Origin of the sequence: Qipengyuania aestuarii (assembly GCF_019711535.1) — a bacterium.
In the GTDB taxonomy this organism is placed as follows: Bacteria; Pseudomonadota; Alphaproteobacteria; order Sphingomonadales; family Sphingomonadaceae; genus Qipengyuania; species Qipengyuania aestuarii.
On sequence record NZ_JAIGNP010000002.1, the window covers coordinates 633819 to 857770 of the forward strand.

General features: G+C 62.4%; 224 protein-coding genes, 1 tRNA gene and 1 other RNA gene (2 of these 226 cut by a window edge). 115 read left to right on the forward strand and 111 right to left on the reverse strand.

Features of this window, described 5'->3' with window-relative positions; all coding sequences use genetic code 11:
* The 3 genes from K3175_RS08190 to K3175_RS08200 all read left to right on the forward strand — a co-directional run.
* Positions 1-592: the end of an SPOR domain-containing protein gene (locus K3175_RS08190; protein ID WP_221542865.1), read on the forward strand. 1154 nt of this gene lie to the left of the window's left edge; 592 of the gene's 1746 nt are visible here — the last part of the coding sequence; the start codon falls outside the window, past its left edge; the stop codon is at positions 590-592.
* Between the two features lie 159 nt (positions 593-751).
* Positions 752-1255, forward strand: a complete 504-nt coding sequence (locus K3175_RS08195) for a type III secretion system chaperone family protein (RefSeq protein WP_221542866.1) — start codon at positions 752-754, stop codon at positions 1253-1255.
* A gap of 122 nt (positions 1256-1377) precedes the next feature.
* Complete coding sequence (locus K3175_RS08200) at positions 1378-2160, forward strand: Bax inhibitor-1/YccA family protein (RefSeq protein ID WP_221543184.1); 783 nt, start codon at positions 1378-1380, stop codon at positions 2158-2160.
* 117 nt (positions 2161-2277) lie between these two features.
* Here K3175_RS08200 and K3175_RS08205 read toward each other — a convergent pair whose 3' ends face one another.
* Positions 2278-2508, reverse strand: a complete 231-nt coding sequence (locus K3175_RS08205; RefSeq protein WP_221542867.1) for a hypothetical protein — start codon at positions 2506-2508, stop codon at positions 2278-2280.
* Between K3175_RS08205 and K3175_RS08210 the strand changes: the two genes are divergently transcribed.
* The 3 genes from K3175_RS08210 (at position 2501) to cysN (ending at position 6368) form a co-directional block, all read left to right on the forward strand.
* Positions 2501-3286 carry a hypothetical protein gene (locus K3175_RS08210; RefSeq protein WP_221542868.1) on the forward strand — a complete coding sequence of 262 codons (786 nt, stop codon included), beginning with the start codon at positions 2501-2503 and terminating at the stop codon, positions 3284-3286. The two genes, K3175_RS08205 and K3175_RS08210, sit on opposite strands and share 8 nt — an antisense overlap.
* Before the next feature lie 110 nt (positions 3287-3396).
* Positions 3397-4461, forward strand: coding sequence for a sulfate adenylyltransferase subunit CysD (gene cysD / locus K3175_RS08215; RefSeq protein WP_282098256.1), 1065 nt, complete (start codon positions 3397-3399; stop codon positions 4459-4461).
* Complete coding sequence (gene cysN / locus K3175_RS08220; protein WP_221542870.1) at positions 4461-6368, forward strand: sulfate adenylyltransferase subunit CysN; 1908 nt, start codon at positions 4461-4463, stop codon at positions 6366-6368. Before cysD ends, cysN begins: the two co-directional genes overlap by 1 nt.
* A gap of 21 nt (positions 6369-6389) precedes the next feature.
* Here the strand turns inward: cysN and K3175_RS08225 are convergent, their stop codons facing one another.
* Positions 6390-7658, reverse strand: coding sequence for an acetyl-CoA C-acetyltransferase (locus tag K3175_RS08225; protein WP_221542871.1), 1269 nt, complete (start codon positions 7656-7658; stop codon positions 6390-6392).
* Positions 7659-7768: 110 nt separating this feature from the next.
* Here K3175_RS08225 and K3175_RS08230 point away from each other — a divergent pair, with 110 nt between their 5' ends.
* Together K3175_RS08230 and K3175_RS08235 are read left to right on the forward strand one after the other, a co-directional pair.
* Entirely contained in the window at positions 7769-8530 is a 762-nt protein-coding gene (locus K3175_RS08230) for a crotonase/enoyl-CoA hydratase family protein (RefSeq protein ID WP_221542872.1), read from the forward strand.
* Position 8531: 1 nt separating this feature from the next.
* The gene (locus K3175_RS08235) at positions 8532-9695 is read left to right on the forward strand and encodes an acyl-CoA dehydrogenase family protein (RefSeq protein ID WP_221542873.1); all 1164 of its coding nucleotides are present in this window, start codon (positions 8532-8534) and stop codon (positions 9693-9695) included.
* A 20-nt stretch (positions 9696-9715) separates the two neighbouring features.
* On the opposite strand, the gene K3175_RS08240 is transcribed toward K3175_RS08235, so the two are convergent.
* The 14 genes from K3175_RS08240 to tsaD form a co-directional block, all read right to left on the reverse strand.
* Positions 9716-10981 (reverse strand): hypothetical protein, encoded by a 1266-nt coding sequence (locus tag K3175_RS08240; protein ID WP_221542874.1) that lies wholly within the window; start codon positions 10979-10981, stop codon positions 9716-9718.
* Positions 10978-12219: a potassium/proton antiporter gene (locus K3175_RS08245; protein ID WP_221542875.1), complete on the reverse strand. Its 1242-nt coding sequence runs from the start codon at positions 12217-12219 to the stop codon at positions 10978-10980. Before K3175_RS08245 ends, K3175_RS08240 begins: the two co-directional genes overlap by 4 nt.
* 76 nt (positions 12220-12295) lie before the next feature.
* Complete coding sequence (locus K3175_RS08250; protein ID WP_221542876.1) at positions 12296-13306, reverse strand: fumarylacetoacetate hydrolase family protein; 1011 nt, start codon at positions 13304-13306, stop codon at positions 12296-12298.
* 14 nt (positions 13307-13320) lie between these two features.
* Positions 13321-13962: a maleylacetoacetate isomerase gene (maiA, locus tag K3175_RS08255; RefSeq protein ID WP_221543185.1), complete on the reverse strand. Its 642-nt coding sequence runs from the start codon at positions 13960-13962 to the stop codon at positions 13321-13323.
* 271 nt (positions 13963-14233) lie between these two features.
* Complete coding sequence (locus K3175_RS08260; RefSeq protein ID WP_221542877.1) at positions 14234-15418, reverse strand: acyl-CoA dehydrogenase; 1185 nt, start codon at positions 15416-15418, stop codon at positions 14234-14236.
* Between the two features lie 213 nt (positions 15419-15631).
* Positions 15632-16018: a four-helix bundle copper-binding protein gene (locus tag K3175_RS08265; RefSeq protein WP_221542878.1), complete on the reverse strand. Its 387-nt coding sequence runs from the start codon at positions 16016-16018 to the stop codon at positions 15632-15634.
* Positions 16019-16109: 91 nt separating this feature from the next.
* Positions 16110-16478, reverse strand: a complete 369-nt coding sequence (locus K3175_RS08270) for a response regulator (protein ID WP_247710787.1) — start codon at positions 16476-16478, stop codon at positions 16110-16112.
* Between the two features lie 77 nt (positions 16479-16555).
* Positions 16556-17113 (reverse strand): helix-hairpin-helix domain-containing protein, encoded by a 558-nt coding sequence (locus K3175_RS08275; protein ID WP_221542879.1) that lies wholly within the window; start codon positions 17111-17113, stop codon positions 16556-16558.
* Complete coding sequence (locus K3175_RS08280) at positions 17110-17235, reverse strand: DNA-directed RNA polymerase subunit beta (protein ID WP_221542880.1); 126 nt, start codon at positions 17233-17235, stop codon at positions 17110-17112. Before K3175_RS08280 ends, K3175_RS08275 begins: the two co-directional genes overlap by 4 nt.
* A gap of 12 nt (positions 17236-17247) precedes the next feature.
* A complete protein-coding gene (locus K3175_RS08285; RefSeq protein ID WP_221542881.1) occupies positions 17248-17985 on the reverse strand; it encodes an OmpA family protein in 738 nt (245 codons plus the stop codon).
* 64 nt (positions 17986-18049) lie between these two features.
* On the reverse strand, positions 18050-19633 hold the full coding sequence (locus K3175_RS08290) for a vWA domain-containing protein (protein ID WP_247710788.1): 1584 nt from the start codon (positions 19631-19633) through the stop codon (positions 18050-18052).
* 236 nt (positions 19634-19869) lie between these two features.
* Complete coding sequence (locus tag K3175_RS08295) at positions 19870-21387, reverse strand: lipopolysaccharide biosynthesis protein (protein ID WP_221542883.1); 1518 nt, start codon at positions 21385-21387, stop codon at positions 19870-19872.
* Entirely contained in the window at positions 21384-22373 is a 990-nt protein-coding gene (locus tag K3175_RS08300) for an NAD(P)H-dependent glycerol-3-phosphate dehydrogenase (protein WP_221542884.1), read from the reverse strand. The genes K3175_RS08295 and K3175_RS08300 overlap by 4 nt, the downstream gene beginning before the upstream one ends.
* The gene (gene tsaD, locus K3175_RS08305) at positions 22370-23410 is read right to left on the reverse strand and encodes a tRNA (adenosine(37)-N6)-threonylcarbamoyltransferase complex transferase subunit TsaD (protein ID WP_221542885.1); all 1041 of its coding nucleotides are present in this window, start codon (positions 23408-23410) and stop codon (positions 22370-22372) included. Before tsaD ends, K3175_RS08300 begins: the two co-directional genes overlap by 4 nt.
* 45 nt (positions 23411-23455) lie before the next feature.
* On the opposite strand from tsaD, the gene hemC reads away from it, so the two are divergent.
* The 3 genes from hemC to K3175_RS08320 are packed head-to-tail and all read left to right on the forward strand — an operon-like array spanning position 23456 to position 25998.
* On the forward strand, positions 23456-24397 hold the full coding sequence (gene hemC / locus K3175_RS08310; protein WP_221542886.1) for a hydroxymethylbilane synthase: 942 nt from the start codon (positions 23456-23458) through the stop codon (positions 24395-24397).
* Entirely contained in the window at positions 24394-25080 is a 687-nt protein-coding gene (locus K3175_RS08315; protein ID WP_221542887.1) for a uroporphyrinogen-III synthase, read from the forward strand. The genes hemC and K3175_RS08315 overlap by 4 nt, the downstream gene beginning before the upstream one ends.
* 24 nt (positions 25081-25104) lie before the next feature.
* Entirely contained in the window at positions 25105-25998 is an 894-nt protein-coding gene (locus tag K3175_RS08320; protein ID WP_221542888.1) for an MICOS complex subunit MIC60, read from the forward strand.
* A gap of 3 nt (positions 25999-26001) precedes the next feature.
* On the opposite strand, the gene K3175_RS08325 is transcribed toward K3175_RS08320, so the two are convergent.
* A complete protein-coding gene (locus K3175_RS08325) occupies positions 26002-27216 on the reverse strand; it encodes an FAD-dependent monooxygenase (RefSeq protein WP_221542889.1) in 1215 nt (404 codons plus the stop codon).
* Positions 27217-27268: 52 nt separating this feature from the next.
* Here K3175_RS08325 and K3175_RS08330 point away from each other — a divergent pair, with 52 nt between their 5' ends.
* Entirely contained in the window at positions 27269-29338 is a 2070-nt protein-coding gene (locus K3175_RS08330) for a protein-disulfide reductase DsbD family protein (RefSeq protein WP_247710830.1), read from the forward strand.
* Here the strand turns inward: K3175_RS08330 and K3175_RS08335 are convergent.
* The 3 genes from K3175_RS08335 to uvrB form a co-directional block, all read right to left on the reverse strand.
* Positions 29274-29897, reverse strand: a complete 624-nt coding sequence (locus tag K3175_RS08335) for a hypothetical protein (RefSeq protein WP_221542890.1) — start codon at positions 29895-29897, stop codon at positions 29274-29276. The genes K3175_RS08330 and K3175_RS08335 overlap by 65 nt on opposite strands.
* Positions 29898-29928: 31 nt before the next feature.
* A complete protein-coding gene (locus tag K3175_RS08340) occupies positions 29929-31443 on the reverse strand; it encodes a S10 family peptidase (protein ID WP_221543188.1) in 1515 nt (504 codons plus the stop codon).
* A 70-nt stretch (positions 31444-31513) separates the two neighbouring features.
* Complete coding sequence (gene uvrB, locus K3175_RS08345) at positions 31514-33721, reverse strand: excinuclease ABC subunit UvrB (RefSeq protein WP_221542891.1); 2208 nt, start codon at positions 33719-33721, stop codon at positions 31514-31516.
* A gap of 100 nt (positions 33722-33821) precedes the next feature.
* On the opposite strand from uvrB, the gene K3175_RS08350 reads away from it, so the two are divergent.
* From K3175_RS08350 to K3175_RS08380, 7 genes are all read left to right on the forward strand, one after another.
* Positions 33822-34373: a DUF3617 domain-containing protein gene (locus K3175_RS08350; RefSeq protein ID WP_221542892.1), complete on the forward strand. Its 552-nt coding sequence runs from the start codon at positions 33822-33824 to the stop codon at positions 34371-34373.
* 21 nt (positions 34374-34394) lie between these two features.
* Entirely contained in the window at positions 34395-35174 is a 780-nt protein-coding gene (locus K3175_RS08355; protein ID WP_345719341.1) for an esterase/lipase family protein, read from the forward strand.
* A 64-nt stretch (positions 35175-35238) separates the two neighbouring features.
* Positions 35239-36666, forward strand: a complete 1428-nt coding sequence (locus K3175_RS08360) for a circularly permuted type 2 ATP-grasp protein (protein ID WP_221542893.1) — start codon at positions 35239-35241, stop codon at positions 36664-36666.
* Positions 36667-36684: 18 nt separating this feature from the next.
* Positions 36685-37629, forward strand: a complete 945-nt coding sequence (locus tag K3175_RS08365) for an alpha-E domain-containing protein (protein WP_221542894.1) — start codon at positions 36685-36687, stop codon at positions 37627-37629.
* Positions 37629-38444, forward strand: coding sequence for a transglutaminase family protein (locus K3175_RS08370; RefSeq protein WP_221542895.1), 816 nt, complete (start codon positions 37629-37631; stop codon positions 38442-38444). The genes K3175_RS08365 and K3175_RS08370 overlap by 1 nt, the downstream gene beginning before the upstream one ends.
* 12 nt (positions 38445-38456) lie before the next feature.
* On the forward strand, positions 38457-39206 hold the full coding sequence (locus tag K3175_RS08375; RefSeq protein WP_221542896.1) for a proteasome-type protease: 750 nt from the start codon (positions 38457-38459) through the stop codon (positions 39204-39206).
* Positions 39207-39370: 164 nt separating this feature from the next.
* A complete protein-coding gene (locus tag K3175_RS08380; protein ID WP_221542897.1) occupies positions 39371-40003 on the forward strand; it encodes a response regulator transcription factor in 633 nt (210 codons plus the stop codon).
* 6 nt (positions 40004-40009) lie between these two features.
* Here K3175_RS08380 and K3175_RS08385 read toward each other — a convergent pair whose 3' ends face one another.
* Positions 40010-40678, reverse strand: a complete 669-nt coding sequence (locus K3175_RS08385; protein WP_221542898.1) for an extensin-like domain-containing protein — start codon at positions 40676-40678, stop codon at positions 40010-40012.
* A 54-nt stretch (positions 40679-40732) separates the two neighbouring features.
* Positions 40733-42214, reverse strand: coding sequence for a sodium/proline symporter PutP (gene putP / locus K3175_RS08390; RefSeq protein WP_221542899.1), 1482 nt, complete (start codon positions 42212-42214; stop codon positions 40733-40735).
* Between the two features lie 99 nt (positions 42215-42313).
* On the opposite strand from putP, the gene K3175_RS08395 reads away from it, so the two are divergent.
* Complete coding sequence (locus K3175_RS08395; RefSeq protein ID WP_221542900.1) at positions 42314-43069, forward strand: hypothetical protein; 756 nt, start codon at positions 42314-42316, stop codon at positions 43067-43069.
* Between the two features lie 156 nt (positions 43070-43225).
* On the forward strand, positions 43226-44077 hold the full coding sequence (locus K3175_RS08400; RefSeq protein WP_221542901.1) for an outer membrane protein: 852 nt from the start codon (positions 43226-43228) through the stop codon (positions 44075-44077).
* Positions 44078-44149: 72 nt separating this feature from the next.
* Here K3175_RS08400 and typA read toward each other — a convergent pair whose 3' ends face one another.
* Complete coding sequence (gene typA, locus K3175_RS08405) at positions 44150-45970, reverse strand: translational GTPase TypA (RefSeq protein WP_221542902.1); 1821 nt, start codon at positions 45968-45970, stop codon at positions 44150-44152.
* Positions 45971-46238: 268 nt separating this feature from the next.
* On the opposite strand from typA, the gene K3175_RS08410 reads away from it, so the two are divergent.
* Complete coding sequence (locus K3175_RS08410) at positions 46239-48947, forward strand: TonB-dependent receptor (RefSeq protein WP_221542903.1); 2709 nt, start codon at positions 46239-46241, stop codon at positions 48945-48947.
* A 95-nt stretch (positions 48948-49042) separates the two neighbouring features.
* Here the strand turns inward: K3175_RS08410 and K3175_RS08415 are convergent, their stop codons facing one another.
* On the reverse strand, positions 49043-51550 hold the full coding sequence (locus tag K3175_RS08415) for an ABC transporter permease (protein WP_221542904.1): 2508 nt from the start codon (positions 51548-51550) through the stop codon (positions 49043-49045).
* Entirely contained in the window at positions 51547-52236 is a 690-nt protein-coding gene (locus K3175_RS08420; RefSeq protein WP_221542905.1) for an ABC transporter ATP-binding protein, read from the reverse strand. The genes K3175_RS08415 and K3175_RS08420 overlap by 4 nt, the downstream gene beginning before the upstream one ends.
* Before the next feature lie 47 nt (positions 52237-52283).
* Here K3175_RS08420 and K3175_RS08425 point away from each other — a divergent pair, with 47 nt between their 5' ends.
* Positions 52284-52982: an arylesterase gene (locus K3175_RS08425; RefSeq protein WP_221542906.1), complete on the forward strand. Its 699-nt coding sequence runs from the start codon at positions 52284-52286 to the stop codon at positions 52980-52982.
* Here the strand turns inward: K3175_RS08425 and recF are convergent.
* Positions 52979-54061 carry a DNA replication/repair protein RecF gene (gene recF / locus K3175_RS08430; protein ID WP_221543190.1) on the reverse strand — a complete coding sequence of 361 codons (1083 nt, stop codon included), beginning with the start codon at positions 54059-54061 and terminating at the stop codon, positions 52979-52981. The two genes, K3175_RS08425 and recF, sit on opposite strands and share 4 nt — an antisense overlap.
* 227 nt (positions 54062-54288) lie before the next feature.
* On the opposite strand from recF, the gene K3175_RS08435 reads away from it, so the two are divergent.
* From K3175_RS08435 to K3175_RS08445, 3 genes are read left to right on the forward strand one after another with little or no spacing between them, the layout of a single operon-like run.
* Positions 54289-54408 carry a recombination protein F gene (locus tag K3175_RS08435; RefSeq protein WP_221542907.1) on the forward strand — a complete coding sequence of 40 codons (120 nt, stop codon included), beginning with the start codon at positions 54289-54291 and terminating at the stop codon, positions 54406-54408.
* A 30-nt stretch (positions 54409-54438) separates the two neighbouring features.
* Positions 54439-54564 carry a recombination protein F gene (locus K3175_RS08440; protein WP_221542908.1) on the forward strand — a complete coding sequence of 42 codons (126 nt, stop codon included), beginning with the start codon at positions 54439-54441 and terminating at the stop codon, positions 54562-54564.
* On the forward strand, positions 54561-54782 hold the full coding sequence (locus K3175_RS08445) for a PspC domain-containing protein (RefSeq protein WP_221542909.1): 222 nt from the start codon (positions 54561-54563) through the stop codon (positions 54780-54782). The genes K3175_RS08440 and K3175_RS08445 overlap by 4 nt, the downstream gene beginning before the upstream one ends.
* A 35-nt stretch (positions 54783-54817) precedes the next feature.
* On the opposite strand, the gene K3175_RS08450 is transcribed toward K3175_RS08445, so the two are convergent.
* The 5 genes from K3175_RS08450 to K3175_RS08470 are packed head-to-tail and all read right to left on the reverse strand — an operon-like array spanning position 54818 to position 58299.
* Positions 54818-55600: an SDR family oxidoreductase gene (locus K3175_RS08450; protein ID WP_221542910.1), complete on the reverse strand. Its 783-nt coding sequence runs from the start codon at positions 55598-55600 to the stop codon at positions 54818-54820.
* A 2-nt stretch (positions 55601-55602) separates the two neighbouring features.
* Entirely contained in the window at positions 55603-56127 is a 525-nt protein-coding gene (locus tag K3175_RS08455; RefSeq protein WP_221543191.1) for an NUDIX hydrolase, read from the reverse strand.
* Positions 56128-56150: 23 nt separating this feature from the next.
* On the reverse strand, positions 56151-56825 hold the full coding sequence (locus K3175_RS08460; RefSeq protein ID WP_221542911.1) for a TPM domain-containing protein: 675 nt from the start codon (positions 56823-56825) through the stop codon (positions 56151-56153).
* A complete protein-coding gene (locus tag K3175_RS08465) occupies positions 56825-57658 on the reverse strand; it encodes a TPM domain-containing protein (RefSeq protein WP_221542912.1) in 834 nt (277 codons plus the stop codon). The genes K3175_RS08460 and K3175_RS08465 overlap by 1 nt, the downstream gene beginning before the upstream one ends.
* A 26-nt stretch (positions 57659-57684) precedes the next feature.
* Positions 57685-58299 (reverse strand): LemA family protein, encoded by a 615-nt coding sequence (locus K3175_RS08470; RefSeq protein ID WP_221542913.1) that lies wholly within the window; start codon positions 58297-58299, stop codon positions 57685-57687.
* A gap of 157 nt (positions 58300-58456) precedes the next feature.
* Here K3175_RS08470 and mscL point away from each other — a divergent pair, with 157 nt between their 5' ends.
* Both mscL and ssrA read left to right on the forward strand, forming a co-directional pair.
* The gene (mscL, locus tag K3175_RS08475) at positions 58457-58942 is read left to right on the forward strand and encodes a large conductance mechanosensitive channel protein MscL (protein WP_221542914.1); all 486 of its coding nucleotides are present in this window, start codon (positions 58457-58459) and stop codon (positions 58940-58942) included.
* 22 nt (positions 58943-58964) lie between these two features.
* Positions 58965-59308: a transfer-messenger RNA gene (gene ssrA, locus K3175_RS08480) on the forward strand.
* Between the two features lie 150 nt (positions 59309-59458).
* On the opposite strand, the gene K3175_RS14350 is transcribed toward ssrA, so the two are convergent.
* From K3175_RS14350 to K3175_RS08500, 4 genes are all read right to left on the reverse strand, one after another.
* Positions 59459-59824 (reverse strand): hypothetical protein, encoded by a 366-nt coding sequence (locus K3175_RS14350; protein WP_345719342.1) that lies wholly within the window; start codon positions 59822-59824, stop codon positions 59459-59461.
* Between the two features lie 174 nt (positions 59825-59998).
* Complete coding sequence (locus K3175_RS08490; RefSeq protein ID WP_221542915.1) at positions 59999-61249, reverse strand: N-succinylarginine dihydrolase; 1251 nt, start codon at positions 61247-61249, stop codon at positions 59999-60001.
* A 275-nt stretch (positions 61250-61524) separates the two neighbouring features.
* A complete protein-coding gene (locus K3175_RS08495; RefSeq protein ID WP_221542916.1) occupies positions 61525-62541 on the reverse strand; it encodes an arginine N-succinyltransferase in 1017 nt (338 codons plus the stop codon).
* Positions 62538-63746 carry a hydrolase gene (locus K3175_RS08500; RefSeq protein ID WP_221542917.1) on the reverse strand — a complete coding sequence of 403 codons (1209 nt, stop codon included), beginning with the start codon at positions 63744-63746 and terminating at the stop codon, positions 62538-62540. The genes K3175_RS08495 and K3175_RS08500 overlap by 4 nt, the downstream gene beginning before the upstream one ends.
* Positions 63747-63901: 155 nt before the next feature.
* Between K3175_RS08500 and K3175_RS08505 the strand changes: the two genes are divergently transcribed.
* Positions 63902-66001, forward strand: a complete 2100-nt coding sequence (locus K3175_RS08505) for a malate synthase G (RefSeq protein WP_221542918.1) — start codon at positions 63902-63904, stop codon at positions 65999-66001.
* A gap of 68 nt (positions 66002-66069) precedes the next feature.
* Entirely contained in the window at positions 66070-66615 is a 546-nt protein-coding gene (locus K3175_RS08510; protein WP_221542919.1) for a PilZ domain-containing protein, read from the forward strand.
* Positions 66616-66624: 9 nt separating this feature from the next.
* Here K3175_RS08510 and rsmA read toward each other — a convergent pair whose 3' ends face one another.
* The 4 genes from rsmA to K3175_RS08530 all read right to left on the reverse strand — a co-directional run bounded on the left by rsmA (position 66625) and on the right by K3175_RS08530 (position 72297).
* Positions 66625-67458, reverse strand: a complete 834-nt coding sequence (gene rsmA / locus K3175_RS08515; RefSeq protein ID WP_221542920.1) for a 16S rRNA (adenine(1518)-N(6)/adenine(1519)-N(6))-dimethyltransferase RsmA — start codon at positions 67456-67458, stop codon at positions 66625-66627.
* Complete coding sequence (gene pdxA / locus K3175_RS08520; protein WP_221542921.1) at positions 67451-68458, reverse strand: 4-hydroxythreonine-4-phosphate dehydrogenase PdxA; 1008 nt, start codon at positions 68456-68458, stop codon at positions 67451-67453. The genes rsmA and pdxA overlap by 8 nt, the downstream gene beginning before the upstream one ends.
* A 2-nt stretch (positions 68459-68460) precedes the next feature.
* On the reverse strand, positions 68461-69810 hold the full coding sequence (locus K3175_RS08525; RefSeq protein ID WP_224811981.1) for a peptidylprolyl isomerase: 1350 nt from the start codon (positions 69808-69810) through the stop codon (positions 68461-68463).
* A 126-nt stretch (positions 69811-69936) separates the two neighbouring features.
* Entirely contained in the window at positions 69937-72297 is a 2361-nt protein-coding gene (locus tag K3175_RS08530) for an LPS-assembly protein LptD (RefSeq protein WP_221542922.1), read from the reverse strand.
* Between the two features lie 100 nt (positions 72298-72397).
* On the opposite strand from K3175_RS08530, the gene K3175_RS08535 reads away from it, so the two are divergent.
* The 6 genes from K3175_RS08535 (at position 72398) to K3175_RS08560 (ending at position 76083) form a co-directional block, all read left to right on the forward strand.
* The gene (locus K3175_RS08535) at positions 72398-73855 is read left to right on the forward strand and encodes a leucyl aminopeptidase (RefSeq protein WP_221542923.1); all 1458 of its coding nucleotides are present in this window, start codon (positions 72398-72400) and stop codon (positions 73853-73855) included.
* Between the two features lie 15 nt (positions 73856-73870).
* A complete protein-coding gene (locus tag K3175_RS08540) occupies positions 73871-74023 on the forward strand; it encodes a DUF2256 domain-containing protein (protein WP_221542924.1) in 153 nt (50 codons plus the stop codon).
* A 34-nt stretch (positions 74024-74057) separates the two neighbouring features.
* Positions 74058-74498, forward strand: coding sequence for a DNA polymerase III subunit chi (locus K3175_RS08545; protein WP_221542925.1), 441 nt, complete (start codon positions 74058-74060; stop codon positions 74496-74498).
* Positions 74499-74538: 40 nt separating this feature from the next.
* Positions 74539-75057 (forward strand): hypothetical protein, encoded by a 519-nt coding sequence (locus K3175_RS08550; RefSeq protein ID WP_221542926.1) that lies wholly within the window; start codon positions 74539-74541, stop codon positions 75055-75057.
* 87 nt (positions 75058-75144) lie between these two features.
* Entirely contained in the window at positions 75145-75567 is a 423-nt protein-coding gene (gene ndk, locus K3175_RS08555; protein WP_221542927.1) for a nucleoside-diphosphate kinase, read from the forward strand.
* Between the two features lie 93 nt (positions 75568-75660).
* Positions 75661-76083, forward strand: a complete 423-nt coding sequence (locus tag K3175_RS08560) for a nuclear transport factor 2 family protein (RefSeq protein WP_221542928.1) — start codon at positions 75661-75663, stop codon at positions 76081-76083.
* On the opposite strand, the gene K3175_RS08565 is transcribed toward K3175_RS08560, so the two are convergent.
* Genes K3175_RS08565 through purM form a run of 4 tightly spaced genes read right to left on the reverse strand, consistent with a single transcriptional unit; the run spans position 76075 to position 79172 of the window.
* A complete protein-coding gene (locus tag K3175_RS08565; RefSeq protein ID WP_221542929.1) occupies positions 76075-77286 on the reverse strand; it encodes a sulfotransferase in 1212 nt (403 codons plus the stop codon). The two genes, K3175_RS08560 and K3175_RS08565, sit on opposite strands and share 9 nt — an antisense overlap.
* Positions 77283-77489 carry a hypothetical protein gene (locus K3175_RS08570; protein WP_221542930.1) on the reverse strand — a complete coding sequence of 69 codons (207 nt, stop codon included), beginning with the start codon at positions 77487-77489 and terminating at the stop codon, positions 77283-77285. The genes K3175_RS08565 and K3175_RS08570 overlap by 4 nt, the downstream gene beginning before the upstream one ends.
* On the reverse strand, positions 77489-78082 hold the full coding sequence (gene purN, locus K3175_RS08575; protein ID WP_282098252.1) for a phosphoribosylglycinamide formyltransferase: 594 nt from the start codon (positions 78080-78082) through the stop codon (positions 77489-77491). Before purN ends, K3175_RS08570 begins: the two co-directional genes overlap by 1 nt.
* Positions 78075-79172, reverse strand: coding sequence for a phosphoribosylformylglycinamidine cyclo-ligase (gene purM, locus K3175_RS08580; RefSeq protein WP_221542932.1), 1098 nt, complete (start codon positions 79170-79172; stop codon positions 78075-78077). Before purM ends, purN begins: the two co-directional genes overlap by 8 nt.
* Before the next feature lie 91 nt (positions 79173-79263).
* Here purM and K3175_RS08585 point away from each other — a divergent pair, with 91 nt between their 5' ends.
* From K3175_RS08585 to K3175_RS08600, 4 genes are read left to right on the forward strand one after another with little or no spacing between them, the layout of a single operon-like run.
* The gene (locus tag K3175_RS08585; protein ID WP_221542933.1) at positions 79264-80538 is read left to right on the forward strand and encodes a heavy-metal-associated domain-containing protein; all 1275 of its coding nucleotides are present in this window, start codon (positions 79264-79266) and stop codon (positions 80536-80538) included.
* A gap of 22 nt (positions 80539-80560) precedes the next feature.
* A complete protein-coding gene (locus K3175_RS08590) occupies positions 80561-81172 on the forward strand; it encodes an HdaA/DnaA family protein (RefSeq protein WP_221542934.1) in 612 nt (203 codons plus the stop codon).
* Positions 81173-81200: 28 nt separating this feature from the next.
* Positions 81201-81908 carry a serine O-acetyltransferase EpsC gene (epsC, locus tag K3175_RS08595; protein WP_221543193.1) on the forward strand — a complete coding sequence of 236 codons (708 nt, stop codon included), beginning with the start codon at positions 81201-81203 and terminating at the stop codon, positions 81906-81908.
* Complete coding sequence (locus K3175_RS08600) at positions 81908-82261, forward strand: DUF2794 domain-containing protein (RefSeq protein ID WP_221542935.1); 354 nt, start codon at positions 81908-81910, stop codon at positions 82259-82261. The genes epsC and K3175_RS08600 overlap by 1 nt, the downstream gene beginning before the upstream one ends.
* 86 nt (positions 82262-82347) lie before the next feature.
* Here K3175_RS08600 and K3175_RS08605 read toward each other — a convergent pair whose 3' ends face one another.
* The 4 genes from K3175_RS08605 to K3175_RS08620 form a co-directional block, all read right to left on the reverse strand.
* Positions 82348-83472 (reverse strand): hypothetical protein, encoded by a 1125-nt coding sequence (locus K3175_RS08605; protein ID WP_221542936.1) that lies wholly within the window; start codon positions 83470-83472, stop codon positions 82348-82350.
* Positions 83473-83528: 56 nt separating this feature from the next.
* Positions 83529-84377: a DUF4328 domain-containing protein gene (locus K3175_RS08610; RefSeq protein WP_221542937.1), complete on the reverse strand. Its 849-nt coding sequence runs from the start codon at positions 84375-84377 to the stop codon at positions 83529-83531.
* 73 nt (positions 84378-84450) lie between these two features.
* Entirely contained in the window at positions 84451-85380 is a 930-nt protein-coding gene (locus tag K3175_RS08615) for an SDR family NAD(P)-dependent oxidoreductase (RefSeq protein WP_221542938.1), read from the reverse strand.
* 126 nt (positions 85381-85506) lie between these two features.
* Positions 85507-86190, reverse strand: coding sequence for an HAD-IA family hydrolase (locus tag K3175_RS08620; RefSeq protein WP_221542939.1), 684 nt, complete (start codon positions 86188-86190; stop codon positions 85507-85509).
* Positions 86191-86230: 40 nt separating this feature from the next.
* On the opposite strand from K3175_RS08620, the gene glmU reads away from it, so the two are divergent.
* Positions 86231-87634: a bifunctional UDP-N-acetylglucosamine diphosphorylase/glucosamine-1-phosphate N-acetyltransferase GlmU gene (gene glmU, locus K3175_RS08625; protein WP_247710789.1), complete on the forward strand. Its 1404-nt coding sequence runs from the start codon at positions 86231-86233 to the stop codon at positions 87632-87634.
* The gene (locus tag K3175_RS08630; protein ID WP_221543195.1) at positions 87631-87909 is read left to right on the forward strand and encodes an HNH endonuclease; all 279 of its coding nucleotides are present in this window, start codon (positions 87631-87633) and stop codon (positions 87907-87909) included. Before glmU ends, K3175_RS08630 begins: the two co-directional genes overlap by 4 nt.
* 59 nt (positions 87910-87968) lie before the next feature.
* Here the strand turns inward: K3175_RS08630 and K3175_RS08635 are convergent, their stop codons facing one another.
* The 10 genes from K3175_RS08635 to K3175_RS08680 form a co-directional block, all read right to left on the reverse strand.
* Positions 87969-90101, reverse strand: coding sequence for a prolyl oligopeptidase family serine peptidase (locus K3175_RS08635; RefSeq protein ID WP_221542940.1), 2133 nt, complete (start codon positions 90099-90101; stop codon positions 87969-87971).
* A 94-nt stretch (positions 90102-90195) separates the two neighbouring features.
* On the reverse strand, positions 90196-91197 hold the full coding sequence (locus K3175_RS08640; protein WP_221542941.1) for a phosphatase PAP2 family protein: 1002 nt from the start codon (positions 91195-91197) through the stop codon (positions 90196-90198).
* Between the two features lie 180 nt (positions 91198-91377).
* The gene (locus K3175_RS08645) at positions 91378-91635 is read right to left on the reverse strand and encodes an ATP synthase F1 subunit epsilon (RefSeq protein WP_221542942.1); all 258 of its coding nucleotides are present in this window, start codon (positions 91633-91635) and stop codon (positions 91378-91380) included.
* A 2-nt stretch (positions 91636-91637) separates the two neighbouring features.
* A complete protein-coding gene (gene atpD / locus K3175_RS08650) occupies positions 91638-93095 on the reverse strand; it encodes a F0F1 ATP synthase subunit beta (RefSeq protein WP_221542943.1) in 1458 nt (485 codons plus the stop codon).
* Between the two features lie 31 nt (positions 93096-93126).
* Complete coding sequence (locus tag K3175_RS08655; RefSeq protein WP_224811962.1) at positions 93127-93462, reverse strand: hypothetical protein; 336 nt, start codon at positions 93460-93462, stop codon at positions 93127-93129.
* A gap of 13 nt (positions 93463-93475) precedes the next feature.
* On the reverse strand, positions 93476-94360 hold the full coding sequence (locus K3175_RS08660; RefSeq protein WP_221542945.1) for a F0F1 ATP synthase subunit gamma: 885 nt from the start codon (positions 94358-94360) through the stop codon (positions 93476-93478).
* On the reverse strand, positions 94361-94540 hold the full coding sequence (locus K3175_RS08665; protein WP_221542946.1) for a hypothetical protein: 180 nt from the start codon (positions 94538-94540) through the stop codon (positions 94361-94363).
* 32 nt (positions 94541-94572) lie between these two features.
* The gene (atpA, locus tag K3175_RS08670; protein ID WP_221542947.1) at positions 94573-96102 is read right to left on the reverse strand and encodes a F0F1 ATP synthase subunit alpha; all 1530 of its coding nucleotides are present in this window, start codon (positions 96100-96102) and stop codon (positions 94573-94575) included.
* Between the two features lie 12 nt (positions 96103-96114).
* Positions 96115-96669 (reverse strand): F0F1 ATP synthase subunit delta, encoded by a 555-nt coding sequence (locus K3175_RS08675; protein WP_221542948.1) that lies wholly within the window; start codon positions 96667-96669, stop codon positions 96115-96117.
* Between the two features lie 263 nt (positions 96670-96932).
* Positions 96933-98513 (reverse strand): S1 family peptidase, encoded by a 1581-nt coding sequence (locus K3175_RS08680; RefSeq protein WP_221542949.1) that lies wholly within the window; start codon positions 98511-98513, stop codon positions 96933-96935.
* A 105-nt stretch (positions 98514-98618) separates the two neighbouring features.
* Between K3175_RS08680 and ada the strand changes: the two genes are divergently transcribed.
* The gene (gene ada / locus K3175_RS08685; RefSeq protein WP_282098253.1) at positions 98619-99698 is read left to right on the forward strand and encodes a bifunctional DNA-binding transcriptional regulator/O6-methylguanine-DNA methyltransferase Ada; all 1080 of its coding nucleotides are present in this window, start codon (positions 98619-98621) and stop codon (positions 99696-99698) included.
* A 98-nt stretch (positions 99699-99796) separates the two neighbouring features.
* A complete protein-coding gene (locus tag K3175_RS08690) occupies positions 99797-100213 on the forward strand; it encodes a hypothetical protein (RefSeq protein WP_221542950.1) in 417 nt (138 codons plus the stop codon).
* A gap of 72 nt (positions 100214-100285) precedes the next feature.
* Here the strand turns inward: K3175_RS08690 and K3175_RS08695 are convergent, their stop codons facing one another.
* From K3175_RS08695 to K3175_RS08705, 3 genes are all read right to left on the reverse strand, one after another.
* A complete protein-coding gene (locus tag K3175_RS08695; protein ID WP_221542951.1) occupies positions 100286-100948 on the reverse strand; it encodes a hypothetical protein in 663 nt (220 codons plus the stop codon).
* 305 nt (positions 100949-101253) lie between these two features.
* Complete coding sequence (locus tag K3175_RS08700; protein ID WP_345719344.1) at positions 101254-102297, reverse strand: serine hydrolase domain-containing protein; 1044 nt, start codon at positions 102295-102297, stop codon at positions 101254-101256.
* Between the two features lie 94 nt (positions 102298-102391).
* A complete protein-coding gene (locus K3175_RS08705) occupies positions 102392-103186 on the reverse strand; it encodes a helix-turn-helix domain-containing protein (RefSeq protein ID WP_221542953.1) in 795 nt (264 codons plus the stop codon).
* Positions 103187-103600: 414 nt separating this feature from the next.
* Between K3175_RS08705 and K3175_RS08710 the strand changes: the two genes are divergently transcribed.
* Positions 103601-104611: a CPBP family intramembrane glutamic endopeptidase gene (locus tag K3175_RS08710; protein WP_221542954.1), complete on the forward strand. Its 1011-nt coding sequence runs from the start codon at positions 103601-103603 to the stop codon at positions 104609-104611.
* Positions 104612-104670: 59 nt separating this feature from the next.
* Positions 104671-105423, forward strand: coding sequence for a siderophore-interacting protein (locus tag K3175_RS08715; protein ID WP_221542955.1), 753 nt, complete (start codon positions 104671-104673; stop codon positions 105421-105423).
* 9 nt (positions 105424-105432) lie between these two features.
* Here the strand turns inward: K3175_RS08715 and K3175_RS08720 are convergent, their stop codons facing one another.
* Both K3175_RS08720 and K3175_RS08725 read right to left on the reverse strand, forming a co-directional pair.
* Positions 105433-106989 carry a cryptochrome/photolyase family protein gene (locus K3175_RS08720; protein ID WP_221542956.1) on the reverse strand — a complete coding sequence of 519 codons (1557 nt, stop codon included), beginning with the start codon at positions 106987-106989 and terminating at the stop codon, positions 105433-105435.
* A gap of 33 nt (positions 106990-107022) precedes the next feature.
* A complete protein-coding gene (locus tag K3175_RS08725) occupies positions 107023-109188 on the reverse strand; it encodes a primosomal protein N' (RefSeq protein WP_221542957.1) in 2166 nt (721 codons plus the stop codon).
* Positions 109189-109253: 65 nt separating this feature from the next.
* Here K3175_RS08725 and K3175_RS08730 point away from each other — a divergent pair, with 65 nt between their 5' ends.
* The 4 genes from K3175_RS08730 (at position 109254) to K3175_RS08745 (ending at position 112979) form a co-directional block, all read left to right on the forward strand.
* Positions 109254-109979, forward strand: a complete 726-nt coding sequence (locus tag K3175_RS08730; protein WP_221542958.1) for a DUF4197 domain-containing protein — start codon at positions 109254-109256, stop codon at positions 109977-109979.
* Between the two features lie 66 nt (positions 109980-110045).
* Complete coding sequence (gene fsa / locus K3175_RS08735; RefSeq protein ID WP_221542959.1) at positions 110046-110705, forward strand: fructose-6-phosphate aldolase; 660 nt, start codon at positions 110046-110048, stop codon at positions 110703-110705.
* A 10-nt stretch (positions 110706-110715) separates the two neighbouring features.
* Positions 110716-112542: a cobaltochelatase subunit CobT gene (gene cobT / locus K3175_RS08740; protein ID WP_221542960.1), complete on the forward strand. Its 1827-nt coding sequence runs from the start codon at positions 110716-110718 to the stop codon at positions 112540-112542.
* Positions 112542-112979 carry a DUF7684 family protein gene (locus K3175_RS08745; RefSeq protein WP_221542961.1) on the forward strand — a complete coding sequence of 146 codons (438 nt, stop codon included), beginning with the start codon at positions 112542-112544 and terminating at the stop codon, positions 112977-112979. The genes cobT and K3175_RS08745 overlap by 1 nt, the downstream gene beginning before the upstream one ends.
* A 64-nt stretch (positions 112980-113043) precedes the next feature.
* Here K3175_RS08745 and K3175_RS08750 read toward each other — a convergent pair whose 3' ends face one another.
* Positions 113044-113505, reverse strand: coding sequence for a hypothetical protein (locus K3175_RS08750; protein ID WP_221542962.1), 462 nt, complete (start codon positions 113503-113505; stop codon positions 113044-113046).
* Between the two features lie 40 nt (positions 113506-113545).
* On the opposite strand from K3175_RS08750, the gene K3175_RS08755 reads away from it, so the two are divergent.
* A complete protein-coding gene (locus tag K3175_RS08755) occupies positions 113546-114220 on the forward strand; it encodes a nitroreductase (RefSeq protein WP_221542963.1) in 675 nt (224 codons plus the stop codon).
* A 184-nt stretch (positions 114221-114404) separates the two neighbouring features.
* Here the strand turns inward: K3175_RS08755 and K3175_RS08760 are convergent, their stop codons facing one another.
* Positions 114405-114926, reverse strand: a complete 522-nt coding sequence (locus K3175_RS08760) for a hypothetical protein (protein ID WP_221542964.1) — start codon at positions 114924-114926, stop codon at positions 114405-114407.
* Positions 114927-115155: 229 nt separating this feature from the next.
* Here K3175_RS08760 and cysS point away from each other — a divergent pair, with 229 nt between their 5' ends.
* A complete protein-coding gene (gene cysS / locus K3175_RS08765) occupies positions 115156-116604 on the forward strand; it encodes a cysteine--tRNA ligase (RefSeq protein WP_221542965.1) in 1449 nt (482 codons plus the stop codon).
* Positions 116605-117280: 676 nt separating this feature from the next.
* Here cysS and K3175_RS08770 read toward each other — a convergent pair.
* A complete protein-coding gene (locus tag K3175_RS08770; protein ID WP_221542966.1) occupies positions 117281-119185 on the reverse strand; it encodes a hypothetical protein in 1905 nt (634 codons plus the stop codon).
* 245 nt (positions 119186-119430) lie between these two features.
* Here K3175_RS08770 and K3175_RS08775 point away from each other — a divergent pair, with 245 nt between their 5' ends.
* On the forward strand, positions 119431-120369 hold the full coding sequence (locus K3175_RS08775) for a D-2-hydroxyacid dehydrogenase (protein ID WP_221542967.1): 939 nt from the start codon (positions 119431-119433) through the stop codon (positions 120367-120369).
* A 39-nt stretch (positions 120370-120408) separates the two neighbouring features.
* On the opposite strand, the gene K3175_RS08780 is transcribed toward K3175_RS08775, so the two are convergent.
* Positions 120409-120774 (reverse strand): hypothetical protein, encoded by a 366-nt coding sequence (locus tag K3175_RS08780; RefSeq protein ID WP_247710790.1) that lies wholly within the window; start codon positions 120772-120774, stop codon positions 120409-120411.
* On the reverse strand, positions 120764-121048 hold the full coding sequence (locus tag K3175_RS08785) for a hypothetical protein (RefSeq protein WP_221543214.1): 285 nt from the start codon (positions 121046-121048) through the stop codon (positions 120764-120766). The genes K3175_RS08780 and K3175_RS08785 overlap by 11 nt, the downstream gene beginning before the upstream one ends.
* 202 nt (positions 121049-121250) lie before the next feature.
* Between K3175_RS08785 and K3175_RS08790 the strand changes: the two genes are divergently transcribed.
* The 3 genes from K3175_RS08790 (at position 121251) to K3175_RS08800 (ending at position 123292) form a co-directional block, all read left to right on the forward strand.
* Positions 121251-121904, forward strand: a complete 654-nt coding sequence (locus K3175_RS08790; RefSeq protein ID WP_221542968.1) for a S24 family peptidase — start codon at positions 121251-121253, stop codon at positions 121902-121904.
* Between the two features lie 99 nt (positions 121905-122003).
* Positions 122004-122366 carry a hypothetical protein gene (locus tag K3175_RS08795; protein ID WP_224811935.1) on the forward strand — a complete coding sequence of 121 codons (363 nt, stop codon included), beginning with the start codon at positions 122004-122006 and terminating at the stop codon, positions 122364-122366.
* Positions 122367-122623: 257 nt separating this feature from the next.
* Positions 122624-123292: an MBL fold metallo-hydrolase gene (locus K3175_RS08800; RefSeq protein ID WP_425594830.1), complete on the forward strand. Its 669-nt coding sequence runs from the start codon at positions 122624-122626 to the stop codon at positions 123290-123292.
* Here K3175_RS08800 and K3175_RS08805 read toward each other — a convergent pair.
* Positions 123289-123687, reverse strand: coding sequence for an MAPEG family protein (locus tag K3175_RS08805; RefSeq protein ID WP_221542969.1), 399 nt, complete (start codon positions 123685-123687; stop codon positions 123289-123291). The two genes, K3175_RS08800 and K3175_RS08805, sit on opposite strands and share 4 nt — an antisense overlap.
* A 249-nt stretch (positions 123688-123936) precedes the next feature.
* On the opposite strand from K3175_RS08805, the gene rpmF reads away from it, so the two are divergent.
* From rpmF to K3175_RS08835, 6 genes are all read left to right on the forward strand, one after another.
* On the forward strand, positions 123937-124119 hold the full coding sequence (rpmF, locus tag K3175_RS08810) for a 50S ribosomal protein L32 (protein WP_221542970.1): 183 nt from the start codon (positions 123937-123939) through the stop codon (positions 124117-124119).
* A gap of 26 nt (positions 124120-124145) precedes the next feature.
* A complete protein-coding gene (plsX, locus tag K3175_RS08815) occupies positions 124146-125183 on the forward strand; it encodes a phosphate acyltransferase PlsX (RefSeq protein ID WP_221542971.1) in 1038 nt (345 codons plus the stop codon).
* Positions 125180-126145, forward strand: a complete 966-nt coding sequence (locus K3175_RS08820; protein WP_221542972.1) for a beta-ketoacyl-ACP synthase III — start codon at positions 125180-125182, stop codon at positions 126143-126145. The genes plsX and K3175_RS08820 overlap by 4 nt, the downstream gene beginning before the upstream one ends.
* A gap of 109 nt (positions 126146-126254) precedes the next feature.
* The gene (locus tag K3175_RS08825) at positions 126255-126554 is read left to right on the forward strand and encodes an integration host factor subunit alpha (protein WP_221542973.1); all 300 of its coding nucleotides are present in this window, start codon (positions 126255-126257) and stop codon (positions 126552-126554) included.
* Between the two features lie 22 nt (positions 126555-126576).
* Positions 126577-126945: a MerR family transcriptional regulator gene (locus K3175_RS08830; RefSeq protein ID WP_221542974.1), complete on the forward strand. Its 369-nt coding sequence runs from the start codon at positions 126577-126579 to the stop codon at positions 126943-126945.
* A 79-nt stretch (positions 126946-127024) separates the two neighbouring features.
* Positions 127025-127759, forward strand: coding sequence for a metallophosphoesterase family protein (locus K3175_RS08835; protein WP_221542975.1), 735 nt, complete (start codon positions 127025-127027; stop codon positions 127757-127759).
* 103 nt (positions 127760-127862) lie between these two features.
* Here the strand turns inward: K3175_RS08835 and K3175_RS08840 are convergent, their stop codons facing one another.
* From K3175_RS08840 to K3175_RS08875, 8 genes are all read right to left on the reverse strand, one after another.
* Positions 127863-128999, reverse strand: a complete 1137-nt coding sequence (locus K3175_RS08840; RefSeq protein WP_221542976.1) for an alpha/beta hydrolase — start codon at positions 128997-128999, stop codon at positions 127863-127865.
* A 163-nt stretch (positions 129000-129162) separates the two neighbouring features.
* Positions 129163-130524, reverse strand: a complete 1362-nt coding sequence (locus K3175_RS08845; RefSeq protein ID WP_221542977.1) for a hypothetical protein — start codon at positions 130522-130524, stop codon at positions 129163-129165.
* Positions 130525-130623: 99 nt separating this feature from the next.
* A complete protein-coding gene (locus tag K3175_RS08850) occupies positions 130624-130782 on the reverse strand; it encodes a hypothetical protein (RefSeq protein WP_221542978.1) in 159 nt (52 codons plus the stop codon).
* 10 nt (positions 130783-130792) lie between these two features.
* A complete protein-coding gene (locus tag K3175_RS08855) occupies positions 130793-131428 on the reverse strand; it encodes a hypothetical protein (RefSeq protein WP_221542979.1) in 636 nt (211 codons plus the stop codon).
* A 173-nt stretch (positions 131429-131601) separates the two neighbouring features.
* Positions 131602-135024, reverse strand: a complete 3423-nt coding sequence (locus K3175_RS08860; RefSeq protein ID WP_221542980.1) for a chromosome segregation SMC family protein — start codon at positions 135022-135024, stop codon at positions 131602-131604.
* Between the two features lie 23 nt (positions 135025-135047).
* Positions 135048-135791 (reverse strand): thioredoxin domain-containing protein, encoded by a 744-nt coding sequence (locus tag K3175_RS08865; protein ID WP_221542981.1) that lies wholly within the window; start codon positions 135789-135791, stop codon positions 135048-135050.
* 105 nt (positions 135792-135896) lie between these two features.
* The gene (locus K3175_RS08870) at positions 135897-136619 is read right to left on the reverse strand and encodes a thioredoxin domain-containing protein (RefSeq protein ID WP_247710837.1); all 723 of its coding nucleotides are present in this window, start codon (positions 136617-136619) and stop codon (positions 135897-135899) included.
* A 7-nt stretch (positions 136620-136626) separates the two neighbouring features.
* A complete protein-coding gene (locus K3175_RS08875) occupies positions 136627-137190 on the reverse strand; it encodes a DUF721 domain-containing protein (protein ID WP_221542983.1) in 564 nt (187 codons plus the stop codon).
* Between the two features lie 14 nt (positions 137191-137204).
* Between K3175_RS08875 and mutY the strand changes: the two genes are divergently transcribed.
* Positions 137205-138224 carry an A/G-specific adenine glycosylase gene (gene mutY, locus K3175_RS08880; RefSeq protein ID WP_221542984.1) on the forward strand — a complete coding sequence of 340 codons (1020 nt, stop codon included), beginning with the start codon at positions 137205-137207 and terminating at the stop codon, positions 138222-138224.
* On the opposite strand, the gene K3175_RS08885 is transcribed toward mutY, so the two are convergent.
* The gene (locus K3175_RS08885) at positions 138221-138442 is read right to left on the reverse strand and encodes a hypothetical protein (RefSeq protein ID WP_221542985.1); all 222 of its coding nucleotides are present in this window, start codon (positions 138440-138442) and stop codon (positions 138221-138223) included. The two genes, mutY and K3175_RS08885, sit on opposite strands and share 4 nt — an antisense overlap.
* A 116-nt stretch (positions 138443-138558) precedes the next feature.
* On the opposite strand from K3175_RS08885, the gene K3175_RS08890 reads away from it, so the two are divergent.
* From K3175_RS08890 to K3175_RS08900, 3 genes are all read left to right on the forward strand, one after another.
* A complete protein-coding gene (locus K3175_RS08890) occupies positions 138559-139872 on the forward strand; it encodes a serine hydrolase domain-containing protein (RefSeq protein ID WP_221542986.1) in 1314 nt (437 codons plus the stop codon).
* 81 nt (positions 139873-139953) lie between these two features.
* Positions 139954-140736, forward strand: a complete 783-nt coding sequence (gene nudC, locus K3175_RS08895) for an NAD(+) diphosphatase (RefSeq protein ID WP_247710791.1) — start codon at positions 139954-139956, stop codon at positions 140734-140736.
* Positions 140733-141422 (forward strand): DsbA family oxidoreductase, encoded by a 690-nt coding sequence (locus K3175_RS08900; RefSeq protein WP_221542987.1) that lies wholly within the window; start codon positions 140733-140735, stop codon positions 141420-141422. Before nudC ends, K3175_RS08900 begins: the two co-directional genes overlap by 4 nt.
* A gap of 42 nt (positions 141423-141464) precedes the next feature.
* Here the strand turns inward: K3175_RS08900 and K3175_RS08905 are convergent, their stop codons facing one another.
* The 5 genes from K3175_RS08905 to mgtE all read right to left on the reverse strand — a co-directional run bounded on the left by K3175_RS08905 (position 141465) and on the right by mgtE (position 146389).
* Positions 141465-141830: a hypothetical protein gene (locus tag K3175_RS08905; RefSeq protein ID WP_221542988.1), complete on the reverse strand. Its 366-nt coding sequence runs from the start codon at positions 141828-141830 to the stop codon at positions 141465-141467.
* A 216-nt stretch (positions 141831-142046) separates the two neighbouring features.
* Entirely contained in the window at positions 142047-142292 is a 246-nt protein-coding gene (locus K3175_RS08910) for a hypothetical protein (RefSeq protein WP_221542989.1), read from the reverse strand.
* 66 nt (positions 142293-142358) lie between these two features.
* A complete protein-coding gene (locus K3175_RS08915) occupies positions 142359-144122 on the reverse strand; it encodes a methyl-accepting chemotaxis protein (RefSeq protein WP_221542990.1) in 1764 nt (587 codons plus the stop codon).
* 180 nt (positions 144123-144302) lie between these two features.
* Positions 144303-144692, reverse strand: coding sequence for a DUF1489 family protein (locus K3175_RS08920; RefSeq protein WP_221542991.1), 390 nt, complete (start codon positions 144690-144692; stop codon positions 144303-144305).
* 236 nt (positions 144693-144928) lie between these two features.
* Entirely contained in the window at positions 144929-146389 is a 1461-nt protein-coding gene (gene mgtE / locus K3175_RS08925) for a magnesium transporter (protein WP_221542992.1), read from the reverse strand.
* A gap of 95 nt (positions 146390-146484) precedes the next feature.
* On the opposite strand from mgtE, the gene K3175_RS08930 reads away from it, so the two are divergent.
* The 6 genes from K3175_RS08930 to K3175_RS08955 all read left to right on the forward strand — a co-directional run bounded on the left by K3175_RS08930 (position 146485) and on the right by K3175_RS08955 (position 151962).
* Positions 146485-146946: a peptidylprolyl isomerase gene (locus K3175_RS08930; RefSeq protein ID WP_221542993.1), complete on the forward strand. Its 462-nt coding sequence runs from the start codon at positions 146485-146487 to the stop codon at positions 146944-146946.
* 91 nt (positions 146947-147037) lie between these two features.
* Positions 147038-148381 carry a tRNA (N6-isopentenyl adenosine(37)-C2)-methylthiotransferase MiaB gene (gene miaB / locus K3175_RS08935; protein WP_221542994.1) on the forward strand — a complete coding sequence of 448 codons (1344 nt, stop codon included), beginning with the start codon at positions 147038-147040 and terminating at the stop codon, positions 148379-148381.
* 99 nt (positions 148382-148480) lie between these two features.
* The gene (locus tag K3175_RS08940; RefSeq protein ID WP_224811916.1) at positions 148481-149536 is read left to right on the forward strand and encodes a PhoH family protein; all 1056 of its coding nucleotides are present in this window, start codon (positions 148481-148483) and stop codon (positions 149534-149536) included.
* Positions 149537-149579: 43 nt separating this feature from the next.
* Positions 149580-150065 (forward strand): rRNA maturation RNase YbeY, encoded by a 486-nt coding sequence (ybeY, locus tag K3175_RS08945; RefSeq protein ID WP_221542995.1) that lies wholly within the window; start codon positions 149580-149582, stop codon positions 150063-150065.
* A gap of 24 nt (positions 150066-150089) precedes the next feature.
* Entirely contained in the window at positions 150090-151007 is a 918-nt protein-coding gene (locus K3175_RS08950) for a hemolysin family protein (protein ID WP_221542996.1), read from the forward strand.
* Positions 151008-151077: 70 nt separating this feature from the next.
* Positions 151078-151962, forward strand: coding sequence for a LysR substrate-binding domain-containing protein (locus K3175_RS08955; protein WP_221542997.1), 885 nt, complete (start codon positions 151078-151080; stop codon positions 151960-151962).
* On the opposite strand, the gene K3175_RS08960 is transcribed toward K3175_RS08955, so the two are convergent.
* The 7 genes from K3175_RS08960 to K3175_RS08990 form a co-directional block, all read right to left on the reverse strand.
* Positions 151959-152855, reverse strand: a complete 897-nt coding sequence (locus K3175_RS08960; protein WP_221542998.1) for a lysophospholipid acyltransferase family protein — start codon at positions 152853-152855, stop codon at positions 151959-151961. The two genes, K3175_RS08955 and K3175_RS08960, sit on opposite strands and share 4 nt — an antisense overlap.
* Positions 152827-153249 carry a Fur family transcriptional regulator gene (locus K3175_RS08965; protein ID WP_221542999.1) on the reverse strand — a complete coding sequence of 141 codons (423 nt, stop codon included), beginning with the start codon at positions 153247-153249 and terminating at the stop codon, positions 152827-152829. The genes K3175_RS08960 and K3175_RS08965 overlap by 29 nt, the downstream gene beginning before the upstream one ends.
* An 83-nt stretch (positions 153250-153332) precedes the next feature.
* The gene (locus K3175_RS08970) at positions 153333-153764 is read right to left on the reverse strand and encodes a Ros/MucR family transcriptional regulator (RefSeq protein WP_221543000.1); all 432 of its coding nucleotides are present in this window, start codon (positions 153762-153764) and stop codon (positions 153333-153335) included.
* Positions 153765-153880: 116 nt separating this feature from the next.
* On the reverse strand, positions 153881-154333 hold the full coding sequence (locus tag K3175_RS08975; protein ID WP_247710792.1) for a GNAT family N-acetyltransferase: 453 nt from the start codon (positions 154331-154333) through the stop codon (positions 153881-153883).
* On the reverse strand, positions 154330-154944 hold the full coding sequence (tsaB, locus tag K3175_RS08980) for a tRNA (adenosine(37)-N6)-threonylcarbamoyltransferase complex dimerization subunit type 1 TsaB (protein WP_221543001.1): 615 nt from the start codon (positions 154942-154944) through the stop codon (positions 154330-154332). Before tsaB ends, K3175_RS08975 begins: the two co-directional genes overlap by 4 nt.
* 37 nt (positions 154945-154981) lie before the next feature.
* Entirely contained in the window at positions 154982-155590 is a 609-nt protein-coding gene (locus K3175_RS08985; RefSeq protein WP_221543002.1) for a malonic semialdehyde reductase, read from the reverse strand.
* Between the two features lie 27 nt (positions 155591-155617).
* Complete coding sequence (locus K3175_RS08990) at positions 155618-156196, reverse strand: NifU family protein (protein ID WP_221543003.1); 579 nt, start codon at positions 156194-156196, stop codon at positions 155618-155620.
* A gap of 112 nt (positions 156197-156308) precedes the next feature.
* On the opposite strand from K3175_RS08990, the gene K3175_RS08995 reads away from it, so the two are divergent.
* The 10 genes from K3175_RS08995 to trxB all read left to right on the forward strand — a co-directional run bounded on the left by K3175_RS08995 (position 156309) and on the right by trxB (position 169780).
* Positions 156309-159377, forward strand: a complete 3069-nt coding sequence (locus K3175_RS08995; RefSeq protein ID WP_221543004.1) for a M16 family metallopeptidase — start codon at positions 156309-156311, stop codon at positions 159375-159377.
* Complete coding sequence (locus K3175_RS09000) at positions 159352-160725, forward strand: class II 3-deoxy-7-phosphoheptulonate synthase (RefSeq protein WP_221543005.1); 1374 nt, start codon at positions 159352-159354, stop codon at positions 160723-160725. The genes K3175_RS08995 and K3175_RS09000 overlap by 26 nt, the downstream gene beginning before the upstream one ends.
* A gap of 231 nt (positions 160726-160956) precedes the next feature.
* Positions 160957-162210 (forward strand): ergothioneine biosynthesis protein EgtB, encoded by a 1254-nt coding sequence (egtB, locus tag K3175_RS09005; RefSeq protein WP_221543006.1) that lies wholly within the window; start codon positions 160957-160959, stop codon positions 162208-162210.
* Positions 162207-163205, forward strand: a complete 999-nt coding sequence (gene egtD / locus K3175_RS09010; protein ID WP_221543007.1) for an L-histidine N(alpha)-methyltransferase — start codon at positions 162207-162209, stop codon at positions 163203-163205. The genes egtB and egtD overlap by 4 nt, the downstream gene beginning before the upstream one ends.
* A 55-nt stretch (positions 163206-163260) precedes the next feature.
* Positions 163261-163917 carry a retropepsin-like aspartic protease family protein gene (locus K3175_RS09015; protein WP_221543008.1) on the forward strand — a complete coding sequence of 219 codons (657 nt, stop codon included), beginning with the start codon at positions 163261-163263 and terminating at the stop codon, positions 163915-163917.
* A 39-nt stretch (positions 163918-163956) separates the two neighbouring features.
* Entirely contained in the window at positions 163957-164700 is a 744-nt protein-coding gene (gene otsB, locus K3175_RS09020) for a trehalose-phosphatase (RefSeq protein WP_221543009.1), read from the forward strand.
* The gene (locus K3175_RS09025) at positions 164697-166484 is read left to right on the forward strand and encodes a glycoside hydrolase family 15 protein (RefSeq protein ID WP_221543010.1); all 1788 of its coding nucleotides are present in this window, start codon (positions 164697-164699) and stop codon (positions 166482-166484) included. The genes otsB and K3175_RS09025 overlap by 4 nt, the downstream gene beginning before the upstream one ends.
* The gene (gene otsA, locus K3175_RS09030) at positions 166481-167884 is read left to right on the forward strand and encodes an alpha,alpha-trehalose-phosphate synthase (UDP-forming) (protein WP_221543011.1); all 1404 of its coding nucleotides are present in this window, start codon (positions 166481-166483) and stop codon (positions 167882-167884) included. The genes K3175_RS09025 and otsA overlap by 4 nt, the downstream gene beginning before the upstream one ends.
* A 63-nt stretch (positions 167885-167947) precedes the next feature.
* On the forward strand, positions 167948-168727 hold the full coding sequence (locus K3175_RS09035) for a tyrosine-protein phosphatase (RefSeq protein WP_221543012.1): 780 nt from the start codon (positions 167948-167950) through the stop codon (positions 168725-168727).
* A 69-nt stretch (positions 168728-168796) separates the two neighbouring features.
* Positions 168797-169780 (forward strand): thioredoxin-disulfide reductase, encoded by a 984-nt coding sequence (gene trxB / locus K3175_RS09040; protein WP_221543013.1) that lies wholly within the window; start codon positions 168797-168799, stop codon positions 169778-169780.
* A gap of 231 nt (positions 169781-170011) precedes the next feature.
* Here the strand turns inward: trxB and K3175_RS09045 are convergent, their stop codons facing one another.
* The 3 genes from K3175_RS09045 to K3175_RS09055 form a co-directional block, all read right to left on the reverse strand.
* Entirely contained in the window at positions 170012-170443 is a 432-nt protein-coding gene (locus K3175_RS09045) for an MAPEG family protein (RefSeq protein WP_221543014.1), read from the reverse strand.
* Positions 170444-170453: 10 nt separating this feature from the next.
* The gene (locus K3175_RS09050) at positions 170454-170906 is read right to left on the reverse strand and encodes an MAPEG family protein (protein WP_221543015.1); all 453 of its coding nucleotides are present in this window, start codon (positions 170904-170906) and stop codon (positions 170454-170456) included.
* Between the two features lie 100 nt (positions 170907-171006).
* Complete coding sequence (locus K3175_RS09055) at positions 171007-171960, reverse strand: threonine ammonia-lyase (RefSeq protein WP_221543016.1); 954 nt, start codon at positions 171958-171960, stop codon at positions 171007-171009.
* Positions 171961-172198: 238 nt separating this feature from the next.
* On the opposite strand from K3175_RS09055, the gene K3175_RS09060 reads away from it, so the two are divergent.
* The 5 genes from K3175_RS09060 to K3175_RS09080 all read left to right on the forward strand — a co-directional run bounded on the left by K3175_RS09060 (position 172199) and on the right by K3175_RS09080 (position 177379).
* A complete protein-coding gene (locus tag K3175_RS09060; RefSeq protein ID WP_221543017.1) occupies positions 172199-173410 on the forward strand; it encodes a saccharopine dehydrogenase family protein in 1212 nt (403 codons plus the stop codon).
* Entirely contained in the window at positions 173410-173811 is a 402-nt protein-coding gene (locus K3175_RS09065; protein WP_221543018.1) for a hypothetical protein, read from the forward strand. The genes K3175_RS09060 and K3175_RS09065 overlap by 1 nt, the downstream gene beginning before the upstream one ends.
* The gene (locus K3175_RS09070; RefSeq protein ID WP_221543019.1) at positions 173799-174764 is read left to right on the forward strand and encodes an NHL repeat-containing protein; all 966 of its coding nucleotides are present in this window, start codon (positions 173799-173801) and stop codon (positions 174762-174764) included. The genes K3175_RS09065 and K3175_RS09070 overlap by 13 nt, the downstream gene beginning before the upstream one ends.
* A 45-nt stretch (positions 174765-174809) precedes the next feature.
* On the forward strand, positions 174810-175988 hold the full coding sequence (locus K3175_RS09075; RefSeq protein ID WP_221543020.1) for a carboxynorspermidine decarboxylase: 1179 nt from the start codon (positions 174810-174812) through the stop codon (positions 175986-175988).
* A 188-nt stretch (positions 175989-176176) separates the two neighbouring features.
* Positions 176177-177379: a type III PLP-dependent enzyme gene (locus K3175_RS09080; RefSeq protein ID WP_221543021.1), complete on the forward strand. Its 1203-nt coding sequence runs from the start codon at positions 176177-176179 to the stop codon at positions 177377-177379.
* A gap of 143 nt (positions 177380-177522) precedes the next feature.
* Here the strand turns inward: K3175_RS09080 and K3175_RS09085 are convergent, their stop codons facing one another.
* Entirely contained in the window at positions 177523-177843 is a 321-nt protein-coding gene (locus K3175_RS09085) for a hypothetical protein (protein WP_221543022.1), read from the reverse strand.
* A gap of 220 nt (positions 177844-178063) precedes the next feature.
* Positions 178064-178825, reverse strand: coding sequence for a hypothetical protein (locus K3175_RS09090; protein WP_221543023.1), 762 nt, complete (start codon positions 178823-178825; stop codon positions 178064-178066).
* 301 nt (positions 178826-179126) lie between these two features.
* Here K3175_RS09090 and K3175_RS14185 point away from each other — a divergent pair, with 301 nt between their 5' ends.
* On the forward strand, positions 179127-180053 hold the full coding sequence (locus tag K3175_RS14185; protein ID WP_247710793.1) for a PAS domain-containing protein: 927 nt from the start codon (positions 179127-179129) through the stop codon (positions 180051-180053).
* Positions 180054-180104: 51 nt separating this feature from the next.
* On the opposite strand, the gene K3175_RS09100 is transcribed toward K3175_RS14185, so the two are convergent.
* The 3 genes from K3175_RS09100 to murI all read right to left on the reverse strand — a co-directional run bounded on the left by K3175_RS09100 (position 180105) and on the right by murI (position 182986).
* Positions 180105-180797 (reverse strand): nitroreductase, encoded by a 693-nt coding sequence (locus K3175_RS09100; RefSeq protein ID WP_221543024.1) that lies wholly within the window; start codon positions 180795-180797, stop codon positions 180105-180107.
* 62 nt (positions 180798-180859) lie between these two features.
* Complete coding sequence (gene hemA / locus K3175_RS09105) at positions 180860-182080, reverse strand: 5-aminolevulinate synthase (RefSeq protein ID WP_221543025.1); 1221 nt, start codon at positions 182078-182080, stop codon at positions 180860-180862.
* A gap of 111 nt (positions 182081-182191) precedes the next feature.
* Entirely contained in the window at positions 182192-182986 is a 795-nt protein-coding gene (gene murI / locus K3175_RS09110) for a glutamate racemase (protein ID WP_221543026.1), read from the reverse strand.
* A 129-nt stretch (positions 182987-183115) separates the two neighbouring features.
* Here murI and plsY point away from each other — a divergent pair, with 129 nt between their 5' ends.
* The 6 genes from plsY to K3175_RS09140 all read left to right on the forward strand — a co-directional run bounded on the left by plsY (position 183116) and on the right by K3175_RS09140 (position 189820).
* Positions 183116-183721: a glycerol-3-phosphate 1-O-acyltransferase PlsY gene (plsY, locus tag K3175_RS09115; protein WP_221543027.1), complete on the forward strand. Its 606-nt coding sequence runs from the start codon at positions 183116-183118 to the stop codon at positions 183719-183721.
* The gene (gene dprA / locus K3175_RS09120; RefSeq protein ID WP_221543028.1) at positions 183718-184833 is read left to right on the forward strand and encodes a DNA-processing protein DprA; all 1116 of its coding nucleotides are present in this window, start codon (positions 183718-183720) and stop codon (positions 184831-184833) included. Before plsY ends, dprA begins: the two co-directional genes overlap by 4 nt.
* A gap of 11 nt (positions 184834-184844) precedes the next feature.
* Positions 184845-185285: a GFA family protein gene (locus tag K3175_RS09125; protein WP_282098259.1), complete on the forward strand. Its 441-nt coding sequence runs from the start codon at positions 184845-184847 to the stop codon at positions 185283-185285.
* 106 nt (positions 185286-185391) lie between these two features.
* Positions 185392-186969: a vWA domain-containing protein gene (locus K3175_RS09130; protein WP_221543030.1), complete on the forward strand. Its 1578-nt coding sequence runs from the start codon at positions 185392-185394 to the stop codon at positions 186967-186969.
* Positions 186970-187040: 71 nt separating this feature from the next.
* Positions 187041-189638 (forward strand): type I DNA topoisomerase, encoded by a 2598-nt coding sequence (gene topA, locus K3175_RS09135; protein ID WP_221543031.1) that lies wholly within the window; start codon positions 187041-187043, stop codon positions 189636-189638.
* Positions 189638-189820, forward strand: coding sequence for a hypothetical protein (locus K3175_RS09140; RefSeq protein ID WP_221543032.1), 183 nt, complete (start codon positions 189638-189640; stop codon positions 189818-189820). The genes topA and K3175_RS09140 overlap by 1 nt, the downstream gene beginning before the upstream one ends.
* On the opposite strand, the gene era is transcribed toward K3175_RS09140, so the two are convergent.
* From era to lepB, 3 genes are read right to left on the reverse strand one after another with little or no spacing between them, the layout of a single operon-like run.
* Entirely contained in the window at positions 189821-190723 is a 903-nt protein-coding gene (gene era, locus K3175_RS09145; protein ID WP_221543033.1) for a GTPase Era, read from the reverse strand.
* Positions 190720-191391, reverse strand: a complete 672-nt coding sequence (rnc, locus tag K3175_RS09150) for a ribonuclease III (RefSeq protein ID WP_345719345.1) — start codon at positions 191389-191391, stop codon at positions 190720-190722. Before rnc ends, era begins: the two co-directional genes overlap by 4 nt.
* Positions 191388-192239, reverse strand: coding sequence for a signal peptidase I (lepB, locus tag K3175_RS09155; protein WP_221543034.1), 852 nt, complete (start codon positions 192237-192239; stop codon positions 191388-191390). The genes rnc and lepB overlap by 4 nt, the downstream gene beginning before the upstream one ends.
* Positions 192240-192291: 52 nt before the next feature.
* Between lepB and pgi the strand changes: the two genes are divergently transcribed.
* From pgi to K3175_RS09180, 5 genes are all read left to right on the forward strand, one after another.
* On the forward strand, positions 192292-193872 hold the full coding sequence (gene pgi, locus K3175_RS09160; protein ID WP_221543035.1) for a glucose-6-phosphate isomerase: 1581 nt from the start codon (positions 192292-192294) through the stop codon (positions 193870-193872).
* Positions 193873-194138: 266 nt separating this feature from the next.
* A complete protein-coding gene (locus K3175_RS09165; protein WP_221543036.1) occupies positions 194139-194822 on the forward strand; it encodes a ferritin-like domain-containing protein in 684 nt (227 codons plus the stop codon).
* A gap of 10 nt (positions 194823-194832) precedes the next feature.
* Complete coding sequence (locus K3175_RS09170) at positions 194833-195237, forward strand: GtrA family protein (RefSeq protein WP_221543037.1); 405 nt, start codon at positions 194833-194835, stop codon at positions 195235-195237.
* Positions 195238-195303: 66 nt separating this feature from the next.
* The gene (locus K3175_RS09175) at positions 195304-195843 is read left to right on the forward strand and encodes a hypothetical protein (RefSeq protein WP_221543038.1); all 540 of its coding nucleotides are present in this window, start codon (positions 195304-195306) and stop codon (positions 195841-195843) included.
* A 127-nt stretch (positions 195844-195970) separates the two neighbouring features.
* Positions 195971-196198 (forward strand): hypothetical protein, encoded by a 228-nt coding sequence (locus K3175_RS09180; protein WP_221543039.1) that lies wholly within the window; start codon positions 195971-195973, stop codon positions 196196-196198.
* On the opposite strand, the gene K3175_RS09185 is transcribed toward K3175_RS09180, so the two are convergent.
* On the reverse strand, positions 196195-196434 hold the full coding sequence (locus K3175_RS09185; protein WP_221543040.1) for a DUF6894 family protein: 240 nt from the start codon (positions 196432-196434) through the stop codon (positions 196195-196197). The two genes, K3175_RS09180 and K3175_RS09185, sit on opposite strands and share 4 nt — an antisense overlap.
* 72 nt (positions 196435-196506) lie before the next feature.
* A complete protein-coding gene (locus K3175_RS09190; protein ID WP_221543041.1) occupies positions 196507-197220 on the reverse strand; it encodes a Crp/Fnr family transcriptional regulator in 714 nt (237 codons plus the stop codon).
* 275 nt (positions 197221-197495) lie between these two features.
* Between K3175_RS09190 and K3175_RS09195 the strand changes: the two genes are divergently transcribed.
* The 10 genes from K3175_RS09195 to K3175_RS09240 all read left to right on the forward strand — a co-directional run bounded on the left by K3175_RS09195 (position 197496) and on the right by K3175_RS09240 (position 207031).
* On the forward strand, positions 197496-198272 hold the full coding sequence (locus tag K3175_RS09195) for a Crp/Fnr family transcriptional regulator (protein ID WP_221543042.1): 777 nt from the start codon (positions 197496-197498) through the stop codon (positions 198270-198272).
* 301 nt (positions 198273-198573) lie between these two features.
* A complete protein-coding gene (locus tag K3175_RS09200; protein WP_221543043.1) occupies positions 198574-199947 on the forward strand; it encodes a DEAD/DEAH box helicase in 1374 nt (457 codons plus the stop codon).
* A gap of 67 nt (positions 199948-200014) precedes the next feature.
* Complete coding sequence (gorA, locus tag K3175_RS09205) at positions 200015-201382, forward strand: glutathione-disulfide reductase (protein ID WP_221543044.1); 1368 nt, start codon at positions 200015-200017, stop codon at positions 201380-201382.
* Positions 201379-202221: a hypothetical protein gene (locus tag K3175_RS09210; RefSeq protein ID WP_221543045.1), complete on the forward strand. Its 843-nt coding sequence runs from the start codon at positions 201379-201381 to the stop codon at positions 202219-202221. The genes gorA and K3175_RS09210 overlap by 4 nt, the downstream gene beginning before the upstream one ends.
* Positions 202222-202269: 48 nt before the next feature.
* Entirely contained in the window at positions 202270-203289 is a 1020-nt protein-coding gene (locus K3175_RS09215; RefSeq protein WP_221543046.1) for an NAD-dependent epimerase/dehydratase family protein, read from the forward strand.
* A gap of 69 nt (positions 203290-203358) precedes the next feature.
* On the forward strand, positions 203359-203916 hold the full coding sequence (locus K3175_RS09220) for a TspO/MBR family protein (RefSeq protein ID WP_221543047.1): 558 nt from the start codon (positions 203359-203361) through the stop codon (positions 203914-203916).
* 31 nt (positions 203917-203947) lie between these two features.
* Positions 203948-204193 carry an accessory factor UbiK family protein gene (locus K3175_RS09225; protein ID WP_221543048.1) on the forward strand — a complete coding sequence of 82 codons (246 nt, stop codon included), beginning with the start codon at positions 203948-203950 and terminating at the stop codon, positions 204191-204193.
* A 46-nt stretch (positions 204194-204239) separates the two neighbouring features.
* Positions 204240-204836 carry a DNA repair protein RecO gene (gene recO / locus K3175_RS09230; RefSeq protein WP_221543049.1) on the forward strand — a complete coding sequence of 199 codons (597 nt, stop codon included), beginning with the start codon at positions 204240-204242 and terminating at the stop codon, positions 204834-204836.
* Position 204837: 1 nt separating this feature from the next.
* Entirely contained in the window at positions 204838-205905 is a 1068-nt protein-coding gene (leuB, locus tag K3175_RS09235) for a 3-isopropylmalate dehydrogenase (RefSeq protein WP_221543050.1), read from the forward strand.
* A 34-nt stretch (positions 205906-205939) separates the two neighbouring features.
* The gene (locus tag K3175_RS09240) at positions 205940-207031 is read left to right on the forward strand and encodes a glycosyltransferase (protein WP_221543051.1); all 1092 of its coding nucleotides are present in this window, start codon (positions 205940-205942) and stop codon (positions 207029-207031) included.
* Positions 207032-207035: 4 nt separating this feature from the next.
* Here K3175_RS09240 and K3175_RS09245 read toward each other — a convergent pair whose 3' ends face one another.
* Entirely contained in the window at positions 207036-208307 is a 1272-nt protein-coding gene (locus tag K3175_RS09245) for a phospholipid carrier-dependent glycosyltransferase (protein WP_221543052.1), read from the reverse strand.
* A gap of 83 nt (positions 208308-208390) precedes the next feature.
* On the opposite strand from K3175_RS09245, the gene K3175_RS09250 reads away from it, so the two are divergent.
* Positions 208391-209596 (forward strand): trans-sulfuration enzyme family protein, encoded by a 1206-nt coding sequence (locus K3175_RS09250; protein WP_221543053.1) that lies wholly within the window; start codon positions 208391-208393, stop codon positions 209594-209596.
* On the opposite strand, the gene K3175_RS09255 is transcribed toward K3175_RS09250, so the two are convergent.
* Positions 209593-210006, reverse strand: a complete 414-nt coding sequence (locus K3175_RS09255) for a DUF6628 family protein (RefSeq protein ID WP_221543054.1) — start codon at positions 210004-210006, stop codon at positions 209593-209595. The two genes, K3175_RS09250 and K3175_RS09255, sit on opposite strands and share 4 nt — an antisense overlap.
* A gap of 585 nt (positions 210007-210591) precedes the next feature.
* On the opposite strand from K3175_RS09255, the gene apaG reads away from it, so the two are divergent.
* Positions 210592-210990, forward strand: coding sequence for a Co2+/Mg2+ efflux protein ApaG (apaG, locus tag K3175_RS09260; RefSeq protein ID WP_221543205.1), 399 nt, complete (start codon positions 210592-210594; stop codon positions 210988-210990).
* Between the two features lie 3 nt (positions 210991-210993).
* On the opposite strand, the gene K3175_RS09265 is transcribed toward apaG, so the two are convergent.
* The 4 genes from K3175_RS09265 to argJ all read right to left on the reverse strand — a co-directional run bounded on the left by K3175_RS09265 (position 210994) and on the right by argJ (position 216837).
* A complete protein-coding gene (locus K3175_RS09265; protein ID WP_221543055.1) occupies positions 210994-212529 on the reverse strand; it encodes a Ppx/GppA phosphatase family protein in 1536 nt (511 codons plus the stop codon).
* A complete protein-coding gene (locus K3175_RS09270) occupies positions 212526-214667 on the reverse strand; it encodes an RNA degradosome polyphosphate kinase (RefSeq protein WP_221543056.1) in 2142 nt (713 codons plus the stop codon). Before K3175_RS09270 ends, K3175_RS09265 begins: the two co-directional genes overlap by 4 nt.
* 149 nt (positions 214668-214816) lie before the next feature.
* Positions 214817-215581 (reverse strand): inositol monophosphatase family protein, encoded by a 765-nt coding sequence (locus tag K3175_RS09275; RefSeq protein ID WP_221543057.1) that lies wholly within the window; start codon positions 215579-215581, stop codon positions 214817-214819.
* A 29-nt stretch (positions 215582-215610) separates the two neighbouring features.
* Positions 215611-216837 (reverse strand): bifunctional glutamate N-acetyltransferase/amino-acid acetyltransferase ArgJ, encoded by a 1227-nt coding sequence (gene argJ / locus K3175_RS09280; RefSeq protein ID WP_221543058.1) that lies wholly within the window; start codon positions 216835-216837, stop codon positions 215611-215613.
* 112 nt (positions 216838-216949) lie between these two features.
* Between argJ and K3175_RS09285 the strand changes: the two genes are divergently transcribed.
* From K3175_RS09285 to K3175_RS09295, 3 genes are all read left to right on the forward strand, one after another.
* Positions 216950-217222, forward strand: a complete 273-nt coding sequence (locus tag K3175_RS09285) for a hypothetical protein (protein WP_221543059.1) — start codon at positions 216950-216952, stop codon at positions 217220-217222.
* Between the two features lie 97 nt (positions 217223-217319).
* A complete protein-coding gene (secA, locus tag K3175_RS09290) occupies positions 217320-220118 on the forward strand; it encodes a preprotein translocase subunit SecA (RefSeq protein WP_221543060.1) in 2799 nt (932 codons plus the stop codon).
* 47 nt (positions 220119-220165) lie between these two features.
* A complete protein-coding gene (locus K3175_RS09295) occupies positions 220166-220903 on the forward strand; it encodes a sulfite exporter TauE/SafE family protein (protein ID WP_221543061.1) in 738 nt (245 codons plus the stop codon).
* 5 nt (positions 220904-220908) lie between these two features.
* Here K3175_RS09295 and K3175_RS09300 read toward each other — a convergent pair.
* Positions 220909-220983, reverse strand: a tRNA-Asn gene (locus tag K3175_RS09300).
* Positions 220984-221081: 98 nt separating this feature from the next.
* Positions 221082-221864, reverse strand: a complete 783-nt coding sequence (locus tag K3175_RS09305; RefSeq protein WP_221543062.1) for an NAD kinase — start codon at positions 221862-221864, stop codon at positions 221082-221084.
* Between the two features lie 128 nt (positions 221865-221992).
* Between K3175_RS09305 and K3175_RS09310 the strand changes: the two genes are divergently transcribed.
* A complete protein-coding gene (locus K3175_RS09310) occupies positions 221993-223315 on the forward strand; it encodes a GGDEF domain-containing phosphodiesterase (protein ID WP_221543063.1) in 1323 nt (440 codons plus the stop codon).
* A gap of 1 nt (position 223316) precedes the next feature.
* Here K3175_RS09310 and mfd read toward each other — a convergent pair whose 3' ends face one another.
* On the reverse strand, positions 223317-223952 hold the final stretch of the coding sequence (mfd, locus tag K3175_RS09315) for a transcription-repair coupling factor (protein ID WP_221543064.1). It continues 2856 nt past the right edge of the window; only the last 636 of its 3492 coding nucleotides appear in the window; its start codon lies off the right edge, out of view — the gene reads right to left on this strand; the stop codon is at positions 223317-223319.

The window sequence follows — 223952 nt, forward strand, 5'->3', positions numbered from 1 at the left end:
GCCTAAGCCTGCTATTCCATCCCGCAACTGGGTCCAGATAGCGACGGGCCGCGATATTGCCGCACTGTCCTTCGACTGGCGGCGCATTACCCGAAGCGCCGGTGGAGAACTGGCGGGTAAGAAAGCGTTCACTGCCCCTTGGGGTGAAGCGAACCGTCTCCTGGCGGGCCCTTACGAAAGCGCCAGGGAAGCACGGGCGGTTGTCGCCAAGCTCACGGCAATGGGCGTCGACAGTTTTGCCTTCACCAGTGCGCGAGGAGAAGAGGTGACTGCACTGGCGGGAACAGACGCCGCGCCCAACGGGCCTCCGCCTGCACCAGCCAATCCTGCAAGGAATTGGGTTCAGGTCGCAACCGGCCGGGATCGTGACGCGCTGGGCTTCGACTGGCGACGCATATCGAGAAAGGCGGACGGAGCCCTGAAAGGCAAAGGGCCTTTTGTCGCAAGCTGGGGAGCGGCCACTCGCCTGCTTTCCGGGCCTTACGATTCGGAGGCGGCTGCGCAGGACGTCGTCACCCAGTTGAAAAAGCTCGGCATCGACAGCTTTACCTTCTCCAGTAAGGATGGCGAGCCGGTCGAGAAGCTCGACTGAACCGACAGCTGGAATTCCAAACTAATCCGTATCCGGCATCTTGTTCACAACCTTTGCACAAGCTGGTGTCGTTCTCCCCAGCGCCGAAGCCGGTCGTGATTGCCAAGTTCCTTAACCAATCGGCACAAGCGAGTGCATGAGATGGACGGGAACTCGCTAATGCACTCCGTAGAACGCCGATACGAGGTTGAGGACGATGCGGCTCCGCTCGAAATGCTTGTCGCTCTGTTCGGTGCGCGGGGGTGGCCGTTCGATGTATCGGCGGATGAAATCTGCGGCGAGATCCAGGGTAGCTGGGCCAAATACCAGTTGCGGGGCATCTGGCGCTCGGACGACCGTGTTCTCCAGATACTCTGTCTGCCGGATATCCGCATCGCGGCGGAGAAACTGGGCGCGGCGCATGAACTGGTTGCCTTGGCAAACGAGCAGATGTGGCTCGGTCATTTCGACATTTGGTCGAACGGAAGTGTTCTCCTCTACCGCAATGGTACATTGCTCGGGGACGAGGGCCTGCTGAGCCTGGATCAGGCGCAGGCTCTGGTGGAGATCGCAGTGGAGGAATGCGATCGCTTCTACCCGGCGTTCCAGTTCGTCCTGTGGGGTGACAAGGAGCCGCGCGCCGCGCTCAAGGCGGCGATGGTGGAAGCGGCTGGCGAAGCCTGATTTACTTACCCATATATTAGCCATCTGTGTTTCGGTTTTCCTTGAAATAGGCGCGTAAAAAACCGATATTGTCATCAGAAGCGGGGGCGGGTTCGTTTCCGCGCATGGGAGTTTTTGAAAAAATGGCCAACTGGAACGAAACAGATCGCAGGCCGGACATGACGTCCGTTCCGCGCGCTGGCGATCCGGCAGCCCGCGGCGTTACGTTCGACGCAGGGCTGCGCAAGCATATGCTGTCGATCTACAACATGATGGCTTCGGGCGTCTTGCTGACCGGCATCGTCGCCATGCTGTTCGTCAATTCGCCTTTGTTCGACGTCGCGTTTAACGTGGTTCAGACCCCCTATGGCCGCGCCACGCAGCCAACCGGCCTGGGCTGGATCATCTCGCTAGCCCCGCTGGCCTTCATCCTGGTCCTGAGCTTTGGCGGCGTGCAGCGCTTCTCGAAGACCGCACTTCAGGCGATGTTCTGGTCGTTCGCGGTGTTGTTCGGCATGTCGATGTCGACCATCTTCATGACCTATACCGGTGAATCGATCGCGTCGGCGTTCTTCGCTGCGGCAGCTGCTTTCGCCGGACTGAGCCTGTTCGGATATACGACCAAGAAGAACCTTTCGGGCTGGGGCAGCTTCCTCGTGATGGGCCTCGTCGGCATCATCGTCGCCATGCTGCTCAACGCCTTCTTCTTCCAGTCGGGCGCGATGGGTCTCGTGATCAACATCCTCGGCGTGCTGATCTTCGCGGGCTTCACGGCCTATGATACGCAGCGCCTGAAGACCGAATATTCCTACGTTCGCGGAACGGAATATGCAGGCAAGGCGGTCGTCATGGGCGCGTTCAGCCTCTACCTCGACTTCATCAACCTGTTCATGTTCCTGCTGCAGTTCCTTGGTAATCGCGAATAAGCGATCGTCTGACGAACGCGGTCTTCGGACTGAAATCGATGCCCGGGGCGAAACTCTCGCTCCTGGCATTTTCTTTGCGTCCTCAACACGCTAAGAGGTTCTCTGCTTCATCCCCCATCAATCATAGTCGGGCGATGGTGTTACATAGTCTTTGAGGAGGGTCGGCGTCGCCGTGAGCCGCATTTCAACACAATCCATCCGTATCGCAGCATTGGCCGCAGCTCTGGGCGCCATTGCCGCCTGTACCACGCCGCCGCCTCCGCCGCCTCCACCGCCGCCGCCTCCGCCGCCCGTTGTCATCCCACCGCGCCCCACGCCACCGATGGGGGCGACGACCAGCATGCCCATTCCGATGGTCGCGGCCAGCGGCGTGCGCCAGACGGTCAATGCCGGGCTTACTCCCGCCCAGACTACGTGGAATCTGCGTTCGGCCCTCAATGTGGCCGCCCTCAACTGCCAGGATCTCAAATACACGGGGCTGGTCGACAATTACGGCGCCTTCCTCAAACGCAACGCGAAAGAGCTCTCCGCCACCAACCGCGCGTTGCAGAGCGAATTTCGCCAGCGCTACGGTTCGACCTACCGGGACGTGCAGGATTCCTACATGACCCAGGTCTACAATTATTTTGCGCTTCCCCCGGCGCAGGACGCGTTCTGCGATGTCGCGTTCGCGATCAGCAACGAGGCGCTTACGGTCGAGCCAAGTCAGCTCGACCTTTTCGCCTCGACAGCACTGCCGCGGATCGAGAATGCGTTCGAGGATTTCTTCCGGGCTTACGAGCAGTACCGCGTTAATCTGGCCGCCTGGGATTCGGAATATGGCCCGCCCGCTGCGGTAACAACCACGGTGCAGGGGTACACCAATCCTCTGGATCCCACTGCAACGGTACAACCGGGCCAGACTGTCGTGGGCTCCATGCCGGCGACCGATCCAGCGGCGGCAGACACCGCCTCACAGGCACCTATAATTATTGCCACCGATCAGCTCGGCGTTGGTAATCAGCCTGCGGCAACCGCCCCGTTGCCAAGCGAGGGGCCGATCTTCCAGTCCGGCGAAGTTGTGCAGGGTGAAGCGACATCCGCGCCGACGACTTCAGAAGATGCCGGTCAGGATACGCCCGACTAATACGATCGGCTGAGTGACGTTTTCTTTGGGCGGCTGGAGCGATCCGGTCGCCCATTTTCATGTCTGCTCAAGTACGGTCGACTGCGCTCGTCCCAACTCTGGCTGGCGACATGCCTGCAAACACCGTACTCCGGCCCCTCTCTGAACCATCCTGGGACATTGAAAACTTTCCTTTTCGGTGGGTGAGTGTTCGCCGCTTGCGTGCAATCATCCCGGCTGCAATCTCTCGATGGTCCCGAGAAAGTTCAGCCGGAAACCGCGATTTCATGACCCTTACCCATCTGCAGAGGCTCGAAGCCGAGAGCATCCACATCATGCGCGAAGTGGTGTCGGAAGCGGAAAAGCCCGTGATGCTCTATTCGATCGGCAAGGATAGCGCCGTGATGCTGCATCTTGCCAAGAAGGCCTTCTATCCTTCGCCCCCGCCATTCCCGCTGCTTCACGTCGACACGACCTGGAAGTTTCAGGAAATGTACGCGCTGCGTGAACGAAGCGCTGAGGAGGCGGGCATGGAACTGCTCGTCCACCAGAACCCCGAAGCACAGGAACTGGGCATCAACCCCTTCGACCACGGGCCGCTCCATACCGATATGTGGAAGACGCAGGGGCTGAAGCAGGCGCTCGACAAATACGGCTTCGATGCCGCTTTCGGCGGCGCGCGCCGGGACGAGGAAAAGAGCCGCGCGAAGGAACGGATATTCTCCTTCCGTACGTCCACCCACGGATGGGATCCCAAGGCGCAGCGTCCGGAGTTGTGGAACCTCTACAACGCCAAGAAGAAGAAGGGGGAAAGCATCCGCGTCTTCCCGCTGTCCAACTGGACCGAGCTCGACATCTGGCAATACATCCATCTCGAAAATATCGAGATCGTGCCGCTGTACTTCTCCGCCGTGCGGCCGACCTTCGAATATGAAGGCGGCCTTTTCATGGCAGACGATATCGACCGGCTCGAAAAGGTCATGGGCAGGCGTCCGGAAATCACCGAGCGCTCGATCCGCTTCCGCACGCTGGGCTGCTTCCCGCTGACCGGCGCAGTCGAAAGCGAGGCGGCGACGCTGCCCGAGATCATTCAGGAAATGTTGCTCACCACCACTTCGGAAAGACAGGGCCGCGTGATCGACAAGGACGGCGGCGATGCCTCGATGGAGAAGAAGAAGCAGGAGGGCTACTTCTGATGACCGATCCCATTTATCAGACCGACGCCCTCATCACCGAGGACATCGACGCCTATCTCGAGAAGCACCAGCACAAGACGATGCTGCGTTTCATCACCTGTGGCAGCGTGGACGATGGCAAGTCGACGTTGATCGGGCGCCTTCTCTACGACAGCAAGATGATCTTCGAAGACCAGCTGGCCGCGCTGGAAAACGACAGCAAGCGGGTCGGCACACAGGGGCAGGACATTGATTTCGCGCTTCTGGTCGACGGCCTCGCCGCCGAGCGCGAACAGGGCATCACCATCGATGTAGCCTATCGCTTCTTCTCGACCGAGAGCCGCAAATTCATCGTCGCCGATTGCCCGGGGCATGAACAATATACCCGCAATATGGTCACGGGCGCGTCCACGGCCGATCTCGCCTGCATTCTGATCGATGCGCGCAAGGGTGTGCTGGTCCAGACCAAGCGCCACAGTTTCCTGTGCCACCAGCTGGGCATCAAGAATCTGGTGCTGGCGGTGAATAAGATGGATCTGATCGATTACGATCAGGCGAAATATGACGCGATCATCGCCGATTATCGCGCTTTTGCGGAAAGCATCGGCATCGAAGGCTTTACCGCCATCCCGATCTCCGGGCTCGCAGGCGACAATATAACCAGCAAATCGGACAACACCGCCTGGTACGATGGGCCGACGCTGATGGACCATCTCGAAAGCGTCGAGGTCCGTCTTGATGAAAACATGGCCAGGCCGTTTCGCATGCCCGTCCAGTGGGTAAATCGGCCAAATCTCGACTTCCGCGGTTTCTCCGGCCTGATCGCCAGCGGTCGGGTGAAGCCGGGGGACACGGTTCGCTCGCTCCCATCGGGCAAGACGAGCACGGTCAAATCCGTGGTGACGATGGCGGGCGATCTGGACGAGGCGGTGGCCGGTCAGTCCGTCACCATCACGCTCGATGATGAAATCGATTGCTCGCGGGGGGATGTGCTGGCCGCTGCGGACAGTCCTCCGGAAGTAGCCGACCAGTTCGAATCCACGCTGGTCTGGATGGACGAGGCTCCGCTGGTGGTAGGTCGTGCCTACTGGATGAAGCTGGGTACGCAGATGGTCAGCGTGACGGTTTCCGAGCCGAAGTACGAGATCAACGTCAACACGATGCAGCATCTTGCGGCAAAGACGCTCAACCTGAATTCCATCGGCGTCAGCGAGATCACCACCGATCGCCAGATCGTGTTCGAACCCTATACCGAAAACCGGGCGCTTGGCGGGTTTATCCTGATCGACAAGATTTCCAACCGGACGGTCGGTGCGGGGATGCTGCATTTCAGCCTTCGGCGCGCCCAGAATGTCCACTGGCAGGCGGTCGATATCACGCGGGACGATCACGCCGCGATGAAAAATCAGAAGCCGCGCGTGCTATGGTTCACTGGGCTGTCCGGATCGGGCAAATCGACGATTGCGAACGAGGTTGAGAAGAAGCTGGCGATCATGAACCGGCACACCTTCCTGCTCGATGGCGACAATGTGCGGCACGGTCTCAACAAGGACCTCGGCTTTACGGAAAGCGACCGGATCGAGAATATCCGGCGGATCGGCGAAGTCGCCAAGCTGATGACCGATGCAGGGCTGATCGTGCTGACTGCTTTCATCAGCCCGTTCCGCGCGGACCGTCAGCTCGTGCGCGACATGATGGGCGAGGGCGAATTCATCGAGATCCATGTGGACACCCCTCTCGATGTCGCCGAGGCACGCGATGTGAAGGGGCTGTATCGCAAGGCGCGCGAAGGCAAGCTCAAGAACTTCACTGGCATCGATAGCCCCTATGAGGAACCGGAAGACCCGGAAATCCGGGTCAACACAGTGTCGATGAGCCCCGAAGAAGCGGCCGATCACATTATCAGCCAGATCCTGCCGCTGAAATAGGCGGCAGGAGCCTGGACAGGATCAGTCGACGAAGTCCTCGACCCGTTCGATGATGATGGCGGGGGCCATGCCGCCGGCGGCACACATGGTGACGAGGCCAAACCGCTTCTGCTGGCGCTCCAGTTCGTCCACCATCGTGCCGATCAGGATGGATCCGGTGGCGCCAATGGGGTGCCCCAATGCGATCGAGCCGCCGTTCACATTCACCTTGTCCCAATCCAGGGACAGGTCGCGAACGAATTTGGCCGCCACCACTGCAAAGGCTTCGTTGATTTCGTAAAGGTCGATGTCATCGGTGGTCAGGCCGGCCTTCTCGAGCACCTTTTTCGCCGCGGGAACGGGCGCGTTGAGCATCAGGGTAGGGTCATCGCCCATATTGGCGGTGGCCACGATGCGGGCGCGCGGTTTGAGCCCGTGCGCCTGGGCATAGTCCTTGGACGTCACCAGGACCGCTGCCGCCCCGTCGACAACCCCCGAACTGTTGCCCGCATGGTGGAAATGTTCGATTTTCAGATCGGGGTATTTCGCATTCACCAGCCCGGCGAAGGTGGTGCCTTTCTTGTCGAGCGGGATGTGGGCGATCTTGGCGAATGCTGGCTCCAGCTCGGCCAGCCCTTCCATCGTGGTCTGCGGGCGGGGGAATTCCTCCTTGTCGAGCAGCACATTGCCATCGTCATCGGTGACCGGGACCAGCGATTTGTCGAACCGTCCTTCTGCGATGGCGGCCGCGGCGCGCTGCTGGCTGCGGTAACCGACTTCGTCCAGTTCCTCGCGGGTAAATCCTTCCATGCTGGCGATGGCGTCTCCGCATACGCCCTGATGGCTCTGCGGATGGATGGCCTGCAGGCGCGCATTGTAGCTGCCCATCATCGGCGGTTTCAGCCCGGCGGCCATCTTCTCCTTGGCGAGCTCTGCGGTCAGGCTCATCATCTCGGTTCCGCCTGCGACCACGCAATCTTCCATGCCGCTCATCACCTGCGCGGCGGCCAGCGCCACCGAGGTAATTCCGCCGCCGCAGAACCGGTCGAGAGTCGTCCCTGACGACGTGATGTCATACCCCGCATCGAGCGCGGCCATCCGGCCAAGGTCGCCGGCCTGCATTCCGTCCTGCGTACTGACGGACCAGATCACGTCGTCGACTGTCGCCGTATCGAGCCCATTGCGGTCCCTGATCGCCTTCAGCACCGTGGCGGCAAGATGCTGCGGATGCATCGCGGCAAGCGCGCCTTTGCCCTTTTTTCCGATCCCGCGCGGCGTCCGGACGACGTCGATAATGTAAGCTTCGCCCATGGCATGATCCTCTCGTTAATCGATTATTGCGGCAAATGCCGGTTGACGTTTGCGTAAGCGTCCCGCAGCTAGGGAGCAAGAACAGTTTCAAAACGCAATGGAGAGAGCGAATGTCCGATGAGGTCCTGACCGAGGTCGATGACGGCGTCCTGATCGTCACCATCAACCGCCCCGACGCCAAGAACGCGATGAGCAAAGCCGCCGCCGAGGGCATCGCCGCCGCCATGGACCGTTTGGATGAAGATGATGGGCTTCGGGTCGGCATCCTTACTGGTGCCGGGGGCACCTTCTGCTCCGGAATGGATCTCAAGGGCTTCCTGCGCGGAGAGTCGCCCAGCATCGAAGGTCGCGGATTCGGCGGCGTCGTTCAGGCTCCGCCGAAGAAACCCCTGATCGCGGCGGTCGAAGGCTATGCGCTGGCCGGCGGTCTCGAACTGATGATCGCCTGCGATCTCGTTGTGGCGCATCGGGACGCCAAATTCGGTATTCCCGAGGTCAAGCGAGGCCTCGTCGCGGCGGCGGGCGGGGTGCTGATGCTACCCGACCAGATCCCCGAACGGATCGCCATGGAGCTGGCGCTGACCGGCGAATTTATCGGCGCCGATCGCGCCTACGAGCTCGGGCTTATCAATCGCGTTACCGAGGGTTCGGCACTGGACGAGGCAAAAGAGCTGGCCAGGCGCATCGCCGCCAATGGCCCGCTGGCCGTGCGCGTGTCCAAGCAGATCGTGAAGGATTCGCGCGGCTGGGCGATGGATGAGCGTTACGACAAGCAGGCCCAGCTCATCGGGCCGGTCTTCATGTCGGAAGATGCCCGCGAAGGCGCCGCCGCCTTCGCGGAAAAGCGAACCCCGAACTGGAAAGGCAAGTAACATGGGCGTGATCGACGTACCGCAACCCGCCTTTATGGAGGACGAGGAAATCTCGATCTTCGCCGACGCAGTGGGCAAGTTCTACGAGAAGCACGCCCCGGAAAAGCGCGTGCTGAAATGGCGAGAGGATGGCCAGGTCGAACGCGAATTCTGGCGCGAGGCTGGCGAAGCCGGTTTGCTCGGCTCATCCGTGCCAGAGGAATACGGCGGCCATGGCGGTGACTTCCGACACGAGATGGTCGTGATCGATCAGCAGGGCAAGCACGGCGTGGAGGGTTTTTCGGCGAGTCTGCATAACACCGTCATCCTGCCATATCTGGTCCGTCACGGAACGGAGCAGCAGAAGAAGAAGTACCTGCCCAAGCTCGTAACCGGTGAACTCGTCAGTGCCATCGCCATGACAGAACCGGGAGTGGGCTCCGATCTCCAGTCGATCACCACGACTGCGCTCAAAGACGGTAATGGCTATCGCATCAATGGGGCCAAGACATACATCTCGAACGGCCAGACTGCGGATTTCATCATCGTCGTCGCCAAGACCGATCCGAAGGAACGCGCCAAGGGCATTTCCCTGATGCTTTTGGAAACGGAAGAGGCAGAAGGTTTCCAGCGCGGCAAGAAACTCGACAAGGTGGGGCTGGATGCACAGGACACGTCGGAGCTGTTCTTCGATGACGTATTCGTGCCGTCCGACGCGGTGCTGGGCGGCGTGGAAGGGCAGGGCTTCTACCAGTTGATGGGCGAATTGCCCCAAGAACGCCTGATCATTGCCATGGGCGCCATGACCACGATAGAACGCGCGCTCGAAGAAACGGTGGCTTACGTCAAGGACCGCAAGGCTTTCGGCAAGACGATCTGGGATTTCCAGAACACGCAGTTCACCCTGGCGGATCTCAAGGCTCGGGGCACAGCCGCGCGGATTTTCGTGAACGATTGCATCGCCAAGCATCTGGACGGCAAGCTCGACGTGCCCACTGCATGTATGGCCAAATACTGGGTCACGGAATTGCAGGGAGAGGTGGTCGACAAATGCCTGCAACTTCACGGCGGGGCCGGTTACATTAACGACTATCCCATCGCCCGCATGTTCCGCGACAGCCGCATCACACGGATTTTCGGCGGTTCAAACGAGATCATGAAGATGGTGATCGCCCGCTCTATCTGAGCTAGCGCCGTGGGAGAGGATTACTCGATCCCTCCCCGGCGCAACATTGCATCGATTTCCTTCACCTTGGCGGCATAGCGCGGATCGTCGAGCGCACCGTAGCGGGCAGCGAATTCGGCATCGGTGAGGCCGTCGCTCAGTTTCAGGGCCTCGGCGGGAAGCAGAGTATTTTCGTCACCTCGCATCAGCTTTGCGCGCGCCTTGTCGAGGGTCTGCGGATCAGTCAGGCGCCGCGCAGTGAGCAGGCCGGCGCGGTCGCTGGCAAGGTCGACGAAGGAAAAGCCGCTCGGATCTTCAGGCGCCAGCATAGCGACACCGGCCTTGGTGTCTGCCAGCTCCTTCCATTCGCCGATCAGCGTGCCCAACCGGTTGCCGGTTGTCGTCTCGAGCGCCGCCGACAGGGTCCAGTGCATAGCCCAGTCGGCTCTCCCGTGAAGCAGGATGGGAGCCATGTTCGCGGGCGGCGAACAGGCCTCGAGAGCCTGATTTCCGGCGGCTAGGTGAACCTTCTCCGGCGTTGCGGTGATAAGCGCCAAGGCCATGATCGCCGTGCGATGGCCTTCGGGGCTTGCCTCACTTGCGGCGAGCGCCCGGCGGATATGCGCTGCCAGGGACGCTTCCGGTTCCGCGACCTGCATTTGGACGAGATCGCAATACAGAGCGGCAATGGCATGCTCATCGAGTGTCGCTCTGCCGGTTGCCGCGGCTTGCACCAACAAGCTCTCTTTCGGCATCAGGACCTTGGCGGCGACGGTTTCACGGCTGATGGCGAGTTCCCGCAGGATTTTGTCGAGAGGCGGCAATGCGGTTTCAGCGCCAAGATAGCGCTCCTGCAATTGCTCCAGCCCCCAGTCCGACAGCCATCCTGGGAGTGGAATCGATCCGACCTCGATATTCCAGCCGGGCATGCCTTCGCTGGTGCCGCGTGCACGCGCCCTTATGTTGAGCCAGCGCCACAGGATCGGGCGGCTGCCGGTGAGAGTTAGCGTGCCGTCTTCGACCCCAGCGTGGATACGGGCCGGGGCAGCCCCCTGTGTCGCCATGGCTGACAGTGCCGCCAGTTCGGTATTGCCGAGAGTCAGGGTAACGGGCTTGCCGGTTTCCCGACTGGACCGGGCTTGTTGCGCCAGGCCCTTCGCAGCGGCCACCTGATCGCCGGTCGCCGCCCGCTTTTCGTCCACCCAGGGTGAGGGACTCGTGGCGAGCATCGGTACACCGATCAGGAGGGCGAGGAGCAGGGCTATGAAAAGACGCTTGCGGCTTCTCCGCGGCGATGCGGTCGTCATGACTGTGCCTCGGCGCTTCGACCTAGTCTTTGCGAGGCGCGATTTTCATGATCGGCGATCGCGAGGCGTTGAGCGACCCAATTGATGGTCGGACCCTGGATCACGCTCGACAGCAGGACCACGAAGAAGACCACGTTGAAGATCGCGAATGCCCCCTCGACACCGGCCACAATCGGAAATGTGGCCAGGACTATGGGGACGGCACCGCGCAGGCCCGCCCAGGAAACGAACAGCTTGGATCGCCAGGCGAACTGGCGAAACGGGGCAAGGCAGAGAAAAACGCTCACGGGCCGGGCGATGAACATGAGGATCGCCGTTATGGCAAGCCCCGGCACGAGGACCGGCCCAAGCTGCGATGGAGTGACGAGCAAGCCCAGCGTCAGGAACATGGCAACCTGCGCCAGCCACGCCATGCCGTCCTGAAAGGTAGAGACCGTGCGTTTCGCGGCATAGGATCGACTGCCTGCGACCAGCCCCGCAAGATAGGCAGCGAGAAAGCCATTGCCCGAAAACAGCTCGGCAGCGCCGAAGGCGATGAGCGCGGCGGCAATCGAAATCACGAAGGCGAGTCCGCCCTGACGGTAGCCGCCGCGTTTCAGCAGCGCAGGCATGGCGAAGCCGACCGCGATTCCGACGATTGCGCCCATGATCATCTGCACGAGGAATTCCGGCACCAGCGTCAGCGGAGAGGCGGAAGGTTCGGCGATGAATAGCAGGACGGCACCAACCAGGAAGATGGCCATGGGATCGTTGGAGCCCGATTCCACCTCGATCAGTGCGGGCACATCGCCATGAAGATCAAGCCCGGTCGACCGCAGGATTGCGAACACCGCAGCTGCATCGGTCGAGGCGATGATCGCGCCCAGCAGGGCGGCTTGGGGCGGGGCGATATCGAGCAGCAGGACGGCCGCACCTGCCACGATGCCCGCGCTGATGAGGACGCCCAAGGATGCCATGATCAAGGCGGGCGCGGCAACCCGCCGCACATCCTTCAGATCAGTGTCGAGCCCGCCCGAGAAGAGGATGAACACCAGCGATGCCATCCCGATCGCCTGGGCGAGCGCGAAGTTCTCGAAGTCTATCCCGCCCGGGCCATCGATCCCCGCCAGCATGCCAAGGCCGAGGAAGCCGATAAGCGCGGGCAGGCCGAAGCGGCTCGAGACGCTGCCCGCAAGAACCGTGGTCAGCAGCAGAACGCCGACGAGGAGGAAGGTCGCCTGGGTATCCAGAAAGTCCATCGAACAGACCTCAGTCGACGGGTCCCCACCGGCCCGCGTGATTGGTCGAGAAGAAGCGCGAGTGCGGGCCTGCTACTCAGGCCTCCACCACCTTCTGCTCGATCGCGCCGAAGATCGAATGACCTTCCGCATCCTTCATCTCCACGCGGACGGTATCGCCCGGGGCCATGAAGCGGGTCTTGGCTTCGCCTTCGGCGATGGTTTCGATCATGCGGATTTCGGCAATGCAGCTATAGCCGAGACCGCCTTCGGCCACCGGCTTGCCGGGATCGCCATCGGGGCCCTGGTTCGACACCGTGCCCGATCCGATGATCGTGCCGGCGCCCAGATCGCGGGTTTTTGCGGCATGTGCCACGAGGTCGGCAAGGCTGAAGGTGGCATCGACCCCGGCATTGGCGCGGCCGAAGGGTTTTCCGTTGTAATCCACCATCAGCGGCAGGTGGATGACGCTGCCCTTCCATGCATCGCCAAGCTCATCGGGTGTGACCGCGACCGGGCTGAAGGCGCTGGCAGGCTTGGACTGGAAGAAGCCGAAGCCCTTGGCCAGTTCGCCCGGGATCAGGCCGCGCAGGCTGACGTCGTTCACCAGCATCACCAGCTTGATGTGGCTGGCGGCTTCGTCGCTCGACACGCCCATGGGCACATCGTCGGTAACGACTGCAATCTCGCCTTCCATGTCGCAGCCCCACTTGGTGTCTTTCAGCGGGATATCGTCACGCGGGGCGAGGAAGCCGTCGCTGCCGCCCTGGTACATCAGCGGATCGTGGTAGAAGCTCTCCGGCACCTCGGCACCGCGCGCCTTGCGCACCAGTTCGACGTGATTGATGTAGGCCGAACCGTCGGCCCACTGATAGGCGCGGGGCAGCGGCGAATGCGCTTCGCGTTCGTGGAACCGCTCGGTCGGCACGGCTTCGTGCTCCACATCGGTGTAAAGCGCTTCCAGCCTGGGAGCGACCGCATCCCAATTGTCCAGCGCATGCTGGAGCGTGGGAGCGATGTTGTCGGCGGCGCAATAGCGGGTGAGGTCCTTGGAGACGACGACCAGCTTGCCGTCGCGGGTTCCGTCCTTGAGCGTGGCGAGTTTCATGGAAGTCCTCTCTCTTAACTGTTGTCAGGATTGTCGGGCTGCGCGTCCGGATGGGCGCGCTGGAATTCAGGTAATGCCAGGCAGGCGCGTTCGATCCGCTCGATATGCGGCTTGTCGCCGAAATCGAACTCGAACCGCCGGGCGTTATAGACTTGGGGCAGCAGGCAGACTTCGAAGAAGCCGGGGGAATCGAACAGGAAGTCGCCGGTGCCCAGCTGTGCGAGGCGCTGCTCCAGCGGATCGAGCGTGCGGGCGAGCCAGTGGCGATACCACACACCGATCTCTTCCTGCGACTTGCCGTATTCGTTCGACAGATATTTCAGCACCGGCAGGTTGAGCGGCGCGTGCAGTTCGGTGGCGATGGCATAGGCCAGTTCGCGCGCGACATAGCGATCGTCGAGATCGGTGGGCAGCAGCGGCCGGTCGGTATAGGCTTCGTCGAGCCATTCGATCTGCGCCATCGACTGTACGCGGTCCATGCCGCCAGCTTCCAGCAGCGGGACCGAACCGAACGGATTACGGCTGGTGAAGGCAGCGCCCTTCTGCTCGCTCTCGAGCAGGTTCACAGGCACGTATTCGTAATCCAGCCCCTTGAGTTCAAGCGCGATGCGAAGGCGGTAGCTGGTCGAGCTGCGGTAGTAGCCGTGAAGGCGGATCATAAAGCAAATCCTACAGGATGGAGCACATGGAGCACGGTCCTGAGGGAAATAACTCCGGAGGCAGTTTTTCCCTGAAAAGCGCAAGTGTCAGGCTGTTGGAAGCGAGTCATCTGGCCTGTGTGACAGGCGGCCCGAATGTAGGAAAGGGTTCTTGAACCATCCGCGCAAGCGGCATAGCGGTGCGGCAATCCATGGTCCCGAACCATCAACATGCCCGGGTGCTGGACCGCCGTTTCCGCCTTGCCGGCGCGCGATGGCAATTGTCCTGTCAAAATGCCGGAATTCCCGTGATGGCGCGGCCCAGGATCAGCGCGTGGACATCATGGGTGCCTTCATAGGTATTGACCGTTTCGAGGTTCACCATGTGGCGAATGACCTGATATTCTTCCGAAATACCGTTGCCGCCGTGCATGTCACGCGCCTGCCGCGCAATGTGGAGCGCCTTGCCGACATTGTTGCGCTTGACCACCGAAATCATGTCGGGCGCAAACTTGCCCTCATCCATCAGGCGGCCAACGCGAAGGCTCGCCTGCAGACCGAGAGAGATTTCGGTCAGCATGTCTGCCAGCTTGAGCTGATAGAGCTGCTTGGAGGCCAGCGGCACGCCGAACTGCTGGCGGTCGAGACCGTATTGGCGCGCGGCATGCATGCAGAATTCGGCAGCCCCCATCGCGCCCCAGCTGATGCCGTAACGGGCGCGGTTGAGACAGCCGAAAGGACCCTTGAGCCCTTCGACATTGGGAAGCAGGGCGTCTTCGCCTACTTCCACTTCGTCCATCACGATCATGCCCGTGGTGCTGGCACGCAGCGAAATCTTGCCTTCGATCTTGGGCGCGGAAAGGCCCTTCATGCCCTTTTCGAGCACGAAGCCGCGAATGGCGCCGCCATGTTCCTCACTCTTCGCCCAGACGACGAAGACATCGGCAAAGGGGGAATTGGAAATCCAGGTCTTGGAGCCGTTGAGGACATAGCCGCCATCCACCTTCTTGGCGGTGGTTTTCATGCCTGCCGGATCGCTTCCGGCGTCGGGTTCGGTCAGGCCGAAGCAGCCGATCAGCTGGCCGCTGGCGAGACCGGGGAGGTACTTCCTGCGCTGGTCGTCCGAACCATAGGCGTGGATCGGATACATCACGAGACTGGACTGGACCGAGGCCATCGAACGATAGCCGCTGTCGACCCGTTCGATTTCGCGAGCGATCAGGCCGTAGGCGACATAGCCCGCGCCGGCGCCGCCGAACTCTTCGGGAATGGTCGCGCCGAGCAGGCCCGCTTCACCCATCATGGGGAAGAGTTCGGGCGCATCCTTTTCCTGGGAAAACGCCTCGATCACGCGGGGCTGGAGTTCGCCTTGCGCAAAACCATGCGCAGCGTCGCGGATCATCCGCTCTTCCTCGGTCAGCTGCTCGTCGAGGTTGAAGGGATCCTGCCAGTCGAACGGCACCATTCCAGCCATGTGGTCTCCTTTGTAACTTTATTTGCCGATGGCAGAGCGGCGCAGGGCGCGCAAGAGGCGCTATTCTAAGCCCGACCTGCCCCGGCCACCGGTTCAAATTCGCCTAGCACGAGCTGGCGTCAAGGCGTCAGAAAATTCGCGTGGCGGCGGGGAAGGGGCGACGAAGGTGCCGCCCCGTCCCGCTTGCGCCGCGCTTTAAATGTACCGGGGGCCTTACTTGACGAGGGGAAGGGCCTTGCGGCAGTCATCGGCACATTCGCGGCACATCTTGGCGCACATCTCGCAATGCGGATCGTCATGCTTCTCGCATTCCTCGGCGCAGGTTTCGCAGGCCTTGATGCAAAGTTCGAGCTGGGCGCGAAGCACGTCGATGTTCTGCGCGGTGCGGCGCACGGCCAGCCGGGCTGTCCCGGCGCAAACGTCGGCGCAATCGAGGCAGTAACGGATGCACTGCGCCATATCGCCATCTTCGGCGACGCAGGCATCGGCGCAGCTGGTGCAGAAGAGCGAGCACAGCATCGCGTGACGCGCGGCGAGGATGAGCTCTTCGGTTTCGTCTTTCACCTGCGGGTGGGTATCGATCATCTTCTGCAGAGACATGGGCTTCCTTTCCTTGGAGGGTTCGCTTCAAGGAATGGATACAGGAGGCCAACTGTTCCGAGCGCGTCTGGGCGTACCCGGCGCAATCGGATCAGTTGTACTGAATGGCGCGTTCGACCGAGTGAATGACTTCGGCAGGAGGGCAGGGCTTCGCAAGTGTTTGCGCGCGGGGAAAGCGGATCGCCACTTCATCGGGCGTGAGCTGGCCGGAGTGGAAAATGACCTGCACGTCTTCCGCCATCATCTGTTCTGCCAGTGGATAGACGATCCCGTCGCCCAGCTGGACATCGAGGATGGCGACATCGGGTTTGGTCTTCTGATAGGCGAGCATGGCGCTCGACAGGTCCACGAAGGGACCTTCCACGATGTAGCCGGCTTCGGAAACGGTGTCGCAAAGGTCGATCCCGATGATCGCTTCATCTTCCGCGACCAGCACGCGTAACGGCTTCGACTGTACCATTCAGCCTCCTCGTTTTGCTCCGACCCAAGGTGATATAATGGTCGGAGCAGAGCGAGGTTCCCGAAATTCCCGCTTTTCTAGGCGCCGGCTCCGTAGCGGTTCTGGAATTCGGCAGTATCGCCTGTAGCCAGAAGGCCTGCCTGACCGACCCAGTCATCGCGCCGGATACGGCCCTGGAAGCGGCCGAGTTCGGCGTCGATCCGGTCGATATCGGCCTCGTTCCAGGACGCGATCTCGGAGAAGGAGGTGATGCCCAGTTCGTGAAGGCGAGCGGCAAGCTTCGGGCCGACACCCTTGATGCTGGTCAGATCGTCGGTCCCGGCGCCGACCGGCTTGGGGCTGGCGGACGATACGCCGACCTGTCCCACCTCGGCGCTGGCAGCTACGGCCGCGCCGCTACCGGCAAGACCGGTGGGCGTGGCGACGGGCTGCGGATCGCGCGCGGCGGCGGGCGGTGCATCGACCAGCGCGGAGTTGCGCTGGGCCTTCTGTGCGCCTTCGTCGAGCACATCGCCCCGGCTCGCCCCGGTGACCTTGGTGCGGCGGGTGCTGCGGAACAGATACCAGGCGACGACGAGCCCGATGACCAGCGCGATGGCCAGCAGATACCAATATTCGGCGAGCAATTGATTCATGGTGCTTCCTTCGTGTCCTCAATCTCAGCCACCTGCCCGCGGCCCCAGAGGGTGAAACCGATGGTCAGGCCGATCAGATAGGCGACCAGCATCAGGGCGATGACTTCAAACCAGATGGGCATCGGTTACTCCTGTCACCGCGGCCCCGGCGTGTCGACCGGTGTGGGTGTGAGCGGTTCCATCCGGATGACGGAAAATTCGATGCGGCGGTTGGCGGGATCCTCTGCCGTCAGGCTGGCTACCGGGCGGCTCGATCCGTAACCGCGTGCGCGCAGGCTGTCGCGCGGGATACCGCGGCGCACCAAGGCTTCGCGCACGACCCGGGCGCGGTCCATGCTGAGAGCGACATTGTCGGCTTCGTTGCCGGACTTGTCGGTATGGCCGGTGACAGCGATGATCGCGCCGGAACAGGGCTCCAGCGCCTCCGCCACCTCGTCCAGCAGCATGCGGCTGGCCGGGACCAGCGCGGTGCTGGCCTCCTGGAAACGGATGGTGCGCGTGCGCAGCAGTCCGTCGACATCCTCCTGGCAATGTAGCGGTTCGTAGGTCGGTTCGCTGCCGGCGGCATTGACAGTGCCATCGACCCACGAGACCCCGCCCACGCCGGGGATGGAGGCGACGACCTGCGCGGCGCGGGTCCGCTCCTCGTCGCTGAGGTCTTCCCCGCCCGAAAGCAGCGGATGGCGCGAGGGCGATCCGGTGCTGCTGGCGAAATCGACTTCCACCACACCCAGATCCTGCCGCGACAAGGCCGCATCTGCGCGGGCAGACAGTCCCTGCGCCATGCGAGCGGCCCGGTCCGAGAAGAAGGACACGGACCCGATCGCCATCACCAGCAGAGCCCCCAGGGCGATGATCGTACGCGCAGACATGCCCGGCTCATAGCCGCGCGCCAACGGGCCTGCCAAGGCTCGATTGGCAATCAGTTCAGCGCAATCAGTTCAGGGACGCCGCCGTTTCCACCAGTGCCAGATATTCCTGGCGCAGATATTCGTCCTGCCTGCCGGCCAGACCTTCCACCGCGTCCCAGCTATAGCCCGCCAGCAGCGTGTCACCGCGCAGCTTTTGCCCATAGGCCGCAACCGAGGCGGCGAAGGCAAAATCGCCGCGGGGTGCCTGGCGCGTGTTCAGTGCGGATGCGGGCAGGCGATATTGGAGCAGGCGCGATTTTTGCCCATCAGGCAGTTTGTAGCGCAGCTGTACGAATGCCGCCTCGGAAGCGTGAACGCCGGGCGTGGTTTTTGCCGCAGCCTGATACCGCCGGTCCAAAACCCATCCCTTGGCCCCTGCCGGGATCACTTCATAGATGGCCGTCACCTGATGCCCGGCACCAATATCGCCTGCGTCCACGGCGTCATTGGCGAAATCCTCTTCGCGAAGGGCGCGGTTTTCATAGCCGATCAGGCGATACTGGCTGACCACCGAAGGATTGAATTCGATCTGGATTTTCACATCCTTGGCGATGGTGAAGAGCGTGGAGCTCATTTCGTCGCGCAGGACCTTCCGGGCTTCCATCGGCGTATCGATGTAGGCGTAATTGCCGTTCCCGTAATTGGCGATCTGTTCCATCATCGCCTCGTTGTAATTGCCGGTGCCGAAGCCCAGCGTGGTCAGGGTCACACCGCTATCGCGCTGCTTCTTGATCTTCTGGATCAGGGCATCGGTGTCGTAGATGCCGACATTGAAATCGCCGTCGGTCGCCAGGATCACGCGGTTCACGCCGCCTTTTATGAAACCCTTCTTGGCCATGGCATAGGCGAGATCCAGACCGGCTGCGCCCGCTGTCGAGCCGCCCGACCGCAATTGCGCCAGTGCCGCGCGGATTTCGGCAGGATTGCTCGTCGGTTCCAGCAGAACCCCGGTGGTGCCGACATAAGTCACGATGGATACTTTGTCCCGCGGCGAGATTTCCCGCGTGAGGCCAGAGAGCGCCTGCTTGACCAGCGGCAGCTTGTCCTGGTCGTTCATCGACCCGGACACATCGACCAGGAAAACCAGATTGGCCGCCGGGCGCTCGGCGCGCGGCAGATCGTACCCGCGCAGACCGATGCGCACGAGCCGTGCTGCCGGATTCCAGGGGCTGGCGGCGGCATCGAGCGTGACCGAGAAAGGTTTGCTGCGATCGGTCGGCCGCGGATAGTCATAGCGGAAATAATTGATCAGTTCTTCGGTCCGCACCGCCGATTCCGGAGGCAGCGCACCGGAGGTGAGAAACCGGCGGGTGTTGGCATAGGCGCCCGTGTCCACATCCACCGAGAAGGTGGAAACCGGCTCGTTCGCCGCAATCCTGATTGCCGAGACATCTTCCCCGGCATAGCGTTCGCGGTTCTCATCCCGATTGATAAAGAGATCGGACGCCATACCCGCCGAAGGCACGCCGGGAGCGTAGCGGCTTTCCGCCACCATTTCCGCCTGTTCGATCGCGGCGGGGGCGTAAGCCGGTTCGGCGATGTCGAGGGTGGTGACATGCTCTATTTCGGCGTCACCATCCTGCGAGCATCCCGCGATCGCGAAAATCATGGAGGATGTTGCGAGAAGGGACATGGCACCCCCCACGAATCTTGTCCGGTTATCCATTGCCTTCCTCTCCATAACCATTTCCCCAAGCAGTGATGTTATCTCATAAATTAAGGCGAATTGATGGCTTAATTGTGGCTAAAATAGGGCAAGAGTCAATTGGCGTTGCATGATCGGCGCAGCGCACAGCGCTGCAAACCACGATAAGTGGCTGACATGATGATGGAAATTTTAGATTGTCAGGCTTGCTGGTCGGGCAGCGTCTCGTCGCCCGATTTGGCCTTTTTTCGACTGAAAAGGACGCGATCTTCCGGGCCGAAGCCGCGCTTCCAGATCACATAGCCATAGGTCGCCAGGATTGCGGGGACACCCAGCGCCAGTTCGGCCCATTCGGGCAGATAGGTCACCAGATAGCCCACCAGCGTCGCCGGCGCGGCAGCATAAACGAGCGCCCAGCGCCAGTTGTTGATCCCGTGGCCAAGGATTTTGGTCAGCAGCAGCGCTTTAACCAGGCTGGCCACGCCGAGCGCGATCATCAACGCCATGGCTGCGGCGGCTGCCTTGAACGGCTCGCCATAGCCGTAAGCCATGACCACCTTGATAAGGATGATGGTGAGCACGGCCTGCAAGGCGATCGTGGCAATCGAGATCCACAGATTGCGGACCCGTGCGACATAGACCAGCACGGCTTCCGAAACGACGGCGGTCGCGGCCACCACTTCGGCCAGCAGCAATAAAGCGAGCGCGCCGGTGCCGCCCACGGCATCCGGCCCGAACAGACCCATGATCGCTTCGCCGGGAACGCCCAGCGCAAGGCCGATACCCGCCTGCGCGGCGATGATCCAGAAGCCCACCTGGCAGACCTGCTTGGCGATGGCCGCGTAATTCTTGGTCTTGAGGTTCTTGGTGATGACCGGGCCAAGGATGGGCTCGAAGCTGGTCTTCAGTTTCTGCGGCAGGCTGGCGACCTGCTGTGCCATGTAATACACGCCGACGGCAGAAGGCGCGGCGAACAGGCCGAGGATGAAGACGTCGACCCGGCGTGTGCCCCATTCGATCGCGTCGGCGGTGGCCAGCGGCAGGGCGCGCAGCACGATCTTGCCCATGTAATTGGGGCTGGGCCGCCAGCCCAGCGGCTTCCCATAGCTGCGGAAGAAGGCCCATAGCCCGGTGGCCAGGCCCGCATAGATCGAGACGAGATAGGCCATCGACAGGCCCGATTCAGACAGCACGGGCACGAAATAGAACGCGCCCGCAGCGATCGAGATGGTCCAGGGCTCCACGATCGCCCGCGCGCGAACGGTGGTGGCAATATCGTATTTATAGGCCTGCGCGGCGAGCACGATTTCGGTCAGCGCATAGCCGGGAATGGCCAGCACTATCAGCCGGTCGAGCTCGGTATTTTCGCCGCTCGGGAAAAGCGGGGCAGGGACCAGCCAGAAGAAGGCGGCAGCGATCCCGGAAAACAGCAGCGCCAGCAGCATCCCGTCATAGACGAGATTGGCGGGATGGTATTTTTCGCCATCGGACAGCCGCTGGGCGAGGCCGCGCTTTTCGCCCATGGCGCAGATCAGCGCCGTCAGTTCGACCACCACCAGCGCGGAGGCGAAGCGCCCCGTGGCATCAAGACCGTAGAGGCGGCCCGCGATAAAAAGGAATGGGATGCGCGCCAGCAGCCGCAGCAGGAAGCCGAGGACGTTCTGCTTGCCGCCCTTGGCGAGAGCGGACAGGTCTTCGTCATTGGTGGCTTCTGTCACCCGGCGGCTTCCTGTTCGGCCTTCAGCGGACGGGCAAGCAGGCCCTGCACGACTTCGCGCGGATCATCCCCGCGCAGCAAATCGTAGACCGCCGTGACGATCGGCATGGCGATCCCGTGGCGCGCCGCGAGTTCCACCAGCACCGGCGCGGTATGCGCGCCTTCGGCGACCGTGCGGCGGTCGGCCATGAGGTCCTGCGCGCTCTGGCCTTCGCCTAGCGCCTTGCCGAGCGAGAAATTGCGGCTGGAGGTGGAGGAGCAGGTGAGGACGAGATCGCCCAGCCCGCACAGGCCGGTGAGCGTTTCCGCCCGCGCGCCCTTTTCCTCGCCAAAGCGCAGCATTTCGGCATAGCCGCGCGCGATCAGCGCAGCGCGGGCATTCTGGCCAAGCTGCAGCCCGTCGACCACGCCGCAGGCGATGGCGAGGACGTTCTTCACCGCGCCGCCGATTTCCGCGCCGGTCACATCGTCCGAATAGTAAGGACGGAAAGCCTGCCGCGCGATGGCGGGAGAGATGCGCTTCCACTGCGCCTTGCCGCCGCTGCAGGCGAGGGTCACGGCGGCGGGCAGGCCGCCGGCAACTTCATGGGCGAAGGTCGGGCCGGAAAGCACGGCAATCTCGCTGCCGGGCGCCGTGTCGCGGGCGACTTGGTTCATCAGCCGGCCCGACCCGGCCTCGATCCCTTTGGAACACAGGATCAGGTCGCGCGGGTGGCCGGGCATGGCTTCGAGCACGCCGCCCATATGCTGCGCCGGAGTGACCACCAGCAGTGTATCCAGACCGGCCATTTCGGCAAGGTCGTCCGTCGCGCGAATACTTGGCGCAAGTGCCGCGCCGGGCAGATAGGTCGAATTGGTCCGGCTCGAATTGATTTCCTGCATCAGCGCAGCCTCGCGCGCCCACAGCAGCACGTCGCTGCCGTCGCTCGCCACCATCTGCGCCAGCGCCGTGCCCCATGCGCCTGCGCCAAGAACACCCGTCTTCATGCCTTCACTCCTGCCCCGCGCACCGGTTCCGCCCCGGCATCGAGCGGCCAGCGCGGCCGGGCCGAGATGTCGAGCGGATCACCTGCGAAATCGGGTAGCCCCAGCCGTTCGATCCCCGCCCATGCGATCATCGCCGCATTATCGGTACACAGCTTGGGCGGCGGCGCGGTGAAGCGCATACCGTGCTTTTCCGCGAGTTCTTCCAGCGCCGCGCGCACGGAAGCGTTAGCCGCCACGCCGCCTGCCACCACCAGGGTCTCGCAATCCTGCATCTCCGCCAGCGCGATCCGCAGCCGGTCGACCACGCAATCGATCGCCGCCTGCTGAAAGCTCGCGGCGATGTCTTCGGACTTGTACTTGCCGCTCTCATGGGCGCGCAGCACGGCGCTTTTCAGTCCGGCAAAGCTGAAATGCGGTTCGCCGCTGCCGACCATCGGTCGGGGCAGGGGTACGGCTTTCGCATCGCCTTCCTTCGCCGCGCGTTCCACGGCAGGCCCGCCGGGAAAGCCGAGGCCGAGGATCTTGGCGGTCTTGTCGAAAGCTTCGCCAAGCGCATCGTCGATCGTGGTGGCAAGGCGGCGATAGCCTCCCACGCCGTCAACCCGCAGGATCTGGCAGTGCCCGCCCGAAACCAGCAGCAAGGCGTAGGGAAAGTTGAGCTCGCCATCGGCCAGACGCGGGCTCAGCGCATGGCCTTCCAGATGGTTGACCGCGATTAGCGGGACATTGCTCGCCATGGCCAGCGCCTTGGCACTGACGAGACCGACCATCACGCCGCCGATCAGGCCGGGTCCGGCGGTGGCGGCGATCCCGTCCAGATCTCCCAGCGCGACATCGGCATCGCCCAGCACGGCCTCGATCATGGGGGCGAGCCGTTCGGCATGGGCACGCGCGGCGATTTCGGGGACCACGCCGCCGAAGGGCGCGTGTTCTTCATCCTGCGAGGCGATGCGCTGCGCCACGATGCGCCGATCACCATCGACCACGGCCACGGCGGTTTCGTCGCAGGAACTTTCTATGCCCAGAACCAGTGTCATTGCGCTTTCCCTTAGCGTTATCGCTCGCTAGGGCAAGCGCGCGCCATGTCAGACAGAACGCCAGCACCCGCTCCCTTCCGCCTTGGAACCCGCCGCTCGCCGCTTGCCATGGCGCAAGCGCACGAGGCGCGCGCCCGGTTGTGCGCCGCGCATGGCTGGGATGAAAACCGCGTCGAACTGGTCCCGGTGATCGCCAGCGGCGACAAGATCCAGGACCGCCCGCTGGCCGATATCGGAGGCAAGGCGCTGTGGACGCGCGAGCTCGACATCTGGCTCGCGGAAGGCCGGATCGATGCGGCAGTCCATTCGATGAAAGACGTGGAGACGATCCGCCCTGCGGAAATCGCGATCGGCGCGATCCTGCCGCGCGCGGACAAGGCGGATGTGCTGCTGGGCGCAAGCTCGCTCGAAGCCATTCCGCAGGGCGCCCGCGTCGGCACCAGCGCGCCGCGCCGTGCCGCACAATTGCTGAATGCCCGCCCGGATCTTGAAGTGGTCGGCATCAGGGGCAATGTCGCCACGCGTATGGCGAAACTCAATGCAGGCGATGCCGACGCGACTTTCCTGGCTGCCGCCGGGCTGGCGCGGCTGGGCGAAAATTCGGTCGGTACGAGGCTCGATCCCGAAGAATGGCTGCCCGCTCCGGCACAGGCGGCCATCGGCCTCGAATGCCGCGCGGGCGACGATCAGGCGCGCGAGATACTTGCCGCCATCGACCACGGCCCCAGCAACGAGGAAGTCATGCTCGAACGCGCGCTGCTCGAAGGGTTGGGCGGCACCTGCCACAGCCCCATCGCCGCGCTGACCCGGCGCGAAGGCGACGTGCTGCACCTGCAAGCCGCCATCTACAGCCCCGATGGCGCGATCCGCATTACGCGCGAAGGCCGTTTCGCGCCCCGCGATCTCGACGGCGCACGGCAATTGGCGCGCGATCTGCTGGCCGAAGCGCCAGAGCATGTCGCGGTGCACTTCGGCGGCGCGGCATGACCCGGCCGCTGTTCGTCTTCCGCCCCGAACCGGGCCTGCGCGTTACGCTGCAGACTGCCGATGCGGCGGGCTTCGATGCCTATGGCTGCCCGCTGTTCAAGGTCGAACCGGTCGAATGGAGCGCGCCCGACCGCAAGGAATACGATGCACTGCTGGTAGGCAGTTCGAACGTCTTCCGGCACGGCGGGGCGGGGCTGGACAAGCTTGCCGGCCTGCCGGTCTATGCGGTGGGCGAGGCAACAGCGGAAGGCGCGCGCGAAAAAGGCTTCATGGTCACGAAGACCGGCAAGGGCGGGCTCCAGAACGTGCTCGACGAAATTGCCGGGCGCGAACTTCGCTTCCTGCGGCTTGCCGGCCAGAAGATGATCGATCTGGACCGGCCCAAGGGGATCGAGATCGATACCCGCGTGGTCTACCGGACACGGGCGCTGCAGATGTCGCCTTCGGTCAGCAAGCTGCTGCGCGAACAGGGCGGGGTGGCGCTGCTGCATTCGGGCGAGGCGGCTGGCCGTCTTGTCGATGAATGCGACCGGCTGGGCATCGATCGCAAGACCATTACCGTGGCCGCGCTCGGCCCGCGCATAGCGGGTATGGCGGGCAAGGGCTGGGAGGCCGTACACACCGCGCCCCAGCCGCTCGATGCCGAGCTACTGGCCATGGCGCAGGGTTTGTGCCAAGGCTGAGCGGGGTTCGCGAATTGGAGCGGAATGGACGATTTTTCGACTAATCGGCGCGCACGTCGCAGCAGCGTGAAGCCTGTGTTACTGGCCGTGGTGGCGTCTTTCGCGCTGGGCGCGGGCGCAGTCGGCTATTTCGCGTGGCGCGACCGCGCGCCCCAGGACGGCACGGAGCCGGCCCAGCAGCTGGCGCAGACTGTCGCCGAAGAACCGCGCGCAACCGGATCACCAACCCCCATGCCCAGCGCCGCCGAGCGTGCCCAGGCCGCCGATACGGTCGAGCAGATGGCCGAACAGCAGGGCGGGATCGACCAGCGGCTGGCCGCCGCCGAACAGCGTCTGGCCCGGCTCGATCTGCAGGCGCAGGCCGCTGCCGGCAATGCCGCGCGGTCCGAAGGGCTGCTGATCGCTTTCGCCATCCGGCGCGCTATCGATAAGGGTGCGCAGCTTGGTTATCTTGCCGATCAGTTGCGGCTGCGTTTCGGCGATGCCTTGCCCAACGCCGTCAACACGATCCTGACATTCTCGCGCGATCCGGTGACGCTCGATCAGCTTACCGCCCGCCTAGACGGGCTGTCGCCGCAGCTCCAGTCGGGTGACCAGCGCGGCGGGTTCGAACGCTTTACCGAGGAACTCGGCGCCCTGTTCACCGTCCGCCGCGAAAGCGCGCCATCTCCCCAGCCGGAAATGCGTATCGAGCGCGCGCGGCTGTTCCTGATGAGCGGGCGGACCAGTTCCGCCATCGCCGAAGTGCGCAATATGCCCGGCGCGCGCAATGCCCAAGGGTGGCTGCGCGATGCCGAACGCTATGCCGCGACGCAGCGGGCGCTGGACCTGATCGAAACCGCTGCCGTGCTGGAGCCGCGCCGCCTGCGCGATGGCGCGGGCAATCGCATATCGCAGCCGAGCCCGGCGGAAGAATAGGCCTCAGCCCTTCATCAGCTCTGGAACGTCTCCCGAAACGCCGCGCGCTTCGTCCATAAAGAACTTCTTGAGCCACCCGGTCCGCTGGACCCCGGCCATGCCCAGCCGCCGCACGGCGCTGGCGGTCTTGCCGGGGACGCCGAAAATGCGTGTCAGCGTGTCGGTTGCGCCCATCACCATTACGGAATCGAGCGCGCGCCACTTTTCATAGCGTTCGAGCACCTGCGCATCGCCCAGATCGAGGCCCAGCCTGCGGGCATCGCCCAGCACTTCGACCAGCGCGCCAACGTCGCGCAGGCCGAGATTGAGGCCCTGGCCCGCAATCGGATGCATCCCATGTGCGCTGTCGCCGATCAGCGCCATGCGCTGGTCCACGATCCGCACCGTATGCTGGAAGCTGAGCGGATAGGAAGAACGCCCGCTGTTCAGGGAAAGCTTGCCCAGGATGGTGCCCATCCGCTTTTCCACTTCGGCGAGAAAGGCGCGGTCGCCCATCTTCAGGACGCCGGCGGCATCCTTGTCATCCACCGTCCATACCAGCGCGCTGCGATGCTCGCCCGCCGGACCGTCGAGCATGGGGAGCAGGGCAAAGGGCCCGTCCTGGTAGAAGATCTCCCACGCCACGCCGTCGTGCGGCTTGGAATGGTTGAGCCCGGTGATGATCGCACGGTGCGAATAATCCCAGCTCGCCATTTTCAGCTCGGCGTCCTCGCGCGTGGGCGAACCGCGGCCTTCGGCACCGATCAGGAGATCGGCTTCGAGCACCGTGCCGTCTGCCAGCGTCGCGCTGACGGTAAAGGCATCGCGGTGGCGCTCTACCACTTCGACCGGCGCGTGCATGGCAATCAGCGGTTCGTTTTTCGCAGCATCGTAGAGCGCGATGCGCAGCTGGCGATTGGCGAACATGCGGCCCAGCGAACCTTCGTGCGGTTCGGGGCGGAAATCGATGCGGCCCGGTTTCATCTGGTCCACCACCGCGATCGCTTCGATCGGGCAGCCATGCGGCTCCAGCGTTTCGGCCAGGCCGATATTGCGGAAGAGGCGCCAGCTCGCCGTCGAAATCGCCGAGGCGCGGCCGTCGAAGCCCTCCGCAGTGAGATCGGCCGGATCGGCCCGGTCGACGAGGTGGCTCGAAAGCCCCTGTTTCGCCGCCGCCAGCGCCAGTGTGGTGCCGACGAGGCCGCCGCCGAGGATGAGCAAGTCGCGCTTGTCTGTCATGGGGGCAATCCCTAATGCGCTGAGCGTGACCGACGCAAGGACAATGGACGTGATGCGCGCTTTTTGGCTCGCTTTCCTGATTGCGCTTGCCTGTTTTGTCCCGTCCACGCTGTCGGCCCGCGAGGCGCGCTTCGGTGACGGCAATATCGCGGTCGAGCTGCGCGCCGATGGGGAGCCGGTGGCCGGCGAAACCTGGATGCTGGCGCTGCGTTTCACGCCGTCGAGCGCTGAATGGCATGGCTATTGGTCGAACCCGGGCGATGCGGGGCAGGGCATGTCGCTCGAACTGGATCTGCCGCAAGGCTGGCAGGCGGGCGAACCGCTGTATCCGGTGCCTCAGGTGCTGACCATTTCCGGGCTGATGAACCATATCTACGAAGGCGATTATGCCGTCCTCGTGCCGGTGGAGGTGCCGCAGGGGGCGGATGTGGCAGCCGCGCCGCCGGTGACGGGCTTTGTTTCCTATCTCGCCTGCACCGACCGGATCTGCGTGCCGCAGGATGCCGTGCTGCGGGCACGCACGGGCGGCGATTTTCGCCAGTGGCAGGCCGCCGTGGCGCCGCTGCTCGACCGGGATGCGGTCTATGAGGTTTCGGGCGACCGGCTGCGCGTGGGCGTGCCGCTGCCTGCCGAGCTGGACGTGGGCGATTTGCATCTGTTCATGAAGACCGCCGATTTCGGCAGCGGCCTCGCGCCCGATTATGCCGCCGTGCAGACTTTCATCCGCGAAGGCGATCTGCTGGTCGTGGAACTGCCGCTAAAGCGCCGCCCGGGCTTCGATGTCGCCCCGCTGCCGGAACGGATCGAGGGGATCCTCTCCTTCGGTGAGGGACAGGCGCTGCGCTTCGGCGCGGTGCAGGGGGACGTGCCGCTGGAAGGAGTGAAGCCGATCAGCGGCGGCGGGGCGGACACGCCCGCGTTGTGGGTGCTGCTGCTGGCGGCGCTGGGCGGCGGATTGCTGCTCAACATCATGCCCTGCGTCTTCCCGATCCTGAGCCTCAAGGCACTGGCGCTGGCCAAGGCCGGGGGCGACGAGATGTCGGCCCGGCGCGACGCGCTGGCCTACACGGCGGGCGTGATAACCGCCTGCGCGGGGCTGGGGGCGGCGATCCTCGCGCTGCGCTCGGCGGGGGAGCAGGTGGGCTGGGCCTTCCAGCTGCAGGAGCCGCGCGTGGTCGGCGCGCTGTTCCTGCTGGCGGTCGCCATCACGGCGAATTTCCTCGGCCTGTTCCAGGTGCCGGGCATGGCGATCGCGGGCGGCAGGGCCTCGATGCGCGGGTCGTTCGGGACCGGCCTGCTGGCGGCCTTCGTGGCGACGCCTTGCACCGGGCCCTTCATGGCGCTGGCGCTCGGCGCGGCGCTGGTGCTGCGCCCGGTGGAGGGCTTTGCCATCTTCACCGCGCTGGGCGCGGGACTGGCGCTGCCATTCCTGCTGCTCGGCTTCATCCCGGCGTGGCGGAGGAAACTGCCCAGGCCGGGGCCGTGGATGGAACGGTTCCGCCGCTGGATGGCGCTGCCCATGGCGCTGACCGTGCTGGCGCTGGCATGGCTGCTATGGCGGATTGCCGACGATCTGTGGTTGATCCTGCTTGCCGTGCTGACGGTGATCCTGCTGGCGCTGCTCGCCTCATTGGGTCAGCGACAGGGCAGGGGGCTGGGCGGCGGCAAGTTATTCTTCGCCTGCATCGTTGCTTTGGCAATTTTCGCCATCTCCCTCTTCCCCCAGCCGCAGCCGCGCGCATCCACCGAGGACAGCCTGCTCGCCCCGCGGCCCTTTTCCGAGGCCGCGCTGGCCGAGGCGCGCACATCGGGCAAACCCGTCTTCGTCTGGTTCACCGCCGACTGGTGCGTAACCTGCAAGGTCAACGAAAGCGTCGCCATCGAACGCGAGCAGACGCGCCGGGCCTTCGAGGAGGCGGGTGTCATCACCCTGCGCGGCGACTGGACGCGGCGCGACGAGGAGATTGCGGGTTTCCTCGCCCAGCAGGGCGCGGCGGGCGTCCCGCTGTACCTGTGGTATTCACCCGGCGCCGAGGCCGAGCAATTGCCGCAGGTGCTTACGCCGGATCTGCTGGCTGATCGGGCGCGGGAAGAAACGGATTCCCCGCTCCCGGCTCGCTGAGTTCGGCCCCCGGCAACGCTTCCGGCGCGTCCCGCTCGCCCAGCGAATTGATGCAGCGATTGATGAAATCGCCCGGCGCATTGCTGGCGTTGAGGATCACCGAGCCCGCGCCGGGGATCGTCGCCTCGACGCGGTTGCGTCCGGTCAGTACTTCCAGCCGCGGATCGTCGGCGGCGGTCCGGCCGCGCCACAGCCACGCCTCGCTGCCTTCCGCCCCGTCCTGTTCGGCATCGACCCACAAGCGTTCAACATGGCCATTGCCGATCAGCGCCAGCACCGCCTTGGCATTGGCATCGGCAGCGACATAACGCGTATAGACCAGCTGCCCATCCTGGCAGGCCAGCGAGAGCAGCGGCGCTTGGCCCGGCAGACCGTAGAGCAAGCGTCCGCTCTTGGGGCTGGGAGCCCAGGCCGCGCCTTCTGTGTCGGGCGAGGCGATCGGCGCGCGCGGGGCGGTGCGTTCTTCCTTGATCACCGCGCGGGCGAGGTAATCGTCCGATGCGGGCGGCTTGCAGGCAGCCAGGGCGAGCAGGGGAAGCAATGCGAGTGTGCGAACCATGTGCGCCCCTATGCCCAGCTTTCTCCCAGCGTCAACGGGCGCGGATGAAGGCGCGCAAATCGGCAGAGAGTTTTGCCCGGTCCTCGTCGCGAATATACATCATGTGGCCGGCATCGTAATAATGGAACTCCACCCGGTCCTGCGGAATGCCGGTCCGGTTGAGCGAATATTCAGCGCCGAAGAAAGGCGTGGCGAAATCGTACCAGCCCTGGCCCACGAAGGTGCGCAATCCGCTGTTTTTGCGCATCGCCTCGCCCACGAAGGGCGCAACGTTGAGATAGGCCCCGCGCTGGCGGCCCGATAGCGACCAGTTCCAGTTCATGCCCGGCTCGGACCCGATCGACTGGTATTCGCGGTCGGTCCGGTAACCCAGCCCATCGCGCAGCCAACTGTTGATCGCGGCGGTGTAGCCTGCATCGATGCCGTAGAAACTGGGATCGTCATCGGGATATTCCCCGGCGCTGTCGAAATCCGTGCCGGTATAGCGCGCATCGAGCCTGCCGATGGTCAGCCCCTGATCGCGCAGCAATTCCTTGTAGAACCGCGGGGCGGTCACGCGCAGATCCGCATTGTCGAGATAGCTCTCCGAAAGGCCGGTCAGCCGCGCCATCTCGGCGCGGACCGAGGCGCGTTCCGCTGCGGGCAGATCCTGCCCCTTCAGCAGGGCGGTGGCGAACGGCCCGATGGCGAAGCGGCGCGCGTCTTCCACGATCGCCTCGACCGAGGGGGCCTGCGCCTTGCCGTGATACCATGCCGCCGCCGCCATGTTGGGCAGCGTCATGACATAGGCCATTTCATTGCCCGGCGTGGGCTCGCGCGCCGCGAAATCGAGAATGGTCGAAACGAGGATCAGGCCATTGAGGCCGACATCGTTATAGGTCCGCCCTTCCAGCTCGCGCGCGACCATGGCGGTGCGGGTGGTGCCATAGCTTTCGCCGCCCAGATATTTGGGGCTGTTCCAGCGCCCGTTCTCGTTCAGCCACAGGCGGATGACCTTGGCCACGGCCTGCGCATCTTCTTCCAGCCCGTAATATTTCTTCGGGTCGGTGCCTTCGGTAAGATGGCTGAAACCGGTGCCCGGCGGATCGATGAAGACGAGGTCCGCGACATCCAGCAGGCTGTCGGGATTGTCGACGATGGGATAGGGCGGCGCGCCGTCGTCCTTCGCATCGGAGGGAATGGCCACGCGCTTGGGACCCCAAGCCCCCATCTGCAGCCAGACCGATCCCGATCCCGGCCCGCCGTTGTAGATGAAGAACACCGGGCGCGAAGCATCGCGCGGGCTCTTCACATAGCTGGTGGTTACGATCACCGCTTCGGGCGTGCCGTCATCCGCTTTCAGCACGGTATCGGATACCGTTGCGCGGTAGGATATGCGCTGGCCGCCGAATGTGCCGGTCAGGTCCTGCGTGCGGACCTGCGGCTCCACCGCTGCGGCTGCCGCGCTGGCAGCGGGCTTGGCATCGTCCTGCGCCATGGCGGCGGCGGGCAGCAGCGCAAAGGCGCTGGCGGCAAGGGCCCGGAAAATCGGGCGGCGGCTGGTCATCATGGCAAATCCCCTCAATCGGGATAACCTATGCCTGCCGCCGCGAAGCAGCGTCAAATACGCTCGTCGATCAGGGTTTGCCGCCCATCCTTTTATAGCGCGTTTTGCCGTAACGATCCTTGCGCGTGCCCGGGCGGCCTGCATCGCTGCGGCCGACGCGGGGGGCCTTCTTCTCTGCGTCGCCCAAGCCAAGCTCGTCGTTTTCCAGCTTGCGGATCTCGTCGCGCAAGCGTCCGGCTTCCTCGAATTCCAGATCGGCGGCGGCCTTGCGCATCCGCTTTTCCAGATCCTCGATATAGGCGCGCAGATTGTGGCCGACCAGATTGTTGCGCTCGGCATCGCCCGTGTCCACGGTCACGCCGTCCTGCGCGGCGCTATGCGCCACGATATCGGCGATATCGCGCTTGATGGTCTGCGGCGTGATGCCGTGTTCCTCGTTATAGGCTTTCTGCTTTTCGCGGCGGCGGTCGGTTTCCGCCATCGCGCGTTCCATGCTGCCGGTTATGCGGTCGGCATAAAGGATCACGCGGCCTTCTACGTTACGCGCGGCGCGGCCGATGGTCTGCACCAGGCTGGTTTCGGATCGCAGGAAGCCTTCCTTGTCGGCATCGAGAATGCAGACCAGTCCGCATTCGGGAATGTCGAGTCCTTCGCGCAGCAGGTTGATGCCCACCAGCACATCATAGACGCCCAGGCGCAGATCGCGGATCAGTTCGATACGCTCCAGCGTCTCCACGTCACTGTGCATATAGCGAACCTTCACGCCCGCTTCGTGCATGAATTCGGTCAGATCTTCGGCCATGCGCTTGGTCAGCGTGGTGACCAGCGTCCGGTAGCCCATCTTGGCGGTCTTCTTGCATTCCTCGATGCAATCCTGGACCTGGTCTTCGACCGGCTTGATCTCCACCGGCGGATCGATGAGGCCGGTTGGGCGGATCACCTGTTCGGCGAACACGCCGCCGGTCTGTTCCATTTCCCATGTGCCCGGCGTCGCCGAAACGCAGAAGGTCTGCGGGCGCATCGCGTCCCATTCGTTGAAGCGCAGCGGGCGGTTGTCGATACAGCTGGGCAGACGGAAGCCGTGTTCGGCCAGCGTGATCTTGCGCCGGTGGTCGCCTTTAGACATCGCGCCGATCTGCGGCACGGTCTGGTGGCTTTCATCGACGAATAGCAGGGCGTTTTCGGGCAGATATTCGAACAGTGTCGGCGGCGGTTCGCCCGGCAGGCGGCCGGTCAGGAAGCGGCTGTAATTCTCGATCCCCGCACAGCTCCCTGTGGCGGCGATCATTTCCAGATCGAAATTGGTGCGCTGTTCCAGCCGCTGGGCCTCCAGCAGCTGGCCTTCGGCATGCAGTTCCTTCAGCCGCTCGGTCAGCTCGAACTTGATCGCCTCGCTGGCCTGCTTCATCGTCGGCCCGGGCGTGACATAGTGCGAATTGGCATAGACGCGGACCTTTTCCAGGCTCGCGCCCTTCTTGCCGGTCAGCGGGTCGAATTCGCTGATTTCTTCGATCTCGTCGCCGAAGAAGCTGACGCGCCATGCCACGTCTTCATAGTGGCTCGGGAAGATTTCGAGATTGTCGCCGCGCACGCGGAAATTGCCGCGGGCAAAGGCGGCATCGTTGCGCTTGTATTGCAGCGCCACCAGCTTGCGGATCAGTTCGCGCTGGTCGACCGTGTCGCCCGTCTTGATGTCGAAGATCATCGCCGAATAGGTTTCGACCGATCCGATACCGTAGAGGCACGATACCGAGGCCACGATGATCACATCGTCGCGTTCCAAGAGGGCACGGGTGGCCGAATGGCGCATCCGGTCGATCGCCTCGTTTACGCTGGATTCCTTCTCGATATAGGTGTCGCTGCGCGGGACATAGGCTTCGGGCTGGTAGTAATCGTAATAGCTGACGAAATATTCGACCGCGTTTTCGGGAAAGAAGCTTTTGAATTCGCCATAGAGCTGCGCGGCCAGGATCTTGTTAGGCGCCAGGATCAGCGCGGGGCGCTGCAATTCCTCGATCACCTTGGCCATGGTGAAGGTCTTGCCCGACCCGGTGACGCCCAGCAGCACCTGCGTCTGTTCGTCATCGCGCGCCGATCCCACCAGTTCGGCAATCGCGGTGGGCTGGTCCCCGCTTGGGGTATATTCGCTGACTAGCTTGAACGCCTTGCCCGGCATCGACTTTTCCGGCCGCGCGGGCTTGTGAGGGACGAAATCGCCGGTGGTATCCGGTTCTTCCAGTCCCCTGCGAATTACGAGGCCAGTGGTGGGTTCTGTCATAGGCGCACATATGGGGAACGCGGGGCAGGGCTGCAACGCCTGTTACGCGCCGGCCGGATATGCTAGCGCCGCAGCCGAATTATTCAGAGGATCAATGCCCATGCTTCGTTTCGTGACCACCGCCTGTGCCGCTCTTGCGCTGGCCGCCTGTTCTTCCGGCAGCGACGAGGTGGACGCCGATGGTGACGGCACGGTTTCCACCGAAGAAGCGAAGCAGGCCGCCGAAAAGGTCCGCCCGCTGCAGCCCGGCGAATACAAGATGAACATGGAACTGGTCGATCTGACCGACCCGACCATGAGCGCGGACGAAATCGCGCAGGCCAAGCAGTTCTTCTCCTCGATGAGCGGGATGGCCCCGGCTCGCTGCCTGACCGAGGAAGAAGCCAATGAAGGCATGGCCGGCATCGCGCAGGGTCTGCAGGACGGCAATTGCACGGTCCAGAACATGACCGCCGATGAAGGCGGCATGCGCGGCGACATGACCTGCAAGGGGCAGAACGGCGATGCCAAGGTCAATATCGACACCACCTCGACCGGCACATCGTCGCAGATGACCATGCGCGTGGCGGAGCCGACTGCGGACGGCCAGGAAAAGACCACCACGATGAAGATCGGCATGACACGCGTCGGTGACTGCGCGAAGGAAGGCTGATCCGTTCAGGAACCCGCCATCGTGAGAGCGCATTATAGCTCCACGATGGCGACCTTACCTTTTTACGAACAACGCGCGGAATGGGGCCGCCGGCTGGCGCTGGCGGCGGAACCGTGCGCGGACGATGCGCGTCCGCCCAGTCTCCGGCTGTTTTTCCGGGAGTGGTTGTATCCATTCCTGCCGATCAAGAGGGTGTTCGGGCCCAAAATCGGAATAAAACCGGCGGCAAAACCGCAGACTGTGATGCTCCTGCCGGGCTTCGGCGCGCACCCCATCCGCATGCGCTGGATGGCCAGGCAGCTGGAAAAAGCGGGCCATGAAGCCAAGCGCTGGGGGCTGGGATACAATCTCGGCGCGACCGAATGGCGCTTCAAACGTGTCGAGAAGCGCTTGAAAAAGCTGTATAAAAGACGCCGCGAACCGATCACGCTGGTGGGCTGGAGCCTGGGCGGGGTGATGGCGCGCGAACTGGCGAAGCTGCATCCCGAAAAGGTCGCGAAGGTCGTCACCATGGGCTCCCCCTTCTCCGGCAGCCCCCGCGCCAACAACGGCTGGCGCGCCTACCAGGCCATCGCCGGCCACCGCGTCGACGAGCCCGAGATCGACACTGTCGTTTCCGAAAAACCTCCTGTAGAAACAGTGGCTTTCTGGAGTCCTTGCGACGGAATAGTTGCGCCGAAATGCGCCTGCGGCAAACCGAATGAGCGCGACCGCGCCGTCGCGCTGCGCTGTAGCCACATGGGTTTCGTCATGACGAATGAAGCCATGACAGCGCTTCTTTCGGAACTGGACCGCCACTGAACCCTTTATTCGGATAGGGCCGCAGACATTTCGTCATGTGGGTCAGCTTGCATCCAGGGGGCACATGAGCGGCGGAGCCGAATTCTTCAACGAAATGCGCGAGCCAGATGGGTCGGTAAGGTCCGCCTATTCAAACTATTGCCAGTGGTATGACGGGCAGGATCCCAAGCTTCTGCGGCGCAAGCACTCGGAAGCGGAAACGAATTTCCGCAAGACCGGGATCACTTTCAACGTTTACGGCGAAGACGAGGCGGAAGAGCGCCTGATCCCGTTCGACATGGTCCCCCGCATCATCGACGCCGCTGAATGGCGCCGACTATCGCGCGGGATCGAGCAGCGAGTCTCGGCCCTCAACGCTTTCATGCACGATCTCTACCACCGGCAGGAAATCGTGCGCGCCGGGCGTCTGCCGCAGCGCTTGCTCCGCAACAACGAGGCATGGCTGTCCAACATGGTCGGCTTCACTCCGCCCGGCGGCGTATACACGCACATCACCGGGATCGACCTGGTGCGTACCGGGCCGGATGAATTCTATGTTCTAGAAGACAACGCTCGGACCCCTTCTGGGGTCAGCTACATGCTCGAAAACCGCGAAACCATGATGGCGATGTTTCCCGAGCTTTTCTTGCGCTGCCAAGTGGAAAGCGTGTCGGATTATCCGCGTCGTCTGGCTAAAAGCCTTGCCGCTTGCGCGCCGAGTTGTGCAGGCGACAAGCCGGTCGTGGCGGTCCTCACTCCGGGCATCTACAACTCGGCCTATTTCGAACATGCGTTTCTGGCCGACCAGATGGGTGCCGAACTGGTGGAAGGCAGCGATCTGCGGGTCATCGACGGCCGGGTCGCGATGCGCACAACCAGCGGATACAAGGCAGTCGATGTCATCTATCGCCGGGTCGACGATGAATTCCTCGACCCTCTCACGTTCAATCCGGACAGCGTGTTGGGCGTACCCGGCATCATGGACGTCTATCGTGCTGGCGGCATTACCATCGCCAACGCGCCGGGAACGGGTGTTTGCGACGACAAGGCGATTTATTCCTTCATGCCGGAGATCGTCGAATTCTATACTGGCGAGAAGCCGTTGCTGCCGAATGTCCAGACTTGGCGCTGTGCCGATGAAGACAGCCTCAAATATGTGCTCGACAATCTGGCCGAACTCGTCGTCAAGGAAGTGCACGGTTCAGGCGGCTACGGCATGCTGGTAGGGCCCGCTGCGACGAAGAAGGAAGTCGAGGAATTCCGCGCCAAAATCGTGGCCAACCCATCTAACTACATCGCCCAGCCAACGCTTTCCCTTTCGACCTGTCCGATCTTCACCAAGAAGGGACTTGCCCCGCGACATGTCGATTTGCGGCCCTTTGTCCTCATGTCCCCCGACAAGATCGACATCACGCCGGGGGGACTGACGCGTGTCGCGCTGAAGGAGGGGTCACTGGTCGTGAACTCCAGCCAGGGGGGCGGCACCAAAGACACCTGGGTGCTGAAAGACTGATATGGCGGGAGAAACGACATGTTAGGGCGCACAGCCAACGGCCTTTTCTGGATGTTCCGCTATCTGGAGCGCGCCGAAAACACCGCTCGCCTCTTGGATGCCGGGCTTCGGATGGCGCTTACACGCGATCTTGTGACCGCTGAGGAAGAATGGCGATCCGTAATCGCGACTTCAGGGCAGCGGCAGGCTTATGAAGCGAAGCACGCCAGCTATACCGGCATGCAGGCTTGGAACTTTCTCCTGCGTGAAACAGGAAATCCTGCAAGCATCCTGTCGATGTTCGGTCTCGTGCGCCAAAACGCGCGGCTATCGCGCAATGCGATCAGCGGCGAATTGTGGGAAGCGATCAACGAAAACTGGCTCATGATCGACGAACAGCTCGCAAAACCAGTGGGCGAGAATCGTGTTCTCGAAACCGTGGCTACCATCCGCAGGGCGGGCACGTTGGCCCGTGGCGCACTGCAAGGCTCGATGCTGCGCGAGGAAGGCTATCATTTCGCACTGACGGGCATGTTCGTGGAACGCGCCGATGCGATCGCCCGCATTCTCGACATCAAATACTATCTTTTGCTGCCATCGCTGTCCTACGTCGGCTCGAGCCTCGATACGGGTCAATGGGATACGGTCCTGCGATCGGTTTCGGGTGACCGTGCCTATCGCTGGCTCAATGCAGCCCAGGTCGACGCGCGCAGTATCTGCGAATTCCTGATCCTGGATGACCGTTTTCCGCGCAGTCTCGCCTTCTGCCATTCCGAACTGCGGGCCAATCTGGCGGCCCTCGCACGGATCCATGGCAGCGAGGGCCAAAGCAACGCGCTCATGCGCGATGCGGACATGCGCCTGACCAATCTGAGTATCGACGAGATTTTCGACCAGGGACTGCACGAATTTCTTCTGGATTTCACTTCCTCGAATGCAGCGATCGGCAATGCGATAGCTGCAGATTACAGGTTCCTTTCCTGATGCGCCTCTCGATCAAGCACACCACTCGCTACCACTTCGACAATCCGGTGGTTCACGCCCTGCAGCGACTGCGCCTAACCCCGAAGGAAACGCAGGGTCAGGAAATTCTCGACTGGTCGATGGAGTATGAGAACGCGCGCGAAGAGATTACCTATGAAGACCAGCACCATAACACGACTACGCTGGTCGGTGTGGAACCTGGGACGCGCGAGGTGACGATCACGTGCAGCGGCCGGGTGGACACGCATGATCATGCAGGTGTAATCGGCCGGCATTCGGGACATCTGCCCCTGTGGAGCTTCCTTTCGCAAACCCGCCTCACGCGGCCAGGCCCGGGCATGAAGAAGCTGATCGATGACTTGCGTAAGTTCGAAGGAACGCCTCTGGACAGGCTCCATGCGCTTTCGCAGGCGACACTCGAAAGGGTCGAATACCGTATCGGTACAACCGATTGGAATACGACTGCGGAAGAAAGCTACGCGGCACGGACCGGCGTTTGTCAGGACCATGCCCACATCTTCATCGGGGCGGCGCGCGCATTGGATGTGCCGGCGCGTTACATCTCCGGCTATCTCATGATGAACGATCGCATCGATCAGGAAGCAACTCACGCATGGGCAGAAGCCTTTGTCGAAGGGCTTGGGTGGGTTGGATTCGACATATCCAACGGGATAAGTCCCGATGAGCGGTATGTGCGGGTGGCAACCGGGCGCGACTACCGCGATGCCTCCCCGGTGACGGGCATAAGCTTCGGTAATACGACCCAAGTGCTCGAAGTGGATGTGCAGGTCGAGCAGCAACAAATTCAGCAGTAACGGAAGTACCTAATGACCTATTGTGTGGGAATGAAGCTCGACAAAGGGCTCGTCCTGATGAGCGACACGCGGACTAACTCAGGTGTCGATAACATCTCGGTCTTCCGTAAGATGTTTACCTGGCAGGTGCCTGGAGACCGCATCATTACTTTGATGACCGCGGGCAATCTGGCGACGACGCAGGCTGTGATCAGCCAACTGGAAGAGCGGACCAAGGAGCCCGAGGAGCGCGATAATATCCTGCTCAAATCGCCGACTATGTTTCAGGTCGTAACCGAAATCGGCAATCTGATGCGGGATATCATCGGGCAGCGTCAGGATGCGAACGGCTCTCGGGGAAGAGGCCGTTTCACTGCTTCCATTATCGTTGCAGGGCAGATCAAGGGAATGGAGCCGCGGCTCTTCATGGTTTATCCCGAAGGGAACTTCATTGAAGCCAGTTTGGATACGCCTTTCTTTCAGATCGGCGAAACCAAGTATGGACGGCCGATCATCATTCGCGGCTATGACCGCCAGATGAGCCTGGAAGACGGTGTGAAGTTACTTATGGTCAGCTTCGATTCAACGCTTAAGGCCAATCTTTCGGTTGGCCTGCCACTCGATCTGCAAGTCATAACGCGCGACAGTTATGAAGCGATTCACGAACATCGCATCTCCCAAGACGACAGCTATTTCCAGGTAATCTCTGCAGGCTGGGGAGATGCCCTGAAGAGCGCGTTCCACTCGCTTCCCGATTACAGTTTCTACCGCGGAGACGATTAGCATTGCTTCTAGCCTAATTGATCAATGCCACGTTCTTTTTCTTGTCGGGCGGGGATATCGACTAGTTTCTACCTGATAAAGGCCTTTTAATTCAGCATGTTTTAGGCTCTATCCGTAAAATTACGGACTGCGCAATGTCCCTGAGTGCGCATAGGGTGTTAAGCATGAAACAGCGAACAATACTCCACATCGTCGATGGGTCGACAAGTTCGCGCGCTGAGCAGGCCCGAATGGGTCACGAACTTGGTTATCATTGCGAAATCTACGCGGATGTTGGTGAATTGATGTCCTTTCTGCCGCGTAAAGGAGTGGTTCTTGCGAGGGACGACAATCCGGCCAACGGGGTGGCGCAGGTTTTGCGCGCGGTGACCCTGACAGAACATTGGATGCCAGTGATCGGCACATCGGCCGATCCTGATCCTTGCGAGGTCGTCGGTGCCATCAAGGCCGGGGCGATGCATTATCTCCGGCTTCCCCTGGAAAAGGAGCGGCTGCGCGATGCTGTCGATCAGATTTCGAGCGAAGCCCATGCCTATGCCGATGCTCGGCGCAAGATGATCGAGGCCAGGAACCGAATTGCCAGCCTTTCGCCCCGCGAACGCGAAGTGCTCGATTGGCTTTCCGAAGGGCGCAGCAACAAGATGATTGCCCTCGAACTGAACATCAGTCCTCGTACGGTAGAAATTCATCGCGCCAACATGATGAGTAAGCTTGGAGCGCAACATGCGGCAGAGGCCGTGCGGCTTCGGTTGGAGGCAGATCTGGAGAAGAATACTGTTATGGCGGGGGTGGCTTAGCCGCTTTTATCGGCAGAAGCTGCCATCGCCATGTTCGAGATGAAAGTGATCCTTGTGGGCGCTATTGTAGTCTGGCCCCAAAACCGTGCCGAACCTCTTGCAGGCGCTGCGATGCACTGTCCGGAGAAACTCTCGCTCATCGCGGCCGGCATCCCAGCCTGATTTCACGGTAATGCGACGCCCATCGGCGAGAACGAATGCGCCGATATCTATCGCTTCGGCACGAGAATGCGCGGAGCGGCGCGTAGTCCCCGCAACATTGCGGCAAGAATAACTGCCCATCGTCTCGATCTGTACGATAGGACTGCCCAGAATTTGACGCGCGGCGCGGTCTACCCCGTATCGCGCCCAGGCCGCGAAGCTGTTGGCCAGAGGGCAGGCCAGCGGTCCGAGATTGGTTACCGTCAATGGCCCTAGATCCCCACCAACGCCATCCAGTTTGACACTGTCGAGGGCGGCGCATCCCCCACCGTCCCTCCGATCGGGAAGAGGCGCAAACTGAGCGCCAGAGCTGCCAAGTTGCGCCAAACACAGCTGGGCTTGAGGCCGCTCCCAATTTGCAGAGCCGCGCCCTGCTGCTGGTGCAGGCGAGGCGGCTTCGCGGGGCTCTGGCGCAGTCCCGCATCCTGCCAGCGACAGTGAGGCGATCGACGCGATCAGAGTAATTCGACGCATTGCCACGCTTTATACCAATCCGCTGAACACCTGCCAAACGCGAAGCTGATGCGACTAGCCAGCGTCTACCGGTGTGGGAGACCGATACGTGGCCTTGCTCACCGCCCACGTAGCCAGCCAGGCTGCGATGAAGCCCGGTACAATCTCGTAAAGCCCTCCATCGAACCCGGGCAGCGCGCTGTTCCAGCCCAAGGCAATCCATGCTGCAACGACGCCGGCGCCGACGACAAGCCCGGCGACGGCACCAGCGCCAGTCATCCGGTTCCAGACCAGGGATAGAATGATGAGAGGACCAAAGGCCGCTCCGAACCCTGCCCATGCGTTGGAGACGAGGCCAAGGACTTCGCTTTCGGGATCACTGGCGATCCAGATTGCAGCCAGGGCTACGAGCGCGACACAAACGCGCCCCACATTGACGCTTTCCCGTTCGCTGGCGTTTTTGCGGAAAAAGAGTTTGTAGAAATCTTCCGTAAGCGACGATGAGGCCACTAGAAGCTGCGAACTGATGGTCGACATGATCGCAGCGAGAAGTGCGGCAAGCAGGAAGCCGGTCACGATCGGATGGAACAGAAGATTGGCAAGAACGATGAAGATCGTCTCGGGATTATCGACCACGATGCCGTTACGTTCGGTATAGGCGCGCCCGGCAATTCCGATGCCGATGGAGCCGAGCAGGGCGACACCCATCCAGCTCATCCCGATGTTGCGTGCTGTTTTGACCTTTTCGACCGTGTCGATGGCCATGAAGCGGACGATAATATGCGGCTGGCCGAAATATCCCAGCCCCCACGTTATCGCGCTGATGAAACCGAGCAGTGTCAGGCCCTGCGTCAGGCTGAGAAAACCTTCGACGGGAACGTCTGTGAGTGAGCCTCCACCTTCGCCGCCAGCCCCAAACATCACTACCAGCGGCATCAACACCAAGGCCACAACCATGATGCAGCCCTGCACGAAGTCAGTCAGGCTCACTGCAAGAAAACCTCCTACCATCGTGTAAGCAAGGACGACGAGGCAGGTGATCCAGATTCCTGCCATATAGTCGCTCATCCCGAGATCGGGGATGATACCGGCGAAACTGGTCTCAAAAAGAAGACCCCCACCAACTAGGCCGGCAGCTGTGTAGACGGCGAAGAAGACCACCACGATCAGTGCCGATACCACCCGCAGTGCAGTGGCTTTTTCCGGGAACCGGTTGGCCAGAAATTCGGGTATCGTCAGGGCATTTCCAAGCTCTTCGGTCTGCTTGCGCAGGCGAGGAGCTACAATGACCCAATTGGCCAGGGCGCCAACAAAAAGACCTATGCCGATCCAGGCCTCGACCAATCCTGCGGCAAAGAGCGCACCGGGAAGGCCAAGGAGAAGCCATCCACTCATGTCGGAAGCACCGGCCGACAAAGCGGCTACTGCCGGGTGAAGGTTTCTTCCGGCGAGAAGATAGCCTTCGCTCGTATCTGTAGAACGCTTCCAGGCCCAAAGGCCGATGGCGATCATCAGGACAAAATAGAGGGTGAGGGAAATGAGAGTTCCTGTCTGCATGGCCGCGGTCGTAACAAATGTAACGGGGCTTGGCCACACTCTGGAGAATCACTCATGATGCGGGTTGCCTGAGGTCTGCTTTCTTGCAAGGTCATGGCTATGGAGCAGCCAGTCATCACCTTTGCCATGGCTCTCGCATTCTGCGCGGTTCACTTCTTTGTTGGTCACCTTGAATGGTTGGCGCGCACGCCCCGCAGCAAATGGCTGTCTTTCGCTGGCGGGGTAGCTGTCGGCTACGTCTTTCTGCACATTCTGCCCGAGCTTGGATCTCATTCGGTTACGTTCGAGCGCGCAACCGGCTTACCTGCGATGATGGCCGAAAGCCTGGTCAATACCCTGGCGCTGGCCGGGCTGGTTCTTTTCTACGGTCTGGAGCGCGCGCTTTCCAGATCGCGCGAGGATAGGGGTGAGGAACAGGCAGATGGGCGGCCGCGTGAGCCGGTCTTCTGGTTGCATGTTGGCGCCAGCGCTTTACTCGTCGCGTTGATTTCCTACCTTCTGAATCATCGCGAGGACCAGACTGCTCTTGGTCTTGGTCTGTATTTCGGCGCCATGACGCTTCATTTCGTAACGGCCGACTTCGGCACCAGAACAGAGCATCCGGAAGCATATGACAGCAAAGCCCGTTGGGTGCTGGTTATGGCTACACTGGTTGGCTGGCTGTTGGGCCTTCTTTTCGTATTGCCACAAATTGTCATAGCCTGCCTTTTCGCTTTCGTGGCGGGAGGAGTGGTGTTGCTGGTTTTGAAGGAGGAACTACCCGCCGAGAGGCGCAGCTTCTTCCTGCCGTTTTTCGGAGGCGCAGCAATTTATGCCGGTCTTGTTTTAGCTGAAATCGCGTCGATTAACTCTTAGTCAGGCCCTGTGGTTAGTGGGGTTGTGCGGGATGTGCCTTGGTTGATCGTGACAAGTTGGCAACACTTGTAAAACTTAGAGTTTTTCTGACCCCATTAGGTGGAACTCAATACTCTTTCACTCGTCAGGGCTGCGAGCAATTGAAAGGAATACCTAATGAAGTCTAGCATGTACCTTGCATCCATCGTCGCGATCGCCGCGGCTTCGCCCGCGTTCGCACAGTCGGATAATGCAGGCATGGATAGCGACTATTTCTCCGGCCCCTATGTTTCGGCTTCGCTCAACGGCGATTTCGTGAACGATGCGGGCAGTGAACGCATTGTCTTCGATCCCAACGGCGGTGACGATTTTCAAACCAATCTTCCTACCGTGACCGGTGGCAACGCGTTTTCGCCTGGCTACTGTGCCGGTGAAGCGTTGGGTAACCAGAGAGGTCAGGGTTGTGGTGATGACGATTCCGCTTTGGGCGGTTCGATCCGTGCAGGATACGACGCACGTGTAGGCAATTTCGCTGTTGCCGGCCTTCTTCTCGAAGGCACGCTTGGCGGCGCAACCGATTACACCACCGGCTTCAGCACCACTCCTGCAAGCTACACTTTCAGCCGTGAAGTCGAAGGCTCTGTTGCTCTTCGCGGCCGTCTCGGAATCTCGCCGGGGGATGGCCGTGGCCTTCTCTACGCCACCGGCGGTGTCGTGTACGGCAAGATCGATCACGATTTCGCGACCACGAACACAGCCAACGCATTCGAGGTTATCGATGAAGACGATTGGCAGTTCGGCGGTCAGATCGGCATGGGCGGCGAGCTCATGATCACTGACAATCTGTCGTTCGGTGTTGAATATCTGCACACGCGCTACAACGATGATGACACGTATGTTCGCGTCACGCAGGGCACTGCTCCGGCAACGAACCCGTTCGTTCTTCAGGGCGGCGCGACCAACGCCCGTCTAAGCAATCAGGATCTGGCGATTGACTCCTTCCGCGCGACGGTTGGTTTCCACTTCTAAGTCTATTGCAGACACAATAAAGGGCCGCTCCCAAACGGGAGCGGCCCTTTTTTTGTGCTTGTGAAAAAGGACTTAGATCTGGCCAGAGCGCTTGGCGCGCTTGCGCTCGTGCGGATCAAGGATGGCTTTGCGCAGACGGATGTTTTCCGGCGTCACTTCGACCATCTCGTCGTCGTCGATATAGGCGATAGCCTGCTCCAGCGTCATGACGCGCGGCGGCGTCAGGCGGATGGCATCGTCCTTGCCGGTCGAACGGAAGTTCGTCAGCTGCTTGGACTTCATCGGGTTGACTTCCAGATCGTCGGGCTTGGCGTTCTCGCCGATTACCATGCCTTCGTAAATCTTAGCGCCGCCGCTGATGAACAGCTCGCCGCGATCTTCAAGCGCGTTGAGCGCGTAGGGAACAGCTTCACCGGGGACCATCGAAATCAGGACGCCGTTCTGGCGACCTTCGATAGGGCCGCGGTAAGTGTCGTACTTCTCGAACAGGCGGTTCATGATGCCCGTACCGCGCGTGTCGGACAGGAATTCGCCATGATAGCCGATAAGGCCGCGTGACGGGGCAGAGAAGGTGATGCGAGTCTTGCCTTGGCCCGACGGGCGCATTTCGGTCAGCTCCGCCTTGCGGCGCTGCATCTTCTCGACAACCGTGCCCGAATGCTCGTCGTCGACGTCGATGACGACAGTCTCGAACGGCTCCATGCGCTGGCCGTTTTCTTCGCGGAAGAGGACACGCGGGCGGCTGATGCCCAGTTCGAAGCCTTCGCGGCGCATCGTTTCGATCAGAACGCCGAGCTGCAGTTCGCCGCGACCGGCGACCTCGAAGCTGTCCTTGTCTTCGCTTTCGGTGATGCGGATCGCGACATTCGTTTCCGCTTCACGATAAAGACGGTCGCGGATGAGGCGGCTTGTCACCTTGCTGCCTTCACGTCCCGCAAGCGGGCTGTCATTCACAGCAAATCGCATCGCCAGGGTGGGCGGATCAATCGGCTGCGCTTCGATCGGCGTCTTGACGCTGGGATCGGCAATGGTGTTTGCCACGGTCGCCTTTTCAAGACCGGCGAGCGCGATGATATCGCCTGCTTCTGCACTGTCGACCGGTACCCGGTCGAGACCGTCGAACGAAAGCAACTTAGTGGCACGGCCGACTTCCAGGACATTGCCCTGTGCGTCGAGTGCGTGGATCGGGTCGTTCAGCTTGATAGTGCCCGACTGCACGCGGCCGGTGAGGACGCGGCCCATGAAGTTGTCACGATCGAGCAGAGTGGCGAGGAAGCTGAAGGGTGCTTCGGTATCGAGGCCCGGGGCCGGGACATGGTCCACGATCAGCTTGAACAGCGGATTGAGATCGCCGGAGCGGGCCGTCTCGTCGTCACTCGCATAGCCGTCGCGGCCGGAAGCCCATAGGCTGGGGAAGTCCAGCTGCTCGTCATTCGCATCGAGGCTGGCGAAGAGATCGAATACTTCGTCGAGGACTTCTTGTGGGCGGGCGTCGCCGCGGTCGATCTTATTGACCACCACGATCGGCTTGAGGCCGAGACCCAGAGCCTTGCCGGTCACGAACTTCGTCTGCGGCATCGGGCCTTCGGCACTGTCGACAAGCAGAATGACGCCGTCGACCATGCTGAGGATACGTTCCACTTCCGCGCCGAAGTCGGCGTGGCCCGGAGTGTCGACAATATTGATGCGGGTCCCGTTCCATTCGACACTGGTGCATTTGGCGAGAATCGTGATTCCACGTTCTTTTTCCAGATCGTTCGAATCCATGGCGCGTTCTTCCACGCGCTGATTCTCACGGAAAGTGCCCGACTGGCGGAAGAGCTGATCGACAAGCGTAGTCTTGCCGTGGTCGACGTGGGCGATGATCGCCACGTTACGAAGGTCGCGGGACATAATGAGTGCTTTCGTAAGGATGCCGTAACGGCGGGCACTTGCGAGCCGGCCAATTCGAGGGCGCCCCTAGCCGAAATGGTGCGTTGCGGCAAGCGTCGATCCCTCGATCTCGGCGTTGCAATCAAGTTACATCGCGCTTGGGAGTAGGCGAGAAATGCGCTAGACGTGACGGCATCGGAGAACAGAACAAATAAACTCTCCGGTGTCTGTGCGGCTTTTGGGGAAGGCGGGCAGGCTAAAACATCAGGTTTTGAGAGGAAGCCGCTAAATGAAATTGAAGGCCTATGGTCGCACGGCGACTATTCGTTCCGCCTTATTGGTTGGTTCTGCCGCTGTCATCGTTCCCACGTCTGCCATCGCGCAAGACGCCGAGCAGGAACAGGCAGCTCAATATGACAGCGCAGAAGAACAAGCAGCCAGTCCTGACCCCAACATAATCATCGTTACGGCGACGAAGCGCGAGCAGACTCTTCAGGAAGTTCCGGTTGCGGTCAGTGTGACGACTGCAGAAACGATCGAGCGCGCCCAGATCCGCGACATCGCAGATCTGGCGACGGTCGTTCCATCGTTGCAGGTCAGCCAGCTTCAGAGCGCCTTCGCTACGAGCTATTCAGTGCGCGGCTTCGGTACCGACGGCAACAATATCGGCCTCGAACCATCCGTCGCCATGTTCGTGGACGGGGTCTATCGCAGCCGTGCGGTCGCGCAGATCTCTGACCTTCCCGATATTCAGCGCGTCGAAGTGCTTCGCGGACCGCAATCCACGCTGTTCGGTAAGAACGCCAGTGCCGGTGTGATCTCGATCGTGACCAAGCGTCCCGAATTCGAGTTCAGCGGCTCGGTGGAGGCCAGCTACGGCAACTATGATGCCAAGGTCGTGAAAGGGTACGTCACCGGCCCGATCAGCGAATCCATAGCGTTCAGCGCCGGTGCCGGTTACAACAATCGGGACGGCTTCCTGACGAATGGGTTCAACGGAGAGGACGTCAACGATCGCAACCGCTGGTTCGCGCGTGGACAGTTGCTGTTCGACAATGGCGGCCCGCTTCAGGCGCGCATCATTGCAGATTACGACAAGATCGAAGAACGCTGCTGCGGCGTGGTGAATGTCGCGCCGTCGCTCGAGACGGGCATCATCACGTCCCCGCTAATCGGCGGGCAGGTGAATGATTTCAGGGACAATCCCGATGGGGACGTGATCTTCACCGATGTCGATCCGCTCAACGACATCAAGAATTATGGCATATCCGGCCAACTCGATTACGAATTCGGCAATGTCGTGCTCACGTCGATCACCTCCTATCGTGAGACCCACCTTTCGGCCAATCAGGATGTCGACTTTACCAGCGCATCGCTGGCAAGCGGTGCGAATATCGGCGATGCCGATATCGACACCTTCACGCAGGAACTGCGTTTGTCCTCGGACTTCGACGGACCGTTCAACTTCCTGCTTGGCGGATACTATTTCGATGAGACTGTCGATACGCGTGACCAGATCATCTACGGAGACGACTTCCGCACCTATGCCGATCTGCTCATTCGCGGCCTAACTCAGGGTACCCAGAGCGTTCCTTCTCTGGAGGCGACGCTGGGTGCGTTGAATGGGACCGACTACACTGGCCAGTTCTTTGCCGAGGGTCAGGGCTTCTTCAACGCCATCACACAGGATAACGAGGCATATTCGGTTTTCGGCAATGTCGATTTCGCCTTTACCGACGAACTGGTTCTGACGCTCGGCGCGAACTACACCAAGGACAAGAAGCAGATCGCCACGGACTCCCGTAGTGAAGATGTCTTCTCTGGTGTCGATCTCGTGGCATCTGGCAATCGTGCAATCTTCGCTCAGGGTCTCGCAACCCAGGTCGGCAACATCCTGATGCTGGGTCGTCCGGCGTCGCAGGCCGAAATAGGCGCGTTTGCCGCTGCCAATCCGGCGGTGTTCGGCCAAGTGGCGACAGGCGTGCAGACCTTCGCCGACGCCAATGATACCAATCCGGCGGTCAATCCGCTGCTTGCCCTTACCCCCTTGCAGTTTCTGCCGCCGTTTCAGAACTGCCCGAATGCAGTCGAAAGCTGCAGCACCAATGACGACGACTGGAGCTGGAACGTTCGACTGGCGTATGAGGTCACGCCGACACTCAACGTCTACGCCAGCTGGGCAACCGGCTACAAGGCGCCAAGCTTCAACCTCTCCCGCGACAGCCGCCCGGTCCCGGCCGATTTCGCGGCACTACAGCAGCAAGGTCTGGCGGTTACCAATCTGCGCCCGGGAACGCGCTTCGCCGAAGCCGAGAATTCGGAGGTCTATGAAGTTGGGATCAAGGGCAATTGGGGCCTGGCGGCTGCCAACCTGACCGTCTTCCAGCAAAGCATCGATGATTTTCAGGCGAACACCTTCACGGGTTCGTCCTTCGTGCTGAGCAATGCGGGCAAGCAGGAAACCTTCGGTATCGAGTTCGATGGCTATGTCAGGCCAACGGACGCGCTGACGTTCAACCTCGCGATGACCTATCTGGACGCCAAATACGACAGCTTCGTCGATTCGCCAGTGGGTGACCTGTCCGGGGTCGCCGTCGCCGGTGTGCCGGAACTGGCAGCCGTATTCGGCGCGACCTACGATCAGGAGGTCAACGATGCAGGTGACCGCATCATCCTGCGTGGCGATTTCTCTTATCAATCGCAGGTGCAGGTGCTGAACGGGCTGACGAACTATATCATAACCGATCCTGCGACCGGGGAGCGTGACTTCACGCAGGCGCGTGCCGTGGCGCAGCAATATACGCGCGAGGTGAACAGTCTGAATGCATCGCTTACCTACGCGATGGCCATGGGACTGGAAGTGTCTCTATGGGGCCGCAACCTGCTCGATGATCGTTACATAACGACGATCTTCCCCTCTGTGGCGCAGGGACAGTCGATCTCGGGCTATCCGAACCAGCCACGCACCTACGGTGTCGCTGCCAAGTTCAAGTTCTAAGCCAGGCTTGCACTTGAACGATCTGGGAAGGGGGCCGCAAGGCCCCCTTTTTGCGTGTAGTTGGCAAACAAAGCGCCTTGCGGGGCAGCGGTGTCTCAAAGCGCCCGAAGCACCTGCGCTGGCTTGCTACGCAAAAGTGGAAGCGAGCCACCCACAGCGAAGGCGACAACAACAGCAAGCCCTAGGCCGAGCACGGCGAAAACCTGCCCCCAATCGGGCAGCCAGTCGAATTCGAACAGCTGAGTGACCACCAGCCAGGCGGTCAAGGTGCCGAGACCCAGCGCAACCAGTGCAAGCGCCCCCGCGAGCAGCGCATATTCAGCCAATTGCATAGCCAGTACCTGCCGGCGATCGGCCCCCAGAACGCGCAAGACCACGGTGTCGTAAGTGCGCGAGGCCCGGGCTGCCGCTATCGCACCCAACAGCACGGCGAGACCGGCAAGCACTGCGACACTCGCCGCTGCCAGGGTGGCGATGCCGACCTGTTCGAGGATGGTACGAGCCTGCTGAAGCACGCCGCCGACCTCGATCACCGAAGTGGAAGGAAATTCGCGTACCAGCGCCTGCAGCAGCGGGCCGGTCGGAGTGCCGTCCGAAAGCTCGATCGTCGCGGCGAGATTGTGCGGGGTGTCGCGCAAGGCATTCGGGCTGAGCACGAAGACGTAATTGAACCCCAGGCTTTCCCAGTTGATGGTGCGCAGACTGGCAATGCGAGTCTCAATCTCCGCTCCCAGCACTCCGAAGGTCAGCTTGTCACCGATCTTCAGCCCCGCAGCTTCGGCGAAATCCTTGTCGACCGAGACGAGTGGCTCGCCTGCATACATCGGGCCCCACCAGCTTCCGTCCGTCAATTCGTTGCCTTCCGGAACCTCGTCGGCGTAAGTGAGGCCGCGCTCTCCGCGCAGGGCCCATGCGCCGTCGGGGATTTCCTCGAGGCTGGAAGTACGGGTCATCGACCCTTCCGGGCCGAAGGCGAGAACCGCTCCGCGCAGGGCCGGCACTGCGCGCACACTGGCCCCGCTGTCGGCCTGTGTAACCAGCGCGCGGAAATCAGCCTCCCGGTCGCGGGGGACATCCAGCACAAAGTAGTTGGGCGCGCGCTCGGGGACGCGGCTCTGAATATTGCCGTCGATCGAACTTTGGATCGCTGCGAGCAGGACGAACGCTGCGAGGCCGAAGCCAAGCGCAGTGACAAGCGAGCCAGTGCTGGATCCGGGGCGGTGGATGTTTGCCAGTGCGGCGCGCGCAATAGGGCTTTGCGGGCGGGGCAGGGCAGCAGCGCCCTTGCGGATCAGCCATCCCAGCAAGGCGAGCAGGCCGAGCACGATTGCAGCGCCAAAGAGAAACCCGCCAGCCAGCAAGGGGCGACTGGAGGTGAGCAGTGCCAGCCCGACGATTGCCGCTAGTCCTCCGGTCACAACGAGCATCGCAGACCGATCGCGCGCCAATGGCGCCACGCGAGCTCGCATCAGGGCCATTGCAGGAAAGTGCCGCGCGCGCATCAGAGGGGGGGCAGCAAATACAAGTGCGACGAGAAATCCATAGGCGGCTGCAAGAGCCAGAGCGCCTGGATCGATCACAAATCCGGCATTGACCGGAAGCAGACCTTCCAGCGCTTGAGCGAGAACTGGCACCACTGCGACACCGACGACCAGACCTGCGATGCTGCCAACAGCAGAGGCAGCGAAGATCTGCAAGGCATAGATCCGCGCGATATCGCGGCTATCAGCGCCCAATACCTTCAGTGTCGCGATCGATTGCCGCCGCGCATCGAGATAGGACGTCACCCCTCCGCCGATGCCGATCCCGGCGATGACCAGAGCGGCCAGGCCCACCAGGGTGAGAAATTCACTCATGCGCTCGACGAAGCGGTCCGTACCAGGTGCGCCATTCTCAGCCGTGTCGATATCGAAGCCGGCATCCGGAAAGCGATCTTCCAAGTCTTGTTCGATCGCTTCCAGATCGCGCGTTTGGGCAAGCGCCACGCGGGTCTTGCTCTGATACATGGAACCAGGTTCGAGCAGGCCGGCGCGGCGGGGAAGATCCTCGGCGACGATTATCGTTGGGCCAAGCTGGAAACCTTCGCCAAGTCGGTCGGGTTCATCCTCGATGATGCCGGCGACAGTCAGTGTTTGCGTGCCGACTGCGAAACTATCGCCGCGGCGAACGCCGAGCCTGTCAGCCGCGCCCGGGGCGAGGAAAGCCTGATTCCCGATCGGTGCGGGGGATTTGCCCTGACCTTCGAGGACCAGGCTCCCATAAAGCGGATAAGCCTCGTCGACGGCCTTCAACTCGATCGGCGCGGCAAGATCATCCTTGCGCGCCATGGCCTGCAACCGTGTGCCCGCAGAGACTGTGCCGAGGTCTTCCAGCGCCGCACGTTCGTCGGCATTGAGCGAACGTTGCCACAGCTCGACCTGGATATCCCCGCCGAGGAAAGTCTGGCCATTGGCTTCCAGTTCACGCTCGATGGCGGCGGTGAGCGAACCGATCGCTGCGAGCGCCGCGGTGCCAAGGAAGATGCAGACCAGCAAGAGCCGAAGCCCCTTGAAACGGGCATTGAGATCGCGCCTCGCGATCCGCCAGGCATTGGCCCAGCTCATGCGGCGGTGTCGCTTGCAATCTTGCCGTCACCCAAGGTCAGGATGCGGCCGCAGTGCTTGGCAAGTTCTGGATCGTGAGTGATCACGAGCAGCGTTGCGCCAGTTTCCGCACGCCGCTCGAACAGGAGATTGACGATCTCGTGACCGGTCGCCGCATCGAGATTGCCGGTCGGTTCGTCGGCAAAGATGAGATCGGGACGCGGAGCTATGGCGCGGGCTATAGCGACCCGTTGCTGTTCGCCGCCGGAAAGCTGCTGCGGATAGTGATCCAGACGGTGGCCAAGGCCAACTGCCTCCAATTCGGCGCGCGCGCGAAGCTGAGCATCTTGCTCCCCGGCGAGCTCCATCGGGGTGGCCACATTTTCGAGCGCAGTCATGGTCGGCAGGAGGTGGAAAGCCTGAAGTACGATGCCGATCCGGCCCCGGCGGGCGCGGGCGAGTTCGTCCTCTCCCATGGCGGCGAAATCCTCGCCTGCCACCAGAAGCGTCCCAGAGGTCGCCCGCTCCAGCCCCGACAGCACAGCCATGAGTGAGCTCTTGCCCGAACCCGACGGTCCGAGCAGGGCAACAGTCTCACCCGCGCCCACGGTCAGGTTCAATCCTTTGAGGATTTCTACCGGCGCTTGCGATGAGCCGAGGGTGAGGCGCAGGTCGCGGGCGCAAATCGCATCTTGAGAAGTATTCACTCGGCTGCGATGGCAGAAGGCCAATCCCGGCACAAGGAACTCCGCCGATGCGTCTCGCAAGTTTGTCGATCCTCCTGTCCGCCCTGACGCTGGGGGCTTGTTCGAGCGAGGTCGAGGAGAGGCCGACAGACGAGCAGCCAACCGCGGAAATCGCGCCCAATGACATCAGCGTAGAAGGGGAGGAGCGACGGATCCTTGCCTTCGGAGACAGCCTGTTTGCAGGGTACAATCTGGCCGATCATCAGGGCTATCCCGAGAAGCTCGAGCGGTCCCTGCGCGAAAACGGAGTGAATGCCCGCGTGATCGATTCCGGTGTGTCGGGCGACACAAGTGCGGCGGGAAGGCAGCGACTGGCCTTTGTGCTAGACCAGCTTGAGGACAAGCCCGATCTCGTGCTCCTCGAACTGGGCGGCAATGACATGCTGCGGGGGATAGATCCGGCAGATACGCGCGCCAATTTCGAGGCGATGCTCGATGAATTGCAGCAGCGAGACATTCCGGTTCTCCTGATGGGGATGCGCGCCCCACCCAATTACGGACCCGATTACCAGCAGCGTTTCGACGCGCTCTATGGCGAACTTGCGGCCGAGTATGATGCAGCGGTCGTCCCGTTCTGGCTGGAAAGCATTTACGAGGATCCATCGCTGTTTCAGTCGGACCGGATCCATCCCACGGCGCAAGGCATCGACACATTGGTGGCCGACACTCTGGACGAGGTTGAAGCCGCGCTTCCGGCGAAGAATTAGAGGCGAGTAACTTGGCCCGAACTGATGCGCCAGATTGCGGCGCGATCCGCGATGGTTTCGAAGGGCGCGGTCTCCGTCCCTGTCATCCAGACCTGCGCCCCGCTTGCCTCCAGCTGATCGAATAGGGCGGCGCGCCTCACGGGGTCGAGGTGGGCCGCGACTTCATCGAGTAACAGAAGGCCTGCGCGTCCTTGCGCAGCCAAAGCTGCGTGGGCCAGGGTAATGGCCACAAGCATGGCCTTTTGCTCGCCGGTCGAACTTTGGGCGGCGGTGACGCGTTTGGCTGCGTGCACCACTTCGAGCTCGTCGCGGTGCGGCCCGATTAAGGTGCGCTGCGCGGCACGGTCGCGCTGACGGCCATCGAAGAGCGCTTGCGAGAGCGCCTCGGCTGTATCTGCTCCCCCGGGGGCATAGGTCAGGGCGGGGCGGGCGAAAGGCTCGTTCGGCATATGGGCGATCCGGCCCATCAGCGTGTCGACGAGATTTGCCCGTCCGGCAATCAGCCTTCCTCCATGCTCGACCATCTGCGCCTCGATCGCGTCGAGCCATGCGCTTTCGGGCGGCCGGTCGTCCGATAGGAGCCGGTTGCGTTCACGCAACGCCCCTTCGTAGCGCGAGGCATGGACAGCATGCGCAGGATCGAGTGCCAATGCCATCCGGTCGATGAACCTCCGCCGGTCGGCAGCGGGCCCGGTAAAAAGCCCATCCATCGCGGGGGTGAGCCAGGTAAGCGCGAGCCATTCGCCCAGCGCGGTCGCCGTCGTCTCGGCACCATTGATCCTCACCTTGCGCCGCCCCGGCTGCTGCGCTTCGGAATAGGTAGCGAGCCGCACCGGTTCATCGCCTACGCCTGTCAGCAGGCTCGCTCCGATGCCGAACCCGTCGCTGGCGCCATGCTGCACAATTTCGGCAAGCGCCGCCCGGCGCAATCCTCTGCCCGGCGACAGCAACGAGATAGCCTCCAGCACATTCGTTTTTCCGGCTCCGTTATCCCCGACAAGAAGATTGAACTGCGCCGTGCCCGCGATTTCGGTGGCAGCATGATTGCGAAATCGGGTGAGGGAAATGCGATCCAGCATGGGCAGATGCGCCGTAACGCGGCTGCTCATTCCAAGCCAGCCGAAACGCAAATCCAAAAGTTGGGGTTTTTCACCAATCTTTCGGTTTGATGAACGGTGCTATTCCCAATGGTTCAGCAAAAAATGGCTCAATTCCGACATTCTTCGAGTTTGGCATGGCCGTTGCAATCAATCTGGTGTCCGCCGGATGGTCCGGGGACAAGCCAAGGTTAAAGGGAAAACAAACCATGTTCGACATCGACTTCGCCAACAACAAGGCACTCGCAGTAGTCTTCGCTTTCGGCGCTTCGGCTCTGATGATGGCTTATGCGATCATCCCCGCCAGCCCGGCCGGCCTTCTCGCCTGATCTATTCAAACACCACCCAGTCCGGAGTTCATGACCATGTTCGATATTGAAAAATCTGGCGGCAAGCTCGTCGCAGCCGCATTCTCGCTCGTTCTTTCTGCCGCAGTGTTCGCATATGCGATCATCCCGGCCTCGCCCAATGGAGTTCTCGTATGAGCCAGCTGAAATTCCGTGATGAAGACAATGCAGTCAAGCCGAGCCGGAAGTTCCGTCTCGACCGTCAGAACGGCAAGCTGATGGGCGTCTGCGCCGGGATCGGCCGGTATTTCGGGGTCGATACCACACTGGTCCGGGTGGGCTTTGTGCTTGGCACTCTGTTCGGCTTCGGAAGCTTCATCCTGATCTATCTCGGCATCGCGCTGATTGCCGACTAATCGGAGACGCGGGGGCAAGACCGCGTCCCATCACCCTACATGGCCGAAATGCCGCCATCGAGCTTGAGCTCTGCGCCGGTCATGAATTTGCTCTCATCGCTGGCCAGATAGACCACCGCATTGGCGATATCATCAGGCTCTCCCACCTTGCGGAGTGGGATCTGCCGGGCAAGCTTGTCGAGCAGCACTTTCTTGTCGAGGCTATGCGCCTTGGCCGTTCCATCGAGGATCGGAGTATCGACGAAGGTCGGGTGAACCGAGTTGCACCGGATATCCATATTGTTCTTGGCACAATGAAGAGCGATCGACTTCGATAGCATCCACACTGCCGCCTTGCTCGAATTGTAGGCCGGCATGGTATCGCTGGCGATAAGCCCGGCAATGCTGGAAATGTTGACGATCGATCCCGGCGCATGTTCGCGCATCAGCGGCAGGGCTTTCTGGCAGCCATGAAAGATGGAATCCACATTGACCGAAAAGCAGCGCTTCCAGTCATCGAATGCGCAGCTCTCGATGTTGCCGGCGACACCGATGCCTGCATTGTTGATGAGAACGTTAAGCCCGCCCAGATGCTCGCGCGCGGCATCGACAGCTGCTTCCCAAGCCTGCGGATCGGTCACATCATGCTGAATTGAAAAGGCGGTCCCATCGCCGAGATCAGCATTGATGATATCGGCGCTTTCCTTCGCGCCATCACCATTGAGATCGCTGCACAGCACCCGGGCGCCCTCTTCGGCCAGCCTGCGGGCATGCGCGCGCCCCAGGCCCTGTGCCGCGCCCGATACCAGTGCCAGCTTCCCTTCGCAGCGACCCGCCATACTCACTCTCCTTCGAATATTGTCTGTCCCAGCAAAAGGAGCATACGCACATCGATGCCGCAACCTTCACGGCGCTTGGAGGCAAGAAAAGCGGGCAGGGCGTTCATCGCTATCCGGTGAACGACGATATTCTCGCCTTCCACTCCGCCGCCTTCGTGAACCTTCACAAGGCCGCGCGCGCGCACCAGGGTGAAGCTTTCGCTGACCATGCCAGGCGAGGAAAAGAATTCGCCCAGATTTTCCAGGTTGCTGGCGCGGTAACCGGTCTCTTCTTCCAGTTCCCGCCCCGCCGCGGCGAGCGCATCTTCGTCTTCCCCGCCATCGTCGTCGCCGACCAGCCCGGCGGGAAGTTCGATGCATCTGCGGCCTAATGGAACGCGATATTGCTCGACCAGTAGTACGTGGCCCTCATCGTCCACCGCCAGAATGACGGCAGCGCGGATGCCGCGGCTGCGGGATACGTATTCCCAGCGGCCTCGGGTCTTCGCGGTTACGAACTTGCCTTCCCAAACGATCTGTTCGGGCATGTCGTGATCGGGAACGCCCTCGCTCAAAGTTCAATCAGCCGATCGGGCAATTCGTTCTCATCGTCGTCCGCCCGCGGGAAATTCTCTGCCAGCACCTTGCCGACATCGCGCACGCCCGCCGCGAGGCCTTCGGCGATCCGGCCGCGGCTGACTTCGGCAAGCATGTCGGCCATGGCTTCACCCCAGATTTCCGCGTGGACCATCTCCGCAATCGGTTCGTCGGCGACGATTTCGGCGCGGTGTTCGCGCATGGAGAGGTAGAGCAGGATGCCGGTGCGACCATGCGTCCGGCGTTCGGCACCGACCTTGAAATGGCGGATCGCCGCATCCCGGACGCGGTCCGCGGCAACCGGTCCGGGGACCAGCTTGAACTTCAGCGCCTGCCATAGTTGGAGGGCCAGAACGGCAAGGAATGTAACCAGCCCGATGGCGAGCAGGACGGTAAGAACAAGGCCCTGTGTCCACTCGCTGGACCACCCCCCGGCGAGACTGTCCAGCAAAGCTAGGAGCGGCTCCGGCGCCATGGCGAACAGGCTCATGGCGGTGAAGCTCGCGCCGACCGCCCACCACAATGCGACGTCGGTGTAGCCATCCGAACGGGCGGCGAGGACGGTCACGATCTCCCCGCTTGTCGTCGCCTCGGCCTTGGCCACGGCATCGCTGACGATCAAATGTTGTTTTTCAGTCAGATAGACCATCACCAGCCCCCCGAGGCGCCACCGCCTCCGAAACTTCCTCCGCCGCCGCCAAAGCCGCCACCGAATCCACCGCCGCCACCGAAGCCGCCGCCTCCCCAGCCGCCTCCGCCGCGGTCGTCCAGGCTGCGCGCCACTGCCTTGCCGGCCTCCCACAGCATGATATCGCGCGCCGTGTTGCCCCACGGACCACCGCGATATCGGCGCCGCCTGCCGCGTCCGCGTAGCATGGGCAGGATGAAGAAGAAGAACAGGAAGCCGAGCCAGACGAGCGTGCCGATCGGGAACCCTCCGCTGCGGCTTTCGCGCTGGGATTGTGCCTGCTGGGCGACCTCGGCCGCTTCTTCTGGCGGAAGCTGCAGCTGGTTGATGATCTGGTCCGCGCCCCACGAGATACCGGCAGAATAATCGCCGTCGCGGAAATAGGGTTTCATGCCTTCGACATATTCATAGGCAAGCCCGTCCGGGATGATCCCTTCGAGGCCATATCCCACTTCCACTCTCATCTGGCGTTCGTTCGGCGCGATGAGGAGAATGATGCCATCGTTGCGCTCGGCATCGCCAAGCTGCCAGAACCGGCCAAGCTGGTATCCGTAATCGGCGATATCGTAGCCCTGGAGATCGGGCACGGTGGCCACGACGAACTGCCGCTGGTTCGCTTCCTCGAAGGCGTTGAGCTTTTGCGTAAGCTCGGCCTCGGTCGCGTCGTCGATGATATTGGCTTCATCGACGACCGATGCGGTGCCGCGTTCGGGGAAGGATGGCTGCGCAGCGGCGGGCAGCGCGAACCCTGCCGCCGCTACCATGATCAGCAGCAGCCGGAATAGACGATCCATAATGGCGCTTCTCCCTTGCGCGCGGATCAGTCGGCGCTGCTGCGCATGTCGAGCTGCGGAGCAGCTTCGGCGCCTTCGGTCACGGCTTCATAGGGCACCAGCGGTTCGGCGCCATGAATGATGTTCGCGCCGATCGTATCCGGGAAAGTGCGGATGGTGGTGTTATACTGACGTACAGCTTCGTTGTAATCCTTCACCGAGACCGCGATCCGGTTTTCGGTGCCTTCGAGCTGGGTCATGAAGCGGCCGAAATTTTCCTGGCTGCGCAGTTCGGGATAGCGTTCGACCGACACCAGCAGACGGCTCAGCGCGCCGCCCAGATTCTGCTGGGCCTGCTGAAATTGCTGCATTTTTTCCGGATTGTTGAGGTCGTTGCCCTCAAGCTGGATTTCCGGGCGAGTGGCCGATGCGCGGGCCTCGATGACTTCGTTCAGCGTCTGGCGTTCTTCCTCGGCCGAAGACAGCACGACCTGTTCGAGATTGGGAATGAGATTGGCGCGGCGCTGGAAATCGGCCTCGACATTGGCCCATTTCGCCTTGGCATTTTCCTCGGCGGCAGGGACGGAATTGATTCCGCAGGCCGACACGGCGAGCGCGGCGGCGCCAAGCAGGGCGGAGCGAAAAGCGGTCAGGCGGTTCATGTCGGTATTCCCCTAAAGCAACATGGTGCAAATGTGTCTTAGGTAGATAGCACGGTGGCCGGGGCTTTCAAGTTAAGCGAAGGGTTGAGAACGCGATTTTCCCGTGCCAGAAACTCCGCCACATTCTGCAGGTAGTTTTAGGGAAGATGCCGCGTTCATGCTGAAAGACTTCAAAGCCTTCATCGCCAAGGGCAACGTGATCGATCTTGCGGTCGCCGTCATCATCGGCGGTGCCTTCAGCACGATCGTCAAATCGCTGACGGACGAGATCATCATGCCGGTGGTCGGCGCGATCTTCGGAGGCGCGGATTTCAGCCGTTATTTCATCCTGCTCGACACGCCCGAGGGGTATGACGGACCGATGGACGACTATGCAGCGCTGCAGGAAGCAGGGGCCGCGATGATCGGTTATGGCAGTTTCGTGACCGCGGTGATCAATTTCCTGATCCTGGCGTTCATCATCTTCCTGCTGGTCCGCTATGCCAAGAAAGTCATCGCGGAATTCGAGGAAAAGCCGGAGGAAGTCATCACGCCCCCGGGTCCCACCGAGATCGATCTGCTCAAGGAAATCCGCGACGAATTGCGCAATTCCCGGTCCGGCAGCACGGCGGGTGGCGTGGGGAAGGATCCGGCTGGCGGCTGATCCTTCGGGAAGCTGCGGGAAGTCACTTTAAATTCATCGGCTTTGCCCTATATGGGTTCTGCCGGTTTCGGTCGGCTATGGCGATAAATGGCGCTGTGCAATAGGTACAACGGACCCGGGGGCAGTACCCGGCGGCTCCACCACAAAGCGCGGAATTCCGCGATTTATGACGGGGCCGAACTAGGATCGACGTGTGCTGAAAGACAGTGTTTTCGCCCGGGCTGAGTAACCCGTAAAACTGTTCACAACACACAAGTGCCAACGATAACGAAGCACTCGCTCTCGCAGCGTAATCTGACGGGCTAACGCCCTGATCTTACAAAGCTAAAGCGCGGTTGGACCCACCGGGCAACAGAAGCGGATTCCGGGGCTCCGGGGGTAGCTAGCAACAGAAACCCCCACCTTCCTCAGATACACAATTCACAAGTAAAATCGCGCAATCGCGAGCGGCGACTGGCGCTCCATGCGCGGCTAAATTGTTCCGGAATAGGGTCCGAACACCGTCTTGATCGGGGGCTAAAGGCCCGGAAAGACGGTTTTTGGAGCCGGGATCGGCGACGTTTGCGCCGAAGCCGGGTCGGACGCGTGATCGGCTTGCGGTTCGGCATCGTTTCCCGCGCTGTAAAGGGCCGGACCGGAGGTCGCTGAATGCGGTGCAGGCGCCGCATCGCCAGACCGCGCAGCTACTTCGCGCGCCTCGGCTTCGTAACGCAAGGCATCGAGAATCTTCGCGCCGCCGATGAACACGGCACCGGCCGTGGCGGCCATCAGCACATAACCGGGCCAGCCGGGATAGATTTCCGTGTAATGCGCGCCGCGGGTCATGGCACCAAGAGCAAGAGCGTAAATGATTAGATACGCTTCCCAGCGTGTCTTGATCACAAACAGTCTTTTGACCCTCGATAGCATGTAGATGCAGCGCTCCGTCCTTAATTTCCTCTCATGCAACGGCTGTACCAGCCAGCCGTTCCCGCCACTTTTCATGGTTAACGCGGGCGCGATTTGTCAAAAATTCCGACACCCTTTTCGTAAGGGCCGGAGCGCTGCTCCGGATGGTCAGGCGAGCTCGCCCAGCGAGAGCACGGCGAGCAGGGCTTCGCGTGCCTCGACCACCTGCTTGGCCAGCGCATCGCTGCCGATCTGGGCCGGGTCGATCGTCTCGGGCCACATTTCGGCGATGACGGCTTCGATCCGGTCGGCCTTGGCTTCGTCCAGCATGAAGCGCTGGTCGACCGCCTCCGGGTCGGCCACCACGCGCAGGCGCAGGCAGGCGGGGCCGCCGCCATTGGCCATGGACTGGCGCACATCGACTGGGATCACCTGGCGGATCGGGCCATTGCCCGCGAGCATGTGTTCGCACCATGCCCAGACGCTGGCGCTTTCCTGGCATTCGCTCGGCACCACCAGCGCCATTTCGCCGCCCGGCAGGGTGAGCAGCTGCGCGTTGAAGAGATAGGTGCGGATCGCTTCTTCGAGGCTGACCGCGCTTTCGGGCACTTCGACCACTTCCAGCGCGGGGAAGGCCGCGCGGATCGCGTCATAGGCGCCTTGCTGATCGGCAAAGGCGCGTTCGTGAGTGAACAGCACGCGCTCGTTCGCCACGGACACCACGTCGTTGTGAAAAGCCCCGGCCTCGATCGCTTCGGGGTTCTGTTCGATGAAGACGCATTTCGCCGGATCGAGCCCGTGGAGGCGGGCGATGGCGCGGCTGGCCTGTTCGTGCTGGCGCGCGGGAAACTTGCCGCCCTGCTTGCCCCAGACGAAGACCTCGACGCCGGGCGCATCGTGGCTTTCGCAAAAGCGCATGTGGTTGGCCGCGCCTTCATCGCCGAATGCGGGGAGCACGGCATCGTGGACGGTGAAATGCCGTTCATCGCCAAAAGCCACGGCCAGCTGGGCCTGCGTATCCTGCCATTCCTGCGCGCGGTGCGGCATGGTGACGAGATTGGCGGGGGTGAGATGGCAGCGCCCGTCCGCCGTATCGGGCGCGGGGCTGACGGTGGCGGCATTGGCGGTCCACATGCTGGAGGCGGACCATGCAGCGGCCAGCAGCTGGCGCGGCGTATCTTCGTCGATAGCCAGCCCTCGGATCAGATCGCCATTGGGGCGCGGCAGCGGCAGGAGGAAACCCTGCGCCAGCCCCAGCGCCATGTTGGACCGCATCTTGGCAATCCCCTGCAGCGCCGCGGCGCGCGGATAGGAGGTGTTGCCCTTGTGGCTGGCGCTGGCGATATTACCGAGGCTGAGCCCGGCGTAATTGTGGCTGGGGCCGACGATGCCGTCGAAATTGATTTCTACGAGTGTCATCTGATCTCCGTTCGCCCCGATCGTGTCGTTGGGATGTATGTCTTCGTCATTCCCGCGCTCGAAGAAAAGAGCTGGGCTGCGGCAGGCTCGGCCCGAAGGGGATAGGGATGTCGTGCAATCTTACCGGGGCCCATACCGTGGGGCCGCCGCTTTTTTCCAGTGCTTTTGCCCGTGTTGGCTTCCCTCGCTCGTCATTGCGAGCGACCGGAGGTCGCGCGGCAATCCACGGGGGCGTTTAGGCAAGCGCAGCGCTCCTGTCGAAAACCCGCAGAAGATTATCGCGCCACGCTCCACACCGTGTCGCCCACGCTCACTTCCAGGGCCTCTGCGCTGATGCGGTCGATCGACACCGTATCGTCGTCGCTGAAATCGCGCATGCCATAGGCCGATTTGAAACCGCCGAACTCGCCCGCCGCGATCAGGGCCTTTTCGCCGATGTCGAGATCGGTATCCACCACGCGGGCGGGCTTTGCCGAGCTGATGCTTTTCACATTGTCGGTGCGCGCGGTCATGGTCGGGCCGCCGTCGAAGATGTCGACATAGCCTTCCGCGGCGAAGCCTTCGTTTTCGAGCATGCGCATGGCGGCGCGGCCGCTGGGATGGGGCACGCCGATGACCTTGCGGGCCTCGTCGCTCAGCATTTCGACATAGACCGGATGCTTGGGCATCAGATCGGCGATGAACTGGTTGCCATTGGTGGCGTTGAAATAGTCGGCTTCCTGAAAGGTCATGCCGAAGAACCGGCCCGCGACGCCGTCCCAGAAGGGCGAGCCGCCGCGATCGTCGATCACGCCGCGCAGTTCTGCCAAAATCCGGTCGGCAAAGCGCGCGCGGTGCATGGCGATGAAGAGATAGCGGCTGCGTGCCAGCAGGAGGCCGTGCCCGCCCGCGCGTTCGCCCGGATGGAGGAACAGGCCGCCGACTTCGGACGAGCCTTCGAGGTCGGTGACGAGGCTGAGCAGTTCGGCGCGCACCGTGCGGTCGAGTTCCTGGCTGTGCTGCGTCAGCGTGTTGAGGCGATAGGAATAGAAGGGCCATTGCTGCCCGACCTGGCTGAAGATCTGGCAGGTGCCGCGCACCTGGCCGGTTTCCATGTTTTCCAGCACCAGCGTGAACTGGTCGTCGCCCAGCTCGTCGTCGGTGCGCGAGAAGGCCTGATCGGCGCGCTCCAGCTTGCGGGTGAGGGCCGCGCGGTCGGCGGGCAGATTGGTGAATCCGCCGCCGGTCAGCTTGGCCATTTCGTAAAGATGTTCGAGGTCGTCGAGATGCGCGGCGCGCAGGCGGAAGCTCACAAATACTCTCCGGTGGAAAGCTTCGACAGGACCAGCGCGGACAGGGCCGCGCGTTCCCGAAGCGAAGGAACGATCATGAATTCATCTGGCGAATGGATGGCCCCGCCGCGCACGCCCATGGTATCGACCACGGGCACGCCGGTGGCGGCGATGTTGTTGCCATCGCACACCCCGCCGGTGGGTTTCCAGCCGATGGTCTGGCCCAGTTCAGCGCCGCACGCCTTCACCAGATCGAACAGGGCTTGCGCTTTCTCATCGACCGGCTTCGGCGGGCGGGTCACGCCGCCGTGGCGGTGCACGCCGACTTCGTGTTCGCTTTCGATCAGGCGCAGGATCGCGTCCAGTTCACCATCGAAGCGGTGCATCGCATCGGTCGACTGGGGGCGGATGTTGAAGCGCAGGATGGCAAGGTCTGGCACCACATTATTGGCCGCGCCGCCTTCGATCTTGGCCGGGTTCACCGTGATATCGCCGGCCTCCAGCGCCTTGATCCGCAGCACGAGATCGGATGCGGCGACGATGGCGTTGCGGCCATCGTGCGGATTGCGGCCCGCATGGGCGCTGCGCCCGGTGATAGTGATCGAATAATTGCCCGTGCCGCCGCGCGCATGGGCCAGCGTGCCGTCGGGCAGCGCGCTTGGTTCATAGGTGAGCGCGGCGTATTTCCCGCGCGCCAGTTCCTCGATCAGCCCCCGGCTGGCGAGGCTGCCGGTTTCCTCGTCCGCATTGATCATCACGTCGTAACCGACGCGGTCTGCGCCTTCCATGCCCTCGAAGGTCTTGAGCGCGTGGAGGATGACGTTGAGGCCGCCCTTCATATCGGCGGTGCCGGGACCGTTGATGGTGTGATCGTCCAGCCAGGTCACTTCCTGAAACGGGTGATCCGCCGGGAAGACCGTGTCCATATGGCCGGTCAGCACGAAGCGCCGCTGGGCCTGCGGGCGCACGCGCAGGACCATGTGCTGGCCGTGCGGTTTTTCGAATTCGCGCCCTTCGGCCGAAATGGCGGTGACCGTGGCGGAATCGACCAACTCCACATCGCCGGGCAGGGCGGAAAAGGCATCGGCGAGCACGCCGGCCATCTTCGCCAGACCTTCGATATTCGCGGTGCCGGTGTTGATCGCGGCCCAGTCCTGCACTTCGCGCAGCATGGTGTCCGCGTCCACGGTGTCGAGAAGGGTTTGAGGTGCGCTATCCGGTTTCATTGGCAACTTCCTTAGTCGTGACACGCCTCAAGTCCACCCCCGCCACACAGGCGGGGGGCAGGCATGCCTTGCATTCGTCAACGGGTGGCGGCATAGACCGTGCCACTCCTCCCCGGGTTCACATCGTCAAGTCGCAGACTACCCAGAGGAGTTCCATGACCCATTACGTGACGCGCGCCGGTATCGAAATCGACTCTGCGCTGGCCACTTTCGTCGAAAACCACGTCCTGCCGCCGCTGGGCCGCGATGTGGACGGGTTCTGGCAGGGGCTTGCCGATCTGCTGGGCGAATTCGCTCCGCGCAATGCCGCGCTGCTGGCGAAGCGCGAGGATTTGCAGGCGAAGATCGACGCCTGGCATCTTGAGCGCAAGGGCCAGCGCCACGATGCAGGCGCCTATCGCGCCTTCCTCGAAGACATCGGCTATCTGGTGCCCGAACCGGGCGATTTCACCATCGGGACGCAGAATGTCGATCCCGAAATCGCCACCATGGCCGGGCCGCAACTGGTGGTGCCGATCCTCAATGCGCGCTTCCTGCTGAATGCGGCGAATGCGCGCTGGGGCAGCCTGTATGACGCGTTTTACGGCACCGATGCGCTCGATGCGCCGCCGGCACGGCCGGGCGGCTATGACGAGGAGCGCGGGGCGGCGGTAATTGCGCAAGGCCGCAAGTTCCTCGACGAGACGCTGCCGCTGGCGACGGGAAGCTGGGCGGATATTTCTGGGCCTGACGATATCGCGCTAAGCGACGAGGGGCAGCGGGTGGGCGCGACCGCCAGGGGCCTGCTGTTCCGCAACAACGGCCTCCACATCGAAGTGCAGTTCGACCGCGAGAGCGCCATCGGCAAGACCGACCAAGCGGGCATTTCCGACGTCGTGCTGGAAGCCGCGCTGACCACCATCGCCGATTGCGAGGATTCGGTGGCCGCGGTGGATGCGGAGGACAAGCTCACCGCCTATCGCAACTGGCTCGGCATCATTCGCGGCGATCTGTCCGAAAGCTTCGAGAAGGGCGGGAAGACGCTCACCCGCGAACTGGCGGGCGATCTCTCCTATAAGGATGCCTCAGGCGCTACGTTCCGCCTCCCAGGGCGCAGCCTGATGTTCGTGCGCAATGTCGGCCATCTGATGACCAATCCGGCGATGCGGTGGGACGGCAGCGAGATTCCCGAGGGCATTCTGGACGCGGTGATGACCAGCGCGATCTCGGCGCAGGATGTCGCGGGGCTGGGCAAATACGGCAATTCGCGGTGCGGTTCGATCTATATCGTAAAGCCCAAGATGCACGGGCCGGAAGAATGCGCCTTCACCAACGATCTGTTCGATGCGGTGGAGGATCTGCTGGACCTGCCGCGCCACACGATCAAGGTCGGCGTGATGGACGAGGAACGGCGCACGTCCGCCAATCTGGCCGCCTGCATCCACGCGGTGAAGGACCGGATCGTGTTCATCAACACCGGCTTCCTCGACCGGACGGGCGACGAAATCCACACCTCGATGCGGGCCGGGCCGATGATGCGCAAGGGCGAGATGAAGAACTCCGCCTGGCTCAAGGCTTACGAGGCGCGCAATGTCGGCATCGGTTTGAAGCATGGCCTGTCGGGCCGCGCGCAGATCGGCAAGGGCATGTGGGCCGCGCCCGATCTGATGGGGCAGATGATGCTGGAGAAGATCGGCCATCTGCGGGCCGGGGCCAACACCGCCTGGGTGCCGAGCCCGACGGCGGCCACGCTCCACGCTATCCACTATCACCGCGAGGACGTGTTCGAGATCCAGCAGGGCCTGCCCGATGCGGCGAAGCTGGACGAACTGCTGACCATCCCGCTCGCCGATGGCACCAATTGGTCGGAAGACGAGATTGCCGAGGAACTGGACAACAATTGCCAGGGCCTGCTCGGCTATGTGGTGCGCTGGGTCGATCAGGGCGTGGGCTGTTCCAAGGTGCCCGACATCAACGACGTCGGCCTGATGGAAGACCGCGCGACGCTGCGCATTTCCAGCCAGCACATCGCCAACTGGCTGCTGCACGGCGTGATCTCGCACGATCAGGTGATGGACAGTCTGCGCCGCATGGCCGCCAAGGTGGACCAGCAGAACGCGGGCGATCCGCTCTATGAACCGCTGCTCGAGAATGAGGACGGCGCCGCCTTCAGCGCGGCCAAGGACCTGATTTTCAAGGGCGTGGAGCAGCCCAGCGGCTATACCGAACCGCTGCTGCATCGCTGGCGCCAGCAAAAGAAATCGGCGCGCGGGTGATTTCGTCAAGCAACTGGTAAAGTTTGTAAGTTAAGACAGCGGTCACTTAATCTGAGGGATCGCCCAGCTTGACTGTCAATACGAAGGCTCAGCGCCGTGAGGAACGGGTGGACTTGCTCGTCCGGGCAAGTTTTCTCGCGTCCGAAGGTGGCGGCGCGGTGAGACTGTGCAACATTTCCGCGCTGGGCGCGCTGATCGAGGGCGAGGGGCTTCCCGCCGTGGGCAATGCCGTGGAACTGCGGCGCGGGCCGCTGTCTGTCAGCGGCAAGGTGGTGTGGCGCGCGGCCGATCAGGCCGGCATTTCCTTCGACGAGCGGACCGAGGTCACCGCCTGGTTCCCCGATGCGCCGCCGCAAGCCTCGGTCGACCGCGCTTTCCAGCGGATCCTGGAAGAATTCAGCCGCCGCGAAAACGGCAAACCGCAGCCCACTTCGCTCGCGCCGATGCACAATTCGGTCATCACGGTCGACGACATGAAGCGCGTGGCCCATTCGCTCGACGATCTGGCCGATGCGCTGTCCGACGACATGAGTGTGGTCATGCAGCATGCCGAAAAGCTGCAGGTGCTCGACATCGCGGCGCAGCTTCTGCGCAAGCTTGCCAGCGGAAACTGAGATTCGGCTTTAGCCCTGCGGTCCGGTCAGCGTTCTGGCCAGCGCGATGAAATCACCCACTTCGAGCGTTTCGGCCCGCCGCTGCGGGTCGATGCCGAGCGTCTCCAGCGCCTCCACCGCGCCAGGCAGGCCCTTGAGGCTCTGGCGCAGCATCTTGCGCCGCTGGCCGAAGGCGGCTTCGGTCACGCGTTCCAGCATCCGCGCCGATACGCCTGCGGGCATGGCGGCGGGTTCGACATGGACGATCGCGCTCATCACCTTGGGCGGGGGCGTGAACGCGCTGCGATGGACTTTCATCGCCAGCCGCGCCTCGGCGCGCCACTGCGCCAGGATCGCCAGCCGGCCATAGGCCGAAGTGCCGGGCTTTGCCGCAATCCGCTGGGCGACTTCCTGCTGGAACATCAGCGTGAGCGAGGTCCACAGCGGGGGCCATTCCTCACCTCCCAGCCAGCGGGTGAACAGGGCGGTGCCGACATTATAGGGCAGGTTGGACAGGATGGCGAAAGGCTCGCCCCCCATGATTTCCGCATGGTCGAGCTTGAGCGCATCGCCCTGGATCACGCGCAGCTTGCCCGGAAAGGCCGCTTCCAGTTCTGCCAGCGCGGGCAGGCAGCGGCTGTCCATCTCGATCGCGGTCACATCCGCCCCGGCGCGCAGCAGCGCGCGGGTGAGGCCGCCGGGACCCGGACCGACTTCGAGCACGCGGCGACCGTTCAGATCGCCGGGCAGCGCCGCGATCCGGTCGAGCAAGTGTTCGTCGAACAGGAAATTCTGGCCCAGCGCCTTGCTGGCAGACAGGCCGTGGCGCGCGATGACTTCGCGCAGAGGGGGAAGATCAGCCATGCGCCGCGCGCCGTGCCGCCATGTCGCCCGCCATGCGTAGGGCGGCCATCATCGCGCCGGGATCGGCCAGCGCCTTGCCGGCAATATCGAAGGCAGTGCCGTGATCGGGGCTGGTGCGCACGATGGGCAGGCCCAGCGTCACATTCACCCCCTCGTCGAAATCCAGTGCCTTGATCGGGATGAGCGCCTGATCGTGATACATCGCCAGCGCCGCGTCATAGGTTTTGCGCGCGCGCGGCGTGAACAGGGCATCGGCGGGGTGCGGCCCGGTGACCGGGAGACCCTCTGCCTGCAACTGCGCGATCGCCGGTTCGATGATGGTGCTTTCCTCGCTGCCGAAGCGGCCCTGTTCGCCCGCATGCGGATTGAGCCCGCAGATGGCGATGCGCGGATTTTCGATGCCGAAATCGCGGCGCAGCGCGGCAGCGACGATCCGCGCGCGGCGGACGATCATCTCTTCGGTCAACAGCGCGGGCACATCGGCCAGCGCGCAGTGTACGGTTAGCGGAACGGCGCGCAGGCTGGGTCCAGCGAGCATCATCACGGCATCGTCCCGAGCGCAGCCCACCGCATCGGCGAGAAATTCGGTCTGTCCGGGCTGGGTGAAGCCGACTTTGGCCAGTTCGCCCTTGGCGATCGGCGCCGTGACCAAGCCGCCAGCTTCGCCCTGTGCGGCAAGCCGGGTCCCCTCGGTCAGCGAGAAAAGCGCCAGCCGCGCCCCGTCGGCATCCGGCTGCCCGGGCGTGTAGGCGCAATCTTTCTCGCCAAGCACGGGCAGGGCTTCCGGCCACAGCGCGATGGCGTCTGTTGCCTGGGATATGCTGGCAACCTCTATCGCAAGGCCGCGCTTTGCCGCAGCCTGTTCCAGAACACCGCGCCCGCCGACGACGAAAAAAGGAGGCGTGCCCCCGTCTTTGCGGCGGGACCACGCCTCGACAATGATTTCAGGCCCGATCCCGGCCGGATCGCCGAGCGATACGGCCAATGGGAGCGGGGTCATGGTCAATTGTATTCGATATAGGCGTCGTTGCGCAGATCGCGCAGATAACGCTGGGCCGCCTTGTTGGTGCGTTCGTCTTCGAGCTGGGCCATCAGCTGGTCGAAGTTCGGACCATCGGCGGATTCGGGATCGTCACGGCCGCACAGCATGAGGACGCGCACGCCTTCTTCCACCGAACCGAAGGGCGGGGTGGTTTCGCCGATCTGCAGGTTCAGGACGATGTTCTGAAGCTGTTCGGGCAGCGAACGGGCGCGGATCTGGTCATTGGTGACGACGCTGGCGCCCAGCGCTGCCGCGGTTTCATCGGCGCTGCCGCAGCCGCGCATCGATTGCACGCCGCCGAGGAAGGCCTGCAGCTTCGCCTGGTTCTGCGCTTCGGCAGCGGCCGGATCGAAGGTCAACTGGATCTGCTTGAGGCTGAGCGTCGCATCGCGCGGATCGGCCATCAGCACCTGGCGCTTGTCGCGCAGGTAGACGATCCAGTAACCGCCCGGAATCTTCAGCGGACCGACAAGCTGGCCCGGTTCCATCTGGTCGACGATGGTTTCAAGCTGCGGATCGCCCAGCTGGGGCAGCCTGATCCAGCCCAGATCGCCGCCGACAGCCGCCGTCGATGCTTCGGAGAACTGGCGCGCATAGGCAACGAAGCTGCCGCCCTGGCGCAATTGTTCCATGATCTTGGCCGCATTGGCTTCCACTGCCGCGTCGTTTTCGGGCGTGGCGGACTGGAAGATTTCCCAGACCCAATATTCATTGGTGCCCTTGGATGCTTCCAGACGCTCCATCATCTCGTTCACTTCTTCGGCAGACACGTTGACGAAGAAGGACACCTTCTGGCGCAGCAGGCGCTGCCAGGCGAGTTCGCCCTTGATCTGGCGCTTGAGCGAGGCGGCCGAGGATCCCACGCTGGCGAGATAATCGCCCATGTCTTCGACCCGCTGGTTGTTCTGCGCGGCCACGCGGGCGAAGGTCTGGTCGACCTCGGGATCGGAAATCACGATGTCTTCGGCTTCGGCGGCCTGGATCTGCAACGTTTCGTCGATCAGATTGCGCAGCACCTGGGCGCGCACGCGCTCCATCTCTTCCGGCGGAAGCTCGGTGTCGTTGGCATTGACGAGCAGGGCGACGCGCTGATCGAGATCGGTGCCGGTGATGACGTGGCCGTTGACCACGGCGGTGGCCCGGCGGACATTCGGATCCGTTTCGCCCAGCATCGTCGGCTGGTCGGGGAGACCGAGCGGATTGGCTTCGACCGCCTGGCCGTCAGCCTGCGCGTACACGCCGGGCGCACCCAGTGCGAGGCCCAGCGCGGCGGTCATTCCCATGAATTTCGATACGATATGTGCGTTCACGCTTGTCTTCCCTTGCGGCGCGATATCTGCGCCCGGATAGCCTGCGGTTTGCCCTGTAAAGGCTGAACCGTAGCTGATTGCGCGTGGCGGATAGCGGGTTTGGCCCGCGCTGCCAATATCGGGTCCCTACCGGAAACCCAGATTCTTCAAGCTGAAGTAAAGTTGGAAGGTATCGCCGCGCCGCGCGTCGCCGGCCGAGATGTAATCCCGCCGCCAGGTCGCGCCCATTTCGAGGCAGTCGTCCTGATAGGCGACGCCCAGCCGCGTGCGGATGGGCTGGAAACCGTCGCTGCCGAAGGTGGGGTCTTCCTCGCTGTCGGTGAGGTTGAACACGCCCGATCCGAATACCGACCAGTAATTGGCGAAGGCCACACGCACGGCGGCGCGCAGTTCCTCGCGATCCTGTAGATCCTCGACCGTGTCGATATTGCGGTTGAGCCGGAGATAGCCGATTTCGGCATAGGTGCGGCTGGTGCCCACCGTCGCATCGAATTCGTTGCGGCGGACGGCGAAATTGTCCTTATCCAGCCGGTAACGGTGCGCCACCTTGAGGAAATCGCGATAGCGCACTTCGGTGCGGCCCACGAAATCGCTGACCCGTTCGGACAGGCCGGTGCCATCGGGGAAAATGTCGCGATCGGCATCGAGGCGGTAGGACTGGCCCAGCGTGGTGAAGATTTCCACGCCCGGCCGCCGCAGCTTCCAGTCGAAACCGTAGGTCACGCGCGCGCCGTCTTCGACCCGGTCATAGCCGGGGAAGCGGTTGAGCGCGAAGAGGTTGGAATCTTCCAGATCGATCGCCCGCGCATCTTCATTGGGGATGGCAAGGTTCTTGATCTCTGGCGTCGCGACCAACTGCACGCGGGGGGTGAAGACCTGATCGAAGCCGGCGACGCTGCCGACGAAGGGCCATTCGACATCGGCCGCCGCCAGCGCGACCCCGCGGGTCTGCCAGCCTTCTTCGCCGCGATAATAGGCGTTGGGATTTTCGAGATTGTCGTCCGAATGATAGACATCGCCGCGGACCATGCCGGTCAGGGTGAAGACCTGCCCCATGCCGGTGATGGCGCGGCGCGACCATTCCGCCCTGGCGAAGGCGCGCTGCGTGTCCTGGCCGATATTGCGCGTGACCGCCATGGTGTTGAGCTGGAGGTCCAGCTGCCCGTCCAGCACCGGATCGGCGATGCGGCGGCGATAGTCGATCAGCGGCAGGGCGACGGGAACCGTGTCCTGATCCTGGTTCAGCCGAAGCGTCTGCGTGGCCCAGCCTTCGACCGCGAGATAGGAATCGGCGTCGATCCGTTCCACGCTGAGGTGCGAGCGCAGCCGGTCGTCGCGGCTGATGTCATAGCGCCTGAGGAAGGTCTTGTCGGTCGCCAGGCGGAACGAGCTGGTCAGGCTCCAGTTCGGGCTGAACTGGAACTTGCCATTGGCGAAGACATAGCCGCGCAGATCCGCTTCGGAGGAGGTTTCCTCGCCGGTGAAATTGGAAATGCGGCGGCTGTGAGTGGCATAGCCGGTAATCTGGTAGGCGCCCTTACCGGTCAGGTGGCGCCACTGGGCGGACACCATCGGCGTGGTCTTGGAGAAGACATAGCCTGAAAGCGTCAGGTCCTTATTGTCGGCCAGGCGCAAGTAATAGCTGCCCGAAACCTCGATCCCGTTGCTCTTGGAAAAGCGCACATCGGGCACCAGGAAGCCGCCCACGGCCCCGCCATCGGTGCGGACCGACAGGCCGGGCAGCGGGATCAGGCGCTGGCCGAACACTTCGAGATAGGCGCCGGTGAAGCTGACGCGGGCTTCGGCCGGATCATAGGTCACGCGGTCGGCGGTGATGCGCCAGCTTGGCTCCTTGTCGCAGCCTTCGGGCGTGGTGACGGCGCAGGCGCTGTAGGCGGCTTCTTCCAGCGCCACCGTGCCATCGCTTTCGCGGATGCCGCGATTGGCGGCGAGCCGGCCACCCTGGCGCAGCGCGAGAAGCAGGTCTTCCATCTCACCGGCCTCGAACTCGTCGGTCAGTTCGACCCGTTCGGTGAAGAGCTGGTTGCCGTTTTCATCCACGAAGCGGACATTGCCGGTGGCGGTGATCAGGCCGGTCCGCTGGTTCCAGGTGACCTTGTTTGCGCGCAGCGAGCGGTCGCCCGACTGGAGCACGACGTCCCCCTCTGCCGTGGTCGTCTCACCGTCGGAATCGTAACTGAGAATGTCTGCGGCAAAGGATATCTGCCGCTCGCCAGCCGCGTTGAATTCGGGTGTGGGGGCGGGCAGATCGTCTTCGCTGGCGATGACGACAGGCTCTTCGCCCGGCTGATCGGGCGCGGGCAGATCGGTCGGATTTTCGCCTTCCGGCTGTTCCACGGTGCCGGTACCGGTGGCGGCGCCATCCTGCGCGAAACCGGGGGCCGCATGACACAGGACCAGTCCGGCCACGGCAGTGCCGAGAAGATGCATCACGTGATTCGACGGAAGGGCGCGGCCACGGTGCATGGCTTGCCTATCGCACCGGCCACGCCTAATCGCAATCGGGTTCGTTCGGGACTTGCAGCTTTCGGGCGCGTCCCGCTCATTAGAGAATTCTGGAGAATCCATGCACATTCAGTTCAATCAGTCCCGTCCGCAAGGCGCGCGCCTAATTGCGCATGTGGTCGACAAGGGCAAGCTTCCTTCTGCCACCAATGCCGCGATGCGCGCAGGCGCCGAGGCGGCCCGTTTCCGCGGCAACACCGGCCAGACCTTCGACGGCTTCGTCGAGGATGGCGGCGAGGTTGCCCGGCTGGCGCTGGCCGGTGCGGGCGAGAAGAACTCCGACGCACGCCTCGCCAATCTGGAAAAGGCCGGTGCGGCACTGACCGCGAAATACCAGTCGAGCGGCGACAAGGAACTGGTGCTCGACCTTTCGGAAAGCGACCTGTCGGCCGACGAGGCGGCGCATGTCCTGCTCGGCCTGCGGCTGCGCAACTGGCGCTATGACATCTACCGTACCAAGCTGAAGGACGATCAGAAGATCACGCTGGAAAGCGTGACCGTGGTCGGCGGGCCGGACGGCATCGAAGATGCCTGGGCCGAAGCATCGGCCCTGGCCGAGGGCGTGGAATTCACCCGCGAACTGGTCACCGAACCGGCCAACATCATCTATCCCGAAAGCTTCGTGGCGCGCTGCCAGGAACGCTTCGAGGGCACCGGCGCCGAACTCGTCGTGCTCGACGAAGCGCAGATGGAAGAGCTCGGCATGGGATCGCTGCTCGGCGTCGGGCAAGGCTCGTCGCGCGATTCGCGCATCCTCGCGATCCGCTGGAACGGCGGCGGCAGCGAAGCGCCGACCGCCTTCGTCGGCAAGGGCGTGACCTTCGATACCGGCGGCATCTCGATCAAGCCGGGACCCGGCATGGAAGACATGAAGTGGGACATGGGCGGCGCCGGCGCGGTGGCAGGCGGCATGCTGTCGCTGGTCAAGCGCAAGGCGAAGGCCAATGTCGTGGGCGTCATGGGCCTGGTGGAAAACATGCCCGACGGCAATGCCCAGCGTCCGGGCGACGTGGTCACCTCCATGAGCGGTCAGACCATCGAAATCCTCAACACCGACGCCGAAGGCCGTCTGGTGCTGGCCGATGCGCTGCACTGGACCCAGAAGGAGTTCAAGCCTGCGCGGATCGTCGATTTCGCCACACTGACGGGTGCGATCATCATCTCGCTCGGCAATGAATATGCCGGCCTGTTCTCGAACGATGACACGCTGTCCAAGGAGTTGGCCGATGCGGGCGAGGCCGTGGGCGACAAGGTATGGCGCATGCCGATCGGCAAGGCTTACGACAAGCTGATCGACAGCCCGATCGCCGACATGAAGAACATTGGCGGCAAGGGCGCAGGCTCGATCACGGCGGCGCAGTTCCTGCAGCGCTTCATCCTCGACGATACGCCTTGGGCGCATATCGACATCGCGGGCACGGCCTGGTCGGAAAAGCCCGGCCGGACCTGGGGAAAGGGCGCAACCGGCTTCGGTGTCCGCCTGATCGATCGCCTCGTAGCCGACACGGCGGAAGGCTGAGACGGTAGCAGCGTCATGGCGAAGATGAGGCGCAAGGCAGACCTTCCTACCAAGGTCTGCGCCACATGCGGCCTCAGCTTCGCCTGGCGCAAGAAATGGGCCCGCGACTGGGACAATGTACGCTATTGCTCCGAACGGTGCCGCCGGACCAAATCCGGTGAGGGCTGACCATCCTTGGACAACGGGGCGGTAGGACACACATATGCGCGTCGATTTCTATCAGCTGAGCCGCGATCCAGTCGATGTGACGGTGGGCAAGCTTGCCCGCAAGGTCATGCAGGCGGGGGAAAGGCTGGTCATCGTGGCGCAGGATGAGGGCCAGCGCGAAGGCCTGTCGCAGACCCTGTGGGGGCAGGGCGGCGGCGCATTCCTCGCCAATGGCCCGGCCGATCAGCCCCATGCCGCGCGCCAGCCGATTCTGCTGTCGGCCGAATGCGCTGCGCCCAATGATGCCCGCATGGCGATCCTGGCGGATGGCAAGTGGCGCGAGGAGGCGACCGCCTTCGACCGCGTGATGCTGCTGTTCGATACCGAGGCGACCGACGATGCGCGCACCCTGTGGCGCGATCTTGCCGCGAGAGAGGCCATCGACAATCGCATCTTCAAGCAGACCCCCGAAGGCGGCTGGCGCGAAGGCCGCTGAATTTACTGGAACTCGCCTGCCTCTCACCCGTCGAGAGAGCATGAGACATCTCCTTTCCTTCACACTGCTTCCCGCATTGATCCTGTCTGCCTGCAGCAAGGTGGAGGATGAGGGCGATACCGGCGCGCAGGAAGAGATAGCCGAGCCGATCGGTTCTTACGACATCGACGCCGAGAGCGGAGAAGTGCGCGCCACGCTGACCGATTCCGATGGCGTGACCACGACGATGCAGGCCGGCAGCGAGGTCGAAGCGCGTTTTCCGCCGCCCTTTACCGCTTATCCCAATGCGCAGATCACCAATACCACCTGGGTCGAACAGGGCGATGGCACCTTCGTGACGGTGGAATTTACCACGCCCGATCCGCGCGCGAGCGTGGTCGACTTCTATCGCAGGCAGGCACAGGCCGCCGGGATCGAGGTGGAAGTGGAAGTCGATGCGGGGGAAACCACCACCATCGGCGGTGAGAATAGCGCCGATCGGTCGAGCTTTGCCCTGCAGGTAACCGAGAAAGCGCGGGCGACGCGGGGACAGGTCAGCGTGACCCGCGGCCTGCGGTAAATCTTGCCGTTCGCGCGTCCGGGCGCTAGGGCGCGCGCGAGAACATTCTCCCACAATTGAAAACCATATTTCGCAAGGAATTTGAACATGGCGGTTACCCGCACCTTTTCGATCATCAAGCCCGATGCAACGCGCCGCAACCTGACCGGCGCAGTAACCAAGATGCTTGAGGATGCCGGCCTGCGCGTCGTTGCATCGAAGCGTATCCAGATGACCAAGGAACAGGCCGAAGGCTTCTACGCCGTCCACAAGGAACGCCCCTTCTTCGGCGAACTGGTCGACTTCATGATCTCCGGTCCGGTCGTGGTGCAGGTGCTCGAAGGCGAAGACGCCGTGAAGCGCAACCGTGACGTGATGGGCGCCACCAACCCGGCCGACGCCGACGACGGCACGATCCGCAAGACCTATGCGGAATCGATCGAAGCCAACTCGGTCCACGGTTCGGACAGCGACGAAAACGCCAAGACCGAAATCGAATTCTTCTTCAGCGAAGACGAAATCGTCGGCTGATTGCCGCCGCTTGTGAAACTTTGTTAAAGTTTCCAGCGGGTAAACATATGAAATAGGCAGCGGGCACGCTCCTGTGATAGGAGGGTGCCCGTTATGCTTTCAGCCATCCTCAACCGGGTCAGCCCGAAACGGCAGCGCGAAGCGCTGGTCCGCAACCTGGTTTCGGCCGTCAGCCGGATGGATTATTCCGAGGTAGACAAGTATCTTACCAAGGATTTCCGCTTTTCCGATGCGACCGGCAGGAGCATCATCGGGCGCGATAAGTACATCAGGGAAGACCGGAAGTTTCGCGAAGCTGCGGGCTGTCCGGCCACTGTTATCGACTCGCTGGACCACAATCGCGGCGAAGTGCTGCTGCGGGGCCATCTCGAGAGCGATATCGACGAGATCGCCGGGCCGACGATGTGGCGGCTGCTCTTCCGCGATGGGCGCATCTGTTCTGCCGAAGTGACGCGGTCCTTCGCGCAGCTGACGCTTCCCCAATATGTTGGCCGCAAGGGCGGGGTTTCAGCCTGAGGTTTCCCGCAAAGCCGGGGTGAGCCGCGCAATCTGTTTGCGGTGTTTTCGATGATGTCCCTTGCTCGCCAGCGCGAGCTCCCTTTCCACCGCGGCCTTCGCCGGCCCGTCGTAGCTGTGGCCAAGGTCACGGTAGACATGTTCCAGAACATGATGCGGCTGATCGTTCAGGCGGCGGAAGCACACGCGTGAAAGCGGTCTGTCGGTCTGGTCGAGGGCGGCGGCGGTGCAGCTTTCTCGCAGCTCGATCTTGCGCTCCCACTCGCGGTGCAGTTCTTCCTCGCAATGGCTGTCGCTCTGGAAGGCGCGCTGGCTGGCCACCATCGACAGGCTGCTGGCCAGCACGGCATCCCGGTCGCGTTCGCATAGGACGAGGCGCGCATCGGGGAAGCGGGCGAGCAATTCGGGCAAATCCTCGCTGAACTGCGGGCATTTGAGCAGGCGCGCACGCCCTGCATTGCCGTGCCATGCGGCATCGGTGCGCAGGATGCGGCAGAATTCACGATAGATCGGCGCAGCGCTTCGCTTCTCGCTGAAGGCGAGAAACGAGGGAATGCGCCACTGCGCCTCGAATGCGGCGGGCGACAGCGCGGCGGCCAGCCAGCCGATCTCTTCATCGGTCCGTATTGCACCGAAGGGATGCATGGTTTCCAGCCACGGATTGATACGGCGCGCGAGGAACAGGCCGGCGCGGGCCTTGATCGGGCGCAAATCCGGGCGGGATGGCACCGGATCGTGGCTGTCGCAGAACCGTGTGCCGCTGAAGCGCGGATCGGCGGCGAGCAGGCGCTGCACGCGCGTGGTGCCGCTGCGCATCTGGCCGAGCACGATAATCGGCGAGGCGAGGGGGGTGGCTGCCAGGTCCGGCTGTTCGCGCCACAAACGGCCCAGCGCGTGCCGTTTGCGGATCGCCCCTTTCAGCTGGCCATAGGCCATGGTGTGGCCCAGCGCATTGAGCTGGGCTTCGTCATTCAGCGCTGCGCACAGTTTTTCCAGCCGCAGGCGGAAATCGGCGACATCTTCCTCGCTGCGGGTGGAAATCTCGTCTTCCGGCGAAAAGCCCTCCGACCCCTCCGCCCAGAGGAAATCGGAATCGAGCCGCGGACGCTCGGTCCAGCCGCGTTCCCACATGGCCCCGATCGCGCGATCTGCCCACTCGGCAAAGCTGGAGCGGGCGAAAAGATGCGGGCGGGCCGGGCTCACTCGTGCCGGTCCCTGAAGCGCTTGTAGAGCGCCTGACCGACCTTGCGCAGGACATGTGCACCGAGGAGGACGCCGACGGTAATCAGTACGGCGTCGAACAGATTGACCTGCTCGGTCTGCCAGCTGTCGTCGGGCTGGAACGCGATCATGCCGAAGGCGATCACCGCGAGCATGAAGAAGATATAGGGGCTGAGACGGCCCATCAGCGCTGCATCCGCAGATAATCGTTGAGAACACGGGGGTAGAGCTGGTGCTCGGCAAAGCGGACCCGCTCGGCAAGGCTCTCGGCCGTCTCGCCTGCGCGAATCGCCACCTTCATCTGTGCCAGGACCTGCCCGGCATCGAGTTCTGGAGTGACAAGGTGGACCGACACGCCGCCATGGCTGTCGCCTGCGTCGATTGCGCGCTGATGCGTGTCGAGGCCGGGATATTTCGGCAGCAGCGACGGGTGGATGTTGAGCATCCTGCCCTGCCATTGCCGGGTAAAGCCTTCGGTCAGGATGCGCATATATCCGGCCAGCACGATAAACTCGGCCCCGGCCTTGCGGGCAGCTTCGTCCATCGCGGCATCATGATCCGCGCGGCTCATCCCCTTGTGCGACAGCGCGAAGGTGGGAATGCCCTCCGCCTCCGCCAGGGCAAGCCCTTCGGCCTGCGGATCGTTGGTGGCGACCAGCACCACGTCATAGGCGGCATCCGGCAGAGCGGCGGCATAGAGCAGCGCGGCCATGTTGCTACCGCGCCCGGAAATGAAAATCGCGACCCTGGTTCTGGCCGGCGAAGCGGCGTCAGCCAAGATGCACTGCCTCCCAGTCCTCTTTCGCGGACCACGTGCCTTGCGAGCCGCGCACGGTGCAGCCCTTTTCGCCTTCGGTGATGCGGCCGATCGCCAGCACGTCTTCACCTGCCTCTTCCAGGCGGGTGCGGACCAGTTCGACCTTGGACGGGGCGACGGCCAGCACCATGCCGACGCCGCAATTGAAGGTGCGCGCCATTTCGCCCGGCTCGATATTGCCCTGCGCCTGAAGGAAAGCCATCAGCCCGGGCTGATCCCAGCCATCGGCATCCACTTCGGCATGCGCGCCCTGCGGCAGGACGCGGGGAATGTTTTCCAGCAGACCGCCGCCGGTGATATGAGCCATCGCGTCGATCAGGCCATCGCGCACCAGCGGCAGCAGGGTCTTTACATAGATGCGGGTGGGTTCGATCAGCGTGTTGATCAGCAGCCGGTCGCTGTCGAACAACGCGGGCCGGTCGAGCCTCCACTGCTTGTCTTCGGCAAGGCGCCGGACCAGCGAAAAACCGTTGGAATGGACGCCCGAACTCTTGAGGCCGAGGAGGATATGCCCCGGGGCCACGCGGTCGCCGGTCAGCTGTTCGCCGCGCTCCACCGCGCCCACGCAGAAGCCCGCCAGATCATAGTCGCCGCCCGCATACATGCCGGGCATTTCAGCGGTTTCGCCGCCGATCAGCGCGCAGCCGGCCTGCTTGCACCCTTCGGCAATGCCCGCGATCACCCGCTCCGCCACGCCGTTCTCCAGCTTGCCGGTGGCGAAATAGTCGAGGAAGAACAGCGGCTCTGCGCCTTGGACGATCAGATCGTTCACGCACATGGCGACAAGGTCGATGCCCACCGCGTCATGCATGTCGCTGTCGATCGCCAGCTTGAGCTTGGTGCCCACACCATCGTTTCCGGCGACCAGCAGCGGGTCCTTGTAACCGGCGGCCTTGGGATCGAAGAAGCCGCCGAAGCCGCCGATCTCTCCGTCCGCGCCGGGACGCATGGTGGCTTTCACCAGCGGTCCGATCGCCTTGACGAGCGCATTGCCCGCATCGATCGAAACTCCGGCCTGTTCATAGGTGTAGGAAGGCGTGTTGCTGCTCATGCGCCAAGCCTTTTGCGCACTTTGCGGGTAATTTCCAGCATTCCCGCTTGGATTTCCCGAATGCTTTGGGCAAAAGGCCCCCGAACACCCCATGGGCAACTCTTTTTTCTCCTCCCGTCGCGCGCGCACCGCTCTCATCGCTTCAGGTATCGCCCTGGCGGGCGGGGCTGGCTGGCTGGCACAGGCCCAGGTCGGCGGGGACCGCGGAATCGCGCCCGTCGCGGCGTCCACGGACATTCAGGTGTCCGGCGTCGAAGTCGATGTCAGCGCCGACAGCGGCGTGGAAGCGCGCGAGGAAGCCTGGCGTGAAGCGCAGGTAAAGGCCTGGAAAGAGCTGGACGGTCCGGACCTGCCCGAATCGCGCATCGTCAGTCTCGTCTCGGCGATCGTGATCGAAAGCGAACGGCTCGGCCCGAAACGCTATGTCGCCACGCTGGGCGTGGTGTTCGACCGGCAGCGGGCGTCCGCCTATCTGGGTGAAGATGGCCGCGCGGCGCGCAGTGCGCCGATGCTGGTGCTGCCCGTCACCGTGTCCGGCGGCACGCAGCTGATGTACGAACAGCGCAATCCCTGGCAGGCGGCATGGGCCGAATTCCAGGCCGGTCAGAGCCGGATCGATTACGTCCGGCCGCAAGGTTCGGGCGGCGAATCGCTATTGCTGACCTTCGGCCAGACGACCCGCCGCAGCCGCGTGTGGTGGAACAACATCCTGGACGAATTCGGCGCCGCGGATGTGCTGGTCCCCATCGCCAATCTCAAATATTCCTATCCTGGCGGCCCGATCGAAGGGACGTTCACCGCCCGCCACGGGCCCGACAGCGATTTTCTGGCCAGCTTTACCCTGCGCGCGGACAATCCCGACGAGCTGCCGCTGATGCTGGCCAAGGCCGTGGCCCGCTTCGACAAGCTGTTCGAAAGCGCGCTCGCATCCGGCAGGATCCAGCCCGACCCGACACTGGATGTGAAGCCAGGTGAACTCAATCCCGCGATCCAGCGGCTGGTCGATCTGGGCCGCCGGCTGCGTGTCCAGGACGAACAGCGCGCGCAGGTGGAAGCCGCGCCCGCCCCGACGACGAGCGACGGCGCGCTCAGCACGGCGCCCATCGACCGTCCGCCGCCCGAAGGATCGGTCGCGCTTTACACCGTACAGTTCGCATCGCCCGACGCGGACAGCTTCAGCGCGATTCTGGCCGATGTGCGCGCCACGCCGGGCGTACGCTCTTCGGGCGTGCGCTCGACGGCGATCGGCGGCACGTCGGTCCTGACGGTCAGCTATTCCGGCTCCATCGGCGGTCTCGCCGATGCCCTGCGCGCCAAGGGTTTCTCCGTTCAGCAGGGGCCCACGGCGCTGTTGATCAGTCGCTGAGCGGGCGGCAATCCTGTCCCGCATGACGCAAATCGCGCTCCCGCTCACGCATCCCGTTCCCAAAGAGGCGCCCAGCATCGTGCTGGGTTCGGCCAATGCGACGGTGGCGGATGCCTTGCGCGATCCGCACAGCTGGCCTTTCGGCACGGCGATCCTCAGCGGCCCGCCGCGGTCGGGCAAATCGCTCATCGCGACATGGTTCGGCTCTCATACCGGGGGCGGGGCCATCGACGACGCGCATCTGCAGGATGAGACCGAGATCTTCCACGCCTGGAACCGGGCGCGCGAAGACGGTTTCCCCCTGCTGCTGACCGTGGGGCAGGAACGGTGGAATATCCAGCTTCCCGACCTGCGCAGCCGGATGGGGACAGCCCTCCAGCTGGAACTCGGCCCGCCGGATGATGACATGGCCGCCGAACTCATGCTCAGCCATGCTGCCCAGCGCGGGCTGGTGCTGGGCGAAGGCGCGCCGGCCTATCTCGTCCCTCGGATGGAGCGCAGCCATGCGGCGATCGAGCGGATCGTGGCCGAAATCGACCGGCTCAGCCTTGAACGCAAGCAGCCCGCCACCATGTCCGTCTGGCGCGATGCGCTGGAAGCCGTGGACGGCCCGGAACAGGCGCGCTTGCTTTGATCTGCGGTAAGTGAGAGAATTCCCGGGTATGTTGGAACGGCTGATCGCCTATCTGGACTCCATCAAGGAACGCGATCCTGCACCGCGCACCCGCTGGGAAGTCCTGCTGTACCCGGGTGTCTGGGCGCTGGGTTATCACCGCGTGGCGCACTGGCTGTTCGAAGCGGATCTGTTCTTCCTCGCGCGGCTGGTCAATCACTTCAGCCGCATGGTCACGGGGATCGACATTCATCCCGGTGCCAGGATCGGCCGCAATTTCTTCATCGATCACGGCTTCACCGTCATCGGGGAAACAGCGCATATCGGCGACAACGTTACCATCTACCAATGCGTGACGCTGGGCGGGACCAATCCCACCAATGGTGTGGGCGGCAAGCGCCATCCCACGATCGAGGACGATGTCATCATCGGTTCGGGCGCCCAGGTCATCGGACCCATCACCGTGGGCCGGCGGGCGCGCATCGGTGCCAATGCGGTGGTGACCGACGAAGTGCCCGAGGGCGCGACCATGATCGGCCTCAAGGCGCGAAGCACGCTGATGCCTGCCGAGGAATGGATGCGCGAATTCATGCCCTATGGCACACCCTGCGACGATCCGTGCGAGCCAAGCCGCGACGGTGTCGAACGGCTGGAATCCGAACTTGCTGCCCTGCGCGCCGAAATTGCCGATCTGCGGGCCGCTCAGCAGGCGGCTGATCCGCAGCAACCCACGCAGCGCAGCGGTACTGCCGACTGATGGCGCAAGCGAGTAGTGCAAATATCGTGGCCTTTCCGGGGCGCAAGCCCGGGCAGGTCGGCTTCCAACGCGATGAACTGACCAAGATTCTCGACGTCTATGGCCGCATGGTCGCAGCCGGGCACTGGCGCGATTATGCCATGGATTTCACCAAGGATGTGGCGACTTTCGCAGCCTTCGTGCGCCATGCCGAACGGCCGCAGGCAAGGATCGAGAAACGGCCGACGCTGCGCGGTAAACAGGGCATGTGGACACTGTTCGGCGAACACGGACAGGTGTTGAAACGCGGCCATGAACTGGCCGGTGTCCTCGCCCCGCTGGAACGGCGTCTGCTCAAGGCAGTCGAGGACTGACCGCTACAGGCTGACAGCGCAGTGATGCGCTTCACGAAAAAGGGCCCGCCCCTCATGGACGAGCCCTTCTCTCGGTGGCTGATGGATCAGGCGGTGGCGGGCAGCCGCGCCTGAAGATTTGTGGGCAGACCGGTCACGATAGTGCGGCGGATCGGGGTCCACAGTGCGCTGAGCGTGAGGAGGGCCGAACCGATCACCAGCGCGGTAAGCGCGAAGTTGAGCTCCACGGCGCCGAATTCGCGGAACAGATAGGTCAGCGCGATCAGCACATAAGCGAGCGCCGAGACCAGCAGCGCCCGGCGATCGACCGCCAGCGCCACGATCCCGAAGACGATGTAGATCGCCAGAACAGCCACTGCTGCGCCTGCGCCGATATTGTCTCCCTGCGTGACGCCCAGCGAATGGAACAGCGGATGTGCGATCATGGGCGCGGCGAGCAGGTGGAGCCAGAAAGCCACGTCGCTGCGGCGGGTGGTCCGGCCGAGATCGGTCATGTCCCAGCGCATGGCGAGGGCGAAGATCGCAAGGCCAGACGCCAGCACTAGCGCGAGGATCACGGTTTCACCGGGCGAACCGATGATTGCAGCGATGATGGCGATGCCGGTGATGGCCAGCGCCGCCGTACCGGCCGCGACAGTGATCGGCACCATGAACCGCCGCCAATGCGCCCAGGCTGCCCCGGCCGCAATCAGGCCCGATGCCGAGACGAGCACCGCACTGCTGGTATCGCTATGCATCACGCCGAGCAGATTGCCCACGCCGATCACCGCGGCGAAGACCGCCCCCACAAAAGCGAGCAGGAGCAGGATCGAGGGCAGCGCCATATGTTTGCGGCGAATGAAGAATTCCGCCAGTAGCCACGAGGTCGCCGATACCAGTAGGCCGCCGAGCAGCAATTGGAGGCCGGTCCGCAACCTGTCGGCATCGATATATGCGTCGATCTGCGCCTGAGACGGATCGAGAGTGCCCATTACGGGCAAGGAGGTAAAGGCATTGGCGATCTGTTGCCCGATACCACCGGCCGCCAGCAGCAGGATGATCACCCCGATGCTCACGAAAATGTCGTTGAACCCGGTAACGAGCCGGAAATGCTCGGCATCGGCGGGCACCGCATCGCGCGAGGCGGCGACATGGGCGCGAAGGGCATTGGCCGCTTCGGCACTGATCGCACCGGCGCTGACGGCGGAATTGAGGTTTTCCTGGCTATACATCGCCAAATCTCCCTGTTCGAGGAACGACGTTGGTGTAGGCCTAGTGTATTAGTACGTCAATACGGCTCATCGGCTCGGCCAGGCACCACCGTAACTGCCATGCGCCGCTGTGCTGCGCGCTCCTCGGCCGCTTGGACGGGGTGTGCGGGCAAATATTCGGCCTGTGCCGCGGTTATCTTGCGGGTCAGCGACGCGAACAGAAAGGCGCTGAGCAGCAGCAGAACGAATCCGAAGGCGAATACCGCATATTCCATCCATAGGGGAGTCATCAGGATCAAATTGGTGCCAGCATCGATCAGGAACTTGAAGATCATGGCGCTGAAGACGAGCAGACCGACAATCATGGCCGTCCACCACGCGGTGACATCTTCTGCAGTAGTATGGGCGAAATCGTCGCCCTCGCCATGGCTGCGGTTGTAAAGTTCCCGCATGGCCTCGAACGGCACGATGAGGTTCATCAGCGGCACCGCATAGCCGATGAGCACCTTGCGCGGGGTGTATTTGGGACGCCATCCGGCTGCGACCATATTGGCATGCGCTTGGTGCAGCCACACCATCGCTGCCCCGAAAAATGCCAGCGCCGACAGCACGAGGCCAATCAGCGTGAGAACGCCGGGCGATGTCCAGCCGATGCTTTCGTGATCGGGAATGAAACGGCCCTGTAGAAAGAAGGCGCTGCTCGATCGGTTGTATTCATTCTCCAGCGCGGCCTGCTGCGCCTGGTAACCGTAATAGGTGCTCGGGCGGTAGATCTCCTCGATCCGCTCGATGCGCTCGTATTCCTCGCTCACAGCCACTGCGGCGAGGCCGAGCTGGGTCAGGCCGATCACCGCCAACAGCACTGCCACAACACTGACTGCCAGCGAAGTCTTGCGCATGATGCGCAGCGCGTTTTCCCACTCCATGACATATCCCCCAAAGAAAAGCCCCGCACCATCATGCGACGGTGCGGGGCTTTTCGCAATAAAGGTGGAGTACTTAGCCGCGGGCGCTGCTCGGGCCGGTTCCGGTGACCTTCTGCATCGCGGTCAGGATCGCACCCGACTGTTCGGCGCCCGACTGAGGGGCCTTGAGGTTGGAGAAATCGCTGATCTTGTCCCAGTTTGCAGCGAAACCTTCGACAGTGCGTTCTTCGTCCTTCAGCCAGACGGCATCGTTCATGACGGTCCAGGCGCTGTGGAAGCCGCCTGCACCCGCGCCGACGATGGCGTTGGTGGGGGCATCTTCACTGACCAGAAAGAGCGCGGCCGGAACCACGTTCACCGGATCGAACAGCTTGAAGGCTTCTTCGGGGAAGAGATCTTCGGTCATGCGCGTGCCGGCTACCGGGCTGATCGTGTTGACCTTGATGTTGTACTTCGCGCCTTCGAGCTGCAGCGTCTTGGTCAGACCGGCGAGGCCGAGCTTGGCTGCGCCGTAATTCGCCTGGCCGAAGTTGCCGAACAGGCCGGTGGAGGATGCCGTCATCAGGATGCGGCCATAGGCCTGCTCGCGCATGGTTTCCCACACGGCCTTGCTGACATTGGCCGACCCGTTGAGATGCACGTCCACGACGAATTCGAAATCGTCCATGGTCATCTTGGCGAAGGTCTTGTCGCGCAGCACGCCGGCATTGTTGATGACGATGTGCACGCCGCCCCATTTCTGCTTGGCGTCGGCGACCATCTTTTCCATCTGTTCGAATTCGGTCACGCTGCCGCCGTTCGATACGGCTTCACCGCCGGCCTTCTCGATTTCCTCGACTACCTGCAGGGCCATGTCGGAATGGCCGGTGCCGTCGCGCGAACCGCCCAGATCGTTCACGACGACCTTCGCGCCGCGGCGCGCCAGTTCGAGCGCATATTCGCGGCCCAGACCGCCGCCGGCGCCGGTGACGATAGCTACCTTGTCCTTGAAATCGATGCTCATGGGGCTGCTCCTGTGTGTTGTTTGTCGTTTACGTAAAGGTCAATTGCCTAGGCGAGGTGGCACTTAAACCCCGCACTTGCAACCGTATGCGCGGCGATCCGCCGTGCCGTAGGGGCAGGACGAGGGCTACAGCCGCTCCAGCGCGGGGATCAGTTCGGCCAGCGAATCAATCGCAGCATCGGCGCCGAGTTCCGCCGCCGTTCCGTCGCAATAGCCATAGCATGCCGCGATGACGGGCACGCCTGCCGCGCGCGCTGCTTTCATGTCGTAACTGCTGTCACCGATGAAGACCATCGCGCCGCCGCCCGCTAGTTCGCGCGCCTTCAGCAGCGGGTCGGCAGCGGGTTTGGCGATGTAATTGCCCTCCGCATCTTTCCCGAGGCTGTCGCCTCCGATCACGAAGGGAAAGCGATCCAGCAGTCCGAGTTTGCCGAGGATGTCGCGGGCAAAGCCTTCGAACTTGTTCGTGACCACGCCCGTGGCAACGCCGCGCGCCGCCAGTGCATCGAGCACCTCCACGGCATGTGGATAGGGGCGCGTATGGACCGCGTTATTCTCTCCGTAATAGGCGAGCATTGCCTTGTAGAGCTTGCGGAATTCGTCGTGAGGTAGACCGCCTTGCCGGTCGATCGCCTGCTGCAGCATCGCCTTGGCCCCGCCGCCGATTATCTCGGTCGCGCTTTCGACCGGGATGGTATCGAAGCCGCCCAGGGCAAGCGCATGATTGACCGCCGTGCCGAGATCGCGATGCGTTTCGAGAAGGGTGCCATCGAGGTCGAAGGCGACGATATCGAAGGGAAAATCTGCCATTGCCTTTCGAGTGCAGTATGGTTCTTCAAACTGCAAGCGAATGATGGCATGGCCCGTGGCTATGGAAAACTCACGCGATTTCGCCGCCGTCATTCTCGCCGCGGGCAAGGGCACCCGTATGAAGAGCAATCTTCACAAGGTGCTTCACCCGATTGCCGGGCGGCCGATGCTCGATCACTTGCTCGCCACGGTCGATGGCCTGGCTCCGGCGAAAAAGATCGTGGTTGTCGGCTCGGGCCGCGAACAGGTCGAAGAGGCATTGGGCGAGCGCGCGCAGACGGCGCTGCAGGAACCGCAGCGCGGGACCGGCCACGCAGTCCAGCAGGCCGAAGAGAGCCTGGCAGGGCACAGCGGCGATGTTCTGGTGTTATATGGCGACGTTCCCTTCGTGCGCGGCGAAACCATGAAGGCCATGCTCGACAGGCTGCATGCCGAAGACCGCCCCAAGGTGGTGGTGCTGGGCTTCGAACCCGAAGACCCGGGCCATTACGGCCGGGTCATTGCGGATGAGAGCGGCAAGATATCGAAGATGGTCGAGTTCAAGGACGCCAATGAAGCGGAGCGCGCCTGCCGCCTGTGCAATTCCGGCGTCATGGCGGCACGTTCGGGCGATCTGTTCGATCTGCTGCGCCGCGTGGGCAACGACAATGCGCAGGGCGAATATTACCTCGTGGACGTGGTCAATATCGCCAATGAAGAGGGCGATACCTGCGCGGTGATCTCCTGCACCGATCCCAGCGAAGTGACCGGCATCAACAGCCGCGCGGAACTGGCCGCGGCAGAGCGGCAGTGGCAGGAATATCGGCGCGAGGAAGCCATGGCCGAAGGCGCCAGCCTCAAGGCTCCCGAAACCGTCTTCTTCAGCTATGACACGGTGCTGGGCCGCGATGTGACCATCGAACCCAACGTCGTTTTCGCGCCAGGCGTCACAATTGCCGACGGTGCCACGATCCGCGCCTTCAGCCATCTCGAAGGCGCGCGTGTGGGCGAGGGATGCGAAGTCGGGCCCTATGCACGCCTGCGCCCCGGTGCGGTGATGGAAAAGGGAAGCAAGGTGGGCAATTTCGTCGAGATGAAGAAGGCCACGCTGGGCGAAGGCGCCAAGGCCAACCACCTGACCTACCTCGGCGATGCCACGGTGGGGGCAGGGGCCAATATCGGCGCAGGCACGATCACCTGCAATTACGATGGCTATTTCAAGCACAAGACGACCATCGGCGAACGCGCCTTCATCGGCTCCAACAGCGCGCTGATCGCGCCTGTCACCATCGGTGCGGACGCGATTGTCGCAGCCGGTAGCGCGGTGAGCCGCGATGTCGCGGCAGGCGAACTGCGCATGGTCCGCGCCGACCAGATGGTCAAACCCGGCTGGGCCGACCGCTTTCACGATACGATGAAAAAGAAGAAAGCAGCAGAGAAGAAGGACGGGGGCGACAAGGGCTGAGCGAAAAGCTGCCCACCTGCTGGCTGTGCGAGCGCCCCTTGGGGCGCAAAGTGCAGTGGCATCATCCCGTGCCCAAATCGAAGAAGGGCCGGGAGACGGTGCCGGTCCACCCCATCTGCCACAAGACGATTCACGCCAATTTCACCAATGCCGAACTCGCGCGCTTTGGCGATGACCGCGATCGGCTCGCCGCGGCGGAGGACATGGCGCGGTTCCTGCGCTGGATCGCCGACAAGCCAGCCGATTTCCATGCGCCGGTAAAGCGGGCACGATAAAAAAGGGGCGGCCCATGCCGGACCGCCCCCTCTTTGCGAATTCCAGTAAACTAGACGCTTCAGCCGCCCTTGTTGTCGTCCATCAGGCGCTGCATCAGATAGACCATCTGCAGGGCCTGAAGCTGGGCGCGCTGTTCGTTGTCTACACCGCCCGAATGGCCGCCGGTCGTCTCCTCGTAATACCAGTACGGCTGGCCGAGGGATTTCAGCTTGGCTGCACCCTTGCGGGCATGGGCGGGATGGGTGCGGTCATCCGCGGTCGATGCCCACAGGAAGGGCTCAGGATAGTCCACGCCTTCGACGATCTTCTGATAGGGCGAATAGCCTTCGATCCAGGCACGCTGTTCGGGAATGCGGGGATCGCCATATTCGCCGATCCACGAAGCACCGCGGCCGATGAGGTGATAGCGTAGCATGTCGAACAGCGGGATCTGCACGATCGCCGCATCGAACAGTTCGGGGCGCTGGGTGAAGGCCGTGCCTACCAGCAGGCCGCCCTGCGATCCGCCTTGAATGCCCAGGTGATCGGGCGAGGTGATGCCGCGCGCAACCAGATCCTCTGCCACTGCGATGAAATCGTCCCACGTCCGCTGCTTGTTTTCGCGAATGGCGCTCTGGTGCCACATGGGCCCGAATTCGCCGCCGCCCCGCATGTTAGCGAGGACGTAGGCACCACCCTTTTCAAGCCACAGCTTGCCGGTCGTACCGAGGTAGCCGGGCAGACGCGGCACCTGGAAACCCCCGTAACCGGTCAGGAGCGTGGCGGTCGTGCCGTCCATCGCCATGCCCTTGGGCTTGACGAGGAAGTAGGGGATCTTCGTCCCGTCCTTGCTGGTGGCTTCGAACTGTTCGACGTCCATTCCCGCCGGATCGAAATAGGCCGGCGAGGTCTTGATCGTTTCCGGGGTGGAGGACCCGTCCGAATAATACAGCGCACTCGGTTCGAGGAAGTTGGTCACCGAATACATGATGTCGTCGGATTCGTCCGAGGTGGCCGCCACGCCGACGGTGGCATTGTCGGGCAGGGCGATCTCGCTGCTCACCCATTGGCCATCGACATAGTCGAACTTCAGGACCTTGCCGATCACATTGTCGAGAATGTTGATGTAATAGCTGCTGGCGGTCGATCCGCCGCCCTGCTTGGTCTGGCGATCACCGGGTGCCCAGACGAGGGTCTTGGCCGCGCCGTTGGGATCGGCCAGCCATTCTTCCAGATTGGCGGAGATCAGGGAATCGGCAGGGAAGGTCTGGTCACCGACCGTCCAGTCGACGTCGGTCGAAAAGAGCATCTGGCCGTCGATGATACCGCCGAGCGAGGACTTGTCCGGCATGTCGAGCCTGACCCATTCGCCGTCCTGCTGGAGATACCAGGCGCGGTCGTGGAAAGAGGTTCCGCGCATGGCGGTGTAGCCGTGGACCGTGCCTTCGCTGTCACGCAGCAATCCGGCGCCGGCCCAGACATCGCTCGCCTCGCCGCGATAGATTTCGGGCGCATCGGCGAGCTTGGTGCCGCGCTTCCACAGGCGGGTGGTAAAGGGATATTCGCTTTCGGTGAGCGTGCCTTCGCCGAAATCACGGCTGACCAGCAGCGTGTCCCGGTCAAGCCATTCGGCATCGCCCTGGCTTTCTCTGTCGATGACGAAGCCGTTCTCGACGAAGGTCTTCGTCTGCATGTCGAATTCGCGCATGACGGTGGCATCCTTGCCCCCGTCGGACAGCGAGATCATGCAATAGCGCAGGTCGGGCGGCAGGCAGGAAGAGCCCTTGTACACCCATTCCTTGCCTTCTGCTGCGGCAAGCGCATCGATATCCAGCACGGTTTCCCACTGCGGTTCGTCGCTGCGATAGCTTTCGAGCGTGGTGCGGCGCAGGAGGCCCTTGGGGTTCTGCTTGTCCTGCCAGAAATTATACAGGCCATCGGGACGGAACGAGACATAGGGGATTTTGTCCTCGCTGTCATAGATGGCGAGCGCTTCCGCCTTCAGCTGGGCGAAGCGGGGATCCGCCGTCATGTGGGCGGTGGTGCGTTCGTTCTCGTTCTCGACCCAGTTCAGGGCCTTGTCACTGCGGGCTTCTTCCAGCCAGATGAAGGGGTCTTCGTCGGGGCCGGGAATGCCGTCCTGCGCTTTTAGGGGTGTGGTCATGGCAAAGGCCATGGCCGCGCCCATCGCAAGTGTCGATACCAGTTTCATTATCGCATCCCTCCTAGGAAAGACGCCACTATGCCGCTGTGATCCCGAAGAGTAAAATCGTCCGTCGTCTCCATTCGGTCGTTCGACGAAAGCTTCAGGCGGTCCCTTGCTCTGCCGAAGGCACGGAGAACCGTCCATCGGCGAACTCCCGGGCGGAGAGCCATGTGACATAACGGCCGGAAAGCCACCACACGAGCAGCACCATGACGCCCGAAAACAGGCCGTCGGTCGCATAGTGCCAGCCGAGGTGGATCGAGCCGATGTAGATGGCGCCGGTGTAAAGCCAGCCGAGCACAGTCAGCACGCGTATCTCGTAGCGTTGCAGCCAGAGTGCGATCGCGGTGGCGATGGCGACATGGACCGACGGCATGGCCGATATGCCGCTGATCAGCAGCGGGTCGTCCATGGTCGATATCAGCAGGTTCTTGGTCGTGATGAGCGAGGGCGCTTCCTGCTGCAGTACGTTCAGCAGCGGGAGAAAATCGTCATTAGCATAGAAATCGCCGACCATGATCGGGCCGACCGACGACAGCGCCAGCGCAGCACCTCCGCCGAGCCCCAGCCAGATGAACTGCAGCAGCAGCGTGAAGCGCACCTTTTGCACCTCGTCGAAGGCAAAGGCGATCCACACGGCGAGCCCGATATGCGCCATGTGCCAGCCGTTATAAAGCCACAGGATCGGCTGGGTGAGCCACCCGAACAGGGCGTGCGTTATGCGCCAGGGATCGGTGCCGAGGAAAAGGAACCGGTCCAGATCGATCAGGAACGGATCGAGATAGAACGGCACGATGAACGGGATCGACTTCTTGACCGCGCTGAACGCTTCGAGCGTGACCGCCAGCGAGAAATAGAGCGCGGCCGCCCAAAGGATCTTCGGCCAGTGCGTGCGGACATCGGCGATCAACTGGCGCGTGGGTGACGGATGGCGGCTGAGCATCAGCCGCAGCGGCTGGGCGCACAGGAAAATGGGGATCACCAGCACTGCCAGCGTCAGGAAGGAATCGCCGCGGCTGTTGTCCGGCAGCGGCAGGGCCAGCGCCACGCACGCGATGGCGATGATGGTCAGATAGCCAAAGGTAATGCCGCGAATGACCATGCCGGTTCGATATCTCCCTGTCCGGCGCGTAAGTAGCAGCCCGTGGTTACTTTTTCATGTGCGCTGCGATCACGAGAGCGGCAATCGATGCTCGCGTATTGAGCAGGGCAGATCGAACGACGCGAGCACGAAAAAGGGCGGCACAGTGGCCGCCCTCTCGAATTCAGGTAAGAAGCCCGGTCAGCCCTCGACGTGTTCGGCGAGGACCGTGAGGCCCTTTTCGCCGACTTCGGCAAAGCCACCGCGGACCTCGATGGTCTCCGGCGAGCCGCCTTCGGACTTGTAGACCTGGATCTGGCCGTCGCGAATGGTCGACATGAAGGGCGCATGCCCGTCGAGCACGCCGAATTCGCCTTCCGCGCCGGGGACGACCACCATGTGGACCTCCTCGGAACGGACCAGCTTGGCCGGTGTGACGAGTTCAAAATGCAGGGCCATGCTTAGCCTTCTTCCGCCAGCTTCTGGGCCTTTTCGACCACCTGATCGATGCCGCCGACCATGTAGAAGGCGCTTTCCGGCAGGTGATCGTATTCACCGTCGACGACAGCCTTGAAGGACTTCACCGTGTCTTCCAGCTGGACGAACTGTCCGGGAATGTTGGTGAAGACTTCGGCCACGTGGAACGGCTGGCTGAGGAACTTCTGGATCTTGCGGGCACGGGCCACAGTCAGCTTATCTTCTTCAGACAGTTCGTCCATGCCGAGGATGGCGATGATGTCCTGCAGGCTCTTGTACTTCTGCAGCGTTTCCTGGACGCGGCGAGCGGTCTGATAGTGTTCGTCACCCACGACGCGCGGTTCGAGCACGCGGCTGGTGGAGTCGAGCGGGTCGACCGCCGGGTAGATGCCCAGTTCCGAAATCGCGCGGTTGAGCGTGGTCGTTGCGTCCAAGTGGGCGAACGAGGTTGCCGGCGCCGGGTCGGTAAGGTCGTCGGCGGGAACATAGATGGCCTGGACCGAGGTGATCGAACCCTTGGTGGTCGAGGTGATGCGTTCCTGCAGGTTACCCATGTCGGTGGCGAGCGTCGGCTGATAGCCCACGGCCGAAGGAATACGGCCGAGCAGTGCCGACACTTCCGAACCCGCCTGGGTGAAGCGGAAGATGTTGTCGACGAAGAACAGCACGTCCTGGCCTTCGACGTCGCGGAAATATTCCGCCATGGTCAGACCCGAGAGAGCAACGCGGGCACGCGCGCCCGGAGGCTCGTTCATCTGGCCGAACACGAGCGCAACCTTCGAACCTTCGCTGATGGCTTCGCCATCGTCGTTCTTGGCGATAACGCCAGCGTCGAGGAATTCGTGGTAGAGATCGTTACCTTCGCGGGTACGTTCACCCACACCGGCGAAGACGGACACGCCGCCGTGGCCCTTCGCGATGTTGTTGATGAGTTCCTGGATGAGAACCGTCTTGCCCACGCCGGCGCCGCCGAACAGGCCGATCTTACCGCCGCGCGCATAAGGTGCGAGAAGGTCGATGACCTTGATGCCGGTGACGAGGATGGCCGCTTCGGTCGACTGGTCGACGAACAGCGGTGCGTCCGCGTGGATCGGCATGGTTTCTTCGGCGCCGATCGGGCCGCGCTCGTCAATCGGCGCGCCGATGACGTTCATGATGCGGCCGAGCGTCTTGGGTCCGACCGGAACCGAGATCTGCGATCCGGTGTTCACGACTTCCTGGCCGCGGACGAGACCGTCCGTGCCGTCCATCGCAATGGTGCGGACGGTGTTTTCGCCGAGGTGCTGCGCGACTTCGAGAACCAGCGTGTTGTCGCCGTTCTTGGTTTCCAGCGCGGTCAGGATCGGCGGCAGGTCGCCTTCGAACGCAACGTCGACGACGGCGCCGATGACCTGGCTGATTACGCCATTGGGGCTCTGATTAAGCTTGGGTGCGGTGGCCATGATCTAAGTCCTGATTTTCAGTGATTTCGGCTTAGCCGACACAGACGTTTTCGGGATCGGCGAAAGTCCATTCGCCATCGCCGGCGGTGAGGGTAGCCTTGTTGCGAAGATATTCGTCTTCACCGAGCCCGAATTCGCAGACGACATCGGGCGAACCCATGCCGGCACGCTTGCAGATCGCGGTGTTCACGGCGTCTTCGTCGGGGCAGGCTTCGGCGTACTTCGTGGTGAAGTAGGCCTGGTCGGGAGCAGCGAGTGTTTCGATCGGTTCGGGCGCAGCAACTTCGGTTGCGACCGGTTCGGGCGCAGGCTCTTCACCGCATGCCGCAAGGGCGAGGGCAGGGAGGAGGAGGGCGAGTTTCTTCACGTGTAAACGTCCTTTAGAGAGCTTCTGCACCAGCGATGATCTCGATCAGCTCGGTGGTAATAGCGGCCTGGCGGCTGCGGTTGTACTGGATGGTCAGTTTCTGGATCAGGTCGCCTGCGTTGCGCGTGGCATTGTCCATCGCGGTCATCGAGGCGCCCTGTTCGGATGCCTCGCGTTCGAGCAGGGCACCGAAGATCTGCGTCTTCACATAGCGCGGCAGCAGGTCTTCGAGGATTTCCTCTTCACCCGGTTCGTAATCGACCACCGCACCTTCGCCAGCTGCAGCCATCGCATCGTCGCCTTCCGGCGGCGGTACGGGGATCAGCTGGTCGACGGTGGGATCCTGCGCCAAGGCGGACTTGAAGATCGGATAGACGAGATGGGCGACATCGAATTCGCCTTCCTCGAACTGCGCGATCAGATCGTCGGCGATTTCCTCGGCTTCCTCGAAGCCGGGCTGGCGAACTTCGGAAGTGTCGAAATGCTTCGCGATGCGGTTGGGATAATCGCGCTTGATCGGCGCGCGGCCCTTCTTGCCCACGAGGTAGAAGGAGACTTCCTTGCCTTCCGCGATCAGCGCCTTCGCCTTGGCCTTGGCAGCCTTGACGATATTGGCGTTGAGACCGCCGCACAGACCCTTGTCGGTGTTCACCACCACCAGCAGGTGGCGCTGGTTTGCACCATTGCCGCGCAGCAGCATCGGTGCGCTGTCGCCAGCCACCTTGCTCGCCAGCGATCCCATCACACCCGAGAGCCGCTCCGCATAGGGGCGGGCGGCTTCGGCGGCGGCCTGCGCACGGCGCAGCTTGGCCGCTGCGACCATCTGCTTGGCCTTGGTGATCTTCTGGGTCGACTTGACCGAGTTGATCCGGCCCTTGAGTTCCTTGAGCGAGGCCACTCAATATCCTCCAAATTGCGACGGCACTTCAGATACTTGTCCGTCGGCCAAGAAAAACAGCAAGATTGCGCCTAAAATTGCAATGACGCTTCCTGCCGTCGTCAAAGCGCTGGCACCGGCTTCTGGGTTTTGGGCGAGCGACGCCCTCTGCATCATGTCTATCGCTTTCACGATCAACATCAGACAAATTCCCCAGATCGCAATTTGCAGCACTATGCGAACTGCTTTGCGAAAGCCTTGAGCGCGTCGACGACCTTGTTCTTGGTGTCGTCTTCGAACTTACCGGTGGTGCGAATTTCTTCCAGCACGCCGGCGTGTTCGCTGCGCATGAAGCTCAGCATCTGCTCTTCGTATTCGGTCACGCGGTTCACGGCGACATCGTCGAGATAGCCGTTGGTGCCGGCGAAGATCGACACGGTCTGCTCTTCGAACGGCATCGGGCTGAACTGCGGCTGCTTAAGCAGCTCGGTCAGGCGCGCACCGCGGTTGAGCAACTTCTGCGTCGCGGCGTCGAGGTCCGAGCCGAACTGCGCAAAGGCAGCCATTTCGCGGTACTGCGCGAGGTCGAGCTTCATCGAGCCCGAAACCTTCTTCATCGCCTTGGTCTGGGCGGCACCGCCCACACGGCTGACCGACAGGCCGACGTTGATGGCCGGACGGATGCCCTGGTAGAACAGGTCGGTTTCGAGGAAGATCTGGCCGTCGGTGATCGAGATCACGTTGGTCGGGATGTAGGCCGACACGTCGCCTGCCTGCGTTTCGATGATCGGCAGTGCGGTCAGCGAACCGCCGCCATTGGCGCCGTTCATCTTCGCCGCGCGCTCGAGCAGGCGGCTGTGGAGATAGAACACGTCGCCCGGATAAGCTTCGCGGCCCGGAGGACGACGCAGCAGCAGCGACATCTGGCGATAGGCCACGGCTTGCTTAGAAAGGTCGTCATAGCAGATCACGGCGTGCATGCCGTTGTCGCGGAAGAATTCACCCATCGCGCAGCCGGTGTAGGGCGCGAGATACTGCAGCGGAGCCGGTTCCGAAGCGGTCGCGGCGATGACGATGGAATATTCCATCGCGCCGTTTTCTTCGAGGCTCTTCACGATCTGGGCGACGGTCGAACGCTTCTGGCCGACGGCGACATAGACGCAGTAAAGCTTCTTGCCTTCATCGTCGCCCTGATGGGCGTCCTTCTGGTTGATGAAGGTGTCGATCGCGACGGCGGACTTGCCGGTCTGACGGTCGCCGATGATCAGTTCGCGCTGGCCGCGGCCGACGGGAACGAGAGCGTCGATGGCCTTGAGGCCCGACTGCACGGGTTCGGAAACCGATTCACGCGGGATGATGCCCGGCGCCTTGACTTCGACGCGCATGCGCTTGTCGGCCACGATCGGGCCCTTGCCGTCGATCGGGTTGCCCAGAGCATCGACCACGCGGCCGAGCAGGCCCTTGCCGACGGGAACGTCCACGATGGTGCCGGTGCGCTTGACCGTATCGCCTTCGGCGATGTCGGTGTCGGCGCCGAAGATCACGGCGCCCACATTGTCCGCTTCCAGGTTCAGGGCCATGCCCTGCACGCCGTTGGAAAATTCGATCATTTCGCCGGCCTGGACGTTGTCGAGGCCGTGGATGCGGGCGATGCCGTCACCAACGGAGAGAACCGAACCGACTTCGCTGACTTCGGCTTCGCTGCCGAAATTGGCGATCTGGTCCTTGATGACCTTGGAGATTTCTGCTGCGCGGATATCCATGTTTCTAGTCCTTTAAGCCTTCATGGCCTGGGCGAGAGAATTGAGACGGGTGCGGATCGAGCCGTCGATACGCTTCGATCCGATGGTTACGACGAGGCCGCCGAGAATCTCGGGGTCGACCTTCGTGGAAAGCTTGACCGTGCGGCCTTCGCGGGCGGTGAGCTTGCTCTTGAGATCGGCAAGCTGCGCGTCAGTCAGCGCATGGGCGCTGGTGACATCCGCAAAGACTTCGCCGCGCTGGGCCGAAGCGATCGTGCGGAAGGCACGAATGACGCCGGGAAGCTGCCCGAGCCGGCGGTTCTGCGCCAGCGTGCCGAGAAACTTCTGCGTCAGGTCGCTGAGGCCCATGATGGCCGACACGCCCCAGAGGGCCTTTTCGGCCTGGGCGCGCGTCACGCGCGGATTGGTGGTGAGCATCTTGAGCTCGGGCGAATCGGCCAGGCCGGCCTCGAGCTTGTCGAGATCCGATTCGACCGCGGTCACGGTCCCGGCCTCGCTGGCCAGATCGAATAGGGCGGCGGCATAGCGCCCTGCAAGGCTAGCCTGAATACCGGCGGAAATATCCACGCGTCTCTCGTCCTCTAAGGGTCGGAAAAAGGGTTCTGTACGTCCATGCCGATTAGCAGCGAATTTGAATCGCCCCGGCAAGATTGGCGCGCGCCTAGCAAAGGGGGTCTCGCAAGGCAACCCGAGTCAGGCCGGTTGGTTATGGACAGCTGTGCTTTTGCGCGTCGTCGGGGTCGTCCTGTCAGGCCCGGGGACGTGGTGCGCCAACATTGCTGCTGCCTCCATGTGCAAGGGAGAGGAGGACCGTGTTCTTCCGGCCCGATCTATTCCGGTGTCGCCGGTTCGCACTGATAGACCAGCCGCTCATTGGGCTGGCGGGGGAGCTGGCCGAGGACTTCGCCCTGCAGATCCCCCAGCGTGCTCGCCGCGCTTTCCGCGCCGCAGCTGGGCGCCTTGTATTTCCCGCGGGCCTTGCGGGCCTCGCTCATCGCGCTGCGCGGCAGGAGGTAGCGTTCGGAGCGGAAGATGCGGCGGTCTGGGTCGAAGCTGTTCACCGCCACGGCATCTTCCTCGTTCGGCACGAAGACGCGCGACCAATTGCCCGAGGCATAGCCATATTGCGTGCGCTCGTTCACGCAGCCCTCGGCGGTCCAGTCGAAGGTGAGTTCGGGCGTTTCGGCATTGGTGATGCGGCTGCGTTCGGGAAGGATGTGGCACACGAAGCTGCCGTCGCCCCCGGCATTGGCGGCCAGCGGGTCCTTGCCGCCGCTTCCGCTAGCACCGTCCTGCATATCCGCCGCCACGCGCCGGTCGATTTCGTCGAGGCCGGGGCGGGTCACGAAGGCGATCAGCGCCACCACCACGAGGAAGGCGGCGAAAGCGAAGGCGATGTAGGCTTTCTTGCGGCGCAGCTGGGCATCCTCGGCCTCGGGATCGGTGCGTTCGCGGTGGCTCCAGCCCCACAGGCCCAGGCCGAAGGCGACCAGCAGCAGCACGAAGGCCAGCGCCATGCGGTCCTCGCGGTCCTGCGCCACGCCCAATTGCGCCGTCAGCAGCGCGCGTTCGCGCCGCTCGCGCGTTTCTTCCGCCCGCTGCGCCAAGTTCTGCAGCGCCTCGACGCGCTCGGCATCCAGCCGTTCCTTTTCCGCCGCATCCAGATCGGCGAGGCTGCGGCAGGTGCTGTCGTTCGTCAGCGGGGTGATGTCGTTTTCGCGCAGGAAGGGCAGCAGTTCGCGATTGGACACGGCGAAAAAGAACTCCGCATCGCCGCCTTCATTGTCCGCGCCGAAACTGTTCACCCCCACCACGCGGCCGCAGGGATCGAGCAGCGGACCGCCCGAATTGCCGCGCGCGATTGGCGCGGTGTGCAGGATGGTGTCGAACTGGCGGCTTGGCCGCGCGCCCGAGACGAAGCCTGGGCTTTTGACCGGCGGCATGGAGCGGAAGATGTCGCTCATCGCCAATCCCTGCGCGCGGTCGACATTCATGGGATAGCCCACGCTGACCACCTGCCCGCTGTCCGCCACCTCGCGCGCGGTAATGGCGAGCGGGGGCAGCCGAAGATCGCCGGTCACCTCGACCAGCGCCAGATCGGTGCGGCTGTTGACAGCCAGGATGCGGCCATAGACCGCCTCGCCGCCGCCGCTGGGCACGATGCCGATGCGCAGCTCGCTGTCGCTCATCGCGTCGCGCACCACATGGGCATTGGTCACAATCTTGTCCGGCGCGACCGCAAAGCCGGTGCCGTGGCTGACCGGGTAGATCTCGTCATTGTCGCTCTGGCCCAGGATCACCACGCGGACCACGCCGCGCGCCGCCACATCGATATCGGCAGGTTCGGCCTGCACGAGCGCGGGCAGGAGCAGCGTTATCAGTGCCGCGATTGCTGTTAGGAAACGTGTCATTGGCGCTGGTCCTTAGCTATTTCCCCGCATTGACCGCAAGCTTCGGGATGCGCCGCGTCCAGAGCTTTGGCATTCCTCTGGCATCACGCTAGGAAAGAGGCAGCCATGTCCGAGACGCCCGACACCATATCCATGACCGACGGCCCGCTCACGGACGGCCAGCTTACGGATGACCGGCGCTGGCGCATTGCATTGGCCAAGGACCGGCGCTTCGACGGCGTCTTCGTCACCGGCGTTCATTCCACCGGCATCTATTGCCGCCCGTCCTGCCCCGCGCGCGCGCCGAAACGGGAAAACGTGCGCTTCTATGCCGACCCTGCTGCGGCAGAGGCGGCGGGCCTGCGCGCCTGCAAGCGCTGCGCCCCCGATCAGCACAGCCGCGAAGAACAGGCGGTGCTGCACGCGCTGGCCGCGATGAAGGAGGCGGAGGACAGCCTCTCGCTCGACCGGCTCGGCGCGCTGACCGATTATTCGCCCACCCATTTCCAGCGCATCTTCACCCGCGCCGTGGGCCTGTCTCCCGCCGCCTACCAGCGCGCCCTGCGCCGCGAGCGGGCGGAAGAGGCGCTGGCGGGCGGCACCAGCGTGACCGGCGCGATCTACGAGGCGGGCTACACCTCGCCCTCGCGCTTTTACGACGACAGGAAGGACAGCGGCATGACGGCGAGCGACTGGAAGGATGGCGGCAGGGGCCGCACGGTGCACTGGGCCACGGTCGACACCACGCTCGGCACCATGCTGGTCGCCGCGACCGAGCGCGGGGTCTGCTGCCTGTCGTTCGGGGAGGGCGAGGCTGAATTGCAGGCCCGTTTCCCGCATGCCGAGCTGGCAGAGGGCGGGGAGGAATTCCGCCGCCTCTTCGAACAGGTCGCCGCCGCAGTCGAGGCGCCGCACAGCGCCGCCGCCGCCGACATCCCGCTGGATGTGAAGGGCACCGCCTTCCAGCAGCGCGTATGGCAGGCCCTGCGCGCCATCCCGCCCGGCGAAACGCGCAGCTACGGCCAACTTGCCGCCGCGCTCGGCAACCCCAAGGCCAGCCGCGCAGTGGGCGGGGCCAATGGGGCGAACAACATCGCCGTTCTCATCCCCTGCCACCGCGTAATCGCCGTTGACGGTGGGCTGGGCGGCTACGCCTATGGGAGCGAGATAAAAGCCGAATTGCTGCGGCGGGAGAAGGGAGGCTGACGCGGATGCCTGAAACTCACGACAGCCTATCCGCGAGGCAACTGCCTTGGAGAACAGGGGCTCTTGGTTGTATCTTTCCGATAATGGCCCTTGCTGGCGTGACATTCGGCATTGCTGCGTTCGACAGTTCCGTTGCCCAAGGTCTAGCCGAAACTGATCGCGGCAGCATTCTGAAGTTGACCGAAGAGATGACCGTGCGGGGCGTCAACGCCCCGCTATTACTTCTGGCTCTTTATGTCGGGTGGGAAACCTTCCGGTTTGGCTGGCGCTGGGCCGACGAAATTGCGGTCCAGGCAACCGATCTCGGGCTCGTTCCACATCGATCGACTCTGATTAGACCGATCCCGTGGCGCGAAGTATACGACGTGAAATTCTCGACGAACCGCAGGGCGCAGTCGCTTCTCATCAGGCTTCATGATGGGTCGACGAAGATCATTCGCGGAGTGAGCAATGACGAGATCATCTGTGAGAGGTTCGCTGCTCATGTCCGTGAACAGGTACGGATGGCTGAATGAGCGATATGAGCCCGCCCAATAACTGACGGCATAACTATCGTTTCGCGGCGGAATCGCTTCCGTTCGCGGAATTCAAAACGGCACTGGCCGGTGGAGATCGACGCTCAGCCTTCCGGGCTCGTCATAATGGATGGTCAGATCGGTCATGCTGTCGATCCGGATTTGGGCGTCGTCCCGACCCTGAATTATCGCAAGCGGATTTGGATTCGCCAGTCGCGCGCGCAGTCTGGCGGGGTTGTCGCATTCCGGCTGGAGGGGGTGTTGCGCCGTGCATCGCATGGTGAAGCCTTCCGCGTCCTTCAGATAGGCGTCGAGACGGGCAAGCGCCCATGCGGCGCGGTCGGGGTGTGCTGCCGCTGTTCCGATCAGGCGGACGTAGCCCGTGCCGGGACAGGCTTCGGCCTCGCGGGTAAGCGCCACCTCACGCTCTGCGCTTGCGCCCCTCCTCCGGTCGAACCACCAGGTGGGCGCGCCATCCTCCTCGCCCGCTCGCGCGATACCCGCAAGCCAGCGGGTGCGCAGGCAAAAGCCGTGTTGCGGGATCGGCTGCTCGGTCAGGATGAGCAGGGTGTCAGGCCTCATGTATTGTGGCAGTTGGATGGTCTGGCTCACAATCGGACGCTGATTGCGCCCTTCGAGCACCTTGTCGGCCAGTGCATCCAATTCGGCAGTCGAAGGATCGGGGATCATCACGAGGATAGCCGAAAAAATCGCCAGGATGAAAGAAGAGATCATGAGAGATTAGTGCAGGTAAGGCGGCTGCTTTGTCAATCATCGTCGAGTTTTTGAAAAACAGGGGCCAAATTATTTCCGCCAACATGAAAGACCCGTTTTTCCACATGCGTTTTTCATGCAACCTTTTGCGAATTATGGACATGACCATCACGTCTGTTCCTCTCGATCCGGCAAGAACCTGCGGCGCGGGCCGTTCTCGCAAATAAGGACAGGGCCACGCGCGACAATACAGTCGAGGTGAAGCGGCCGCGGCGCTGAATTGAGCGCGGCCCGATTTCCCCTAGCCCTCGCGGTTGCGCCTGGACCTAATGCGTGGTCCCGCCGCCGTGGTTCTGGTGCAGGACCGGCAAAATATACTTCTCGTAAAGCCGTTCGCTCTTGGCGTGGGCGTCACGTTGGCCGAAGTTCGTTGTCGTAATCACGGTGACCGAGTTGGTTTCTGGCTGGACGATCACTTTATTGCCGCCATTCCCGCTCATCAGCCTTGCCGATACGGTTTCGCCGCCGACAGAGAACGGCTGGATCCAGAACAGATACCCATATTCAAAGCCGCGGCCGTCATCGATCGATGCATGCGGTTCGAGCGATGCGCTGGCCCAGTCAGAGCTAAAGACCTGTGTCTGCCCGGCCTTGCCTGAATCGAGAAACAGCTGGCCAAGTGACGCCAGGCTTTTGCTCGTCAAGGCCAGCCCGCCGCCGCCCATCGCCACCCCAAGCGGCGAGAACTGCCATTCGGCCTTATCGATACCCAAGGGCGCGAAGAGGCGCGTCGCTGCAAAATCCTCCAGCTGCTTACCGGTCGCCTTCTCGATGACCGCGCCAAGCGTGACGACCCCTGCCGTGCAATAGGAGAAGGCCCGTCCATAAGGGCTGTCTTCGGGTCGCGCCGACCACGCGGGAAAGCCTCTGACCGGCAAGTCGAGATAGAAGCCGACCCAATCTTCGATCAGATACATGCGTTCTTCGTTGCCGCGCGAAAAGCTGTTGGAATCGTTGCATTCCGCAATCGAACTCATCGTCAGGAGATCTTCGACGGTGACGTTCTCTTTCCGCAAATCCGGGTTCAACGGCTCATGTTCGGGAAAGAAGCCGGGGATCTTTGCATCAAGGCCCAGCGTGCCGTCGGCAATCGCTATTCCCGCGAGCATTCCGGTCACCGTCTTTGTGGCCGAACGCGTGTTGCGAACGGCATTCGCGCCGCCTTCGTCGAAATAATGTTCGGCCAGCAATGCGCCGTCTTGCATGATAACGATACTGGTCACGCCGCTGAGTTCATCCTCCGCCGCAGCGGCAAGGGCCGTGTCGATATCACTTTCTCCTTGTGCCTGGACGGGTTGCGCGCTTGCCACCAGGGCAAGAAGGGGAAGAAGAATTTTCAAAGGTCTTACTCCAGTTTGATCGGAGGTGTCGCTAAGCTCGGGCGCGACGGGATTCTTGTACATTTCAAACCTGTGCGGCAGCCCGGCGATATCGTGCGGGCGAAGAACCGGCACGGCGGGTAAAGAACCTCGAAAAGTGCGCCTGATCGCAAAAGCCCAGGTCCAGTGAAATTTCGGCAAGGGATTGGCGACCAAGCTGCAGGCGTTCGCAGGCCCGTTCGAATTGCCGGTCGCGAAGCAACTGGCCTGCGGTCCTGCCGAACGACCGGCGAAACACGCGCGCAAGATGGACCGGATGTACATCGGCCTCGTAGGCCAGCTCTGCCAGCGTCATTGCCTCGGGCGATTCCTCCATCACTTTTTCATAAGCCCGCATTGTCCAGGGCGGCATGTGGGAACCGGGCGTTCCCTCGTCATGCCGCAGAAGCGCGAGAGTCACTTCGTCCAGAGTGACAGTGGCTGCGCCGAACTCCAGTTCCTCGATCACCTCTATCATGCGGGCAAGATCGGCCGGGTGCCGCGATACGCGCGCAACCCCTTCGCGGGATAGGTGGGGCGCGATGTTGATCGCCAGAAAACGTCCGGTGGGGCCGTAGAACCGGTCGCGGTGCGCAGTGCCTGCTGGATTGTCCACCAGGATGGGGGCCGCGGTTACCGGCGGCGCCCCTTCAGCCGTGGTGATGTAATTTCCTTCAAGGACGAAAATCAAATGGGCATCTTCATGCACATGCGGCTCGATTTCGATATCGCGGGCATTGAAGAAACCGAACCGAACCGCTTCGGATTCGTGATTTAGCGATTTTGACCCCCAGATTTCGCCATAGCTGCGTTGAATATAGTCCGGTTCGTGCCCCGCCATTCGATCCTCTATTTGTTGCAGCCCCGGTAAAGTCGCTTTCCTACATCAATATTGTCCGCAATCTACCCCAACCTTTGGCCGAATTCGGGCCGAATTCTTGCCGCCGATATGCAAAACCCGTTTTCCTACATGCGTTTTTTCTGCAATCTGTTTGCGAATGACGCACACGTTCACCTCAGCCCTTTCTTTCGGTTCGGCGCAGATCCACACGGGGCGAAGAGCGGAGTTCTTGGAAGTTGACAGCAGGGCATGCGAAAACCGCGCTCGGCACCGCAGAAAACAGGGCTTGGTGTGGAGGGGAAGAGTTTTTGAAAAACGCCCTGTCGGTGTCACGCTCTCGCGCTTCTCGAGGGCCGATGGCGAGTTTCAGGGGCGGCCGGAGCGGCCGATTGACGAATGAAAGGGAGGGGCGTTTTGGACGAGACACGTACACAGCAGGATATCACGCAGCACGAACTGGCGGACACCGCTAAGGAAAAACGCGGCAAATCCAAGGCGCGGCGGTTCTTCGATTTCCCGCTTGTCGCGCTGTTATCCGGGCTGCTGAGCTTCCTCGCGGCCGGGATCACTATCGGGTTGATCCTCTATACCGTCGCGGCGATTGCCGGGATTTCCGACATGGAGACAGCGCCTGTATGGCTGAGCGACTATTTCTCCGCGATCCTCATGGCCGTGGGCGCCGTGATGGTGGCCAAATTCTCGCTGCGCCATCTGGGTGAGGAACCGCGCGACGACTTGCCCTTCGATGCCCGGGCGCGCGACTTTTTCGTCGGACTGCTGTTCGCTGCCGTATTGATGAGCATGATGGTCGGCATCGCCGCGCTGCTGGGCGTGTACCGGATCGATGGCTGGGGCGGCAGCACCTCCTTCCTGACGCTGTTCCTGATGGCCGGCTTCCAGGCGGCGTTCTTCGAGGAGATCCTGTTTCGCGGCGTCATCTTCCGTTTTCTGGAGGAATTCTTCGGCAGCTGGGTCGCCCTGCTGATCTCGGCGCTGCTCTTCGGCCTCGTGCACTGGAGCAATCCCAACGGCACGCTGCTCGCGGCGCTGGCGATCGCGCTGGAGGCGGGCATCCTGCTCGGCGCGGCCTACATGCTCACGCGCAATCTGTGGCTGGCGATCGGCCTGCACTGGGGCTGGAACGTGGTGCAGGGCTATATCTGGGACGTGTCGGTGTCGGGCATCGCGGTGGATGGGCTGGTCGATGCCAAGCCCATGGGCGATCCGCTGCTGTCGGGCGGGGCGTTCGGGCTGGAAGCATCCGCCATCGCCATGGTGATGGCGACCGCGACGGGCATCTGGCTGCTCGTGAAAGCGGTGCGTATCGGGCACATCGTGCAGCCCTGGTGGGTGCGCCGCAGGACGGGCGCGGCGCTGCCGACCTCTACCCCTCCGATCTCGCCCACGCTTTCGGTGAAGCGGTGAACGAGAAAAACTGTGCTTTGACACCTTGAATTGCGAACCGTTCGCAATAAATGAGCGCGATGACGACAAGACCAGAACCCCGCACGCTCGAAGTGCTCAGCTCCGAAACGCTCTCTCCCTCCATGCACCGGCTCGCCCTGGGCGGGGCCGGATTGGCAAATTTCCCCGCAGGCCAGGCGGGCGGTTACATCAAGCTGATGTTGCCGGCAGAGGGCGAGCGGCCGGTCGTGCGGACCTATACGATCCGCCGCCAGACGCCCGAAGCGCTGACAGTCGACTTCGCACTCCATGGCCAGGAGGCTGCCGGACCGGCGACGCGGTTCGCGCTTGAAGCACAGCGCGGCGCCACCGTTCAGGTCGGCGGGCCGGGACCGGCCAAGCCCTTGCCGGCGGGGCGGGATTTCTATCTGGTGGCAGGCGACATGACGGCCCTGCCGGCGATCGGCGTCAATCTGGAAGCACTCGACCGGGAAGCAAAGGGGCACGCGGCGATCGAGATACAGGCCGAAGCCGACCGCCAGCCGATCGACGCGCCGCCCGGGGTGACGATCGAATGGATCGTGAATCCGCAGCCGGGGCTCGCGCCCGAACTGCTTGTCGAAGCGATGCGGGCGGCCGAACTACCCGATGGCAATGTCGCGGCATGGGCGGCCTGCGAGTTCTCCTCGATGCGCGCGCTACGGGAGTTCTTCCGCGGCGAGCTGGGCCTTGGCGGAGAGGATCTCTACATCTCCAGCTACTGGAAGCATGGGCTGGAGGAAACGAAACACAAGGTGCTCAAGCGCGAGGATGCGGAGGCGCAGGCGGCCTGAACTGGCGCGTCAGCTGCGCGCCCAATCGCTGTCGGCGGGGGTGAGCGTGTCCAGGAACGTCTCGGCGCTGTCGAGATATTCCTGGCGGCGGTCTTCGTCCATGCGGTCCCAGGTCGAATAGATCCGGCCGATGCGGTGGTTCTTTTCGAGCCGGTCGCGGTGGCGGTCCATAAAGTGCCAGTATAGCGGGTTGAACGGGCAGGCGCCTTCGCCTGTCTTCTTGCTGGGCGAATAGGCGCAGCCCGAACAGTAATTGCTCATCTTGTTGATGTAATTGCCGCTCGCCGCATAGGGTTTGGAGGCCAGCTTGCCGCCATCGGCATAGAGGATCATCGCCGCCACATTGGGCAATTCGACCCATTCATAGGCATCGGCGTAGACGACCAGATACCAGTCCTGCACCTCGCGCGGGTCGATGCCCGCCAGCAGCGCGAAATTGCCCAGCACCATCAGCCGCTGGATATGGTGCGCATGGGCATTGTCGCGGGTGGAGCGGATGGCATCGGCAAGGCAGGCCATGTCGGTTTCGCCGGTCCAGTAGAAATCGGGCAAGCCGCGCTGGGCGTTCAGCGCATTGGCCTTCTGGAGGTGCGGCATCTGGTGCCAGTAGAAGCCCCGCACATATTCGCGCCAGCCGATGATCTGGCGAATGAAACCCTCGACTGAATTGATCGGGGCCTTGCCGTCCTTATAGGCCTTCTCGGCGCGCTGGCAGAGCTCCAGCGGATCGAGCAGGCCGAGATTGATGCTGGTGGACAGCATGGAGTGGAAGAGGTCGTCCTCGCCCGCCACCATCGCGTCCTGATAGGGGCCGAAGCATTCGATCCGTTCGGCGAAGAAGGCGTCGGCGGCTTCCTCCGCCTCGTCGCTGGTGACGGGCCAGCGGAATGTCTCCAGACTGCCGAAGTGATCGCCGAAGCGGTCCTCGACCAGTTCGATGCACTCCTGCGTGATCTGGTCGGGCTCGAACTTCGGGCGTTCGGGGGCCGAGAGGCCTTCCTTCGGCGGCTTGCGGTTCTCGCTATCGTAATTCCACTCGCCGCCCTCGGGCTTGTCGCCGTCCATTAAGAGACCCGTCTTGCGGCGCATCTCGCGGTAGAAATATTCCATGCGCAGCGTGTCGCGGTCTTCCGCCCAGTCATCGAATTCGGCCTGGGTGCAGATGAAGCGGTCGTCGCGCAGGATTTCGACCTCGCAGGCGAACTTGTCCGCCCACTGGTCCATCTCCTCGCGCACCCGCCACTCGCCCGCCTCGACCACGCTGACCAGCCGCGGCGAATGCTCCTCGATGGCGCGAGCAACCTCGCCGGTGAAGCTGCCCGCATTGCCATCATCGTCCAGCTTCACATAGTTGACCGTCCACCCCGCATCGCGCAGTTCTTCGGCAAAGTGCCGCATGGCGGAAAAGATCAGCACGATCTTCTGCTTGTGATGTTTGACGTAAGTGGCCTCGTCCCACACCTCCATCATCAGGATGACGGTATCGTCCTTGGTGCGGCCCCGGATCGAGGCAAGGTTGCGGGTCAGCTGGTCGCCAAGGATCGGAACGAGAACGGGGCCGGACATAGTCGCTCAATGCGCGACTGCTAATAGAGTGCCTCAGACGAAGCTGTACGGATCCACATCAACCGCCACGCGCACTCCTGGGGGATGGTCGATGCGGGCCAGCCAGCGGCGGATCACGTCCTGCAACTGCACGCTGCGCCGGGCGTTCATCAGCAGGCGGTAGCGATAGCGGCCGCGCAATTGCGCCATGGGGGCGGGGGCGGGGCCCAGGATCATGCAATCGGCGACATCGGGGCGCGTGTCGCCGATGCGGCGGGCGGCCTCGCGCGCTTCGGCTTCGTCTTCTGATGAGACGATGATCGAGGCCCAGCGGCCAAAGGGCGGGGCGCCCGCATCGCGGCGCATCTCGGTCTCGGCGGAATAGAAGGCGTTGCGGTCTCCGGCGGCGAGCGCGGCGATTACGCTGGCTTCGGGATGGCGGGTCTGGATCAGCACTTCGCCGGGCTTGGCCCCGCGGCCCGCACGGCCCGCCACCTGCGCCACCTGCTGATAGGTCCGCTCGCCCGCGCGCAGATCGCCGCCTTCGAGGCCGAGATCGGCATCGACCACGCCGACCAGCGTCAGTTCGGGAAAGTGGAAGCCCTTGGTGACAAGCTGCGTGCCGACGATCACATCCACCTCGCCCGCATCGACCTGCGCGATGAATTCCGCCGCGCGGCCGGGGGAATTGAGCGTATCCGATGTCGCCACGAACACCCGCGCTTCGGGCAGCCGCTCGGCCACTTCATCCGCGATCCGCTCGACCCCGGGACCGCAGGCGACCAGGCAATCGGGCTCGCCGCATTCCTGGCAGGCGGCGGGGCTGGGCGCTTCGTGGCCGCAGTGATGGCAGGCGAGGCGGCGGGTGAAGCGGTGCTCCACCAGCCAGGCGCTGCAATTGGGGCACTGGTAACGAAAGCCGCAATTGCGGCACAGCGTCAGCGGGGCATAGCCGCGGCGATTGAGGAAGAGCAGCGATTGCTCCCCGCGCTCCAGCCGTTCGGCCACCCCGTCCACCAGCCGCTGCGCCAGCCACATGCCCTGCGGCGGCTTTTCCTCGGTCAGGTCGATGATGTCGATGCTGGGCAATTGCGCGCCGCCGAACCGGCTTGGCAGATCGACCTTCTCGTAGATCCCGCTCTCGGCCATCTGCAGGCTTTCGAGCGCGGGCGTGGCGCTGGCGAGGATGATGGGAAACTGTTCGAAATGCGCGCGCATCACGGCCACGTCGCGCGCGTTGTAGCGCACGCCATCTTCCTGCTTGAAGCTGGTTTCATGCGCTTCGTCGACCACGATCAGGCCGAGCCGGGCGAAGGGCAGGAACAGCGCAGACCGCGCGCCGACGACCACTTGCGCCTCGCCGCTGGCCACGGCGCGCCAGGCCCGCCGCCGCTCGGTCGATTTGAGCGAGGAGTGCCACAGCACCGGCACCGTGCCGAAGCGTTCTTCGAAGCGGTGGAGGAAGTTTTCCGTCAGCGCGATTTCGGGCAGCAGGACCAGCACCTGCCGCCCCATGCGCAGCGCTTCGGCCACGGGTTCGAAATAGGTTTCTGTCTTGCCCGATCCCGTGACCCCATCGAGCAGGAAGGGCGCGAATTTCCTGTCGCGCACGGCCTTGGAAAACAGGTCCGACGCCTCGCGCTGCTGATCGCTCAAATCCACAGCTGCGAAATCGGGCCGCGCTTCGGGATAGGGGCGGTCGCAATCGACCTCCACCGGCTCCAGCACGCCCTGGTTCACGAGGCCCCGCAGCACGCCTTCGGATACGCCCGCAATGCCCGCCAGTTCGCGGATGGTCGCCTGTTCGCCCTCCAGCGCCTCCATCGCCGCTTCGCGCTGCGCGGTCATGCGTTCGGGCATGCCGCCGGTCAGGCGGTATTCGGTGATGCTGGCCGGCCCTTTCAGCGCGCCGCCCGAAGACAGCGCCATCCGCGCCACGCTGGCGAGCGAGGCGACGTAATAATCGGCCGTCCATTCGATTAGCCGCCGCAGGGGCGCGGAAAGCGGCGGGATCGGAAACAACCCCCTGAGGCCGCGCAATTTCTCCGCAGGAACGTCCGTCCCGGGAAGCCGTTCAGCCTCCCAGACGATCCCCACCACGGTGCGTGGACCCAGCGGGCATTCCACCACCTGGCCGAGTTCGACGTTCATGCCATCGGGCACCTTGTAGTCGAGCGGGCCCAGCGCGGCATTGAGGACGAGGCAGCGGACGCGGTTCATTGAGGCGCCATATGGGCGGGGTAGAGTGCAGGAAACAAGGGTGGGACTTTGTGAGGAGTGATAAAATGACAGATATTCTCGTGAAACCCGCCGCGCGCGCTTCGATGCTGGACCAGAGACACGGGCGGCGCGCCTTTCTTGGCGGGCTGTCGCTCGGCGGGGCGGGGCTGGCGCTGGCGGGCTGTGCCAGCCTGCCCGGCTTCAGCATGGTCGATGCGGTGCAGCGCATCCTGTTCCTGTCCACCGACCGCGCTTTCGGGCGGATGCTCAATTCGGGCGGCTTCTGGGATCAGCAGGTAGCCACGCTCGGCCTCAACAACCTTCTCGGCACGCGGGGCGATGTGCTGTCGCGCATCCTCACCTCGGCCCTGTTCAAGGACCGCCTGCAGGATGCCTTTGCCGATATCGCCTATGACGGGGCCCAGCGCGCCGCCCCGCTGGTGACCGATGCGGTGCGCACGATCGGCATCCAGAACGCGATCGATCTGGTCAATGGCGGGCCGACCGCGGCGACCGGTTTCCTGCGCGATTCGATGGGCCGCGCGCTGATCGATGCGATGGTGCCCGAACTGGGCGATGCCATGCGCGTGGCGCAGGATCCGCTGGTCGGCGAGCTGGTCTCCGCGCTCGCGGGCCGCAATTTCGCCGATGCCACCGCGCGCTTCGCCAACAATCTCGACGATACGATCTGGCGCGAGATCGGGCTGGAGGAAGCGGCCATCCGCCGCGATCCGCGTTCCACCCGCGATCCGCTGATTATCGGCGTGTTCGGCACGGCCTCGCGCCTCTAGCCGCCGCGCACCCCAATCGCTAAGGCTGCCGGGGAATCGCAAATCGCTTCCCCGGAGCCTGATCACATGAAATTCTTCGTCGACACCGCCGACATCGCCGACATCAAGGAAATGGCCGACACCGGCCTGCTCGATGGCGTCACCACCAACCCCTCGCTGATCGCCAAGTCGGGTCGCGACTTCATGGAAGTGACCAAGGAAATCTGCGATCTCGTGGATGGCCCGGTCAGCGCCGAAGTCGTCGCGCTCGATCACGAGACGATGATGAAGGAAGCCGAAACGCTGCGGAAGATCGCGGACAATGTCTGCATCAAGGTGCCGCTGACGATCGATGGCCTCAAGACCTGCAAGAAGCTGACCTCGGACGGTACCAAGGTAAACGTCACACTGTGCTTTTCCGCCAATCAGGCACTGCTGGCCGCCAAGGCCGGCGCGACCTTCGTGTCGCCTTTCGTGGGCCGCCATGACGATAATGGCCTCGACGGCATGGAACTGATCGCCGACATCCGCCGCATCTACGACAATTACGATTTCGGCACCGAAATCCTCGTCGCCAGCATCCGCAACCCGGTCCATGTGCTGAAAAGCGCGCTGATCGGGGCCGATGTCGCGACCATGCCGCCTGCCGTCATCAAGGGGCTGTTCAAGCATATCCTGACCGACAAGGGCATCGAAGGTTTCGTTGCCGACTGGGAAAAGACTGGCCAGACGATCCCGACGTCCTAACTAGGAAACCATGGCAGACCAGACCCCCCTCGACCTGTTCAAGCAGGCGCTGACCGGCACGGCCCGCGCAATCGCGCAAGAACCCGAGGTCGAGGTGGCCTGGAGCGCGGACAGTCCCGCCCAATCGGGCAAGAACTTCCGCGTGCCTCTGCCCGGCCGCACGCTCCCGCCCGAACAGGCGCGGGAAGCGCGCGGTTTTGCCGACAGTTTCGCGCTCAAGCTGCGCCATCATAACGAAAGCGTGCACGCCAAGGGCGCGCCGCCCGAACCGATTGCGCGCGCCTGCTACGATGCGATCGAGCGGGTACGGTACGAAGCGATCGGCTCCACGCGCTTTTCGGGCATGAAGGGCAATCTCGATGCCGCGGTGGAATTGCGCACGGCCAGCGATCCCATCGCGCGCGCCAATGAGTCGAAAGAAGTACCACTGCCGACCGCGCTCTCGCTCATGCTGCGCGAGGCGCTGACGGGCGAGGCCATCCCCGAACGCGCGCAGCACGGGGTCGATCTTGTGCGCGAGGAAATCCTGTCGCGCATCGGCACGGATATGGAAGACCTCGCGGGCGCGCTGGATGATCAGCGCGCCTTCCAGGATCTGACACTCGACATGCTGCGGCATCTCGAACTGACGCTGCCCGACACGCCCGAGGACGAGAGCCGCGACGATGGCGAGGACGAGGAAGGCGAGGCGCCCGAGGAAGATCAGGATTCCGACGAGGAAGACGACGGCGAGGCCCAGCCGCAGGAAAGCGATGCGCGCGGCGAAGTCGTCGACGGCGAGGCTGACGGCGATGCCGAACAGGACACCGATGGCGAGCAGGAAATGTCGGACGGCGATCCGTCGGACGAGGAGGGGGAAGGCATGCAGCCCGTCCGCCCGAACCGCCCGTGGACCGACCTGCCCGAAGATTTCGACTACAAGCACTATACCGACAAGTTCGACGAGGTGATCGAAGCGCCCGAGCTGTGCGATCACGAGGAACTGGACCGGCTGCGCACCTATCTCGACAGCCAGCTGGCGGGATTGCAGGGCGTGGTGACACGGCTCGCCAACCGGCTCCAGCGCCGCCTGATGGCGCAGCAGAACCGCAGCTGGGATTTCGACCAGGAAGAAGGCATGCTCGATGCCGCGCGGCTGACCCGCGTGGTGGTCAGCCCCGGCCATGCATTGAGCTACAAGATCGAGCGCGATACCGAGTTCAAGGACACGGTCGTCACCCTGCTGATCGACAATTCGGGGTCCATGCGCGGCCGCCCGATCTCCATCGCCGCCATCAGCGCCGATATCATGGCGCGCACGCTCGAACGCTGCGGCGTGAAGACCGAAATCCTCGGCTTCACCACCCGCGCGTGGAAGGGCGGGCAGAGCCGCGAGGCATGGCTGGCCGACGGCCGCCCCGCCAATCCCGGCCGCCTCAACGATCTGCGCCACATCGTCTACAAGAAAGCCGACGAGCCATGGCGCCGCGCGCGCCGCAATCTCGGCCTGATGATGCGTGAAGGCCTGCTGAAGGAAAATATCGACGGCGAGGCGCTGCTCTGGGCACACACCCGCCTACTCGCCCGCCCCGAAGACCGCCGCATCCTGATGGTGATTTCCGACGGTGCCCCGGTGGACGACAGCACGCTGAGCGTGAACCAGGCCGGCTATCTCGAAAGCCACCTGCGCAAGGTGATCGACTGGATCGAGAAGCAGTCGCCCGTGCAATTGGTCGCCATCGGCATCGGCCACGACGTCACTCGCTACTACAAGCGCGCGGTGACGATCATGGACGTGGAACAGCTCGGCGGCACGATAGTGGAGCAGTTGGCTGGGTTGTTCGAGGTGGAGGGCTGATGCGCAGGCAGCGCGTGGAATATCTTCACCTTCCGCCGGAAACCACGCCCGCTCCTCTCGAAAAGCTTCCCCGGCGTATGATCGTTCTGGTTGAAGCTGATGTGTCGAACGACTGGCAAAACGATGTCAGCGAGTGGATCATCGAAAGCGGCTGTCTCTTCATGATGGCGTGGGGCCGGGACTGCAGCTCGTGGGATGACAGCGTGGACTGGGCAAATCTCGAGCGCTTCGATTTCGAACCGATCCCCGAAGAAGCCACAGTGATGACGACCTGGCACGAAGACGATTCGCTTGAAGAGGTTTTCGACTTCGACGTGCGCTGCGCCTTTCACCAGACGACTGAGATGCCTCTGGTCACGATCGTTCATATCGCCGACGAACCGCGGCGAGACGATTTACTGCAACAGTATCAGCGTATAGCTCTGAGGGAAGGATAAGGGGCGTCGGACAACTCGGCGGGACCATGATCGAGCAGCTTGTGGGATGGTTCGAGGTTGAGGATTAGTTTTCTATCGAGGCGAAGATCGGGACTCCGTCTTCAAACCAGACTTGGTAGACCGTATCAGAAGAACCGAACCCGATTTGCGCTCTGAGTTTTCCTCGCTTTGTCCCGAGTGGTGAAGCATAAATCCAATCTAGGTCTTCGAGCTGAAGCCCTTCATCTGATTGGACCCCATCCTCATCTTCTTTATCGGCTTCTGCCTTGATTTTCGGGAATGCTGCCCGCTTCAATTCGTCAATCGTGGCATAAATCTCGTTCCATTGCTGAATTTGTTCAGCGTCGGGTCCGGAGCTGTCTCCGAAAAAGATAACGCAAATTTCTCCCTTCGGAGTAGAAACGCGGTCATCGGTTATCCAGATGAAACTGTTTCTGCCAATGCGTTTGCCCACCTTTAGCTTTCCCACAATCGGTAATGACACCTCTTGAGGTTCGACCTTGCGAAAGAGCGAGAATATTTTCATGCACCTCCTTTAAAATTCAAATTGATAAGGTTTGATTGCGTTGGAAGTCACCGAAGCCGTCCAGACCCGCCGCTCGATCCGCAAGTTCACCGACCAGAAGGTGGACCGCGAAACGCTCACCCGCGTGCTCGAAAAGGCGCAGCGCTCACCCTCGGGCGGGAATACGCAGCCGTGGCACGGCATCCTGCTCACCGGCCAACCGATGCAGGCGCTGTTCGACCGGATCGCGCAGGAATTCCCCAAGGGGCGCGAGGCGCATAAGCCCGAATACCATATCTACCCGCCCGAACTGGACGGCGCGTACGAACAGCGCCGTTTCGGCGTGGGCGAGGACCTGTATGGCGCGCTCGACATCTCCCGCGAGGAGAAGGGCAAGCGCCTGATGTGGTTCGCCGAGAACTTTCGGGCATTCGGGGCGCCGGTGCTGATGCTGGTCCACACGCCCAAATACATGGGCCCGCCGCAGTGGAGCGATATCGGCATGTGGCTGCAGACCATCGCCCTGCTGCTGCGCGAGGAGGGGCTCGACAGCTGCTTCCAGGAAGCCTGGGCGATGTATTCCCCGCAGATCCGCGAGATGGTCAGTATCCCGGAGGACCACATTTTCTTCTGCGGCATGGCCATCGGCTACCGCGATAAAGATGCGGCGGTGAACAATTTCGACGTGAAGCGCGCCGGGCTGGGCGAGGCCGTGCGGTTCGAGGGGTGGGGCTGAGCCTCACTATCCGGTCCTCGGGTTGAGATTTCGGTCGTTGGATTGCTTCGCTTCGCTCGCAATGACGTCGTTATAAATCTTACCCGTCATTGCGAGGAGCGGAGCGACGCGGCAATCCATTGCCCGAGCTACCTCACAGTTTGGGAAGGGGCGCCGCTTCCGCAGCCCCCCACACCCTGCTCGCTCAGTAAGCGCAGACCGAGAAATCGCTGCCGCTCCAGCACGCCGGGTCCTGCGCCGAGCGGGTGGCCTGGCCCCAGCGCGAATTGATGCCGTCGGAGGTCATGCCGCGCACTTCAGCGGTCTTGCTGTCGATCTTCGAGACGCTCACGCTCAGGATACGGCCATAGATCGCGCCGTCGCCCGATTGCGACATCAGGGTGAAACCGCCGTTCGACTGGGGCGAGAACTGGCACGGCGCGTCCAGCACTTCCTCGCCGCCGCTCATGATCTTGCAATCGACGATGCGTTCGCCGGTTGCAGGGGCCGGGGTGCTGGTTTCGCTTGCAGCGTCCGCGCCCGTTTCACCGGCGGGTTCCGCAACGTCCTGCGTCTCGGCGCCATCGGCAGAGGTTTCGGCAGCGGTATCCTGCATGGAGCCATCGACAGTCTCCACATCGCCTGCTTCCGAAGTATCGGCGTCTTGCGACGAGCAAGCGGTGGCAAGAATTGATGCGCCGAGAACAAGTGCGAGACGGTTGATCATGGAGGCTCCGGTAATAATGGCTTCGAACGGTGTGAAGTATTTCGAAGTAAAGGATGAGACCTGCCAACGGGGGGTGGCGGGTTGTGTTCCGTGAGTTGGTGCGATGCGGCAAATAATCGCACCGTCGCCCCTGATCTGGAAAGCCGGGCGGTGGATTGCCGCGTCGCTTCGCTCCTCGCAATGACGTCAGGCAATTGACCCGCGCGCCCGCTGCCGCCAAACGCCATCCATGACCGAAACCCCGCTCAAGCTGTTCAACTCGCTCACCCGCCAGATCGAGACCTTCACCCCCGTCCATCCGGGCGAGGCGCGGGTCTATTCCTGCGGCCCCACGGTCTACAACTACCCCCATATCGGCAATATGCGCGCCTACGTGTTCGCCGACATCCTGGGCCGCACACTCAGCTGGAAGGGCTACGATCTCACCCACATCATCAACATCACCGATGTCGGCCATCTGACCGACGACGGCGATGCGGGCGAGGACAAGATGGAGAAGATGGCGGCGCAGAAATCGCAGTCGATCTGGGACATCGCCAAGCATTATACCGAGGCCTACTGGGAAGACGTGCGGGCATTGAACATCCGCCAGCCGGCCAAATGGTCGGTCGCCACCGATTACATCGACGAGATGATCGACTTCGCGCAGGGCATTGCCGACAAGCATTGCTATGAACTGGGCAGCGGCCTCTATTTCGACGTCTCGACCGTGGACGATTACGGCAAGCTAGCCCGCGCCGTCACCGAGGAGGGGGAAGGCCGCATCGAAACGGTCGAGGGCAAGCGTAATTCCGCCGATTTCGCCATCTGGCGCAAGACCCCCGCTGGCGAGACGCGGCAGATGGAATGGGACAGCCCCTGGGGCAAAGGCGCGCCCGGCTGGCATCTGGAATGCTCGGTCATGGGCGGCAAGCTGCTGGGCTTCCCGTTCGACATCCACACCGGCGGCATCGACCACCGCGAAATCCACCACCCCAACGAAATCGCGCAGAACCAGGCGCATTGCTGCACCGGCGGGCTGGGCGAGGCCGAGAACAGCGGCGCGCGCATCTGGATGCACAACAATTTCCTGGTCGAACGCAGCGGCAAGATGAGCAAGAGCTCGGGCGAATTCCTGCGCCTGCAGCTGCTGATCGACAAGGGCTATCATCCGCTCGCCTACCGCATGATGTGCCTCCAGGCGCATTACCGCAGTGAACTGGAATTCAGCTGGGAAGGGCTGGGCGCCGCGCTCACGCGGCTGAAGCGGATGGTGATGGCGGTGGAGCGGCTGAAGGAAGACCTCGCCGGCGATGCCGACCACCCGAAATTCGCCCCCATGCGCGAAAAGTTCGCCGCCGCCATGGCCGACGATCTCAACACCCCCATCGCGCTGGTGGCGCTGGAGGAAGCGCTGGCGGTCAAGAAGGTCGACAACGGCGTGAAGCACGCCGTGGTGGAGGAAATGGACCGCGTCCTGGGCCTCGATCTGTTCGACCTCACCCGCGAAGACCTGCGCATCCGCCCGCAATCGGCCGAAATCGAGGAAGAGGAAATCGAAGCCGAAATCCTGCGCCGCAAGGATGCGAAGGTGCAAAAGGACTACGCCACCAGCGACGCCATCCGCGCGAGCCTCGCCGCCAAGGGCGTGGAAGTCATGGACGGCGACCCGCTGGGCTGGGAGTGGAAGCTGGATTGATTTTTTGGGGGGCGGCGCAGTGCTGCACAGTCCCCCATGGATTGCCGCGCTACGCTCGCAATGACGCGGTGCGTTTCCTCCCGTCATTGCGAGGAGCCAAAGGCGGAGACGAAGACGGCCCGGCCGGGCCACCCGGCATTCCATGACGCAGATTTTCACAAAGAAGCCACGTCGGTCCATGGATCGCCACGCTAGCCTCGCGATGACGAGGCAAGGTCTTCAGCCGTCATTGCGAGGAGCGAAGACCGCGTACCCTCCCGGCAAGTCGCACCCCTCGCTCCATGGACTGGTTGGCCAACATTGGCCGCCGTCGGGCCCGCGACGGCGCGCAGTGACGAGAAAGTTTCCCCACCCCGTCACCCCGGACCCCGATCCGGGGTGGTGCTTGCTTGCTCGTCAGCAAAAACCAGCACTGGCCCGGATCAAGTCCGGGCCGACGCGGGGAGCTGATTGTCCTAACGCGCCATTGCGGAGAGCGAAGCCACATCGGCAATCCACGCTCTTGCGAAAAATCTGCCCTTCGCCGGATCTACGCTTAGTGCTTCCTGGGATACGTCATCGGTTTTTGCCATGAACCGACGATCGATATGAACTGACGGTTTTCCCTTCCCGGTGTCAGTTAAACGAAGAGTAATTCTGGCATGCGGCTCCAAAAATATCGGCAGTCGAGGCGTTCCTACCGACCCACCCCCGAGATCGAACATTGGAAATTCTGGACCTCACTCTCGATATAGCGCTGCCAACTGCCGTTTAGCGTAACGCTCGGTTGGCGCGGTGGTGTGAACTCGTTGATTGAGACGTTGCCGAGCGAAATCAACGTCACGATGCGATGTTCGTAGATCACTCGCCCCTTGTAGATTGCCATGAACTTCCCGCCATCGGTGTCACGCCCGTATGAATTCCCTGATGTTGCGTCGAGCAGCGCCCACGAGGCTTGGATGGTGGGAAGCGCGGCACGCCCCGATGGACCTATCTTGCAGAGCTCGCGTGCCGCGATATCAGCCGCCTTGAGGGAATCGCTGCGTTTGTAACCTTGATTCTCGATCGTTGATGCCCGTTGCGCTCCTGATTCGATGATCTGAGTGAGGATCGGCACGGCAGCATCACCCATCAGGGCCAACCTCCTGATGACGCTGTGTAGTCGATCCGCGCGCTCGGGAATGCTCAGCGCCTCGACCACATGTGGTGGCGGTGGGTTGAAAAAGCGATCTGGCAGCCTGGCAACAAGTCCGTCCAAACGGTAGACCGCCTCGCGGTTGTCCAAGTTCTTTCCTTCAACCAGGCGGTTAAGTGCGGCTTCACCGACTTCCGGAAATTCGTCACCCAGCCTGTCCAGAAATTTCCAGTTGAAATCGATCTCGGTGAAACGGGGATCAGCGACAGCCTTCGCCAGAAGCGCTGCGTCATCCGGCTTCGCGCCGTTCTGAACAATGTCGATTGCAATCGAATTTGCCAGCATGATTCCGGCATCGTCGCGTTCGCGACGTGGATCGGCAAGTGCCGAGGCGAGCAACTCTCGCATCCGTGCGGAGGCCGTGGCATCGGGAATGTCCGGATCGAAAGCAATTAGGCTACGTAGCGCGGTCACGCTGTCCCAGTCCCAGCGGCTATCGCCGACCGTTGTGCGGTTCCAAGCCCAGGGACCTCTGAACGGCAGCTGCGGTATAAGCGGTACCGACAAGATCGAGGCATAGGCGTTTGTGAAGCGTCCAACCGGTCGCTTCGAACGGGCATCATGCCGATAGACAGTGATACGCTCCCCTTGTGTTTTACCCGGCGCCATTGACCAGCCGTTGGGGCGGTCGACCGGTGGGAGGGCGATGCGCTCGATTGTCCAGTCGGGACGGATGCGTCCGCTCACGCGCACGAGGCAGTCGCCGCCCGCTACCCGTGCTTCAACGACTTCCTTGAGGCCGAGCTTCGGTGTAAAGTCGGCGCTGCCTTCGCCGCGTGACCAACTGCCCCACGTCTGAGCGCCCGCAGTATAGGTGAATTGCGGACAAACCGGTCGCTGCTCAACCGTGTAAGCCATTCCTGTCTGGCCAGGCTGACCGATGTACACCGTCTTCGCAATCCCGTTGTAGAGGAGGCGTAAGCACAGATCGTCACAGCTATTGTCCGCCTTCTGCAAACCGCCGGTTCTTTCGTCGCGCAACAGTGCCACCGTGCCGCCGATCGTAAGCGGCTGCGCTGGACGGAAATCATTGGCGACGGCGGCGGCAATGCTTTCTCGCGTCTCCGCATTTATAAGCATTGGCAGTGCCCAGCCGAATGCAAGAGGGAGCACCAGCGCGGCGAGCGCTGCTTTCCACCATGCCGCGCTTAGATTGCGCAGCGCGGTATAAGGCAAAGCAAACAGCCAGCCATAAAGCGCGATCGTCGGCGCGCAGACGAGGATGAGCCCGGGCAAGATCAGGAAAGAGCCGAAGACCACCAAGATCGGCATAGTTAGCGCGGCCAGTGCCAACGCCGTGAATGCAAAAAGCGCGGTTAGCGCATTCTTTTCTAATTTTCGCATCGCAAGTAGCGATATCCCGAAATAGTTAACGAGTTCGGCTGACACGCGTATGATAAAACGCATGAATACATCCGCTCTTCAGGTTTTTTATTGAAAAAGTGGATTGTGAGCTACCCACCCATTGTCAGATATCACACCTGTCCCGCGCTGCGCATAAAGTAGCCGTTAGGGGTGCGCATTGGGCGTATAACCTTCCCCGCACGCCACCCCAAACCATCCTCACCACCCCCCAAATCCCACCCCGCACTTGATCCGCGCGCCCGCTTCCCGTCTACCGGCACGGCACAAGGGAAGAGAGGGTGCCCCGCATGACCAAAGCCGTGATGTCCGCCATGATCCGTCCGCTGGTGGAGCCGCGTCTGCCTGACTGGGTGGAGCCGCTGTGGTTCGCCAGCAAGGACGAGGCGCTGAAGCTAGCGCCCGAGGCCGAAATCGGGTGGTTCGATCTCAACGAAACCGCGCCCATGGCCGAAATCGCGCAGGCGGCGACAAACCTCAAATGGCTCAATTCGATCTATGCCGGGCTCGATTTCATGCCGCTTGGCCTGCTGAAGGAACGCGGCGTCACGGTCACCAACGGGGTGGGGATCAACGCCATCACCATTGCCGAATATGTCGTCATGCTGATGCTCGCCCATGCCAAGGGATACCGCGAGGTGGTGCGCGCGCAGGACCGGCGCGAGTGGCTGACCGACAGCCCGGGCAAGCGCGAGCTGGCGGGCGAGCGGGTGCTGCTGCTGGGTCTCGGCGCGATCGGCAGCCTGATCAAGACGCGGCTCGAGGCCTTCGACATGAAGGTCATTCCCGTGCGCCGTTCGGGCGGGGAGGGCGCGCTGCGCCCCGGCCAGTGGCGCGAGAAGCTGGGCGAGTTCGACTGGGTCATCCTCGCCGTGCCCTCCACCGAGGAAACCCGCCACATGATCGGCGAGATGGAACTGGCCGCCATGCGCCCCAACGCCGTGCTGGTGAACATCGCGCGCGGCGACGTGGTGAAGCAGGAAGATCTGGTCGCCGCGCTGGAGGCGAAGACGATCGAGGCCGCGCTGCTCGATGTGACCGATCCCGAGCCGCTGCCCGAAGATCACCCGCTGTGGGGCCTTGGCAACGCGCAGGTCACCATGCACCTGTCCGGCCGCGCGCAGACCAGGATGTTCATGCGCAGCGCCGATCGCTTCATCGAAAACCTCGATCGCTGGCACAGGGGCGAGCCGGTCGAACCGCAGATGGATCTGTCGGCGGGCTACTGACCGCGCCCGCCGGGCCTTGCGGGCGGGGGCTTGCGGGGCTCATCCTTCCTCCAGCAGCAGCAGGTCGCATTGCACCACCATGCGTTCGGCGGGCATCAGCCGGTGGTCGACTTCCGCGATCCCCGCATCGGCGACCAGCTGGCCGGGGATGGCGAATTCGTGGTCGGGCAGGCAGGCGATGAAACGCTCGGCCGCGGCCACCGCCTCGGCGCCCGCGAACAGCAGTGCCAGCCGGTGGCGGGTGCCCGCGAAGGTGATGCTGGCCCAGGCCTTCTCGGTATGGGTGAGCACCTGCCCGCGGTGGTCGCACAGATCCATCAGCGCCCGGCGCAGATGATCGGTGGCGGAGCGGCGGGTATTAGCGCGGTTGCGGGGCGGGGCGGGGGTGCGGGCTTCACTGGACACGGTCGGTTTCCTTCTTGCTGGCGGCGTTGTTGCTGGTGGCTGCGGCCTTGGCGGCTTCGGCTTCCGCGAGCTCGGCGGCGGCGAGCGCGGCTTCCATGACGGCGGCGTCGAAGCCGGACATGAAGCTGCGGATATGCGCCTCGGTGACGCCGCGCGGCTCGCGGCCATTGCGCAGGTCCAGCACGAAGCGCGGATCGTGCGCGGCCAGGCGGCCGAACTTGGTCGCCGGCATGGTGTGCTGGCGGAGGAATTTCTCGATGTGGCGGATCAGCATGATCGCGGGGCTCCTCTGGATGACGAATGGGGCGAATCGCTCGCTTTGTTCTCTATTCGTTCCAGCCGAAATCCTACTTGTCTAGGAAAAATCCTATGGTATAGGAATTTTCTTGTAGAGCCTCGGTGTGCGGCCCGATTGCGGCCGATCAAGAGGGTGTTCGGGCGCAAATCCGGAACAGTGGGCAGGAAAGGAAATGGCGATGGCAGAGATGACTTCGGACCGGGCGCGGCTGGTCGAACTGACCGAGAAAAGCCGGACCAGCCTGGCCTCGCTCTCGGCCATGCTGGGCCGCAATCCCAGCTATCTCCAGCAGTTCGTGCGCAAGGGAAGTCCGCGCAAACTGGAGGAAGCCGACCGGCGGAAACTGGCCGAATTCTTCGGGGTGGACGAGGTCGAGCTGGGGGCCGATCCGGACCTGCAACGCGCTGGAAAGACGGGGGATTTGCAGACGGTGGACTTTATCGCCGTGCCCCGCCTTGCGCTCGATGCCTCGGCCGGACCGGGGGCGTTTTCGGCGGAGGAAATTTCCTTCGACGCCTTCCGCTTCTCGCGCCGCTGGCTGCGCGAAATGGGCCTCGAAGGGGCCGATCTTTCCGCCATCCGGGTCGAAGGCGACAGCATGGAACCCACCCTGCGCAGCGGCGACGAGATCTTCGTCGACCGCAACAAGCGCAGCGGCGAGGGAATCCACGTCGTCCGGATCGGCGACACTCTCCACGTCAAGCAGGTCCAGGCCAGCGCGCCGGGCAGAATCACGCTGATCAGCGCCAACGAAGCCTACGCCCCGATCGACCTCGCCCGCGAGGAGGTGGAGGTGATCGGGCGGGTGGTGTGGAAGGGGGGACGGATCTAGCGCATCGGATTTTGCACGCCGGAACAATCGCTTGCCTCGCCCGTACCGTTCCCAACCCCGCGGGTTGGTGGATCGCCGGGCACTTGTTGGAGAGAAGCGATGAAAAAGACACTTATTCCCGCCGCGCTTGCCGGCACCATCCTGCTCGGCGGCTGCGCCTCTTACGGACAGGGTGGCTATGGACAGGACGGCGGCGGCCTTGGTGGCGGCATTCTCGGAGCCATCCTCGGCGGCGGTAGCGATTACGGTTACAACGCACGCGGCGATTTCGAGCGCGCGGCAGTGGACGCCTGCGGCCGCGAAGCCTCGCGCTATGGCCGGGTTCGCATCGAAAGCGTGAACCAGCAGGAACGCGATTACGTCTACGTCCAGGGTCGCATCGAAACGCGCGACTACAACCGCGACGAATTCACCTGCGTCTTCCGTTCCGACGGCCGGGTCGTGGATTTCCAGACGCGCTAATTCTCAAGCGTTTCAGAGGGCGGCGGTGCGACATCGCCGCCTTCACGCTTTCATACACCGGCGCCTTGGGGGGCTACGTGGCGGAATGGATTGCTTCGCCTGCGGCTCGCAATGACGTGGTCTCAAGTCATTGCGAGGAGCCGAAGGCGACGCGGCAATCCATCGCTCGCCCCCGGCACCACACCCACGCGGATCGAGCAAGCCCATTCAAACGCCGCAGCATTGCATTCGCGGCAGGCCCCCGCCATCTAGCGGGCATGACCCAGACAGCTCCCACGCCCCCGATGAAAGCCGGTATCGTGCCGGTGACGCCGCTCCAGCAGAATTGCTCGCTCATCTGGTGCACTGCCACCAACAAGGGCGCGCTGATCGATCCGGGCGGCGATCTAGACAAGCTCAAGGCGGCGGTGGCGAATTCGGGCGTGGAGCTGGAGAAGATCCTCATCACCCACGGCCATATGGACCATTGCGGCGAGGCCGGCGTGCTGGCGAAGGAGCTTGGTCTGCCGATAGAAGGCCCGCACGAAGCGGACCGTTTCTGGATCAGCCGGCTCGACGAAGACGGCGCGCGCTACGGCATGAACAGCCAGGTTTTCGAACCCGATCGCTGGCTGGAGGATGGCGACACGGTGACGGTCGGCGATCTGACGCTGGAGGTCATCCATTGCCCCGGTCACACGCCGGGTCACGTCGTGTTCTTCCACCGGCCCAGCAAGTTCGCCGTGGTCGGAGACGTGCTGTTCCAGGGCAGCATCGGCCGCACCGATTTTCCCATGGGCAACCATCAGGATCTGATCGACGCCATCACTCAGAAGCTGTGGCCACTGGGCGACGACGTCACCTTCATCCCCGGCCATGGTCCCACCAGTACCTTCGGGCAAGAACGCAAGACCAATGCTTTCGTAAGCGATTCGGTGCTGGGTTAGAGCACTCCCATTGCGATCAGCACGGCGGCGATGGCAAGACCCGCCTGCACCAGCATGGTGACGATGACGCCGATCGTGCGCCCCTTGGCCAGCGCGCCGCCGTCCATCCCCAGGCCATGCGCCACGCGGCCCAGCATATAGGCGGCGACCACCCAGGCCAGCCATGGTGCGCCGCGGCCCGACAGTTCGATGGCGGCCACCAGCACCAGTACGAAGCCGGTATTCTCCACGAAGTTGAGTTGCGCCCGCATCCGCGCGGTGAGCGGGCCGCCGCCGTCATCCCCGATCGAGACATTGTGCCTGATGCGCATCTGGCCGACTCGGATCGACAGCCACAGATTGAGCACGGCGGCTGCCGCAGCGGCGGTCAGGGTGACGGGCAGGACGATATCCATACAGATGATGCTCCACTGGTAATCCGGAAGGGGAAGCGCTAGCCTGCGGGCCTCGCGGCAGCAATTGCCAGCAGGCGATCAGGCGATAATCCTCCGCTTCGCTTGCATCCTTCGGAAAATTCGCTATAGCGCGCGCCTTCACCGTCACGGTCGGGACAATGCATTCATCGCGCCTCTTGTGCGATGGTTGCCTGTCCCCTAGGGCGGCCACCGAAATTGACTGAAATTGTTTGAGGAACAGGTGCCGAGATGGCCGTCCCCAAGAGAAAAGTATCGCCCCACCGTCGTGGCAACCGTCGTTCGCATGATTCGCTCTCGGTAGAGGCGTTCCACGAATGCTCGAACTGCGGCGAACTCAAGCGCCCGCACAATCTGTGCCCGCACTGCGGCTATTATAACGGGCGCGAAGTTCTCGCTCCCGAGGGCCTTTAAGACCTTAGCTTGAACCGGAGAACGTCATGAGTTTACCGCGTATCGCCGTTGATGCGATGGGCGGGGACGAAGGGGTTCGCGTAATGGTCGAGGGTGCCGCGCTTGCGCGTCGGCGCCACGACCGATTCAAGTTCCTGCTGGTCGGCGACGAGACGAAGATCAGGGCTGCGCTGGCCAATCATCCCGGCATGTCCGAAGCGAGCGAGATTCTCCATTGCGAGGATGTCGTCGCGGGCGATGAGAAACCATCGCGAGCCCTTCGTCGCGCCAAGACCACCAGCATGGGTCTCGCCGTCGACGCCGTGAAGCGCGGCGAGGCGGGGGCTGCCGTGTCCGCCGGCAATACCGGCGCGCTGATGGCGATGAGCAAGCTCGCGCTGCGCACGATGCCCGGTCTCGACCGGCCTGCGCTCGCCGCTCTGCTGCCCACGCTGGGCGACAATGACGTCATCATGCTCGACCTGGGCGCCAATCGCGAATGCGATGCGCGCAATCTGGTGCAGTTCGCCATCATGGGCGCGGCCTATTCGCGCATCGTGACGGGCCGCGAACGCCCGCGCGTGCGCCTGCTGAACATCGGCACCGAAGAGACCAAGGGCACCGAGGATATCCAGGCCGCCGCCGATCGCCTGCGCACCGCGGCCGGGCTGGCGATGGACTTCGAAGGCTATGTCGAAGCCGACAAGATCAATCGCGGCGAATGCGATGTGGTCGTGTGTGACGGCTTTTCCGGCAATATCGCGCTAAAGGCGATCGAGGGGGCGGCCCGCTTCGTCACCGATCTCCTGCGCAGCGCCTTTTCCTCGTCCTTCCGTTCAAAGGTCGGCTTCCTCGTGTCGCGCCCGGCGACCGAGCTGCTGAAGCACCATCTCGATCCCAACAACCACAATGGCGCGGTCTTCCTCGGCCTCAACGGCGTAGTCGTGAAGAGCCATGGCAGCGCCAATGCCAAGGGCGTGGCCAATGCGGTGGAAGTCGCCGCGCGGCTGCTGGAAGACGATATCACCAACCGCATCGCGAAGGATCTCGGTGCCATCGACACCGAAAGCCTGGGGGCCAAATGATTCGTGCGGTGATTACCGGTAGCGGCAGCGCGCTGCCGCAGAATTGCGTGACCAATGCCGATCTCGAAGCGCGCGTCGATACGAGCGATGAATGGATCGTCGAACGCACCGGCATTCGCCAGCGCTATATTGCGGGCGAGGGTGAAACCACCTCCACCCTGGCGACCGAGGCCGCGCGCAAGGCGCTGGACGATGCGGGCGTCGATGCGAGCGAGATCGGCTTGATCGTACTCGCCACCGCCACGCCTGACCACACCTTTCCGGCCACCGCCACGCAGGTCCAGCGCGCGCTGGGGTGCCGTGGCGGCGTGGCCTTCGATGTCCAGGCGGTCTGCTCGGGCTTTCTCTATGCGCTGGGCACGGCAGAATCGCTGCTGCGCACCGGCATGGCGAAAAAGGCGCTGGTGATCGGCGCCGAGACTTTCAGCCGCATTCTGGACTGGGAAGACCGCACAACCTGCGTGCTGTTCGGCGATGGTGCGGGCGCGGTCGTGCTCGAGTCGCGCGAAGTCGAATCGGACGGTCCCGGCATCCTCGCCACGAAACTGCACGCCGATGGCGAGCATAAGGATCTGCTTTATGTCGATGGCGGGCCTTCGACCACCGGCGAAGTCGGCAAGCTGCGCATGAAGGGCCGCGAGGTTTTCCGTCACGCCGTGGTCAACCTCGCGCAGGTGCTGAACGAAGTGCTGGAAGACGCCGAGATCACTGCTGCCGATATCGACTGGGTCGTTCCTCACCAGGCCAACGCCCGCATCCTCGACGCTACGGCACGCAAGCTTGGACTGCCTGCCGAGAAGGTCGTGGTGACTGTCGACCAGCACGCGAATACTTCGGCCGCTTCGGTGCCGCTCGCCTTCGATGTCGCACGCAAGGATGGCCGCATAAAACCGGGCGATCTGGTGATGTTCGAAGCCATGGGTGGCGGATTTACCTGGGGTGCCTCTTTGGCACGCCTATAGTATTCGCCAAAATAAAACTGCCTCATCCATTGCCGGAATTGGCTGAATACAGTATGTTGCTTCCATTGATCGAACCCAGGGTCGCTTCTGGGGAAGGAACAACATGGATATGATGCGCTCCGTTGGAACGCTCACGCGCGCCGATCTGGCTGAAACCATCAATCGCAAGATGGGTTTGAGCAGAGCTGAATCGCTGGATCTCGTGGAAGAAATTCTCGCGAAGATGTGCGATGCGCTAGCCAGCGGCGAAAACGTAAAGATTTCCGGCTTCGGCAGCTTCGTGCTGCGCGACAAGAAAGAACGTGTCGGCCGCAATCCCAAGACCGGCGTCGAAGTGCCGATCACGCCCCGCCGCGTGATGACCTTCCGCGCCAGCCAGCTGCTCAAAGAGCGGATTGCGCACGGCTGACCTCGTGGCCTAAGGGTGGCGCATGGCCGAATTTGACGATCACAAGGAAGCGGGCGCGCTGCGCACAATCGGCGAAGTCGCCACCGCTACCGGCATCAAGACCCATGTGCTGCGCTATTGGGAACAGCAGTTCCCCCAGCTGAAACCGCTCAAGCGCAGCGGTGGCCGCCGCTATTATCGCCCGGAAGACGTGGCGCTGGTCGAACGGATCGACGATCTGGTCAATGCACGCGGCTACACCCTCAAGGGCGCGAAAGCCGCGCTGAACGAGCCTGCCGACGAGGCCGCACCTGCCGCCGTAGCGCCGCCCGCCGACACGCTGAACAAATCCGACCTGCTCATCCGCCTCAAGGCCATCCGCAACGAGCTGAAAGCCGCGATGATGGCCTGAGGGCCGGCCTGCCGTGGCGGGGGCGGCGAAACGCTTCCCGCTCGACAGCATGTGTGGCGGCGGGCATGATGCCTCTGCCATGAAGATCGCTGTTCTCTCCGATATCCACGGCAATATCGCCGCGCTCGATGCGGTGCTCAGCGACGCAGTCGCACGTGGTGTGGACCAGATGGTCAATCTGGGAGATATTTGTTCTGGGGCGCTCTGGCCGCGACAAACCGCAGACCGGCTAATGGCGCTGGACCTGCCCACGATCCGCGGCAATCACGAGCGGCAGGTTCTGGCGGACAATCTCGGCAGCATGGGGTCGTCGGACAGGAGAGCGCGCGACACGCTGCGCGACGACCAGCTTGCCTGGCTGGCAGCTCTGCCGCCGACCCTGCAATTGAGCGCCGACGTGCTCATGGTTCACGGTACGCCGTCCAGCGATCTGGTCTATTTCCTCGAAACGGTGACCGAGGCCGGCGTGCGCCCCGCCACGCTCGCCGAAGTGGAAGAGCGGGCAGGCCAAACCACGGCGCGCCTGATTCTGTGTGGCCACACCCACGTCCCGCGCGCCGTCATGCTGCGCGATGGGCGGCTTGTCGTAAACCCAGGCAGCGTCGGCCTTCCTGCCTATGAGGACGATCATCCCTTTCCCCACGCCATAGAAAACGGCTCGCCCTTTGCGCGCTACGCCACTGTCAGCGATGATGGCGGCAACTGGCAGGCAAGCTTCCATCTGGTCGCCTACGACTGGGAACGGGCCGCCCGCGACGCCGAGGCTGTCCAACGCGCCGACTGGGCCAAGGCACTGCGCAGGGGAACGGTGTAAAGCGGCTTTCCCCAAGGCGAAGGCCGATAAGGTCGCAAAGCTTTAAATCCGCCCATCCAGCGGCAAGGCCGAGGCAGGCGCCAACCCCGTGACTTGCCGCATATCACTCGCCTTTCTTGTCCGGGATGCCGAAATCGACGGGTCCGAAATTGCCCGCAGTCAGCCGTGCGCCGGGCTTCATCAGCAGGCACCAGCCGTAATAGGCGCCCGGCGCGGCGTTCTTTTCGGCCCAGTCTGCCGGCCTCGCAATCTCCGGGCGGCACGTTCCCGCATCCAGATTGGCCCGCGCAGCCGGGGTGTAAGCCGGGGCCGTGCCTCCGTGGTACAGGAACGGGATCGGACTGCCCGTGCGCGCCGGTGTCAGGTAAAGCGTCCGAAACGCATCGAGCCAGCCCGTGAGCGCCATCGTGCGATGCTCTTCACTGCCCGAACGATCGACAAATGCCCATTTCATCCCCTCGGGCGCGCTGCTGCTGAACGCGGAAACAAGCGTTTCCAGCCATTCACCCGACCGGTTTCCCACTCCCTCGTCGCCCATGGTGATGTAGATCCTGCGATCCGAAGCGGGCTGGGCAGCCAGCTTCGTTGCCGCCTCGTCCACCACGCGCCCCTCGTCCCACCAGACGCTGGGCGTAAGCGCGATATAGTCGTCGAACATGGCGGGCCGTTCAAGCAACGTGTCCACCACGAACAAGCCGCCGAGCGAGGCGGCCGTCAGCACCTTTCGGTCCGTTCTGTAGCGGGCGGTCGCCCATGGGATCACGTCTCGTGCCAGAAACTCGCGAAACTTGGGCGCGCCATCGGGCTGCATCCGCTCCCCGAAGACTTCGGCGAGCGCCTGCGGGTTCATCCGTTCGAGCGGCGGCGTGAGCTCGGCATAGCGATTGTCCGTGCGAACACCGATGAGGATGAAGGGCTCAAAACTGGTGGAGAATTCGGCCTCCGCAGCGATGCCGGAAAGCAGTTCGAAATCCTGATCGGGCCCGCCATCGACGGAAAAGACGACAGGATAATGCCGGTCAGGGTTTTCCGCGTAACCGCGAGGCAACCGCACGCTGATCAGCCTGGTCTCGCCGTACACGCTGGACGCGATCTCATGGGCAGACCCGATCACGATCGGCACCCCTTCCGGATCGGCGAGGACCGCGTGGCCAGCCGCCTCCTGCGCACCGGCCGGGGCATGGGTCGCGCCGCACAGGACAGCGGCGCTCAAGGCGATGATTTGCGGGGAGAACTTCATGGGCGATGACTTGCACACTATTGGCATCGCGCCAAGGCTTTGGATGGGACGCAGACCTCCGCCGGTGCGCCAAACGAGCATCGCCATCGGCGGGCGGGGAGGAGGGAAGGCCGACCCTATCCGTCAACCTCCCGCACTCAGCGCCCATGGCCGGTTCTGCCTCTTACTGACCGACCTCGATATAGGCGCGCGAGGTACTGGTGTTGCCCTTCGCATCGCGGGCATCGTACTCGATCCAGACGATCCGCTCGATGGTCTGAAGCAGGGTGACCCTGACCTCGCCCGTGACCAGAAGCTCTGCGTTGATCGCGCTCTGGTACTGCGGCGGGACGCGCACGGCGGTGATGGCCGTCTGCTGGGCATTGAGCGGTCCAGCGGCGCTCAGCGTGACATCGTTGCACACGAAGGATGCCGGATTGGAACAGGCGGCAGGGAAAGTCTGGAAGCGGAGCCCGATCATCGAGACGCGGTCGGGCACCGCCACGAACTCGCCGCTGGCCGCGGGGATGAGGGCGATCTCGGTGTATTGGTCGAACCAGCCGCGGATCGTTGCGGCCGTCTGCGTATTCGCCTTCGCCAGATCGCTGTCGGTTGGCGCGCTCGTGTTGAAGATGTTGTTCAGCAAGGGCACGATGTCGATGCGGAGGGCATATTCCACATCGGCGATCCGTCCGCCGCTGGACAGATGCTGGTCGACCGCGCTGCCAAAGGTGGCAAGCAGGGCCGCGGCGGCACGGCGGCCGGCGGCGCTGGTCCGCCCAGCGCGTGAGGATCTTTGCAAGATGGACAGGATCGAGGTGGCCGAATTGAAATCGATCGGTGCGGCCTGCGCCTGCGCCCGTACGGCATCGAGGTGCGGGCCGACGATGATGGCCTGCGTGGTGGAACCGGTCTCGGTCGTCTCGAAACCGGCCTGGGCCAGCAGTTTCAGATTGAGCGCGAGGATATTTCGCGCGCGCTGGGCAACGGCGGCATCGGTGCTGTCCAGCAGCGCGAGCGCGTCGAATGTCGAAATCTCGGCCGCGGACATTCCCAGACCCAGATTGGCAGCAACGCCATCGTCGTCGATGGTCCCGAACAGGCTGGTAACCGGCGAAACGATGGTCGCGCCCCGCGGTGCGGTCACTCTCGTATAGACGAAGCCGGTCTGGGTGCTGACACCGCCCACCTGGATCGCCGCAGTCGGCTCCGCCAGCGGCTCCACCGTAGTGAGCCTTCCGGTTGCATCGCGTCCGAACGCGCCCCTCCGGTTGGTGGCGGTGACCAGATCGTCGGCATTGTTGACGCGGTCGCCGAAGGCCCCGCTTTGATTGGTATCCCAGATCACTCTGGCGATCAGCGGCGCTCCCGCCGCTGCCGAAAAGGCGACCGACGGCGTGGGGGTCGGCGTGGGCGAGGGGCTCGGGGCAGGGGCCGGCGCGGGAGCGGGCGGTCCGCCGGTCGGCGGTGCGGGAGCGGAACCATCCCCGCCTCCGCAGGCAGCAAGAGCGAACGCCAGACCGATCAGCGAGATTTTCGAATGCATTGTACACGACCCCTCATGTGAAGGGTTCATATTAGAAATCAGTACCTAAGAATTGGTTGAAGACTTTTCGGGCCGCGCCGTGGGCCTGAAACGGGGACCCTACTCCGCGGCCAGCAGTTCCTCTGCGCCGCCGAGGTCCACGCTGACGAGGCGGCTGACGCCTTTTTCGATCATCGTCACGCCGAACAGGCGGTGCATGCGGCTCATGGTCACGGCATTGTGGGTGACGATGAGGTAGCGGGTGTCGGCCCCACACAAATCTCCGCACCTAACCAGATCCCGACTGCTCTTCCATATCGGGCCCAACCAACTCGCTTTGTGGCCAACAGAGCCGATTATCCGAAATTTGGAGCTGGTTCTTTTCCTTCAGCACATTGACGATCTCTTCATCGCCAACTGACTGCCTCTCGAACCATGTACCGCACGGTTCGGCGAAAGGCGTGGCAATCAGGCACGATCTTAGCAACGCGAGATGTGTCACGCCGAGCTTTTCTGCCAAGCGAAGATTGCCGGCATCCTCGATGTCTTGCCGTCGAAAAGAGTATGGATAGCCTGCTGCCAGAGCAAGGCGTAGTGTTCGCTGATCCTCGATTACTTCGGGATCGGCGCAGGCCGGAAATCTGATGGTAAGGGGGAGAGGCGCGGGTGGGCCCGGATCAGCCACACCTATGACCGGCATGACGCCCGCGTAAAAACCTTCAGTCCGGGCAAGGCTGGCCACGACGAACTGGCGATTGCGCGCAAACCAAACATCCCTTGCCAGCAGGATCAGCGCGTCCTCCCTGTACTCCTTCTCCGCCTTCACAAATACGGTCCACAGGCTGGAGAAGAATATGAAAATCGCGGGGACGACCGCAACCAGCAAAGAAAGAAGGGCAATCTTCAGTATGCGTTTGATTGTCACGCATGTCTCCATAGTTTCAGCGGTTTGGAGGGTTGGACGATACTGGCAGCTCCCTACGACATTCGTTCCAACCTTTGGCGGATCGCCAACCGGCTAGCTCTGGCGCTGCCAGACGTTCGCCGCGCTCCGTTATCGGCTGCGGTCCGGAAACTCGATCGATTCGCCAGCCCCGTCTACTCCGCGGCCAGCAGCTCCTCCGCTCCGCCGAGGTCCACGCTGACGAGGCGGCTGACGCCTTTTTCGATCATCGTCACGCCAAACAGGCGGTGCATGCGGCTCATGGTCACGGCATTGTGCGTGACGATCAGGTAGCGGGTGTCGGTTTCCTTCACCATCGCCTCCAGCAGGTCGCAGAAGCGGTCGATATTGGCATCGTCCAGCGGCGCGTCGACTTCGTCCAGCACGCAGATCGGGGCGGGATTGGTGAGGAACAGCGCGAAGATCAGCGCCGTGGCGGTCAGTGCCTGCTCGCCGCCCGATAGCAGGGTCAGCGATTGCAGCCGCTTGCCCGGCGGCTGGGCGAAGATTTCCAGGCCCGCCTCCAGCGGATCGTCGCTGTCGATCAGCGCCAGATGCGCCTCGCCCCCTTCGAAGAGGCGGGTGAACAGCCGCATGAAGTGGCCGTTGACCTGCTCGAACGCCTCGCGCAGCCGTTCGCGCCCCTCGCGGTTGAGATTGCCGATCGATCCGCGCAGCCGGGCGACCGCCTCGCGCAGTTCCTGCTGTTCGGCGGCATTGGTGCCATGCTCCGCCTCGATCCGCTCCAGCTCCTCGGCGGCGACGAGATTGACCGGGCCGATCCGTTCGCGGCTGGCGGTGAGGCGGTCCATTTCCTCGCCCTCGTCATCGGCCGATCTCACGCTGTCCTCGGCGAAACCGAACTTGCCCGGCAGGAGCGGGGGCGGGGACTGGAAGCGCTCGCCGGAAGTGCGGGCCATTTCGTGGCGGCGGGCATCGTGGCTTTCGGCGCGGGCGGACAGGCCGGCGCGGTTCTCGCGCGCGCTGGCCAGCGCCTCGTTCGCGCTGGTGAAGGCCTGATCGGCGGCCTGCGCCTGCTCGTTCGCGGCGGCGAGGGCGGTTTCCGCCTCGGCGAGCTGCGCGACCAGCCGTTCGCGCACGGTGTCGCCCTGCTCGATCTCCTTCATCAGCCCTTCGGGCTTGGCGGCGAAAATGGCGCGTTCTTCCTCGATCTCCTCGAAGCGGCGGGCCATGTCGGACAGGCGGCGCGCGGCCTCGCCAGAGCGGGCCTGCCAATTGGCCATATCGCTGCGCTGGGCGGCGGTGCGTTCGCGCGCCACGGCCAGCGACTGGTCATGCGCGGCAAGCTCGGCGGCGCGGGCCTGCATGGTGGTGCGCGCGGCATCGTTCTTCGCCCGCGCGGTTTCGAGCGCGGCGCGGCCCGCCGCCGGATCGGGCAGAGCGGCGCGCCTGGCCTCGGCAGCGGCAAGATCGCTCTGGGCCTGCGCCACGACATCGGTCTGCTGGCGCTCGGCCTCGGCCAGTTCTTCGAGCCGGGCGGCGTTGCGCTCGCGGGCCGCTTCGGCCTGGTCGAGCGCCCGCAGCGCGCCGCGTTCGGCTTCGCTGGCGGAGGAGAGGGCGCGATCGGCCGCGACCAGCTCGCGCTGCAGGGCGGAGAGCGTTTCTGCGGCCTCGGCCTGCTGCGCCTCGGCCTGTTCGACCGCCGCGCGGAGTTGGGGCACCAGCGCATCGAGTTCGGTGAAGCGGTTCTCCGCCTCGAGCCGGGCGGCCTCGGCCGCGCCTTCGCCGCGCACCACCAGCCCGTCCCACCGGCGCAGGCGGCCATCCATGGTGACGAGATGTTCGCCCGGCTTCAGCGCGCGGCCATCGTCGCTCTCTGCCACCTGGACCAGCGCCAGGCGGGCGCGCAGTTCGTTAGGGCACTTTTCCAACCGATCAAGAAGGGTGTTCGGGACGTTTTCCGGAACATCTGCGCCGGTCCAGTAGCGGCCTTCGCTCTCTCCGTCGGGCAGGCCGAGCAGCGCCTTGCCGTCGCGCCCCAGCGCCGCCGCCACCGCCCGTTCATAGCCCTTTTCTGCGCGTATCCCGTCGATCGCCTGCTCTCGCCCGGAGCGCTTGGCCGCCGCCCTTTCGCGCGCATCGCGGTCGCGTTTGAGGGCATCATATTCGCGCTGAACCCCCGATAATTCGGCCTTTGCGGCGGAATAGGCGCTGGCCGCCTCGTCGCGCTGGGCCTGCAGTTCAGCCTTGCTGCTTTGCATGTTTTCGATCGCGGCGCGGCTCGCCTCGACTTCGGCTGCCGCGTCGCTCGCGGCTTGGCGCGCGGCATCCACGGCTGCGCTCAGATCCTCGCCCGCAAGTGCTTCTCTTTGCTGGGAAATCCGCTTGCGGTCCGCCTTCAGCCGGTCGAGCCGCGTGCTGGCCTGCTGCACCTCCGCCTCGACCACGCGCCATTCCGCTTCGACGCCGGCATTGTCCGCTGTCGCCTTTGCCAGCGCGAGCTCGGCAGTGCGGCTGGCCCGCTCGGCATCTTCGGCCTGCGCGACCAGTTTGGGGCGCTGCGCCTCGTCCTCGGCGAGAGACTTTTCGCTTGCGGCAAGCTCCTTTTCGAGCCGCGCCAGCGCTTCTGCCGCATCCTTGGTCAGCCGGTCGGCATCGCCGCGATCCTCCTCGAGCCGGGTCTTCTGGCGGTTGAGATCGGCAAGGCGCTGCTCGGCTGCTTCCAGCTGGCTGGTCAGAGCGGCCATCCGGTGGCCATGCGCGCTGGCATCGTCGCGCCGGTCGGCCTGTTCTTCGCGCGCCTGTGCCAGCTTTTCCGCCGCTTCGCGCTGTGCCTTCTGGGCTCCGTCCGCCGCCTGCTGTGCCGCGTCGACCCGCGCATCGGCATCCGCAGCGGCCTTCTTCGCCTCTTCCGCAGCTGCGGCCGCATCGCGCCAGCGGGCATAGACGAGCCGCGCCTCGGCGGTCTTTATCTCGTCCGACAGGGCGCGATAACGCTCCGCCTGCTTGGCCTGCCGCCTGAGCGAGGCGATCTGACTGTCCATGCCCGCCATCAGATCCTCGAGCCGTTCGAGGTTCTTCTCGGTCGAGCGCAGCTTGCTCTCGGCATCGCGCCGCCGGACGTGGAGGCCCGCGATCCCGGCCGCCTCTTCCAGCATCATGCGGCGTTCAACCGGCTTGGCGGCGATGACCTGCGCGATCTTGCCCTGGCTGACGAGGGCCGGGCTATGCGCACCGGTGGCCGCATCGGCAAAGGTTAGCGCCACGTCCTTGGCGCGAACATCCTTGCCGTTCACGCGGTAGGCGCTGCCGGCCCCGCGTTCGATCCGGCGGATGACTTCGAGTTCTTCGGTGTCGCCCGTTTCGGCGGAGAGGACGACTTCGGCAAAGTCGCGGGGAGGGCGGGTCGCGGTCCCCGCGAAGATGACATCTTCCATCCCGCCCGAGCGCATGGATTTTGGCGAATTTTCGCCCATCACCCAGCGGATTGCCTCGAGCAGGTTGGATTTGCCGCACCCGTTCGGGCCGACCACGCCGGTCAGCCCGGGTTCGATGCGCAAGGTGGAGGGTTCGACGAAGCTCTTGAAACCGCTCAATCTGAGCTGTTTGATGAGCATCGCTGTCAGCCCCCCACCCGGCTTTACCTCGCGCCGGCGCGCTGGAGGATGGGTTCGAGGGCCGACCAGGTATTCGCGTCCACGGTGTTCCCGTTCAGCTGGAAGGTCGGCGTGCCAGCAATGTCATATTCCGAGCCATAGCGCTGAGTGAACTCGGCAGCTTTCTCGATCGCGGCCGTGTCGGCAAGACAGGTGCGGGCCTGGTCTTCGCTGATGCCGCGGGCGGCGAAGAAGTCGAGCAGGCCGATCTGCTGCGCGCCGGTCACGAAACGCTGTTCGATCGGCTGTTCCATCGCCTGCGAAAAGGCATCCGCATTGGCTTGATACGAACCCATGATCGTTTCCAGATTGGCCCAGACCTGGTCCGACAGCGGGATTACCGATTCAGCCGCACCGCATTTGGTCAGACGGCCAAGGGTGATGTCAATCGGGCCATGGATCGCGAACTGGCGCAGTTCGAAGCTGACCCGGCCGCTGTCGACATATTCCATCAGCGGTTCGCTGCCCTCGACCGAGAAGCGCGCGCAGGTCGGGCAGGTCAGCGACCCGTATTCTACCAGCTTCAGCGGGGCATCGGGATTGCCGACGAGCGTGCCGCCTTCTGCCGTTTCTTCAGCCACATCGCGCCACTGGGTGCCCGCAGGGGCGGAAATCGCAGCGATGGCATCGCCTTCGAGATCGGCGCTTTCGGCAGTGTCTGAGCTGCCGCAGGCGGCAAGTGCCAGCGCAAGCGGAGCGGCAATGGCGAAACGAAGGCTGCGTATCATCGAAATCCTCTTAATTTGGCCGGAAAGGCTAAGACAGGCCCTGCTGCAGATGAAGCAGGGCCGGCATTGTGTCCACAGGGATGTGCCCGGAAAAGCGTAGGTGTGTCAGCTTTTCGGGGTCTTGAAATATTCGTCGAGATGCGGCTGGAGCGATTTCCAGTCATGCACGTCCAGCGTCTTGCCGGCCATTATGAAGGTCGGCGTGCCGCGCAGGCCGAATTTCTCGACATCGGCCTGGCTCTGGTTGGCGATGGCATTCGCCTTGGCCTCGTCGGTCAGGCATTGGTCGAGCTGGGCGCGCGAGAAACCCCGGCCTTCCATGATATCGTAGAAGTCGAGATCGCTGGCGATGGCCTGCGCCCGGCTGGCAAAGCTGCCGAAGCGCCAGCGGCTGGTCTGCGCCTGCGTTGCCTTGCGGGCCTTGGCCATCCAGTCGGCATGCTTGATGATCAGCGCTTCGTGATTGCCGAAGAATTTGGACGGTTCACCGCACTGGGCGGCCAGCGCCGCCGTCAGATCGATGGGATCGCGGATCAGGTGCCGCACCTCGAAGGAAACCTTGCCCGTCGGGACATAGAGCATCTTTATCGCTCCATCGCCCGTGCGCGCGAAATCGGCGCAGTGCGAACAGGTGTAGCTCATGAATTCGACCAGCTTTCCCGGGGCTTCGGGGTTGCCGATCAGATGCCCGCCATCGGTCGCGGTAACCGTGGTACCCCAATTGCCCTTCTTCTGGGCATTGGCGCGCGGCGTATCCTGGGCGGCTGCGCCCACGGCCAGTGCGGATGCGGCCAGAACCATGAGCGGCTTGGTAAAGCGGGAAAACATAGGCACGTCAGTCTTTCCTGTTGTCATCGGTCCCGAAGTTGCGCGCCAGCGATTCCAGCACGGTACGCAGTTCGGGATCCCCTATATCGCGCAGGCTGTCGCCCAATTCCATGGGAATCGGCTTGAGCGAAGGTGGCGCTTTGGCCTTGTTCCTGTCCTCCGGCGGCTTAACCGCACCTTGCCGCATCTTGATCCGGGCCACTGCCTTGTAACCGAAGAAGCGGTTCACGCGCTCGGTAATCTCGGGCAGCACCTGCTGGATCAGCGGGGCATGCGCGGGCAGGACGACCAGTTCCAATATGCCTTCGGACTTCTCGCCGGGCGGAAAACGGATCATTTCGGGCATGCACACGCGGGCATGCGTTTCGCCCACGATTTCGGGCCAGCGGCTGACTACGCTGCTCTGCACGAAGCCGAACCGGCGGAAGGCCGGCCGCCCGATCTGCGGCATCAGGTCGGAAATCGCCTTGGCCCCCCCGCCGCGAGGGCGCTCGTAGGGCTTGAAGGGCTTTAATCCCTTCTTCGGTTTCCGGCTGTCTGTCTTGTCACTTCCCATTACGGCGCCGCTCATGCCATAGGCGCGGCGTGGCCGCCATAGTCTCGGAAAAATTGCTCGACTGGTACGATGCGCATGCACGGCGATTGCCGTGGCGCGCTATGCCCGGCGAAGCCGCGCCTGATCCCTACCGTGTGTGGCTGTCGGAAGTGATGCTGCAGCAGACGACCGTGGCGGCGGTGAAACCCTATTTCGAAGCGTTCACGGCCCGCTGGCCGACGGTGGACGATCTCGCCGCCGCGCCGGAAGAAGACGTCATGGCGGCATGGGCCGGCCTGGGCTATTATTCGCGCGCCCGCAATCTGGTGAAAGCGGCGCGCGCCGTGGCCGAACTGGGCCAATTCCCCGATACCGAAGCAGGCCTGCGCGAATTGCCGGGTCTGGGTGCCTATACGGCGGCGGCAGTCGCGGCGATCGCCTTCGGACGGCGGGCGGTGGTGGTCGATGCCAATGTGGAACGCGTCGTGGCCCGGCTCTTCGCGCTGGAGGAACCCTTGCCGGGGGTACGCAAACAGATCCGCAGCAGTGCCGACACGATCACGCCGGACCGGCGCGCAGGCGATTTCGCGCAGGGGATGATGGATCTCGGCGCGACGATCTGCACAGCGCGCGATCCCAAATGTCTGCTGTGCCCGCTGGCGAGCGAATGCGACGGGCGGGTTAGGGGCGATCCTTCACGGCTCCCGGTAAAGGCGCCGAAAAAGGCCAAGCCCGTGCGGGAGGGCAATGCCTACTGGATCGAGCGGGAGGGTTCGGTCTGGCTCGTGAAGCGCGAAGGCAAAGGCATGCTCGGCGGCATGCGCTCGCTGCCGGACGATGGCTGGTCGGCCCGGGCGGATGGCGATGGGCAAAAGCCGCTGGCGGGCGAATGGAGTGCGTCTGGCCTCGTGCGCCACACCTTCACCCATTTCGCGCTGGAACTGGCGGTCCAGCGCTATGCGGGCAGCGAACATCCCGCGGGGAACGGCGAATGGTGGCCGCTCGACCGGCTGGACGAGGCGGGTCTCCCGACCCTCTTCGCCAAGGCCGCGCGGCTGGCGCTGGCCTAGATGATGCCGCCGCCGAGCGAGAGGCGGATCACGGCGATCAACAGCACGATCAGGTTGAAATTGCGGCCGCTGTTGCTCGACGAAAGCTGCCCGATCACCACGCCGATGACGATCAGCGGCAGGGCGAACCAATTGCCCCAGCCAAGCAGCGGAATGGTCGACGGGATGACAATGACGAGCGAGATGATTCCGAAGAGGAAAGAGATCAGGTTCAGCATGTGTCCTATATGGGTAGGGCACTGGGGGGTCGCAAGAGGTTTCGTTTCGCAATTGACCGTTCAGCTTCAAATCCGCATCAACCGCCGGAACCAGTTTGAGGGAAAGAGGACGCTTCATGGCCTATCGTGAATTCGACGCACCGGAAATTTCGCGCCGATCCTTGCTGCGCGGCGGCGCCTGGCTGACCGCCGGAGCCGCGCTCGCGGCGGCGCCGATGGGCCGCGTCGGATTTGCGCAGGCACTACCCGAAGCCTCGCCCGCCTGGCCTCACGTGCAGGCGATGATCGATAAATATGTCGGCGGGCGCAAGCTGGCCAATATGGTCGCGGCGCTGGGCTGGGGCGAAGCCGAACCTACCTATCTAGCCCGCGGCGACCTTGCCCTTGGCAGCGGCAAACGCGCCGGGCCGGACAGCCTCTATCGCATCTATTCCATGACCAAGCCGATCACCGGCATGGCCGCGATGATCCTGATTGACGAAGGGAAGCTCGGGCTCGATCAGCCCATTGCCGAAATCCTGCCCGCATTCTCCAACATGATGGTGCAGAAGACCTATGATGGTTCGGTCACCGATCTGGAGCCTGCCGAACGCCCGATCACCGTGCGCCAGCTGCTGACGCATACTGCGGGCCTTGGCTATGGCATCGTGCAGAAGGGCCCGATCCGCGAGATGTATGCCAAATACGGCATCTCGCCCGGCCAGGTCAGCCGCCTTCCCATCCCCGGGCTGGGGCGCGATGAAGCGATTGCCGGGCTGGACAAATTCGCCAACAATCTTGCCCGCCTGCCGCTGGTGCTGCAGCCGGGGACGAAGTGGAGTTATTCGGTCGGGCTGGACCTGATGGGCCGCGTGATCGAAGTCGCCAGCGGCATGCCGTTCGACGAATATCTGCGCACCGCCATTTTCGAGCCGACCGGAATGAACAGCACATGGTTCCGCGTGCCGCAGAGCGAGGTGGGGCGCTTCACGACCAATTACGGTATCCTTGGCGGCAATCTGCTCCCGCTCGATCCTGCCGGTGCCTCCGTCTATCTCGACAAGCCGGCCTTTCCGTTCGGCGGGGCGGGCCTGGTATCGAGCGCGCGCGATTACGACCGTTTCCTCACCATGCTGCTCGGATATGGCATGATCGATGGCCGCCGCGTGATGAGTGAGGCCGCGGTCAAGCTTGGCACCTCCAACCTGCTGCCCGAAACTGCGACCACCAAGGGCACCTGGATCGATGGCCAGGGCTTCGGCGCGGGCGGCCGCGTGCAGGACGGCGCATATGGCTGGGGCGGGGCGGCCGGTACGGTCGCGCTGGTGAGCTACAAGGCTGGCCTGCGCGCCACCATGATGACGCAGTACATGCCTTCCGAAGCCTATCCGATCCACGAAGGTTTCCCCAAGGCCGTGATGGCCGATCTTGCAGCAATGCAAGGAGCCTGAGCCATCACCCTGTCCTTTACTGGATCGCGGCTGGACCGCGCCGATCACGTCCGTGCCGATCCCGAACGGCTGGCCGGATACATGAACTGGAAGGCCCGCCTGCTCGGGCTCGACGGGCTGATCCCCGGGCTCGACGATAACGGCGCGCTTGCCTGGGGCACGCTCGCCGATGCGCCTGAGGATGCAGAGCTGGTCTTTCTCGGCCTCGACGCTGGCAAGGCGTGCTTTGCCGCCGTCCCGCCTGCCGGAGATGCCAGTCCGCGCCTCGCCAATCCGCAGCTATGGTCGCTCATGGCCACGCTTCCTGCGGATGATCTGGCGCTGTACGGCGGTGCGCGCAGCATCGTCGACTGGCACGCACGGCACCGCTTCTGCGCGCAATGCGGCGGCGATACCAAGCTCGCCAAGGGCGGCTGGCAGCGCGATTGCACTGCCTGCGGAGCAAGCCATTTCCCGCGCACCGATCCGGTCACCATCATGCTGGTCGAACATGACGGCAAGCTGATGCTGGGCCGCGGCCTCGGTTGGCCCGAAGGCCGGTTTTCCGCGCTTGCCGGCTTCGTCGAGCCGGGCGAGAGCATTGAGGAAGCTGTTGCGCGCGAGGTGCTGGAGGAAAGCGGCGTACGCGTGCGCGACGTGACCTATATCGCCAGCCAGCCCTGGCCCTTTCCCAGCCAGCTGATGATCGGCTGCCATTCTTTCGCCGACGATACCGCTCTCACGATCGACGAGACCGAGATGGCGGAAATCGATTGGTACACGCGCGAGGATGTCGAGGCGGCGCTGGCAGGCAATGGCCCCTTCGTCGCGCCGCCGCCGCATGCCATCGCGCATTATCTGATGGAATGGTGGGTGAAGAGATGACCGAGCCGCGCAAACTCTCGATCGACATCTGGTCCGATGTCATGTGCCCCTGGTGCCTCGTCGGCTGGGGCAATCTCTCGCAGGCGCTCGGCCAGCTGGAAGGCGAGATCGAGGCCGAGATCCGCTGGCACGCCTTCGAACTCAATCCCGATATGCCCGAAGAGGGCGAGGAGCGCACCGCGCACATCGCCCGCAAATATGGCCGGACCATCCAGCAGTCGAAAGAGGTGCAGGGCCAGATGCGCGCCGCCGCCGAGGCCGCGGGGGTATCGCTCGACTATCAGGGCGAGGAGCCCGCGCCCGACGCGATGATGTGGAACACCTTCGCCGCGCATAGGCTGCTGACCTGGGCGCTCGAAGAACACGGGCCAGAGGCACAGACCCGGCTGAAGCTCGCACTGTTCAAGGCGCATTTCAACCAGCGCCGCCGCATCGGCGAGCGCGAGGTCTTGCTCGATGTGGCCCAAGAAGCCGGGCTCGACCGCGAGGCTGCCGCCGCCGCGCTCGACCGCGAGGACATCGCCCGCAAGACCCGCACCGAAGAAAAGGCCGCAATGGAAATGAACATCACCGGCGTGCCCGCAATGCTGGTCGAAGGCCGCTTCATAATCCCCGGTGCCCAACCGCCTGAGGCTTATGTGAATGCGCTCAGGCGCGTTGCGGAGAAGACTGTCGTGGGAGGATGATGTCGCTCACTGTCTACTAATGACCCGATTGCGGACATTCGGCTATACAGGCTCCCAATTGCGCCGAAACAGCCATTTCATCTGCAGTTTGAATATTTCCCAGCGACTTGCAGTTCTGCCGAATCCTTTACGCCTCTGGGCGAAATATTCCATGAATTGCGAGGCAGTTGTGGTTGCCGCAAATAAGCTCGGCTGAGTCAAAGCGATCAAATCAAGGCAACTGCGTCCCCAGCGACATCCATCTTCTAGAAGTGTAATTCGGGGGTATTCAATTCCTTTGATTGAAATCAGACTGTCTTTCATATCTTTGAAAGCGGCGTCAACGGCGCTGGCCGCACTGTTCGCCAGCAGTTCTTTTTTGATACGATCTAATGGCACCGATTTACCCCCGAGAACGTAAATTCGCATGAGTATGGAATGATGCAATCTTCCAAGCCTGATTGGTTCGTTGGACAAAAGTTGGATCTCCGGACAAGTAAAACTTCAAAGATTATGGCGAACAACCTTTAATGTTCTATTTCCACCCCTGAGCGGGCATTCGCAATCTGCCGGTGAAGACTTTCAAGTTACAAAAAACCCCGCCGGTGAGGGCGGGGCCATTTGATCGGTTTCTTGGGAGCGAACTTAGCTCGATCGGCTGTTCTGCATGGCCTGGCGGGTCTTTTCGCCCTTCTTGGCGTCCTGCGCCGGATTGTCCGAGCCGACTTCCGGTTCGCGGTTTTCGGGATCGGTCGCGCGGTTCAGTTCGCCCCGCTTGCCGACCCTGCGGTTGACTTCGCCGCCCGACGAGCTTTGCTGCGACGGGGTGGGGTGCTTGGTCATCTCGTCGATGAGTTCGTTGTCGGGGTGCATTGACTGGCGTTCGGGCATGATTGCTATCTCCTTTACCCCATCAACGGCTGGGCCTTCGGCGATGTTCCGAACGGCAGACCTTTCTTAGGCGGCAAGGATCTTGCCGACGAATGCGGTGGCTTCGCGCTTCAGCCCTCTCGCGTCTGCGTCGAGGCCGGTCGCCGCATCCAGCAGCTGATCTGCCGCCATTCCCGTGTCGCGCGCTCTTTCGCGCAATTGCTCGATACTCATTTCGATCTCTCCGACGCCGGCCACGGCCATGTCCAGACTGCGCGCCAGTTCGCGGCTCGATACCGATTGCTGGTCGACCGCGCCGGCGATGGCGGTGGCCGTGGCCTCGACTTCGCGGATGCGCTCGCCGATCAGCGTCAGTGCTCCCGCGCTGCTGCGGGTGCTTGCCTGCATGGAGGCCATTCTGGCGGAGACGTTCCCGGTCGCCTCGCGCGTCTGGCGCGCCAGTTCCTTGACCTCGCTCGCCACCACGGCAAAGCCGCGCCCGGCATCGCCGCCCCGCGCGGCCTCGATCGAGGCGTTGAGGGCGAGCAAATTCGTCCGATCAGCGATGGAGGCGATGAGATCGACCACCTCGCCCACTTCGGCGGCAGCGCGGGCGAGTTCCTTCACCGTCTCGTCGGCAAGTTCGGCGCTCGCGCGCGTCTCCTGCGCCAGCGAAGCGGATTGCGCGGCCTGCTTGCCGATTTCCCCGATCGACAGGGCGAATTCATCGGTGGCCGCAGCCGCCGATGTCATTCCGGTGGCCGTATCGTTCATCCGGCGCACCACATCTTCCACCAGATCGACCGACTGGCTGGCGGCGCTCGCCATCGAACTGGCGGTCTTTTCCAGCTGGTGGGATGCGGCGGCGACATTGGTCACCACATCGCCCATCCCGCCTTCGAACCCACGCGCCAGATCGCGCAGCATCGCCCGCTGGTCCTCGCGCGCTTGCCGCTGCAGACCGGTCAGCGCTTCGGCGCTTTCGCGGAATACCACCAGCGCGCGTGCCATCTCGCCGATCTCGTCATCGCGTTCCGCTCCGGGAATGGCGATCGAGCGATCGCCATCGGCCAGCGCGCTCATCGCGCCGGTGATCTCGCCCAGCGATTGCGACACCTGACCTGCCATCCGCCGCGCGGCGAGCACGACCACGAGACCGCAGGCGAGGATGAGCGCCAGCGCCCCGATCGACATCCAGAACTTCAGGCTTTCCAGATCATGCTGGGCCCGCTCCGCCGCGTCGGAAAGTTCGGTTTCGATTTCGCCGCTCTGGTCCGACAGCAGCCTGCCGCTGACATCGATGGCTTCGGCCAGCATGGCCGCGTTCTCCTGCGGGCCATAGGCCGAAACCGAAGCACGCAGCGCCTCGAGCTCGGGCCGGAAGCCGGATACCTGATTGCGCAGCCACGCGATCCTTTCCTGCGAGGTCGCCTCGCTGACGTCGGTCGCCATCGATCGGTCGAGCCGCTTGCTGGCATCCTCCAGCGAAGCGAACGCCGCCGCGATCGAGTCTTCGCTGCCTGTCACTGCATAGCGCGATGCGTGGTAGCGGCTGTGGGCGATGCCGGTATCGAATTGCGATGCCGCCAGCGCGCGTTCGGCAATGACGGCGCTGCGATCCGAGCGCAGCGAGACCTGGTAGAACCCTATTCCCAGAAGAACGGCGAGGCCGAGCAGGATGCTTATGGCAAGCGCGACGAAGAGGGATATCTGGCCGCGGATCGTGCGCCGCGATGCCAGTGCGCGGCGGATCGGGGCGGGTAGATGGCGGGCCGGGGCCGCGTTCAAAGTCGGGGCGGGTTCCAGAAAACCTGTGTCCGCAGCCGGAAGAAACTTGGTCTGAATGTTCATGGTGCAGGCCCCGATGTGCCCTGCGACATCCGTGCGGCAAGGCTTGGTTCGGAAGCGCGGCTAGCCTGCAAAAATGACAGGAAAATGAAGCGGTTTCAGGGGTTTGGTGGTTAATTTTTCTTAATCACCATGACGCCGGATCAGCTGTATGTCACAATCTTGCCAAATCAGCGGCCTGCATCAGATAAGGCCCAGCCTTTCGAGCTTCCCGGCCAGCTTTCCGGGCAGCACATCGCCGATATCTTCGCCTTCCTCCAGATCCCGGGGCGGATCGCCCTTGAGATAGCGCCAGCCCTGATGCGCGCGCTTGGGGCGCGGGTGGACACGGACCAGTTCGGGCTTGAGATCGATCGACCAGCGCCCCGTGGGCGTCTCGCTGAAGCCGAGGATTTCGCTGCGTGCGACGATCGAATGCTGGTGGATCCAGTAAAGCGAGCCGCCGATGCATTCCTTCCATTTGGTCGGGCGATAACGGGTGGTGAGATTGGGGCTGCGCCGCTGCGCGTACCAGCTTTCGATATCGCCGAAGCTCTGCGCGCCGAACGCGATCTTGGTCAAATGGAGCGGCATCCGGTGGAGATAGGGCCTGAACCCGAAAGAGCAACCGCTATGCGCAGGCCGAAACGGGGGCCGGGCGGGACGCTTCCAAAAAGGCCTTTCCTACATGGCGCGACCGGTTGCAGGGTGTGCGAATGCCCGCCTTCCACCCTCTCGAAACCAAGGTTTCCTGCCGCTTTGAGCAGGGTGCGCGGGCCCCGGATTATTTCCCCCTGGACCGTGCTCCATGTGCTCCATCCTGTAGGAAACTACCCCGCGATCCCGCTCGCCACGGCCAGTCCGAGAAAGGCAAAGAAGCCCATCGAATCGGTGATCATGGTGACGAACACGCTGCTCGCCACCGCCGGGTCCTGATCCAGCCGGTCGAAAGCCACGGGGACCAGCACGCCTGCAAGACCGGCCGTCGCCACATTGATGACCATGGCCAGCGCAATCACCGCGCCAAGCATGGGCGTGAAGATCGCTGCCGTCGCCAGCCCGATCAGCACGGCGATGGTCACACCGTTGAGCGTCGCCACGCGAAACTCGCGCCACAGTATCCGGCCGGTATTCGAACTCGTCAGCTGGTTCATCGCGATGGCGCGCACCGTCACCGCCATGGTCTGCGTGCCCGCATTGCCGCCGATGCTGGCGACAATGGGCATCAATACGGCAAGCGCTACCAACTGCTCGATCGCCGCGCCGAAGGCCGCGATGATCAGGCTGGCGACCAGCGCGGTGCCGAGATTGGCCACCAGCCAGCGCACGCGGCTGGAATAGGCTTCGCGAATCGGTTCGTTGATGTCGCCTTCGCCCGCGCCGGACATGAGCAGCGCGTCTTCGCCCGCTTCCTCGGCGATGATGTGGACGATGTCGTCGACGGTCATCTGGCCGACCAGCCGGCCGTCCTCGTCGATCACGGCGGCGCTGATCAGGCCGTACTTCTGGAACATCAGCGCGACCTCTTCCTGGTCGAGCGTGGCGGGGATCAGCGTCTGGTCGCGCTTCATCACATCGCCCAGCGAGACGTCGCGCGGCGTGCGCAGGATCCACGAAAGCTGGCAGGTGCCGACGGGATGCATGCGCTGGTCGATGACGAAGATCTCGAAGAAGTCCTCGGGAAGGTCGCGCCCGTCACGCAGGAAATCGATGATGTCGCCCACGGTCACGTGTTCGGGCACGGCCACGAACTCGCGGTTCATCAGGCGGCCAGCAGTCTCCTCCGGGTAGGAGAGGGCGGTCTGGATGGCGATCCGGTCTTCCGGATCGAGCTCGGCGAGGATGGCCTTCTGGTTGTCCTCGGCCAGATCCTCGATCAGCTGGACGGCATCGTCGGTATCGAGCTGTTCCGCGATCTGCGCCACCGCATCGGCGGGCAGCGCCTCCATCATCTCGTCGCGGACATAGTCGTTGAGTTCGGCAACGACTTCGCTGGTCATGAGATCGGTGATCTCGCTGGCGAGCCGGTGACGATCCTCCTTCTCGAACAGCTCGAGAAGGTCGGCGACGTCGGCGGGGTGCAGCGGTTCGACGAGATCGTAAAGCTCACCGCTCGCGCCTGCTTCCAGCGCTTCCTCGACCGAGCGGACGAACTCGCGCTTCAGCGTGTTCTCCTCGTCCATGCGCTCGTCGTCGATGCGGTCGTCGGGGCGCGCGCCATCGTCCGGCCCGCTATCCGTGCCCGGCGCCAGCATCACATCGTCTTCGTCGAGGCGCGTCTCGTCGACCATATCGCCGCTCTAGGGAGCGCAAGCCGAAAAGCAAGCCGTGACACAGGCGCTGTCCCTGCTAATGAGGCGCCAACCGAATTACAGGAGACATACCAATGGCAGACAAACTGACATTCACCCTCGACACCGGCGACGGCGAAAACAAGGATGTGGTGATCAAGCTGCGCCCCGATCTCGCACCCGGCCATGTCGAGCGGATCACGACGCTAGTGGGCGAAGGCTTCTACGACGGCGTGGTTTTCCACCGCGTGATCCCCGGCTTCATGGCGCAGGGCGGCGATCCGACCGGCACTGGCATGGGCGGCAGCGACAAGCCCGACCTCAAGGCCGAATTCAACAGCGAACCGCATACCCGCGGCACCTGCTCGATGGCCCGCACCCAGGTGCCCGACAGCGCCAACAGCCAGTTCTTCATCTGCTTCGATGACGCCGAATTCCTCGACGGCCAGTACACCGTCTGGGGCCAGGTCGAGAGCGGCATGGAACACGTCGATGCCCTGCCCAAGGGCGAGCCGCCGGCAAACCCGGGCAAGATCGTGAAGGCGACTGTTTCGTAAGTCGTTCGATCATCTCGAACCGGAAGGGCGGCCACGTGCCGCCCTTCGCATTGTAGGACCCCGAGCTTTTCGCTATGTGCGCCCGCCTATCATGAAACCTACCACTTCCCCCAAGACCTACAGGGTCAAGAGCTTCGGCTGCCAGATGAACGTCTATGACGGCGAGCGCATGGCCGAGATGCTGGGCGAGCGCGGCATCGTGCCCGCGCCCGAAGGCGAGGAAGCCGATCTCGTCGTGCTCAACACCTGCCACATCCGCGAGAAAGCTGCCGAAAAGGTCTATTCGGATATCGGCCGCCTTACCAAGGCCGGGCGCAAGGTCGGCAAGGAGCCGCTGATCGCCGTGGCCGGCTGCGTCGCACAGGCCGAGGGCGAGGAGATCATGAAGCGCTCTCCGGCGGTCCGCATGGTTGTCGGCCCGCAGGCCTATCACCGCCTGCCGGAGATGCTCGATAAGGCGGTGAAGGGCGAACGGGCGACCGACACGGACATGCCCGCCATCGCCAAGTTTGCAGCATTGCCGGAGCGCCGCCGCACCAATCCGGCAAGCTTCCTGACCGTGCAGGAAGGTTGCGACAAGTTCTGCACCTATTGCGTTGTGCCCTATACTCGCGGCGCCGAAATCAGCCGGCCCTATGCGGACCTCGTCACCGAAGCGAGGAAGCTGGTCGACGCAGGCGCGAAGGAAATCACGCTGCTGGGCCAGAATGTCTCGGCATGGTCGGGCGAGGACGAGAAGGGTCATCAAGTCGGGCTCGCGGGCCTGATCCGTGATCTTGCCAAGGTCGATGGCCTCGCGCGCATCCGCTACACCACCAGCCATCCGGCCGACATGGATGACGATCTGATCGCCGCGCATGGCGAAGTGGACAAGCTCATGCCCTTCCTCCACCTGCCGGTGCAGGCTGGCAGCGACCGTGTCCTGAAGGCCATGAACCGCAGCCACACGGCCGAAAGCTATCTCAAGCTGCTTGACCGCTTCCGCGCCGCACGGCCCGATCTTGCGCTGTCGGGCGACTTCATCGTCGGCTTTCCGGGCGAAACCGATGCCGAATTCGAGGAAACGCTCGCACTGGTCGATGAGGTCAAATACGCTCAGGCCTTCAGTTTCAAGTACAGCCAGCGCCCCGGTACGCCCGCCGCGACGATGGAAGGGCAGGTCGCCAAGGAAGTCATGGACGACCGGCTCCAGCGCCTCCAGGCCGCGCTCAACCGGGATCAGCTGGCCTTTAACGAGGCAAGTGTGGGGCGGACCTGCGAAGTGCTCGTCGAACGCAAGGGCAAGCTCAAAGGGCAGTGGCTTGGCAAGTCGCCATGGCTTCAGAGCGTATGGTTCGAAGGCGAAGCAGCCATCGGCGATCTGGTGGAGGCCGAACTGGTCGAGGCGGGCCCAAATTCGCTCGCCGGCAAGCTTCGGGAAAAGGTATCTGCCTGATTACAGGCGTGTGACTTTCCACCGTCTTTGATCGTGCCAGCTTGTTTCACGGGCGGGAATGCCTAGATTTCCGACTCGATACTCATGCGAAAGGAGCAGATGGCTCGCAAACCAGCTCAGAAGCGTTCGGGTCACTCCGAACCGGCCCTGACCAAACCGCCCGTACCACAGCGCGAGGTTCGCCGCGCGCAGGTGGATGTGAACTTCGACAATCAGAGCCTTCTCGGCGCTCTGTTCGGACAGTTCGACGCTAATCTGGTCCAAGTGGAAAACCGGCTTGGCGTGTTCATTTCCGCTCGCGGCAATGCGATCCATATCGAAGGCCCCGAAGACAGCGTCGCCCGCGCACGCGACGTGCTCAACGAAATGTATGACCGCCTCGCCATGGGGCAGGATCTCGATGCGGGTGCCATCGAGTCGCTGATCGCCATGTCGAACGAACCCACGCTCGACGGTATCGTTGACGGCAAGCTGAGCGATGCCAAGGGCGGGCCGCCGATCATGATCCGCACGCGCCGCAAGACCATCGTGCCGCGCAGCGCCATGCAGGCGACCTATATGCGCAGCCTGGTGCGTGACGACATCATCTTCGCGCTGGGCCCGGCGGGTACGGGCAAGACCTATCTGGCGGTCGCGCAGGCCGTGGCGCAACTGATCACCGGCAGCGTACAGCGCCTGATCCTGTCGCGCCCTGCGGTCGAGGCAGGGGAGAAACTGGGCTTCCTCCCGGGCGATATGAAAGACAAGGTCGATCCCTATTTGCGCCCGCTTTACGATGCGCTCTACGATTGCATGCCGCCCGAGCAGGTGGAGCGGCGGCTGGCATCGGGAGAGATCGAGATCGCGCCCATTGCCTTCATGCGTGGTCGCACCTTGGCCGACGCCTTTGTCATCTTGGACGAAGCGCAGAATACCACGCGCGAACAGATGAAGATGTTCCTGACCCGGTTTGGCCAAAACAGCCGCATGGTGATTTGCGGAGATCCGCGGCAGGTCGACATCCCTGGCGGCGACGGCATGAGCGGCCTTGCCGATGCGGTCGGTAAGCTGGAGGGGGTGGATGGTTTCGGTACGATCCGGTTCACCGCCGCCGACGTCGTCAGACATCCCATCGTCGGGCGTATCGTCGAGGCTTACGAAGGCCCTTCCGCATAACTAGCGGATAAAGGCAGCTGTTCAGACCCAACGGAAGCGCGATTTGCAACTCGATATCGACGTAGACGGCTGGCCCGACCATCACGATTGGGAGGCCCTGTGCCAGCAAGCGCTCGATGCGCTCTTCGATGTCGAGCCTGCGCTGAACAGCTCACGCCTTATTACCAGCGTACTCTATACCTCCGACACCCAAGTCCACGAGTTGAACAAAGAGTGGAGGGGTAAAGACAAGCCGACAAATGTCCTCTCTTTTCCCATGCTCGAGCGGGACGACCTCCTTGCGCTAGCGGCGGAAGGTCCACCGGAAATGCTCGGCGACATCGCTCTGGCATTCGAAACCTGTCAGCGCGAAGCCGATGAAAAAGCGGTGGCTTTAAAGGACCACACCGCCCACCTGCTCGTTCACGGTTTCTTGCATCTCGCCGGCCATGATCACGTGGATTCCGACAGTCAGGCAGCGGCGATGGAAAAACTCGAAGTAGAAGCGCTTGCAAAACTAGGCATCGCGGACCCATATGGAGACCGCTGAATTTTTGGAGTAGCAAAACGGCCCATGGCCAATTCTTCACCCCCCGCCGGAGACGCGGAGAGTAGCAGCGGGCTGTGGCCCGCCATTCGCAAATTGTTTGACGCCGAAGGTGGTGGCCGGAGCCTGCGTGCCCAGCTCGAAGAAGCTATCGACGAGCATGAAGGCGAAAACGGTTCCGAAGATACTGAAGATGCGGCCAAGGGCGATCTTTCGGGTGTCGAGCGCCAGATGCTCCGCAATCTGCTCCACTTTTCCGAACATGACGCTGATGATGTCGCTGTCCCTCGCGGCGAAATCATCGCGATCAATGCCGACGCGACGTGGGATGAAGTGGTCTCGACCTTTTCGGAGCACGGTCATTCGCGCATGCCCGTCTATCGAGGCCAGCTCGACGATGTGATCGGGATGGTGCACATCAAGGATATTTTCTCTTACCTGGCCGAGCGCAAGCCGCCGCCGGAAGACTGGACCGTTCTAATGCGTCAGCCGCTCTATGTGCCGCAGACGCGCAATGCGCTGGATGTGCTGGCGGACATGCGATCCCAGCGCATGCACCTCGCAATTGTGCTCGATGAATTCTCTGGCACCGATGGTCTTATCACCATTGAAGATCTGGTCGAGGAAATCGTCGGGGAAATCGAGGATGAGCATGACGATGCGCCCGAGGAGTGGATCGCCCCGATCGGCGACGGCATGTGGGATTGCGACGCAAGGGCCGAGCTGGATGACGTGGCAGATCGGATCGATCCGCGACTTGCCGAGGTAGAAGAGTCGGTCGATACGCTCGGCGGTCTGGCATTCGTTCTGGCTGAGCAGGTTCCGCCCAAGGGCGAGATACTAGAGCATTCCTCAGGTTGGCGCATCGAAGTGACCGATGGCGACGAGACTCATGTGACCCGTCTGCGGCTCCATGCTCCAAAGCCGGAAGAGCCCGCAGACTGACCTTTCGTCAGTTGCAGAAAACCGCACATTCGCACTCGACAGGTGGCATTTTAATGCATAGGCGGGAGCTATGGCCTCCCGCCGTTTGCCTCCCCTTCGTGCTTTAGAAGCTTTCGTGCGCACCGTGCGGCTTGGTTCTGCGCGTGCGGCTGCTGACGAACTTGGCTTGAGTCCGAGCGCACTTTCGCGGCGCATTGGGAATCTGGAAGAATTCGTTGGCAAGAAGCTGTTTACGCGTGCGCGGCAAGCGATGCAGCTGACCGATGATGGCCACGCCTTTTACGAAGCAGTGAATCCGCAGCTGGAGGCCTTGGCGAGAGCGGTAGAAAGCCAGTCGGAAAATCTGTCGGTCTTGCGTCTGCATCTCGGCGTATTGCCGCTATTCGGCAGCCAGCGACTGTTTCCGCGACTTGCCGAACTTCGCGCGCGCCATCCGCTTTTGCACATCGACATCGATACCGGCGCGCATCTCGAAGACAGGGTCGGGGATGTGCTCGATGCAGCCATCATCCTGTCGCGCGGGCCTTCGCGTGGGCTTCACGCGGTACGGCTCGATTACAACAAGGTCCATGCCATCTGCAGCCGCGACCTTGCCCAGAAGTTAGGTGATGTTCCCGAAGAAGAACTGCTGTCGAAGCAGACATTCCTTATTCACAACGAATTGCCCGAGAGCTTTTCAGCCTGGCGCGCCGAGATCGGCCATCCCAATCTTGAACCGGCGGCAATCGATCATTTCGACTCCGGTCAGCTCATGCTCGAAGCTGCTGCACAGGGGCTTGGCATCGCAATCATGCACGACGATCACATGCGCCGCGCCGCCGATCCGCGTCTGGCGACGCTATATAATGCGACGGTCGAGAGCCCTTACAGCTATTGGTTTGTATGCAAGCCCACTGCGCTTGAGGAACGTCCGGTCCGACTGTTCCATGATTGGCTGGTAAAAGCCGACCTCTAGGCGTCTGTCATTTTCGGTCGGTAGCGTACGGCTTCGACGACATGCTGGTAATCGCGGAGCGGTTTGCCGAGATTGGCAACCAGCTGCGTTTCGATTTCCTCGCGAGCCTTTGCTGCGATGGCCTTGCGCCCACGATAATCTTCGGGGCTGAACGGGTCGAGATAATGGATCCTCAGCTTGAATGAGCCACGCCGCGCCATGACTCGCATGGCGTTCTGGAGGCCAGTTTCCTCCCCAATCCAGGCGATTTCTTCCGAATTGGGGCCGTAATCTATGACCACTGGTTGCACCATTACTCCCGGTGGAGGCGGTTCCATCACGGAGATCATTGAAGATTTGAACGGAAGCAGGGAATGTCCGTCGGTCACCGTGCCTTCAGGGAATACGGTGACGGACCAATTGTCTTGCAACGCCTCTTTCAACGCGTTGATCTGCTCGGCCACGCCCATCCTATGTTCTCGCTTCACGAACACCGTTCGGTTGAGGCTGCACAGCCAGCCAATGACCGGCACCTGGCTAAGCTCCCATTTCGCGACGAACGCCGTACCGCTCGCGCCTGCCATCGCGAGAATATCGATCCAGGATATATGATTGGAGATGAAGAAGACGTCGCGGTGAAGGGGCGTGCCCACCACCTCGACGCGCGCGCCTACCACGCGTGCAGTATAACGAAGGAACAGCATCGGGAAGGGCGAGCCATATGCAAACAGGCGATACGCATAGTGTAGCGGCACGAAGATGAGCAGGAGGAGAAAAATGCCGATCATCCGCAGTGCGAATCGACACCATCCGATTGGCGTCAACGGTACTTTCTCTCCGGCAGCGGCGGCCAGCCGCTTGGCCGTGTAGCGCGCGAGTTTGCGCTCAGCTCTCGCGGTCGAGCCGGACGCCATAGAGTTCCATCCGGTGATCGACGAGGCGGTATCCGAGCTTCTCCGCTATCTGTTTCTGCAGCGCTTCCAACTCAGGATCGACGAATTCTACGACCTTGCCGCTTTCCACGTCGATTAGATGATCGTGATGGGCTTCCGGAGCGGCTTCATACCGGGCACGGCCGTCACCGAAATCGTGACGGTCGAGAATACCTGCCTCTTCGAATAGTCTGACGGTCCGGTAAACCGTGGCAATGGAGATTCCCGGATCGATCTCGCTGGCACGGGCGTGAACCATCTCCACATCCGGGTGGTCGTCGCTTTCGGACAGCACCCGAGCTATCACGCGGCGCTGTTCCGTAATGCGCAGACCCTTGTCGGCACAAAGCTGTTCGAGATCGATACGCTGATGCAAGTGGTCTTCCTGAATGAATAACGCCCCGCACCTTATCTGGGCGGGGCGTCTATCTCAAGCCGTACAAGGCCGCTTTATGCGGACTATTTGTTGCGGCTGACCTTTTCGCCCGGCTTGCGGCCCAGGCCAATCTTCTTCGCGAGATCGCGGCGCGTGTCAGCGTAATCGGGTGCAACCATGGGATAGTCCGACGGAAGGTCCCAACGCTGACGATAATCTTCCGGCGACATATCGTGTTCGGTCGACAGGTGGCGCTTGAGCATCTTCATCTTCTTGCCGCAATCGAGGCAAATGATGTGATCCTTCTTTACCGATGCACGCACGGAAACCGCGGGATCGGGACGCTCTTCCTCATTCGTACCATTTCCGCCCAACCCGGAAAGTGCAGAATAAACATTGGAAATCAATGCAGGAACGTCATCGACGGTGACACTATTATTCGAAACATGTGCTGCGACAATATCCGAAGTAAGGGTAATGAGCGTTTCGCTCATATCTGTTTGAAAATTGTTCATGTGAATACTCCAGCTGCGGCCGGAAGTATGCATCACAACATGGCAAGTCTACACAAATCTGTAATGAAGATGCAGTTTGTCGCATACGTACAACCATGAAGCACGCTTTAAGTCAATTATACTTTTCTGCCAAAGGTAAGAGCGTCTATCGTTTCACCTGTTACGGTACGATAATAGTTCGCGCGCCGTCCGATTTGTTCGAAACCTGCGGCGCGATAAACCGAGATTGCAGGGTTGTTAGCGCGCATCTCCAAGAATACCTTGCTTGCTTCGCGTTCACCCGCAACGTCTAGAAATCGTTCAAGTAATAACGACCCTACACCCTTCTTCCGATGCTTCGGATCCACTGCGATCAGCAGTAATTCGATTTCATCGGAAGCTTGTCTGGCGAGTATGAAGCCGGCCGCTTCGCTCCCTCCATCTGTCGGCTTTGCCGCTTCGTCACAAAGCATTGCGAAAGTGGATGAGATGAGCAGTGAATCTTCAACTTGCCGCCGGGTCCAGGCTTCACGGTAGTGGGGATCGAAACTGACTTCCATGATCCGCATGAGCTGATCTAGCTCGCTCATTTGGCAGGCGCTTTCGCATCTGGGGAGCGCCCGTAGATTGGCGTTAGAACTTTCGTCCGAAGGCATTCCGGGATGGCATGTGCGAAACCGGCGTCGGCCACGATTTCCATCGGCCGGACCTCGTGGGCTGCAATCCGAGCAAATTCGGAGGCCCTGTTTCCAGCGACATTTGCTGCTGCCAAGGCGATCACGGCTTCTTCCGGTGTGCGGGACATGGCCTCGCTCGCAGGCAATCCTCCAGCATCGAATGATTGGATAAACCACTCCCCGTGCCCGCCGTTCATGCATATATCGACTGGACCTGCTATTTCCGCCTGGGCCATCGCAGCAATTAAAGACAGTGTCGGATAACCCGACACCCTGGCATCCCAAGCGATTCCCAGAGCGCGAGCCGTTGCGAGACCAATCCGCACACCGGTGAAGCTTCCCGGTCCCAGAGATACGAGTATCTCGTCGCACTGGCCGTGACCTTGCAACTGCGAAATCATCGGAACAAGGCGCTCTGCATGCCCGCGGCCGATCGTTTCATGGCGTCCGTCAATCACCCGGTCACCTTCAAACAAAGCAACCGAGCACGCTTCTCCGGACGTATCTATCGCAAGCATTCGCATGGCGAACGCCCTGCCTTACGCAAAGCCCTGCTTCAAGTCAGTCGATACGATTGAACTTGTCAAAATCAGGACGCGGGCTGCGCGCGAATATGCTTTCCTTGTCGCCATAGCCAATTGCGCAAACCCAATCGGCGCGATGCCGTGGTTGGCCGGCAAAGAAATGTTCGGTAATCTTGTCGAGATCAACTCCCGACATGGGACCGCAATCGAGACCCAGCGCCCGAGCGGCGATCATCAGGTAAGCGCCCTGCAGCGCTGAATTGCGAGCCGCTCCTTCCTTGCGTCCTTCCTCATCACCTTCAAACCAGCTCTTGGCATCGGCGTGAGGAAAGAGCCAGGGAAGCTCCTCATGAAAATCGATGTCGTATCCGATGATCGCGACCACCGGAGCGGTCTTGATTTTCTCTTGGTTTCCTTCGGACGCGAATTCGGCGAGTTTGTCCCGCGATTCCTGCGATTTGCACCATACGAGCCGAACGGGTTGCATGTTCGCAGACGTAGGACCCATTTTCAGCAGCTCGTAGATTTCCTTGATCTGCTGATCGGTTACTTCCTTTTCATGCCAACCGTTATAGCTGCGGGCTTCTCGAAAAATCTGATCGAGCGCTGCGGCAGAAAGATTGTTGTCATGGAATTGCTGGGTCATATCATCCTCGGATTTCGGTGCGTCGATTTACGCTTCGCGGACTTCAACGACCTCCGGCACATAATGTTTCAAGAGGCTTTCGATTCCGTGTTTCAGCGTTGCGGATGAAGACGGACATCCCGCGCAGGCCCCTTGCATCTGGAGATAGACCACACCGTCCTTATAGCCGCGATACTGGATATCTCCGCCATCACCGGCGACCGCAGGCCTAACGCGGCTTTCCAGCAATTCGTGGATCTGAACCACGATATCCGCATCGTCTTCGTTTTCCTCGACCAGAAGATCACTCTCACCGGGGACGGCAATTCCGCCCGCGGTACCTGGTGCGAAAAGCGGCGCCTCAGACACGAAGTGATCGAGAAGAATAGAGAGGACCTGCGGTTTGAGATCGCTCCAATTGGCACCCGGTGCAGCAGTCACGGTCACGAAATCGCCGCCATAGAAAACATTCGTCGCTTCGCCGGTATCGAAGATGGCCTGCGCCAGAGGGCTGGCTTCGGCCGCTTCGGGGGACGCGAATTCGCGGGTTCCCTGGCCCATTACGGGGCGACCCGGCAGGAATTTGAGGCTTGATGGATTTGGCGTGGTTTCGGTTTCGATGAACATGATATGCGATGTAGGTGGGGGGCTGCTTATGGGCAAGGCATCCCGGTTTCCCTGGCCGAAGGTTTTCCTTCATTCACTGGCGCTTCACCAGACGCTCCCCTATATCCTGCGCATGACTGATAGTTTGCGCGCCGCACGGCGTATCGCTTTGTTCCTCCCGCTTCTGTTGCTTGCCCCGCAGACCCTGCCCGCGCAGGAAGTAGAGCCGCCTGCATCCCTGCAGCTAGAAGGCGAGACGCCCTGGATTTACGAAAACAGCGACGTTCCGCGCGATGAGGAATGGCAATTTGGCGAGCTTGCCAACGGCCTGCGTTATGGCGTGCGGGAAAATGGCGTCCCTCCCGGCCAGGTTTCAATCCGGGTGCGGATCGACGCAGGTTCCCTGTACGAGAGCGATAGCGAACTGGGCTATGCCCACTTGCTTGAGCATTTACTCTTCCGCGAGAGTAAATATCTCGGCGTCGCCGAAGCCATTCCAACATGGCAGCGCCTCGGCGCGACTTTTGGCAGTGACACCAACGCGGAAACCAGTCCGACGCATACTGTCTTCAAGCTCGACCTTCCGGATGTGAACGCGGCCAAGCTCGATGAAAGCATGAAGCTGCTGTCCGGCATGGTGCGCGATCCCGTACTTTCCGACGCGAACGTTCGCGCCGAGGTGCCGATCGTGCTCGCCGAGAAGCGCGAGCGCGGCGGCGTTGGTGAGCGGGTAAGCGAGCAGACCATGCAGACGCTGTTTGCTGGCCAGCGGCTGGCGGAACGTATCACCATCGGAACGGAAGACAGTCTGCAGGCCGCGACTGGCAATTCGGTCAGTGCTTTCTACGACCGCTGGTATCGCCCGCAGAACACCGTAATCTCGGTGGTCGGCGATCTTGACCCAGTGCTTTTCGCTTCGATGGTTGAGAAATACTTTGGCGACTGGTCCAAGCCCGGCGCTCCGGCCAAGGCCCCCGACTTCGGGGATCCTGTGGCGCCGGCCAGTGCAGATCCTGTCAATCCGGTTGGCGAGGCCGCAGTTATAGTCGAGCCGACTTTGCCACGAGCGTTCACCTTTGGATATTTCAGGCCTTGGCGGCAGGTCGACGACACGATCGCTTATAATGAAGGCCGCTTGCGGGAATCGCTTGCGCTTGCGCTTATCAACCGGCGGCTGGAAGCTCGCGCGCGCGCCGGGGGAAGCTATCTTTATGCGCAGGCTAGCGAATCCAAGATAAGCCGGTCGGCTCATGCCACGCTGGTGCAATTCGCGCCATTGACGGAAGATTGGGAGGCTGCCCTCACCGATGTTCGGGCGGTCATCGCCGATGCTTTGGCGAACCCACCTACGCAGGAGGAGATGGACCGCGAACTGGCCGAAATGGAAGTCGGCTTTGCGAACATGGTAGAGCAGCGTTCTGTCCTCGCAGCGTCAGGTTATGCCGACGACCTCGTCAACGCGGTCGATATCCGCGAGGCGATAGCCGCGCCCGAGACCTTCCTGATGGTTTTCAATTCGATGAAGGCAAAGGCGACGCCGCAGGCACTGCTGGATGATACCCGAGAGCTGTTCAAAGGGTCGGTCATCAGGGCCACCTATGTGACTCCGGAGGCCGGGGAGGCGACCGAAGAATCCGTGAGGACAGCGCTTCGCGAAAGGGTCGATGCCGATAGTAATGCGCGGCTGGCTGCGCAGAGCATCGACTTCGCCGACCTGCCCGCGATCGGAGAGCCGGGCGAGGTTATTCTGCGTACGCCCCACGGTCTCGGCGATGTCGAGCGGATCGAGTTCGGCAACGGTGTCAAAGCCCTGCTGCTGGCGAATGACCATGAGCCGGGCCGAGTGGCAGTCAAGGTTCGGTTCGGTGCCGGTATTCGCGCCTTTGATGCGGACGATGCACCCTACATCAGCCTAGGCGAAAGCGCGCTGGTACAGGCCGGCTTGGGCGAACTTGGGCAGGAAGAGCTCGACCGCATCAGCACCGGTCGCAAGATGGGTTTTGACTTCGATATCGGCGAGGGCACCTTTTCCTTTAGCGCCATGACCCGCCGCCAGGATCTCGCCGATCAGCTGTATCTCTTTGCCGCCAAACTGGGCATGCCGCGCTGGGATGCCAACCCCATCGCCCGTGCCAAGGCGGCTGGGCGGTTGGCCTATCAGAGCTATGAGGCGAGCCCTAGCGGTGTGCTCAACCGCGACCTTGAGTATTACATCTACGACAAGAATCCGATCTTCCGCACCTCCACTCCCGACGCTCTCGCGGAAACCAGCGTCGAGGGTTTCCGCGAGGTATGGGAGCCAATCCTTCAGCAAGGCCCGGTAGAGATACTGATTTTCGGCGATTACGACCGTGAGGAAGCTGTCGCCGCGCTTTCCCGGACCTTCGGGGCCCTGCCGGATCGCAAGCCCATCCCGCAGAAGGTTCTGAACAGGAAGATAGAACTGGCCCCGGCCGGTGAGACTGTCGTGCGTTACCACAAGGGTGAGGCCAATCAGGCGGCGGCGGTCATCGCTTGGCCGGTGGGCGGCGGACTGGCCGAAATCCGCAAGTCACGTCAATTGTCGATCCTGACTGAGGTGTTCTCGAACCGCCTGCTTGAAGCCATGCGCGAGAAGGCTGGGGCAAGCTATGCCCCTTCGGTGAGACTGGATTGGCCGACTGATGTCGACAGCGGTGGTTCGATCATGGGATATGCGCAGTTGCAGCCCAAGGATGTGCCGGTCTTCTTTGCTGAGGCCGATCGCATCGCGCGCGAGTTGACCCAAACGCCGCCGACGGCCGACGAGCTTGCCCGGGCGACCGAACCGCTGCGCAATTATTACGAGCGGATTTCGAGCGGAAATTACTTCTACCTTCTCGAGCTGGAAGGATCGACGTCCGATCCGCGGCGGATGCAAGCCCTGCGCGGCATTCTGAACGATTATTCGCAGACCACGCCTGAGGCCATGCAGGCCCTTGCCACTGAATATTTTGGCGGAACATCGGGCTGGCGGATGGCGGTAATCCCCGAGGGGCAGAAACTGGCGAGCGGAACGTCACCCGGGCGGGGCGCAGTCACGGCGGTAAATCAGTCAGCCCAATCGCACTTTTGCGCTGGGCAAGTTTATGCTGCTTGCGCCAAGGCTCTGGCTGGGCTTGGCTTTGCGCCTCGAATAATCATGAATTGGACTGGTAATGGCACGCGAATGGGCACCGGGTAGCTGGCAGAACTTCGAAGCGAAGCACCTGCCGCGCTATGAAAACGCCGCGGCGCTGGACGAGGCGACGAACTTGCTGTCGAGCCATCCGCCGCTGGTGTTTGCGGGGGAAGCGCGCGCGCTGAAGGCCGATCTGGCCGAAGTCGCTGAGGGTCGAGCTTTCCTGCTTCAGGGTGGCGATTGCGCGGAAAGCTTCGCCGAATTCCACCCGAACAACATCCGCGATACGTTCCGTGTCCTGCTGCAAATGGCGGTCGTCATGACGTTTGCCAGCAAGCAGCCGGTGGTGAAGGTCGGCCGTATGGCGGGGCAGTTCGCAAAGCCGCGCAGCTCGGACACCGAAACGCAGGGCGACATGACCCTGCCGAGCTACTTCGGGGACAATGTTAACGGTATCGATTTCGATCCGGCATCGCGCACCAACGATCCTCAGCGCATGGTCCGCGCCTATTTCCAGGCATCGGCCACGCTCAATCTCCTCCGCGCCTTTGCAGGCGGCGGCTATGCGAACCTGCGCCAGGTCCATCAGTGGACGCTGGACTTCATGGGCCGTAGCCCGTGGGCCGACAAATTCTCCCATGTGGCCGACCGCATTGGCGAAGCGCTTGATTTCATGGAAGCTTGCGGCATCGACCCGGCTACCGTGCCGCAACTGCAGGGGACCAGCTTCTACACCAGCCACGAGGCGCTCCTTTTGCCTTACGAGCAGGCGCTGACCCGGCGGGATAGTCTGACGGGTGACTGGTACGACACCAGCGCACATATGCTGTGGATCGGCGACCGCACGCGTTTCGACGGCAGCGCACATGTCGAATTTGCGCGGGGTATCGGCAATCCGATCGGCATGAAATGCGGACCGAGCCTAGAAACCGATGCCATGCTCAAATTGTTGGATACGCTCAATCCGACGCGCGAACCGGGGCGCATCACGCTCATCAGCCGCTTCGGCCATGACAAGGTGGAAGAAGGCTTCCCACGGCTGGTGCGGGCCGTGAAGGCGGAAGGGCACCCTGTCGTGTGGAGCTGCGATCCAATGCATGGCAATGTCGTGAAATCGGATAGCGGTTACAAGACACGCCCGTTCGACCGGATCCTGTCGGAAGTGAAGGGCTTTTTCGCCGTGCACCGCGCGGAAGGCACTCATCCGGGCGGCATCCATGTCGAAATGACTGGCCAGGATGTCACCGAATGCGTAGGCGGGGCGGTGGCGATTACGGACGAAGCGCTTAAAGATCGCTATCACACCCATTGCGATCCCCGTCTCAATGCGGCCCAGTCGTTGGAACTCGCGTTTCTCATCGCCGAAACTCTCAACGCCGAGCATGGCCACCAGCAGGCGAACGCCGCCTAGTCTCATGCACTGTTGCGTTCTGCGCTGAATTCGCATCGCATCAATGATCGCTCTCTGCGCGACAGGCGCGGCGGAACCATGCGCCGGTTACCCCATTTAGACTTGAGATCGTCTTGGCCATCCGGCTGGACGGTTTCAGGTTTTTGGCTGGCGGGCCTTTAAACCTCCACTCGAATCCGCCATGCTGACACATGGTTGCCGCTGAACGGCAGCCGCAAGGGGAGAGCGGCCATGACCGCCGCGCAGGCCAGCAACAACGTTACCGGCAGCGATCTGGCAGAGCGGTTCGCCAACATCCGCCAACTCAGCGAGGCTCTAGTCGAACCGCTTTCCGAAGCAGATGCTACCCTCCAGTCGATGGAGGATGCCTCGCCGGCTAAATGGCATATCGCGCATGTAACGTGGTTTTGGGAAACCTTCCTGCTCCGCGATCATCTGCCCGATTACACGCTGTACGACGAGCGCTGGCCCTTCGTCTTCAATTCCTATTACGAGGCTGAAGGCGAGAGGATCGCGCGCTTTTCCCGCGGAATGCTTTCCCAGCCAACCATGAAAGATGTCCTTGCCTGGCGCCATCATGTCGACGAGGCCATGAAGCCCTTGCTTGAGCGCGAAGATCTGCGCCCGCTGATCGAGCTGGGCTTTGCGCATGAGCAACAGCATCAGGAATTGCTCCTCACCGACATCAAGCATGCGCTTTTTCAGAACCCGCTGGGCCCGGCGATGTGGGAGAAGGCCGCATCCATCTCCTCTTCTTCGGCGCGAGAGGACTGGTACGCACATCCGGGGGGCATCGCCCGGGTCGGGCATCAGGCGGACGGCTTTGCCTTCGATAACGAAGGGCCGGTGCATCGTGTGCTGCTCGAACCCTTCGCTCTCGCTTCGCGGCTGGTAACAAACGGTCAATGGGCAGAATTCATTGCCGATGGTGGCTATGAGGACGCACGTTTGTGGCTGTCCGATGGTTGGGGCTGGGTGAAGGAGAATGCCATTCGCAGCCCGTCGTACTGGCAGGACGAGGCGCATTTCACGCATTCGGGCTGGCAGGACCGCGATCCCGATGCGCCGGTGACCCATATTTCCTATTATGAAGCAGATGCCTTTGCCACTTGGGCTGGACACAGGCTGCCAACGGAATTCGAATGGGAAGCGATCGCTCGGGGACAGGAAGGAGCCTCGGCTGCGCATGATCCCGAAGCCGGTAATCAGTTAGATCATGCCGCTCCGCCCTTGCCGGTCGGCTCAGCAAGTCTATTCGGCGATTGCTGGCAATTCACCCGTTCCGCCTATTTGCCTTATCCGCGCTTTGAACCAGCGCCCGGCGCCGTAGGCGAATACAACGGCAAATTCATGAGCGGACAATTCGTGCTGAAAGGCGCGAGCTGCGCCACGGCGCGTAGACATTCGCGTGCGAGCTATCGCAACTTCTTCTACCCCCACCAGCGCTGGCAATTTACCGGGCTGAGATTGGCCAAGGATTTATGAAAACCGAACAAGGTATTGCGCTCGTCGATCGCGACGAGAAGGGTGTGGTTCGTGCATTTCGCGACGACGTTCTGCAGGGGCTTGATCAGTACCAGAAAGCGATCCCGGCACGCTGGCTTTACGACGACGCCGGATCGCAGCTGTTCGAGGATATTACCGATCTTCCCGAATATTATCCCACCCGCTCGGAGACCGAAATTCTCGATGCCCGCGGCAAGGAGTTCGCCGAGCTGATCGGCACGGGCCGCGCGGTGGTGGAATTCGGGTCCGGCAGCTCGGTGAAAACCCCCCTGCTGCTCCGCGCGATCAATCCGTCCGCTTATGTGCCGCTCGACATCTCAGGTGAATTCCTGCGGGAATCCGCCGCAGCTCTGGCAGAAAAATTTCCTGACGTTGACGTCTTCCCGGTGGAAGCCGATTTCATGCGCGAAGTGCAATTGCCAGATGAGGTTGCGGATCTGCCGAAGCTGGGATTCTTCCCTGGCTCGACCATTGGCAACATGGTCCCGCGCACGGCAGTCGATCTGCTGCGTTCCATGCGGGCGACCTTGGGAGCGGAAGAGGGTGGCAGACCCCTGCTGCTGATCGGCATGGACTTGGTAAAGGACCAGCAGGTTCTCGAAGCCGCTTATAACGATTCCCGAGGTGTGACGGGCGAATTCAATCTCAATCTCGCCCGGCGGATCAATCGCGAGCTCGATGGCACGATCCCGGTCGATGCCCTGCGCCATACAGCGCCCTGGAACGATGACTTCGCGCGGATCGAAATGCATCTGGAAGCGCTTGAGGATTTTGATTTCGAAGTAGCCGGTAAACGCTTTTCCATGCGTAAGGGCGAAACGATCCACACGGAAAACAGCCACAAGTTCACCCGCCGCAGCGCCAATACCTTGTTGCTGGCCGGTGGCTGGACTCCGCAGGCGCGCTGGACGGATAGTGGCGACCGGTTCTCCCTGATCCTCGCCGAGGCTACCGAAAAGCGCGACGCCCCCTGAACAAATTGATCGCGTTCATCGACGATACCGATCGCCCCTCCTATATGGACTGACGATGGACTTGCAGAGCGCTTTCGATGCCCTTGCCGAAATAATCCGTGCCGTGCCGCGTTCCGGCTTGCTGGCAGGGACGATCGGGGCCCTCCTGCTCGGCTGGATCGGCGCCATCATGCTGCGGCACAAAGTGCTGGGCGGGCGCCTCGTGCGGACCGCCAGCACGATTGCTCTGATGGCCATACTCGTGACCGTCTTCCTCCAGCTTGCCCGCTTCGACCCGCGGCTCGACGCCGTCACCGAACTGGGCATGCCCAAGCAATCGATAGTGGGCGAAGAAACGATCATACCGCTTGCGGCAGATGGTCATTACTGGCTGGTAGCCGAAGTGAACGGGGTGCCCACGCGGTTCTTGGTGGATACCGGGGCCACGCTCACCGCTCTGTCTGCCGAATCCGCGCGGCGTGCGGGGCTGGAACCGCGGACGGGCGGGCTGCCGGTCATGCTGAATACTGCCAATGGTGCAGTGACGGCAGAACTCACTACAGTCGACAGCCTGCGCTTCGGCAATATCGAGGCGGGCGGGCTGGATGCGGTGATCGCCCCCAATCTGGGCAATACCAACGTTCTGGGAATGAATTTCCTTAGCCGACTGGAGGGCTGGCGGGTCAAGCAGGGGGATCTGATCCTCGAGCCGGGCGGTCTCGAAGAAGGCTAAGGCTTTGACGAGGCGGAAGGAGCCACTAAGGCTGCCGCAATGGAAAAAGCCCGTTCGCTACCCTGTCCGCCACCCCTCGCCGATCTTCTGGGCGAGGGCCCTGTTTCTCTCTTTCTCGATTTCGATGGCACGCTCGTCGGCATTGCCGCCGAACCGGGCGCGATAGACGTGCCGGCCAAATTGCCGGACGCGCTGCTTTCCTTGCGGGACCGGTTGGGTGGGCGCCTGGCGCTCATTACCGGCCGGGCACTGGATGATCTTGCCTCGCACCTTGGTGAGGTCCCGCTGTGCCGGGCCGGCTCCCATGGAGCCTCACGCTTGCTCCCCGATGGTTCGCGCCTTGGCGATGAGCCGTCGGCACTCACCGACGAGTGCGTCGCGGAAATGCGCAGCTACGCCGATCTGCATGATCTCTATTACGAGACCAAGGCCCATGGCGGCGCCCTGCATTTCCGCGCGCGGCCAGAGCGGCAGGATGACACGCTCTCCTTCGCCCGCGGCCTGGCAGAGCGCTACGAACTGGAAGTAACCAGCGGTAAGGGCGTTGCCGAACTGGTGCGTCCCGGCGCCAACAAAGGCGGGGCGGTCAAGGCTTTCATGGAGCAGGCGCCCTTTGCCGGATCGGTCCCCATCTTCGTCGGTGACGATACGACAGATGAGGATGGGATGGAGGCCGCAATCGAATGCGGGGGCTTCGGCATTGCAGTCGGGGAACGGAAGAGCAAGGCTGCACGCTATCACCTCAAAGACGTTGCTGCGGTGCACAATTGGCTGGACATATGAACAAACCGAATCTCGAACTATCTCCCATCGGCAATTGCCAGGTCAGCGCGCTGGTCGATACCGAGGGGGGCTTCGTCTGGGGCTGCGTGCCGCGAGTCGATGGCGATCCGGTCTTCTGCTCGCTGCTCAATGGCGATCGGCGGGACGAGGGCACTTGGCGCTTCGAATTGGAAGGGCAGATTTCTTCAAGCCAGCATTACGTGCGCAATACGCCGATTCTGGTGACGCGCCTCGAGGCGGAAGACGGCAGCGCGCTAGACATCTTCGACTTCGCACCGCGTTTCGAACGGTCGGGCCGCATGTATCGGCCGGTTGCCTTCGCCCGCATCGTCCGGCCGGTCGCCGGCGCGCCGCGCCTGCGCGTGCGGATGGCGCCCATGAAGAATTACGGGGAAGCGCTGGCCGACACAACCAACGGCACCAATCACGTCCGTTACCTCCTCGGCAACCAGGCCATGCGGCTGAGCACCGATGCTCCCGTGGGTTATATTCTTGAGGATCGCGGCTACCGCGTCGAGAGCGATCAGCACTTCTTCCTGGGGCCCGACGAACCCTTCGTCGGCAATATACGTAGCGAAGTGCGCCGCATGGAAGAGGACACGCGCAAGTACTGGCAGCATTGGGTGCGCGGCCTCCATATCCCGCTGGAATGGCAAGAAGAGGTAATTCGAGCGGCCATCTCTTTGAAGCTGTGTCAGCACGAAGAGACCGGGGCGATCGTCGCCGCCCTGACTACTTCAATACCCGAAGCGCCTGGAAGCGAGCGGAACTGGGACTATCGTTATTGCTGGATCAGGGACAGCTACTACACGGTGCAGGCCCTGAACCGGCTCGGCGCGCTGGACGTGCTGGAGAAATATCTCGCCTATCTCCGCAACATCATCGACCAGGCGCGCGGAGGTCAGATCCAACCGCTCTATTCGGTAATGGGCGACCCGGAATTGCACGAATTCGAAGCGAAAAGCCTGGCCGGCTATCGTGGCAACGGCCCGGTGCGGGTCGGCAACGCGGCTTACAAGCAGGTGCAATACGATTGCTATGGACAGATCGTCATGCCGACAGCGCAGGCTTTCTTCGATACCCGTCTGCTGCGCATGGCCGATGAGCGAGATTTTGCCCATCTGGAAGAGGTCGGCGAAGCTGCCTGGGCCAAGCACGACAAGCCCGACGCGGGTCTGTGGGAGTTTCGCACGAGGCAGGAAGTCCATACTTATTCGGCAGTGATGTGCTGGGCCGCGTGCGATCGCCTCTCCAACGTCGCAGCAAGTCTGGGTCGGGCGGACCGGGTGACGTTCTGGAAGGAACGGGCGGAGGCCATCCGCGCCAAGATCGACAAGGAGGCCTGGAACGAGGAAGGCCAGCATTACGGCGCCAGCTTCGAGAGCGATTACCTCGATGCCAGCTTGCTCCAGATGGTCGAACTGCGGTATCTAAAACCAGACGACGAGCGGTTCCTGAAGACATTCGCGGCGGTCGAGCGCGATTTGCGGCGCGGCAACCACATGCTTCGCTACGCGGCAGAGGATGACTTCGGAGCGCCGGAAACAGCCTTCAATGTCTGTACCTTCTGGCTTATCGAAGCGCTGCACCTGACTGAGCGCAGCGAAGAAGCGCGGCAGTTGTTCGAGGCCATGCTGGGGCATACGACCAGATCAGGGCTGCTCAGCGAGGATCTCGACTATGATACGGGCGAATTGTGGGGGAACTTTCCCCAAACCTATTCGCTGGTAGGTATCATCAATTCAGCCGGCCATCTTTCGAAATCCTGGAGCGAGGTACGTTGAGTACTACCGACCGCCTTGTTGTTATTTCAAATCGTGTCGCTGTGCCCAAGGCGCGTGGTGCCGCCGGGGCCCAAGGCGGATTGGCGGGCGCTCTCCACGCCGCTTTGAAATCCAGAGAAGGTTTGTGGTTCGGCTGGTCCGGCGAAGAAAGCGCCAGCGGTGAGACGGGCAATATCGCCACGCAGACCAGTGACGGCGTCACCACCGCCACGATTGACCTCTCTGACACCGATGTAGAAGAGTATTACAACGGTTATGCGAACGCCACGCTGTGGCCGCTGTTCCATTATCGCCTCGATCTTGCGCAATATGAGCGGGAAACCGGCAAGGGCTATGAACGCGTCAATGAAAGGTTCGCGGAACTCGTCACTCCCTTGATCGAACCGGACGACGTCATCTGGGTCCACGATTACCATCTTATCCCGCTTGGCGAACGGCTGCGTGCTCATGGTTGCAAGAACCGTATCGGTTTCTTCCTGCATATACCATGGCCTGCCACCCGGCTGTTCGTATCGCTACCCTATCATGAGCGGCTCGTGCGAACGATGCTGCACTATGACCTCGTTGGATTTCAGACGCAGGAATGGCTCGACAGCTTTCTTCATTACTGCCGCACCGAATTGGGTGCCGAGGTCAATGAGGGGAAGGGTACCGTAACGCTCGACGGTCGTACGACAGTCGCGCGGGCCTATCCGATCGGGATCGATTGGGAGCATTTCAGTAAGCTGGGCGAAAAGGGAGAGGCACGTCAGGCGCAGCAGCGGCTGATGAGCTCGACCCGGCGCCGCACCGCGATGATCGGCGTTGACCGGCTCGACTATTCGAAAGGGCTGCCGGAGCGGCTTGACGGGATTTCCCGCTTTTTCGACAAGCACCCCGAACGGGTAAAGGATCTCGTATTCGTCCAGATTGCGCCGCCGAGCCGCGAGGATGTCGAGAGCTATCAGAAAATCCGCGCCACGCTTGAACAAAAGGCGGGTCAGATCAATGGCGCTCGCAGCGAAGTGGATGCGGTCCCGGTCCGTTACGTCAATCGCGGCTATAGTCACGAGGAACTTTTCGGCTTCTTCCGGGCAGCCAAGATCGGGCTGGTCACTCCGCTCCGCGACGGGATGAACCTCGTGGCCAAGGAATATGTCGCGGCGCAGGACCCGGAAGATCCCGGCGTGCTGATCCTTTCGCGTTTTGCCGGGGCGGCTGCGCAATTGCCCGATGCCATGCTCGTCAATCCGCATAGCCCCGACGATCTTGCCCATGCTATCAGGACGGCGCTGGATATGCCGCTGGCAGAACGGAAGGAGCGGCATCAGAAGCTCATCGGCACGGTTCGCGATGATAATGTGCAGAAGTGGACCGATGACTTTCTCAACGATCTGGACACCGTCGCGCAGGAAAGCTGACGAATACCTGTTGCTAGTCAGCGAGGGGTATCGTCCGCAGCGATCCCCTGCCAAGCTGGCTCCATGATTCTGACACCCTTTCTCGACACCCAAGGCATTCACAACTTCCGCGATTATGGCGGATGGAAGACGCGCGATGGAGGCATGGTGCGCAAGGGCCTGCTCTGGCGCTCGGGCCAGCATGTCGGCGCGAGTGCGGCGGACCTCCGGGCGATCGATGCGCTGGACATCAGGACGGTGGTCGACTTGCGCGGGGCTTCCGAGCGTGAGCGCAATCCCTGCAAAAGGTCCGAAAATTTCATGGCGGAAGTGTTCTTCCACGAGGGCGAAACCTCGTCCAGCCCGCCGCACATGGATGTGGACGAAAGCACGTCGACCGAGGACTATGCACGCCAGCGGATGCTGGCCGTCTATACCCGCATGCCGCGCAATCCGGCGATGATCGGCATGTTCTCGCGCTATCTGCGGCTTCTGGCAGAGCGCGATGGAGCAAGCCTTGTCCACTGTTTTGCAGGCAAGGATCGCACCGGGGTGGCGGCGATGCTGATGCTGCATATCCTCGGCGTCGACAGGGACGATCAGATGGCCGAGTTCCTGCGCACCAATGACGCGCCGACCATGAAGGTGCTCGCCAGCCAGTCGGTGCCCGGGATCGAGAAGAAGCTCGGCCGCAAGCTGGAGGAGGGCGCGGTGCAGGCGCTGCTCGGCGTGCGCGAAGAATATCTGGCCACCTACTGGCGCGAGGTCGAGGAGGAGCACGGCTCGCTCGATAGCTACATCGAAACCGTCTTAGGTGTGGACGAGCTGTTGAAGGAGCAGCTTCGCCAGCGCTTCGTGGCGTGACTTTACCCGGGGCAGTCCCCATATAGCCGCCTCACGATTTTCACAGACACGCATACGAGACTGACGATCATGGCTACCCATCGCACAAAGATGCTCATCATCGGCTCCGGCCCCGCAGGCTATTCCGCCGCCATCTATGGCGCGCGGGCGATGATGGAGCCGATCGTGGTGCAGGGCTTGCAGCCCGGCGGGCAGCTCACGATCACGACCGATGTCGAGAATTATCCCGGCTTCGAAGACGTGATCCAGGGCCCCTGGCTGATGGAGCAGATGCAGAAGCAGGCCGAGCATGTCGGCACGCGGATGATGTGGGACACCATCGTCGATGTCGACATCGCGGGCGGTTCGCCGTTCACCGCAACGGGCGACAGCGGCGATGAATATGTGGCCGACGTCCTCGTGATCGCTACCGGGGCGCAGGCCAAATGGCTGGGCGTGCCGGGCGAACAGGAACTGGGCGGCAAGGGCGTATCAGCCTGCGCCACCTGCGACGGGTTTTTCTACCGCGGCAAGAAGGTCGCGGTGATCGGCGGCGGCAACACTGCCGTCGAAGAGGCGCTATACCTGACCAACCATTCCGATGACGTGACGCTGATTCACCGCCGCGACGAATTGCGCGCGGAGCGGATTCTGCAGGAGCGTCTGCTCAACCACCCCAAGATCTCGGTTATCTGGAACAAGACCGTCGAGAGCTTCGAAGCGGGTGAGAACGGCGCGCTGCACCATCTCAACCTGCGCGACACGGTATCCGGCGAGGACAGCCAGCTGGCAGTCGACGGCGCTTTCGTCGCGATCGGTCATGCGCCCGCGACCGAGCTGTTCAAAGGCAAGCTGCCGATGGACGATGGCGGCTATCTGCTGACCGAAGCCGGATCGCCCAAGACCGAAGTGCCCGGCGTGTTCGCCGCAGGCGACGTGACCGATCATGTCTACCGCCAGGCGGTGACGGCGGCTGGCATGGGCTGCATGGCCGCGCTCGACGCCGAACGCTTCCTGGCCGGTCTCGAGATCGAGCCGGACGGCCATGTTCACGAAGCGGAAGCCGCCGAGTAGGCTGTTACCGCATCGTCATTTCGAGCCGCAGGCGAAGCAATCCATCTCAGGACATTTCAGCGGTTTGCCCGAGGCGGCGATGGATTGCCGCGTCGCTTTGCGGCTCCTCGCGATGACATGAAGCACGTCATCGCGAGCGTAGCGCGGCGATCCTTCGGGTGGCCTTAGTCTCTTGCCGTGAGGGCAGGAGGTGGATTGCCGCGTCGCTTCGCTCCTCGCAATGACTTGCCTTTAGCTCAGCTCGAACGCCCAGATCGCGGCGTGGAATATCAGCGCGATGAGCACCACGCTCGACAGGGCGAACAGCACGAAGCGCACCATCACCTTGTTCGCGGTGACCTGCACCAGCGAATGCAGGATGCGCAGGCCGACATAGATCCACGCCAGAAAGGCGTTCATCCCGTCACCCATGCCGACCATCGCCAGCACCAGGCAGACGGCGTAGAACACCGTCGGCTGTTCGTGCAAGTGATTGTAATTGTGCGCTTTCCACTGGACCTGCTCTGGCAGCCTTTCATCCAGCGTGCCAGTCCTGCGCACTTCGTCTGCCGCGATCTGCGCCTTGGTCATGGCGGGAATGCGGGTGACATACATCCACAGCCACATGACCATGGTCCAGGCCAGAAGAACGATGACGGGGCGCAGGATTTCGGCGTCGATCATGGCAGGAACCTCAAGCAGGGGCGAGGCTGGGGTCGTGGAACAGCGTCAACGCGATCGCCCGCCACGCCAGATGGACCAGCGCGAGAGTGGACAGCATGAACAGCAGGAAGCGGATAGAGACGACATTGACCGTCGCCTGCCAGACCGAGTGAATGATCCGCAGCGCCACATAGACCCATGCAAAGACCACATCGAGCGCGCTTGCGCCCATGATCGCCAGGATGATGCTGGCGGCGTAAAAGATGGTCGGCTGTTCCATCAGATGCGCGTAATTATGCGCTTTCCAGTTTATCCGGTCATCGAGTACGCCTTCGAGGTCCTGGCCGCGCCCGCCGGGCTTTGCCTCGCCGAGTCCCGACCCGACCTTTTTCATCGCGGGAAGGCGCGTGAAGGCCATCCACATCAGCATGATAAGCGACCACGCGACCAGCACGGCGGCGGGGGCGAGCATTTGAGCCTGCATTGAATTCGTCTCCCTCTCTCAGTTCGCAGGACTGCGGCGGCGGTGCGTGAAAGTCAAATCTCCACCGGATCGGACCCCACAGGATCATGCCCCTGCCAAATCATACTTGGCCCAGCATTTCGGCGAAGCTGTCCGCATCGGTGTTGCCGCCGGTGATCATGATCACCGTATCCTCGTCCACCGGTACCTTCCCCGCAAGCGCTGCCGCCAATGCCGCCGCGCCGCCGGGTTCGACGACGAGATTGAGGTTCGAGAAGGCAAAGCGCTGGGCGGTGCGCACTTCCTCGTCGGTCACGCTGACACCGGGTTCGGCGCGGCCCCGCAGGACGGCGAGATTGATCGGCTTGGTCGCATCGGGCTGCAGCGCATCGCAGATGGTGGTAGGCGGATTGTCGCCGACGCGCACGATCTCTCCCGTGGCTATGGCCTGTCCGACCATGTCCCACCCTTCCGGCTCAACCACATGGATGGCGCTCTCCGGCGAAGAGAAGGCGAGACCTGCGGCAAGGCCCCCGCCGCCGCAGCAGACCACGAAGCGAGACGGAGCGCGGCCAAGCTGTTCGGCGGCCTCGATCCCGGCGCTGCCCTGTCCCTCGATCACCCAGGGATCGCCGAAAGCGTGGACCAGCGTGGCGCCGCGCGCTTCCACCTCGCGCGCCGCCACTTCGTCACGGTCCTCTCCGGGACGATCGTAGAGCACGATTTCCGCGCCGAGCGCACGTGTGGCCTCCAATTTCACCTTCGGGGCGTTGCGAGGCATGACGATGGCGGCGGCAATGCCGAGCCTGCGTGCCGCCCAGGCAACGCCCTGCGCATGATTGCCCGACGACACAGCAACTACACCGCGCGTCTTCTCCTCCTCGGACAGGTTGGACAGCCGCCACCAGCCACCACGGATTTTGAACGCGCCGACCGGCTGCAGGCTTTCGGCTTTCACATGAGCGCGCACGCCGCCTATTTCGACCGGCAGCAGCGGAGTGGGCGGAAGAATGGCGGCGATGGAGCGGGCCGCGGCGATCACACCATCGCGATTCGGCGAGCGGTTAGCGTTCATCTTTTCGGGTCCTTTCCTTTACCAAGTTGACACAGTTGACACAGTCCTGAGGATAAACTCCGCTCCTCCTGATCGGGCGTAAATCGGGGCGGTGCGAAGGGGCAGGTGCATCGGTTCATCGAACCGCCATGCCCGAAAAGAGTGGCTGTAGGAAACCACCTTCAACGGATCGTTTGGACAGGCCCGTGCATTCGGTTAAGGGGCGCGCGATATTTCATTCACACAAGAGGTTTCATCCATGTCGACAGTTCTGGTCATCGGTGCAGGCGGCGTCAGCTCGGTCTGCGTTCACAAGATGGCGATGAATAAGGACATCTTCACCGACATTCATCTCGCCAGCCGTACCAAGTCCAAATGCGACAGCATCGCCGCCAGCGTGAAAGATCGCACCGGCGTGGATGTGGCGACTTACGAGATCGACGCCGAAGAAGTCCCCGCCATGATCAATCTGATCCGCAAGATCCAGCCCAGCCTGGTGGTGAATCTGGCGCTGCCCTATCAGGATTTGCCGATCATGGATGCCTGCCTCGAAGCGGGCGTGGATTACCTCGATACGGCGAATTACGAGCCCAAGGACGAAGCGAAGTTCGAATATAAATGGCAGTGGGCCTACCACGATCGCTTCAAGGAAGCGGGCCTGATGGCGCTGCTGGGTTCGGGCTTCGATCCGGGCGTGACATCCGTTTTCACCATGTGGCTGAAGAAGCACAAGCTGAAGACCATCCGCCAGCTCGACATTCTCGATTGCAACGGCGGCGATCACGGCCAGGCCTTTGCCACCAATTTCAACCCGGAAATCAACATCCGCGAAGTGACCGCGCCCGCGCGCCACTGGGAGAACGGCGAATTCGTCGAGACCCCCGCCATGGGCAAGAAGGTCGAATTCGACTTCGAGGCGGTCGGCCCGAAGAACATGTACATGATGTATCACGAAGAGCTGGAAAGCCTCGCCAAGTTCAATCCCGAGCTCGAGCGGGCGCGCTTCTGGATGACCTTTGGCGATGAATACATCAAGCATCTGACCGTGCTGCAGAATGTCGGCATGACGCGGATCGATCCGGTCCGTTATCAGGGCAAGGACATCATCCCGCTCCAGTTCCTCGCCGCCGTACTGCCCAAGCCCGAAACGCTGGGCGAGACGACCAAGGGCAACACCAACATCGGCGTGATCGCGACCGGCGAAGCGCTCGACGGTTCGGGCGAGAAGACTTTCTACATCAACAACATCTGCAGCCACGAAGCGGCTTACGAGGAAACCGGCAACCAGGCGGTCTCCTACACCACCGGCGTTCCCGCAATGATCGGTTCGGCCATGGTCGTGACCGGCAAGTGGGAAGGTGACGGCGTGTTCAACATGGAAGAAATGGATCCCGATCCGTTCATGGACATGCTGAACGACCACGGTCTGCCCTGGCAGGTGAAAGAACTCGACGGGCCGGTGGACTTCTGATGCGGATGAAGGGGCTTTTCCTGCTCGCGCCGCTGGTCCTGGCGGGATGTGTCGCGACGGAAGAACGCGGCCCGGAGATGGTGCAGGACGATCCGCGAGCGGAGTCGCCTGCCTATCCGCAGGCAATGACCGCGGCAGAGCGCGAGGCCTGCATGGCCAAGGGCGGCATGGTCGAACGGCGGGGTATGATGCAGACCGAACTCTGCGTCGTTCCCTATGCCGATGCGGGCAAGGCTTGCACCGATAGCGATCAGTGTCAGGCACAATGCATTGCCGAAGGCGCAGTCGGCGCGCCGCCGGGTGAAACGACCGCGGGTATCTGCCAGCGCGACGATCAACTCTTCGGCTGCTTCGGCGTCGTCGAGGATGGCCGGATCGAAAACGGAATATGCCTCGACTAACGCTTCTCGTCTCCGCGCTCGCCCTTGCTGCCTGCAGTGGCGGCAGGGGCGGGCGCGAAGAGGCGCCCCATGTCTTGATCGACGAAAGCTGGCCGGATCTGCCGGACAGCGCCGTGTTCGGCGAACCCATGGCGGTCGATGTCGATAGCCATGGGCATATCTTCATTCTTCACCGCTCCGGGCACGATGATACGGATGGGGAAGGTGCGGAGACGATATCCGAGCCGACCGTCTTCATGCTCGCCGCCAATGGCAAGCTGCTGGGCAAGTGGGGCGCAAATACCTTTGTGGAGCCTCGCGGCCTGTCGGTGGACGAAGACGACAAGATCTGGATCACCGATACCGGACGCCAGCAGGTGTTCCGTTTCAACCATGAGGGGGCTGAGGAGCTCGTGCTCGGCGAACGCGGCGTTGCGGGTGACGACGGGCAGCATTTCGGCGGGCCGGTCGATGTCGCCTTTTCCCAAGGCCGGGTGCTGGTGAGCGATGGCCTCTCCAACAACCGGATCGCCGTGTTCGACCGCTCGGGCAACTTCCTCGAGCAGTGGGGCGGGGTCGCCCAGGCGCGCGGGATCGCGGCAGACGGCGACCGCGTCTATGTCGCCGACGCAGGGGGCACCGTCCGGGTGTTCTCGACCAGCGGAGAAATGCAGGACGAGATCGGTGCCGACAGAAGCGGAAAGCCCTTTGCCGTTAAGCCCGTGGGCAGCGGCTATATATTGGTGATCGAGGGGCGTGACCGGCAGGACCGGCCGGGCGCCATCGGGCGTATCTACCGCCCCGACGGCGAGCTGGAACGCGTATTCGATGTCGGCGTCGATCACCGCACGGCCAACAGTATCGGCCAGGATGTGGCCGTGGGGCGCGATGGCAGCGTCTATCTCATCGACAGCGGGATGGGCCGCGTGGTGAAATTCGAACTCGCCGCCGCCGGAGTCGCAGACGAGGGCTGACGTCCCCCCTTTCGCTTGGCGGCGGCGGCGCCTAGATGCGCTGCCATGGAAACTAAAGCCGGTGATCCGGGCGCCTTCGCCCATTTCGACCTCGACCGCGTCGACAGCCCCGCCTTCGTGGTTGATGCCGCGAAATTGCGCGCCAATTGCCAGGTGCTCGCCGAAATACGCGACGAGGCGGACATCAAGGTGCTGTCCGCCCTCAAGGCCTTCTCGATGTGGAGCGCGGCCCCGATCATCGGCGAATATCTCGACGGCGTCTGCACATCGGGCCTGTGGGAAGCGCGGCTGGCGAGCGAGTTCTACGACGGCGAGATCAGCACCTATTGCGCGGCCTACAAGCCAGAGGAACTGGACGAGGTCTGCCGCCTGTCCGACCATGTCATCTTCAATTCGCCCGGCCAGATGCAGCGCGCCGCGCTTATCCTCGATCATGCCCGCGCGAGCGGTCAGAATTTCGAGGTCGGCCTGCGCATCAATCCGCAGGTGCCGACGGGCGAAGTGCCGCGTTACGATCCCTCCAGCCCGGGCAGCCGCCTCGGCTTCCCGCTCGACCAGCTGACGCCCGAGATGATGGAAGGGGTCGACGGCATCCATTTCCACAATCTGTGCGAACAGGATCTGGAGCCGCTTATCCAGACCTGGGACCGCGTGTTCGACGCGATCGAGCCGTGGTTCGACCAGCTCAAGTGGATCAACATGGGCGGCGGCCACCACATCACCCGCGCCGACTATCAGCGCGAAGAACTGGTGGAATTTCTCAAGGACGCGAAGGACGATACCGGCGCGGAAATCTATCTCGAGCCTGGCGAGGCGGTGGCGCTCGACGCAGGCATTCTGGTCGGCACGATTCTCGACACGGGCTATAACGGCCTGCCGGTCGCGATCGCCGACGTCTCGGCGACCTGCCACATGCCCGATGTGATCGAGGCGCCTTATCGCCCGGCCATGCTGGGCGAGGCGAGCGACCATGACACGCCCGAAGTGCGCATCGGCGGGCCGTCCTGCCTCGCGGGCGACGTGATCGGCGACTATCGGATCCCAGGCGGGGCGGAGGTGGGCAAGCGCTTCGCCTTCCTCGACCAGGCGCACTATTCGATGGTGAAGACCAATACTTTCAACGGCGTCCAGCTGCCGAGCATCTATATGTGGGACAGCGAGACCGACCAGCTCGAGCTGGTGAAGGAGTTCGGCTACGCCACTTTCCGCGACCGATTGAGCTGAGCGAACGACCCATCGCACCTCAGCCCCGAAGCAGCCCGCAAAACTTGCGGACAAAGGTCATGGTATTCACTTGCGTTTCATGAACCAGGATTTATATGCGCGCCTCCTGCTGCCCCAAGGGGACTTCCTAACCGCAAGGCAGCTTGTCGTTTCATGGTCCGCAAAGACCGTTTAGGGGGTCCCTTGAATTGCAGCATTTCCCAGACGCCAAGGCTGTAGTCCGCACTCTTTCGCCGGACGAACCGATCATTCTCAACCGCCCGCACGCCGCTGCGCGCGCGGCGCGTTTCTTCGTCGAAAAATTTCCGGGCAAATCGCTTTATGCCGTGAAAGCCAATCCCTCGCCCGATCTCGTGCAGATCCTGTGGGACAATGGCGTAACGCATTACGATGTCGCCTCGATCGCCGAAGTACGCATGGTGCGTTCGGTCCTGCCCGATGCCACGCTGTGCTTCATGCATCCGGTGAAATCGCCCGGTGCGATCCGCGAAGCCTATTTCCAGCATGGCGTGAAGACCTTCAGCCTCGATTCGCCGGAAGAGCTGGCCAAGATCGTCAACGCAACCCGCGCCGAAGACGGCAGCGAGGCGGCCGATCTGCGCCTATGCGTCCGCCTGCGCGTCTCCTCTGAACACGCTGCACTGAGCCTCGCCAGCAAGTTCGGCTGCGATCTGACCGAAGCGCCCGCGCTGCTGCAGGAAACCCGCCAATATGCCGACTGGCTGGGCGTGTGTTTTCACGTCGGCAGCCAGGCGATGAGCCCGCATGCCTATGTGCAGGCGCTCGACCGCACGCGCGCGGCGATTGCCGAAGCTTCGGTGGTGATCGATATGATCGACGTGGGCGGAGGCTTCCCTTCGGTCTATCCGGGCATGGAGCCGCCGCCGCTGGAAGACTATTTCAAGATCATCCACCAGCACTTCTACGCTCTGCCGATCGCCTATAACGCCGAACTGTGGTGCGAACCCGGCCGGGCGCTGTGCGCCGAATATTCCAGCTTGGTGGTCAAGGTTGAGAAGCGCCGCGGCGAAGAGCTCTACATCAATGACGGCGCTTATGGCGCATTGTTCGACGCCGCGCATGTGGACTGGAAATTCCCGGTTCGCCCGCTCGAGGACGATCTGATCAAGCCGGAAATGGATTTCGCTTTCTACGGCCCGACCTGCGACGATGCCGATTACATGCCGGGTCCCTTCGCATTGCCGGAAGATATCCAGGCCGGTGATTACATCGAGATCGGCATGCTGGGTGCTTATGGCGCGGCGATGAAGACCGATTTCAACGGTTTCGGCGCTGCCGAGCGTGTGATCGTGACGGACGAACCGATGGCCAGCCTTTATGATGGCAGCCGCGCACGTCCTGCGGTCGATAATGTGGTGAACCTGCGCTAGGCGCGCGGGTTTGCCTGCGGCATATCATCTGCAAGAAAGAAAACGGCCCGCGCCTAGGGGGAAGCGCGAGCCGTCGGCCGGGTTACGTCCGGCATGGGCGCCTGGGGTTGGGGAGAGAGGGGCGCCCTTGTAAAACCTAGTAATCAGAGCGGATCGGATTTCTTCTCGGCTGTTTTGGTCCCTTCATCTTCGTGATGAGAGTGATCCATTGCAGGCTCGGTCACGCGTTGCTCTTCCGCTGGCTCCAGTTCGTCCACACCCGCATCCTGCTCGGGATCGGGCCGCGGAATGAAATCAACTCCGCGATTGTCTTGCTGCGGCATAAGAGCGGCTTTGTCGGGAGCGGTAGGAGCCGCATCCAAGTTTCCATGTTCTGCGTGCTGCGGAGCCTGCTGGGCAACGGCAGATGCCCCATGAAGAGCCATGAAAGAACCGCTGGCGACGAGGAGAATATTCTTCTTCATAAAAACTCCGGCGAGCATCGTGAACCTTGGGATACTTGCCGGACTGGAATCGCGCTTTTCGCGTGAATTTCACATTAATGCGCAAGCCATACGTCGCAGAAGGATCGCCTTTCGTCGACGGAAAGGGTTTCGCGCCCTTCAACAGGCCTCTCGGCCGCCTTTCGTTCGAGTAGGGCAATCCGGTTGCTGCGCGGATTGCCCTTGCTTGCGCCGCCCATGATCAGCCGTATTGTTCGCGGTGCTTGTCGAGCACGGGTTTGACCCGGCCCAGTGCTTCGCCGATCACCTCGGCGAAACCATCGGGCTTCAGATCGACTTCGGTATTGTGCGCCATGGTCAGGTGGCGCGCCTCGGCCCAGTCGGTGCCAAGACGGATCGCCCATTCGCGGAACCGGTCTGCGGCACCCGCTTCCGGCTGTAGCGATTTTTCCAAACTCGGATGAAAGGCGATCCTTCCGGACATCGGCAAGAGCGAGAGCGGGAAGGGCAGCTTCAGACGCGACAGCGTATCGTCGACATGGATTGTCCCGCTTTGCGGGTGGTACGCCAGGACCGAAGCGAAATGGACGGTATCATCCTCGCAAACAAGCCGAGTCCCGTCGGGCGTCGAAAACCGGAGTTCAGGCCCGATGATGTCGCTGAACCCTTCCGTCTCGCAATAGGTGTTCTGCCACGGCAGATCCGGCAATTCGGTTTCGTGCCGCCGTGTTCCGTAAAGCTTGGCCTGCGGAAAGGCGCCGTGCATCCATTCGCAGTGAAGCGTGTGATAAGGGTGGAGGTTAACGATTGCCGAAACATGCTGGCCGCCATTCGTCAGACGATTTACTTCGGCGAGAGTCTCGTCGTCGAGCGTATAGCTGTCGAGAAAGATGAAATTGCCACTTTCCAACCGGACGAGCGAGCATTGTGTCCCGACATTGAGCATGCCGCCGATACGTAAATCGCCGCGGATCATCCAAAAATTTTCGCCGAGTTTTTTCATCGTTCTTTCGTTGCCCTTTTTATTTTCAGTTATCAGCTGAACGCGGGGCACCACTTAGGTTTCCGCGCCAAGAAAACGATAATATGCGGCAATGCTGAGATCCGGATGGTTACAGGCTTGTTCGGCATGAATGGTAACCCCGCTTGCGTTGGCGCCGCGCGGCCTGCTGCGGCCGGCTGCCGTGAGGCCCTGTCACACCAAATTTTTCATCAGCTGGTGTTTGAAGCAAAAGCATTTTTTAATCTTATCGCCGTAGCGGCGAGCCATGCCAAGCGCCGCATCAAACAAGACCCCTCCCAAGTTGGAAATAGCCGCCGGTTCTCCCCTTCAGGATGGCGGGAGCGTTAAGGATCGCGCGCTGGTCACGCATGCCTATGATGAATGGGCTGCGGGAGCGGCGGTCGGCCGTTTTCCGGATTGGAAGGACGTGCTCCAATTCGGCAACGGGGCTCTTCAGGAGCACGCGCTCGCCGTTCGCATAGACGACAATTTCAGGCAGTCTCCCATCCTGCATATCGGCGGCGAACTGACGCGCGAGATGGGAGGCAAGGCGCTTCCGATCGTGATCAAGGAAGTCCCGAGCCTTTCGTTGCTCTCACGGATAACCGAGCATGCGCTGGAGCCCATCGCCAACCTCGCCCCGATCGGGTTCGAAGCCGAATTCGAAGACGATAGCGGGCGGCAGCTCGCCTATCACGCGATCGTGCTGCCGTGCACGGGTGACAGCGGCACCGTCGATACCGTCGTCGGCTTCATCGGCTTCAAGGTCGTGTCGCAGCAGGCTGCCGCGGCCAAGCCCGACGCCCCTCAAAAAGCAACGAACAATCCGAAACTGAAGAAACTGAAAGACACGTTAGGAGCATTTATGGACACTAAACTTGCAGATATCATGGCGATCGACGGCGCGCTCGCCGTTGCCATCGTCGACATCGAAAGCGGCATGCTGGTCGCCAGCAGCGGCAACACCAAGTCGCTCGACCTCGAAGTGGCGGCAGCCGGCAACACCAATGTGATGCGCGCGAAGATGAAGACCATGGCCGATCTGGGTCTGAAGGAAGAGATCGAGGACATCCTCATCACTCTTACCTCGCAGTATCACATGATCCGCCCCCTCACGAGCGAGACTGGCAAGGGCCTTTTCATCTATCTCGCTCTCGACAAGGCGAAGGCAAACCTCGCGATGGCGCGCCACAAGCTCAAGATTGCCGAAAAAAGCCTCGAAGTCTGATTCCGGCCTTTCTGGTTATTCGAAGGGGCGGCCGGTTCGGCTGCCCCTTTTTTATGGAAAGCCGACGAAACGCGCGGCTTCGTCCACGCTTTTACGTTCGCTGACCACGGCATTTGCCGGGAAGCTCTCGTCGGGCCACCCCATGGCCACAGCCTTCATGATGATCTGATCGTCCGGAATGCCGGCATGCTCGCGGACCACCGGGCTCTGCATGATGCCTTGCGAGTTGATCACGCAGCCGAGGCCGCGGCTCCATGCCGCATTGACCAGGGCCGTGGTCACAGCACCGCAATCGAAGGCGGTATCGTCGCTGCCCGATAATTCGCGGTCGTAGCTGACGATGACGCAGACCGGTGCATCGAACTGCCGAAAGCCGCGCAACACCCAATCCTGCCGTGCATCCTTGTCATCGCGCTCGATGCCCATCGCCCCGAACAACTGTTTGGCCACCCCGATCTGTCGTTCGCGATGAACGCCAGCGAACGGTTCCCCGCGGCGGAATTCGCGGCTGTCCGGTTCACCGGCCAGAATGCGCTCAGTATTCCCCTTGCGGATACGGTCGAGCGGTTCGCCGGTGATGACGTGGAAATGCCAGGGCTGCGTGTTCATCGAGGTCGGCGAACGCATGGCGAGCGCCAGGATCTCCTCGATCAGGCTGCGCGGCACTGGCTTGTCGAGATAGCCGCGAATGCTGCGGCGCGTCCGCACGATTTCGTCGTAGGGAAGGCTGGGATTTCCGCTCATCTGTACTCCTCTCTCGAGGAAGCCCTAGCGCAGGGCGGCAGAGCGGCAAAATCCCTTACGGATCAGGCAGCCTGCGCCAGTTCCAGTTCCATCCGGTCCCAGATTTCCACCAGCGCGCTGACCAGATCGTCCATCATTTCGGGCGAATGGGCAGGACCCGGGGTGAAGCGCAAACGCTCGGTCCCTCGGGGTACGGTGGGGAAATTGATCGGCTGCACATAGACGCCGTATTCGGCCAGCAGGATGTCGCTGATCTTCTTGGCATGGACCGGATCTCCCACCATCAGCGGGACGATATGCGTGGTCGACGGCATGACCGGGAGGCCGGCCTCACGCATCTTTTCCTTCAGCAGCGCGGCGGCGGCCTGCTGGCCGTCCCGTTCCTCGCTCGAGGATTTGAGATGCTTCACTGCGGCCAGAACGCCCGCGACCAGCACCGGGCTGAGCGAGGTGGTGAAGATGAACCCGGGGGCATAGCTGCGAATGCAGTCGATCACGCGGGTATCGGCAGCGATATAGCCGCCCATGACGCCGAATGCCTTGCCCAGCGTGCCTTCGATGATGTCGATGCGGTGGGCAGCTTCGTCGCGTTCGGAAATGCCGCCGCCGCGCTTGCCGTACATGCCGACCGCATGGACTTCGTCGATATAGGTCAGAGCGTTGTATTTTTCGGCAAGGTCGCAGATGTCGTGGATGGGGGCGACATCGCCGTCCATCGAATAGACGCTCTCGAATGCGATCAGCTTGGGCGTATCGGCATCTTCGGCGGCCAGCAGCTGTTCCAGATGGTCGAGATCGTTGTGGCGGAAGACGCGCTTCTCGCAGCCGGAATTGCGGATGCCTGCGATCATGCTGGCGTGGTTCAGTTCGTCGGAGAAGATGATGCAGCCGGGCAGCAGCTTGGCCAGCGTCGACAGCGTAGCGTCGTTCGAGACATAGCCGCTGGTGAACAGCAGCGCGCCGTCCTTGCCGTGAAGATCGGCCAGCTCGCGCTCCAGCTCTACGTGGAAATGCGTATTCCCGCCAATGTTGCGAGTCCCGCCCGATCCCGCGCCGACATCGTGCAGCGCATTTTCCATCGCTTCGATGACCTTGGGATGCTGGCCCATGGCGAGGTAGTCGTTCGAGCACCAGACCGTGATCGGCTTGGGGCCGTTATGGCCATGAAAACAGCGCGCATTGGGGAAAGCGCCCTTGTTGCGCATAATGTCGATGAACACCCGATAGCGGCCTTCCGTATGGAGGCGTCCAATGGCTTCATCGAAAATCTGGTCGTAATTCACGAGGCACCGGCCCGTTCTGCGCCGCCCTTTGCGCGGCTGGATACAGGGGCGCACATAGGGAAACCACGCAGCTTTTGCTACCGCGATCTTTGCGATCCATTCGCAACAAATTCAGAACTTTTCGAGCACCTCAATGCCGTAATTGGCGAAGGCCCGATCGAGCTTTTCGAAATCGGCAAGTTCACCGGTCGTGACGGCAAAGTCGGGCCCTTCGCGTTCGAAGCTGTGATCGCGGGTGAGATAGGCGATGCGGCTGGCAATGCCTTCCGCGCCATGAACGAAGGTAATGTCCGCGCCCATCGCTTCGCGCAGTTCGGGTTCGAGCAGCGGGAAATGGGTGCAGGCGAGCACCACGGTATCGAGGTCGCGCCCGCCGGGCTGGAGGACCAGCGCCTTCACCTCGTCCGCCACTGCGCCCACGCTGACTTTCTCCCCGCGCAGCTTGGCCTCTGCCAAGGGCACAAGTCCGTTCGCGCCGTGGCGAAGCAGCGTCTTGCCGACGGCGAACTCCCGTTCCAGATTGTCGACGTAGACCTGCCGCATGGTGGCCTCGGTGCCGAGGAGGCCCATAGTGCCGCTGCGGGTCAGGGCCGCGGCGGGCTTGATCGCGGGGACAGTGCCCACGATCGGGATTTCCAGCACGTCGCGGACCATGCCCAGAGCGATGGTCGATGCGGTGTTGCAGGCGATGCAGATCAGCCGCGGTCGGTACCGCTCCGCCATGCGGCCGAGCAGGCCCGACACTCGCGCGGCGATTTCCGCTTCGCTCTTCGCGCCATAGGGCAGGCCGGCCATATCGGCGGCGTAAATCACCGGCGCATCGGGCAGCGCCTTGCGCAGTTCACCGAGCACGGTGAGCCCGCCGACGCCGGAGTCGAAAATCAGGATGGGGGAATTGGCGTTCAAGGCTGACAATCCGTTATGGGCGGGCCGTTGGAGGCTGGCATGTCGACGCCCTGCTTTTTTCTTCCAAATCGGTCTTAAAAGGAAGTACGGCCCTTCGACAAGCTCGGGGCGAACGGTTAGGGAAAAGTAATGGATATCGGCATCGATTTGACAGTCAACGCGCTTTGGGCCGCGCTGCTGGGCTACGCGCTGGGTTCGATCCCCTTCGGCCTCATCCTCGCCAGGTTGGCGGGCAAGGGCGACATCCGCCAGCAGGGCAGCGGCAATATCGGTGCCACCAATGTCCTTCGCACCGGCAGCAAATGGCTGGCGGCGGCGACCTTGCTGCTCGATCTTGCCAAGGGCTTGCTGCCCGTGCTGCTGGCAAAGCAGTTCTTCCCCGAAGCGGTGGGCTGGGCGGCGCTGTTCGCAGTCATCGGCCACTGCTTTCCAGTCTGGCTCGGCTTCAAGGGCGGCAAGGGCGTGGCGACCAATGCGGGCGTCTGCTTCGGCTTGGCCTGGCAATTGGGCGTCGTCTACGCCATCGTCTGGCTCGGCTTGCTGGCGATTACCCGCATCAGCTCGCTCGCCGGAATGTCCGCCGTGGTGGCCGCCGCGATAGCGGCGCTCATCTTCGGCTGGCCTGCTTACACCGTGGTACTGTCGCTGATCGCGCTGCTCGTCATCTGGCTCCATCGCGAAAATATCCGCAGGCTGATGGCAGGGACCGAGCCGAAAGTCGGCTCCTCCAAGTGAACGAGGCGGTGCATCCGGCCCCGGCTAGCCTGTCGCAGGCCGAGGCGTTTGCCCGTATCCGCCTGCTCCGGTCGCCGCATATCGGCCCGGTGAGCTATGCCATGCTGCTCGCCCGCTTCGGTACGGCGGTCGACGCACTCGACGCCCTGCCGGAGATGGGCGGGAAATCGGGTCGGCAATATCGCGCCGCCCCGGTCGAAAAGATCGAGCGAGAAGTCGACGGCGTCCGCAAGGCAGGCGCAAAATATCTGTTTCACGACCAGCCCGATTATCCGGATCTGCTGGCACAGATCGACAGCGCACCTCCGATCCTGACATGCCGGGGTAATCTTTCCCTGGCGGCCAAGCCATGTGTGGCGATGGTTGGTGCGCGCAATGCGAGCGCGGCGGCGGTCAAGCTTGCCCGCGATTTCGCCGCGGGTCTTGCGGAGGCGGGGTTTACGGTGGTTTCGGGTCTGGCGCGCGGGATCGATGGGGCCGCCCATGAAGGGGCCATGCCTGCCACCATCGGAGTGATCGCCAGCGGCATCGACATCGCCTATCCTCCGCAGCACAGCGACTTGCAAAAGCGTATCGCGCAAGAGGGCCTGCTGATCGCCGAACAGCCGCCGGGCACAGAGCCACGCGGAAGTCATTTCCCGAGCCGGAACCGGATCATTGCCGGGCTGGCGGGGGGCACGCTGGTGGTGGAAGCCGCCATCAAATCGGGCAGCCTGATCACGGCGCGGCTGGCGGGGGAAGCGGGCCGTGAAGTGATGGCCATTCCCGGCAGCCCGCTCGAAGCGCGCAGCCATGGCTGCAACCATCTTATCCGCGAAGGTGCGGTGCTGGTCCAGTCGCCCGATGATGTGCTGGAATTGCTTTCGTCCTTCGATGGTGCGCCGCGTTCGAGTTTTCGCGAGCAGGCGGTACAGTTCGATTTCGAGCCGGAAGAACTGGCTGAAGCCGATCCAGCGGATATCGCAAGCCTGCTGACCACGGCGCCGGTCAGTGTCGATGAACTGGTTCGTCAATCGGGGCAGGGGGCGGCATCGGTCCAGCTCGCGCTGCTGGAACTGGAAATCGCCGGAAGGCTGGAGCGACATGCCGCCGGCAAGGTCAGCCTGAAATGACCGACCCAAAGATGCGGCGGGGGCGATGCCTGTGCGGCCGCATCTTGGTGACTATCCCTGCTTCGAAAGTGGAGGTCGGGGTATGCCATTGCGATACCTGCCGGCATTGGTGCAGCGGCCCGTGGATGGCGGTCCAGGCGCCCGACGCCACGGTGGAAGGCGACACTCTGGAGGTCTTCAGATCTTCCCCCTTCGCGGAGCGGGGTTTCTGCGCGAGATGCGGATCGGCGATCTTCCACCGGCCGCAGGATGGTCCTGAACTCGCCGTGTCCGCGGGATTGTTCAAGCCGGATGATTTTTCGTTGAGCTTCCAGATCTGCACCGATCGAAAGCCAGCGTTTTACACCATATCGGAAAAAACCGCGGTGATGACATCACGCCAACTTGCGCTTCGATGGGCGCCAAAGCTGCTGGCGCGTCGCTTGCTGAAAATCGCGCGTCTGCGGGATTGAAGCAAACGTCTCTCAACGCACCGATGACAAGTCAGGAGCGGTTAATCCCTGTTCGCGGATTTATGTGATACAGTTTCATCGCATCAGAGATTGGGGGAGTATCTTGATGAGGAAAATCCTGGCCACCGCGTGTTCGGTATCATTGCTGGTCCCTGTCCCCATGGCGCTACAGGCGCAGACAGATACCGCGGCCCGCAGCGGCAATTCAGTTGCCGAAAGGGGATATTGCCGGACGCCTGAAGCACTGCCCGACCTTGGCCGGGAAGCGATTGTCAATCAGCAGCAACCTGTCCGATCCGTGCCGCCCCCGGTTGCCATGGCTGTCGCATCGCCCCCGCCTCCCGCGGCGCCACCTGGACCTCCACCTCCGCCACCACCCCCGCCGCCTTCTGCCGGTGCAGACGAGCGGATCGTGGTCACTGGTGCGCGCGTGAGCCGTAGTGGCGAAAGCTCTGCATCGGAAGAATCGACCATGGATGTCGAAGAAGCCGAGGGCAGGGCCCCCGCCAGCGCCATGCCAGGATATACGCGACCGGTCATGCCGCGTCCGCCTCAGCCCAATCCGCAGAGCGGACTCCTCACCGCTGGCGAGCATGACGATCTGCTCAATCCCGAACTCTATGCCGCTTACGTGCGGCAATCAGACCTTGGTCAGCGTATCGCGGCTCTGCCGCTGCTGGACACTTCGCGGGTCCTGCGGGTCGAGGCCAAGGATTCGCGGGGACGGGCGGTTCCGTTCCTTCCCATCGAGTTGCGGTGCGAAGACGGCAATTCGATCGTGCTCAATTCGGTTGCCGATGGCAGCGCGGTTTTCTTCCCCGGCCTTGATCGGCTGAGCGAGACGGTATGGGTGCGCGCTGGCGCAGGAGAGTGGCGTTCGATGCGGCTTGCGGCAGATGCCGGGGCGCAGAGCATCACCATCCAGACCCATGACAATGCCGGGCCGGTGCGCAAGCTGGACATCGCGCTTGTCGTGGATGTGACCGGATCGATGAGTGACGAACTGCGGTTCCTCCAGGCGGAACTGCGCTCGATCCTCAATTCGCTGGAGGCGCGCCACGAGGATATCGATATTCGCGTGGCCTTCAGTTTCTATCGCGACGAGGGTGACGATTTCATCACCAAGACGTTCGACTTCGATAGCGATGTGGTCCGTGCCCAGACCCGTCTTGCTGCGCAATATGCCGGTGGCGGGGGAGATTACGAAGAAGCGATGCAGGACGCGCTGGTTCGCGCGGCCGGGCTGAACTGGCGCGACGATGCGGTAAAGTCGCTGTTGCTGGTCGGCGACGCACCGCCGCATGATCGCGACATTCCCCGCACCTGGCTTGCTGCCGAGCATCTGCGGGCCGAGCGTGTCCATGTAATTCCGGTGGGCGCATCGGGCGTCGCCGATGTGGCGGAATATATAATGCGCGCCATGGCGGCGGCCACCCAGTCCCGTTACACCTTCCTCACCGATGACAGCGGGATCGGCAATCCGCATGCCAAGCCTGCGATCGACTGCTATCTCGTGACCCGGCTCGATCAATTGCTCCGCCGCGTGATCGACAGCCAGCTTTCCGGTCGCCGCATCGAACCGGAGAAGAACGAGGTAATTCGAGCGGTCGGGCAATATGATGCCGGAAAGTGTATCCTGCCTCCGGACTTTGCGGAAAGGACGGGGCAGCAGAAAGACGCTTGACGCTATGTGAGGCCGATCCCCATTTTCGCGCGTATACGCACGTACACACGTAAGGGACTGCCCAGACCACAATGCAACTCGTTATCGTAGAATCGCCCGCCAAGGCGAAAACCATCGAGAAATACCTCGGCAAGGACTTCAAGGTTCTCGCCAGTTATGGCCATGTCCGCGACCTGCCGCCCAAGGACGGCAGCGTGCGCCCGGACGAGGATTTCGCGATGGACTGGGAACTCTATCGGGACAAGCAGAGCCGCTTCAAGGAAATCGCCGACAACGCCAAGAAGGCGGACCGCCTCGTTCTCGCGACCGACCCTGATCGCGAAGGCGAAGCCATCAGCTGGCATGTTCGTGAACTGCTGCAGAAACGAAAGGCGCTGCCGGACAAGGTTGATCGCGTTACCTTCAACGCCATCACCAAGCAGGCCGTGACCGATGCGATGAAGGCGCCCCGCGCGCTGGATCAGGATCTGATCGATGCCTATCTCGCGCGCCGTGCGCTGGATTATCTGTATGGCTTTACCCTGTCGCCGGTGCTGTGGCGCCGTTTGCCGGGGGCAAAGAGTGCGGGCCGCGTGCAGTCGGTCGCGCTCCGCCTGATCGTAGACCGGGAAACGGAGATAGAGCAGTTCAGGGCCGATGAATACTGGTCGGTCCTCGCCAAGCTGGAGCAGGACGGAACCGCGTTCGACGCGCGGCTCGTCAAATTCGACGGGCAGAAGCTGCAGAAGCTGACGCTGGGCGATGAGGGTAGTGCCAAGGCGGCGCAAAAGGCTGTCGAGGAGGCGCGCTTCACGGTCGAGGATATCGAGACCAAGCCGCTCAAGCGCAGCCCCGCGCCGCCGTTTACCACCTCGACCCTGCAGCAGGAAGCCGCCCGCAAGCTGGGCTTTTCGGCCAGCCACACCATGCGGCTGGCGCAGTCGCTGTATGAAGCGGGTGCGATCACCTACATGCGTACCGACGGTGTGCAGATGGACCCGAGCGCGATCGATGCCTGCCGCAAGGCGATCGCCGATCGCTACGACGCCTATTACCTGCCCGACAAGCCGCGGTTCTATTCGACCAAGGCCAAGAACGCGCAGGAGGCCCACGAGGCAATTCGCCCGACCGATTTCAAGAAAGATCGTGCCGGCAGCGGCGATGAGGCGAAGCTTTACGATCTCATCTTCAAGCGTGCGATGGCGAGCCAGATGGCGTCGGCGAATCTCGAGCGGACGACGATCACGCTGCGCGACGGCACCGGCAAGCACGAGCTGCGTGCGACCGGCCAAGTGGTCAAGTTCCCGGGCTATTTCGCCGTCTATCAGGAAGGCCGCGACGAGCCTTCGGACGATGACGAGGACGGCCTGCTCCCGAACATGAGCAAGGGTGACAGCCCGCTCAAGAAGGCTGTCGAGGCGAACCAGCATTTCACCCAGCCACCGCCGCGTTTCAGCGAAGCGAGCCTGGTGAAACGCTTGGAAGAACTCGGCATCGGCCGGCCTTCGACCTATGCCTCGACCATCCAGACCCTGCGCGACCGCGCCTATGTCCGGATGGAGAAGAACCGCTTCTTCGCCGAGGAATCCGGGCGGCTGCTGACGGCCTTCCTCGAACGGTTCTTCGAACGCTATGTCGCCTTCGATTTCACCGCCGGAATGGAAGACGAGCTCGACACGGTTTCCGACGGGCGCGAGGAATGGAAAAAGCTTCTCGCCGAGTTCTGGAAGGACTTCAAACCCAAGACCGAAGAGGTAATGGAAAAGAAGCCTTCCGAAGTGACCGAGGTGCTGGACGGCTTCCTGTCTGACTATCTCTTCCCGGAACGCGCGGATGGCAAGGATCCGCGGCATTGCCCGCTGTGCGAGGCCGAAGGCCGCGACGGTGGCAGGCTGGCACTGCGCGGTGGCCGCTATGGGGCATTCGTCGCCTGTGCGAACTATCCGGAATGCAAGTTCACCCGCCAATTCGCCAAGCCCGGCAGCGATGGCGACGATGGCGCGAATGACGGCGTCCTGGGCGAGGATCCCGACACCGGCCTCCCGGTCGAGCGCAAGACCGGGCGCTTCGGCCCCTATGTCCAGCTGGGCGAGGGCAAGGAAGCCAAGCGCGCCAGCATCCCGAAGGACATCGACGATTTCGGCCTCGAATGGGCGCTCAAGCTCTTGAGCCTGCCGCGCATCATCGGGCAGCATCCGGAAACCGGCAAGGATATCGAGGCCGGCCTATGGCGCTATGGGCCGGCGGTCCGGCACGAAGGAACCTATGGCAAGCTGCAGAACACGGCGGAAATCTTCGACATCGGCATGAACCGTGCTGTCGATCTCCTCGCGCAGTCGGCTGCGCAGAAGGGTGGCCGCGGAAGGGGCAAGGCAGAGCCGATCAAGACGCTGGGCGAACATCCGACCAGCGGCGGCGAGATGAAGGTCATGCCGGGGCGCTACGGCCCCTATGTCACCGACGGGACGACCAACGCGACCATCCCCAAGGACATGAAGCCTGAGGATCTGAGCGAAGCGCAGGCGGTCGAACTGATCGACGCGCGGGCGGCAAAGGGGCCGGCGAAGAAGAAAGCCAAGAAAGCACCGGCGAAGAAGAAGGCGGCGCCGAAGAAAAAGCCTGCCGCGAAGAAGGCGCCGGCGAAGAAGGCTCCGGCAAAGAAAGCTGCGGCCAAGAAGCAGGCCGACTGATGAGCAAGGAACGGTTCGAGCGGCACAAACAACCCTGGACCGGCGAGGAGGCGGGGCAACTCCGCACCCTCGCGGCCAAGGGTCAGGGGCTCAAGCAGATTGCCAAGGCGCTGGGCCGCAGCGAGGAATCCACCAAGGATTTCGCCAAGAAGAACAAGATCAAGGTTGCGAAAAAGCGGTAGCTAGTTCTTCCACTCCAGCCCCATTTCCTCGAACATTTCCTTGTCCTCGCTCCAGCGTTCGTCGGTCTTGACATGCAGAAACAGGTGGACCTTCTGGCCTAGCAGTTCGCTCAGTTCTTCGCGCGCGGCCTGGCCGATGGCCTTGATGCGGCTGCCGCCCTTGCCGAGCACTATGGCGCGCTGGTTGTCGCGCATGACCACGATCTGCTGGTGGATTTCCACGCTGCCATCAGGGCGCTGGACGTATTTCTCGGGTCGCACGGCGCTGTCGTAGGGCAGTTCTTCGTGGAGCTGCTTATAGAGCTGTTCGCGCGTGATCTCGGTGGCAAGGAGGCGCTCGGAGGCGTCCGAGACCTGGTCTTCGGGATACATCCACGGGCCTTCGGGCATCAGCTGGGCGAGCGCATCTTTCAGTTCGGGCACGCCGTCTCCGGTGAGGGCGGAGACGAAATAGACCGTTTCGAATTCGACCTTCTCGCCCAGCTCCTGCGCCAGCGCCAGCAGCGGCTCCTTCTTCGCCGCATCGACCTTGTTGAGAACGAGGATCTTGCGTTCCGGGCGGTCCTTCAGCGCTTCGATCAGCGGTTCGAGTTCGTGGCGGCGCTGCTTGATCGGATCGACCATCAGCAGCACGGCATCGGCGCTTTCCGCGCCTTCCCACGCCGCGCTGACCATCGCCCGGTCGAGCCGCCGCTTGGGCGCGAAGATGCCCGGCGTATCGACCAGGATCATCTGGGTATCATCGTGCAGCGCGATGCCGAGCATGCGCGCCCGCGTGGTCTGGGCCTTGGCGCTGGTGATCGCGACCTTCTGGCCGACCAGCTGGTTCACCAGCGTGGACTTGCCCGCATTGGGCGCGCCGATGACTGCGACGAGGCCGCATTTCGTGGTGGCGTCGCTCATCCGTATTTCTCCATGAATTTCTTGGCGGCGGCCTTTTCGGCTTCGCCCTTGCTGCCGGCTGTGGCCGTGGCTTCGCCAACCTTGTGCACGCTGACGCGCACAGTGAACTGGGCGGCGTGATCGGGCCCCGACCGGTCGACGACTTCGTATTCGGGCGGCTTGCGGCGATTGCCGGCCGCCCATTCCTGCAGCGCGCTCTTGGGATGCTTGCTTTCGCCGGCACCGCTTTCGAGCGCGGGCCGCCAGAGCTGGTGTACCAGTTCGCGCGAAGCCTCGAACCCGTTTTCGAGGAACTGCGCGCCGAGCAGGGCTTCCATCACATCGCCGAGGATATTCTCGCTGTCCCTGCCGCCGTCCGCGCGGGCCTGTTTCGAAATGCGCATGTGATCGCCAAGCCCGATCCCGCGCGCCACGGTGGCGCACATCTCGCGGCTGACGATCGCGTTGAGACGCTGGGCAAGTTTGCCCTCGGGCGCATTGCTTTCGCCGTAGAGCCAGTGGGCGATAGACAGGCCGAGCACGCGGTCACCGAGGAATTCGAGCCGTTCGTAATCCTGTTTTTCGCCCATGCTGCCGTGAGTCAGTGCGGCCTGCCACAGGCTTTCGTCACCGACGGTAAAGCCGTTGGCATCGAGCCATTCGCGGGCTGCCGGATCGAGCGTACTCACAGCGTGCTTCCGATGCGGTCCCAGCGCGCGGCCGTGAACCATGTCCAGGGCAGCAGCCATTCGGCGCTGCCGTCGGTCGACCACAGCACCATCGTTGCGCGCGCCACCAAAAGATCCGCATCGACCAGGCCTACGCCGCCGCCGGACTGGGGCGGGAAGCGGCTGTCGAGCGAATTGTCGCGATTGTCGCCCATGACGAAGATCTTGTCGGAAGGGACCACGATCGGATCGAAATCATCCTGCATCGACCGACCGAAATCGATCGTCCGGTAGCTCTTGCCCGAGGGCAGCGTCTCGATCACCTGGCGGTAACGGCACAGATTGCCGTCGACGACAGTGCCGCCATCGGACCGGCAGTTGGTATTCGCGCTCATCGGGATGTCGACGAAGCTGCCCCGCTCCTGCGGCAGGGGATCGCCATTGAGATAGACCGTGCCGCCGCGCATGGCGATGGTATCACCCGGCAGTCCGATCGCGCGCTTGACGTAATCCGTGCCGTCGACCGGATGCTTGAAGATCACCACGTCGCCGCGCTCGGGCAGGCTGGCGAAGATGCGGCCCGGGATCAGCGGCACTTCCAGCGGGAGCGAGAGGCGCGAATAGCCATAGGGCCATTTGGCGGCGACCAGATAATCGCCGTTTCTGAGGCCCGGCAGCATGCTTTCGCTGGGGATGGTGAAGGGCGAGAAGATGAAGCTGCGGAAGATCAGCACGATCACCACGAGCTTGAGCAGGAACTTCAGGAAATCGCCCCAGCTTTCCTGCTCTTCGGCGCGTGTTTGGGCTTGGGTGACTTCGCCCGGATCGGTATCGGCGTCGGGCGTTGCAAGGCGGGGGTTCTCATTCATCGCCGAATTCCCTAGTCGCAGCAGCGCGACCATCAAAGGATTTTTGCCCGCCATGACCAAATCTGCCGCCGATCTCTGGAGCGACCTTGCGAACCTTCCGCAGCCGACACTGCTCGAACTGTTCAGCACGAAACGCGATGGCGGCGAAGGGGCGGACGAGCCGGGCGGGGCCGACCGGGTGGCGATGCTGTCCGGCCGCATCGAACTGGCGGGCGATAACGCGGGCGATCCGCTGGCTCCCGGCGGCATCCTGTTCGACTGGTCGAAAACCCATCTCGACCGCGCGGTGCTGGCGCGCTTTGGCGAACTGGCCGAGGCGATGGACTTTGCCGGCATGCGCGACAAGCTGTTCTCGGGCGAGATCGTCAATCCCACTGAAGGGCGCGCCGCCGATCACGCCACGCTGCGCGGCGTGGGCGATGCCGCCAAGGTCGAGGAAGCGGGCGCGCTGATCGACCGGATGGGCATGCTGGTCGAAGCGATCCACCAAGGCGCGCTGGGCGAGATCGACCACCTCATCCACATCGGCATCGGCGGCAGCGCGCTGGGCCCGGCGCTGGGCGTGGATGCGCTGTCCCGCGATTTTGCACGCTGCGATGTGCACGTGGTCTCCAATATCGACGGCGTGGCGCTGGAAGCGGCCTTTGCCAAATGCGATCCGGCGAAGACCTTGATCGCGGTTGCCAGCAAGACCTTCACCACCATCGAGACCATGACCAATGCCGAAAGCGCGCTCAAATGGCTGCGCGACAACGGCGTGACCGATCCCGGCGGGCGCGTGATCGCGCTGACCGCCAATCCCGAAGGCGCGGTGGAATGGGGCGTCGACGAGACGCGCGTGTTGCCTTTCCAGGAAAGCGTGGGCGGGCGGTATTCCATCTGGTCTTCCATTGGTTTTCCCATCGCCATGGCGGTTGGCATGGACGATTTCCGCGAGATGCTGGCCGGCGCGGCGGCGGTGGACGCGCATTTCCGCGACACCGCGCCCGAGGACAATCTGGTCCTGCGGGCAGCTTTCGCCGATCTCTATTACAGCCGCGTGCGCGGCTGCCAGACCCGCGCCGTCTTCGCCTATGACGAGCGTCTGGGCCTGTTTCCCGACTATCTCCAGCAGCTGGAGATGGAGAGCAACGGAAAGCGCGTCACCGCCGACATGCAGCCGGTCGACGGCCCCACCGCACCCATCACCTGGGGCGGGGTGGGGACCGATGCGCAGCACGCCGTGTTCCAGCTTCTCCATCAGGGCACGCACCTCATCCCGGTCGATTTCATCGCCAGCATCGCGCCGGGCGACGAGCTGGACCCGGCACATCACCGCATCCTGCTGATGAACTGCTTTGCGCAGGGCGCCGCGCTGATGGCGGGCAAGAAGGGCGACGACCCGGCCCGCAACTATCCCGGCGACCGGCCATCTGCCACGATCCTGGCCGACGATCTGGACGCGGCCACGCTGGGCGCGCTGATCGCGTTTCACGAACACCGCACCTTCGCCAACGCCGTGCTGATGGGCATCAACCCCTTCGACCAGTTCGGCGTCGAACTGGGCAAGCAGATGGCCAAGGCGATCGAGCAGGGCGGCGAGGAATTCGACGCGAGCACCGAGCGCCTGCTGGAAGCCGCCGGGCTGAACTGAGGGATGGCGGCGGCTGAAACGGGGGTTGGAGTGACACCGATACCCCCGTTTTAGAAAATAGCTGCCATTCGCCTTCTCGCCTTAATACAGCACCTTATCCGCGATTTTGCGCAATTCGCTGTCAACTTCCGTTTTCCTATATCCAACCGCTGGTGAGCGGCGACTGCCGCCACTCATCCGGCCTGCAATCGACACTAGGCAGAGCGCTTGCCTGTAGGAAAGCGGATTGTCGTGACGCTCAGGGTAACCTGTGGTAAACCATTGCGATGAAAGCATGGTTCGCGCGCCGGTATCTCGATCTTCTGGGATCAATCTACATCTATAACGAGCATCGCGGCTATACCGCGCTCGACCGCGTGTTGGAGGCGGTGAAGGCCAAGCATCCCGAAGCCACCGAGCTGATCGCGGCGGTGGAGAAGCACCGGGCCGACGAACGCAAGCATTACACCATGTTCAAGCGCTGGTTCCAGCTGCGCGGCACCATGCCGATCGCGGTGGACCGGACCTTCGGCCATATCGACCGGTTCATCGAAATCAGTTTCGGCACCTCGATCGACAATCTCGACACGGATGCCATCATCGCCAGCGACGATCTGTTCGAACGGCTGTGCCGGGTGATCTCGCTGACCGAAAAGCGGGGGCTGAAGCAGGTCGAAATCCTGCTGAACCACCCGATCGTCAAGCAGGACAAGGCGCTCCACAAGATCTTCGAGGTCGTCCATGTCGACGAGCCCGATCATTTCCTGCCCTATGATAAATGGCTGGCCGCGAACCAGCGCCGCGTCCCCAATGCCTGGGAGCGCGGCATCGACCGCCTGATCCATTCCGAACTGCTGTTCATCAAGCTGCCGCTGCTGTTCCTGTGGTTCGGCGCGCCGCGGCGGACCGAATGGCGCGATGCGGGCGAAAACAATCCCCGGCCCCTGCCGCGCAGCGTGGCCGCCGCCTGAGACCCCTTACATGCTGAACCGTTTCCTGACGCGCCGCGCCGGCGGCATGCTGTGGCGCAACACCGTGGTCAGCACCGGCGTCTTCCTCGTCGGGCTGGGCGTGCTGTGGGTGCTGGTCGAACTGGCGGGCGTGGATCCCGTGATCGCCACCGGCATCAGCTTCCTGATCGCCAATTCCATCCATTACGTCTTCGGCCGCACCTGGATATTCGCCGGATCGGATCGCAGCGTGTCGACCGGCTACCTGCTGTTCCTTGGCAATGCCGTGGTCGGTCTGGCGGTGACGGTCGGGCTGTTCTGGGTGCTCACCCACTGGACGCCGATGAACTATCTCGTCGCGCGCGTGGTGGTTTCGGTCTTTGCAGGTCTCGCCGTATTTGCCCTCAACGCGGCGTTCAACTTCCGGCAGGTCTAAGCGCGCGTTTCGCTTTGAGCGAGCTTGCAGCATTGATAATCCGGGCCTTGTTGGTAGCGTGGCGGCATGACGATGTCTCGACGCGATGTCTTTGCTGCCGGAGCGCTTGTCGCTGCCTTAGGCGCTGGCGCTACCTCGGCTTGCAGTCCGGCCAGTATCCCGCCTGATTTGCCCAACAAGTTCTTTGTGGCGATTGCCAAGGGTGCGCTGGTCGAAGCCCGAAAATCCGCGCATCCATCAATTAGCCTTGCCTTGGTAAGCACGGTGGGAACGCAGATGTTCGAAGGCCCGGAAGATGTCACCGAGGCGCTTTATCGGCTCATGACGGTGGAGGGCTTCTCCATGATCGGCGACAGTCCGCTGGCCGAGGACGTTTTCGGCGGAATGTACTGGCGCGGCATAGGTCCGTGGCGCTGTAGCGACATGCTTAAGGGAGACGCCATCGAACTCGACACGTGCGGTGGAGGATCGCATGAAAGCGTCTTCAATGTCTTCGTGAACATCGATGGCGCGAGCGAAAGCGTGCACACGATCCTCTTGCTCCAAAACCGTAATCTTATCGCGCAATTGGGCGATTGGTCGGACAACCGCAATTTCGGCAAGTGACCGCCGCGAAATACCGACGCATAGCTAATTAATGTTATGGCGCGAAGTTTTGAGAAGCGCACAATAAAACCCACGCGAGTCGTGATCGGGAAAGTCACTATTTCGCCTTCAGATTGTGGGGGATATTATGCCGACTTATTCACTTCGCTTTTCAGCCCGAGGTTCGTCTACCGAGAAGATCGTGCAGTTCGAAGCCAAGTCTTCCTCCGAAGCGCTGACGCTGGCAGATGAGGAAGCGCAGGGCCGCTGCGCCGAACTGTTCGAAGACGGCCATCCGCTTTGCAAACTGGTCAAGATCGGACCGAGCAATCTCTGGCTGGTGGACCGGATGCCCAACAATATTCCGGCAAGCTAGCGCCGATCCTTCAGCCGGATATCGACCGTGAAGAGGATATTGCCCTCGGTATCGCGGGCATCGATCTGCAGCGTACCCACTTCCAGTATTTCAGGCTCGTTCTTCAGGACCTCGCCCGCGAACTGAACGGCGGCAATCCGCGCTGCCGGATCGTCGAGCAATTCGGTGCCGAGGTCATCGGTCTCGGTGAAGTTGTCGTGAAGGTCGAAGAAGTACCGTGGCATTGAGGTGTCCATAAAGCGTTCCTCTATCAAACGGCTGACAACCGGGTTCGGGTGAAGCGTGGTGCAAGATTGCGACGAATTGCCTCAACATCGCTTCATGTGGAGGTATTCGCTGTTGAACTGGGCGATTTCCTTGAGTTTTTCGATGTCGCAGATTTTCAGGCGCTTGTTATCCAGCTCCACCAGTCCTTCGTTGCGCATGCGTTGCAGCGTGCGATTGACGTGGACGGGCGTCAGCCCGATCGTGTCACCAAGCTGGTTCTGGGTAAGAGGCAGGTGAAATTCGTCACCGGCGGCCAGGCCGACGACTTTCATCCGTAGCCACAATTCGCAGAAAATATGGGCCATCCGTTCATAGGCGAAGCGCTGGCCCATGTTGGTAAGCCATTGGCGCAGGATGGATTCGTCGACCAGTGTCGACCACCACAGCGCCTTGGCGATGCGCGGATGGCTGTCGAAGATATCGATGATCTTCTGCTTGGACACGGCCGCATAGGTAATATCGCTGAGGGCCCCGATGCCGTGATCCATGTGTTCGAGAATGAACACGAAGACATCGCACATATCGCCCGGCAGAAGATAACCGGTGATCTGGCGATTGCCGTCGGGAAGTATCTTGTAACGGCAGGCCCAGCCTTCGAGCTGGATGAAAACCTCTTCGGGTTTTTCCCTTTCGCCGATTAGGTCTTCGCCTACCTTCACGGTCCTGACGTCTTCGCAGAGCCTGTCCAGATGGGCGAGATCGCTCTCGTCAAGTTCGGTGAAGCATGCCAATCGTTTGTGTAATGCGTTGGTCATGCCCAACTTTGCTCCCGATCTTCCTGTTAAACGGCGCACCGCGCCATGAAACAGGGCGAGATTGGCTCTCAATAACATAAGATAGGCATCGTTGGCCAATCCGGGGCAAATGCAGGCCTTTTACCGGCATGCCCATCCTTTATCCTCCCCGCGCAGCAATCTGCCCGCGCAGGAATAGACATTTGTTAATCCCGCTGGCAAAATGCCTTGCTACGCCGCCTGAAAGGAGCGGCGCCCAGCGCAGGCGTTTTCGGGATCAGACGAGGGGGCATCCGGTGGCAGACGGTATTGGTTTGGCAAGGGCAGCTATCGAGCCGGCTTTACCGGAAGAAAGGGTCGCAAAATTCATTCGCACTCTGCGACAGCGGTTCTCCTTTTCCGATGAGGAGCAGCAGCAGCTCATCTCGCGCATGGGGGGTGAGGCGTTCTTCCACAAGGGAGACACGCTGGTGGATGAAGGAGAGTGGATCGAATATTCCTCGCTCCTGTTTTCGGGATACGCGTGCCGCGAGAAGATCGATCGCGAAGGCAATCGGCAAATAGTGGAGATCCAGATTCCGGGCGATTTCGTGGATCTTCATTCCTATCCGATGGAACAGCTGGATCATGCGATCACCGCTCTGACGGATTGCCGGATCGTGAAGCTTTACCACAAGGAAATTGACGATCTGATCGACAAGCACCCGCGTTTCGCGCGCCTTTTGTGGTTCAGCACGATCGTCGATACGTCCATCCACCGCGAATGGATACTCAATCTCGGCTCGCGTGCGGGAAGCCAGCGAATGGGCCATTTCCTGTGCGAAATGTACTGCCGGATGGAGGTCGTCGGCCTGGTCGAGGACGGTCGGTACGATCTGCCGCTGACGCAGAAGGATCTGGGCGAAGCACTGGGGTTCACTCCCATTCACGTGAACCGGACTCTGAAGAAGCTGCGTAGCCTCGGTCTTGCCGATTTCCGCAATCAGAAAGTCACGATCGACGATTTCGATGCGCTGGCCGATCATTGCGGTTTCGATGCCAGCTATCTCTACCTCACGCCGCGCAAGAAATAGCTGCCGGGGCGGGGCAGGCTGCTCTGGGTGCTGCAAACACGCTGGCGCGCGGATGCATTTGCCCGGTCGCCGCGCGGTTGGCCACCAGCGCCCATTGCCGCTGCGGATTGACTTTTTGCGCTGCAGCATCCACATGATCGCCATCGAAGCGCGCTAGCCAGCGTGAAGCGGCGATGCGGATACATCCATCGCCCCGGCCGCGCCTCGGTCTTTTTCCAAGGACTTCCCTTTTCACGCGGGTCGTTTGACACCCGCGCCGCGCGACCCTTGCGTCTGCGCGCCGCATATTTTGCGAGTTTTCATGACACAATTCACCGATCTCGGTCTTTCGCAGCCCGTGCTCCAGGCCCTCGATCTGAAGGGCTACAAAGAACCCACGCCGATCCAGGCACAGGCGATCCCGCCCGTGCTGGAAGGCCGCGATCTCATGGGCATCGCCCAGACGGGTACCGGCAAGACCGCCGCTTTCATGCTGCCCAGCATCGACCGGCTGCGCGATGCCGACAAGCAGACCCCGTTCAAATCCTGCCGCATGCTTGTGCTCGCCCCGACGCGCGAACTGGCGGGCCAGATTGCCGACAGCGCCAAGGATTACGGCGCGCTTGCAGGCCTGAAGGTCCACAGCATCGTCGGCGGGACCTCGGTCAACAAGGACCGTAACAAGCTGCACCGGGGCACCGACATCCTCGTCGCCACGCCGGGCCGTCTGCTCGACCTGATCGACCAGAAGGCCTTCAAGCTGGACGGGGTGGAAATCCTCGTGCTCGACGAAGCGGACCAGATGCTGGACCTCGGCTTCATCCATGCTCTGCGCCGCATCAGCGAACTGGTGCCGGCCGATCGCCAGACGCTGTTCTTCAGCGCGACCATGCCCAAGCAGATCCAGGAACTGGTGGGAAAATATTGCCGCAATCCGGCCAAGGTCAGCGTGACGCCCGAAAGCACCACGGCGGAACGCATCGACCAGTATCTCTTCATGGTCCAGCAGGACGAGAAGCAGACGCTGCTCGAAATGATCCTGTCCGAACGCCACGACGTGCCCGGCAAGTTCGAGCGCGTGCTGATCTTCGCCCGCACCAAGCATGGCTGCGACCGGATCGTGAAGAAGCTGGGGCAGAGCGGCATTCCCGCCAACGCCATCCACGGCAATAAGAGCCAGCCCCAGCGCGAACGGGCGCTGGACGAATTCAAGCGCGCCAAGACGCCTATCCTCGTCGCCACCGATGTGGCCGCACGCGGGATCGACATTCCCGGCGTCAGCCATGTGCTGAATTACGAATTGCCCAATGTGCCCGAACAATACGTCCACCGTATCGGCCGGACCGCGCGTGCAGGCCGCGACGGGGTGGCGATCGCCTTCTGCGCCGAGGACGAGCGCGATTATCTCAAGGACATCCGCAAGAAGACCGATGCGGAGTTCGAGCGCCTGCCGCTGCCCGACAATTTCCGCGCCGTGGTGGAAGGCGTCGGCCCGACCAAGCGCGAACAGAAGCCCAAGCTGGCGCGGCCTAAGGTTCGCCCGACCGGCGGCGGTTCCGCGGGTAAGGACAAGCCCAAGCAGAAGCATCCCGCGCGCAAGGGCAAGCCTTCGGGCGCCGGTCAGGGCCGTCCCGGCGGCGGTCGCCCCGGCGGCAATCGCAATCGCAGCCGCAACCGGTCGCGCGCCGCCAACTAATTCGGAACTTGCCAGCGGCGGTCAGGTTGGCAAGGGACACTATTCCCAAGCCTGACAGGAGCGCCGCATGGCCGCCAAGAGCGAACCGACCGAATACGATTACGACCTTTTCACCATCGGCGGGGGATCTGGCGGCGTCCGCGCGAGCCGTGTTTCCGCTGCCCATGGTGCCAAGGTCGCCATTGCGGAGGAACACCGGGTCGGCGGCACCTGCGTGATCCGCGGCTGCGTGCCGAAGAAAATGCTCGTCTACGGCGCCCATTTCGCCGAGGATCTGGAAGACTGCCAGAAATTCGGCTGGGAGATCGGCGAGAAGAAGTTCGACTGGCAGGTGCTGCGCGACAATGTGCTGGCCGATGTCGATCGGCTGGAAGGCGCCTATACCAACACGCTCGAAAGCCATGACGTCACGATCTTCAAGGAACGGGCCGAAATCACCGGCCCGCACGAGATCACGCTGGCGAGCGGGCAAAAGGTCACTGCGGGGCACATCCTGATCGCCACGGGCGCGCGCCCGCGCATGCCCGAATGCCAGGGCGCCGAGCATGCGATCAGTTCGAACGACGCCTTCCATCTCGACGAACTGCCCAAGAAGATCATTATCGCGGGCGGCGGCTATATCGCCAATGAATTCGCCGGGATCTTCAACGAATTCGGCTGCGATGTGCATATCGTCAATCGCGGCGACCGCCTGCTGCGCAGCTATGACGAGGCGGTGCGCGACCGCCTGCTGCAGATCAGCACGATGAAGGGCATCAAGTTCCGCTTCAACACCACATTCGAATACATCAAGCCCTGTGACGATGGCGGCTATTTCGTGAAGATGTCGGATTGCGACGAGGAGAAGGCCGATCTGGTCCTCTTCGCGGTGGGCCGTATTCCCAACACCGAAGGCCTGGGGCTGGACAAGGTGGGCGTGGAACTGGGCGACAATGGCGAGGTCAAGGTCGACCGCTTCAGCAAGACCAATGTCGATCACATCTATGCCGTGGGCGACGTGACCGACCGCGTCCAGCTGACCCCGGTGGCGATCCGCGAAGGTCAGGCCTTTGCAGATACCGTGTTCGGCAAGGGCGATCCGGTCGCGGTTGACCACGGCTGCATTCCCAGCGCCGTGTTCAGCCACCCCCCGATCGCGGCGGTCGGCATGACCGAGGGCGAGGCGAAGAACCAGCTGGGCAGCGTGAAGGTCTATCTCTCCGATTTCCGGCCGATGAAGAATGTGCTGGCGGGACGCAACGAACGCAGCCTGTTCAAGATGGTCTGCGACGGCGAGACCGGCAAGATCGTAGGCATTCACATGATCGCGCCCGAGGCGCCGGAAATGATGCAGGCCGCTGCCATTGCGGTGAAGGTCGGGCTGACCAAGGCCGATTTCGATGCGACCACGGCCATCCACCCGACGATGGCGGAAGAACTCGTGCTGATGCGGTGAGGGTTTCGCTGCGCCTCGCCGCGATCGCCTTGGGGCTGGCCGTATCCGCCTGCGCCGATAGCGGGGCGGACGAGAGCGCTGCGGCCGACCCTTCGCCCGATTTCGCAACCCAGCTCGATGCACCTGCACCCGATTATGCGGCCATGCTGGCCGGCGAGACATTGCCCGACCGGGTGGAGAATACTTCGATCAAGGCGAGCGCGCCGCCACCGCCCGACGCCGCCCAAATCGGGGAGGTGTGGCGCAGCCGGCTCGACGCGCGCGATGCGCTGGGCGGGCTGGGCTATAGCGGGAACGGGCCGGGAAATGGCGCCGTGCGTCTGCTCGACACCCTGCTTTCGCGCGAGGACTTCAACGCGATGGTGCGCGAGAACGGCTGGACCGTGCCGCGCCATATCGATTTCAATTTCGTGGAAAGGCTTTCCTACCCCGCCGTTGCGGATGAAGTCGCCAATCGCATACGCTATTGGCCGCAGCGGAGGCAGCGCACCGGTGCGCAAAATATGGCTGCCCTTTACGGGAAGGTGTATCTCAAGGACGGCTGCTTGTTCGTCGATGGCCTAGATGGAAAGACCTCGCTCGCCTGGTTTCTCGCCGAGACCGGCCTCGACCTGGACGAAGAAGGCTATTTCATCCTCATCGACCGCCGGACCGGCTGGACGATGGGCAGGCTGGGAGAGACGATGAGCTGGGCCGGGCCGAACGGAGAACCCACGGCAGAGGAGACCGCATCCTTGCGGGCCAGCTGCGGAGATTACCCGGTCGCCGATGTGGGCAATCCGCATTCCGAGGTAAGGTTCGAGGCCGAACTGGAAAGGGCGCGGCAGGATCGCAGATAGGATGGGCGCCGGGGGAGGTGCCCGACATTGTGTAGCAGGGGAAAGCGAATGAAAGGTCGGGTGCTCGTCACAGGCGGTACGGGCTATATCGGGGGCGCGGTCATCGATCGGCTGCTGGCGCATGGCTATCGCGTCAACACCACCGTCCGCGATGCCGTGACAAGCGAGCCGAGATTACGGGCGCGCTGGCCCGAGGCCGGGGACAGGCTGAAGGTTTTTTCCGCCGATCTCCTGTCCCACGAAGGCTGGACCGAGGCGAATGCGGGCTGCGATGCGGTGGCGCATGTCGCGTCGCCATTCCCGCTCGATGTCCCCAGGAACGCCGACGATCTCATTATCCCGGCACGCGACGGCACGCTGCGTGCGCTCGAGTTCGCGCATAAGGCGGGCGTGAAGCGGTTCGTGCAGACCAGTTCGGCTGCGGCCATCGCCTATGGCCATCCGCACCGCGACCATTTCGATTATACCGACTGGACCGACCTCACCACCAATCCCGCGCCCTATATCCAGTCCAAGACCGTGGCCGAGCGCGCCGCGCGCGACTGGGTGGCGATGAATGCGCCGGGCATGGTGTTCTGCAGCATCAATCCGGTCGCGGTTTTCGGGCCGGTCCACGACGGCGATCTGTCGACCAGTGTGGAGCTGGTGAAGAAGCTCGTCGACGGGTCGATCCCGCTTCTCCCGAACATGGGCGTATGCGTGACCGATGTGCGCGATGTCGCCGATGCCCATGTGCGCGCGATCGAAGCTCCGGTGGAGGCGGTACGGGGCGAACGCTTTCCGGTGTCGGAGCGGTTCATGTGGCTCGACCAGATGGCGGAATCGCTGCGCCAAAGCGCCCCGGACCTTTCCGGGAAGGTGCCGCACCGCCGTATGCCCGACTGGCTGGTAAAGCTGCTCGCCCTGTTCATGCCGGAGATGCGCCAGATCAGGGATGAGCTTGGCAATATGCGCGATGTGTCCGGCCGCCACACCGAGAAGAGGCTGGGCATGACCTTCATTCCGGCGCAGCAGACGCTTGAAGATACAGTGCGCAGTCTTGTGCAAAAAGGCATAGTCAAACTATGACATGAACCGCATCCGCCGCGGTGGATCGGATTGCATTGCGCCGGATTGCCGGCGATCGAGGATAAGCCCATGAACATGTTGGCATCGCATGCCCAGCTTCGCGCAAGCTTCCTGCGCTGGTCCCTGTTCCTCGTCCCGCTCTGCGTCCTGCTGGGCTTCGTGTCGGGGCAGATCGGACCCGGTGCCGACAGTGCATGGTTCCAGGCACTCGAAAAGCCGTCCATCTTCCCCGAGCCCAAGTGGTTCGCCATCGTGTGGAGCATTCTCTTCGTGATGATCGGCCTGTCTGTCGCTCTGGTGGCAGCGGCGTGGGGCGCGCGCGGGCGCAAGGTGGCCCTGTGGGTCTTCGCGGTGCATTTCGCGCTTACGCTCGCTTGGACGCCGACCTTCTTCGCCGCGCAGCAGATCACGGCGGCGCTCGTGATCATAGGCCTCATCGTTCTCACCCTGCTGGCGGTCATCGCGCTGTTCTGGAAGGTGCGCCGGGCGGCTGCCTTGCTGCTGCTGCCCTATCTGGCATGGGTATGCTTCGCCGCGCTGCTCAATTACCAGTTCCTGCGCCTCAACCCGGAAGCCGACGGGGCAGGCGGGGGCGATGCGATCGAGCGCGTGCGCATCGGCAATTGAACTGGAGCGCCGCGACGCTTAGATAGCGTTCATGCAAAGCCAGAACCCCATGATCGCCGATTTCGTCAAACTCGCCAATTCGGCGGCCGGTACGCTTGCCGGAATGACCCGCGAAGCGCGCGAGACCGCGCGCGAAAAGGCCAAGGAAGCCTTTGGCGGCATGGACTTCGTCACGCGCGAGGAATTCGACGCGGTCAAGCAGATGGCCGCCAAGGCGCGCGAACAGGCCGAAGATCTGGCCGCGCGCGTTTCGGCACTGGAAGCCAAGCACAAGTGATCCGCGCCGCTGCCGCAAGGCAGGGGTCTTTAGGTAGGGTCTGGCCATGCAGCTGCGCGCGCCTGCCATATTGATTGCGGCCCGCCCGCATGGCGAGACGGCAGTAATCGCGCGCATGCTGACACATGCGCATGGCGTCGTGGCGGCCTATGTCGCGGGCGGTCGCGGGCGGCAGCTGCGGCCCGTCATCATTCCCGGCAATCTCGTTCAGGCCGACATTCGCGCCAAGTCCGACAGCCAGCTGCCCTTTGCCCGGCTGGAACTCACGCAGAGCCGGGGGCCATGGCTGAGCGAGCCGCTCCCCGCTTCGGCCATCTCATGGATCTGCGCGATCACGGCCAGCGCTCTGCCAGAACGCAATCCCTACTCGCGGCTCTATGAAGCGCTTTCGGCTCTGCTCGACGCGGTATGCAATGCCCCATCGGCCAGGGGCTGGGCACCGGCTCTGGCATCCTACGAAGTCCTGCTTCTGCGCGAGCTGGGCTATGGCGGGACCAAGCCCGACATAGGCAGCCTTGGCGATGCTCTGGAAATTCTGCGTGCTAACGAGGGGCCGATTGCCCGCTATCTCCTTGCCGACACCCGCGCCGACGTTCTAGCCGCTAGACAACTTCTGATGCAGCGGCTCGAACGGATGGTCTGACATGAAAATCGCAATCTTCCCCGGTGACGGTATCGGCCCCGAAGTCGTCGCAGAGGCGAAGCGGGTGCTCGATGCGCTGACGCTGCCCGGACTGACGCTGTGGGAAGGGGACGTGGGCGGTATCGCCTACAAGCGCCACGGCCACCCGCTGCCGCAGGAAACGGTCGAGATGGCCCTCGCCGCAGATGCCGTCTTGTTCGGTGCGGTGGGCGATCCGGAATGCGATGATCTGCCGCGCGAACACCGGCCCGAACAGGCCATTCTCGGCCTGCGCAGCGAACTGGGCCTGTTTGCCAATCTGCGCCCCGCGGCGGGTTTCCCCGGGCTGGAAGACCTGTCCTCCCTGCGCCCGGAAATCGCCCGCGGGATCGATCTGCTGGTGGTGCGCGAACTCAACGGCGATGTCTACTTCGGCGACAAGGGCGAACGCGAGAGCGACGGAGGCCGCGAAGGCTGGGACGCGATGTCCTATAACGAGGCGGAAGTCCGCCGCATTGCGCATATCGGCTTCCAAGCCGCACAGAAGCGCCGCAAGCGCCTCACCAGCGTCGACAAGGCCAATGTGCTCGAAACGAGTCGGATCTGGCGCGAAACGGTAGTCGAAGTGGCAAAGGAATATCCCGATGTCGCGCTCGATCACATGTATGTCGATAACGCGGCCATGCAGATGGTGCGCAGCCCGGGCCAGTTCGACGTAGTGCTGACGAGCAATCTGTTCGGCGATATCCTGTCCGACCAGGCGAGTGCCTGCGTCGGTTCGATCGGCCTGCTCGCCAGCGCGAGCCTGGGCGAACGGACGACCGAGTTCGGCACTTTCGGCCTGTACGAACCGATCCACGGCAGCGCGCCGGACATTGCCGGGCAGGGCAAGGCCAATCCCGTGGCCACCATCCTCAGCCTGGCGATGCTGCTGCGTCATTCGCTTGGCCGCGAAACGGAAGCCGGGCGGATCGAACGCGCGGTCGCCAAGGTAGTCGCCAGCGATAAGCGCGGCGCGGATTTGGGCGGCACGGCCTCGACCAGCGAAATCGGTGACGCGGTACTGCGGGCTTTGACCGCGCTGGCTTGAAAATCCCTGCGAAGCGCGTCAGGCGGCAATTTATATGACGCTCGACCTCGCCATCATCCTGCCGACGCTGAACGAGCGTGAAAACCTCGCGCCGCTGATCGAGCGGATCGCCACGGCGCTGGGGCCGGATGGGTGGGAAGTGATCGTGGTGGACGATAATTCCGCCGACGGTACGGCGGCCGAGGCGCGTCGCCTCGCCCGCGGTGACAGCCGCATTCGTGTGATCCAGCGGATCGGGCGGCGCGGTCTCGCCAGCGCGGCCATCGAAGGGTTCTGCGCCACCGCCGCGCCCTTCGTCGCGGTGATGGATGCCGATCACCAGCACGATCCCCTCCTGCTGCCGCTCATGCTCGACAGCGTCAGGGGCAGAGACGCCGACATCGCTGTGGCAAGCCGATTCACGCTGGGGGCGAGCACGGCCGACTGGCAAAACCCCGGACGGGAAAGGCTGTCGGGCCTCGCAAACCGTCTGGCACGGAGGCTGACCGGCGTCGAACTGACCGATCCGATGAGCGGCTATTTCCTGCTGCGGACGGAAAAGGCACTGGCGCTCGTACCGCGATTGTCGGGAGTCGGTTTCAAGATATTGCTCGACCTCCTCGCCACGTCGCCGGACCCGCTGAAAGTGCGCGAATTCCCCCTGAACTTTGCGGCACGAAGGTCGGGTGAAAGCAAGCTGGACCGGGCGATTGCCGCCGATTTTCTCGCCGGTCTCTACGACAAGGCGTTCGGCAAGATCATTCCGACGCGGTTTGCTCTGTTCGGAACTGTCGGCGCTCTCGGCGTGGGCGTCCATCTCGCGCTGCTTTACGCCTGCATGCTGGTTGCCGGCGCGCAGTTCGTGTGGAGCCAGGCGATTGCCACGCTGGGTGCGATGACATTCAACTTCTGGCTCAACAATTTTCTCACCTATCGCGACCGGCGGCTCGATACACCCAGAGCGATGCTGCGCGGCTGGGCGGGGTTCGTGCTGGCGTGCTCGATCGGCGCCCTTGCCAACGTCGCCATCGCGGCGGCACTGTTCGAGCGCGGGGTGCCTGCGCTGTTAGCGGCGCTTGCCGGGATCGCGATCGGGTCGGTCTGGAATTATGCGCTTTCCAGCCGCTTCGTCTGGGGCCGTTTCTGAGCGGTCAGATCCAGCTTTGCAGCCAGGTCCAGCGGTGAAAACTGTCGGGCTCGACCAGCGGCTCTGCGGCCAGTACGACATAATAAAACGCAAAAAGCGCGAGGCTGGCTGCCAGAACCAGATTGGCGGTCCATTTCCAGCCCGCCTGCCGCAGATCTTCGAGCGTTAGCGCCAGCGAGACCAGCAGGAAGGTGCTGGGCAGAAAGTAGTGATAATAGAACTGCACCGGCTTAGCGGCAAAAATCCAGAAGCCCAAGCTGATCGCATAAAGCAGGGCTACGGCTCCATGCGCGGGGGCTTTACGCGTCACCCCCTGCCATGTCGACCAAGCAAGAGCGCCAAGGCCCAGAACCATGGTGAGCGGATTGCCGATCAGGATGACCCCGCGCTGCGCCCCGTCCACCGGTTCATAAAGATACCAGATGGCGCGCCAGTTCAGCACCCAGTCGGGCCAGTTCGATTGATAGGGATGGGTGCGCAGAACCTGCGTCTGCAGGTCCAGCATCAGGCGGTGGTGCTGAACGATGCCGTCGCTGATCGGGTTCACCGTGAAGAAATAGCCGGGCAGGAATGTGAGCCAGTAGATGGCGAGCGGCAGGAGGCCCAGCCAGACGAACGCTTCCAGCAAGGTCATTCCCGGCACCGGCATTCCACGGCGGCTGAGGAGCAGGCGGCGGCGCCCGGCAAACCACCGCAGCACGAGAAAGCCGAGGCCGGGCACTGCGGCCAGCACCGCGGCATTCCACTTCGCCCCCATCGCGAGGCCCAGCGAGATGCCCGCAGCGATCAGCCTGCGCCTGCCGGTCTCCGGCTCGCGCATGGCCGCGGCCAGTTGCCAGAACGCAACCGCCAGTGCCGAGACCATGAACACGTCGAGCATCGCGATGCGCGAATGGACGAAGAGGTGAAACCCGCTCGCCACCAGCAGGCCTGCTGCAATCGTGGTGTAGCGGCTGCACGTCCCGAACCAGACGGCCCGCATGATGGCGAACAGCGCGAGCGCGCCAGCCAGCGAAGACATGAAACGCCAGCCCCACGGATTGTCGCCGAACAGGCCGATGCCCAGGGCGATGAGTTCCTTGCCCACCAGCGGATGTTCGCGATTGGAGAATTCGCCGAGGACCAGCAGGTCCCTTGCCGCGGGCAGATAATGGACCTCGTCGAAATAGGGCTGGCTTGGAATGGCGATGTTCCAGAGCACCAGCGCCCAGAAGGCTAAAGCCACCGCCATGCACCAGCGGATCGGATCAATCGGTTGCTCGGGTGCGCGGTTCATGCGCCGCGTCGATTAAGCGAGCGTTTCGGCGCTGACAACAGCCTTTGCTTGCCGCGCACTCGCGCCGTGCTATCGCGCGCAGCATGAAGAAGACCACCGGAACCGACCGCTCGATCACTCGCAACTGGCGCCCCGCAACGCAGGCCGTGCGCGGCGGCACCTGGCGGAGCGAGCATGGAGAGACCAGCGAAGCGCTGTTCCTCACCTCTGGTTACACCTATGACGATGCCCAGACGGTGGCGGACCGGTTTGCCGGTGAAGCGCAAGGCATGACCTATTCGCGTCTGCAGAACCCCACCGTGGCCATGCTCGAAGAACGCATCGCGCTCATGGAGGGGGCTGAGGCATGCCGCGCGCAGGCAAGCGGAATGGCGGCCATGACCACCGCTTTGCTGTGCCAGCTATCTGCCGGCGATCACGTGGTCGGGGCGCGGGCTGCGTTCGGATCCTGCCGCTGGTTGCTAGACCATCTCCTCCCGCGTTTCGGCATCGAGACGACGGTCGTCGACAGCGCGGACAATGCTGCGTGGGAGGCCGCAATCCGGCCCAACACCAAGGTGTTCTTCTTCGAGACTCCGGCCAATCCGACGCTCGATGTGGTCGATCTCAAGCATGTTTGCTCCCTGGCGAAATCGCGCGGCATCGTCACCGTGGTCGACAATGCATTCGCGACCAGCGCGCTTCAGCGACCGATGGACTTCGGTGCCGATGTGGTGGCCTATTCGGCGACCAAGCTGATGGACGGGCAGGGCAGGGTTCTGGCCGGCGCGATTTGCGGATCGCAGGAATGGGTCGACGAAGTGCTGCTGCCGTTCCAGCGCAATACCGGCCCGAATATCTCGCCTTTCAATGCCTGGGTGGTTCACAAGGGGTTGGAGACGCTTGGCCTGCGCGCGCATCGCCAGAGCGAAAATGCCGTCGCGCTGGGCAAATTCATCGAGCCGCGCGTTCCGCGTATGCTGCATCCCGGGCTCGAGAGCCATCCGCGCCACAGCCTGGCGATGGAGCAGATGACCGCGACCGGTCCGGTCTTTGCGTTCGACGTCGAGAGCCGCGAGAAAGCATTCGCCATCCTCGACGCGCTGGAGCTCGCCGATATTTCGAACAACATCGGCGATGCCCGGACCCTGATGTGCCATCCGGCCAGCACCACCCACGCTGGGATGACGGATGAAGAACGCGAAGCGATGGGCGTCACGCAGGGTCTGCTCCGCATCAATGTCGGGCTGGAAGACATTGAGGATCTGAAGGAAGATCTTGGACAGGCGTTGGAAGCCGCCGGCTTCTAGTGGCGCCAGCCATTACGGCGCGCGACCTGATCCAGTTCCTCGCCATAGGCATGGGCGGTTGTGAGCCCGGCGGCGCAGCTCGCATCGTCGGTCAGTGCCGCATAGACATCCAGTCCGCCGCCCTTGATCAATTCCATGAGCAAGCCTTCGTCACGCGTCATTCCGGTAGCGCAGCACGGCGCGAGCACGATGCGCCTGCGCGAGGCGCGCGCCAGATCGACCACCAGCGCCCGCGACAAGATGAGCATGCGGCGGAAATTCTGGCCGCCGACATCCAGCGCGAGCATGGTCGCGCGGGCATCGTGAAGACCGTGGGCAGCCATGCGGCGAAAGATCACCAGACCTAAAGTCTCATGCCGGCGCGCGGGCAAGGGGATCTCCAGGGAAGCCGAATCATTGCTGTGTGCCATGCTATCTCCTCACTCGGATGTGGTGCTATTGAGAATGAGTTGCAAAAGAAGCGTGTGATGTCCACCCCTGCAGAGATTTATCCTGCATGAAACAGGAGGCGGGCGACCGATGTCATGGCACTTGCTGCGATAAAACGGGGGAATGCGTTGATGCGCAGCGATCAAAACACGCGCTGCTGAGATCAAGCCTCTCTACGAAGCGAGCCTAGGATTGCTGGGGGTTGCGCTTGGGCCTGCGCAAATCGAAACCGTGCAGATTGAGCCTATCTGAGGATAGGGCTGATCGCATGGAAATTTATGGAGGCGCTGGGGGTTTTACCCGTTGCGCCGGAGGCCCGACTTCAGAACGCCAAGGCCGCAATCACGACTTGTGCAGCGAGCATCAACTCGATTCGGCCTTCACCGTCCTGATCGGCTATCATTCTGTTGATAAACGCGAAAATCATCTAAAGAGCCCTTTTGTTGACACAAAGTCGCATGTGGCACTTAGAATTGTCTGACATAGATTGGTTAACGAAGTTTAATTGCGCCGAATAAACGCACTGCCCTTGCGCGGACGACCTGACCCATTAGGTTGAGGATGTGATCAAGGAACTCTTTCAACACAGTGCCATGACCGACGGTATTACCGTTCGCGTCGCGGTGAATTTCCTGCCCGAACAGAGCCAGCCCGAGGCGGAGAAATGGTTCTGGGTTTATCACATCCGCATCGAAAACGCCTCGCATGAACGGGTGCAGCTGATTACCCGTCACTGGCGCATCACGGACGGCGACGGGATGGTCACGCATGTCGATGGCGAAGGGGTGGTGGGCGAACAGCCCATGCTGGAGCCCGGCGGAAGCCACGATTACGTGTCCGGCTGTCCGCTCGATACGCCGCGCGGTTCGATGGAAGGCTTTTACACCTTCCACCGCGAAGACGGTGCGCCTTTCGAAGTGCGCATTCCCTTCTTCCCGCTGGCAGCTCCTGCCACCGCTCCCTGAGAACTATTCTTCTTCCTCTTCCTCGATCGTGTCGGTGAAGTTGAATTCGCCGATCTTGATCTTGGCGGTACGGCCCAGCCATTCTGCGAGAATGTCGAGATCGCGGGTTAGCGGATAGGTTGCCAGTGCTGCCCGGCTTTCGTCGAGATAGAGCACCAGCGACTTCTTCTTGAGCCGGAGTTTGCTGAAACTGAGTGCGGTGCGCGCCCCCGCGCCGAGCCTGCGTGCGAGCCGAAATCCGAGGCCCCAGGTCAGACCTTCGCGCAAGTCGTCGCCATCGGCCAGCAATTCCAGCTTGCCGGGCAATTCGGTTCGACCAAGGCTGCCGAACAAGGCGGCGCACATCATTGCACGGTCGCGCGGCGAACAATCGATCCACCTCTTGTCGAGCGACCATTCGGTCGCGTGCGTGAGCCTCAAATTGGGTTCCACCCTCTGAAGGGCGGCGGCGAGCTGGGCTGCTGCGAGCCTGAGGCGTTCGTTGCGCTTGCCCTTTCCATTGGCGAGATCGACCGTCCAGCCCACGACACGGGCGGCATCGACCACCGGTGCATCACGCGGTTCCGCAAAGGCGTGGACGCCGGCGAGAAGCGGGTCGAGCGCACATTGAAGGTCCGAAAGGCGTGAATAGAGCAGCCCTTCGCGTATCCCCCAGCTGGAGAAAACGAGGTGGTCCGGTTCAATGACATCCAGCAGGGGGAGGAGCATGGCAGCAGCGTCCGGAAGATATTCGGCGCGCATCTGACTGATGCCCGATATCTTCACCAGTTCGTCGGCATCAGCGTCGACGAGAGTGCGCGCGTGCTGTCGGGCTTCACTGACCGAAAGCATGAAGCCGTGTGGATCGGTGAGTGGATAGTCTGCTTCGACCATCGCGTAATGAGCAAGCGCGCGCCACGTGCCGCCGATCATGTAAAGCGGCCCGGACTGTCTCTTCACCCAGGGAATTTGATCCAGACGGTCGTGAATGGTGCTGTCGAGGCTGGGATCGGCCGTGCGCAAGGCGGGGAGGCGGAGGGTCCCGAACGGCAGGCTCACCGCTTCGTGACACCTACCGTCACCGAGCGACACCAGCTCGAGACTGCCGCCGCCAAGGTCTGCGCTTATTCCTTCGGCACCGGGAAAAGCCCCGATTACGCCATAGGCTGATGCGAATGCTTCCTCTTCCTCGCTCAGAAGGCGAGGTTCGAGGCCGAGTGCGGCGACCTTGTCGAGAAACTCCCTGCCATTCTCGGCATCGCGGGCAGCCGCCGTAGCGACCGTCTGGATGTCGACAATTCCGCGGTCCCTCGCGAGCAGTTCGTAACGCGCCAGCGCTGCCAGTGCTTCATCGGCGGCTTCGTCGGGAATGCGGCCGCTGTCCGAAAGATCGCGCCCCAGCCGCGCCGAAACCTTCTCGTTCCAGACAGTCTCTGGTGCTCTGCCCGTTCCGGCGTAAATAACGAGGCGCACCGTGTTCGACCCGATGTCGATGACCGCCCTTGGAGGATGGATCAGCCGCCGTTGCCACTGCGGGTTGCGTGTCTTGGAGCGGTTCACGCATCTTCTCCCGGTAGGCTGAGGTCCGGCACATCATGCTTTTCAAGAGCCGAACCCCGCCCGGAGAGGGAGGGATTGGACATGAAATATTCGTGGCAGTTGAAGCCATTCTCGCCGCTGGCCATCCGCCTGTATTGGCCATCGGAATCGAGGCACCAGCTGCGTTCGGTATCAAGGATGTTGGCCAGCATGACCTGCTTTAGCATTTGGTCGTGCACCGTCTTGTTCGTCACCGGCACCATGACTTCGACCCGGCGGTCCAGATTGCGGCCCATCGCATCGGCGCTGGTAATATAGACCTTGGCCTGCCGGCTGGGCAGTTCCTTGCCATCGGCGAAGACCCACATGCGGCCATGTTCCAGAAACCGGCCGATAATGGATTTGACGCTGATATTCTCGCTCAGGCCGGCGATCCCTGCCCGTAGCGAACAGATACCGCGCACTACCATGCGGATTTGCACACCGGCCGCGCTGGCCTCGTACAATTTGTCGATGACCGCGCGATTGGTGATCGAGTTGAGCTTGACCCAGATGCCAGAGGGTTTGCCAGCTTTCGCATTGGCAATTTCCGTGTCGATAAGTTCATAAAGCTTTTCGCGCATTCCCAGCGGAGAAATCGCGATGCGCTCCAGCTCGTCCGGTTCGATATAGCCGGTGATGAAGTTGAACATCTTGGCCGCATCCCGCCCAAGCGCCTGATCGGCCGTGAAATAGCTGAGATCGGTGTAGATCTTGGCATTAACGGGATGATAATTGCCCGTGCCAAAATGGCAGTAGGTGCGGTAACCGTCTTCCTCGCGGCGCACGACGAGGCTGACCTTGGCGTGGGTCTTCCACTCGGTAAAGCCATAGATCACCTGGACCCCGGCACGCTCGAGCTCCTTCGCCCAGCGGATATTTCGCTCTTCGTCGAAGCGGGCTTTCAACTCGACCACGGCAGTGACTGCCTTGCCGTTCTGTGCTGCCTCGATCAGTGCGGCGATCACGGGCGACTGGTCGCCTGCGCGGTAGAGGGTCTGCTTGATCGAGACCACGGCCGGATCGACTGCGGCCTGATGCAGGAAATCCACCACCACCTCGAAGCTTTCGTAGGGATGATGGATGACCATGTCTTTCTCGCGGATGGCGGTGAAGACATCGCCGTCATGCGCCAGCACGCGTTCGGGATAGCGGGGAGAGAAGGGTGGGAATTTCAGGTCCGGTCGCGGTTCGGCACAAATCGCATCCAGATCTCGCAGCCCCAGCATGCCGCCCGTCTTCACGATCATCGCGGCATCGACGTCGAACTGATCACGCAGCAATGCTTCGGCCACTTCGTCGCATTCGTCGTCCAGCTCGAGCAGAACGGCACGGCCGCGGCGGCGGCGCTGGATGGCGGTGCGGAAGAAGCGGACAAGATCTTCGGCCTCGTCCTCGACTTCCATATCGCTGTCGCGCAGCACCCGGAACACCCCGTCTCCAAGGATTTTGAAGCCTGGGAAGATCTGGTCGGCGAACCGGGCCACAAGCTGTTCGATCGCGACGTAGATTGCCTGTTCGCCGGGCACGCGAACGAAGCGCGGAACACCGCTGGGGATCAGCACCATCTCGATCAATTCGCCCTTGCGCTTGCCGCGCTTCAGGCGAAACAGCGCGCCCATTCCTCCCGTCGCGACAAAGGGAAAGGGGTGCGAGGGATCAATTGCCTGCGGCGTGATGAGCGGCAGAATGTCGGTTTCGAAATATTCTGCGAGCCAGGTTTGCTTATCCTTCGGCAGCTCGTCGACCAAGGCTACGATAATACCCTCCTCCGCGAGAAGGCTGCGCAGCGATTCGAGGCTTTCCTGCTGGCGATCTTCCAGCTGCAATACCTGTTCGCGAATGGCGTCGAGCTGCTGGCGCGGGCTGCGTCCGTCGATCGCCGTGGTCTCGATGCCCCGCTGGACCTGACCTTCCAGCCCGGCGATGCGGACCATGGTGAATTCATCGAGATTGCTGCCCGAAATCGACAGGAAGCGCAGCCGTTCGAGCAGAGGGTAATCGGTATTTTCGCTTTCGGCGAGAACCCGGCGATTAAAGCTTAGCCAGCTCAATTCGCGATTGACGTAACGTTCTTCGGGTGCCTCTGGCGGTCCGGGGTTGTCACGGTCCTCTTCCATCCGGGGATGGTCGTCAGAGCTTGAGGAAGGCGCATTTCCAAGTGTCACGAGCGAACCTCTCTGGTCGGGGCAAGGCAGGGTAGGACGACGGCTCGCTATTGGAAAGCGTTTCGGATCACCACCGGACGCACGCACCTGTCAGTTCAGGGTCATAATTCGGCGTAGAGATCAGCCAGATCCTCCCACAGCTGGGGCGATGAAGCGCCGAGCAGGCCTTTGCGATCCCATTCATCGACACGATAAGGTGCGCCGTCAGGCCGGGCCACTTTGCCACCTGCTTCTTCCAGCCACAGGGCCCCTGCCGCATGGTCCCATGAAAGGGTCCGCTCGAAGATGGAGACATCGTTCTCACCGAGGCCGAGGCGGGGATATTGCTCGGCGGCGCAGAAGGGGATGTCGACCAGTTCGTAATTGGGAGAAATATGGCGTCTGGTCGCCTCCCGCTGCGCCTCGTCCATGAAAAGCAGCGAGATGGCCGCCACCGGAGGTGTCTTGCCGGTGGGCTGGGCGACGATTTTTTCGCCATCGACGAATGCCCCGTCACCGCGGTGAGCATAGCAGAAACGCCCGGTCAGGCAGTCGTAAAGCCAGCCGGATTGGGCCAGCCCGCCTTCGGCGCGGGCGATGATGATCCCGAATGGCGGTTTACCGGCGGCGAAGTTACGCGTGCCATCGATCGGATCGACGATCCAGCAGGCGCCCTCAAGCTGCTCCAGCACCGAAGGGTCTTCATGTGCGGCCTCTTCACCAACAAAGCCGATGGTCCCGTCGATGCTAACGAGCCCTGCGCGCAGCAGCTTCTCCGAGTCCTTGTCCGCGATGGTGACCGGATCGTTGCCGCCCTTGTCCTCGACATCACCGTCGGCAAGGTTCCGGAACCGCGGCAGGATCGCGGCTTCGGTTACCCTTTGCATCAGAGCAAGGATTTCCCGATCAAGTGCGTTCACGAGCGATAATCCGCGTTGATCGCAATGTATCCATGCGTGAGGTCGCAGGTCCAGACGGTGGCGCGACCATCTCCCAAGCCAAGATCGACGTCGATGCGGATTTCCTGCCCTTCGAGATGTTTGGCAACCGGAGCTTCGTCGTAATCGGGGAGGGGCTGGCCGTCCCGGGCCGCCCAGGTGCCGCCAAAACCGATCGATAGCCTGTCCCGATCGGCCGGTTCCCCCGCCTTGCCCACGGCCATGACCACGCGGCCCCAATTGGCATCACCGCCGGCAATGGCCGTTTTCACCAAGGGGGAATTCGCGACGGCGAGGCCGACCCTGCGGGCACTCTCGTCGCTGTCGGCACCGGTAACTGCCACCTCGATGAATTTCTGCGCACCTTCACCGTCGCGCACCACCAGATGCGCGAGGTCGCGGCAGACAGATAGGAGGGCGGCGTAGAATGCGTCTGCCCCTGTGTCCTCCCAGGAGGCGATAGGCTGATTTCCGGCCTTGCCGGTGGCAAAAGCCAAGACGGTGTCGCTGGTCGACGTGTCGCCATCGACCGTGATGCACGAAAAGGTGCTGTCATTGGCCTTCGTAAGCATTTCCTGCAGGAAAGCAGGGTCGACAGCAGCGTCGGTGAAGATGTAGCCCAGCATGGTGGCCATATCGGGAGCGATCATGCCGCTGCCCTTGATGATGCCCGCCAGTTCAACGCGCTGCCCCGAAATCATGGCCGAAGAGGACGCGCCCTTCGTAAAGGTATCGGTCGTACCGATGGCGCTCGCCGCCTCTTCCCAATCGCAGGGTATCGCCTGCAATGCAGCGGCAACACCTTCGCGTGCCTTGTCCTTCGGTAGAGGAACTCCGATCACGCCAGTGGAGGAGACAAAGACTTCACTCGGTTCGCAGGCAAGCGCTTCCGCCACCTGCGCCATGATCTGCTCCACTGCTTCGCGGCCCCGCATGCCGGTGAAGGCATTGGAATTGCCGGCGTTGACGATCAGTGCGCGCGCTTGGCCAAGCCGGACCTGTTCTCGGCCCAGTTCGACCTCGCTCGATGCGCAGGCGGATTTGGTGAAAACGCCCGCCACGCTGGTTCCCTCGTCCAGTTCGGCGAAGGTCAGATCGGCACGGTCCCACTTTTTGTAATGCGCCCGGGCGACACGGAGCGTCACGCCCTCGACATGAGGCAGTTCCGGGAAGGGGCGGGCGAGGGGAGAAGGTTCAAGATCCATGGATCGCGCGCTATACCTGACCGGAGCATGTCGCAATATCCGTGCGCAGGCGCAAAAAAATATCACTGCGTCTTCAAACCGTGCACCTTTTGCGCTATCTCGTCCTCCAACCATGGTACGACAGTTCCTCGCCTTCCTTGCACTCCTGACGGGTCTTGCCGCTCTCGGCACACCTGCGCAGGCGGCCATGGAAAGCGCAGTCGGGTCGATCGTGGAACAGGCCAGCGGCCAGGAAAGCGACAAGGACGACTCGCAAGTCACCTGCGCGCAGAAGCAGCTCCGGCAGAAGCTTCGTGGTGAAAAGGTAACGCCCTGCAAGAAGCAGGAAACCGTCACCGTCTACATTCCTGCAGTCATGTTCGGCCCTGATCGCGCGTTCGAATAACGCCGCTCGGCATATTCTGTAATCTCTCGCCCTGCGCTCATGATCCGCGCGGGGCTTTCCCACATAATCACATCCTATTCGAGGCCTCAGCCTACCCATGCTCAATTCGCTCATGAAAGCCGTCTTCGGCTCGTCAAACGATCGCTACGTCACTTCCATCCGCAAGATCGTCGATCAGATCAACGCGCTCGAGCCGCAGTTGCAGGCACTCAGCGATGATGAACTTCGCGCCCAGACCGACAAGTTTCGCCAGCAGCTGGCCGATGGGAAGACGCTGGACGACATCCTGCCGGAAGCCTTCGCGACGGTAAGGGAAGCTTCGGTTCGCGTGCTCGGCATGCGTCACTTCGATGTCCAGATGATCGGCGGTATCGTGCTGCATCGCGGCGAGATCGCAGAGATGCGCACGGGTGAGGGCAAGACCCTTGTCGCAACGCTTGCCACCTATCTCAATGCCATCGAAGGCAAGGGCGTTCACGTCGTTACCGTGAACGACTATCTCGCCAGCCGTGACGCGGAATGGATGGGCCAGCTGCATCAGTTCCTCGGCCTGACGATCGGCGTGATCGTTCCGAACCTGGGCGAAATGCAGCGCCGCGATGCCTATGGCGCGGACATCACCTACGGCACGAACAATGAATTCGGCTTCGATTACCTGCGCGACAATATGAAGCACGAGCGCGGCCAGATGGTCCAGCGCCCCTTCAACTTCGCCGTCGTCGACGAGGTGGACTCCATCCTGATCGACGAGGCCCGTACTCCGCTCATCATTTCGGGCCCCACCGAAGACAAGTCCGAACTGTATGTCACGGTCGATGCGATCGTGAAGAAGATCGAACCTGACTGGTACGAAGCGGACGAAAAAACCAAGAACATCACCTGGACCGAAGACGGCAACGACAAGATCGAGGAGATGCTCAAGGAAGCAGGCCTTCTTGAAACCGACAACCTCTACGACGTCGAGAACACCCAGGTCGTCCACCACCTGGATCAGGCGCTCAAAGCGAACATCATGTTCAAGCGCGATACCGATTACATCGTCAAATACGAAAAGAAGATGCAGCCCGACGGGTCGATGGGCGAAGAAGGCAAGGTCGTCATCATCGACGAATTTACCGGCCGCATGATGGACGGACGGCGATGGTCAAACGGCTTGCATCAGGCGGTGGAAGCCAAGGAAGGCGTCAAGATCGAGCCGGAGAACCAGACGCTCGCATCGATCACTTTCCAGAACTATTTCCGCATGTATCCCAAGCTTTCCGGCATGACCGGTACGGCGGCTACCGAAGCGGCTGAATTCTGGGACATCTACAAGATGAACGTGGTCGAGATCCCGACCAATGTTCCCGTCCAGCGCATCGACGAAGAAGACGAATTCTACAAGAACACGGCCGACAAGTTCAAAGCCATCGCAAAGGCGATCAAGGAAAAGAACGAGATCGGTCAGCCTGTGCTGGTGGGTACCGTATCGATCGAAAAGAGCGAACTGCTCTCCAGCTTCCTCGACAAGGAAGGGGTGAAGCACGAAATCCTGAATGCCCGCCAGCACGAACGCGAAGCACATATCGTGGCGCAGGCAGGCCGTATCGGAGCAGTCACGATTGCTACCAACATGGCTGGTCGCGGCACCGACATTCAGCTTGGCGGCAACGTTGAATTCCGCGTGGAGGATGAGCTTTCAGAAATGCCCGAAGGCCCCGAACGCGACGCTGCCATTGCCCGGATCAAGGAAGATGTCGCTGCTGAGAAACAGCGTGTGCTTGAAGCGGGTGGCTTGTTTGTCCTCGCAACCGAACGCCATGAAAGCCGCCGGATCGACAACCAGCTACGCGGACGCTCGGGGCGCCAGGGTGACCCCGGTCTGAGCCGCTTCTACCTCTGTCTCGAAGACGATCTTCTGCGGATCTTCGGGCCCGACACGCTGTTTGCCCGCATGATGAATTCGAACCTCGAGGACGGAGAAGCCATCGGCTCCAAATGGCTTTCGAAGGCAATCGAGACGGCGCAGAAGAAAGTTGAGGCTCGGAACTACGAAATCCGTAAGCAGGTCGTCCAATACGACGATGTCATGAACGACCAGCGCAAGGTCATCTACGAACAGCGCGCCGAAATCATGGATAGCGAGGCAGTCGACGATGTCGTGGTCGACATGCGGCACGATGCCATCAACGGCATGGTCTCTGAACATTGCCCGCCCGGTTCCTATCCCGAGCAGTGGGACCTCGATGGCCTCAAGACGAAGGTCGAGGAAGTGTTTGGCATGTCTTTCCCGATGGAAGAATGGCTTCAGGAAGAAGCAATCGAGCCGGAACTTGTCGAAGAACGCATTCGCGAAGAAGCCGATCGCCGCATGGACGAAAAGATCGCGCAGGCGGATCCGTCCATCTGGCGCCGGGTCGAAAAGAGCCTGCTGCTGCAGGAACTCGATCACCAGTGGAAGGATCACCTTTCCACGCTCGACGCGCTTCGCCAGGTGGTTGGATTGCGCGCCCATGCGCAGAAGCAGCCGCTGAACGAATACAAGCAGGAAGCTTTCGCGCTGTTTGAAAGCATGCTCGACAAGCTGCGCGAGGATGTGACGGCCAAATTGCTGCGTATCCAGCTCGCTGAGCCGGCACCGCTCCCCGCCGTCGACCTTCCCGATCTTCCGGATTTCCTGACCGGACACATCGATCCGCTGACCGGTCTTGATAACTCCAACGATGGTGACGGATCAGAGAGGCGAGCAGCCCTTTTCGGTGCATTAGCGGGCAGCGCGCGCGCAGCTGTCGGGCCGGGCGGATCGGAGACCGAAAATCCCTATGCCGACATGGAGATCAGCCGCAACGATCCTTGCCCCTGCGGTTCGGGCAACAAATACAAGCATTGTCACGGGGCGATCCGCGCCAAGGCCTGATCGACCCCGTTTGACGTGGACAAGATAACGATGGAGGCGGCGAGAGCATGATTTGGCTCATCGCCGCCTTTTTCCTAACAGCGCTGCTTTACGCCAGCGTCGGCTTTGGCGGGGGATCGACCTATAACGCCCTTCTGGCGCTATCGGGCGTGGACTATCGCATCCTGCCGCTCATTGCGCTTTCCTGCAACATCGTGGTTGTCGCGGGCAGTACGGTGCGGTTTGCCCGAGCAGGAGTGTTGCCTTGGCGGGGAGCGCTGCTTCTGACGGCTCTCGCCGCGCCTGCAGCCTTCCTGGGCGGGTTTACACCGGTCGGCGAGATGACATTTCTGACCCTGCTGGGTGCGAGCCTGGTCGTCACCGCGCTAACGATGCTGCTGCCTTTGGGAGTTGGCGAGGGCAAACCCGGACGCGCCGCCAAGTTTATGCCCGTGGTAGCTGTTCCGCTGGGCTATCTTGCTGGCGTGGTGGGAATTGGCGGCGGGATATTCCTTGCGCCATTCCTGCATCTCACGCGCTGGAACGAAGCACGTGCCATCGCTGCGACGGCCAGCCTGTTCATTCTCGTGAATTCGCTCTTCGGCCTCGCGGGCCAGATCATGAAGGGCGGAGAAGGGCGCTTTCTCGCCGCCTTCGACGTGGGCCTGCCTCTGATCGTGGCAGTCGCAGTCGCGGGACAGATCGGCAGCCTGCTGGCGCTCAAAGTTCTTCCGCAGCGCTGGATACGCTGGGGTACCGCAGCCCTCACCGCATGGGTGGGAGCAAGGCTACTCTTCGCTATGTAAGAAAGTGGCTCCCCGAGTTGGATTCGAACCAACGACCAAGTGATTAACAGTCACCTACTCTACCGCTGAGCTATCGGGGAGCAGCCCGTCAGGCAGGCCGCGCGTATATGGGGGGCGTTCAGGTTTGGCAAGCGGGGTTTTCGATTTTTTTTGGCATTCCGGCAATTCATCCTGGCAGTCAGAAGACGAACTGTTCGGACACGATCCGCTCGTCCAGCGCATGACCGGGATCGAACAGCAGGGTCAGCTCGTTTTCCCGCGCTATTTCCAGTTTAACTTCCACGACATGGCGGATTTCGCGCTGGTCGGCGACCGCCGAAACCGGACGCTTTTCGGCCTCCATCACCTTGATGGCGACACGGCTGCGATCGGGTAAAATCGCGCCCTTCCAGCGGCGCGGGCGGAAGGCTGAAATGGGCGTGAGTGCCAGCAGCTGCGAATCCAGTGGCAGGATCGGCCCATCGGCAGAGAGATTGTACGCAGTCGAACCGGCGGGTGTTGCCAGCAAGACGCCATCACAGACCAGTTCTTTGATCCTCACCTTGTCATCGACCATGACTTCGAGCTTTGCTGTCTGCCGCGTTTCACGAAGCAGAGACACTTCATTGATCGCCCAAAAACGGTGCGTTTCCCCTTCTTCTGTGACGGCCTGCATCGAAAGTGGCGCGATTTTGTGCGCCTTGGACCGCGCGATACGGGAAAGCAGTTTTTCGGGTTGACGGTTCTTGTTCATCAGAAAGCCGACCGTACCCAGATTCACGCCATAAGCGGGCAGGATGCGGCCCTCGTCGAGCATGGCATGCAGGCTTTGCAGCATGAATCCGTCTCCGCCGATCACGACGACAGCCTCTGCCTCTTCGATAGGCACCCAGTCGGTCAGGTTTTCGAAGACGCCCTCTGCTGCTTCGCGTGCACGATCGGAGTCGGAAACGAGAAGCGCGAGTTTCTGAAATTCCGGCATGGCCGCCCTGTTCTGTGCTTGTCGCCCCGAACGGCGATACAGGCCCACCCCTATGGATCGGTGTATCGTTTGGCAACAAGACGCATTTTCTTTGGAGTGGGTCTCTGTGCAATGCTACCGGAACCAAAATGGCGACGACCCCCTACAAGGCAGACCGCGAAACGGCGGATGAACTAACCGGGCTTGGTGGCTTGGTGCATTTGCGCGAAACCATTGCTGGCTGGCGCAAGGAATGGCGGGCCTCTGCGCGACCGTGTCCGATCAATGCCATGCTCGTCTCGCTCGGCCGCATCGATACGGTGAATGTGGCGTTCGGTGAAACTGCAGGTGACCTCGCCTTGGTTGAGGTCGCGCGGCGCATGCGGCATTTTGCAGGGGATGAGCTGGAAAGCGACACCTGGCTGGCTACACGTCTGGTTGGCGGGAACTTCCTCCTTATCGCTCGGGCTGAGATGAGCGTGGACAGGTGGCAGTGGCTGGCCGAGGCATTGGCCGATGCGCTGGCGGCGCCGATAGCAAATCCGACTGGCGAAAGCAGCCTGCGCCTGTGGCCGCGGATCTCCCTCATGAAGTGGGGTGAGAGCGATGATGTCGACATCATGCTGGATCGGCTATCAGAGGTTTCGGCGCGTCTCCGCATGAGCAGCGGGCGGCGCATTGCCTGGTCCGACGGGGCGATGGATTCCGTCGCCCGCACTCATATCGAACTCGAAGCCGATCTCCTTGCAGCGATCGACCGAGAGGAAATCGAGATCCTTTTCCAACCGCAATTTTCCTTGGCCGACGACAGGATAGTCGGAGCCGAGGCGCTGGCGCGGTGGCAGCACTCGATTGTCGGCGAGATCGGCGCAGACATGCTCTTCCAGATTGCGGAGCGTGCCGATCATGTTGCGCAGCTGTCGCGGCACGTCGCGGAGCGAGCCTTGGAGAAGGCCAGAGACTGGCCGGCCGACCTTCAGCTTTCCATCAACATTACACCATCTGATCTGGCTGCCGACAATTTCGCGTCGGATTTCACCCTCATGGCAAAGCGCAGCGGCTTTCCGCTCTCCCGTATCACCCTTGAGATAACCGAGCATGTTCTCGTTGCCGAGACAGAGCGTGTCGACCGGATGCTGCAGAGGCTGAAGCAACTGGGCGTTTCAATCGCGCTTGACGATTTCGGAGCCGGCTTCTGCAATTTTCATTATCTGAAAGTGCTTCCCATCGACTCTCTCAAACTCGATCGTTCCATGCTTGCAGGAGTGATCGAGAATGGGCGCGACCGGGCCGTGTTTCGCGCGATCATCGGGATGGCCAAGGCACTCGATTTGAAGGTCTTGGTCGAGGGGGTGGAGACGGAAGAACAACGCGCCTTCATCGCGGCAGAAGGGTGCAGCTATTATCAGGGCTTCCTGCGTGCTGCCGCTGTGCAGAAATCCCAATTCGCCGAGCTTGTCGCTCACCAGTAACTCACACCGGCGCTTTCTTTTGTCTACCCGATTTCCTCACGATCGAAGATAGGCCCTTTGTAAGCTGGAAGAGCCCATTGAGCCTGCTCTCGGGAGAATTCCAGGCCCGGCTGATGACCAGTTTCATATCCGGCCGCAGTTTGGCAGTTCCCTTCAGCCGATCGACATAGGCGATCAAGCCAGGACCATCCGCGAAATCGTCATTGTGGAAGGTCACCAGAGTGCCCGCCGCGCCGACGTCGATCTTGGAAATGTTGGCTTCCATCGCCTGAAGCTTGATCTGGATTAGCCGCACGAGATTTTCAGTGGCGGAGGGCAGCGGCCCGAAGCGGTCGATCATCTCGGCGGCCAACGCTTCGATTTCGCCCTGATTCTCCGCATCGTTCAGGCGGCGATAGAGCGCCATGCGGACTGCGAGATCGGGAACGTAGTCTTCCGGGATCATGATCGGCGCATCGACAGTGATCTGCGGGCTGACGGTTTCCTTCTTGGCTTCCAAGCCCAGTTCGCCAGCCTTGGCGGCCAGGATCGCGTCTTCCAGCATCGACTGGTAGAGTTCGAAGCCGACCTCCCGGATATGGCCTGACTGCTCGTCGCCGAGCAGATTGCCGGCGCCGCGAATATCGAGATCGTGGCT

Excerpts from the sequence above, each read along its gene's own strand:
- K3175_RS08195 (WP_221542866.1), top strand. The coding sequence starts at position 752 with ATGCACTCCGTAGAACGCCGATACGAGGTTGAGGACGATGCGGCTCCG.
- K3175_RS08200 (WP_221543184.1), top strand. The coding sequence starts at position 1,378 with ATGGCCAACTGGAACGAAACAGATCGCAGGCCGGACATGACGTCCGTT.
- K3175_RS08210 (WP_221542868.1), top strand. The coding sequence starts at position 2,501 with ATGCCCATTCCGATGGTCGCGGCCAGCGGCGTGCGCCAGACGGTCAAT.
- K3175_RS08205 (WP_221542867.1), bottom strand. The coding sequence starts at position 2,508 with ATGGGCATGCTGGTCGTCGCCCCCATCGGTGGCGTGGGGCGCGGTGGG.
- cysD (WP_282098256.1), top strand. The coding sequence starts at position 3,397 with ATGCCTGCAAACACCGTACTCCGGCCCCTCTCTGAACCATCCTGGGAC.
- cysN (WP_221542870.1), top strand. The coding sequence starts at position 4,461 with ATGACCGATCCCATTTATCAGACCGACGCCCTCATCACCGAGGACATC.
- K3175_RS08225 (WP_221542871.1), bottom strand. The coding sequence starts at position 7,658 with ATGGGCGAAGCTTACATTATCGACGTCGTCCGGACGCCGCGCGGGATC.
- K3175_RS08230 (WP_221542872.1), top strand. The coding sequence starts at position 7,769 with ATGTCCGATGAGGTCCTGACCGAGGTCGATGACGGCGTCCTGATCGTC.
- K3175_RS08235 (WP_221542873.1), top strand. The coding sequence starts at position 8,532 with ATGGGCGTGATCGACGTACCGCAACCCGCCTTTATGGAGGACGAGGAA.
- K3175_RS08240 (WP_221542874.1), bottom strand. The coding sequence starts at position 10,981 with ATGACGACCGCATCGCCGCGGAGAAGCCGCAAGCGTCTTTTCATAGCC.
- K3175_RS08245 (WP_221542875.1), bottom strand. The coding sequence starts at position 12,219 with ATGGACTTTCTGGATACCCAGGCGACCTTCCTCCTCGTCGGCGTTCTG.
- K3175_RS08250 (WP_221542876.1), bottom strand. The coding sequence starts at position 13,306 with ATGAAACTCGCCACGCTCAAGGACGGAACCCGCGACGGCAAGCTGGTC.
- K3175_RS08260 (WP_221542877.1), bottom strand. The coding sequence starts at position 15,418 with ATGGCTGGAATGGTGCCGTTCGACTGGCAGGATCCCTTCAACCTCGAC.
- K3175_RS08265 (WP_221542878.1), bottom strand. The coding sequence starts at position 16,018 with ATGTCTCTGCAGAAGATGATCGATACCCACCCGCAGGTGAAAGACGAA.
- K3175_RS08270 (WP_247710787.1), bottom strand. The coding sequence starts at position 16,478 with ATGGTACAGTCGAAGCCGTTACGCGTGCTGGTCGCGGAAGATGAAGCG.
- K3175_RS08275 (WP_221542879.1), bottom strand. The coding sequence starts at position 17,113 with ATGAATCAATTGCTCGCCGAATATTGGTATCTGCTGGCCATCGCGCTG.
- K3175_RS08280 (WP_221542880.1), bottom strand. The coding sequence starts at position 17,235 with ATGCCCATCTGGTTTGAAGTCATCGCCCTGATGCTGGTCGCCTATCTG.
- K3175_RS08285 (WP_221542881.1), bottom strand. The coding sequence starts at position 17,985 with ATGTCTGCGCGTACGATCATCGCCCTGGGGGCTCTGCTGGTGATGGCG.
- K3175_RS08290 (WP_247710788.1), bottom strand. The coding sequence starts at position 19,633 with ATGATTTTCGCGATCGCGGGATGCTCGCAGGATGGTGACGCCGAAATA.
- K3175_RS08300 (WP_221542884.1), bottom strand. The coding sequence starts at position 22,373 with ATGAAGACGGGTGTTCTTGGCGCAGGCGCATGGGGCACGGCGCTGGCG.
- tsaD (WP_221542885.1), bottom strand. The coding sequence starts at position 23,410 with ATGACACTGGTTCTGGGCATAGAAAGTTCCTGCGACGAAACCGCCGTG.
- hemC (WP_221542886.1), top strand. The coding sequence starts at position 23,456 with ATGTCAGACAGAACGCCAGCACCCGCTCCCTTCCGCCTTGGAACCCGC.
- K3175_RS08315 (WP_221542887.1), top strand. The coding sequence starts at position 24,394 with ATGACCCGGCCGCTGTTCGTCTTCCGCCCCGAACCGGGCCTGCGCGTT.
- K3175_RS08320 (WP_221542888.1), top strand. The coding sequence starts at position 25,105 with ATGGACGATTTTTCGACTAATCGGCGCGCACGTCGCAGCAGCGTGAAG.
- K3175_RS08325 (WP_221542889.1), bottom strand. The coding sequence starts at position 27,216 with ATGACAGACAAGCGCGACTTGCTCATCCTCGGCGGCGGCCTCGTCGGC.
- K3175_RS08330 (WP_247710830.1), top strand. The coding sequence starts at position 27,269 with ATGCGCGCTTTTTGGCTCGCTTTCCTGATTGCGCTTGCCTGTTTTGTC.
- K3175_RS08335 (WP_221542890.1), bottom strand. The coding sequence starts at position 29,897 with ATGGTTCGCACACTCGCATTGCTTCCCCTGCTCGCCCTGGCTGCCTGC.
- K3175_RS08340 (WP_221543188.1), bottom strand. The coding sequence starts at position 31,443 with ATGACCAGCCGCCGCCCGATTTTCCGGGCCCTTGCCGCCAGCGCCTTT.
- uvrB (WP_221542891.1), bottom strand. The coding sequence starts at position 33,721 with ATGACAGAACCCACCACTGGCCTCGTAATTCGCAGGGGACTGGAAGAA.
- K3175_RS08350 (WP_221542892.1), top strand. The coding sequence starts at position 33,822 with ATGCTTCGTTTCGTGACCACCGCCTGTGCCGCTCTTGCGCTGGCCGCC.
- K3175_RS08360 (WP_221542893.1), top strand. The coding sequence starts at position 35,239 with ATGAGCGGCGGAGCCGAATTCTTCAACGAAATGCGCGAGCCAGATGGG.
- K3175_RS08365 (WP_221542894.1), top strand. The coding sequence starts at position 36,685 with ATGTTAGGGCGCACAGCCAACGGCCTTTTCTGGATGTTCCGCTATCTG.
- K3175_RS08370 (WP_221542895.1), top strand. The coding sequence starts at position 37,629 with ATGCGCCTCTCGATCAAGCACACCACTCGCTACCACTTCGACAATCCG.
- K3175_RS08375 (WP_221542896.1), top strand. The coding sequence starts at position 38,457 with ATGACCTATTGTGTGGGAATGAAGCTCGACAAAGGGCTCGTCCTGATG.
- K3175_RS08380 (WP_221542897.1), top strand. The coding sequence starts at position 39,371 with ATGAAACAGCGAACAATACTCCACATCGTCGATGGGTCGACAAGTTCG.
- K3175_RS08385 (WP_221542898.1), bottom strand. The coding sequence starts at position 40,678 with ATGCGTCGAATTACTCTGATCGCGTCGATCGCCTCACTGTCGCTGGCA.
- putP (WP_221542899.1), bottom strand. The coding sequence starts at position 42,214 with ATGCAGACAGGAACTCTCATTTCCCTCACCCTCTATTTTGTCCTGATG.
- K3175_RS08395 (WP_221542900.1), top strand. The coding sequence starts at position 42,314 with ATGGAGCAGCCAGTCATCACCTTTGCCATGGCTCTCGCATTCTGCGCG.
- K3175_RS08400 (WP_221542901.1), top strand. The coding sequence starts at position 43,226 with ATGAAGTCTAGCATGTACCTTGCATCCATCGTCGCGATCGCCGCGGCT.
- typA (WP_221542902.1), bottom strand. The coding sequence starts at position 45,970 with ATGTCCCGCGACCTTCGTAACGTGGCGATCATCGCCCACGTCGACCAC.
- K3175_RS08410 (WP_221542903.1), top strand. The coding sequence starts at position 46,239 with ATGAAATTGAAGGCCTATGGTCGCACGGCGACTATTCGTTCCGCCTTA.
- K3175_RS08415 (WP_221542904.1), bottom strand. The coding sequence starts at position 51,550 with ATGAGCTGGGCCAATGCCTGGCGGATCGCGAGGCGCGATCTCAATGCC.
- K3175_RS08425 (WP_221542906.1), top strand. The coding sequence starts at position 52,284 with ATGCGTCTCGCAAGTTTGTCGATCCTCCTGTCCGCCCTGACGCTGGGG.
- recF (WP_221543190.1), bottom strand. The coding sequence starts at position 54,061 with ATGCTGGATCGCATTTCCCTCACCCGATTTCGCAATCATGCTGCCACC.
- K3175_RS08435 (WP_221542907.1), top strand. The coding sequence starts at position 54,289 with ATGTTCGACATCGACTTCGCCAACAACAAGGCACTCGCAGTAGTCTTC.
- K3175_RS08440 (WP_221542908.1), top strand. The coding sequence starts at position 54,439 with ATGACCATGTTCGATATTGAAAAATCTGGCGGCAAGCTCGTCGCAGCC.
- K3175_RS08445 (WP_221542909.1), top strand. The coding sequence starts at position 54,561 with ATGAGCCAGCTGAAATTCCGTGATGAAGACAATGCAGTCAAGCCGAGC.
- K3175_RS08450 (WP_221542910.1), bottom strand. The coding sequence starts at position 55,600 with ATGGCGGGTCGCTGCGAAGGGAAGCTGGCACTGGTATCGGGCGCGGCA.
- K3175_RS08455 (WP_221543191.1), bottom strand. The coding sequence starts at position 56,127 with ATGCCCGAACAGATCGTTTGGGAAGGCAAGTTCGTAACCGCGAAGACC.
- K3175_RS08460 (WP_221542911.1), bottom strand. The coding sequence starts at position 56,825 with ATGGTCTATCTGACTGAAAAACAACATTTGATCGTCAGCGATGCCGTG.
- K3175_RS08465 (WP_221542912.1), bottom strand. The coding sequence starts at position 57,658 with ATGGATCGTCTATTCCGGCTGCTGCTGATCATGGTAGCGGCGGCAGGG.
- K3175_RS08470 (WP_221542913.1), bottom strand. The coding sequence starts at position 58,299 with ATGAACCGCCTGACCGCTTTTCGCTCCGCCCTGCTTGGCGCCGCCGCG.
- mscL (WP_221542914.1), top strand. The coding sequence starts at position 58,457 with ATGCTGAAAGACTTCAAAGCCTTCATCGCCAAGGGCAACGTGATCGAT.
- K3175_RS08490 (WP_221542915.1), bottom strand. The coding sequence starts at position 61,249 with ATGACACTCGTAGAAATCAATTTCGACGGCATCGTCGGCCCCAGCCAC.
- K3175_RS08500 (WP_221542917.1), bottom strand. The coding sequence starts at position 63,746 with ATGAAACCGGATAGCGCACCTCAAACCCTTCTCGACACCGTGGACGCG.
- K3175_RS08505 (WP_221542918.1), top strand. The coding sequence starts at position 63,902 with ATGACCCATTACGTGACGCGCGCCGGTATCGAAATCGACTCTGCGCTG.
- rsmA (WP_221542920.1), bottom strand. The coding sequence starts at position 67,458 with ATGGCTGATCTTCCCCCTCTGCGCGAAGTCATCGCGCGCCACGGCCTG.
- pdxA (WP_221542921.1), bottom strand. The coding sequence starts at position 68,458 with ATGACCCCGCTCCCATTGGCCGTATCGCTCGGCGATCCGGCCGGGATC.
- K3175_RS08530 (WP_221542922.1), bottom strand. The coding sequence starts at position 72,297 with ATGCACCGTGGCCGCGCCCTTCCGTCGAATCACGTGATGCATCTTCTC.
- K3175_RS08535 (WP_221542923.1), top strand. The coding sequence starts at position 72,398 with ATGCACATTCAGTTCAATCAGTCCCGTCCGCAAGGCGCGCGCCTAATT.
- K3175_RS08540 (WP_221542924.1), top strand. The coding sequence starts at position 73,871 with ATGGCGAAGATGAGGCGCAAGGCAGACCTTCCTACCAAGGTCTGCGCC.
- K3175_RS08545 (WP_221542925.1), top strand. The coding sequence starts at position 74,058 with ATGCGCGTCGATTTCTATCAGCTGAGCCGCGATCCAGTCGATGTGACG.
- K3175_RS08550 (WP_221542926.1), top strand. The coding sequence starts at position 74,539 with ATGAGACATCTCCTTTCCTTCACACTGCTTCCCGCATTGATCCTGTCT.
- ndk (WP_221542927.1), top strand. The coding sequence starts at position 75,145 with ATGGCGGTTACCCGCACCTTTTCGATCATCAAGCCCGATGCAACGCGC.
- K3175_RS08560 (WP_221542928.1), top strand. The coding sequence starts at position 75,661 with ATGCTTTCAGCCATCCTCAACCGGGTCAGCCCGAAACGGCAGCGCGAA.
- K3175_RS08570 (WP_221542930.1), bottom strand. The coding sequence starts at position 77,489 with ATGGGCCGTCTCAGCCCCTATATCTTCTTCATGCTCGCGGTGATCGCC.
- purM (WP_221542932.1), bottom strand. The coding sequence starts at position 79,172 with ATGAGCAGCAACACGCCTTCCTACACCTATGAACAGGCCGGAGTTTCG.
- K3175_RS08585 (WP_221542933.1), top strand. The coding sequence starts at position 79,264 with ATGGGCAACTCTTTTTTCTCCTCCCGTCGCGCGCGCACCGCTCTCATC.
- K3175_RS08590 (WP_221542934.1), top strand. The coding sequence starts at position 80,561 with ATGACGCAAATCGCGCTCCCGCTCACGCATCCCGTTCCCAAAGAGGCG.
- epsC (WP_221543193.1), top strand. The coding sequence starts at position 81,201 with ATGTTGGAACGGCTGATCGCCTATCTGGACTCCATCAAGGAACGCGAT.
- K3175_RS08600 (WP_221542935.1), top strand. The coding sequence starts at position 81,908 with ATGGCGCAAGCGAGTAGTGCAAATATCGTGGCCTTTCCGGGGCGCAAG.
- K3175_RS08605 (WP_221542936.1), bottom strand. The coding sequence starts at position 83,472 with ATGTATAGCCAGGAAAACCTCAATTCCGCCGTCAGCGCCGGTGCGATC.
- K3175_RS08610 (WP_221542937.1), bottom strand. The coding sequence starts at position 84,377 with ATGGAGTGGGAAAACGCGCTGCGCATCATGCGCAAGACTTCGCTGGCA.
- K3175_RS08615 (WP_221542938.1), bottom strand. The coding sequence starts at position 85,380 with ATGAGCATCGATTTCAAGGACAAGGTAGCTATCGTCACCGGCGCCGGC.
- K3175_RS08620 (WP_221542939.1), bottom strand. The coding sequence starts at position 86,190 with ATGGCAGATTTTCCCTTCGATATCGTCGCCTTCGACCTCGATGGCACC.
- glmU (WP_247710789.1), top strand. The coding sequence starts at position 86,231 with ATGATGGCATGGCCCGTGGCTATGGAAAACTCACGCGATTTCGCCGCC.
- K3175_RS08635 (WP_221542940.1), bottom strand. The coding sequence starts at position 90,101 with ATGAAACTGGTATCGACACTTGCGATGGGCGCGGCCATGGCCTTTGCC.
- K3175_RS08640 (WP_221542941.1), bottom strand. The coding sequence starts at position 91,197 with ATGGTCATTCGCGGCATTACCTTTGGCTATCTGACCATCATCGCCATC.
- K3175_RS08645 (WP_221542942.1), bottom strand. The coding sequence starts at position 91,635 with ATGGCCCTGCATTTTGAACTCGTCACACCGGCCAAGCTGGTCCGTTCC.
- atpD (WP_221542943.1), bottom strand. The coding sequence starts at position 93,095 with ATGGCCACCGCACCCAAGCTTAATCAGAGCCCCAATGGCGTAATCAGC.
- K3175_RS08665 (WP_221542946.1), bottom strand. The coding sequence starts at position 94,540 with ATGTTGATCGTGAAAGCGATAGACATGATGCAGAGGGCGTCGCTCGCC.
- atpA (WP_221542947.1), bottom strand. The coding sequence starts at position 96,102 with ATGGATATCCGCGCAGCAGAAATCTCCAAGGTCATCAAGGACCAGATC.
- K3175_RS08680 (WP_221542949.1), bottom strand. The coding sequence starts at position 98,513 with ATGACACGTTTCCTAACAGCAATCGCGGCACTGATAACGCTGCTCCTG.
- ada (WP_282098253.1), top strand. The coding sequence starts at position 98,619 with ATGTCCGAGACGCCCGACACCATATCCATGACCGACGGCCCGCTCACG.
- K3175_RS08695 (WP_221542951.1), bottom strand. The coding sequence starts at position 100,948 with ATGATCTCTTCTTTCATCCTGGCGATTTTTTCGGCTATCCTCGTGATG.
- K3175_RS08705 (WP_221542953.1), bottom strand. The coding sequence starts at position 103,186 with ATGGCGGGGCACGAACCGGACTATATTCAACGCAGCTATGGCGAAATC.
- K3175_RS08715 (WP_221542955.1), top strand. The coding sequence starts at position 104,671 with ATGACGACAAGACCAGAACCCCGCACGCTCGAAGTGCTCAGCTCCGAA.
- K3175_RS08720 (WP_221542956.1), bottom strand. The coding sequence starts at position 106,989 with ATGTCCGGCCCCGTTCTCGTTCCGATCCTTGGCGACCAGCTGACCCGC.
- K3175_RS08725 (WP_221542957.1), bottom strand. The coding sequence starts at position 109,188 with ATGAACCGCGTCCGCTGCCTCGTCCTCAATGCCGCGCTGGGCCCGCTC.
- K3175_RS08730 (WP_221542958.1), top strand. The coding sequence starts at position 109,254 with ATGACAGATATTCTCGTGAAACCCGCCGCGCGCGCTTCGATGCTGGAC.
- fsa (WP_221542959.1), top strand. The coding sequence starts at position 110,046 with ATGAAATTCTTCGTCGACACCGCCGACATCGCCGACATCAAGGAAATG.
- cobT (WP_221542960.1), top strand. The coding sequence starts at position 110,716 with ATGGCAGACCAGACCCCCCTCGACCTGTTCAAGCAGGCGCTGACCGGC.
- K3175_RS08745 (WP_221542961.1), top strand. The coding sequence starts at position 112,542 with ATGCGCAGGCAGCGCGTGGAATATCTTCACCTTCCGCCGGAAACCACG.
- K3175_RS08750 (WP_221542962.1), bottom strand. The coding sequence starts at position 113,505 with ATGAAAATATTCTCGCTCTTTCGCAAGGTCGAACCTCAAGAGGTGTCA.
- K3175_RS08760 (WP_221542964.1), bottom strand. The coding sequence starts at position 114,926 with ATGATCAACCGTCTCGCACTTGTTCTCGGCGCATCAATTCTTGCCACC.
- cysS (WP_221542965.1), top strand. The coding sequence starts at position 115,156 with ATGACCGAAACCCCGCTCAAGCTGTTCAACTCGCTCACCCGCCAGATC.
- K3175_RS08770 (WP_221542966.1), bottom strand. The coding sequence starts at position 119,185 with ATGCGTTTTATCATACGCGTGTCAGCCGAACTCGTTAACTATTTCGGG.
- K3175_RS08775 (WP_221542967.1), top strand. The coding sequence starts at position 119,431 with ATGACCAAAGCCGTGATGTCCGCCATGATCCGTCCGCTGGTGGAGCCG.
- K3175_RS08785 (WP_221543214.1), bottom strand. The coding sequence starts at position 121,048 with ATGCTGATCCGCCACATCGAGAAATTCCTCCGCCAGCACACCATGCCG.
- K3175_RS08790 (WP_221542968.1), top strand. The coding sequence starts at position 121,251 with ATGGCAGAGATGACTTCGGACCGGGCGCGGCTGGTCGAACTGACCGAG.
- K3175_RS08795 (WP_224811935.1), top strand. The coding sequence starts at position 122,004 with ATGAAAAAGACACTTATTCCCGCCGCGCTTGCCGGCACCATCCTGCTC.
- K3175_RS08800 (WP_425594830.1), top strand. The coding sequence starts at position 122,624 with ATGACCCAGACAGCTCCCACGCCCCCGATGAAAGCCGGTATCGTGCCG.
- K3175_RS08805 (WP_221542969.1), bottom strand. The coding sequence starts at position 123,687 with ATGGATATCGTCCTGCCCGTCACCCTGACCGCCGCTGCGGCAGCCGCC.
- rpmF (WP_221542970.1), top strand. The coding sequence starts at position 123,937 with ATGGCCGTCCCCAAGAGAAAAGTATCGCCCCACCGTCGTGGCAACCGT.
- plsX (WP_221542971.1), top strand. The coding sequence starts at position 124,146 with ATGAGTTTACCGCGTATCGCCGTTGATGCGATGGGCGGGGACGAAGGG.
- K3175_RS08820 (WP_221542972.1), top strand. The coding sequence starts at position 125,180 with ATGATTCGTGCGGTGATTACCGGTAGCGGCAGCGCGCTGCCGCAGAAT.
- K3175_RS08825 (WP_221542973.1), top strand. The coding sequence starts at position 126,255 with ATGATGCGCTCCGTTGGAACGCTCACGCGCGCCGATCTGGCTGAAACC.
- K3175_RS08830 (WP_221542974.1), top strand. The coding sequence starts at position 126,577 with ATGGCCGAATTTGACGATCACAAGGAAGCGGGCGCGCTGCGCACAATC.
- K3175_RS08835 (WP_221542975.1), top strand. The coding sequence starts at position 127,025 with ATGAAGATCGCTGTTCTCTCCGATATCCACGGCAATATCGCCGCGCTC.
- K3175_RS08840 (WP_221542976.1), bottom strand. The coding sequence starts at position 128,999 with ATGAAGTTCTCCCCGCAAATCATCGCCTTGAGCGCCGCTGTCCTGTGC.
- K3175_RS08845 (WP_221542977.1), bottom strand. The coding sequence starts at position 130,524 with ATGCATTCGAAAATCTCGCTGATCGGTCTGGCGTTCGCTCTTGCTGCC.
- K3175_RS08860 (WP_221542980.1), bottom strand. The coding sequence starts at position 135,024 with ATGCTCATCAAACAGCTCAGATTGAGCGGTTTCAAGAGCTTCGTCGAA.
- K3175_RS08865 (WP_221542981.1), bottom strand. The coding sequence starts at position 135,791 with ATGATACGCAGCCTTCGTTTCGCCATTGCCGCTCCGCTTGCGCTGGCA.
- K3175_RS08870 (WP_247710837.1), bottom strand. The coding sequence starts at position 136,619 with ATGTTTTCCCGCTTTACCAAGCCGCTCATGGTTCTGGCCGCATCCGCA.
- K3175_RS08875 (WP_221542983.1), bottom strand. The coding sequence starts at position 137,190 with ATGAGCGGCGCCGTAATGGGAAGTGACAAGACAGACAGCCGGAAACCG.
- K3175_RS08885 (WP_221542985.1), bottom strand. The coding sequence starts at position 138,442 with ATGCTGAACCTGATCTCTTTCCTCTTCGGAATCATCTCGCTCGTCATT.
- K3175_RS08890 (WP_221542986.1), top strand. The coding sequence starts at position 138,559 with ATGGCCTATCGTGAATTCGACGCACCGGAAATTTCGCGCCGATCCTTG.
- nudC (WP_247710791.1), top strand. The coding sequence starts at position 139,954 with ATGAACTGGAAGGCCCGCCTGCTCGGGCTCGACGGGCTGATCCCCGGG.
- K3175_RS08900 (WP_221542987.1), top strand. The coding sequence starts at position 140,733 with ATGACCGAGCCGCGCAAACTCTCGATCGACATCTGGTCCGATGTCATG.
- K3175_RS08905 (WP_221542988.1), bottom strand. The coding sequence starts at position 141,830 with ATGCGAATTTACGTTCTCGGGGGTAAATCGGTGCCATTAGATCGTATC.
- K3175_RS08910 (WP_221542989.1), bottom strand. The coding sequence starts at position 142,292 with ATGCCCGAACGCCAGTCAATGCACCCCGACAACGAACTCATCGACGAG.
- K3175_RS08915 (WP_221542990.1), bottom strand. The coding sequence starts at position 144,122 with ATGAACATTCAGACCAAGTTTCTTCCGGCTGCGGACACAGGTTTTCTG.
- K3175_RS08920 (WP_221542991.1), bottom strand. The coding sequence starts at position 144,692 with ATGCCGCTCCATTTGACCAAGATCGCGTTCGGCGCGCAGAGCTTCGGC.
- mgtE (WP_221542992.1), bottom strand. The coding sequence starts at position 146,389 with ATGGTCGACGAGACGCGCCTCGACGAAGACGATGTGATGCTGGCGCCG.
- K3175_RS08930 (WP_221542993.1), top strand. The coding sequence starts at position 146,485 with ATGGCAGACAAACTGACATTCACCCTCGACACCGGCGACGGCGAAAAC.
- miaB (WP_221542994.1), top strand. The coding sequence starts at position 147,038 with ATGAAACCTACCACTTCCCCCAAGACCTACAGGGTCAAGAGCTTCGGC.
- K3175_RS08940 (WP_224811916.1), top strand. The coding sequence starts at position 148,481 with ATGGCTCGCAAACCAGCTCAGAAGCGTTCGGGTCACTCCGAACCGGCC.
- K3175_RS08950 (WP_221542996.1), top strand. The coding sequence starts at position 150,090 with ATGGCCAATTCTTCACCCCCCGCCGGAGACGCGGAGAGTAGCAGCGGG.
- K3175_RS08955 (WP_221542997.1), top strand. The coding sequence starts at position 151,078 with ATGGCCTCCCGCCGTTTGCCTCCCCTTCGTGCTTTAGAAGCTTTCGTG.
- K3175_RS08960 (WP_221542998.1), bottom strand. The coding sequence starts at position 152,855 with ATGGCGTCCGGCTCGACCGCGAGAGCTGAGCGCAAACTCGCGCGCTAC.
- K3175_RS08970 (WP_221543000.1), bottom strand. The coding sequence starts at position 153,764 with ATGAACAATTTTCAAACAGATATGAGCGAAACGCTCATTACCCTTACT.
- K3175_RS08975 (WP_247710792.1), bottom strand. The coding sequence starts at position 154,333 with ATGAGCGAGCTAGATCAGCTCATGCGGATCATGGAAGTCAGTTTCGAT.
- tsaB (WP_221543001.1), bottom strand. The coding sequence starts at position 154,944 with ATGCGAATGCTTGCGATAGATACGTCCGGAGAAGCGTGCTCGGTTGCT.
- K3175_RS08985 (WP_221543002.1), bottom strand. The coding sequence starts at position 155,590 with ATGACCCAGCAATTCCATGACAACAATCTTTCTGCCGCAGCGCTCGAT.
- K3175_RS08990 (WP_221543003.1), bottom strand. The coding sequence starts at position 156,196 with ATGTTCATCGAAACCGAAACCACGCCAAATCCATCAAGCCTCAAATTC.
- K3175_RS08995 (WP_221543004.1), top strand. The coding sequence starts at position 156,309 with ATGACTGATAGTTTGCGCGCCGCACGGCGTATCGCTTTGTTCCTCCCG.
- K3175_RS09000 (WP_221543005.1), top strand. The coding sequence starts at position 159,352 with ATGGCACGCGAATGGGCACCGGGTAGCTGGCAGAACTTCGAAGCGAAG.
- egtB (WP_221543006.1), top strand. The coding sequence starts at position 160,957 with ATGACCGCCGCGCAGGCCAGCAACAACGTTACCGGCAGCGATCTGGCA.
- egtD (WP_221543007.1), top strand. The coding sequence starts at position 162,207 with ATGAAAACCGAACAAGGTATTGCGCTCGTCGATCGCGACGAGAAGGGT.
- K3175_RS09015 (WP_221543008.1), top strand. The coding sequence starts at position 163,261 with ATGGACTTGCAGAGCGCTTTCGATGCCCTTGCCGAAATAATCCGTGCC.
- otsB (WP_221543009.1), top strand. The coding sequence starts at position 163,957 with ATGGAAAAAGCCCGTTCGCTACCCTGTCCGCCACCCCTCGCCGATCTT.
- K3175_RS09025 (WP_221543010.1), top strand. The coding sequence starts at position 164,697 with ATGAACAAACCGAATCTCGAACTATCTCCCATCGGCAATTGCCAGGTC.
- K3175_RS09035 (WP_221543012.1), top strand. The coding sequence starts at position 167,948 with ATGATTCTGACACCCTTTCTCGACACCCAAGGCATTCACAACTTCCGC.
- trxB (WP_221543013.1), top strand. The coding sequence starts at position 168,797 with ATGGCTACCCATCGCACAAAGATGCTCATCATCGGCTCCGGCCCCGCA.
- K3175_RS09045 (WP_221543014.1), bottom strand. The coding sequence starts at position 170,443 with ATGATCGACGCCGAAATCCTGCGCCCCGTCATCGTTCTTCTGGCCTGG.
- K3175_RS09050 (WP_221543015.1), bottom strand. The coding sequence starts at position 170,906 with ATGCAGGCTCAAATGCTCGCCCCCGCCGCCGTGCTGGTCGCGTGGTCG.
- K3175_RS09055 (WP_221543016.1), bottom strand. The coding sequence starts at position 171,960 with ATGAACGCTAACCGCTCGCCGAATCGCGATGGTGTGATCGCCGCGGCC.
- K3175_RS09060 (WP_221543017.1), top strand. The coding sequence starts at position 172,199 with ATGTCGACAGTTCTGGTCATCGGTGCAGGCGGCGTCAGCTCGGTCTGC.
- K3175_RS09065 (WP_221543018.1), top strand. The coding sequence starts at position 173,410 with ATGCGGATGAAGGGGCTTTTCCTGCTCGCGCCGCTGGTCCTGGCGGGA.
- K3175_RS09070 (WP_221543019.1), top strand. The coding sequence starts at position 173,799 with ATGCCTCGACTAACGCTTCTCGTCTCCGCGCTCGCCCTTGCTGCCTGC.
- K3175_RS09075 (WP_221543020.1), top strand. The coding sequence starts at position 174,810 with ATGGAAACTAAAGCCGGTGATCCGGGCGCCTTCGCCCATTTCGACCTC.
- K3175_RS09085 (WP_221543022.1), bottom strand. The coding sequence starts at position 177,843 with ATGAAGAAGAATATTCTCCTCGTCGCCAGCGGTTCTTTCATGGCTCTT.
- K3175_RS09090 (WP_221543023.1), bottom strand. The coding sequence starts at position 178,825 with ATGAAAAAACTCGGCGAAAATTTTTGGATGATCCGCGGCGATTTACGT.
- K3175_RS09100 (WP_221543024.1), bottom strand. The coding sequence starts at position 180,797 with ATGAGCGGAAATCCCAGCCTTCCCTACGACGAAATCGTGCGGACGCGC.
- plsY (WP_221543027.1), top strand. The coding sequence starts at position 183,116 with ATGGATATCGGCATCGATTTGACAGTCAACGCGCTTTGGGCCGCGCTG.
- K3175_RS09125 (WP_282098259.1), top strand. The coding sequence starts at position 184,845 with ATGCGGCGGGGGCGATGCCTGTGCGGCCGCATCTTGGTGACTATCCCT.
- K3175_RS09130 (WP_221543030.1), top strand. The coding sequence starts at position 185,392 with ATGAGGAAAATCCTGGCCACCGCGTGTTCGGTATCATTGCTGGTCCCT.
- topA (WP_221543031.1), top strand. The coding sequence starts at position 187,041 with ATGCAACTCGTTATCGTAGAATCGCCCGCCAAGGCGAAAACCATCGAG.
- K3175_RS09140 (WP_221543032.1), top strand. The coding sequence starts at position 189,638 with ATGAGCAAGGAACGGTTCGAGCGGCACAAACAACCCTGGACCGGCGAG.
- era (WP_221543033.1), bottom strand. The coding sequence starts at position 190,723 with ATGAGCGACGCCACCACGAAATGCGGCCTCGTCGCAGTCATCGGCGCG.
- lepB (WP_221543034.1), bottom strand. The coding sequence starts at position 192,239 with ATGAATGAGAACCCCCGCCTTGCAACGCCCGACGCCGATACCGATCCG.
- pgi (WP_221543035.1), top strand. The coding sequence starts at position 192,292 with ATGACCAAATCTGCCGCCGATCTCTGGAGCGACCTTGCGAACCTTCCG.
- K3175_RS09165 (WP_221543036.1), top strand. The coding sequence starts at position 194,139 with ATGAAAGCATGGTTCGCGCGCCGGTATCTCGATCTTCTGGGATCAATC.
- K3175_RS09170 (WP_221543037.1), top strand. The coding sequence starts at position 194,833 with ATGCTGAACCGTTTCCTGACGCGCCGCGCCGGCGGCATGCTGTGGCGC.
- K3175_RS09175 (WP_221543038.1), top strand. The coding sequence starts at position 195,304 with ATGACGATGTCTCGACGCGATGTCTTTGCTGCCGGAGCGCTTGTCGCT.
- K3175_RS09180 (WP_221543039.1), top strand. The coding sequence starts at position 195,971 with ATGCCGACTTATTCACTTCGCTTTTCAGCCCGAGGTTCGTCTACCGAG.
- K3175_RS09185 (WP_221543040.1), bottom strand. The coding sequence starts at position 196,434 with ATGGACACCTCAATGCCACGGTACTTCTTCGACCTTCACGACAACTTC.
- K3175_RS09190 (WP_221543041.1), bottom strand. The coding sequence starts at position 197,220 with ATGACCAACGCATTACACAAACGATTGGCATGCTTCACCGAACTTGAC.
- K3175_RS09200 (WP_221543043.1), top strand. The coding sequence starts at position 198,574 with ATGACACAATTCACCGATCTCGGTCTTTCGCAGCCCGTGCTCCAGGCC.
- gorA (WP_221543044.1), top strand. The coding sequence starts at position 200,015 with ATGGCCGCCAAGAGCGAACCGACCGAATACGATTACGACCTTTTCACC.
- K3175_RS09215 (WP_221543046.1), top strand. The coding sequence starts at position 202,270 with ATGAAAGGTCGGGTGCTCGTCACAGGCGGTACGGGCTATATCGGGGGC.
- K3175_RS09220 (WP_221543047.1), top strand. The coding sequence starts at position 203,359 with ATGAACATGTTGGCATCGCATGCCCAGCTTCGCGCAAGCTTCCTGCGC.
- K3175_RS09225 (WP_221543048.1), top strand. The coding sequence starts at position 203,948 with ATGCAAAGCCAGAACCCCATGATCGCCGATTTCGTCAAACTCGCCAAT.
- recO (WP_221543049.1), top strand. The coding sequence starts at position 204,240 with ATGCAGCTGCGCGCGCCTGCCATATTGATTGCGGCCCGCCCGCATGGC.
- leuB (WP_221543050.1), top strand. The coding sequence starts at position 204,838 with ATGAAAATCGCAATCTTCCCCGGTGACGGTATCGGCCCCGAAGTCGTC.
- K3175_RS09240 (WP_221543051.1), top strand. The coding sequence starts at position 205,940 with ATGACGCTCGACCTCGCCATCATCCTGCCGACGCTGAACGAGCGTGAA.
- K3175_RS09245 (WP_221543052.1), bottom strand. The coding sequence starts at position 208,307 with ATGAACCGCGCACCCGAGCAACCGATTGATCCGATCCGCTGGTGCATG.
- K3175_RS09250 (WP_221543053.1), top strand. The coding sequence starts at position 208,391 with ATGAAGAAGACCACCGGAACCGACCGCTCGATCACTCGCAACTGGCGC.
- K3175_RS09255 (WP_221543054.1), bottom strand. The coding sequence starts at position 210,006 with ATGGCACACAGCAATGATTCGGCTTCCCTGGAGATCCCCTTGCCCGCG.
- K3175_RS09270 (WP_221543056.1), bottom strand. The coding sequence starts at position 214,667 with ATGGAAGAGGACCGTGACAACCCCGGACCGCCAGAGGCACCCGAAGAA.
- K3175_RS09275 (WP_221543057.1), bottom strand. The coding sequence starts at position 215,581 with ATGCAAAGGGTAACCGAAGCCGCGATCCTGCCGCGGTTCCGGAACCTT.
- argJ (WP_221543058.1), bottom strand. The coding sequence starts at position 216,837 with ATGGATCTTGAACCTTCTCCCCTCGCCCGCCCCTTCCCGGAACTGCCT.
- K3175_RS09285 (WP_221543059.1), top strand. The coding sequence starts at position 216,950 with ATGGTACGACAGTTCCTCGCCTTCCTTGCACTCCTGACGGGTCTTGCC.
- secA (WP_221543060.1), top strand. The coding sequence starts at position 217,320 with ATGCTCAATTCGCTCATGAAAGCCGTCTTCGGCTCGTCAAACGATCGC.
- K3175_RS09295 (WP_221543061.1), top strand. The coding sequence starts at position 220,166 with ATGATTTGGCTCATCGCCGCCTTTTTCCTAACAGCGCTGCTTTACGCC.
- K3175_RS09305 (WP_221543062.1), bottom strand. The coding sequence starts at position 221,864 with ATGCCGGAATTTCAGAAACTCGCGCTTCTCGTTTCCGACTCCGATCGT.
- K3175_RS09310 (WP_221543063.1), top strand. The coding sequence starts at position 221,993 with ATGGCGACGACCCCCTACAAGGCAGACCGCGAAACGGCGGATGAACTA.